The 228972-nt window shown below is 65.8% G+C and carries 198 protein-coding genes, 1 tRNA gene and 2 riboswitches (2 of these 201 cut by a window edge); of the genes, 108 read left to right on the forward strand and 91 right to left on the reverse strand.

Annotation, left to right across the window (positions count from 1 at the left end; genetic code table 11):
• Nucleotides 1–579, forward strand: the 3' portion of a protein-coding gene (locus AC3WOB_RS03940; protein WP_013396264.1) for a LysR family transcriptional regulator. It extends 318 nt beyond the left edge of the window; 579 of the gene's 897 nt are visible here — the last part of the coding sequence; the start codon falls outside the window, past its left edge; the stop codon is at nt 577–579.
• Nucleotides 580–601: 22 nt separating this feature from the next.
• Here the strand turns inward: AC3WOB_RS03940 and phbB are convergent, their stop codons facing one another.
• Genes phbB through AC3WOB_RS03970 form a run of 6 tightly spaced genes read right to left on the reverse strand, consistent with a single transcriptional unit; the run spans nt 602 to nt 8296 of the window.
• Nucleotides 602–1348, reverse strand: coding sequence for an acetoacetyl-CoA reductase (gene phbB, locus AC3WOB_RS03945; protein WP_492274258.1), 747 nt, complete (start codon nt 1346–1348; stop codon nt 602–604).
• Nucleotides 1338–1805, reverse strand: a complete 468-nt coding sequence (locus AC3WOB_RS03950) for a hypothetical protein (RefSeq protein ID WP_013396262.1) — start codon at nt 1803–1805, stop codon at nt 1338–1340. The genes phbB and AC3WOB_RS03950 overlap by 11 nt, the downstream gene beginning before the upstream one ends.
• A 47-nt stretch (nt 1806–1852) precedes the next feature.
• Nucleotides 1853–2977 carry an ABC transporter permease gene (locus AC3WOB_RS03955; protein WP_492274259.1) on the reverse strand — a complete coding sequence of 375 codons (1125 nt, stop codon included), beginning with the start codon at nt 2975–2977 and terminating at the stop codon, nt 1853–1855.
• Between the two features lies 1 nt (nt 2978).
• The gene (rbbA, locus tag AC3WOB_RS03960; protein WP_492274260.1) at nt 2979–5723 is read right to left on the reverse strand and encodes a ribosome-associated ATPase/putative transporter RbbA; all 2745 of its coding nucleotides are present in this window, start codon (nt 5721–5723) and stop codon (nt 2979–2981) included.
• Nucleotides 5723–6790, reverse strand: coding sequence for an HlyD family secretion protein (locus AC3WOB_RS03965; protein WP_013396259.1), 1068 nt, complete (start codon nt 6788–6790; stop codon nt 5723–5725). Before AC3WOB_RS03965 ends, rbbA begins: the two co-directional genes overlap by 1 nt.
• Nucleotides 6791–6811: 21 nt before the next feature.
• On the reverse strand, nt 6812–8296 hold the full coding sequence (locus AC3WOB_RS03970; protein WP_492274261.1) for an efflux transporter outer membrane subunit: 1485 nt from the start codon (nt 8294–8296) through the stop codon (nt 6812–6814).
• 198 nt (nt 8297–8494) lie between these two features.
• Here AC3WOB_RS03970 and AC3WOB_RS03975 point away from each other — a divergent pair, with 198 nt between their 5' ends.
• Both AC3WOB_RS03975 and AC3WOB_RS03980 read left to right on the forward strand, forming a co-directional pair.
• Nucleotides 8495–9112: a TetR/AcrR family transcriptional regulator gene (locus AC3WOB_RS03975; RefSeq protein ID WP_013396257.1), complete on the forward strand. Its 618-nt coding sequence runs from the start codon at nt 8495–8497 to the stop codon at nt 9110–9112.
• A 96-nt stretch (nt 9113–9208) separates the two neighbouring features.
• A complete protein-coding gene (locus AC3WOB_RS03980; RefSeq protein WP_492274262.1) occupies nt 9209–10792 on the forward strand; it encodes an EAL domain-containing protein in 1584 nt (527 codons plus the stop codon).
• A 3-nt stretch (nt 10793–10795) separates the two neighbouring features.
• Here the strand turns inward: AC3WOB_RS03980 and kch are convergent, their stop codons facing one another.
• Both kch and AC3WOB_RS03990 read right to left on the reverse strand, forming a co-directional pair.
• Entirely contained in the window at nt 10796–12007 is a 1212-nt protein-coding gene (kch, locus tag AC3WOB_RS03985) for a voltage-gated potassium channel protein (protein ID WP_041654366.1), read from the reverse strand.
• A gap of 432 nt (nt 12008–12439) precedes the next feature.
• Nucleotides 12440–13255, reverse strand: coding sequence for a winged helix-turn-helix domain-containing protein (locus tag AC3WOB_RS03990; RefSeq protein ID WP_492274263.1), 816 nt, complete (start codon nt 13253–13255; stop codon nt 12440–12442).
• 650 nt (nt 13256–13905) lie between these two features.
• On the opposite strand from AC3WOB_RS03990, the gene AC3WOB_RS03995 reads away from it, so the two are divergent.
• Nucleotides 13906–14301, forward strand: coding sequence for a helix-turn-helix domain-containing protein (locus tag AC3WOB_RS03995; protein WP_080551105.1), 396 nt, complete (start codon nt 13906–13908; stop codon nt 14299–14301).
• Here AC3WOB_RS03995 and AC3WOB_RS04000 read toward each other — a convergent pair.
• Nucleotides 14282–15412 (reverse strand): acyltransferase family protein, encoded by a 1131-nt coding sequence (locus AC3WOB_RS04000; protein WP_492274264.1) that lies wholly within the window; start codon nt 15410–15412, stop codon nt 14282–14284. The genes AC3WOB_RS03995 and AC3WOB_RS04000 overlap by 20 nt on opposite strands.
• 324 nt (nt 15413–15736) lie before the next feature.
• Between AC3WOB_RS04000 and AC3WOB_RS04005 the strand changes: the two genes are divergently transcribed.
• From AC3WOB_RS04005 to AC3WOB_RS04015, 3 genes are all read left to right on the forward strand, one after another.
• Nucleotides 15737–16267, forward strand: coding sequence for an META domain-containing protein (locus AC3WOB_RS04005; RefSeq protein WP_013396251.1), 531 nt, complete (start codon nt 15737–15739; stop codon nt 16265–16267).
• A gap of 130 nt (nt 16268–16397) precedes the next feature.
• Entirely contained in the window at nt 16398–17195 is a 798-nt protein-coding gene (locus AC3WOB_RS04010) for an META and DUF4377 domain-containing protein (RefSeq protein WP_492274265.1), read from the forward strand.
• An 85-nt stretch (nt 17196–17280) separates the two neighbouring features.
• Nucleotides 17281–18018: a sulfurtransferase gene (locus AC3WOB_RS04015; protein ID WP_013396249.1), complete on the forward strand. Its 738-nt coding sequence runs from the start codon at nt 17281–17283 to the stop codon at nt 18016–18018.
• A gap of 67 nt (nt 18019–18085) precedes the next feature.
• Here the strand turns inward: AC3WOB_RS04015 and metG are convergent, their stop codons facing one another.
• Both metG and AC3WOB_RS04025 read right to left on the reverse strand, forming a co-directional pair.
• Nucleotides 18086–20152 (reverse strand): methionine--tRNA ligase, encoded by a 2067-nt coding sequence (gene metG, locus AC3WOB_RS04020; protein ID WP_492274266.1) that lies wholly within the window; start codon nt 20150–20152, stop codon nt 18086–18088.
• 261 nt (nt 20153–20413) lie between these two features.
• Nucleotides 20414–20689, reverse strand: coding sequence for a hypothetical protein (locus AC3WOB_RS04025; protein ID WP_006226181.1), 276 nt, complete (start codon nt 20687–20689; stop codon nt 20414–20416).
• A 101-nt stretch (nt 20690–20790) separates the two neighbouring features.
• Here AC3WOB_RS04025 and apbC point away from each other — a divergent pair, with 101 nt between their 5' ends.
• The 4 genes from apbC (at nt 20791) to dcd (ending at nt 28165) form a co-directional block, all read left to right on the forward strand.
• Nucleotides 20791–21879: an iron-sulfur cluster carrier protein ApbC gene (apbC, locus tag AC3WOB_RS04030; RefSeq protein ID WP_492274267.1), complete on the forward strand. Its 1089-nt coding sequence runs from the start codon at nt 20791–20793 to the stop codon at nt 21877–21879.
• A 3-nt stretch (nt 21880–21882) separates the two neighbouring features.
• On the forward strand, nt 21883–23775 hold the full coding sequence (locus AC3WOB_RS04035) for an autotransporter assembly complex protein TamA (protein ID WP_041654364.1): 1893 nt from the start codon (nt 21883–21885) through the stop codon (nt 23773–23775).
• Nucleotides 23772–27500 (forward strand): translocation/assembly module TamB domain-containing protein, encoded by a 3729-nt coding sequence (locus AC3WOB_RS04040; RefSeq protein ID WP_492274268.1) that lies wholly within the window; start codon nt 23772–23774, stop codon nt 27498–27500. Before AC3WOB_RS04035 ends, AC3WOB_RS04040 begins: the two co-directional genes overlap by 4 nt.
• A 101-nt stretch (nt 27501–27601) precedes the next feature.
• Nucleotides 27602–28165 carry a dCTP deaminase gene (dcd, locus tag AC3WOB_RS04045; protein WP_041654363.1) on the forward strand — a complete coding sequence of 188 codons (564 nt, stop codon included), beginning with the start codon at nt 27602–27604 and terminating at the stop codon, nt 28163–28165.
• Nucleotides 28166–28169: 4 nt separating this feature from the next.
• Here the strand turns inward: dcd and AC3WOB_RS04050 are convergent, their stop codons facing one another.
• Nucleotides 28170–29021, reverse strand: a complete 852-nt coding sequence (locus AC3WOB_RS04050) for a GNAT family N-acetyltransferase (protein ID WP_492274269.1) — start codon at nt 29019–29021, stop codon at nt 28170–28172.
• A gap of 166 nt (nt 29022–29187) precedes the next feature.
• On the opposite strand from AC3WOB_RS04050, the gene AC3WOB_RS04055 reads away from it, so the two are divergent.
• Nucleotides 29188–30429: a GGDEF domain-containing protein gene (locus AC3WOB_RS04055; protein WP_013396241.1), complete on the forward strand. Its 1242-nt coding sequence runs from the start codon at nt 29188–29190 to the stop codon at nt 30427–30429.
• 70 nt (nt 30430–30499) lie between these two features.
• Here AC3WOB_RS04055 and AC3WOB_RS04060 read toward each other — a convergent pair whose 3' ends face one another.
• Nucleotides 30500–31018, reverse strand: a complete 519-nt coding sequence (locus AC3WOB_RS04060; RefSeq protein ID WP_013396240.1) for a GNAT family N-acetyltransferase — start codon at nt 31016–31018, stop codon at nt 30500–30502.
• A gap of 113 nt (nt 31019–31131) precedes the next feature.
• Between AC3WOB_RS04060 and AC3WOB_RS04065 the strand changes: the two genes are divergently transcribed.
• From AC3WOB_RS04065 to gcvP, 8 genes are all read left to right on the forward strand, one after another.
• Nucleotides 31132–31584, forward strand: coding sequence for a hypothetical protein (locus AC3WOB_RS04065; RefSeq protein ID WP_013396239.1), 453 nt, complete (start codon nt 31132–31134; stop codon nt 31582–31584).
• Between the two features lie 266 nt (nt 31585–31850).
• The gene (locus AC3WOB_RS04070; protein ID WP_013396238.1) at nt 31851–34112 is read left to right on the forward strand and encodes an arginine/lysine/ornithine decarboxylase; all 2262 of its coding nucleotides are present in this window, start codon (nt 31851–31853) and stop codon (nt 34110–34112) included.
• Entirely contained in the window at nt 34112–35314 is a 1203-nt protein-coding gene (locus AC3WOB_RS04075; RefSeq protein ID WP_492274270.1) for a BaiN/RdsA family NAD(P)/FAD-dependent oxidoreductase, read from the forward strand. The genes AC3WOB_RS04070 and AC3WOB_RS04075 overlap by 1 nt, the downstream gene beginning before the upstream one ends.
• A 148-nt stretch (nt 35315–35462) precedes the next feature.
• Nucleotides 35463–36077, forward strand: coding sequence for a superoxide dismutase (locus AC3WOB_RS04080; RefSeq protein ID WP_492274271.1), 615 nt, complete (start codon nt 35463–35465; stop codon nt 36075–36077).
• A 30-nt stretch (nt 36078–36107) separates the two neighbouring features.
• Nucleotides 36108–37001, forward strand: coding sequence for a ZIP family metal transporter (locus AC3WOB_RS04085; protein WP_013396235.1), 894 nt, complete (start codon nt 36108–36110; stop codon nt 36999–37001).
• Nucleotides 37002–37056: 55 nt separating this feature from the next.
• A riboswitch (glycine riboswitch) is annotated at nt 37057–37152 on the forward strand.
• 35 nt (nt 37153–37187) lie between these two features.
• Nucleotides 37188–37310, forward strand: a riboswitch (glycine riboswitch).
• Nucleotides 37311–37396: 86 nt separating this feature from the next.
• Nucleotides 37397–38497: a glycine cleavage system aminomethyltransferase GcvT gene (gene gcvT / locus AC3WOB_RS04090; RefSeq protein WP_492274272.1), complete on the forward strand. Its 1101-nt coding sequence runs from the start codon at nt 37397–37399 to the stop codon at nt 38495–38497.
• A 98-nt stretch (nt 38498–38595) separates the two neighbouring features.
• Entirely contained in the window at nt 38596–38973 is a 378-nt protein-coding gene (gene gcvH, locus AC3WOB_RS04095) for a glycine cleavage system protein GcvH (RefSeq protein WP_042795177.1), read from the forward strand.
• A 102-nt stretch (nt 38974–39075) separates the two neighbouring features.
• Complete coding sequence (gene gcvP / locus AC3WOB_RS04100) at nt 39076–41949, forward strand: aminomethyl-transferring glycine dehydrogenase (protein WP_492274273.1); 2874 nt, start codon at nt 39076–39078, stop codon at nt 41947–41949.
• Nucleotides 41950–42044: 95 nt separating this feature from the next.
• Here the strand turns inward: gcvP and AC3WOB_RS04105 are convergent, their stop codons facing one another.
• The 10 genes from AC3WOB_RS04105 to aptA all read right to left on the reverse strand — a co-directional run bounded on the left by AC3WOB_RS04105 (nt 42045) and on the right by aptA (nt 57163).
• Entirely contained in the window at nt 42045–44009 is a 1965-nt protein-coding gene (locus AC3WOB_RS04105; protein ID WP_492274274.1) for a DUF945 family protein, read from the reverse strand.
• A gap of 238 nt (nt 44010–44247) precedes the next feature.
• Nucleotides 44248–45723 carry a M81 family metallopeptidase gene (locus AC3WOB_RS04110; protein ID WP_492274275.1) on the reverse strand — a complete coding sequence of 492 codons (1476 nt, stop codon included), beginning with the start codon at nt 45721–45723 and terminating at the stop codon, nt 44248–44250.
• A gap of 33 nt (nt 45724–45756) precedes the next feature.
• Entirely contained in the window at nt 45757–47166 is a 1410-nt protein-coding gene (locus AC3WOB_RS04115; protein ID WP_492274276.1) for an amidase, read from the reverse strand.
• 34 nt (nt 47167–47200) lie between these two features.
• Nucleotides 47201–48892, reverse strand: a complete 1692-nt coding sequence (locus AC3WOB_RS04120; RefSeq protein WP_207472469.1) for an ABC transporter ATP-binding protein — start codon at nt 48890–48892, stop codon at nt 47201–47203.
• Nucleotides 48893–48897: 5 nt separating this feature from the next.
• On the reverse strand, nt 48898–49803 hold the full coding sequence (locus AC3WOB_RS04125; protein ID WP_013396227.1) for an ABC transporter permease: 906 nt from the start codon (nt 49801–49803) through the stop codon (nt 48898–48900).
• Nucleotides 49804–49805: 2 nt separating this feature from the next.
• Complete coding sequence (locus AC3WOB_RS04130) at nt 49806–50747, reverse strand: ABC transporter permease (protein WP_013396226.1); 942 nt, start codon at nt 50745–50747, stop codon at nt 49806–49808.
• A gap of 26 nt (nt 50748–50773) precedes the next feature.
• Nucleotides 50774–52339 carry an ABC transporter substrate-binding protein gene (locus AC3WOB_RS04135; RefSeq protein ID WP_013396225.1) on the reverse strand — a complete coding sequence of 522 codons (1566 nt, stop codon included), beginning with the start codon at nt 52337–52339 and terminating at the stop codon, nt 50774–50776.
• An 82-nt stretch (nt 52340–52421) separates the two neighbouring features.
• Entirely contained in the window at nt 52422–53930 is a 1509-nt protein-coding gene (locus tag AC3WOB_RS04140) for a M81 family metallopeptidase (RefSeq protein WP_492274277.1), read from the reverse strand.
• 319 nt (nt 53931–54249) lie between these two features.
• Nucleotides 54250–55743, reverse strand: coding sequence for a CoA-acylating methylmalonate-semialdehyde dehydrogenase (locus AC3WOB_RS04145; RefSeq protein WP_207472473.1), 1494 nt, complete (start codon nt 55741–55743; stop codon nt 54250–54252).
• Nucleotides 55744–55837: 94 nt separating this feature from the next.
• A complete protein-coding gene (gene aptA, locus AC3WOB_RS04150) occupies nt 55838–57163 on the reverse strand; it encodes an omega-aminotransferase AptA (RefSeq protein WP_492274278.1) in 1326 nt (441 codons plus the stop codon).
• A gap of 161 nt (nt 57164–57324) precedes the next feature.
• Here aptA and AC3WOB_RS04155 point away from each other — a divergent pair, with 161 nt between their 5' ends.
• A complete protein-coding gene (locus AC3WOB_RS04155; protein ID WP_492274279.1) occupies nt 57325–58752 on the forward strand; it encodes an aminotransferase-like domain-containing protein in 1428 nt (475 codons plus the stop codon).
• 1 nt (nt 58753) lies between these two features.
• On the opposite strand, the gene AC3WOB_RS04160 is transcribed toward AC3WOB_RS04155, so the two are convergent.
• The 4 genes from AC3WOB_RS04160 to AC3WOB_RS04175 form a co-directional block, all read right to left on the reverse strand.
• Entirely contained in the window at nt 58754–59239 is a 486-nt protein-coding gene (locus AC3WOB_RS04160; protein WP_492274280.1) for a dihydrofolate reductase, read from the reverse strand.
• Nucleotides 59240–59323: 84 nt separating this feature from the next.
• Entirely contained in the window at nt 59324–61387 is a 2064-nt protein-coding gene (locus AC3WOB_RS04165) for a putative bifunctional diguanylate cyclase/phosphodiesterase (RefSeq protein WP_492274281.1), read from the reverse strand.
• Nucleotides 61388–61745: 358 nt separating this feature from the next.
• Nucleotides 61746–62717 carry a thymidylate synthase gene (locus tag AC3WOB_RS04170; RefSeq protein WP_013396218.1) on the reverse strand — a complete coding sequence of 324 codons (972 nt, stop codon included), beginning with the start codon at nt 62715–62717 and terminating at the stop codon, nt 61746–61748.
• 110 nt (nt 62718–62827) lie between these two features.
• Nucleotides 62828–63271: an OsmC family protein gene (locus AC3WOB_RS04175; RefSeq protein WP_013396217.1), complete on the reverse strand. Its 444-nt coding sequence runs from the start codon at nt 63269–63271 to the stop codon at nt 62828–62830.
• Nucleotides 63272–63393: 122 nt separating this feature from the next.
• Between AC3WOB_RS04175 and coq7 the strand changes: the two genes are divergently transcribed.
• From coq7 to AC3WOB_RS04225, 10 genes are all read left to right on the forward strand, one after another.
• Nucleotides 63394–64071 (forward strand): 2-polyprenyl-3-methyl-6-methoxy-1,4-benzoquinone monooxygenase, encoded by a 678-nt coding sequence (gene coq7 / locus AC3WOB_RS04180; RefSeq protein ID WP_013396216.1) that lies wholly within the window; start codon nt 63394–63396, stop codon nt 64069–64071.
• A gap of 779 nt (nt 64072–64850) precedes the next feature.
• On the forward strand, nt 64851–65957 hold the full coding sequence (locus AC3WOB_RS04185; RefSeq protein WP_013396215.1) for an MraY family glycosyltransferase: 1107 nt from the start codon (nt 64851–64853) through the stop codon (nt 65955–65957).
• Between the two features lie 103 nt (nt 65958–66060).
• A complete protein-coding gene (gene tviB / locus AC3WOB_RS04190; protein WP_013396214.1) occupies nt 66061–67338 on the forward strand; it encodes a Vi polysaccharide biosynthesis UDP-N-acetylglucosamine C-6 dehydrogenase TviB in 1278 nt (425 codons plus the stop codon).
• A 9-nt stretch (nt 67339–67347) separates the two neighbouring features.
• Nucleotides 67348–68373, forward strand: a complete 1026-nt coding sequence (locus tag AC3WOB_RS04195) for an SDR family oxidoreductase (protein WP_492274282.1) — start codon at nt 67348–67350, stop codon at nt 68371–68373.
• Between the two features lies 1 nt (nt 68374).
• A complete protein-coding gene (murJ, locus tag AC3WOB_RS04200; RefSeq protein ID WP_492274283.1) occupies nt 68375–69724 on the forward strand; it encodes a murein biosynthesis integral membrane protein MurJ in 1350 nt (449 codons plus the stop codon).
• Nucleotides 69725–70867, forward strand: a complete 1143-nt coding sequence (locus tag AC3WOB_RS04205; RefSeq protein WP_492274284.1) for a glycosyltransferase family 4 protein — start codon at nt 69725–69727, stop codon at nt 70865–70867.
• 45 nt (nt 70868–70912) lie between these two features.
• Nucleotides 70913–72844, forward strand: coding sequence for an asparagine synthase (glutamine-hydrolyzing) (gene asnB, locus AC3WOB_RS04210; protein WP_013396210.1), 1932 nt, complete (start codon nt 70913–70915; stop codon nt 72842–72844).
• Between the two features lie 3 nt (nt 72845–72847).
• Nucleotides 72848–73963 (forward strand): glycosyltransferase family 4 protein, encoded by a 1116-nt coding sequence (locus tag AC3WOB_RS04215; protein WP_492274285.1) that lies wholly within the window; start codon nt 72848–72850, stop codon nt 73961–73963.
• Nucleotides 73960–75117, forward strand: coding sequence for a glycosyltransferase family 4 protein (locus tag AC3WOB_RS04220; RefSeq protein ID WP_492274286.1), 1158 nt, complete (start codon nt 73960–73962; stop codon nt 75115–75117). Before AC3WOB_RS04215 ends, AC3WOB_RS04220 begins: the two co-directional genes overlap by 4 nt.
• Nucleotides 75114–76247 carry a glycosyltransferase family 4 protein gene (locus tag AC3WOB_RS04225; RefSeq protein ID WP_492274287.1) on the forward strand — a complete coding sequence of 378 codons (1134 nt, stop codon included), beginning with the start codon at nt 75114–75116 and terminating at the stop codon, nt 76245–76247. The genes AC3WOB_RS04220 and AC3WOB_RS04225 overlap by 4 nt, the downstream gene beginning before the upstream one ends.
• 26 nt (nt 76248–76273) lie before the next feature.
• Here the strand turns inward: AC3WOB_RS04225 and pgi are convergent, their stop codons facing one another.
• Entirely contained in the window at nt 76274–77827 is a 1554-nt protein-coding gene (gene pgi, locus AC3WOB_RS04230; RefSeq protein ID WP_492274288.1) for a glucose-6-phosphate isomerase, read from the reverse strand.
• Nucleotides 77828–77834: 7 nt separating this feature from the next.
• On the reverse strand, nt 77835–79226 hold the full coding sequence (locus AC3WOB_RS04235; RefSeq protein ID WP_013396205.1) for a phosphomannomutase/phosphoglucomutase: 1392 nt from the start codon (nt 79224–79226) through the stop codon (nt 77835–77837).
• A gap of 332 nt (nt 79227–79558) precedes the next feature.
• On the opposite strand from AC3WOB_RS04235, the gene AC3WOB_RS04240 reads away from it, so the two are divergent.
• The 8 genes from AC3WOB_RS04240 to yihG all read left to right on the forward strand — a co-directional run bounded on the left by AC3WOB_RS04240 (nt 79559) and on the right by yihG (nt 88923).
• On the forward strand, nt 79559–80188 hold the full coding sequence (locus tag AC3WOB_RS04240; protein WP_041654358.1) for a BPTD_3102 family carboxylase-like protein: 630 nt from the start codon (nt 79559–79561) through the stop codon (nt 80186–80188).
• Nucleotides 80189–80304: 116 nt separating this feature from the next.
• A complete protein-coding gene (locus AC3WOB_RS04245) occupies nt 80305–81720 on the forward strand; it encodes an FAD-binding oxidoreductase (protein WP_492274289.1) in 1416 nt (471 codons plus the stop codon).
• Nucleotides 81721–81745: 25 nt separating this feature from the next.
• Nucleotides 81746–82462 carry a response regulator transcription factor gene (locus AC3WOB_RS04250; RefSeq protein ID WP_492274290.1) on the forward strand — a complete coding sequence of 239 codons (717 nt, stop codon included), beginning with the start codon at nt 81746–81748 and terminating at the stop codon, nt 82460–82462.
• A complete protein-coding gene (locus AC3WOB_RS04255) occupies nt 82459–83829 on the forward strand; it encodes a sensor histidine kinase (RefSeq protein WP_492274291.1) in 1371 nt (456 codons plus the stop codon). The genes AC3WOB_RS04250 and AC3WOB_RS04255 overlap by 4 nt, the downstream gene beginning before the upstream one ends.
• 63 nt (nt 83830–83892) lie before the next feature.
• The gene (locus AC3WOB_RS04260; RefSeq protein ID WP_492274292.1) at nt 83893–84627 is read left to right on the forward strand and encodes a phosphatase PAP2 family protein; all 735 of its coding nucleotides are present in this window, start codon (nt 83893–83895) and stop codon (nt 84625–84627) included.
• Nucleotides 84628–84704: 77 nt separating this feature from the next.
• The gene (locus AC3WOB_RS04265; RefSeq protein ID WP_013396199.1) at nt 84705–85433 is read left to right on the forward strand and encodes a FadR/GntR family transcriptional regulator; all 729 of its coding nucleotides are present in this window, start codon (nt 84705–84707) and stop codon (nt 85431–85433) included.
• 147 nt (nt 85434–85580) lie between these two features.
• Nucleotides 85581–87476, forward strand: coding sequence for an LTA synthase family protein (locus tag AC3WOB_RS04270; RefSeq protein ID WP_492274293.1), 1896 nt, complete (start codon nt 85581–85583; stop codon nt 87474–87476).
• A 529-nt stretch (nt 87477–88005) separates the two neighbouring features.
• A complete protein-coding gene (yihG, locus tag AC3WOB_RS04275) occupies nt 88006–88923 on the forward strand; it encodes a 1-acylglycerol-3-phosphate O-acyltransferase, YihG family (protein ID WP_492274608.1) in 918 nt (305 codons plus the stop codon).
• Here the strand turns inward: yihG and fahA are convergent.
• Together fahA and hmgA are read right to left on the reverse strand one after the other, a co-directional pair.
• Nucleotides 88920–90239 carry a fumarylacetoacetase gene (fahA, locus tag AC3WOB_RS04280; RefSeq protein ID WP_013396196.1) on the reverse strand — a complete coding sequence of 440 codons (1320 nt, stop codon included), beginning with the start codon at nt 90237–90239 and terminating at the stop codon, nt 88920–88922. The genes yihG and fahA overlap by 4 nt on opposite strands.
• 125 nt (nt 90240–90364) lie before the next feature.
• A complete protein-coding gene (hmgA, locus tag AC3WOB_RS04285) occupies nt 90365–91663 on the reverse strand; it encodes a homogentisate 1,2-dioxygenase (RefSeq protein WP_492274294.1) in 1299 nt (432 codons plus the stop codon).
• Nucleotides 91664–91830: 167 nt separating this feature from the next.
• Between hmgA and AC3WOB_RS04290 the strand changes: the two genes are divergently transcribed.
• Complete coding sequence (locus AC3WOB_RS04290; RefSeq protein WP_492274295.1) at nt 91831–92739, forward strand: LysR family transcriptional regulator; 909 nt, start codon at nt 91831–91833, stop codon at nt 92737–92739.
• 6 nt (nt 92740–92745) lie between these two features.
• Here the strand turns inward: AC3WOB_RS04290 and AC3WOB_RS04295 are convergent, their stop codons facing one another.
• The 4 genes from AC3WOB_RS04295 to mutM form a co-directional block, all read right to left on the reverse strand.
• The gene (locus AC3WOB_RS04295; protein WP_013396193.1) at nt 92746–92940 is read right to left on the reverse strand and encodes a DUF2783 domain-containing protein; all 195 of its coding nucleotides are present in this window, start codon (nt 92938–92940) and stop codon (nt 92746–92748) included.
• Between the two features lie 19 nt (nt 92941–92959).
• The gene (locus AC3WOB_RS04300) at nt 92960–94630 is read right to left on the reverse strand and encodes an FAD-dependent oxidoreductase (RefSeq protein ID WP_492274296.1); all 1671 of its coding nucleotides are present in this window, start codon (nt 94628–94630) and stop codon (nt 92960–92962) included.
• A 111-nt stretch (nt 94631–94741) separates the two neighbouring features.
• Nucleotides 94742–95695 carry an MBL fold metallo-hydrolase gene (locus AC3WOB_RS04305; protein ID WP_088142612.1) on the reverse strand — a complete coding sequence of 318 codons (954 nt, stop codon included), beginning with the start codon at nt 95693–95695 and terminating at the stop codon, nt 94742–94744.
• Nucleotides 95696–95834: 139 nt separating this feature from the next.
• Nucleotides 95835–96662, reverse strand: a complete 828-nt coding sequence (mutM, locus tag AC3WOB_RS04310) for a bifunctional DNA-formamidopyrimidine glycosylase/DNA-(apurinic or apyrimidinic site) lyase (RefSeq protein ID WP_013396190.1) — start codon at nt 96660–96662, stop codon at nt 95835–95837.
• Between mutM and AC3WOB_RS04315 the strand changes: the two genes are divergently transcribed.
• From AC3WOB_RS04315 to ychF, 9 genes are all read left to right on the forward strand, one after another.
• A complete protein-coding gene (locus AC3WOB_RS04315; RefSeq protein WP_041654355.1) occupies nt 96661–98547 on the forward strand; it encodes a tetratricopeptide repeat protein in 1887 nt (628 codons plus the stop codon). The two genes, mutM and AC3WOB_RS04315, sit on opposite strands and share 2 nt — an antisense overlap.
• 53 nt (nt 98548–98600) lie before the next feature.
• Nucleotides 98601–99143: a lipoprotein insertase outer membrane protein LolB gene (lolB, locus tag AC3WOB_RS04320; protein ID WP_492274609.1), complete on the forward strand. Its 543-nt coding sequence runs from the start codon at nt 98601–98603 to the stop codon at nt 99141–99143.
• Nucleotides 99144–99214: 71 nt separating this feature from the next.
• Nucleotides 99215–100126 carry a 4-(cytidine 5'-diphospho)-2-C-methyl-D-erythritol kinase gene (ispE, locus tag AC3WOB_RS04325; protein ID WP_492274297.1) on the forward strand — a complete coding sequence of 304 codons (912 nt, stop codon included), beginning with the start codon at nt 99215–99217 and terminating at the stop codon, nt 100124–100126.
• Between the two features lies 1 nt (nt 100127).
• Nucleotides 100128–100204 (forward strand) — tRNA-Gln (locus AC3WOB_RS04330).
• A gap of 140 nt (nt 100205–100344) precedes the next feature.
• Nucleotides 100345–101295 carry a ribose-phosphate pyrophosphokinase gene (locus AC3WOB_RS04335; protein ID WP_006227587.1) on the forward strand — a complete coding sequence of 317 codons (951 nt, stop codon included), beginning with the start codon at nt 100345–100347 and terminating at the stop codon, nt 101293–101295.
• A gap of 147 nt (nt 101296–101442) precedes the next feature.
• Complete coding sequence (locus tag AC3WOB_RS04340; RefSeq protein ID WP_013396186.1) at nt 101443–102057, forward strand: 50S ribosomal protein L25/general stress protein Ctc; 615 nt, start codon at nt 101443–101445, stop codon at nt 102055–102057.
• A 97-nt stretch (nt 102058–102154) separates the two neighbouring features.
• A complete protein-coding gene (gene pth, locus AC3WOB_RS04345; protein ID WP_013396185.1) occupies nt 102155–102751 on the forward strand; it encodes an aminoacyl-tRNA hydrolase in 597 nt (198 codons plus the stop codon).
• Complete coding sequence (locus tag AC3WOB_RS04350; protein ID WP_492274298.1) at nt 102751–103536, forward strand: CPBP family glutamic-type intramembrane protease; 786 nt, start codon at nt 102751–102753, stop codon at nt 103534–103536. Before pth ends, AC3WOB_RS04350 begins: the two co-directional genes overlap by 1 nt.
• Nucleotides 103537–103633: 97 nt before the next feature.
• Nucleotides 103634–104725 (forward strand): redox-regulated ATPase YchF, encoded by a 1092-nt coding sequence (gene ychF / locus AC3WOB_RS04355; protein ID WP_492274299.1) that lies wholly within the window; start codon nt 103634–103636, stop codon nt 104723–104725.
• Between the two features lie 152 nt (nt 104726–104877).
• Here the strand turns inward: ychF and AC3WOB_RS04360 are convergent, their stop codons facing one another.
• The 4 genes from AC3WOB_RS04360 to AC3WOB_RS04375 all read right to left on the reverse strand — a co-directional run bounded on the left by AC3WOB_RS04360 (nt 104878) and on the right by AC3WOB_RS04375 (nt 108213).
• Nucleotides 104878–105255, reverse strand: coding sequence for an SH3 domain-containing protein (locus AC3WOB_RS04360; RefSeq protein ID WP_492274300.1), 378 nt, complete (start codon nt 105253–105255; stop codon nt 104878–104880).
• A gap of 35 nt (nt 105256–105290) precedes the next feature.
• Nucleotides 105291–106046, reverse strand: a complete 756-nt coding sequence (locus AC3WOB_RS04365) for a sulfite exporter TauE/SafE family protein (protein ID WP_013396181.1) — start codon at nt 106044–106046, stop codon at nt 105291–105293.
• Between the two features lie 118 nt (nt 106047–106164).
• Nucleotides 106165–106611 carry a MarR family winged helix-turn-helix transcriptional regulator gene (locus AC3WOB_RS04370; RefSeq protein ID WP_013396180.1) on the reverse strand — a complete coding sequence of 149 codons (447 nt, stop codon included), beginning with the start codon at nt 106609–106611 and terminating at the stop codon, nt 106165–106167.
• A 3-nt stretch (nt 106612–106614) separates the two neighbouring features.
• A complete protein-coding gene (locus AC3WOB_RS04375; protein WP_492274301.1) occupies nt 106615–108213 on the reverse strand; it encodes an MDR family MFS transporter in 1599 nt (532 codons plus the stop codon).
• Between the two features lie 394 nt (nt 108214–108607).
• Between AC3WOB_RS04375 and AC3WOB_RS04380 the strand changes: the two genes are divergently transcribed.
• Complete coding sequence (locus AC3WOB_RS04380) at nt 108608–111127, forward strand: AsmA family protein (RefSeq protein ID WP_492274302.1); 2520 nt, start codon at nt 108608–108610, stop codon at nt 111125–111127.
• Nucleotides 111124–111510 carry an MOSC N-terminal beta barrel domain-containing protein gene (locus AC3WOB_RS04385; protein WP_013396177.1) on the forward strand — a complete coding sequence of 129 codons (387 nt, stop codon included), beginning with the start codon at nt 111124–111126 and terminating at the stop codon, nt 111508–111510. Before AC3WOB_RS04380 ends, AC3WOB_RS04385 begins: the two co-directional genes overlap by 4 nt.
• 26 nt (nt 111511–111536) lie before the next feature.
• Here AC3WOB_RS04385 and AC3WOB_RS04390 read toward each other — a convergent pair whose 3' ends face one another.
• From AC3WOB_RS04390 to rsmD, 4 genes are all read right to left on the reverse strand, one after another.
• A complete protein-coding gene (locus AC3WOB_RS04390) occupies nt 111537–112760 on the reverse strand; it encodes a benzoate/H(+) symporter BenE family transporter (protein WP_013396176.1) in 1224 nt (407 codons plus the stop codon).
• Nucleotides 112757–113008 carry a YfhL family 4Fe-4S dicluster ferredoxin gene (locus AC3WOB_RS04395; protein ID WP_006385941.1) on the reverse strand — a complete coding sequence of 84 codons (252 nt, stop codon included), beginning with the start codon at nt 113006–113008 and terminating at the stop codon, nt 112757–112759. The genes AC3WOB_RS04390 and AC3WOB_RS04395 overlap by 4 nt, the downstream gene beginning before the upstream one ends.
• Before the next feature lie 126 nt (nt 113009–113134).
• Complete coding sequence (coaD, locus tag AC3WOB_RS04400; protein ID WP_013396175.1) at nt 113135–113638, reverse strand: pantetheine-phosphate adenylyltransferase; 504 nt, start codon at nt 113636–113638, stop codon at nt 113135–113137.
• Nucleotides 113639–113696: 58 nt separating this feature from the next.
• Nucleotides 113697–114263 carry a 16S rRNA (guanine(966)-N(2))-methyltransferase RsmD gene (gene rsmD, locus AC3WOB_RS04405; RefSeq protein WP_492274303.1) on the reverse strand — a complete coding sequence of 189 codons (567 nt, stop codon included), beginning with the start codon at nt 114261–114263 and terminating at the stop codon, nt 113697–113699.
• A gap of 328 nt (nt 114264–114591) precedes the next feature.
• On the opposite strand from rsmD, the gene ftsY reads away from it, so the two are divergent.
• Nucleotides 114592–115668, forward strand: coding sequence for a signal recognition particle-docking protein FtsY (ftsY, locus tag AC3WOB_RS04410; protein ID WP_492274610.1), 1077 nt, complete (start codon nt 114592–114594; stop codon nt 115666–115668).
• 78 nt (nt 115669–115746) lie between these two features.
• Here the strand turns inward: ftsY and AC3WOB_RS04415 are convergent, their stop codons facing one another.
• A complete protein-coding gene (locus tag AC3WOB_RS04415; protein ID WP_492274304.1) occupies nt 115747–117405 on the reverse strand; it encodes a CYTH and CHAD domain-containing protein in 1659 nt (552 codons plus the stop codon).
• Nucleotides 117406–117745: 340 nt separating this feature from the next.
• Here AC3WOB_RS04415 and AC3WOB_RS04420 point away from each other — a divergent pair, with 340 nt between their 5' ends.
• Nucleotides 117746–123694 (forward strand): autotransporter domain-containing protein, encoded by a 5949-nt coding sequence (locus AC3WOB_RS04420; RefSeq protein WP_492274305.1) that lies wholly within the window; start codon nt 117746–117748, stop codon nt 123692–123694.
• 87 nt (nt 123695–123781) lie between these two features.
• Here the strand turns inward: AC3WOB_RS04420 and phnE (AC3WOB_RS04425) are convergent, their stop codons facing one another.
• The 6 genes from phnE (AC3WOB_RS04425) to AC3WOB_RS04450 all read right to left on the reverse strand — a co-directional run bounded on the left by phnE (AC3WOB_RS04425) (nt 123782) and on the right by AC3WOB_RS04450 (nt 129067).
• Complete coding sequence (phnE, locus tag AC3WOB_RS04425) at nt 123782–124606, reverse strand: phosphonate ABC transporter, permease protein PhnE (protein WP_013396170.1); 825 nt, start codon at nt 124604–124606, stop codon at nt 123782–123784.
• The gene (phnE, locus tag AC3WOB_RS04430) at nt 124603–125487 is read right to left on the reverse strand and encodes a phosphonate ABC transporter, permease protein PhnE (protein WP_041654340.1); all 885 of its coding nucleotides are present in this window, start codon (nt 125485–125487) and stop codon (nt 124603–124605) included. Before phnE (AC3WOB_RS04430) ends, phnE (AC3WOB_RS04425) begins: the two co-directional genes overlap by 4 nt.
• Complete coding sequence (gene phnC, locus AC3WOB_RS04435) at nt 125484–126254, reverse strand: phosphonate ABC transporter ATP-binding protein (protein ID WP_013396168.1); 771 nt, start codon at nt 126252–126254, stop codon at nt 125484–125486. The genes phnE (AC3WOB_RS04430) and phnC overlap by 4 nt, the downstream gene beginning before the upstream one ends.
• A 6-nt stretch (nt 126255–126260) precedes the next feature.
• Nucleotides 126261–127259, reverse strand: a complete 999-nt coding sequence (gene phnD / locus AC3WOB_RS04440; RefSeq protein ID WP_013396167.1) for a phosphate/phosphite/phosphonate ABC transporter substrate-binding protein — start codon at nt 127257–127259, stop codon at nt 126261–126263.
• A 161-nt stretch (nt 127260–127420) separates the two neighbouring features.
• On the reverse strand, nt 127421–128239 hold the full coding sequence (locus AC3WOB_RS04445) for an IclR family transcriptional regulator (protein WP_207470562.1): 819 nt from the start codon (nt 128237–128239) through the stop codon (nt 127421–127423).
• Between the two features lie 12 nt (nt 128240–128251).
• Nucleotides 128252–129067: an HAD-IIB family hydrolase gene (locus AC3WOB_RS04450; protein WP_492274306.1), complete on the reverse strand. Its 816-nt coding sequence runs from the start codon at nt 129065–129067 to the stop codon at nt 128252–128254.
• Nucleotides 129068–129218: 151 nt separating this feature from the next.
• Between AC3WOB_RS04450 and ribBA the strand changes: the two genes are divergently transcribed.
• The 6 genes from ribBA (at nt 129219) to AC3WOB_RS04480 (ending at nt 133713) form a co-directional block, all read left to right on the forward strand.
• Nucleotides 129219–130394, forward strand: a complete 1176-nt coding sequence (ribBA, locus tag AC3WOB_RS04455; protein WP_492274307.1) for a bifunctional 3,4-dihydroxy-2-butanone-4-phosphate synthase/GTP cyclohydrolase II — start codon at nt 129219–129221, stop codon at nt 130392–130394.
• A 10-nt stretch (nt 130395–130404) separates the two neighbouring features.
• Nucleotides 130405–130935, forward strand: coding sequence for a 6,7-dimethyl-8-ribityllumazine synthase (ribH, locus tag AC3WOB_RS04460; RefSeq protein WP_006391339.1), 531 nt, complete (start codon nt 130405–130407; stop codon nt 130933–130935).
• Complete coding sequence (gene nusB, locus AC3WOB_RS04465; protein ID WP_013396163.1) at nt 130904–131398, forward strand: transcription antitermination factor NusB; 495 nt, start codon at nt 130904–130906, stop codon at nt 131396–131398. Before ribH ends, nusB begins: the two co-directional genes overlap by 32 nt.
• A 223-nt stretch (nt 131399–131621) precedes the next feature.
• Entirely contained in the window at nt 131622–132587 is a 966-nt protein-coding gene (gene thiL / locus AC3WOB_RS04470) for a thiamine-phosphate kinase (RefSeq protein ID WP_492274308.1), read from the forward strand.
• A gap of 56 nt (nt 132588–132643) precedes the next feature.
• Nucleotides 132644–133150 carry a phosphatidylglycerophosphatase A family protein gene (locus AC3WOB_RS04475; protein WP_041656413.1) on the forward strand — a complete coding sequence of 169 codons (507 nt, stop codon included), beginning with the start codon at nt 132644–132646 and terminating at the stop codon, nt 133148–133150.
• Nucleotides 133147–133713, forward strand: coding sequence for a CinA family protein (locus AC3WOB_RS04480; RefSeq protein ID WP_492274309.1), 567 nt, complete (start codon nt 133147–133149; stop codon nt 133711–133713). Before AC3WOB_RS04475 ends, AC3WOB_RS04480 begins: the two co-directional genes overlap by 4 nt.
• Nucleotides 133714–133755: 42 nt before the next feature.
• On the opposite strand, the gene pyrF is transcribed toward AC3WOB_RS04480, so the two are convergent.
• From pyrF to AC3WOB_RS04495, 3 genes are read right to left on the reverse strand one after another with little or no spacing between them, the layout of a single operon-like run.
• Entirely contained in the window at nt 133756–134574 is an 819-nt protein-coding gene (pyrF, locus tag AC3WOB_RS04485; protein WP_013396159.1) for an orotidine-5'-phosphate decarboxylase, read from the reverse strand.
• 6 nt (nt 134575–134580) lie between these two features.
• The gene (locus AC3WOB_RS04490) at nt 134581–135900 is read right to left on the reverse strand and encodes an NAD(P)/FAD-dependent oxidoreductase (protein WP_492274310.1); all 1320 of its coding nucleotides are present in this window, start codon (nt 135898–135900) and stop codon (nt 134581–134583) included.
• A gap of 49 nt (nt 135901–135949) precedes the next feature.
• The gene (locus tag AC3WOB_RS04495) at nt 135950–136348 is read right to left on the reverse strand and encodes a diacylglycerol kinase (RefSeq protein ID WP_013396157.1); all 399 of its coding nucleotides are present in this window, start codon (nt 136346–136348) and stop codon (nt 135950–135952) included.
• Between the two features lie 172 nt (nt 136349–136520).
• On the opposite strand from AC3WOB_RS04495, the gene AC3WOB_RS04500 reads away from it, so the two are divergent.
• From AC3WOB_RS04500 to AC3WOB_RS04550, 11 genes are all read left to right on the forward strand, one after another.
• A complete protein-coding gene (locus AC3WOB_RS04500) occupies nt 136521–137258 on the forward strand; it encodes a FadR/GntR family transcriptional regulator (RefSeq protein WP_492274311.1) in 738 nt (245 codons plus the stop codon).
• Nucleotides 137259–137307: 49 nt separating this feature from the next.
• The gene (locus AC3WOB_RS04505; protein WP_013396155.1) at nt 137308–138342 is read left to right on the forward strand and encodes an L-idonate 5-dehydrogenase; all 1035 of its coding nucleotides are present in this window, start codon (nt 137308–137310) and stop codon (nt 138340–138342) included.
• A 61-nt stretch (nt 138343–138403) separates the two neighbouring features.
• Nucleotides 138404–139378 carry a sialic acid TRAP transporter substrate-binding protein SiaP gene (locus AC3WOB_RS04510; RefSeq protein WP_492274312.1) on the forward strand — a complete coding sequence of 325 codons (975 nt, stop codon included), beginning with the start codon at nt 138404–138406 and terminating at the stop codon, nt 139376–139378.
• Nucleotides 139379–139442: 64 nt separating this feature from the next.
• Nucleotides 139443–140069, forward strand: coding sequence for a TRAP transporter small permease (locus tag AC3WOB_RS04515; RefSeq protein ID WP_492274313.1), 627 nt, complete (start codon nt 139443–139445; stop codon nt 140067–140069).
• A 44-nt stretch (nt 140070–140113) separates the two neighbouring features.
• Nucleotides 140114–141520 (forward strand): TRAP transporter large permease, encoded by a 1407-nt coding sequence (locus tag AC3WOB_RS04520; protein WP_207470582.1) that lies wholly within the window; start codon nt 140114–140116, stop codon nt 141518–141520.
• Nucleotides 141521–141533: 13 nt separating this feature from the next.
• A complete protein-coding gene (locus AC3WOB_RS04525) occupies nt 141534–142280 on the forward strand; it encodes an SDR family oxidoreductase (protein WP_492274314.1) in 747 nt (248 codons plus the stop codon).
• Between the two features lie 29 nt (nt 142281–142309).
• Nucleotides 142310–143176: a fumarylacetoacetate hydrolase family protein gene (locus AC3WOB_RS04530; protein WP_492274315.1), complete on the forward strand. Its 867-nt coding sequence runs from the start codon at nt 142310–142312 to the stop codon at nt 143174–143176.
• A gap of 24 nt (nt 143177–143200) precedes the next feature.
• Nucleotides 143201–144736: a UxaA family hydrolase gene (locus AC3WOB_RS04535; RefSeq protein WP_492274316.1), complete on the forward strand. Its 1536-nt coding sequence runs from the start codon at nt 143201–143203 to the stop codon at nt 144734–144736.
• Nucleotides 144737–144782: 46 nt separating this feature from the next.
• Nucleotides 144783–145994, forward strand: a complete 1212-nt coding sequence (gene manD / locus AC3WOB_RS04540) for a D-mannonate dehydratase ManD (RefSeq protein WP_492274317.1) — start codon at nt 144783–144785, stop codon at nt 145992–145994.
• Between the two features lie 3 nt (nt 145995–145997).
• Complete coding sequence (locus AC3WOB_RS04545; protein WP_492274318.1) at nt 145998–147560, forward strand: mannitol dehydrogenase family protein; 1563 nt, start codon at nt 145998–146000, stop codon at nt 147558–147560.
• Nucleotides 147561–147600: 40 nt separating this feature from the next.
• On the forward strand, nt 147601–148665 hold the full coding sequence (locus AC3WOB_RS04550; RefSeq protein WP_492274319.1) for an Ldh family oxidoreductase: 1065 nt from the start codon (nt 147601–147603) through the stop codon (nt 148663–148665).
• A 28-nt stretch (nt 148666–148693) separates the two neighbouring features.
• Here AC3WOB_RS04550 and AC3WOB_RS04555 read toward each other — a convergent pair whose 3' ends face one another.
• The 6 genes from AC3WOB_RS04555 to AC3WOB_RS04580 all read right to left on the reverse strand — a co-directional run bounded on the left by AC3WOB_RS04555 (nt 148694) and on the right by AC3WOB_RS04580 (nt 154003).
• On the reverse strand, nt 148694–149704 hold the full coding sequence (locus AC3WOB_RS04555) for an amidohydrolase family protein (protein ID WP_492274320.1): 1011 nt from the start codon (nt 149702–149704) through the stop codon (nt 148694–148696).
• Nucleotides 149705–149766: 62 nt separating this feature from the next.
• Nucleotides 149767–150318: a 3-hydroxyanthranilate 3,4-dioxygenase gene (locus AC3WOB_RS04560; protein WP_013396144.1), complete on the reverse strand. Its 552-nt coding sequence runs from the start codon at nt 150316–150318 to the stop codon at nt 149767–149769.
• A gap of 139 nt (nt 150319–150457) precedes the next feature.
• A complete protein-coding gene (locus AC3WOB_RS04565; protein ID WP_013396143.1) occupies nt 150458–151426 on the reverse strand; it encodes a LysR substrate-binding domain-containing protein in 969 nt (322 codons plus the stop codon).
• Between the two features lie 6 nt (nt 151427–151432).
• A complete protein-coding gene (locus tag AC3WOB_RS04570) occupies nt 151433–151888 on the reverse strand; it encodes a RidA family protein (RefSeq protein WP_013396142.1) in 456 nt (151 codons plus the stop codon).
• 24 nt (nt 151889–151912) lie between these two features.
• Entirely contained in the window at nt 151913–153370 is a 1458-nt protein-coding gene (locus tag AC3WOB_RS04575) for a 2-hydroxymuconic semialdehyde dehydrogenase (protein ID WP_013396141.1), read from the reverse strand.
• Nucleotides 153371–153448: 78 nt separating this feature from the next.
• The gene (locus AC3WOB_RS04580) at nt 153449–154003 is read right to left on the reverse strand and encodes a GNAT family N-acetyltransferase (RefSeq protein ID WP_492274321.1); all 555 of its coding nucleotides are present in this window, start codon (nt 154001–154003) and stop codon (nt 153449–153451) included.
• A gap of 147 nt (nt 154004–154150) precedes the next feature.
• On the opposite strand from AC3WOB_RS04580, the gene AC3WOB_RS04585 reads away from it, so the two are divergent.
• The gene (locus AC3WOB_RS04585; protein WP_492274322.1) at nt 154151–154987 is read left to right on the forward strand and encodes a helix-turn-helix domain-containing protein; all 837 of its coding nucleotides are present in this window, start codon (nt 154151–154153) and stop codon (nt 154985–154987) included.
• A gap of 82 nt (nt 154988–155069) precedes the next feature.
• Nucleotides 155070–155567: a MarR family winged helix-turn-helix transcriptional regulator gene (locus AC3WOB_RS04590; RefSeq protein WP_013396138.1), complete on the forward strand. Its 498-nt coding sequence runs from the start codon at nt 155070–155072 to the stop codon at nt 155565–155567.
• A gap of 11 nt (nt 155568–155578) precedes the next feature.
• Here AC3WOB_RS04590 and AC3WOB_RS04595 read toward each other — a convergent pair whose 3' ends face one another.
• The 4 genes from AC3WOB_RS04595 to AC3WOB_RS04610 form a co-directional block, all read right to left on the reverse strand.
• On the reverse strand, nt 155579–156505 hold the full coding sequence (locus AC3WOB_RS04595) for a YihY/virulence factor BrkB family protein (RefSeq protein ID WP_013396137.1): 927 nt from the start codon (nt 156503–156505) through the stop codon (nt 155579–155581).
• A gap of 201 nt (nt 156506–156706) precedes the next feature.
• Entirely contained in the window at nt 156707–158347 is a 1641-nt protein-coding gene (gene groL / locus AC3WOB_RS04600; RefSeq protein WP_013396136.1) for a chaperonin GroEL, read from the reverse strand.
• Between the two features lie 37 nt (nt 158348–158384).
• Nucleotides 158385–158672: a co-chaperone GroES gene (gene groES, locus AC3WOB_RS04605; RefSeq protein WP_006221616.1), complete on the reverse strand. Its 288-nt coding sequence runs from the start codon at nt 158670–158672 to the stop codon at nt 158385–158387.
• Between the two features lie 191 nt (nt 158673–158863).
• On the reverse strand, nt 158864–159763 hold the full coding sequence (locus AC3WOB_RS04610; protein WP_492274611.1) for a LysR family transcriptional regulator: 900 nt from the start codon (nt 159761–159763) through the stop codon (nt 158864–158866).
• A 175-nt stretch (nt 159764–159938) separates the two neighbouring features.
• Between AC3WOB_RS04610 and AC3WOB_RS04615 the strand changes: the two genes are divergently transcribed.
• Nucleotides 159939–161468, forward strand: coding sequence for an MFS transporter (locus AC3WOB_RS04615; RefSeq protein ID WP_492274323.1), 1530 nt, complete (start codon nt 159939–159941; stop codon nt 161466–161468).
• A 291-nt stretch (nt 161469–161759) separates the two neighbouring features.
• On the forward strand, nt 161760–162743 hold the full coding sequence (locus AC3WOB_RS04620; protein WP_013396133.1) for a Bug family tripartite tricarboxylate transporter substrate binding protein: 984 nt from the start codon (nt 161760–161762) through the stop codon (nt 162741–162743).
• A gap of 51 nt (nt 162744–162794) precedes the next feature.
• Here AC3WOB_RS04620 and AC3WOB_RS04625 read toward each other — a convergent pair whose 3' ends face one another.
• A complete protein-coding gene (locus AC3WOB_RS04625; RefSeq protein WP_492274324.1) occupies nt 162795–163220 on the reverse strand; it encodes an RrF2 family transcriptional regulator in 426 nt (141 codons plus the stop codon).
• Between the two features lie 72 nt (nt 163221–163292).
• Between AC3WOB_RS04625 and AC3WOB_RS04630 the strand changes: the two genes are divergently transcribed.
• From AC3WOB_RS04630 to AC3WOB_RS04655, 6 genes are all read left to right on the forward strand, one after another.
• Nucleotides 163293–164270, forward strand: a complete 978-nt coding sequence (locus AC3WOB_RS04630) for an alpha/beta fold hydrolase (RefSeq protein ID WP_492274325.1) — start codon at nt 163293–163295, stop codon at nt 164268–164270.
• Between the two features lie 153 nt (nt 164271–164423).
• Entirely contained in the window at nt 164424–165353 is a 930-nt protein-coding gene (locus tag AC3WOB_RS04635) for a DMT family transporter (protein WP_041654337.1), read from the forward strand.
• An 11-nt stretch (nt 165354–165364) separates the two neighbouring features.
• Nucleotides 165365–165763, forward strand: coding sequence for a hypothetical protein (locus AC3WOB_RS04640; RefSeq protein ID WP_492274326.1), 399 nt, complete (start codon nt 165365–165367; stop codon nt 165761–165763).
• Between the two features lie 137 nt (nt 165764–165900).
• Nucleotides 165901–166509, forward strand: a complete 609-nt coding sequence (locus AC3WOB_RS04645) for a hypothetical protein (protein ID WP_013396128.1) — start codon at nt 165901–165903, stop codon at nt 166507–166509.
• Between the two features lie 130 nt (nt 166510–166639).
• Nucleotides 166640–167221 carry a hypothetical protein gene (locus AC3WOB_RS04650; RefSeq protein ID WP_013396127.1) on the forward strand — a complete coding sequence of 194 codons (582 nt, stop codon included), beginning with the start codon at nt 166640–166642 and terminating at the stop codon, nt 167219–167221.
• A gap of 1 nt (nt 167222) precedes the next feature.
• Nucleotides 167223–168239, forward strand: a complete 1017-nt coding sequence (locus AC3WOB_RS04655; RefSeq protein ID WP_013396126.1) for a hypothetical protein — start codon at nt 167223–167225, stop codon at nt 168237–168239.
• Between the two features lie 71 nt (nt 168240–168310).
• Here the strand turns inward: AC3WOB_RS04655 and AC3WOB_RS04660 are convergent, their stop codons facing one another.
• Nucleotides 168311–169525 (reverse strand): GGDEF domain-containing protein, encoded by a 1215-nt coding sequence (locus AC3WOB_RS04660; protein ID WP_013396125.1) that lies wholly within the window; start codon nt 169523–169525, stop codon nt 168311–168313.
• 326 nt (nt 169526–169851) lie between these two features.
• Between AC3WOB_RS04660 and AC3WOB_RS04665 the strand changes: the two genes are divergently transcribed.
• Both AC3WOB_RS04665 and AC3WOB_RS04670 read left to right on the forward strand, forming a co-directional pair.
• On the forward strand, nt 169852–171033 hold the full coding sequence (locus AC3WOB_RS04665; RefSeq protein ID WP_013396124.1) for an MFS transporter: 1182 nt from the start codon (nt 169852–169854) through the stop codon (nt 171031–171033).
• A gap of 148 nt (nt 171034–171181) precedes the next feature.
• The gene (locus tag AC3WOB_RS04670; protein WP_492274327.1) at nt 171182–172081 is read left to right on the forward strand and encodes an arginase family protein; all 900 of its coding nucleotides are present in this window, start codon (nt 171182–171184) and stop codon (nt 172079–172081) included.
• Nucleotides 172082–172104: 23 nt separating this feature from the next.
• On the opposite strand, the gene AC3WOB_RS04675 is transcribed toward AC3WOB_RS04670, so the two are convergent.
• The 7 genes from AC3WOB_RS04675 to AC3WOB_RS04705 all read right to left on the reverse strand — a co-directional run bounded on the left by AC3WOB_RS04675 (nt 172105) and on the right by AC3WOB_RS04705 (nt 180214).
• Nucleotides 172105–172938: an ABC transporter permease gene (locus AC3WOB_RS04675; RefSeq protein WP_158307672.1), complete on the reverse strand. Its 834-nt coding sequence runs from the start codon at nt 172936–172938 to the stop codon at nt 172105–172107.
• A 26-nt stretch (nt 172939–172964) separates the two neighbouring features.
• Complete coding sequence (locus AC3WOB_RS04680) at nt 172965–173819, reverse strand: ABC transporter permease (RefSeq protein WP_492274328.1); 855 nt, start codon at nt 173817–173819, stop codon at nt 172965–172967.
• 2 nt (nt 173820–173821) lie between these two features.
• Nucleotides 173822–174868 (reverse strand): extracellular solute-binding protein, encoded by a 1047-nt coding sequence (locus tag AC3WOB_RS04685; RefSeq protein ID WP_492274329.1) that lies wholly within the window; start codon nt 174866–174868, stop codon nt 173822–173824.
• A gap of 11 nt (nt 174869–174879) precedes the next feature.
• Complete coding sequence (locus AC3WOB_RS04690) at nt 174880–176001, reverse strand: ABC transporter ATP-binding protein (protein ID WP_492274330.1); 1122 nt, start codon at nt 175999–176001, stop codon at nt 174880–174882.
• Between the two features lie 43 nt (nt 176002–176044).
• Nucleotides 176045–177328, reverse strand: coding sequence for a pyridoxal phosphate-dependent decarboxylase family protein (locus tag AC3WOB_RS04695; RefSeq protein ID WP_492274331.1), 1284 nt, complete (start codon nt 177326–177328; stop codon nt 176045–176047).
• 349 nt (nt 177329–177677) lie between these two features.
• Nucleotides 177678–179204 carry a M81 family metallopeptidase gene (locus AC3WOB_RS04700; RefSeq protein ID WP_492274332.1) on the reverse strand — a complete coding sequence of 509 codons (1527 nt, stop codon included), beginning with the start codon at nt 179202–179204 and terminating at the stop codon, nt 177678–177680.
• A 14-nt stretch (nt 179205–179218) separates the two neighbouring features.
• A complete protein-coding gene (locus tag AC3WOB_RS04705) occupies nt 179219–180214 on the reverse strand; it encodes a Bug family tripartite tricarboxylate transporter substrate binding protein (RefSeq protein WP_492274333.1) in 996 nt (331 codons plus the stop codon).
• 187 nt (nt 180215–180401) lie between these two features.
• Between AC3WOB_RS04705 and AC3WOB_RS04710 the strand changes: the two genes are divergently transcribed.
• Complete coding sequence (locus tag AC3WOB_RS04710; RefSeq protein WP_207470672.1) at nt 180402–181082, forward strand: GntR family transcriptional regulator; 681 nt, start codon at nt 180402–180404, stop codon at nt 181080–181082.
• A 91-nt stretch (nt 181083–181173) separates the two neighbouring features.
• Here AC3WOB_RS04710 and AC3WOB_RS04715 read toward each other — a convergent pair whose 3' ends face one another.
• Nucleotides 181174–181809: a lysozyme inhibitor LprI family protein gene (locus AC3WOB_RS04715; RefSeq protein WP_237709943.1), complete on the reverse strand. Its 636-nt coding sequence runs from the start codon at nt 181807–181809 to the stop codon at nt 181174–181176.
• Between the two features lie 166 nt (nt 181810–181975).
• Nucleotides 181976–182875, reverse strand: a complete 900-nt coding sequence (locus tag AC3WOB_RS04720; RefSeq protein WP_492274334.1) for a LysR family transcriptional regulator — start codon at nt 182873–182875, stop codon at nt 181976–181978.
• A gap of 73 nt (nt 182876–182948) precedes the next feature.
• On the opposite strand from AC3WOB_RS04720, the gene AC3WOB_RS04725 reads away from it, so the two are divergent.
• From AC3WOB_RS04725 to fes, 10 genes are all read left to right on the forward strand, one after another.
• Nucleotides 182949–184148, forward strand: a complete 1200-nt coding sequence (locus AC3WOB_RS04725; RefSeq protein ID WP_492274335.1) for a pyridoxal phosphate-dependent aminotransferase — start codon at nt 182949–182951, stop codon at nt 184146–184148.
• A 66-nt stretch (nt 184149–184214) separates the two neighbouring features.
• The gene (locus AC3WOB_RS04730; RefSeq protein WP_492274336.1) at nt 184215–185822 is read left to right on the forward strand and encodes a thiamine pyrophosphate-binding protein; all 1608 of its coding nucleotides are present in this window, start codon (nt 184215–184217) and stop codon (nt 185820–185822) included.
• Nucleotides 185823–185897: 75 nt separating this feature from the next.
• Nucleotides 185898–186866, forward strand: coding sequence for a Bug family tripartite tricarboxylate transporter substrate binding protein (locus AC3WOB_RS04735; RefSeq protein WP_492274337.1), 969 nt, complete (start codon nt 185898–185900; stop codon nt 186864–186866).
• On the forward strand, nt 186863–188029 hold the full coding sequence (gene argE, locus AC3WOB_RS04740; protein ID WP_492274338.1) for an acetylornithine deacetylase: 1167 nt from the start codon (nt 186863–186865) through the stop codon (nt 188027–188029). The genes AC3WOB_RS04735 and argE overlap by 4 nt, the downstream gene beginning before the upstream one ends.
• The gene (locus AC3WOB_RS04745; RefSeq protein ID WP_492274339.1) at nt 188026–188691 is read left to right on the forward strand and encodes a substrate-binding domain-containing protein; all 666 of its coding nucleotides are present in this window, start codon (nt 188026–188028) and stop codon (nt 188689–188691) included. The genes argE and AC3WOB_RS04745 overlap by 4 nt, the downstream gene beginning before the upstream one ends.
• A gap of 341 nt (nt 188692–189032) precedes the next feature.
• Complete coding sequence (locus AC3WOB_RS04750; protein WP_492274340.1) at nt 189033–191207, forward strand: TonB-dependent receptor; 2175 nt, start codon at nt 189033–189035, stop codon at nt 191205–191207.
• A gap of 79 nt (nt 191208–191286) precedes the next feature.
• Nucleotides 191287–191574: a hypothetical protein gene (locus AC3WOB_RS04755; protein ID WP_492274341.1), complete on the forward strand. Its 288-nt coding sequence runs from the start codon at nt 191287–191289 to the stop codon at nt 191572–191574.
• A complete protein-coding gene (locus AC3WOB_RS04760) occupies nt 191561–191851 on the forward strand; it encodes a hypothetical protein (RefSeq protein ID WP_013396105.1) in 291 nt (96 codons plus the stop codon). Before AC3WOB_RS04755 ends, AC3WOB_RS04760 begins: the two co-directional genes overlap by 14 nt.
• Nucleotides 191852–191866: 15 nt before the next feature.
• The gene (locus AC3WOB_RS04765) at nt 191867–193495 is read left to right on the forward strand and encodes a PepSY-associated TM helix domain-containing protein (RefSeq protein WP_492274342.1); all 1629 of its coding nucleotides are present in this window, start codon (nt 191867–191869) and stop codon (nt 193493–193495) included.
• Between the two features lie 42 nt (nt 193496–193537).
• Nucleotides 193538–195145, forward strand: coding sequence for an enterochelin esterase (fes, locus tag AC3WOB_RS04770; protein WP_492274343.1), 1608 nt, complete (start codon nt 193538–193540; stop codon nt 195143–195145).
• Between the two features lie 15 nt (nt 195146–195160).
• Here fes and AC3WOB_RS04775 read toward each other — a convergent pair whose 3' ends face one another.
• Nucleotides 195161–195490: a winged helix-turn-helix transcriptional regulator gene (locus tag AC3WOB_RS04775; RefSeq protein WP_013396102.1), complete on the reverse strand. Its 330-nt coding sequence runs from the start codon at nt 195488–195490 to the stop codon at nt 195161–195163.
• Between the two features lie 104 nt (nt 195491–195594).
• Between AC3WOB_RS04775 and AC3WOB_RS04780 the strand changes: the two genes are divergently transcribed.
• Complete coding sequence (locus AC3WOB_RS04780; RefSeq protein WP_492274344.1) at nt 195595–196299, forward strand: glutathione S-transferase family protein; 705 nt, start codon at nt 195595–195597, stop codon at nt 196297–196299.
• A 15-nt stretch (nt 196300–196314) separates the two neighbouring features.
• Here AC3WOB_RS04780 and AC3WOB_RS04785 read toward each other — a convergent pair whose 3' ends face one another.
• Nucleotides 196315–198669 carry a mechanosensitive ion channel domain-containing protein gene (locus AC3WOB_RS04785; protein WP_492274612.1) on the reverse strand — a complete coding sequence of 785 codons (2355 nt, stop codon included), beginning with the start codon at nt 198667–198669 and terminating at the stop codon, nt 196315–196317.
• A 228-nt stretch (nt 198670–198897) separates the two neighbouring features.
• Here AC3WOB_RS04785 and AC3WOB_RS04790 point away from each other — a divergent pair, with 228 nt between their 5' ends.
• A complete protein-coding gene (locus AC3WOB_RS04790) occupies nt 198898–199131 on the forward strand; it encodes a hypothetical protein (protein WP_492274345.1) in 234 nt (77 codons plus the stop codon).
• A gap of 3 nt (nt 199132–199134) precedes the next feature.
• Here AC3WOB_RS04790 and AC3WOB_RS04795 read toward each other — a convergent pair whose 3' ends face one another.
• The 6 genes from AC3WOB_RS04795 to AC3WOB_RS04820 all read right to left on the reverse strand — a co-directional run bounded on the left by AC3WOB_RS04795 (nt 199135) and on the right by AC3WOB_RS04820 (nt 206312).
• Nucleotides 199135–200103: a Csu type fimbrial protein gene (locus tag AC3WOB_RS04795; RefSeq protein WP_492274346.1), complete on the reverse strand. Its 969-nt coding sequence runs from the start codon at nt 200101–200103 to the stop codon at nt 199135–199137.
• Entirely contained in the window at nt 200100–202379 is a 2280-nt protein-coding gene (locus AC3WOB_RS04800; protein ID WP_492274347.1) for a fimbria/pilus outer membrane usher protein, read from the reverse strand. The genes AC3WOB_RS04795 and AC3WOB_RS04800 overlap by 4 nt, the downstream gene beginning before the upstream one ends.
• A gap of 32 nt (nt 202380–202411) precedes the next feature.
• On the reverse strand, nt 202412–203140 hold the full coding sequence (locus tag AC3WOB_RS04805) for a fimbrial biogenesis chaperone (protein WP_492274348.1): 729 nt from the start codon (nt 203138–203140) through the stop codon (nt 202412–202414).
• 12 nt (nt 203141–203152) lie between these two features.
• The gene (locus AC3WOB_RS04810) at nt 203153–203674 is read right to left on the reverse strand and encodes a Csu type fimbrial protein (RefSeq protein WP_013396095.1); all 522 of its coding nucleotides are present in this window, start codon (nt 203672–203674) and stop codon (nt 203153–203155) included.
• Nucleotides 203675–203948: 274 nt separating this feature from the next.
• Entirely contained in the window at nt 203949–205661 is a 1713-nt protein-coding gene (locus AC3WOB_RS04815; RefSeq protein ID WP_492274349.1) for a cytochrome c biogenesis protein DipZ, read from the reverse strand.
• A 198-nt stretch (nt 205662–205859) separates the two neighbouring features.
• Nucleotides 205860–206312, reverse strand: a complete 453-nt coding sequence (locus AC3WOB_RS04820) for an Ohr family peroxiredoxin (protein ID WP_013396092.1) — start codon at nt 206310–206312, stop codon at nt 205860–205862.
• A 189-nt stretch (nt 206313–206501) separates the two neighbouring features.
• Between AC3WOB_RS04820 and AC3WOB_RS04825 the strand changes: the two genes are divergently transcribed.
• The 4 genes from AC3WOB_RS04825 to AC3WOB_RS04840 all read left to right on the forward strand — a co-directional run bounded on the left by AC3WOB_RS04825 (nt 206502) and on the right by AC3WOB_RS04840 (nt 209739).
• Nucleotides 206502–206969, forward strand: coding sequence for a MarR family winged helix-turn-helix transcriptional regulator (locus tag AC3WOB_RS04825; protein ID WP_492274350.1), 468 nt, complete (start codon nt 206502–206504; stop codon nt 206967–206969).
• Between the two features lie 6 nt (nt 206970–206975).
• On the forward strand, nt 206976–207884 hold the full coding sequence (locus tag AC3WOB_RS04830; protein WP_013396090.1) for a LysR family transcriptional regulator: 909 nt from the start codon (nt 206976–206978) through the stop codon (nt 207882–207884).
• Nucleotides 207885–207964: 80 nt separating this feature from the next.
• Nucleotides 207965–208645, forward strand: a complete 681-nt coding sequence (locus AC3WOB_RS04835) for a DsbA family oxidoreductase (RefSeq protein ID WP_492274351.1) — start codon at nt 207965–207967, stop codon at nt 208643–208645.
• An 80-nt stretch (nt 208646–208725) separates the two neighbouring features.
• Entirely contained in the window at nt 208726–209739 is a 1014-nt protein-coding gene (locus AC3WOB_RS04840) for a cyclase family protein (RefSeq protein WP_013396088.1), read from the forward strand.
• A gap of 84 nt (nt 209740–209823) precedes the next feature.
• Here AC3WOB_RS04840 and AC3WOB_RS04845 read toward each other — a convergent pair whose 3' ends face one another.
• The 4 genes from AC3WOB_RS04845 to AC3WOB_RS04860 form a co-directional block, all read right to left on the reverse strand.
• On the reverse strand, nt 209824–210435 hold the full coding sequence (locus AC3WOB_RS04845; protein WP_492274352.1) for a TetR/AcrR family transcriptional regulator: 612 nt from the start codon (nt 210433–210435) through the stop codon (nt 209824–209826).
• The gene (locus tag AC3WOB_RS04850; protein ID WP_013396086.1) at nt 210432–211052 is read right to left on the reverse strand and encodes an NAD(P)H-dependent oxidoreductase; all 621 of its coding nucleotides are present in this window, start codon (nt 211050–211052) and stop codon (nt 210432–210434) included. Before AC3WOB_RS04850 ends, AC3WOB_RS04845 begins: the two co-directional genes overlap by 4 nt.
• Before the next feature lie 122 nt (nt 211053–211174).
• Entirely contained in the window at nt 211175–213583 is a 2409-nt protein-coding gene (locus AC3WOB_RS04855) for a TonB-dependent siderophore receptor (protein WP_492274353.1), read from the reverse strand.
• Nucleotides 213584–213698: 115 nt separating this feature from the next.
• On the reverse strand, nt 213699–214685 hold the full coding sequence (locus AC3WOB_RS04860; RefSeq protein ID WP_492274354.1) for a FecR family protein: 987 nt from the start codon (nt 214683–214685) through the stop codon (nt 213699–213701).
• Between the two features lie 137 nt (nt 214686–214822).
• Between AC3WOB_RS04860 and AC3WOB_RS04865 the strand changes: the two genes are divergently transcribed.
• A complete protein-coding gene (locus tag AC3WOB_RS04865; protein WP_492274355.1) occupies nt 214823–215311 on the forward strand; it encodes a sigma-70 family RNA polymerase sigma factor in 489 nt (162 codons plus the stop codon).
• Nucleotides 215312–215324: 13 nt separating this feature from the next.
• Here the strand turns inward: AC3WOB_RS04865 and AC3WOB_RS04870 are convergent, their stop codons facing one another.
• The 4 genes from AC3WOB_RS04870 to AC3WOB_RS04885 form a co-directional block, all read right to left on the reverse strand.
• Entirely contained in the window at nt 215325–216476 is a 1152-nt protein-coding gene (locus tag AC3WOB_RS04870) for an acyl-CoA dehydrogenase family protein (RefSeq protein WP_492274356.1), read from the reverse strand.
• 4 nt (nt 216477–216480) lie between these two features.
• Nucleotides 216481–217452 (reverse strand): Bug family tripartite tricarboxylate transporter substrate binding protein, encoded by a 972-nt coding sequence (locus AC3WOB_RS04875; protein WP_492274357.1) that lies wholly within the window; start codon nt 217450–217452, stop codon nt 216481–216483.
• Nucleotides 217453–217708: 256 nt separating this feature from the next.
• Nucleotides 217709–218740 (reverse strand): NAD(P)H-dependent flavin oxidoreductase, encoded by a 1032-nt coding sequence (locus tag AC3WOB_RS04880; RefSeq protein WP_492274358.1) that lies wholly within the window; start codon nt 218738–218740, stop codon nt 217709–217711.
• Nucleotides 218737–219558 (reverse strand): IclR family transcriptional regulator, encoded by an 822-nt coding sequence (locus AC3WOB_RS04885; protein ID WP_492274359.1) that lies wholly within the window; start codon nt 219556–219558, stop codon nt 218737–218739. Before AC3WOB_RS04885 ends, AC3WOB_RS04880 begins: the two co-directional genes overlap by 4 nt.
• 81 nt (nt 219559–219639) lie before the next feature.
• Here AC3WOB_RS04885 and AC3WOB_RS04890 point away from each other — a divergent pair, with 81 nt between their 5' ends.
• The 7 genes from AC3WOB_RS04890 (at nt 219640) to AC3WOB_RS04920 (ending at nt 227546) form a co-directional block, all read left to right on the forward strand.
• On the forward strand, nt 219640–220833 hold the full coding sequence (locus AC3WOB_RS04890) for an iron-containing alcohol dehydrogenase family protein (protein ID WP_492274360.1): 1194 nt from the start codon (nt 219640–219642) through the stop codon (nt 220831–220833).
• Between the two features lie 11 nt (nt 220834–220844).
• Complete coding sequence (locus tag AC3WOB_RS04895; protein ID WP_492274361.1) at nt 220845–222308, forward strand: aldehyde dehydrogenase family protein; 1464 nt, start codon at nt 220845–220847, stop codon at nt 222306–222308.
• 22 nt (nt 222309–222330) lie between these two features.
• Entirely contained in the window at nt 222331–223296 is a 966-nt protein-coding gene (locus tag AC3WOB_RS04900) for a Bug family tripartite tricarboxylate transporter substrate binding protein (protein ID WP_332014246.1), read from the forward strand.
• A 60-nt stretch (nt 223297–223356) separates the two neighbouring features.
• Nucleotides 223357–224106, forward strand: coding sequence for an SDR family NAD(P)-dependent oxidoreductase (locus AC3WOB_RS04905; RefSeq protein ID WP_013396075.1), 750 nt, complete (start codon nt 223357–223359; stop codon nt 224104–224106).
• The gene (locus tag AC3WOB_RS04910; protein ID WP_492274362.1) at nt 224103–224600 is read left to right on the forward strand and encodes a MaoC family dehydratase; all 498 of its coding nucleotides are present in this window, start codon (nt 224103–224105) and stop codon (nt 224598–224600) included. The genes AC3WOB_RS04905 and AC3WOB_RS04910 overlap by 4 nt, the downstream gene beginning before the upstream one ends.
• Nucleotides 224597–226732, forward strand: a complete 2136-nt coding sequence (locus AC3WOB_RS04915) for an acetate--CoA ligase family protein (RefSeq protein WP_492274363.1) — start codon at nt 224597–224599, stop codon at nt 226730–226732. The genes AC3WOB_RS04910 and AC3WOB_RS04915 overlap by 4 nt, the downstream gene beginning before the upstream one ends.
• Nucleotides 226733–226799: 67 nt before the next feature.
• A complete protein-coding gene (locus AC3WOB_RS04920; protein ID WP_492274364.1) occupies nt 226800–227546 on the forward strand; it encodes a citryl-CoA lyase in 747 nt (248 codons plus the stop codon).
• Nucleotides 227547–227565: 19 nt separating this feature from the next.
• Here AC3WOB_RS04920 and AC3WOB_RS04925 read toward each other — a convergent pair whose 3' ends face one another.
• The gene (locus AC3WOB_RS04925) at nt 227566–228225 is read right to left on the reverse strand and encodes a glutathione S-transferase family protein (protein WP_492274365.1); all 660 of its coding nucleotides are present in this window, start codon (nt 228223–228225) and stop codon (nt 227566–227568) included.
• A gap of 320 nt (nt 228226–228545) precedes the next feature.
• Between AC3WOB_RS04925 and AC3WOB_RS04930 the strand changes: the two genes are divergently transcribed.
• Nucleotides 228546–228972 carry the start of a hypothetical protein gene (locus AC3WOB_RS04930; protein WP_013396070.1) on the forward strand. Its footprint extends 623 nt past the window's final position, so the window shows 427 of its 1050 coding nt (coding positions 1–427); the start codon lies at nt 228546–228548; its stop codon lies off the right edge, out of view.

The raw sequence follows: 228972 nt of genomic DNA on the forward strand, positions 1-228972 counted from the left end.
TTGTCCGCCGCCATGCCGCGCTTCCTGGAACGCTATCCGCAGGTATCGCTGGACCTCAATCTGGAGGACCGCCGCATCGACATCGTCAAGGAAGGCTACGACGTGGCGATCCGCGGCACCGACAGGCTGGAGGATTCCAGCCTGGTGGCGCGCAAGCTGATGACGCTGGACCACGTGCTTTGCGGCGCGCCGGCCTACTTCGAGCGCCACGGCCTCCCGGCCTCGCCCCTGGCGCTGCGCGGCATGGAGCGGGTGCAGTTCACCTTGTCGGGCCACGCGGACGAATGGACCTTCAAGCGCGCGGGCGAGACCGAGCGCGTACCGGTGCGGGGGCGCTACCGGGTGAGTTCGAGCCTGGCGGTGCGCGACGCGTTGCGCGCGGGCTTCGGGGTAAGCCTGGTGCCGCGCATATACGTGCAGCAGGACCTGGACAGCGGCGCGCTGCAGGCGGTACTGCAGGACTGGCAGCCGGACGAGACCTACGTTTATGCGGTGTATCCGTCGCGCCGCCACATGGTGGCCAAGGTGCGCGCCTTCGTCGATTTCCTGCTGGAAGAACTGGGCGCGCCGCGGGAATGAGCCGCGGCGGCCCGGCGCCGCATCAATACATGTGCTGGCCGCCGTTCATGGCGACATTGCTGCCTGTCATGAATCCGGCGGCGTCGCTGCAGATGAAGGCGACCAGCGCGCCGATCTCTTCCGGACGGCCCAGCCGGCCCAGCGGGATCTGCGGCAGGATCTTCTCCTTCAATACCTCTTCGGGCACCGCCTCGACCATGCGCGTCGCCAGGTAGCCGGGCGAAACGGTGTTCACGGTCACGCCCTTCCTGGCCAGTTCCAGCGCCAGGGATTTGGTGAAGCCGTGAATGCCGGCCTTGGAGGCCGCGTAGTTGGTCTGGCCGAACGAACCCTTGCTGCCGTTGACGGACGAGATGTTGACGATGCGGCCCCAACCGCGGTCGGCCATGGCGCCGCACAGCGGCTGCGTCATGTTGAACATCGAATCCAGGTTGCCGCGCAGGACCTCCGTCCAGTTGTCGTAGCTCATCTTGCGCAGGCTGGCATCGCGGGTGAGGCCGGCGTTGTTGATCAGGATGTCGATCTGGTGGCCGTCTTCCTCCAGGCGCCGCGCCAGCGCCTGGCATGAGTCATGGTCGGCCACGTCCACCTTGTACATGGCGTAGCGGCGACCCTGGGCCGCTTCCGCGTCGATCCAGGCCCGCGCTGCGCTTTCGCTGGAGTGATAGGTGATGATGACCTTGTGGCCGGCTGCATGCAGGGCCTGCGCGATGGCCTGCCCCAGGCAGCCGGCCCCGCCGGTGACGAGCGCTGTGCGTTCAGCCGTCATGGTGGGCTCCCGGCTTGCTCGCGTCGCGCATGGCCGAGCATGCGGACGCCATCTGGTTGGACAGGGTCGTCCAGATCTGGGCCATGGGCGTGGCATCCAGGCCCATGGCGCCGCCGCTGGCCTGCTTCAGCCAACCCGTCATGGCTTCGCTGATGCCCGAGGCCAGGGTGGCCTGTTCTTCCAGCAGCGCGTGGGTGATGGCCTGACTGGCTTCAAGCTGGCTTTGCCATTGCTTGCGGGTGATCTCGCCCAGCGCGGGAGCGATCTCCTGCCAGTTGCCGGACTGCTGCAGCGGCGCCAGCGTGGCGAGATATTGTTCGGCATTGCCGCCGGCCAGGCGGCGGCCTAGTTCCAGCCAGCGCTGCTGGCTTTCCTGCGCAAGTTGGGCCATGCGCTGGCAGTAGGCGGCATTGGCGCTGGCGAGGCCCTGAGGCATGGAGGCAGTTGTCTTCTTCATCATCCGTCCTTTTAAGAGAGTGGTAAGGGGTAACGAATACACAGGCCTCACGCCATCTGGCTGAGGGTCTTGCGAAAGCGTGTCAGCGAGAACGCGAACAGCACCGAGCCGATCAGCGCCAACGCCAGGAAGGGTTGCCACACGACGCTCAAGCCCGCGCCGCGGTAGAGAATGGCCTGGCCGAGTTCCACGAAGTGGGTGGTGGGGGCGGCCAGCATGATGTCCTGCACGAACTGCGGCATGCTTTCGCGCGGCGTGGTGCCGCCCGACAGCATTTGCAGGGGCAGCAGCACTAGTACCAGAAGCATGCCGAACTGCGGCATGCTGCGCGCAAGCGTGGCCATGAATATGCCCATTGAGGTCGTCGCGAACAGGTGCAGCGCCGCCCCGACCAGGAACAGCGCCACCGATCCTTCGATCGGCACTTGCAGCAAGCCGCGTACCACGAACGTCAACGATAGCCCAGCGGACGCCAAAACCACCAGCCCCATCGACCAGACCTTGGCGACCATGATTTCGGTCGGCGTCACCGGCATGACCAGCAGATGCTCGATGGTGCCGTGTTCGCGCTCGCGGATCAGCGCCGCGCCGGTCAGGATGATGGACAGCATGGTGACGTTGTTGATGATTTCCATCAGCGCGCCGAACCAGGCCTGGGTCAAATTGGGGTTGAAGCGCATGCGCACGGCCAGCTCCACCGGCAGTTCGGTGGGTGCGCGGTAGCGTTTGACGAATTCATTGATCTCGTCGTTGATGATCTGCTGGATGTAGCTGCTGCCCGTGAACGCCTGGCTCATGCGGGTCGCATCCACGTTCAACTGGATTTCCGCGGGCCTGCCGGCCAGCACGTCGCGCTGGAAGTTCGGCGGGATGTTGACCGAGAACGTGTAGCGTCCCGCGTCCATGCCGGCATCGGCCTCGGCCGAGGTCGTCACTTCAGGCGGTGTGAAGTGGGGCGGATAGAAGGCCGAGGTGATGCGCGCGGACAGGGGCGAGACGTCCTCGTCCACCACGGCGATGGGGGCGTTGTGCAGGGTTTCCGGCACGGCCGTGGCCGCCGTGTAGATCATCAGCGTGAACGACACGAGGATCAGGACCAGCATCATCGGGTCGCGCGCCAGGCTCCACAGTTCCTTCACGCCCAGGCGGTAGATATTGGCCAGGTGCCGCATCTCAGGTCTCCTGTTTCTTCAGCAGCAGCGCCGAGGCGCCCAGGATGACGGGAATGGCGATCAGCAGCGGCCAGAACGAGCCTTGCAGGTTGGAAAAATCCAGGGCCTTGCTGAAGACGCCGCGGCTGATGGTCAGCATGTGGGTGGCGGGGTAGATCTGCCCGATCAGGCGGCCCGCGCCTTCCAGCGACGACACCGGGTTGAGCAGGCCGGCGAACTGCACCGCGGGTACCAGCGTGCCTATCATGGTGAAGAACAGCGCCGCGATCTGGCTGCGCGTGAAGGTGGAGGCCAAGAGGCCGATGGCAGTGGCCACCACGTTGTAGATCAGGGCGGCCACCAGCAGCGTCAGGAAGCTGCCGGTGATCGGCACCCCGAACAGCGTCACCGCCAGCAACGTCATCAAGAGGAAATTCAGCATGGCCAGCGCCACGTAGGGCGCCTGTTTGCCCAGCAGGAATTCCAGCCGCGTGACGGGCGTGACGTACAGATTGATGATGGAGCCCAGTTCCTTTTCACGCACCACCGCCAGCGCGGTCAGCATCGCCGGCATCATCAGGAGCAGCAGCGGGATCACCGCGGGCACCATGGCGGGCAGGCTGCGCACGTCCGGGTTGTAGCGGAAGCGCGTTTCCACGCTGACCGGCAGGGTTGCGTCCGCGCCCAGGCGTTCGCGCGCCTGCTGCATCAGCCAGCCCTGGTGCATGCCCAGCACGTAACCGCGTATGGTTTCGGCGCGCTGCGGCATGGCGCCGTCGATCCAGACGCCGATCTGCGCGCCGTTGCCGCGTTCCGCGTCGCGGGCGAAGCCTTGCGGTATCTCGATGGCCAGCGACAATTCGCCGCTGCGCATGCGTGCGTCCATCTCCTCGTAGCTGGTGATGGGCGGGTGCTCGATGAAGTAGCGCGAGCCCGCAAGATTCAGGCTGTAGTTGTGGCTCAGGCCGGTCTGGTCGCGGTCCATGACCGCGTAGCGCAGGTCCTCCACGTCCATGCTGATGCCGAATCCCATCACGAACATCAGCAGCAGCGACCCGGCCAGGGCCAGCGTGGCGCGCACCGGGTCGCGGCGCAGCTCCAGCGATTCGCGCCACATGTAGCTCAGCATGCGCTGCAGGCTGAAGCCGCGGTGTTCCGGCGCCTCGGCGGGCGCGGGTTCCATGGCTGGCGCGGCTGCGTCGGGCGAGTCTTCCGGCTGGGTGCCGGCGCCCGCATCGATCAAGTAGGCGATGAACGCTTCTTCTAGCGTCTTGGCGCCGCGCATCCGCGTGATCTCGTCCGGCGATGCGCTCACCAGCACCTTGCCCGCATGCATCAGCGACATGCGGTCGCAGCGCTGCGCCTCGTTCATGAAGTGGGTGGAAATGAAAATGGTGACCTGATCGTGGCGCGCCAGCGCGATCAGCAGCCGCCAGAAATTGTCGCGCGCGACCGGGTCTACGCCCGAGGTCGGCTCGTCCAGGATCAGCAGTTCGGGCTTGTGCACCATGGCCACGGCCAGCGACAACCGCTGGCGCACGCCCATGGGCAGGTTCTCGGGCAGGGTGTCCAGCGCCTCGCCCAGGTCGAAACGCTGCGCCATCTCGTCCACGCGCGCCGGGATTTCGGACTCCGGCACGTGGAACAGGCGCGCATGCAGCACCAGGTTCTGCTTTACGGTCAGTTCCCCATACAGCGAGAACGCCTGCGACATATAGCCCACGCGGCGGCGCGTATCGATGTTGCGGGGATCGACCTCGGCGCCGAACAGCCAGGCCTGGCCCTCGCTGGCGGGCAGCAGGCCCGTCAGCATTTTCATGGTGGTGGACTTGCCGCAGCCGTTGGAGCCCAGGAAGCCGAAGATCTCGCCCTTGCGGATACGGAAGTTGACGTGATCCACCGCGACGAAGTCGCCAAAGCGCATGGTCAGGTCGCGCGCCTCGATGGCGATCTCGGCGTCGTCGTCGATGGCCAGCGGCATGATCTCCACCGGCTTGTGGCCGCGGCGCTTTTCTTCCGGCAGCAGCGCAATGAAAGCGGCTTCCAGCGAATCCGCGCCGGTGCGTTGTTGCAGTTCGGCGGGCGTGCCCGTGGCCAGCACCCGGCCTTCGTCCATGGCGATCAGCCAGTCGAAGCGTTGCGCCTCGTCCATGTAGGCCGTGGCCACGATCACGCTCATGCCGCTGCGTTCGCGGCGGATCTGGTTGATCAGGTCCCAGAACTGCGCGCGCGCCAGCGGGTCCACGCCGGTGGTGGGTTCGTCCAGGATCAGCAGGTCGGGATCATGGATAAGGGCGCAGCACAGGCCCAGCTTCTGCTTCATGCCGCCGGAAAGCTTGCCGGCGGGACGCGACAGGAAGGCCGACATGCCGGTGCTGCGGGTCAGGCTGTCGATGCGCCGGCGGCGCTCGGCCTCGTCATGGCCGAACAGGCGGCCGAAGAACTGCAGGTTCTCTTCGACCGACAGCGTGGGGTAGAGGTTCTTGCCCAGGCCCTGCGGCATGTAGGCGATGCGCGGGCAGACGGCGTCGCGGTGGCGGCGGCTGGCCATGTCGCCGTCCAGCACGTCCACGCGGCCTTCCTGCACGGCGCGCGAACCGGCGATCAAGGCCAGCAGGCTGGACTTGCCCACGCCGTCCGGACCGATCAGGCCCACCATGCGGCCAGCGGGGATGTCCAGCGTGATGCCATCCAGCGCCACCGTCTTGCCGTAGCGCAGGCTGACGCCGGACAGCGTCACCACGGGGGCGGTGTCCGGGGAGTCCATCAGGGCACCTTGACTTCAAGGTTGGCGGGCCATTGCGCATCGGCGTCGAGCTTCAGCCAGGCCACGCCCGGCAGGCCGGTTTTGACCTGCTTCAGGTGGCGCTGCAGCAGCTCGGGGCTGATCTGGGCCTTGACGCGGAACATCAGCTTCTGCCGTTCGCTGGCGGTCTCCACCGTCTTGGGCGTGAACTGCGCGGTGCTGGCCACGAAAGACACCTGGGCGGGAATGACGTACTGCGGCGCGGCGTCGAGGACGATGCGCACGTCCTGGCCCAACGCCACGCGGCCGGCCGCCTGCTCGGGCAGGAAGAACGTCATGTAGACGTCGGACAGGTCCACCATGTTCAGCACCTTCCCCCCTGCGCCCAGCACTTCGCCGGGCTGTGCCACGCGGTATTGCACGCGGCCGTCGCGCGGCGCGCGCAGCTCGCTGTCGGCGATGTCGGCCTCGATGCGGGCGATGGTGGCCAGCGCGGCGGTGACGGCCGATTGCGCGCCGATCTCGGCGGCGCGCGCGGCGTCGATGGCGGCTTGCGCGGCCTTGACCTGCGCGCGGGCGGCATGCACCGAGGCTTGCGCGCTGCGCACGCGGGCGCGGTCGTCGTCCAGCTCCTGGATGGACGAGGCGCCTTCCTTGGACAGCGTCTCGGAGCGCGCCAGGCGGCGGCGCGCGGCGTCCAGCTCGCTTTCGCGCTGCACCACCACGGCCTCGGCGGCCAGCTTGTCGCTTTCGCGCTGCGCCACTTGCGCGCTGGCGCTGGCCGCGCCGTTGACGGCCTGCTGGTGCTGGGCGCGGGCTTCCTCGCGCTGCGCCTGCAAGGTGTCGATCTGCATGCGCGCCAGCGGCTGTCCAGCGGTGACGAAGTCGCCCTCGACCGCCAGCACCTCCTGCACGCGGCCGGCCAGCTTGGCGGCCACGTCGATTTCGGTGGCTTCGATGCGGCCATTGCCGCTGATGAAGCCCTCGCCCGGGCCGCTGTCGGACAACAGCCGCCAGCCGTAGTAGCCGCCAGCGGCGACCGCCAGCGCGATCAGGACAGGGACCAGTTTTTTTGTAGGCAGGCGCATTTGGGATCCTTGGTTCTTGGTTTATCGGGGGCTGGCGTCTGGCGCGGGGGCGGCTGCGGTCTGGGGTGCGGCGGGCGCTTGTGTGCCTCCGCCCAGCGCCGCATATAGCCGGACCCGGCTGGACAGCAGCGCACGGCGTGTCTGCGCGAGCTTCTGCTGGGCCGCCAACAGGTCGCGCTGCGCGTCCAGCACCTCCAAATAGGGCGAGGCGCCATGGTCGTAGCGCAGCTGCGCCAGGCGGGCGCGCTCGCTCTGCGCCGCCACGGTGGCGCGCAGCACGTCGACCTGCTCGGCCAGCCAGTAACGGGCGGACAGTGCGTCGGACACGTCCTTGAAGGCGGTCTGTATGGTTTGCTCGTAGGCGGCCACGGCCTGGTCGCGGCGCGCTTCGGTCAGGTCCAGGTTGGAAGAACGGCGGCCGGCGTCGAAGATCGGCAGGCTGATGCTGGGCGCGAAATTCCAGGCGCGGCTGCCGCCCGAGAACAGGCCGTCCAGCTCGCTGCTGGCGGTGCCGAAGGCGCCGGTCAAGGTGATGGTGGGCAGGAAGGCAGCGCGGGCCGCGCCGATGTTGGCGTTGGCGGCCTTGAGCTGGTGCTCGGCGGCGACGATGTCGGGGCGGTTGACCAGCAGGTCCGAGGGCAGGCCGGCCGGCAGTGCGCGCATGACGGAATCATCGTCCAGGTGTGTAGGCAACCTGGGCAGGTTCAGGGGCGCGCCCACCAGCAATTCCAGCGCATTGGCTTGAGCAGCGCGGGTCTGTTCCAGGTCCGCGCCCAGCGCCTTGGCCTGCTGCCATAGCGTCTCGACCTGGGTCAGGTCCAGCTTGGAGATCGCACCTTCTTCGAAACGGCGGCGGAAGATGCGCAGCGACTCTTCGCGCGAAGCGATGGTCTCGCGCGTCAGCGCCAGGCGTTCATCCAGTTCGCGCAGGGACAGGTAGCTGTCCGCCACTTCCGCGATCAGGCTCAGCGTGGCGGCCCGCGCGGCGGCGTCGGAGGCCAGGTAGTTCTGTAATGCGGCGTCCTTCAGGCTGCGCACGCGGCCCCAGAAGTCCAGTTCCCAGCTGGCCATGCCCAGGCCCACCTGATATTGGCTGGAAACCAGCGGCTGCCCCGTCAGGTTCAGGTCGCCCGGCACGCGGGCGCGGGACCCGTCCGCCTGCACGCCTATGGTGGGGAACTGGTCGGCGCGCTGTATGCCATACAGCGCGCGCGCTTCTTCCACGCGCAGCAGGGCGCGGCGCAGATCGCGGTTGTTGGCCAGGGCGCTGGATATCAGCGTTTGCAGCGCCGGGTCCGGGAAATAAGTGCGCCAGCCGATCTCGGCCGCCGCGGCGGCGCTGGCTGCGGTCGCTTCGGAACCCGGGGCCGTATAGGCGGCGGGCACGGGCAGGGCGGGGCGGTTGTAATCGGGCGCCATGGAAACGCAGCCGCTGGCCAGCAGCGTCAGCAAGGCTGCGGGAACGAAGCGCGCGGCGATCGTGGCCGGAAACGGGCGGCGTGTCATGCGGGGTCTCTCCAGCGCGTGGGCCGGGCGCGTCCCTGGGCAGGCAGGCTTGTGGCGCCGCCTTCGGGGCGGACCCGGCACCGGGTTCATGCTTGCAGCTATTGTGCAGTGCGGCGGCTGCGCATTCCTTGATCAGGATCAAAGTAACGACTGACTGGTCGGTTTTTAATGAACCGCACATGCACAGGGAGCAGAGAGATGGTCATGCAGCGCCGTCGTCTTCCTCCGGCGGTGCGGGTCGGGCAGATCCTCGACGCCGCGCTCCAGGAGTTTTCACAGGCGGGCTATGCCGGCGCCAGGATGGACGACATCGCGCTGCGGGCGGGCCTGTCCAAGGGCGGGCTTTATGCGCATTTCGACAGCAAGGAAGCCGTCTTCGAGGCCTTGCTGGCGCGTCACCTCAGCCCCTCGCGGCTCGACGTGGCCGCGGTGGTGGACGGCGCCGAGTCGCCGCGCCATCTGGCCGAACGCATCGTCAATCATCTCTACGTCAGCCTGGGCAATCCGGCCATGATCAGCACCATGCGGCTGCTGTTGGCCGAAAGCGGCCGCGTGCCGCACCTGGCCGCGCGTTGGCGGCAGGAGACCGCGGAGGCTCACCAGACCGACATCGCGCGGCTGCTGGAGCGCGCGCGGGCCCGCGGCCTGTGCGCGGATTGCGTGGCGCTCGAGCATCCCTGGCTGCTGTTGTCGCCCATCGTGCACACCCTGGTCATGTCCGTGCTGATGGGGCCAGGCGAGCGCATCGACCTGCCCGAGCGGCGCCAGGCGCATGTGGCGCTGATCTGCGAACTTCTGCGGCAGGGATCGGCATGATGGACGGGCGCGGAGTTTCTTGACGCTGCGCCCCGCTTGGTGTCCTATCCAGACTGGTCGCGCGGCGGCCATGCACGACCTATCCGGCGAGGTGACATGGCGACATCGGGCGTGAAAAGCGACACCCCATCCTGGCGTTATCTGCCGGTGGCCCTGGCATTGATTCTGCCCATCCTGGCCTGCGTCGGCTGGACCTGGCTGCTGGCCCACAGTGCGCAGCGGCTCGAAGGCGAAACTGCGGCGCGCATCGTGCGCGCCCAGGCCGAGAGCATCCTCGCGCAGTCCCAGGACATGCTGGGGCGGGTGACGGAGCTTGCGGGCAAGCCCTGCGCCGAGGTGTTGCCGGTGCTGCAGCGCTGGGGCACCTTGAACCCGTACTTCCGTTCCCTGGTCCTGGTCCGCGACAAGCGCGTGTATTGCTCATCGGCCGTGGGAGCGGTGGACGCATCGCTCGATGATTTCAGCAAATGGAAGGTCGACGTGTCGGCGCCGCAATGGCAGACGTCCGTGGCCGGCACGCCGCTGGCGCCCGACCGTCCGGCGATTCTGTTGGGCAAGTCCGGCGCGGACGGCGCCAGCAGCGGCATCGTGGTGGTGGACGGCCGCTACGCGCAGGACCTGGTGAATGCGGTCGCGACTATGGACGACCTGCAATTGGAACTGGTCGTCGGCAAACATGGCGCGCCGATCCGCAGCGACTCCTGGGGCGGCGCGGCGGCGCGCGCGGTGCCGTTGCGCGAGGAGGACGCGCGCGAGGACAGCGCGGCCGGCCTGAGGGTCAGCGTGCTGGCTCCGCCCGAAACCCTGGTGCGCGCATGGTCGCGCTCGATGGCGACGTACCTGCCGGTGGCGCTGCTGCTCGGGCTGGGACTGGCGTTGGGCACGCACCGCCTGCAAGCCAGCAGGCGGTCGTTCAAGGAGCAGTTGCGCCGCGCCATGCGGGCCAACGAGTTCCAGGTGCATTACCAGCCGGTCTATGGCCAGGCCACTGGCCGCTGCGAGGGCGTGGAGGCGCTGATGCGCTGGGAACGGCCGGGCATCGGGCCGGTGCGTCCGGACGTCTTCATCGCCGAGGCCGAGGCCGAGGGCATGATCATCCCCCTGACCCAGCACCTGCTCAAGTTGATCGAACGCGACATGGGCACGTGGCCCACGCCGCCGGACTTCCACATCGGCGTGAACATCGCGGCCGAGCACCTGTCGAGCGCGGAACTGTTGCCTGACGTCCAGGCTTTCGTGGACCAGGTCGCGGCGCGGCATCCGCTGGTGGTGCTGGAGATCACCGAACGCAGCCTGATCGCGGACAACGGCCAGGCCCGGCGCAATATCGACGCCCTGCGCGCGCAGGGCGTGCGTGTGGCGATCGACGACTTCGGCACTGGCCACTGTTCGCTGTCTTATCTGCAGAAGTTTCCGGTCGATTACCTGAAAGTCGACCAGGGCTTCGTGCAGGCCATCGGACCCGCGGGCGAAGAGGCGCCGGTGCTGGACGCCATCATCACGCTGGCGCATCGCCTGGGGCTTTCGGTGGTGGCGGAGGGCGTGGAAACGCCATATCAGTTCGACTACCTGAAGGCGCGCGGCGTGGCGTTCATCCAGGGCTATCTGTTTGCGCGGCCCATGCCGTCGGCCGAGTTGGTGCGCTGGTATGCCGGGCACGAACAGCCCGCCGCCGCCTAGTCCTCAGGCGGTCTTGCCGTTCGGGGCGGCCTTGGCGAAGAACAGGTCGGTGATGCTCTGGCTGTCCATGGGTTCGCCGTTGATGGCGCGGGTCAGCAGCTCGGCGCCCAGCAGTTGCACGGAGAACACCAGGTCGGGATTGACCCGCCGGATCTTCTCCAGGTGCTTGCTGGTGTTGACGAGCGCCACTGTCTTGGCGCCGCTCTCGCCGCATGCTTCCTTCGCGGCCAGCACGATGAACGCGTTCTCGGCATCGTCGTCGCGCAGCGCCAGCACGTAGCGCGCGCGCGTCACGCCCGCATTGTGCAGCACGTCCACGCTGGAAGGATCGCCTTCGATCAGGTCCGTGGCCGCCGGGTATTCCTGCGGCACGCCGGGAGGCACGATGACGGTGACTTCGTCGCCGCGGCGCCGCAGGCCGTCGTAGACGCTCATGGCGATGGGCGTCGCGCCGGCGATGATGATGTGATTTTTGCGCATGGCGGTGGAGAACCTGCCTTTGACCAGCCGTTTCAGATTGCCGCCGATCACCGGCCCGGCGATCGCGCTGATGGAGGTGGCGAAGATGGTGATGCCCAGGATGATAATCGACGCGGTGAACAGCCGCGCGGTGCCGCTGTGCGGGGTGATGTCGCCGTAGCCCACGGTGGACATGGACACGATGGAAAAATAGAGCGCGGTGGTGGCGTCCGTGATGGGCGGGTTGAATTCGTTGCCCAGGTAGAGCGTGCCGAAGACCGCGTAGATCAGCAGCGACAGCATGCTGACCAGGGCGAACAGCGAACCCGCCGTGACGCTGGCCCGGTCGAAGCGGCGCCAGTAGGCCACCAGTGCGATGACGAGCACCAGCGTATAGATCCCCAGGCCGGCGCGGCCGCCGTCGCCCATGATGGCGAAGGTGCCGACGCCAATCAGCAGTACCAGCGAAAACGCCCAGGCGATGCGGGCCTTGAGGATCAGCCCCAACGCAATGATCTGCAGCCCCACCCCCAGCACCAAACGCGGTATCTCCAGCAGGCCGACCACGCGCATGACCTCATGCCAGTTGTCGATGGCGAGCCAGAAACCGTATTCGCGTGCACGCACCTCGCGCAGCACGGGATGCATGAAGGCATAGCCGTCCAGCGCCACCAGGATGGCCAGGCACCAATTGGGCGGAAACAGCGCCAACAGTTTGCGCAGGCGGTGCTTGAGGGGAACGGGCAGTGTGGGCATGGGGTTTGGCGGGAACGGGTCCAGGTCCTTTGCCGGCATTGTAGGGGGCATGCCGCCCTATATCAGATATGTATGGAAGGCTATCAACAAAGAATTACTGGAAACCTGTCCGAGGTCCTAAACTTCGTGCATCAAACGGCTATCCGCGAGGAACGCCGCTGATAAGGGCGGGACGCCCGCTGTTTTACGCAGCGGAAGAATCGCCTGGCGTTGATCACGTTGCAGCTTGTGCCGGGACTAGAGACCCGGTCCAGGTTCACGGTCTGACCGTACGTGAGCAGTATGAGGCACGAATGTTGGAATCGCGTGATCCAGGTAGTAGGCATCAGTGCCGGCTGATGACTCCAGGTTCACGTGTTGTTTTAGCGCGGCGTCTTAACCTTTCGAGGCAGCGCCGCGTTTTTTTCGCCCAGGCCCCTTGCGGGCCAGGCTTCAAGTCGACGCGTTCGCGTCAGCCGTTTCGCGGCGCCAGTCATCCTGGGCCTCCAGCCGGCTCTCTTCCCCCATAACCCGAAAATCCAGGTCCAGCGTGATATCCGCTGCGAACATGTAGCCCCAGCCATGCACGGCGCGGATCGGCAGCGTCATCTGGTTGGCCGTCGCCTTGCGCCGCAAGCGGCTGATCATGACGTCGACGAAGCGGCGCCGCGTGATGCCGTTGTCCGCCTCGTCCGCGCCGTCCGCGTAGAAAGCGTCGCGGCTGACCTTGCGGTCAGGGGCGTTCACCAGTCGTGACAGGAAGTCGCGCTCGCCGGTCGTCAGCCCCAGGGTCCGGCCCGCGGGGCTGATCAGGGTCCAGCCCTTGTTCGCAAGGCGCCAGGTCTCGTGCATGGGCTCGTCCGGCCCGTGTCCATCGGACGCCGTATCCGCGCCGTCCAGGCCGACCGCGCGGCGCACCAGCGCCTGCAGCGCCGCCGCCAGTTCCAGGCCCGACACGTCCGGCGGCAGGCAGGCGTCCGCGCCGCAGAGCAGCGTGCGGATGCGGCTTTCGGCGTCGGCGAAAGTGGCGATGGCGACGATGCCCAGGCCGCGGTCGATCGCGCGCAGCCGCACCGCGGCATTGTGGATGTCGGGCAGCGGCGCTTTCAGCACCACCAGCGGGCAGGGGCGGCGGGAGTATCTGTCGTAGACGTCGGCCAGGTCGTGGCAGCGACGGACGTTGAAACCCAGGTGGGCAAGGGCTTCGATGAGTCCGGCATGCCTGGCATCGTCGTGGCCCAGAAAGATGACATCCAGCGTGTTGTTCATTGATGCTTCCAATGAGGAAACGGGGCATGGCGGCTGTGCCTGATGCCTAGGCCTGGCGCTGCGAGTCATGCCCGTCTCCCTGTGCTGCGCGCCGGGGCGCGAGAGCGCCGGGCGGTGTTGTTCGGATGGGCGCGAGGCCGGGGGGATTGCCCCTGGTTTCGTGCTTTCGCCGATGGCCGCCCATGCTTCGATGCTGCTTGGAAGTCACGCCCGTGTTTCATTTAAACACGGGCGTGTTTTTTTGTGAAGATACGTATCTGTAGTTTCTGACAGTAACAGAAAGCGCGGGCGCAGCGCTATGGAAACGCTGGAAATTGTGGTCGGGTTCGGGAATTCGGTGTTAACTCATTATGTATCGCCGATACATTATTTTCCATTTTGAATACTCTAACCGCCATAAACTCGCGCAAGTTTTTCTTGGCGAGGCGCCGCCGTGCAGATCGCAGCCGCTGCGCGGAGATACCGGTGCGGCGGGGCAAGCCGATGATAGATATGATTTTTTTAGGGCGCATGGGCCCTTTGCAAAGCGTCTGGCGCGTGCGCCGGCAGATGGTTGGCGCGATTTACGGATTAGCCCCGCAATTGGGGTTTAATCCGTTTGTTTGGCGCCAGTGCCGGGATGTTTTAATCAAATAAATAAATTCTTATTAATGTCTCGGGTTGATCGAGTGGACACGTTTAGCCATCGTCTGCGCAACGCAAGAATGCTTCAGGGATGGACTCAAAAGGACTTGGCGGCCGCGAGCAACCTGTCGCAAAGCGCTATCGGCAACTACGAAAGCGGGCAGCGCCGGCGGCCGTCGAGCGATGCCCTGATCAAGCTGACCCGCGCGCTGTGCGTCCATCCCATGTGGCTCAGCACCGGCGAAGGGCCGATGTCGAATCCCGATGCCGGCGCCAGCCAGGCAGACGCGGAGCGCGTGGCGCTGCCCGCCGCCTGGCCGTTCGAAACCATCTCCTATGCCACCTATGCGCGCCTGAGTTCGCAGGAAAAGCGGCAGATCGAACAGGTGCTGGCCGCCTACATCAAGGCACGCGGCGAATAGACCCGAGGGGCTGCGCGGGCGCGCTGGCAGGACGCCGCCGGGAGCCGGCCGCGGGCGCCAACGCATCGTCGTCGGTGCGCAGGCGGCTGCGCAGGCGTTCCACGGGATCCGCAATCACGCTGTTGAGCAGGGCCGAGAATGCAATGGTGCTCGTGATCACCAGGGCCGAGAACAGCAGCGGCTGATCCAGGTGCGCTTCTTCAAGCATCCACTTGAAGAACATGATCACCAGCGAATGGCAGATGTAGATCGGGTAGCTCAGCTCGCCTATCGCCTTGTCCAGCCTGTGGCGCGACTGGAACAGGAAGGCCAGCGGCAACAGCGCCACGAACAGCAGCACGGCCAGGCCATCGCGCACGTTGTGGTTCATGGCGATCGAGAAGTGCAGCACACAGTAGGCCGCCAGCACGGCCGTGCCGATCTCGGGCAGGCGCTTGACGCGCTGCGTCCAAGCCTTGTAGCGCGGCAACAGCACCTGGTGCGACAGCGAACCGAGCAGGAACAGCGCCAGTTCCGTCGGAAAGAAGCGGTAGGTCCAGGGGTCGCTCAAGCCTATGCCGGTGGCGATAAGCACGCCGCGCAGCGCCAATGATGCAGCCAGCAAGGCCAGCAGCCGCCGCGGCGAATGCAGGATGAAGGGAGCGACCAGATAGAAGCTCATCTCCACGCCCAGCGTCCAGGCCTGCGGCACCAGCAAGCCTTCATAGAGCGGCACTTCGCTATGCGCGAAGCTGCCGGTGAACGCCAGCGCGGAATGCTCGATGCCGAAGAACATGAGCCAGTCCTGGCCCATGATGAAAATGTTGGAGAGCACCAGGAATAGCTCGGCACTGAAAGGCAGGGCATCGTAGATGCGGAAGAATGCGCCGCCGCTCATCACGTGCGCCGTAAGCGTCAACGCGGCGACCGCAAGATAGATCGGGAACAGGCGCAGAAAGCGGTTTGCATAGAACTTGCCCACCGCGCCTTGATAGTTATCGGTGGCGGTGAGCACATAGGAAATCAGAAAGCCCGAAATGACGTAGAACAGCTGTACCGCGAGGCGGCCGCCTACCAGGTGATCGGTGGCGCCTGCGCCCAAATGGTCCAGCACCACTGACAATGCCAACAAGGTTCTCAAAAAGCCCATCGCCGTGTCTCCCCGGATTGATCTTATTTTTGGCTCCCTTGAGGAGCCGGACACCTGCGCCTGCGGTCGTTGCGATCGGCGTCCGTACCCTTGCGTGCCGGCCTGGCCCGGATGGCGATCTGTACTGATTCTGCGCGTCGACATGCGCCGCCGCCATGGGGCGTTCGATGCAGCAAGGCCATGCAATTGGAGCGTGGCGCCAGCTCGCCGTGCTGCTTTTGGATACCGCTTATGGGCTGAGGACGCGCGTGCTAGGCCACAAGGCCGGTTACAGTCGGGGTATGTGAAATTGATGGAGTTCCGTACATGCCTAAGCTCTTGTCCACGCGCTGCCGCTTGCTTGGCCCGGCCCTGCTGGCCGCGGCCCTGGCCGGCTGCGCAGGAACGACCGGAGGCGCGCGCCCGCAAGGCGCCGCCGCGGCCAATGCCGCCAGCAGCGCGGATTCGCTGGCCCAGACCAGTTGGGAACTGGTGCGCTGGACGCAGGCGGGTGGCGCGCTGCGCGACATTCCGCACGGCGACAACGGCGAACCCGTGCGCCTGACGTTCCTGGCGCAGGGCAAGCAATACCGCGTCAACGGTTTTGCCGGCTGCAACCGCTACATGGGCACGTACAAGCTCGAAGGCGGCAAGCTCTACATCGATGCCCCGGCCGCCACGCGCATGGCCTGCCCCGCGCCTGAACGCGCCCGCCTGGAGGCGGACTATCTGCGCGGCCTGAGCGCCATTGACACGTTCACGTTGGACAACGGCGGGGCGCCGCGGCATCTGACCTTCAACCTGCGCGGCGGCGACGTGCTGGAATTCGTGCGCCGGCAAGATCCGCCCACGCCCTGACGTGGCCGGCGCAGCGCGTATCAAAGAGTGTTAAGCCGTGAAAAGCGGTGCCGGAGCCAGCCTACAATGGCGTGGTCCGGCCCGCCGCCACGCGCGGGCCTGGCATTCCTCGTTTTTCCGGGAGACTCTCATGCCCTTTGCCGCGTCCCTGCGCTGGCTTGCGCCTTGCCTGTTGTCCATTGGACTGGCCGCCTGCTCTTCACCGCCCCAGCGCGCCGCGGATGGACAGGATCCCCGCTTCCAGCCGGCCTCCGCCTTCGACATGCTGGCGCAGACCAGTTGGGACCTGGCGCGCTGGACCTTGCCGGGCGGCGGCTTGCGGCAGATCCCGCATCCGTCTTCCAATTCGCGTCCGCTCACGGCCAGCTTCATCCATGACCAGGGCTCGCCGCGTATCTCCGGTTTTTCCGGCTGCAACCAGTACAACGGTTCCTATACCGTCGCCAACGGTCTTCTGATCGTGCAGGGACGTCCGGTGTCGACCATGATGGCCTGCGCGCCGCAGAATATGAAACTGGAGCAGGACTTCCTGGCCGCGCTGACCAGCATCACCGCCACGTCGGTGGACAACGCCAATAATCCGCAGCGCATGACCTGGGTGCTCAGTTCGGGCGACAGGCTGGACTTCGGGCGTCGCACCGATCCCATCGCGGGCGGTCAGCAGGGGCCGACCAAACTGGTCTACGTGAACTCGGAACGGGTGCCCTGCACCGCTGGCGCGGGCCGCGCCATGTGCTACCAGGTGCGCGACGGCGCGGGCCAGCCCTGGCAGCTCTGGTACGGTGAAATCACGGGTTTCAACTTCCAGCCTGGCGTGCGCTACCGCTTGCGCGTGGTCGAGGTCCGCAACCCGAATCCGCCGGCCGACGCGTCGACGCTGAACTGGGTGCTGGACGCCGTGGTCGAGCAGGAAATCGTCAATCGTTGAGCGGGATCAAGTGGGGCGGCGGGCGGGGAAAACCGCCCAGCGTTTACTATTACGCCTTTCGCCGCCCGCTTTTTTCCGCTTTTCCATGACTGCCGTCGTCAATATCGCCGCTTACAAATTCGTTTCGCTGGATGCCCTGCCGGCGTTGCGCGCCCGCCTTCTGGATGAGGCCGGCGTGGCCGGGCTCAAGGGCACCATCCTGTTGGCCGAAGAGGGCATCAATCTGTTCCTGGCGGGGGCGGCGGACGGCATCGACGCCTTCCTGCGCACGCTGCGCGCCGATCCGCGCTTTGCCGATCTGGAAGTGAAGTTCAGCCACAGCGACACCGTGCCGTTCCGCAAGCTGCTGGTGAAGATCAAACGCGAGATCATTCGCATGGACCACCCGGCGATTCGCCCCGAGGCAGGCCGCGCGCCCGGCGTGGACGCGCGCACGCTGGCGCGCTGGCTGGAAGCCGGCGTGGACGACGCCGGACGGCCCGTGGTCATGCTGGACACGCGCAACGCCTTCGAGGTCGATGAAGGCACCTTCAAGAATGCCATCGACTGGCGCATCGAGCGCTTTACGCAGTTTCCCGCGGCGGTGCAGGCGCACCGGGCGGAATTCGAGGGCAAGACGGTGGTCAGCTTCTGCACCGGCGGAATCCGCTGCGAGAAGGCCGCCATCTACATGAACGAAGTCGGCATTCAGAACGTCTACCAGCTAGACGGCGGCATCCTCAAGTACTTCGAGGAAACCGGCGGCCCGGGCTATGACGGCAAGTGCTTCGTCTTCGACGAGCGCATTTCGCTGGATCCGGCGCTGGCGCCCAGCAAAGCGTAAACGCAGAACTCCAATGACAAAGAGCCCGCATCAGCGGGCTCTTTGCATTCAGCGCGGCGTTGCGGGTTCAGCGCACGCGCATGCCGGGCTTGGCGCCGGGGAACGGCTCCAGCACGTAGATGCCGGCGTCCACCGATTCATCCGCGTGGCTGGCGGCCAGCACCATGCCTTCGGACACGCCGAACTTCATCTTGCGCGGGGCCAGGTTGGCCACCAGCACGGTCAGCTTGCCGATCAGGTCTTCGGGCTTGTAGGCCGACTTGATGCCCGAGAACACGTTGCGGTGGCGGCCTTCGCCGGCATCCAGGGTCAGGCGCAGCAGCTTGGTCGAGCCTTCCACGTGTTCGCAGTTGACGATCTGCGCGATGCGCAGGTCGACGCGGGCGAAGTCGTCGATCGAGATGGTCTCGGCGATGGGCTCGCCGCCGGGCACCACCACGGGGGCGGCGGGCGGCTCGAACAGGTCTTCCAGCATTTGCGGTTCGACGCGCTGCATCAGGTGCTTGAACGGCGCCACGCGCTGCGGCAGCACGGCGGCGTCGGCCCAGGTGAACGGCGCCTGCGCGCCGAACAGTTCCAGGGCCACGCGTTCAGCCAGCTCGGGCAGCACCGGCGCCAGCATCACGGACAGCGCCTTGAAGCCCGCCAGCGAGCGCGAGCAGATGTCCTGCAGGGCGGCCTTCTGCGCGTCATCGGCCGTGGCGATGCCCTTGGCCAGGACCCAGGGCTGAGCCGTATCGAACGCCTGGTTGAGACGATCGGCGTAGGCCATGATTTCGCGGATGGCGCGGTTGTATTCGCGGGCTTCCAACGCGGCGCGGATGGACTCCGCCTGTTCGGCGTACTCCGCGGCCAGCGCCGAGGTGTCGCCCGAATAGCCGAGGACTCCATCGAAATGCTTGGTGATGAAGCTGGCGGCGCGGCTGGCGATGTTGACGTACTTGCCGATCAGGTCGCTGTTGACGCGGGCGATGAAGTCCTCGGGGTTGAAGTCCATGTCTTCGACCCGTGCGTTCAGCTTGGCGGCGATGTAGTAGCGCATCCATTCGGCGTTCATGCCGAGTTCCAGGTAGCGCAGCGGCGAAATGCCGGTGCCGCGGCTCTTGGACATCTTCTCGCCGCTGACGGTGATGAAGCCGTGTACGTTCACGGCATCCGGCGTCTTGCGGCCGGCGAACTTCAGCATCGCGGGCCAGAACAGCGCGTGGAAATACACGATGTCCTTGCCGATGAAATGGACCTGCTCGGTGGGGCCGGCCGGATCGAGCAGCTTGTCGAAGTCCAGGCCCTTGACCGCGCAATATGACTTCAGCGAGGCCAGGTAGCCCACGGGCGCGTCCAGCCAGACGTAGAAGTACTTGCCCGGCGCGTCCGGGATCTCGATGCCGAAATAGGGCGCGTCGCGGGAAATGTCCCAGTCGCCCAGTTTGGCCTCGCCATCGTCCGAGCCCAGCCACTCGCGCGTCTTGGCCAGCATTTCAGGCTGCAGGTGCTTGCCGCCGGCGGCGTTGGAGCCGGTGGTCCACTGCTGCAGGAATTCCACGCAGCGCGGATCGGACAGTTTGAAGAAGAAGTGGTCCGAGGACTTCAGCACCGGCGTGGCGCCGGTCAGCGCCGAATACGGGTTGATCAGTTCGGTGGGCGCGTAGACCGCGCCGCAGACCTCGCAGGAATCGCCATACTGGTCCTTGGCGTGGCACTTGGGGCATTCGCCCTTGATGTAACGGTCGGCCAGGAACATGCCCTTGACCGGATCGTAGAACTGCTCGATGGAGCGGGTTTCAATCAGGTCCTGGGCCTTCAACGCGCGATAGATGTCTTGCGACAGGGCGACGTTTTCGGCCGAATCGGTGGAATGCCAGTGGTCGAAGCGGATGTGAAAGCCGTTCAGGTACTGCGGGCGCTCGGCGGCGTAGCGTGCCACCAGGGCCTGCGGCGTGATGCCTTCCTTTTCCGCCTTCAGCATGATGGGCGCGCCGTGCGCGTCATCCGCACCCACGAAGTGCACCGTGTGGCCCGCCATTCGCATCGAACGAACCCAGATATCGGCCTGGATGTACTCCATGATGTGGCCGATGTGGAAAGATCCGTTGGCGTAGGGCAGCGCAGTGGTGACAAAAAGGGTGCGAGACATGGTTGTCTTTGGAGGTTGAGGGAAAAAGGGGGTAGGCCGGCCATTTTAGGGCAAGCGCGGGGACTTGCCCGGCAACGCCCCATCAATGGCTCAACCCGCCCTTCGCGGCAAGCGAATCAGGCGGGTTGCGTAAGAATGCGGGAACCGGCGCGGATGCGGGGGGCGGCCATCCGCGGGCCGTCCGGCAAGTCAGCTGTGTGGGCGCATAGGCCCACGGCCCGCTTGCGCCGCGGGCGGCGCAAGCATGCTGAAAAGCCGCCGTCAGCGGATTTCGCGGGCTTCGACGTCGATCACGTCGCCGCGCGGCTGCGTGGCGAAGGGGGCGGTGGCGGACTGGAACGGTCCCGGGCGGGCGCCCTGGCGCTGGCTCCAATAGGCGCGTACGCCGAAAGGTTTGCCGCGCACCTTGGCGACCACGTACAGGATCGCCACGGCGATTGCCGTGGAAAGCATGAACACCAGCGCCATCGCCATGCCGATCAAGGCCAGGGCGGCGAATAGGACGGCACGAAAGAAGCGGATAAGTGTGTTGGTCATGAAGATCGGATGCAAAACGCAGCGAAAGGTTCCCGGGTATCCGCTATCCTTTAGGGGATGGCGGGCCGCAGAAGCCGCGCTGCCTACGGAACCATAGTGACATGAGTATAACGATAGAACAAATTCGCGCCGCGCTGCGCGCCGCGCAGGACCCGAATACTGGTATGGATTTGGGTGTTTCTGTAAAAGATCGTGACATCAAGCTGGAAGGCGGACGCGTTTCGCTGGTGCTGGAGCTGGGCTATCCCGCCGACGCCGCGCGCGCGCAGGTCCGGGACATCGCCGTGGCGGCGCTGGCCGCCGCCGGCGTGGCCGATGCCCAGGTCGAGGTGACCTGGAAGGTCGCCGCCCACGCGGTGCAGAAGGGCCTGAAGCCGCTGTCCAATGTGCGCAACATTATTGCGGTGGCCTCCGGCAAGGGCGGCGTGGGCAAGAGCACCACGGCCGTCAACCTGGCCCTGGCCCTGGCGGCCGAAGGCGCCAAGGTGGGCGTGCTGGACGCGGACATCTACGGGCCCAGCGTGCCGACCATGCTGGGCATCTCGGGCCGCCCCGAAAGCCTGGACAACAAAAGCATGGAGCCGCTCACGGGGCACGGCCTGCAGGCCAACTCCATCGGCTTCCTGATCGACGCCGACTCGCCCGCCATCTGGCGCGGCCCCATGGTGACGCAGGCGCTGGAACAGCTGCTGCGCCAGACCAACTGGCGCGACCTCGACTACCTGATCGTCGACATGCCCCCCGGCACAGGCGACGTGGCCTTGACGCTGGCACAGAAGGTGCCGGTGGTGGGCGCCGTCATCGTCACCACGCCGCAGGACGTGGCGCTGCTGGACGCGCGCAAGGGCTTGCGCATGTTCCAGAAGGTCGACGTGCCGATCCTGGGCGTGGTCGAGAACATGGCCATCCATATCTGCTCGCAATGCGGGCACGCCGAACATATCTTCGGCGAGGGCGGCGGCCAGCGCATGGCCGAGCAGTACCAGACCCCCTGGCTGGGCAGCCTGCCGCTGACCCTGGCGATCCGCGTGCAGACCGACGCCGGCTCGCCGACCGTGGTGTCGGATCCGGGCAGCGAAGCCGCGGCCCTGTACCGCGGCATTGCCCGCAAGCTGGCGGCTGGCGTGGCCGCGCTGCCACGCGACATGGCCGGGAAATTCCCGTCCATCGTCGTGCAGCAACCGACCTGACGCATGCGGTGGGCAGCACGCGCCTTCTTGGCGGGACTGGTGGTGATGACGGGCGAGGCATGGGCCAAGCGCCCGGAAATCATCGTGGACCCGGGCGGCGTGCCGCCGGCCGCCCTGCAGGCGATCACCGAGGCGGTCGATGCGATCGCGCGGCTGGCGGAAGATCAGGACGGCGGTGAAATCAACCGCTTGCGCCGGCGCGCGCGCGACGCGACGCTGGCGGCCCTGGCCACCCAGGGTTATTTCTCGCCCACGGTGAAGCTCGAGGCCGGCACCGACATCGGCGGAGAAACCTGGGACATCAGCATCGTCTCGGGCAAGCGCACCACGGTCACGTCCGTGGATCTTGATTTCACCGGCCGCATTACCCGGCCCGAGTTCGCCTCGCGGGTACAGAAGCTGCGCGACGATTGGCAGCTCAAGACGGGCCAGCCTTTCATCAATAGCGACTGGAACAAGGCGAAGTCGAGCCTGCTAGACGAAATATCTTCGCGCGACTTCATGCTGGCGCGCATGACCGCGTCGCAGGCGGAAATCGAGGCCGATACGGCCTCGGCCGCCTTGCGCGTCACGATAGACAGCGGCCCTCAGGTGCGCATGGGCGAACTCACCACCGAGGGCCTGAAACGGGTGCCCGAGAAGCTGGTCGAGCGCTATGTACGCTATTCGCCGGGCGCCGCCTATGACCAGAACAAGCTGGACACCTGGCAGCAGGATCTGCAATCCACCGCGTTCTTCCGCGGCGCGTTCGTGTCGCTCGAGCAGCCCGGCACGGCGCAACCGACGCCCGCGCCGAACGCGGACCGCGCGCGCGCGCCTGGTTCGACCGACCTGGCTGCCTCGACGCCTGCGGGCGATCCCGCCGTGTCCGGCGCCATGCCGCCGCCGCCGCCCGCCTATGACTCGAACGGCGAGGTGACTTTGCCGGTGCAGGTGCGGGTGGTGGAAGCGCCGCCCAAGCGCTTCACCGGGTCGATCGGCCTGGACGACGAGGCCGGCGTGCGGGTGGAGTCGCTGTACCGGCAGAACGTGGTCTTCGGCCAGCCGCTCACCATGGAGACGGGCTTCAGCGTGGACCGTTTGCAGCAGCGCGCCTACGCGGACTTCCTGTTGCCGCCGAACGAGCGCGGCTACAAGGATTCCTTCGGCGTGCTTTACGACCACTCCGACATCCAGGGGCTGGACGTGACCCGCTACGCCCTGGGCGCGACGCGCCTGCAAGAGCGCAAGGGCGCGGGCAACAGCCGGGTGGAATACGAGACCCGCTGGGGCCTGCTGCTGGCGCAGGATCACGTGAAGATCGACGGCGGCGACCAATACACGCTGCCGACCTTGACCGCGACTGCGGAATGGCTGCGCCGCGACGTGGACAACAAGTACGATCCGCGCGAGGGCAACCTGATCGCGGTCGGCGGCGGCGTCGGCGTGACGCTGGACACCGGCGAACCCTATACCCGCGCCCGGCTGCGGGCGCAGAAATGGTGGCCCATCGGCAAGCTGGACGTGCTGACCGTACGCGGCGAAGTCGGCCGGGTGTGGTCCAACAGCAAGGTGCGGGTGCCGGACGATTTCGGCTTTCGCACGGGCGGCGCGCGTTCGATCCGCGGCTACAAGTATCAGAGCATCGGCGTGAAGCAAGATGATGCCGTGGTGGGCGCGCCCACGCTGCTGGTCGGCAGCATCGAGTACGACCACTATTTCAATGAGCGCTGGGGCATGGGCGTGTTCGTGGACGCCGGCGACGCCGCGGAATCGTTTGGCGATATGTCGATGGCGGTGGGCTACGGCGTCGGCGCGCGCGTGCGCACCCCAGCCGGCCCGCTATTCCTCGACCTGGCCTACGGCCAGCGCGACCGCGACCTGCGCCTGCATTTTTCCTTGGGGATCGCGTTTTGAAGGGCCTGCGCAAATTCCTGCGCCATGTGCTGGTGTGGTGGTTGCCTGGCCTGGCCATGCTGGCGGTGCTGGCGGGCGGCTTTCTGTTCTGGCTGGTCGGGTCGCAGAACGGCACGCGGCTGCTCCTGACCACGGCCGCCCAGCAATTGAACGGCCAGGCGCTGGACGTGAACGGCTCGCTGCTGCGCGGCGTGTCGGTGGGCAAGCTGGACCTCGACGCGGGCGGTACCCGCGTCGACATCACCGACCTGCATCTGGACGTGAACTGGCGCGCCCTGGGCGATCGCCTGCTGCATGTGCGCGAGGTCTCGGCGGGCTCGGTGTACATCGGCCTGGTCTCATCGCCCGAGACGGCGCCTGCGGAGGACGACGGCGAGCCGTTCACGCTGCCGGAATTGCCGGTGGACATTGCCGTGGACCGGGTGGCGTTGGGCGACTTCCAGCTGGAGCAGGACGGCCAGCCGCTGCCCGTGACGCTGGGCAATCTGGACGCCACCTTCGCCGCAGGCAAGCAGGGCGCGCAACTGCGCATCGCCAGCCTGCGCGTGGGCCATGAGGCCGCGCAGGCGGACATCTCCGGCCAGGCCGAGCTGCAAGGCATGGCCGATCCCTGGCCGTTCGCCGCACGGCTGGACGTGACCGCGCGCGGAACCGGCCCCGATTCGCCGCTGTGCGAGGCCGATAAGCTGAGCAGCGTGTATGAACGTCAGGCGGGCGTCGCCAAAAAACCTGATCCCAAGGCTGGCGCCAAGGCCGATCCTAAAGCTGAGGGCAAGGCTGATCCCAAGCATGAAGCCAAGGTCGCGCCCGCCGCGCCGTCCGAGCCGCCCCGGCCCGCCTGCCAGGTCGTGCTGCGCGCCGATGCCGCCGGTTCGCTGGATGGTATCCAGGCCAAGCTGGACGGCGAAGGGTCTGGCCTGCTGCTGGACCTGACCGCCGACCTGGCGCCGCGCACGGCGCTGGTGCTGCGCAGCGCCAGGGCGCACGCGCAACTGCCCGACAAATCGACCCTGGCCGCGCAGCTCGATCTGCAATCCGATGCCGCGCAGGGCGCGGGCCGCGAGCGCATCGCGGGCACGATCAGCGCCCAGCGCCTGGATCTGTCGCCCTGGCTGGGCAAAGACATTCCGCCTGCGTTGCTGACCGTGCGCGGCGAGGTGCGGGCCGACATCGAGAACCTGAGCCAGCTGCGCCATGCCGCGGTGGACCTGCGCTTCGAAGAGGGTACGCGCTGGAACAAGCAACCCTTGACCGGCGCGCTCAAGGCCCAGGTAGATATCGCGGCGGCCGATGCCGCGGCGGCCGGTGCCGCGGCAGCCCCGTCGACCGATACCGCCGCGGCCGGCGCAGCGCCTGTCGCTGCCGACGCCGATCCGCTCGCCGGGCTGCGCATCCATGGCCTGGACGTGGACCTGAAGCTGGGCCGCAACCGGATCCAGGCCAAGGGCGAGCTGGACGCCAAGGACGGCGCGTTGACCCTGGACGCCCAGGCGCCCCAGCTCGACGCGTTCTGGCCCGGCATCCCCGGCGGCGCGGAAGTGAAGGGCAAGCTGGCGGGTACGCTGGCCTCGCACCGCGGCGAGCTTGCCGCCGGCTACACGCCGCCCAAGCCGCGCCCGGGCGTTCTGGGCGAGGCTCCCGCCAAGGCCAACATCGCTTTTGCCGGTTCCTGGGGCAAGGGGCCGGCGGGCACGCCAGACGCGACGCTGGCGGGTTGGCGCGGCACGTTCTCGCGGCTGACGGCCGAGACCGCTGGCTTCACCGTGTCCGCGGACCGGCCGGTTACGCTGGCCTTCCTGCCGTCTGCCGTGGAGCCGCAATGGCAATGGCAGGTGGGGCAGACGGCGTTGAGTCTGACCCTGCCCGGCAAGGAGCGCGTGGTGCTGGCGCACCGGGGTTCGCGGGGCGGCGGCAAGCGCTGGGAAACCGCGGGCCAGGCCGACAACCTGGTGATCACGGCCGCCATGGCGCGCCAGGTGATCGGCGCGGTCGATCCCGAAGCCGCGGCCAAGCTGGGCAAGCGGCCTGGCCGCGTCAACGCGATGGTGCCGGAGGGCCAGCGCCGCATCGCGCTGGACGTGCTGTGGGACCTGAAGTTCGACGGCAGGCTGGGTGGCAAGGCGCGTATCGCGCGCCGCGAGGGCGATCTGCTGATACCGGGCGATCCTCCGATCCCGCTGGGCTTGAAGGCGCTGGTGCTGGACCTGACTGCTACGCCGACGTCCGCCAATGCCAGCCGCCTGGACGCCAAGATCAACCTGGCGACCGACAAGATGGGCGTCATCAACGGCACCGGCACCGCCGTGCTGGCGGTGGATGCCAAGGGCGGCATGGCGCTGGACCCGCGCCAGCCGCTGCGTGCCAAGCTGGACGCCGACATCGCCGACCTGGCCTGGGTCAGCCTGTTCGTGGGCGATTCGATGGAGGTCGGCGGCTCGCTCAAGGCCAATCTGGAAGCCCAGGGCACCCTGGCGGGCAAATGGTCGGCCAACGGCAACATCCGCGGCGACAAGCTGCGCGTGGTGCGCATCGACGACGGCGTGCGGCTGATCGACGGCACCTTGTCCGCGCGTCTGGACGGCGACCGGGTGGTGCTGGAGAGCCTGCGTTTCCCGGCCTCGCTGCGGGTGATGCCGGCCGAATGGCGCACCAAGGAATGGATCACCACCAACCCCGAGGCCAAGGGCGGCTACGCCGAGGCCAAGGGACAGTGGAATTTCATCGACGGTGGCGGCGACATCCGGCTGACCCTGTACCGCTTCCCGGCGCTGCAGCGCTCGGACCGCTACGCCATGGTGTCCGGCGTCATCGACCTGAAGGCGGCCATGCCGCGCATCGACATCGTGGGCGACCTGAAGGCGGACGCGGGCTGGTTCAGCCTGGAAATCCTGCAGGGCGTGCCTTCGCTGGACGACGACGTCAAGGTGCGCCGGCCGGGCGACGACCCCGGAACGGTCTCCACGCCGCTGCAGACCAGCATGAACCTGAAGTTCGACATGGGGCCGCGCTTCTACATCACCGGCATGGGATTGGACGCCGGCCTGCTGGGCTCCATCCAGATCCTGCTGCAGGACGGGCGCCTGACCGGCGTGGGCGCGCTGCGCACCCGTGGCGGCGGCATCGAGGCCTACGGCCAGAAGCTGCGCCTGAGCCGCGGCACGCTGACCTTCCAGGGGCGCCTGGACAACCCCTTGCTGGACATCGAGGCGCTGCGCACGGGCGAACAGGTCGAGGCGGGCGTCAAGGTGGTCGGCACCGCCCAGCGGCCGCGCATCGACCTGGTGTCCTATCCGGACGTCAGCGACGTGGAAAAACTGTCCTGGCTGCTGCTGGGCCGGGGCCCCGACGAAAGCGGCGGCGACGCCGCGCTGCTGATGTCGGTGGGTACGGCGCTGCTGGGCGGCGGACAGCCGTTCTACAAGCAGTTCGGCCTGGACGACGTCAGCATCAAGACGGGCAACATCGGTAGCTCGGGCAGCATCCTGCCGGACCGCACGGTGGCCGGCGACGTCAACCGGGACAGCGACAGCCAGCTGGCCACGCAATTCCTGGTGGCCAGCAAGACCTTCGCCAATGGCATCACGCTGAGTGTGGAGCAGGCGCTGGCGGGCAGCGATACCGTCGGCCGGGCCAGCTACCGGCTGGCGCGCGGCCTGTCGGTGGACCTGAAGGGCGGGGCGGTCAACGGCATCGCGCTGGTCTACCGGACCTTCTGGGGGAACTGAGGCAAAGCCGGGCGGGATCGCACCGCCCGGCCCCTGCCGGCGGGGGGATTCGCACTCGGGATAAAATGGCGTCCATTCCATTCCCTAGCACCATTCCCACCATGAGCATCAAAAGCGACCGCTGGATCCGCCGCCAGGCCGAAGCCGGCATGATCGAACCCTTCGAAGCAGGGCAGGTCCGCACGGCCAATGGCGGGCGCATCGTCAGCTACGGCACCAGCAGCTACGGCTACGACGTGCGCTGCGCGGACGAATTCAAGATCTTCACGAACATCAATTCCACCATCGTCGATCCCAAGAACTTCGACGAAGGCTCGTTCGTGGATTTCAAGGGTGACGTCTGCATCATCCCGCCCAATTCCTTCGCGCTGGCCCGCACGGTCGAGTATTTCCGCATCCCGCGTAGCGTCCTGACGGTCTGCCTGGGCAAGAGCACCTATGCGCGCTGCGGCATCATCGTCAACGTCACGCCGCTGGAACCCGAATGGGAAGGCCACGTCACGCTGGAATTTTCGAACACCACGCCGCTGCCGGCCAAGATCTACGCGGGCGAAGGCTGCGCGCAGATGCTGTTCCTGGAAAGCGACGAGGTTTGCGAGACCTCCTACCGTGACCGCGGCGGCAAGTACCAGGGCCAGCGTGGCGTGACCCTGCCGCGCACCTGAAGCTTCAGTCCGCGCGCCGGGGCGCCGCGCGCAGGTAGTCGATATCCCATTCGCTTTCGCCGGTCTGCACGAACCCGTGCCGGCGGTAGAAGCGGTTCGAATCGCTGTCGCGCAGCGCGCCCAGGCGCACTGGCAGACCCTGGCGGTCTGCCTCCTGCAGAATCATCCGCATGACCTGGCCGCCCAGCCCCCCGCCCTGAAGAGCGGGACGGATGTACAGGTGATCCAGGCGCAAGCCGTTGCCCTCCGGGCGCAACGCGTAAAACCCTATCCGTTGGCCATCCAGCTCGATGGACCAGGTATGTTCCGGCTGGAACGTGCTGCGCAGGCGCGAACGCGCGCGCTGGGGATCAAAGCGCCCCAGACGCTCAAGGCTTTCACGCATGGCTTCGATGCGCAACGCCAGCAGGTCCTCGAAATCGGCTTCCGAAACCGGCGCGTACTGCAGCTGCGGCGTGGCTATCTCGTCGTAGCCGCGGCCCAGGAACTGCAGGATGCAGATGCCGTGCCCGTAGGGATCGCTCAGGTGGGCGATGCGGCCCCAGTTATGCGAGACGGCCGGGTCTTCCAGGCGCGCGCCGGCGGCCACCGCCTGCTCGACCGCGCGGTCCGCGTCCTCCACCACCACGTCCAGGTGTACCGGCGTCCAGTGGCGCGCGTAGTCGCGCGGCTGGCGCGTGGCGCCGGCCGCGGGCGTGCCGGCGGCCTTTTCCAGCAGATAGATGGGCGCGTCCGCCCCTGCCATCTCGGCCGCTTTCGGTCCCAGCCGGCGTCGCAGCGTCAGGCCGAAAGCGCGGTGATAGAAGTCGATGGCGTGTTCGAGATCGGGCACGTCGATGTTGACCAGGATGCGCATGGGGATTTCGTCTGCTGGATAAGGGCGAAAAACATATCATGGCCGCCGCGCCCGGTGTTACTTGCCAATGCGCTAAAGAACATCGCCGCCGCGTCCGTAAAAGACAGTACATGTGTTTGCCGATTTGGCGACGTCATTTCCGCAAGCGTTAGAAAAGCCCCGATCCGTGCGTTACCCCCATATCCCCTGGCTGCCTCTGTTGTTCTATCCTGCGCTGCCGGTGGCCGCCGCGGTGGGGTTGCTGCTGTGGCGCGAATGGCCGCCGGCCCTGACGCAGATCGTGCCGTTCGTGCCCTGGGTGATGGCGCTGATCGGCGTCGCCGTGTGCCTGATGTACCAGCGCGCGCAACCCATGGTGCTGATGCTCAGCGTGCTGGCCGCCACCGCAGGCTGGCCCGCGCTGGCCAGCGAGGCGCCTTGGGCCGTCGGGCCGGCGCTGGCGTGGTGGTCGCTGGCCTACACCATCAACGCCCTGTGGTCCGAACGTTCCAGCATGCTGTTGGACCTGGCCGCCCGCATCGGCCTGATCGCCGCCGGCGCGGCCGCGATTGCGCTGACCGGCAAGGAAGGCGTGAGCGATCTGCTCGGCATGTTGTCCGTGCAGGGCAGGCTGGCGCACTTGAGCGTGCCGATCGAAGGAATGATTGCCTTGCTGGCCACCGGTCTGACGCTGACGCTGCTGCTCTTGCGCTATGGCCGTCCGCAGCAGGCGGGGCAGTGGCTGGGCTTTGTGTGCATGGCCTGGGCCTTGCCGCGCGGGGCGGAGCACCCTATCGAACTGGCGCTGATGTCCACCGCGGCGCTGACGGCGCTGTGCATTTCGCTGGCGCATGAAGGCTTCCACATGGCCTTTCGCGACGAGCTGACCGGCCTGCCGGGCCGGCGCGCGCTGAACGAGAGGCTGCAGCGCATGGGCCGCGTCTACACGCTGGCGATGGCCGATGTGGACAATTTCAAGGCCTTCAACGACACCCACGGCCACGACGTGGGCGATCAGGTGCTGCGCATGGTGGCGGCCCAGTTGCGGCGCGTGCCCGGCGGCGGCCAAGCCTACCGCTACGGCGGCGAGGAATTCACCCTGGTGTTTCCCGGCAAGACCGCGGCGGAAAGCATGCCGCATCTGGAAAGCGTCAGGCGCTCCATCGAGGCCTACCAGATGCGGCTGCGCGACAAGCCGGCGCGCCCCAAGGCCGACCAGATCGGCCTACGCCGCCGCAGCGGGCGCGATGCGCGCAGTGCCCGGCCGTTGCGGGTCACGGTCAGCATAGGCGTGGCCGAGCGCAGCGAGGCCCTGCGCGCGCCCGAGTCGGTCATCAAGGCGGCGGACCAGGCGCTCTACAAGGCCAAGGACGAGGGCCGCAATCAGGTGCGAGCCTACAGCACGCGGCGGCGGGCGGGCGCGGCCTGACGCGGCCCGGCCTGACGCGGCCCGGCCTGACGCGGCTCGGCCTGACGCGGCTCGGCCTGAGGCGGCCCCGCTACTTGCCGGCCAGCGGCAGCGCCATCAGCGCTTCATCGTAGAGTTCGCCGTTCACGCACAACGCTTCGCGCTCGCGCCCATACTCGGTGAAGCCCAGGCTGAGGTACAACGCGGTCGCGGCCAGATTGTTGGCGGTCACGCTCAGTTGCACCTGGCGGATGCCGCGCATGCCCTCGGCGTGGGCAATTGCCGCTTGCATCAGCTGCCGGGCCAGGCCCTGGCCGCGCTGCGCCGGCGCCACGTACATGCTCCAGATATGCGCCTTATGGCGCATCTTCAGTTTGCGCTGCCGGCCCACGCCGATGATGCCCGCCAGGGCCTCGCCGCAAAACGCGCCGAACATCGCGCTGTCGTCCGAAGGCTGAATCCAGCCGCGGATATCCTCCAATGTCAGCGTGTGTTCCTCTTCGTAACTCGATCCGAACGATTCAGGGGTTTCCACCAGGGCGTCCAGGCGCAATTGGCGCAACGGCGCGGCATCGGCGGGAACAAGGCGTCGGACAATGGCAGGAGGCATGGGCGGCAAGTGTTGGGAATAGGGAACGTTTGGCTGTGGTTTGGGCAGTATAGGGGGGCACGCTGCCTATAATGGTCCTAACGCCGCTTGCGGTTTTCACAAAGGAGCCATTGATGTTCGGTTTCCTCAAGATAAACCAGGACGCCAAGCGCGACGAAGTCCAGGAAGAGTTCGTGGCGCGTGTGGCGGATGCCGCGCAGGAATTTGTCCAGGCAGCCGGTTCTACCGGCGCCGTGCTGGACTACACACCGTCCAGCGTCCATGCGTTGGACGAAGCGCTGGAGGCCGCCCACGTCGGGACCCTGCCTCTCACCCCCATGCAGACTGTCGGCGCTGCCGCCTACCTCTACGAGGTGGGACGTCGCGCGCATGGCGGCCTGTACGAAGTGTGCGACGACGAGGACCCGGTGGTGCTGGTCTGCGGCGAACCCGGAACCGAGGTCTGCTTCGGCGCCATCGCCAAGGTCGAGCGGCGCATCCGCTACGGGTCCGCCGAGGCCATCCCGCCCTATTTCGAACAGTTCCTGACGGCCTTGCAGGCGGGCGAGGCGAGCACCATCCGCTAGCGTCGCGCAACGCTCCGGGCGCCGGTTTGCTCCCCGACGTGGCCCGGGTTTCTGTGCTGAAAGCGTCCGCTTTTGGCGCGATGACAACGGCCGTCCGGGCCTTTCCGGGATTTCCCTTAGGACTGTAAGAAAAACAGCCCTACAATTCGGCCATTCCCGCCGCCCTGGCGGGTGCTCGCGCCGTCTGTCATCAGGCGGATTTTTACTAGAAGTACACTCGCGCCGCCATAAGCGTCCGAACCCGCCTTGCCCCCAGGAGCGCCTGCATGAAATTCCGCTTCCCCATTTTCATCATCGACGAAGACTACCGTTCCGAGAACGCGTCCGGTCTGGGTATCCGCGCCCTGTCCGCGGCGATCGAGGCCGAGGGCGTCGAGGTGATCGGGGTGACCAGTTACGGCGACCTGAGTTCGTTCGCCCAGCAGCAGAGCCGGGCCAGCGCCTTCATCCTGTCGATCGACGACGAAGAGTTCGACGTGGATTCGCCCGAGGACGTGGCCAGCGCCATCAAGAACCTGCGCGCCTTCATCGGCGAGCTGCGCTTTCGCAACGCCGACATCCCCATCTACCTGTACGGCGAGACGCGCACTTCCGAGCACATCCCGAACGACATCCTGCGCGAGCTGCACGGCTTCATCCACATGTTCGAGGACACCCCCGAATTCGTGGCGCGCCACATCATCCGCGAAGCCCGCAGCTACGTCGACAGCCTGCCGCCGCCGTTCTTCCGCGAGCTGGTCAAGTACGCGCAGGACGGCTCGTACTCCTGGCACTGTCCGGGTCACTCCGGCGGCGTGGCGTTCCTGAAGAGCCCGGTGGGCCAGATGTTCCACCAGTTCTTCGGCGAGAACATGCTGCGCGCCGACGTCTGCAACGCCGTGGACGAACTGGGCCAGCTGCTGGACCATACCGGCCCGGTGGCCGAGTCGGAATTGAATGCCGCGCGCATCTTCCACGCCGACCACTGCTTCTTCGTGACCAACGGCACCTCCACCTCCAACAAGGTGGTGTGGCATGCCAACGTCGCCGCGGGCGACGTGGTGGTGGTGGACCGCAACTGCCACAAGTCGATCCTGCACGCCATCACGATGACGGGCGCGATCCCGGTGTTCCTGCGTCCCACGCGCAACCACCTCGGCATCATCGGCCCGATCCCGCTGGAAGAGTTCCACCCGGACAACATCCGCAAGAAGATCGAGGCCAACCCCTTCGCGCGCGAAGCGGTAAACAAGAATCCGCGCATCCTGACGCTGACGCAAAGCACGTATGACGGCGTCATCTATAACGTCGAAATGATCAAGAAGCAGCTCGGCAGCTATGTCGACACGCTGCACTTCGACGAAGCCTGGCTGCCGCATGCGTCGTTCCACGAGTACTACCAGGACATGCACGCCATCGGCGTGGACCGCCCGCGCAGCCAGGACGCGATGGTGTTCGCCACCCACTCCACGCACAAGCTGCTGGCCGGCATCTCGCAGGCCTCGCAGATCATTGTGCAGGAGTCCGAGACCCGCAAGCTGGACCGCAACGTCTTCAACGAAGCCTACCTGATGCACACGTCCACCTCGCCCCAGTACGCGATCATCGCGTCCTGCGACGTGGCCGCCGCCATGATGGAACCGCCCGGAGGCACCGCGCTGGTCGAGGAGAGCATCCGCGAAGCCCTGGACTTCCGCCGCGCCATGCGCAAGGTGGAATCCGAGTTCGGCAAGAACGACTGGTGGTTCAAGGTCTGGGGCCCCAACCGTCTGGTGTCCGAAGGCATCGGCAACCGCGACGAATGGATCCTGGAATCCAACGACCACTGGCATGGTTTCGGCGAAATGGCCGAAGGCTTCAACATGCTGGACCCGATCAAGGCCACCATCATCACCCCGGGCCTGGACATGTCGGGCAGCTTCGGCGAAACCGGCATCCCGGCCGCGCTGGTGTCCAAGTACCTGACCGAGCACGGCGTGGTGGTCGAGAAGACCGGCCTGTATTCGTTCTTCATCCTGTTCACCATCGGCATCACCAAGGGCCGCTGGAACACGCTGCTGACCGCCTTGCAGCAGTTCAAGGACGACTACGACCGCAACCAGCCGCTGTGGCGCATCCTGCCGGAATTCTGCCGCGACCATCGCCGCTACGAGCGCATGGGCCTGCGCGATCTATGCCAGGAGATCCACGAGGCCTACCGCGCGCGCGACGTGGCCCGCCTGACCACCGAGATGTATCTGAGCGACATGGTGCCGGCATTGAAGCCGTCGGACGCCTTTGCCCGCATGGCGCACCGCGAGGTCGAACGCGTCGACATTGACAAGCTGGAAGGCCGCGTCACCGGCGTGCTGCTGACGCCTTATCCTCCGGGCATCCCGCTCTTGATCCCGGGCGAACGCTTCAATCGCACCATCGTCCAGTACCTGCAGTTCGCGCGCGAGTTCAACCAGCGCTTCCCGGGCTTCGAAACCTACATCCACGGCCTGGCCGACGAAGTGGGTCCGGACGGCGAAAAGCGTTACTACGTCGACTGCCTGATCGAAGACTGATGTTCGATGTAGCAGTACTGGGCGCCGGCGCCGCGGGCATGATGTGTGCCGCGGTCGCCGGCCAGCGCGGCTTGCGCGTGGTGCTGGTCGACCACGCTGAGCGCCTGGCGGAGAAAATCCGCATTTCCGGCGGCGGCCGCTGCAATTTCACCAATATCGGCGCCGGTCCCGCCAACTTCCTTTCCGAAAACCCGCATTTCTGCCGGTCGGCCCTGTCGGGCTACACGCCGCAGGACTTCCTGGCGCTGATGAAGCGCCATCATATCGCCTGGCACGAGAAGCATCGCGGGCAGCTGTTCTGCGACGATTCCAGCGAATCCGTCATCGAGATGCTGCGCGCCGAATGCGATGCGGGCAGGGTGCAGTGGCGCATGGGATGTTCGGTGGCCGAGATCGCCCATGGCGAACAGGGTTACGAGCTGCGCACCAGCCAGGGCCCGATCCGGGCCGCGAAACTGGTGGTGGCCACCGGCGGCATGGCCATTCCCCAACTGGGCGCTACCGATTTCGGCCTGAAGATCGCGCGGCAGTTCGGCCTGAAAGTGGTGGAGCCGCGGCCCGCCCTGGTGCCGTTGACCTTCGATGCCGAACAGTGGCGGTCCTTGTCTGAATTGTCCGGTGTGGCGCTGGAGGTCAATCTGAGCACGGGACAGGGCAAAGCCCGCGGTGAATTCCTCGAGGATCTGTTGTTCACCCATCGAGGCCTGTCCGGCCCGGCCATCCTGCAGATCTCCAGCTACTGGAAACCCGGCGAGCCCATCGTGATCGATCTGGCGCCCGGCCGCGACCTGGCCGAGGAGCTGCTGGCATCGAAGTCGGGCAACCGGCAACAGCTGCATACGGTGCTGGCGGGCCTCTGGCCCAAGCGCCTGGCCGACCGCTGGCTGCACCTGGCGGAGCAGGGCGGCAAACCCGGCCTGGCGGCGCTACGCCTGGCGGACGCGCCGGACAAGACCCTGCGCGCCTTGGCCCAGGACATCCATCAATGGACCCTGGTGCCCAGCGGCACGGCCGGCTACAAAAAGGCCGAAGTGATGCGCGGCGGCGTGGACACGCGCGGCCTGGACCAGAAGTCCATGCAGGCCAAGACCGCCGCCGGCCTCTATTTCATCGGCGAGGCCGTGGACGTGACGGGCTGGCTGGGCGGCTACAACTTCCAGTGGGCCTGGGCCTCCGGTGTCGCCTGCGGCAAGGCGCTCTAGTTTTTCCGACGGGGCAGGGCGCCGATAGGCCGGCGCTATGGCAGGAATTGGAAGCCTGCCGTTGTGATATTAAATAAAAATACTTATCATTTATGTTTCTGATAATGATCCAAACCCTGAACAGGGGGCGGATCCCACGGAGACATGCATGGCCTACACCCTTCCGCCCCTGCCTTACGCCTACGACGCCCTGGAGCCTCACATCGACGCGATGACGATGGAGATCCACTACAGCAAGCACCATCAGACCTACGTCAACAGCCTGAACGCCGCGCTGGAAGGCGCCGGCATCGCCACCGACGAGCCGGTCGAATCCCTGGTGGCGCGGCTGGAGCAACTGCCCGAAGCCGTCCGCGGCGCGGTGCGCAACCATGGCGGCGGCCACGCGAACCACAGCCTGTTCTGGGCGGTCATGTCGCCCGAGGGCGGAGGCGAGCCGGATGGCGCCCTGGCCGCGGCCATCGAAGCCGAGCTTGGCGGCCTGGCCGCTTTCCGCGACGCTTTCACCAAGGCCGCGCTGACCCGTTTCGGCAGCGGTTGGGCCTGGCTCTCGGTCACGCCGGCCGGCAAGCTCACGGTGGAAAGCAGCGCCAACCAGGACAGCCCCCTGATGCAGGGCAACACGCCCATCCTGGGGCTGGACGTGTGGGAACACGCCTACTACCTGAAGTACCAGAACCGCCGGCCCGAGTACATCGGCGCCTTTTACAATGTCGTGAACTGGCCTGAAGTGGCGCGCCGCTACGCGGCGGCCCAGCGCTAAGCGCATTCCTGGCAAGGAGGGCAGCGGCACATGAATACATTCAGCCGTCATCGCGTGCGGCCGGCGGCCACCAGCATCAGCGTGTGGACCCTGGCCGTATTGGTGGCCTGCCTGGGCCTGCACCAGCTGTGGGCCTATCTGGACGTGCGCGCGCCGCACGTCGCCGACGCCCTGCTGGGCGGTCTGGTGGCCGCCGCCGCCACGGCGCTGGGCACCCTGCCCATCCTGTTCGCCCGCAGCATTCCGCAAAAAGTGCAGGACAGCATGTTCGGTTTCGGCGCCGGCGTGATGCTGGCAGCCAGCGCCTTTTCGCTGGTGGCGCCCGGTATCGCGGCGGGTCGCGACCTGGGCTATGGCCCTTGGGGCGCCGGGCTGACGGTGGGCGCCGCCCTGCTGCTGGGGGCGGCGGTGCTGCTGCTCATGGACCGCACGCTGCCGCATGAGCATTTCATCAAGGGCAGGGAAGGCATCGAGGCGCATCGTCTGCGCCGCACCTGGCTGTTCGTTTTCGCCATTACCTTGCACAACCTGCCCGAGGGCCTGGCGATAGGCGTGGGCTATGCGGGCAACGACGCCATGCGCGGCACCGCGCTGGCCACCGGCATCGCGATCCAGGACATTCCCGAAGGCCTGGTGGTGGCCGTGGCGCTGCTGGCTGCGGGCTACCAGCGCGCGTTCGCCGTGGCGCTGGGCATGCTGTCCGGGCTGGTCGAACCGCTGGGGGCAGTATTGGGCGCCGCCGTGGTCGGCTGGTCCGAGCCGCTCTTGCCCTGGGGCCTGGGCTTTGCCGCCGGCGCCATGCTGTTCGTGATCAGCCACGAGATCATCCCGGAATCGCACCGCAAGGGGCATGAGGTCTACGCGACCTGCGGCCTGATGCTGGGCTTCGTGCTGATGATGCTGCTGGACACGGCGCTGGGTTGAGGCCCGCGCGGGCATTCCCTGGCCGCGGCTTTCGTTGTATGCTTGCGCCGCTGTCACGCATGTTGCGGGAGAGAGCGGCCTGTACGTCCGGCCGCCGCCGAAGGCGCAATTCGCCCGGAATCGCTCAGGTAACCCATACCGCCCATGCTTGCCCCGTCCCGGTTTTCTCACCGTGTGGACCCGGCAAAACAGTACTCTGGAGAGACCTGGCGCCGCCCCTGAACTAGGGACATAGCGAGCAGCCCAGGCGCCGAAGGTGCAAACCCGCCATGCGGGGCAACTCTCAGGCAAAAGGACAGAGGGGCGGAAGATTCAGCCGTAGTGCAGGCGCAGGCCGCCGTGCACCACCGGCATTCCGTAACCCTGGCAACACTGCCGTCCCGGAGTTTCCGCGCATGTCCGCAACCCTCAAACGCACCCCGCTGGCCGAAGAACACGTCGCCTCTGGCGCCCGCATGGTCGACTTCGGCGGCTGGGACATGCCGCTGGCCTACGGTTCGCAGCTGGAAGAACACCACGCCGTGCGCCAGGACGCCGGCATGTTCGACGTGTCGCACATGCTGAACGTCGACGTCATCGGCCCCGACGCCTATGCCTTTCTTCAGCGCCTGGTCGCCAACGACGTGGCCAAGCTCACCGTGCCCGGCAAGGCGCTGTATAGCTGCATGCTGAACCCTCAGGGCGGCGTGATCGACGACCTGATCATTTATTTCTTCGCCGCCGATGAATGGCGCGTGGTGGTCAACGCCGGCACCGCCGACAAGGACGTGGCCTGGATGCAGCGCGTCAAGCAGGCCGGCCAGTTCGACGTCGCCATCACGCCGCGCCGCGATTTGGCCATGGTGGCCGTGCAGGGCCCCAACGCCCGCGCCAAGGTCTGGGCCGCGCGCCCGGCGTGGCAAGTCGCCAGCGAGCCGCTGACCGCCTTCGTGGCCGCCCGCGTGGGCGACGACACTCTGGTGGCCCGCACTGGCTACACGGGCGAAGACGGTTTTGAAATCGTGCTGCCCGCCGCCGAGGTCGTGCAGCTGTGGCGCGACCTGGTCGCCCAGGGCGTGCGCCCTTGCGGTCTGGGCGCGCGCGACACGCTGCGCCTGGAAGCCGGCATGAATCTCTATGGCCAGGACATGGACGAGCTGACCCAGCCCGACCAGGCCGGCCTGACCTGGACCGTGTCCCTGAAAAACGCCGAGCGCCGCTTCATCGGCCGCGACGCGCTGGAACAATTCGCCACCCCCGCCACCTTCATCGGCCTGAAGCTGCAAGAGCGCGGCGTCATGCGCGCGCACATGGCCGTGCGCACCAAGGAAGGCACGGGCGAGCTCACCAGCGGCACCATGTCGCCCACGCTGGGCGTGTCGATCGGCTTCGCGCGGCTGCCGCAAGGCGTGAAGCCGGGCGATACGGTCGAGGTCGACATCCGCGGCAAATGGGTGCCTGCCCTGGCCTGCAAGTTGCCGTTCGTGCGTAACGGCAAAGCGGTCGAACACTCGTAAACTCGAAGCTTCGCGCGAGCCGCCGGCCCCTGGGGCGACGGCCGCCCGCGCGAGGCGCGCAACACCATTCATCTACCCGCATTCCCTCAGGAGTTCCCATGAGTCTGCCCACCGATCGCAAGTACACCGAGTCCCATGAATGGGTCAAAGCCGAAGGCGACGTGTTCGTCGTCGGCATCACCGATACCGCCCAGGATCAATTGGGCGATCTGGTCTTCGTCGGCGACGTGAAGGTCGGCGCCAAGCTGAACGCCGGTGAAACCGCCGGCGTGGTCGAGTCGGTCAAGGCCGCTTCGGACATCTACGCTCCCGTGGCCGGCGAGATCGTCGCCTTCAACGAAGAACTGGAAAACAACCCCAACCTGATCAACGAATCGGCTTTCACCGCCTGGATCTTCAAGATCAAGCCGGTCAACGCCGCCGACGCCGACAAGTTGCTCGACGCCGCCGGCTACGAAGCCGTCGCCAACGGCTAAGCCGCTGGTCCGGATCGGGCGCGCAAGCACCAGCCCGCGCCCGATCCGCAAGATGCAATACCGTCCGTTCTCCGACGACACCCGCTATCCCGAGATCTCTCCATGTCGCGCGCCCTAGACACCCATACCGACTTCATTCCCCGCCACATCGGCCCCTCCGACGCCGACCAGGCCGCCATGCTCGCCGTCATCGGCAGCGCCAGCCTGGACGCTCTGATCGAAGAAGTCGTGCCGCCCAAGATCCGCAGCCAGGCCCCGCTGGCGCTGCCTGCCTCGCGCAGCGAAACCGACGTGCTGGCCGAGCTGAAGCAGATCGCCGGCCGCAACAAGGTCTACCGCAACTACATCGGCCAGGGGTACTACGGCACGCAAACTCCCAACGTGGTGTTGCGCAACATTCTTGAGAATCCCGCCTGGTACACGGCCTACACGCCTTACCAGCCCGAGATCTCCCAGGGTCGCCTCGAAGCCCTGCTGAACTACCAGACCATGGTCGCCGACCTGACCGGGCTGGACATTTCCAACGCTTCGTTGCTGGACGAAAGCACCGCCGCCGCCGAAGCCATGACGCTGGCGCGCCGCAGCGCCAAGTCGAAGAGCCCGGTGTTCTTCATTTCGCGCCACGTGCATCCCCAGACCATCGAAGTCGTGCGCACGCGCGCCGAAGGCCTGGACATCGAGATCGCCATCGGCGACGAGGCCGAGGGCCTGCCCGAGTGCTTCGGCGCGCTGCTGCAGTACCCGCACAGCACAGGCTCGGTGGCCGACTACCGCAAGCTGGCCGAGGCTGCGCACGCGCAAGGCGCCATCGTGGCCGTTGCGACCGACCTGCTGGCGCTGGCCCTGCTGGCCGCGCCGGGCGAATGGGGCGCGGACATCGCCATCGGTTCGGCCCAGCGTTTCGGCGTGCCGTTCGGTTTTGGCGGCCCGCATGCCGGCTTCATGGCCTGCAAGGACGCCTTCAAGCGCAACATGGCCGGCCGCCTGGTCGGCGTGTCCAAGGACGCGCAAGGCAACCCCGCGATGCGCCTGGCGCTGCAAACGCGCGAGCAGCACATCCGCCGCGAGAAAGCCACCTCCAACATCTGCACCGCGCAAGTGCTGCTGGCCGTCATGGCTGGCATGTACGCGGTGTGGCACGGCCCGGCCGGCATCCGTCGCATCGCCGAGCGCGTGCAGCGCAGCACCGCCATCCTGCGCGCCGAGCTGGTCAAGCTGGGCGTGAAGGTGGCCAACGACACCTTCTTCGACACGCTGCTGCTGGAGACCGGCGCGGCTACCCCGGCCATCCTGACCGCGGCCGATTGCGAGCGCATCAACCTGCGCCGCGTCGACGGCGCACGCCTGGCGGTTTCCCTGGACGAGACCGTCACCGTGGCTGACCTGCAGGCGCTGGTCAATGTCTTCGCCTCCGGCCTGGAGCGCGACGACGTCGAGCTCGACATCGACGCGCTGGACGCGGCCGCCGCTAGCGGCATTCCTGCCGGCGTGGCGCGCGCAAGCGCCATCCTGACGCATCCGGTGTTCTCCAGCGTGCAGTCGGAAACCGACATGCTGCGCTACCTGCGCAAGCTGGCCGACAAGGACCTGGCGCTGGACCGCACCATGATCCCGCTGGGCTCCTGCACCATGAAGCTCAACGCCACCGCCGAGATGATCCCCATCACCTGGCCCGAATTCGCGCTGATCCACCCGTTTGCGCCGGCTTCGCAAAGCCAGGGCTACAACGAGCTGATCGACCGTCTGTCGGCCGCGCTGTGCGAGATTACCGGCTATGACAACATCAGCCTGCAGCCCAACTCGGGCGCGCAGGGCGAGTACGCGGGCCTCTTGGCCATCCGCGGCTACCACCAGGCCAACGGCCAGCATCAGCGCAACATCTGCCTGATCCCGTCGTCGGCGCACGGCACCAACCCGGCCTCGGCGCAACTGGCCGGCATGGACGTAGTGGTGGTGGCCTCCGACGCCAACGGCAACGTCGATCTGGCCGACCTGCGCGCCAAGATCGAACAGGTCGGCGACAAGCTGGCTGCCCTGATGATCACGTATCCGTCGACCCACGGCGTGTTCGAGGAAGCCGTCACCGAGATCTGCGATCTGGTGCACCAGGCCGGCGGCCAGGTCTACCTGGATGGCGCCAACATGAACGCGATGGTCGGCGTGGCCCAGCCGGGCAAGTTCGGTTCGGACGTGTCCCACCTGAACCTGCACAAGACCTTCTGCATCCCGCATGGCGGCGGCGGCCCCGGCGTCGGTCCGGTGGCGGTGCGCGCGCACCTGGCGCCCTACCTGCCGGGCGTGGTGAACGAGCAGGGCAAGCTGCCCGGCGACGCCAAGGTCGGCCCCGTGTCGGCCGCTCCGTTCGGTTCTGCCGGCATCCTGCCCATTCCGTTCGTGTACATCGCGCTGATGGGCGCCGACGGCCTGCGCCGCGCCACCGAAGTCGCGATCCTGAACGCCAACTACATTGCCACCCGCCTGCGCGACCACTACCCGGTCCTGTATGCGGGCCGCAATGGCCGCGTGGCGCACGAGTGCATCCTGGATGTGCGTCCGCTCAAGGAAACCAGCGGCATCAGCGCCGAAGATATCGCCAAGCGCCTGATGGACTACGGTTTCCATGCGCCCACCATGAGCTTCCCGGTGGCCGGCACGCTGATGGTCGAGCCGACCGAATCGGAAGGCGTGGCCGAACTGGACCGCTTCATTGAGGCGATGATCTCGATCCGCGAGGAAATCGCCCAGGTCGAGCGCGGCGAGCGCGATGCGGAAGACAACGTTCTGAAGAACGCGCCGCACACCGCGCAGATGCTGCTGGCCGAGGAATGGCTGCACGACTATCCGCGCCAGCAAGCCGCCTATCCGGTGGCCTCGCTGCGCGACGCCAAGTACTGGCCGCCGGTTGCCCGTGTGGACAATGCCTACGGCGACCGCAACCTGGTGTGCGCCTGCCTGCCGATCGAAGCCTACGCGTAAGCGCGGACCGCAAGGCCCGGCGCCAGCCGGGCCTGGGCAAAAAAAATCCCCCATCCGAAAGATGGGGGATTTTTTCGTCCTGCGTCGGTTGAAGCTTACTTCGCCGGTGCGGCTTTGCTGGCTACGGAAAAGTCTTCCGCGATGCTGAAGAACGTGTTGAGCATGATCTGCAGGTTTTCCTTGCCGATGCCGCCCTCCGAGTTCATGTCCATCTGCAGCACGGCGCGGTTCTTGTCGTCCAGGTAGGCGCGCGTCCAGCGGTATTCCTGGTTCCAGGTGTTGATGGCCTTGAGCGAGACCGGCTTCTTGCTGCTGTAGGTGGCGGTCACCACCAGGTCGTGGCACTTCTCGGTGAAGTCGTTGCACAGGAAGTCGACGCGCAGCTCGCTGGCGCCGGTGCTGCCCGGTTCCAGCATCAGCACGGGGCCTTCGTCACCGTCCTGCTTGCGGGGGGCGTACGACATGTCATCCAGCATGGCCGTCACGGTGTCGAGGTCGAAGTCCTGCATGTAGCCGGCCGCGGAGGCGGTGTCGACAGGGGCGGCCAGCTCGGTGCCTTCGGCCGGTTCGCCTTCCTCTTCCATGCCGTCCATGTCGTCGTCCATGCCGGTCGCGCCCAGCAGACCCGCGAACAGTTCATCGGCGGGGATCTTCTGGCCGTTCAGGTCGCCCATGCCATCGGCGAAGTGGAACTTGCCGATGATGTTGTCGCCGTCGTTCTTGCCGACGTTGAGCATTTCAGCCATGCCGGACATCGAACGCATCTGGTCGTCGGCTTCCTCGGCGGCCTTTTCCGCGGTCAAGCCTTGCTTCTTGACGGCGTACTGCACGATCAGGTCGCGCACCATGGGCTTGGAGATGACCAGGGTGGCATCGATCTGCTTGATGGCCTTGACCATGATCTCCTGGGGAGTCAGATCCTTGACGTTGGGCGGATTGGTCAGGTCCAGCGTGAAGTTCAGCTTGCTTTCGCCCTTGTCGGTCTTCCAGCTGATCGGGTCGATGCTGAACGAAGGGTTGCCGTTGAGCAGCTTGCCGGCGTTTTCCAGCACGGCGTCGAACTGTTCGTCCTTCAGGCCTTCGTCGCTTGCGCCCAGCATGTATTGGCGCACGATCTGGTTGTAGGTGTCCGAGAGCTGCTTGATGGCGGCGCCGTCCAGTTTGGCGAGCTTGATCACGGCCTGGCCGTTGCCCAGCGCCACGTCGTTCAGCGTGATGGTGCCGGTCTGGTAGGTGGCTTCGACATTGACGTTCTTGTCGTCTTCGGCCAGCTTGACGCCATAGCCCAGATTGTCCACCGAGACCTTGACGTCATCACCGGGGCGGGTGACGTCGATGCGCTTGAGCTTGACGCTCGAATCGCCGACGGACAGGCCGAACTTGCCCATGCGGCTGTTGACGTCCATGGTCAGGCCGGACAGCAGCATCTTGACGGGGTCATCCGACTTTTCGCCGTCCACCGACAGCGTTTCGACCAGGGCGTGCGCCGTGACGGCCTGCAGCGCGCGGTCGAAGGTGCCGTTGATCACCATACCGCTGAAGTTGACAGCGTTGCCGTCGTGCGTGATCTGCACGGGGGCGATATTGGCGGTGGAGGTGGCGAAGCCGCCGAAATTGATGACCGTGTCCGCGCTCAGGGGCGCCACGCCCTTGGTCAGCTCGAACAGTTCCTTGATGTTGTCGGTCTTGGCGAGCTCGGCGTGGGTGAACGCCAGCTTGGGCGCGATGGCGCCGCGCGCCAGGGCGCTCTTGGGGAAGGGGCCGTGTTCGATGGACGCGTCGAATTCGATCATGCCCTTGGGCAGGTCCTCGCCGAGCTTGTCGCCGTTGACCAGCGACACGCCATAGCGCGCCTGCGTCGAGAACAGGCCGCGTTCGTACTTCAGCTGATCGATGCGCAGACCGAACAGAGGGGTGATCTTGGCCAGTTTCTCGTTGGCTTCGGCCAGATGGCGCTGCGAGCTTTCCTCGATGCGCTTGCCGGTGTACCACGTGGCCCCGACCCAGCTTCCCGCTCCCACTATGACCACGCCGAGGGTGATCGCTACGCTCTTTTTCATCGTTCTGCTTGTATCGTTGATTGTCGAGTCATATCCGGTGACAGGCGGCTGCTTGTGGCCGCTGGACCCTGTTGCTGGCGTCCGCCATCGGAATACGCGCATTCATCGGCCTGTAAGGCCCGCGGCGAGTATACCGAGGCCGGTGGTCATGTGACCGCGCTCGCAGTTACAGAAGATTTCAAAATGAAAGCCGGCGCGTGTGCGCCGGCTTTTTCAGGGCAAAGGCCTGGGTCGCGGATTACATCGGATCCAGGGGATAGATCGGGCGGCGCACGTGCTGGAAATCGAGCTGGCCGTAATCCGAGGTGGTAACGCCCACGCCAGTGCATTCAATCACTTGCGTTGCCATGTCGGAGAAGCCCGCGCGCCAGTGCACCCGGCTCTTGAGCACGACGTAGCGCTTTTGTAGCGGATCGATGCCGGCCGACAGCAGGCAATTGATGTCGAAGGGCTCCTGGTGGCGCGACACGACCACGATCTCCACGCGGCCGGTATCGATCACGACGGTCAGGCCGGTGTCGTTGCGTACGCCGCGGTACATGGGGCCGCGGTTCAGGTAGACGCCGTCGAACACCAGCTTGACGCGGCCAGTGATTTCCAGCGGTTCGCTGGGTTCCTTGATGGCGGGCATGGCCATCTTGCCGCCGAGCTTGAGCGTGATGGTCTGGCCTACGCCGGCCGTTGCCGCCTGCTGCGCCGCCTGCGGGTCGCAGATGGCGTAGAAGACTACGTTCTCCAGTTCCTGGCGCAGCACTTCGGCCAGCACGGCGGTGGTGTCCATGGTGCCGCCGGAGCCGGTGTTGTCGTAGTGGTCCAGCAATACGACGGGGCCTTGTTCGATTCCCTTGGCACGCGAGATGGTGGGCGCCAGCGGTACGGGGTGGAACACCCAGTCGGCGCGGCCGTTCCAGGCCTGGTCCAGCAGTTCGTCGCGGTAGCGCTGCGCGTCGGCCAGGTTGCCGTCGGTACAGACCACGGCGCTCAGGCCGGCTTCACGGATGTCGGCGTGCGGGAAACCGACGAAGACCGAGGCGGCCAGCACGCCGCCGGCTTCCAGCTCCTTGCAGCGTTCCTGCAGCGGCTTGTTGGGCGCGGCGTGGGTGCCCTGGCACATGATGTGCGGCAGCATGGGCTTGTTGGCCCAGGACATGACGGGTTTGATCTCGCCCTTCAGGGTGCGTGCGATCACGTTCGCGGCGCGCAGGCCCGCCGCGCGGATGTCCACGTGCGGGTAGGTATGGAAACCGCTGATGACGGTGGCGTGCTTGACGATGTCGTCGTAGATGTTGGCGTGCATGTCCAGCGTTACCGCCACCGGCGTGTGCGGATCGATCTCGCGCAGGCGGCGCAGCAGGTCGCCCTCGGCGTCCTCCACGCCTTCGGCGACCATGGCGCCGTGCAGGTCCAGCAGGATGGCGTCGTAGCCGCCGCGCTGGACCTCGTCCAGGACCAGCTTGCACAGCCGCTCGTGGGTGTCGGCGCTGGCGGGGCCGCTAGGCCAGGACTCGGCCGCCACCGGCACGACCATTTCGGCGCCTTCGCGGCGCGCCACTTCGATATAGCCGCCCAGGCCGCTGTCGGTATTCTCGTAGGCCTTGATGGCGCGTTCGCCGGCCAGGACTTCGGGATTGCCGCGGAAAAAGCGTTCAAGCGGGGTAGGCACGGGCGAAAACGTATTCGTCTCGTGCTTGATCATTGCCAAAAGCCAACGCATGGGAATTCCTGTGGGTTTGCTGTGGTGGATCGGTCAGGCCGCCCGGGGAGGCTGGGGCCAGGGGTGTTGTTCGGGCCGCATGCTTTCCCAGGCGCGCGCGATGCGCAGCACGCCCAGGTCGTCAAAGCGCGCGCCGGCGATCTGCAGGCCGATGGGCAGGCCCGCCTTGGTATAGCCGCAATTGACGGACGCCGCGGGCTGCTCGCTCATGTTGTAGGGGAGCGTGTAGCCGATGTGGTGCATGGTGGTCGCGACTTCATTGGTGGGCGACGGCCACTCGGCGTTGTAGGCGACGACCGGAGCCACGGGCGAAAGCACGTAGTCGTAGGGCGCGCAGGCCGCGACCGTCTTGGCGCGCACGTTCATGGTTTCGTAATAGCTGCGGAACACGTCCTCGCCGGACTGGCCGCCGCCGCTTTCCGCCCAGGTGCGGATGAAGGGCAGGATCTTGTCGCGGCGTTCCTGGGGCAGGGCTGCCAGGTCTATGGCCGAGCGGGTGCGCCAGAAGCGGTCCACGCCTTCCAGCATGGCGGGCGTCATCCAGGGCTGCATTGGCGTGACGATGGAGCCGGCGGCCTCGAAGGCGCGCGCCGCGGCCTCGACCGCGGTGCGGATTTCGGGGTCCAGGGGCAGGCCGCAGCCGGCGTCCAGCAGCAGGCCGATGCGCAGGCCGCGCAGGTCGCGCTCGAGGTCGAGCCAGTCGAAGTCCTGGTAGGGCAGGCTCATGTGGTCGCGCGCATCGGGCTGCGACAGCACGCCCATCATGAGCGCCGAGTCGGCGACCGTGCGGGTCATGGGGCCGGCGCAGCGGCCCATGAACGGCGGATCGATGGGGATGCGGCCCAGGCTGGGCTTGAGGGTGGCGATGCCGCACCAGGCCGCCGGCAGGCGCACGGAGCCGCCAATGTCGGTGCCGATGTGCAGCGGGCCGTAGCCCGCGGCCGCCGCGGCGCCCGCGCCGGCGCTGGATCCGCCCGGGTTCTTGGACAGATCCCAGGGATTGCGGGTCAGTTCATGGAAGCTGGACAGGCCAGAGGACAGCATGCCGAAGTCGGGCATGGTGGTCTTGCCCAGCAGCACCGCGCCGGCCTCGCGCATGCGGGCGGCCGGCGGCGCATCGGCGGCGGCGGGCTTCAGTTCCGTGGCGGCCGTGCCCAGGGGCACCGGCACGCCGCGTGTGGCAATGTTTTCCTTGATGGTGGCCGGCACGCCATCCAGCGTGTGGCCTCCGGTAGCCAGCGGTTCGCCCTTCATCCAGCGGGCTTCAGAGGCGCGGGCCTGGGCCAGCGCGCCATCCGCGTCCAGAGCGTAGGTGGCCTTGAGCTTCGGCTCCCAGCGCGCAATATGGTCCAGCACCGAGCGGGTGACCTCGACGGGCGAGAGCGTCTTGTTGCGGTAGGCCTGGAGCAGTTCCACGGCGGACAGTTCATGCGGTTGCGGCATTTCGGTTCCAGTGTGTGTACAGGCTGCGCGCGTCTCAAGGCGCGGCGGCGTGGCCCAGGCCGGCGGCGACCGGCCGGAAGTTGCGGAAATCCCAGTCGCGTCCGGGGGCGGCGTCGATCAGGGCTCGCGTATATTCGTGGCGCGGTTCGGTCAGCACGGTTTCGGCGGAGCCGGTCTCGACGACCTTGCCGCGCTGCATCACCATGATGGTGTCGCAGATCTGCGCGGCCACGCGCAGGTCGTGGGTGATGAACAGCACGCCCACGCCGGTGCGCTGGCGCACCTGTTCCAGCAGTTCCAGCACCTGCGCCTGTACCGACACGTCCAGGGCGGAGACGGCCTCGTCGGCCACCAGGACCTCCGGGTCCATGACCAGGGCGCGCGCGATGCAGATGCGTTGGCGCTGGCCGCCGGAGAACTGGTGCGGATAACGGTTCATCGCGTCCGGGCTCAGGCCCACGACGCTCAGCGTTTCGCCGGCGCGCTTCAAGGCCTGCTCGCGGGCCACGCCGAAGTTCAGCAGGCCCTCGATGATGGATTCGCCGACGGTGCGGCGCGGATTCAGCGAGCGGTACGGATCCTGGAACACGATCTGGATGCGGCGGCGCACGGGGCGCAGCGCCGCGCCGGACAGGGTGCTGAGGTCTTCGCCGCCCATCATCATGTGGCCGGCGGTGGGTTCGATCAGGCGCACGATGCAGCGCGCCACGGTGGACTTGCCCGAGCCGGATTCGCCCACGATGCCCAGGATCTCGCCCTTGCGCAGCGTCAGGTTGACGTCGGTGGCCGCGATCACGCTGCGCGCGGTTTGGCGCGAGAACAGCGAACTCTTGGTGCCGTAGGTGCGGCCCAGCCCCTTGACGTGCAGCACCGGCATGCCGGCCGGCGCCTCGCGGCGCGAGGGCACCAGGCTGGGCACCGAGGACACCAGGCGGCGGGTGTAGGACTGCTTGGGTTCGGCCAGGATCTCGTTGCGCGTGCCGCTTTCGATCAGGTCGCCGCGGTTCATCACCACGATGCGGTCGGAGATCTCGGCCACCACGCCGAAGTCGTGCGTGATGAACAGCACGGCGGTCTGGTGCTTGACCTGCAGTTCCTTGATGAGCGCCAGGATCTGCTTCTGCGTGGTGACGTCCAGCGCCGTGGTCGGCTCGTCGGCGATCAGCAGCTTGGGCTCCAGGATCAGCGCCATGGCGATGACGATGCGCTGGCGCTGGCCGCCCGATAGCTGATGGGGATAGGCCTCGAAGATGCGTTCGACGTCGGGCAGGTGCACGGAGCGGAACATGTCCAGCACCTTGGCGCGGCGTTCCGCGGCCGACATCTGCTTGCGGTGCAGGCGCAGCACTTCGTCGACCTGCTTGCCCACGGTGTGCACGGGGTTCAACGCGGTCATGGGCTCCTGGAACACCATGGCCATGCGCGTGGCGCGCATTTCGCGCAGGCGGCGCTGCGTGGCGCTGACCACGTCTTCGCCTTCGACGCGGATGGAACCCGCGCTGACGCCCAGCACGCCGGGCGGCAGCAGGCCCATGACGGCCAGCGAAGTGACGGACTTGCCCGAGCCGGACTCGCCGACCACGCACACGGTTTCGCCGGCGTGCACGTCCAGGCTCAGGTTGCGCACGACGCGGTTGCCGGCGCCGGCGACTTCGACCGAGAGGTTGCGGATGGCCAGGATGGCGGACGAGGTGTCGCCCGCGGGAGGAATGGGAGAGTAGGTCATCGGCATCAGATCCTGCGCACCATTTTCGGGTCCAGCGCGTCGCGCAAGGCGTCGCCCAGGATGTTCACGCTGAGCACGGTCAGCGACAGGAACAGGCCGGGGAAGAGGATCAGGCCAGGCAGCATGCGGAAGTACATGCGCCCTTCGGACATGATGTTGCCCCAGGAGGCGATCTCGGGCGGGATGCCCGCGCCCAGGAAGCTCAGGATGGCTTCGGTGAGCATGGCGGAGGCGAAGACGTACGTGCCCTGCACCGTCAGCGGCGCGATGGTGCTGGGCACCATGTGGCGCCACAGCAGCAGCGGCAGCGGCGTGCCCAGGGCCAGCGCCGCTTCGACGTAGGGTTCGCCGCGCACGGTCAGGATCTGGCCGCGCACCAGCCGCACCACCCGCGGAATTTCCGGGATGGTGATGGCCACCAGCACTGTGGTGATGCTGGCGCCCGTGACCGACACCAGGGCGATCGCCAGCAGGATGCCGGGGATGGCCATGATGGCGTCCATGGTGCGCATGATCAGCCCGTCCAGCGAGCGGAACCAGCCCGCGATCACGCCGATGACCAGGCCGAGGGCGACGCTGACCAGCGCCGCGCCCAGGCCTGCAATCAGCGAGATGCGGGCGCCGTAGGCCACGCGCGACCAGACGTCGCGGCCGAACGCGTCAGTGCCCAGCAGGTAATCGGAGAAGGGCGGCTTGAGGCGCGCGCCGGGGTTGATGAAAGTGGGGTCGACGGTGCCCAGCAGCGGCGCGAACAGCGCGATGGCGACGACGGCCACCAGCACGATCAGCGCCAGCATCACGGGCCAGCTTTTGAGCCCCTGCCGGATCTGGCGCCAGGCGGTGGCCTGGGGCGTGCCGCCTCCGGGGAGATCGGCGGCCGCTTGCGCGGCGGCATCGGTTGGCGTTTGCATCGTTAGTACCTGATCCGCGGGTCGAACACCGTGTAGGCGCAATCGACAACCAGATTGATGAACACGTAGACGAACGCGAAGAAGAGCGTCAGGCCCTGGATGACCGGGTAGTCGCGCGCCAGCACGGCTTCCACCACCAGCCGGCCCAGGCCGGGGATGTTGAACACCGATTCGGTCACGACCACGCCGCTGATCAGCAGCGCGATGCCCAGGCCCACCACCGTGGCGATGGGCACCGCGGCGTTGCGCAGGGCATGGCCCAGCAGCACGCCGGTTTCGCCCAGGCCTTTGGAGCGCGCCGTGCGGATGAAGTCCTCGCCCATGACCTCGATGACGCTGGTGCGCGTGATGCGCGCGATCAGCGCCACGTAGACCGTGGACAGGGCCAGCGACGGCAGGATGAGGCGGTGCAGGTAGGGCCAGAAGCCTTTTTCCAGGGGCGTGTAGCCTTGCACGTTGAACCAGCCCAGTTTGATGGCGAAGAGCCAGATCAGCACATAGCCCGTGACGAACACCGGCACCGAGAAGCCCAGCACCGAGAAGCCCATGACGGCGCGGTCCAGCAGCTTGCCTTGCCGCCACGCGGCCAGCACGCCCAGCGGGATGGCGACGATCAGCGTGAACACCAGGGTCAGCACCGCCAGGCTGAGCGAGGGTTCAAGGCGTTGGCCGATCAGCTTGGTGACCGGCACGCCCGACATGAGCGACGTGCCCAGGTCGCCTTGCAGGAGCTTGCCGCCCCAGATGAAGAATTGCTTGATGACCGGCTGGTCCAGGCCCATCGTCTGGCGTATCTGCACGATACGCTCGGGCGTGGCGCCATCGCCCGCCATGATGATGGCCGGATCTCCCGGGCTGAAACGCAATATCGCGAAGACCACCACCGCGACCATCACCAGAACGGGGATGGTCGCGAGGAGCCGGCGTGAGACAAATGCCAGCATGTATTTCCCCCTGAACTACTTGCCCGTCAAGGGGCTTTCTTGACGTTCCAGAACGCGAACACCGGCGCGTGCACCAGGCCCGACAGCTTGGTCGAGTAGACGGTGGGCACGGACATCTGGCCCAGCGGCACGTACAGGCCTTCATCGATGCCGATGCGCTGCACTTCCTCGGCGATTTTCTTCTGTTCCGCGGGGTCGGAGGTCAGCGCCATCTTGGTGCGCAGTTCCTCGATCTGCGGGAAGTCGGGCCAGCCGAACCATGCGTTGTCGCCGTTGGCCGCGGCCGGAGCGGAACGGACCGGGTCCATCACGTCGGTGGCGTACCAGTTGGTGTTGTGGATGTTCCAGCCGCCTTCGGCGGGCGCGGCCTTCGAGGCGCGGCGGGTGGCCACGCTCTGCCAATCCATCGCGGCGAGGTTGACGTTGAAGCCGGCCTTGCGCAGCGCCTGGGCCATCACCACCGGTTGGGCCGACAGGGTGCCGACGTCGGTCGCGTGCATGACCAGGATGGGCGTGTTGTCGTAGCCGGCTTCCTTCAGCAGCGCCTTGGCCTTTTCGATGTTGGACGGCACCACCATGTCCTTGCCGATGTCGCTTTCCAGCGGCGTGCCGCAACCCCACAGCGAGGCGCAGGTCTTCCAGTACTTGGGATTGCCGACCAGCGCCTTCATCACGTCTTCCTGGCCGATGGCGTACATCGCGGCCTGGCGCACCTTCTTGTTGTTGAAGGGCGGGTACTTGAAGTTGAAGCGGTACATCGTGAAGTAGCCGACCGGGCTGAGCGACTCTTCCTTCAGATCCTTGTTGCCTTCGATCATCGGCAGCAGATCGTAGGGGAACTGTTCGACGAAGTCGATCTCGCCGCCCAACAATGCGTTGGCGGTGGTCAGCGCGTCGGGCATGACGTCCCACTCGACCTTGTCGACGTTGACGACCTTGCCGCCGGCCAGGCCGCTGGCGGGTTCCTTGCGCGGCACGTAGTCGGCGTTCTTGGCGTAGACCGTCTTCACGCCGGGCTTGAATTCGATGACCTTGAACGGACCCGAACCGGTCATGTCGGTAATGGGCTGGCCGATGGCCTGTTCGGCGATGCGCTTGGGCATCATGAAGGGCGCGGTGCCGGTGGGCTTGGACAGGGCGCGCAGAGCCAGGTCCGTGGGTTCCTTCATGACGATGCGGAAGTTCTTGTCGTCGATGACCTCGATCTTGTCGGTGAACTTCAGCAGGGTGCGGCCCATGCCGTCGCCGGCGGCCCAGCGCTTGATCGAAGCGACGCAGTCCTCGGAGGTCACCGGCTTGCCGTCATGCCACTTCTGGCCGTCGCGCAAGGTCATGGTGTAGGTTTTGCCGTCGGGCGAGACTTCCCACTTTTCCAGCATCTGCGGCTGGATCTTGTTGTCCGCGTCGGTGGCCAGCAGGGTGTCGTAAATCATGTAGCCGTGCCACGTCGTGATGTACGCGGTGGTGGCATGCGGATCGGTCAGTCGCAGAGGCGAATGCATTACCGTCTTGATGACGGTCTCGGCGTAGGCGCCGTGAGCCATCATCAGGGTGGCGCCGGCCAGCGCGGCCGCTCGGACGTACTTCAGCATGAATGTTCCCCTTGATGCGTAGTGAGCGGCGCCATCGCGCCGCTGCGTCGTTGATCCGCCGCGCTGGGGCGGCGTGCGAGCTTCAGGCGGTAGCGGGCCTGTCCGAAAAGACGGGTCCGCAAGGCGCCATTCTGATGCCGGGACGCAACCGTGTCCATGGTTGTTTTGCCGCATCCATCAGCATGGAACCGGGGGCCGCGCACACCAGGATCGTCTGGGCGATGCCGGTAAAATCGGCGCGGAAGTGCGCGGAACTCTTGACCACCAGGATCGCGGCGCGTTGCGGCTCCACGCCGGCGAAACGGAACATTTCCTGGTCCGCCATCTGCACCTTGTTCGACGCGACGATGATGCGCACCCCGCCTACGCGCAGGCAGGCGCTGGGACCCAGGTCCATATGGAAGCCGCGATAGAAAGCGCCATGCGTATCGAAGCGTCCATCCGACGTTTTCTCGACGATGAACTCGCTGTCCAGCGGCTCATCGTCGGGAATACCCGAGTGTCCACCCAATGCAATGCGTACCTTGTTTCCGGTGCCCGCGCGATGGGCCGCCAGCGCCGCCGCAGGGTCCACGATCAGGCCAATGGCGGTGTCGCGCGCATCGTGCCGGATCAGCGCACGCAGCACGCCGGTGGTGTCCGAGCTGCCGCCAGCGCCCGGATTGTCCTGCGCGTCGGCGATGACCACGGGTTTATGCGCGTCGCGCGCCAGGCGCATGGCTTCCTGCACGGCTTCGTCGGGCGTGTAGAGCTTGCCGCCGAAGTCGCGTTCCGCGTTGAGCACGGCGCGTGTCATCTCGTCGGCCGCGGCGTCGGCTTCGACTTGCGTGGCGCCGTAGGCCCACACCGTGGGCGCGCATTCGGGGAAGTCGGCCGCGGGAAAACCCGTGGCGAACGACAGGCTGAGAGCGCCGCGCGTTTCGAGCTCGCCCACCATCTGGTACAGGCTGCGCGAGGGTTCGATATCGGTGGACTGCCAGCACAGCGAAATCAGGTAGGGCAGCGAGCGTAGGGCCACGCAGGGCCGCGGCGCGCCGGCCAGCCGCGCGGCCAGCAGTTCGGCGGCGCGTTGTCCGGTTTCGGCCATGTCGATGTGCGGATAGGTGCGGTAGCAGATCAGCGCGTCCGCGTGGCGCACCATGGCGCGGGTCACGTTGGCGTGCAGGTCCAGGCTGGCGACGACGGGTACGTCGGGGCCCACCAGCTCGCGCACGCGCCTGAGCAGCTCGCCTTCACCATCGTCCAGATGCTCGGTGACCATGGCGCCATGCAGGTCGAGATAGACGCCGTCCAGCGGCAACGCCAGCGACAGACCCTGCAGGATCATCGCGCTGATGCGTTCGAATGCATCCTTGGTGACCGGCCCCGAGGGGCTGGCCGCCGCCCAGGTGGTGGGCAGCAGCGTGTGCCGTCCCATGGCTTCAATAAATCCCGCCACCGGAATGTTGGCGCCCGCCACCGCCTGGAACATCGCGGGCCCGCTGACCAGCTTGGGCCAGCCACCGCCCTTCTCGGCAAAGTCTTCCCACGCCGCGCGCGAAGGCGCGAACGTATTGGTTTCATGCTGAAAGCCGCCTATCCCGATGCGCATCAGGATCCCCTTGTTGTTTTGATGTGAGGAAAGGCGCGGGCCAAGCCGCGCCCAAGTCAGTTCTACAGTGGCGCCACCGCACCACCAGCCACGCATAAAACAGGCACAACGAAAACAGGAGCAACGAAAACAGGCACAACGCCGCAATCAGGCAAAACGTCCCCCAAGCCGGGTCGCGCGGATCCGGCTCTGCGCGCTCCATCGTGATGCCACGAAGCCGGCTCTTCGCACCCAATCGGGATGCCGCGGATCCGGGCTCCGCCGGTCCGCAGGCATGCCCCCCTGGGGGGGAAGCGCGCAGCGCTTCGGGGGGGGACCCTCACTCAGCCACTGGCATCGTGAATTCCGCGCCCTTGGCGATGCTGTCCGGCCAGCGCTGCATCACGCTCTTGTAGCGCGAATAGAAGCGGATGCCTTCTTCGCCGTAGGCGTGATGGTCGCCGAACAGCGAACGCTTCCAGCCGCCAAAGGAGTGCCAGGCCATAGGCACGGGAATGGGCACGTTGATGCCGACCATGCCGACCTTGATCTGGCGGGCGAAGGCGCGCGCCACGCCGCCGTCGGACGTGAAGCAGGCCACGCCATTGCCGAACTCATGGGCGTTGATCAATGCCACGGCCGATGCAAAGTCCGGCACGCGCACCACGCACAGCACCGGCCCGAAGATTTCTTCGCGGTAGATGTTCATGGCGGGCTTGACGTTGTCGAACAGCGTGCCGCCCAGGAAAAAGCCCTTTTCGTTGCCCGGCACCTGCAGGCCGCGGCCATCGGCCACCAGCGTGGCGCCCGCGGCGATGCCGTCCTCGATGTAGCCCACGACCTTGTTGCGATGCTGCGAGGTGACAAGCGGACCCATTTCAGCGTCGCCCTGCATGCCGTCCTTGACCACCAGCGCCTTGACGCGCGGCGTCAGGCGCTCGACCACCTTGTCGGCCACGTCGCCCACCGCCACGGCCACCGAGATGGCCATGCAGCGCTCGCCGGCCGAGCCGTAGGCCGCGCCCATCAGGGCGTCGGTGACCTGGTCCAGGTCGGCGTCGGGCATGATCACCATGTGGTTCTTGGCGCCGCCCAGCGCCTGCACGCGCTTGCCGCGGCGGGTGCCTTCGGCGTAGATGTACTCGGCGATGGGGGTCGAGCCGACAAAGGACAGGGCTTCGACGTCCGGGTGCGCGATCAGCGCGTCCACTGCCTGCTTGTCGCCATGCACGACGTTGAATACGCCTGCGGGCAGGCCGGCCTCGGCCAGCAGTTCAGCCAGGCGCAGCGAGGCCGAGGGATCGCGCTCGGAAGGCTTGAGCACAAAGGTGTTGCCGCAGGCGATGGCGACCGGGAACATCCAGCACGGCACCATCATGGGGAAGTTGAACGGCGTGATGCCGGCCACCACGCCCAGCGCCTGGCGCATGCTCCAGTTGTCGATGCCGCCGCCGATCTGGTCGGAGTACTGGCCCTTCATCAACTGCGGAATGCCGCAGGCGAATTCGACGATTTCGATGCCGCGCGTGACTTCGCCCTTGGCGTCGGAAAAGACCTTGCCGTGTTCGCGCGTGATCAGCTCGGCCAGTTCGTCCTGGTGCTTGTCCAGCAGCGCCTTGAAATTGAACAGGATGCGCGCGCGCTTGAGCGCGGGCGTTTCGGACCAGGCCGGAAAGGCGGCGCGGGCGGCGGCCACGGCCAGCGCCACTTCTTCGTTGGACGCCAGCGGAATGGAGGAGGTGACTTCGCCGGTGGCGGGGTTGAAGCCGTCGGCGTAGCGGTTGCTGCGGCCGTCGTAGTGCTGGCCGTTGATGAAATGGGGGATTTTCTTCATGGGTCGAACGCTCGAATCCGGGGCTTGGAAAAATGCCGGAGGGCGGCCTGGGGCCGCCCTGGCGAGATGCCGCCCCTCGCGGGGCGGCGCAGTATCAGGCGAGTTCTTTCAGTACCTTGCCGATCTGTTCGAAGATCTGGCCGATCTGGGCTTCTTCGATGATCAGCGGGGGCGAGATCGCGATGATGTCACCGGTGTAGCGCACCATCAAGCCGCTGTCGAAGCACTTCTGGAACACTTCGGCGGCACGTGCGCCGGGAGCGCCCGCGCGCGGCGCCAGCTCGATGCCGCAAACCAGGCCCAGGTTGCGCACGTCGATGACGTGCGGCGCGCCCTTCAGGCCGTGGGCGGCTTCCTGGAAGGCGCCGGACAGCTTGCGGGCGCGGCCGAACAGGTCTTCGCGGCGATAGATGTCCAGCGTGGCCAGGATGGCCGCGGCCGCGAGCGGGTGCGCCGAATAGGTGTAGCCGTGGAAGAACTCGATGCCGCCGGCGGGGCCGTTGACGATGGCGTCATGCACTTCGCGCTTGACCGCGACGGCGCCGGCCGGCACCGCGGCGTTGCTCACGCCCTTGGCCATGGCGATGATGTCCGGCGTGACGCCGAAGAATTCGGATGCCGTGGCGGCGCCCAGGCGGCCGTAGGCGGTGATGACTTCGTCGAAGATCAGCAGGATGCCGTGCTTGGAGGTGATCTCGCGCAGCTTTTCCAGATAGCCCTTGGGCGGAATCAGCACGCCGGTCGAGCCTGCCATGGGTTCGACGATGACCGCGGCGATGGTGGAGGGATCGTGCAGGGCGACGATGCGCTCGAGTTCATCGGCCAGGTGCGCGCCCCAGGCCGGCTGGCCCTTGGAATAGGCGTTCTGCTCGATGTTGTGGGTGTGCGGCAAATGATCCACGGCGGGCAGCAGCGCGCCGGAGAAGGTCTTGCGGTTGGTCGAGATGCCGCCGACCGAAATGCCGCCGAAGCCCACCCCGTGGTAGCCGCGTTCGCGGCCGATCAGGCGGGTGCGCTGGCCTTCGCCGCGGGCGCGGTGATAGGCCAGGGCGATCTTCAGGCAGGTGTCGACGGATTCGGAACCCGAGTTCGTGAAGAAGACCCGGTCCAGGCCCTGGGGCATCATGCCGGCGACGGCGGTGGCGGCTTCGAAGGCCAGCGGGTGGCCCACCTGGAAGCCTGGCGCGTAGTCCATCACGCCCGCCTGGCGGGAGATCGCGGCGACGATTTCCTCGCGGCCGTGGCCGGCGTTGACGCACCACAGGCCGGCGGTGCCGTCCAGGATCTGGCGGCCGTCGGTCGAGGTGTAGTACATGCCCTTGGCGGTCGCCAGCATGCGCGGATGGGCCTTGAACTGCTTGTTGGCCGTGAAGGGCATCCAGAGGTGGGACAGGTCGGGCAGTTTGTCGGGGGCGTTCATGGCGGCTCCAGGGGACGGACAAGCGCTGGACTTGGGCGACGGGTGTGCAGCCAGCGGGATTGAAATGATTCTGGTGCGTCCGCAGGGGAATGAAAATATACGATCCGCGCAAATGCGGCTAACTGTATAGTTATCAGCGACACAACTGTACAGTTAATGCCGTGATCGATTTTCAGCCAAACCGCGCCCGTGGCCGCGGACAGGCGCCGACCCTGGTCGAGCAGCTGGTTGCAGCCATCCTGCGCGCCATCGAAGAACAGACCCTGCGTCCGGGTATGTCCCTACCTTCGGTGCGCGAGTTCGCGCGCCTGTACGAGGTCAGCACCTTCACGGTGGCCAGCGCCTATAGCCGCCTGGTATCGCTGGGCTGGCTGGCGGCGCGGCCGGGCGCGGGCTATCGGGTCGCGACGCCGGACGCGCCGGCACGTCCGAGCCAGCCGCCGTCCTGGGAGCCGCCGCGCCTGAACGCTGGCTGGCTGCTGTCGGATATCTTCGCGGACCATTCCATCCCCATCAAATCGGGCTGCGGCTGGCTGCCGGGCGAATGGCTGAACGAAGAAGGGCTGCACATGGCCTTGCGCCACATGGGGCGGGTGCCGGCCATGCGCATTGCGAATTACGGCCATCCCTACGGCTATGCGCCGCTGCGCGAGACCATCGCGGCCAGCCTGAGCGCGCAGGGCATGGAGGTCGAGGCCTCGCAGGTCGTGCTGACCCAGGGCGTGACGCACGGGCTGGACATGGTGATACGCACCTTGCTGCGGCCGGGCGACACGGTGGTGGTGGAGCAGCCCGCCTATGCCAACCTGCTGCAGATGTTGCGCCTGGCCGGTTTGCGCGCGGTGCCCGTGCCGCGCACCTTGGATGGGCTGGACTGCGAGGCGCTGGAAGCGGTGGTGGCGCGCCACCGGCCGCGGGCCCTGGTCGTCAACACCGCCTTGCAGAATCCGTCGGGCGCCAGCATCAGCATGGCCAATGCCTTCCGCATCCTGCAGGCGGCCGAGCGGCATGGCCTGTGGGTGGTGGAAGACGATATCTCGCGCGAACTCGCGCCCGGCGTGACGCCCATGCTGGCCGCCCTGGACGGGGCGCGGCGCGTGGTCTACCTGGGCGGCTACTCCAAGGTCATCAGTCCGTCGGTGCGGGTGGGCTATGTGGTGGCGCACCGCGATCTGGCGCGCGATATCGCGCGCACCAAGATGGCGGTGGGCCTGACCTCGCCGGAGATCATGGAGCGCATCGTGCACCAGGTCATCCGCGAGGGCCGTTACCGCGCCCATATCGCCCGCACCCGGGAGCGCCTGGCAGAGGCTCATGCGGGCGTGGCCGAGCTGATGGCGCAGCACGGCTTCGAGATCTACGGAAGGCCACAGGGCGGCCTGTTCCTGTGGGCCAAGGTGGCGGGAGAATGGCGCCAGCGTGGCGCCAATGGCTTGGCGGAACTGGCGCTCAAGGATGGCATCTGGCTGGCGCCCGGTTCCTATTTCGAGGCTGACGAGGCCGATACCCCCTGGGTGCGCTTCAACGTGGCCTATTCGGAGGCGCCCGCCCTCTGGCGCTTCATGCGCAATGCTGGAGCGGCGGCCTGAGTCACTGCCGCTCGTAAGTCACGAAATCGTATTCGTAGCCGTTTTCTGCCGGCTGTGCTTCGCGCGCCGTTTCCTGCCATTGGAAGGCGGGCAGCAGCGGGAAGAAGGCATCGCCTTCGACCTCGGCGCGGACTTCGGTGGCCAGGACGCGCCGGGCCAGGGGCAGGGCCTGCGCGTAGATCTGCGCGCCGCCTATGACAAAGGCCGCGTCGATGTCGCCGCAGGCCTGGATGGCAGCCTCCAGCGATGGGACCACGATGGCGCCCGCGGCGTTGAAATCCGGATTGCGGCTGATCACGATATTGCTGCGGCCAGGCAGCGGCCGGCCCAGCGAGTCCCAGGTCTTGCGGCCCATGATGATGGGATGGCCGAGGGTGCTGCGCTTGAAGTGCGCCAGATCGCCCGGCAGTTTCCAGGGCAGGGCGTTGTCGCGTCCGATGACGCGATTGGCGGAATAGGCGACGATGAGGGTAAGGCTGGCGGGCATGCGGGTCGGGACGGTAGAGGTTCGGCCGGTTGGCTACGGCAAGCGTAGCAAATTTGCGCGGCGGCCTGCGCCGCGCTGGCTGCCTCAGTCGACCGCGTGTTCCAGGAATTCGGTGGCGGGCATGGGTTTGCCCAGCAGGAAGCCCTGCAGTGAATCGCAGCCCAGGCCGGTCAGGAATTTCTGCTGCGCCGGCGTTTCCACGCCTTCGGCCACGATGCGCAGGTTCAGTTGCTGCGCCAGCGCGACGATGGCCGACACGATGGCGGCGTCCTCGTTGTCGTTTTCCAGTTGGTTGACGAAACCGCGGTCGATCTTCAGTTCGGTAGCCGGCAAGCGCTTCAGGTAGAGCAGGCTGGAATAGCCGGTGCCGAAGTCGTCGATGGAAATCGTCACGCCCAGGTTCGACAGGCGCTTGAGCACCGCCAGGCTGGCCTCGGCGTCGCGCATGGCGGTGGATTCGGTCACTTCCAGGGTCAGGCAGGCCGGCGGAACGCCGTGGCGTTCCAGGGCCGAACGCACCGTTTCCACCAGACTGGCGTGGGCGAACTGCAGAGCCGAAATATTGACGGCGACGGTCCAGTGGCCCTGGCCGGCGTTGATCCATTCCCGCATCTGGCGGCAGGCCTCGTTGATCACCCATTCGCCGATGGACAGGATCAGGCCGGTCTTTTCCGCCGTGGGGATGAACTGGTCCGGGCCCACCAGGCCGCGCGTCGGATGGTTCCAGCGCAGCAGGGCCTCGGCGCCGATGATGGGGCCGGCGGGCGCTTCGTACTTGGGCTGGTAATGCAGGACGAGCTGGTTGCGTTCCTGCGCCAGGCGCAGGTCGTGCAGCAATTCGATCTGCTCATGCGCGTCCGCGTTCATGGACGGTTCGAAGAAGCTGTAGCCGGTGCCGCCCAGGCGTTTGGCGTGGTACATCGCCGCATCGGCGTTGGTCAGCAGGGCATGCGTATCCTGGCCGTTGTTGGGATAGATGGCGATGCCCACGCTGGAGGTCACCATGACCTCATGCCCGTAGACCGTGACCGGCCGGGCGATGGCCTCGATCAGGCGGTCGGCCACGTTGGCCGCGTCCGTGGGCTCGACCACTTCGCTCAGCACAATGAACTCGTCCCCGCCCAGGCGCGCCACCGTGTCCTGGGTGCGCAGCGTCAGGCGGATGCGCTGCGCCAGGTCGATCAGCAGCGCGTCGCCGGTGTGGTGCCCGTAGGCGTCGTTGACCGCCTTGAAGCCATCCAGATCGAAGAACAGCACCGCGAAGTAACCCTTGCGCCGGGTCGCGCTTTCTATCGCCTGCTCCAGCCGGTCTTCCAGCAGGATGCGGTTGGGCAGTTTGGTCAGCGTGTCGTGCAGCGCCAGTTGCACCAGCTCTTCATTGGCTTCGGCCAGCGAGGACGCCAGGGCCGATGTGCGCGCTTCCAGCCGGTTGTCCAGCACCGCGACCAGCAGGGCGATGGCCAGCACGCTCAAGGTCACCGCTGTGACGGCGATGGCCAGCCAGCCGGCCGAGATGCCGCTATTGGCCGCCATGCAGATGCTGCCGGCGGGGAAGCCGGCGGCGGCCATGCCGGTGTAGTGCATGCCGACGATGGCGATGCCCATGATCACCGCCGCCAGCGGCCGCGACCAGGCCACGCGGGGACCGCCGTGGCGCAGGCGATAGGTGATCCACAGCGCCGCGCCGGAGGCGGCAACGGCAATCACGATGGATAGCGCGAACCACTTGGCGTCGTAGACGATGCCCGGTTCCATGAGCATGGCGGCCATGCCCAGGTAGTGCATGGCTGCGATGCCGGCGCCCATGAGCAGGGCGCCGATCATCAGCCGCCGCCGCGGCAACTCGTCCTTGCTCACGGTCCACAAGGCGAAGGCAGAGCAGCCGATGGCGATGACCAGCGACAGGACAGTCAGGGGTAAGTCATAGCCCATGGCAATGGGCAGGCTGAAGGCCAGCATGCCGACGAAATGCATGGACCAGATGCCCACGCCCATCGCGAAAGCGCCGCCCGCCAGCCAGTAGCGCGCGCTGGGCAACCCGTTCGAGGCCCTGACGCGATTGGCCATGCCCAACGCCGTGTACGACGCCAGGATGGCGACTCCTAGAGATACGAGGACGAGCGAAGGGTTATACGTTCCGACGAGCATTTGTGGGGTCCTGTCCTTGGCGCATACTGCCGCCGCGCGGGCTTCATATCAAATCAATTGGTAGTCTATGGTTGCAAGTCGGTCGCAAGACAAAATCCGGCGGACGACGCTGGTGATGCACGTGCTCTCTTTCTTGAGAAGGGGGCGGCTGAGCAACGCCGGCGGACGGCGCTGCCGGGCGGATTGCCCGGTTTCGCGGCGAGCGACCGGCACGGCCTGGCTGGTGCCGGTCGGAAGCAATGGCGCGCGGGAATTTCTGGACACACGTCCATGGCTAAGGGATGGGTTATACCGAAAACGCGCTTCTAGAAGCTCACCAATCTTCACCTGCCGCCCTGGGTTGCGCAGGCGGGGCGTTTTATACGGCCATGGCGGCGGTGAGGGGGGCGTGATGGGTATAGCCGGACAGCGAGAAGTCGCCCGGTTCCACCTTCTCGAGCCATTCGGGTTCGTAGCGCCCGGTGACCGCGAAATCGGGGATGCGGTCCGACAGGACCAGGGTGGGCGCCTCGTAGGGCTCGCGCGTGAGCTGTTCGCGCAGCATCGGCAGATGGTTCTCGTAGATGTGCGCGTCGCCGATGAAGTAGGTGAACCAGCGCGGCGTGTAGCCGGTCAGCCGGCCGACCAGATGCAGCAGGGCCGCGCCCTCGGTGAGGTTGAACGGCGTGCCCAGACCGACATCGTTGGAGCGGATGTACAGGCACAACGATATTTCGCGGGTCGTCGCGTTCGGCAGGAATTGGTAGAGCAGGTGGCAGGGCGGCAGCGCCATTTCCTCGATCTGCGCCCAGTTCCAGCCATGGAACAGGATGCGGCGGTCGCCGGGACGCTCATGGATGGTGTCCAGGCATTGGCGCAGTTGGTCCACCGCCTTGTAGAGCAGCACCTTAGGCACGCCGCCTTCCTCCAGCTCGGCCACCTGGGCGTAGCCGCGCGACAGGGCGTCGGCGATTTGCGCCGGGCGACTGGCGTCGAGCATCTTGTAGGCCGGCCACTGGCGCCATTGCACCCCGTAGACCGGCCCCAGGTCGTCGGGTCCTTCGCGGTACGGATTGGCCAGCCACTGGCTGTTTTCGTTGGCGTTCTGGTCCCAGACCTTGCAGCCGAGCTCGCGGAATTCCGCCGCGCTGCGCGAGGCGCGCAGGAAGCCGACCATTTCGCCGATGGCGGACTTGAACGCCAGCTTCTTGGTGGTCACCGCGGGAAAGCCCTTTTGCAGGTCGAAGCGCAGCGATGCGCCCGGCATGCTCAGGGTGCGTATGCCCGTGCGGTTTTCCTGCCACGCGCCGGTGTCCAGGATGGATTGAACGAGGTCCAGGTATTGTTTCATGGCGGTCCTTGCGCACGCTCGCCCGGCGGGTGACGCAAACAGCCGCCGCGAGTGGGTCGCGGCGGCTCTTATAAGTTAGGGATAGACGAATTACACCACGCGGGCGCGGTTCAGGCGGCGGCGGGCGCTTCCTGCGTGTCGACGATCTCGACCGAGAAGGTCAGCGCCGCGGTTTTTTCCAGCATGGCCGAGGCCGAGCAGTATTTCTCATGCGACAGCTGCACCGCGCGCTCCACCGCGGCGCGCGGCAGATTGCGGCCGGTGACGGTGAAGGCGAAATGGATGCGGGTGAAGACTTTGGGGTCGGCATCGGCGCGATCGGCCTGGAGCTTGACGCTGCAGCCGCTGACGGCGTGGCGTCCGCGCTTGAGGATCAGCACCACGTCGTACGCAGTGCAGCCGCCGGTGCCGGCCAGCAGCATTTCCATGGGGCGGGGGGCGAGGTTGTGCCCGCCGCCGTCCACGGCGCCGTCCATGACGGCCACGTGGCCACTGCCGGTGCTGGCGGTGAAGAGCATGCCGTTCGGGCCGCCCCAGTCGATCGTGCATTCCATTTGTCGTGTCCTTGAGCTTGAGCGCTGTCAATGGCTGATGATACCTGTTGCGTACAATTCCGGGCATGAGAGCCCCGCCCCGCATCAGGGGCGTGCGCGCCTGCCTTGCCGAGGAGTTGCCCATGTCCACCGCTCTGTCCCGCCCCAGCCCCGTTTCCTTCCTGCGCCGCATCAGCCCCGTGGATGCCTTGCTGGCCGAGGCTGACCGCGCGTTGCGCGTGCTGTCCGGCAGCGCCACGGCTGGCCGCCCCTATCCGGCCACCGCCGACGAGGCGCCGCAGGCCCTGTCGGCCCAGGAAAAACGCCACGCGGCCGGGCTGATGCGCGTGAACCATGTGGGCGAGGTCTGCGCCCAGGCGCTGTACCGGGGGCAGGCCTCGGTCTGCCGCGAACCGGCACCGCGGGCGCTGCTGCTGAATGCCGCGTCCGAGGAAGTGGATCATCTGGCCTGGTGCAATCAGCGGCTGACCGAACTGGGCAGCCGTCCCAGTCTGCTGAACCCGGTCTGGTACGCCGGCTCGTTCGCGCTGGGCGTGCTGGCCAGCTATGCCGGCGTGCCGCGCAACCTGGGTTTCATGGCGGAAACCGAAAAGCAGGTTGAAGCCCATCTGGAAGAACATCTGCGCACCTTGCCGGTGCAGGACGAGCGCTCGCGCCAGATCGTCCAGAAGATGAAAGAGGACGAGGCGCAGCATCGCGCCAGCGCGGAAGCGGCCGGAGGCGTACCGCTGCCAGCCCCGGTGAAAGCTGCAATGCGCGCCATGTCCAAGGTCATGACGACCACGGCCTACTGGGTTTGAACGGCTCGGCAGGTAAAATGTTGCAATGCGCAAAAATAGCTGCAAGTTGGTGCCGGGCGCACCATTTCGGTGCGAAAGCCAGAGCGGGATTACCCGGTGCTGGCTAGGGTAAGCCCCGGGCGGGTTTACCCATTCGGCAGAAACCCTGTTTTTGGAACGGACATTGATTGGCGCGGGTTTCCAGGCAGGTGCATCAGGTTTTGCGGCAAAAATGCAACGCAAGAAATCTCTCGTGCGGCAGGCTAAAAAAATTCTTGCATCGCACAAAAAACCTCGGTACTATTCACTCATCGGATGTTGAAACGCAGTCGGCGCGGTGCAAAACCCCGGAAGCGTAGCGAGCAGCAGGCCAGCTCCCAACATGCCACGGTTGTCTCCTCCACCCTCCTCCTTTGGTGGATTTAGCCCGAGATCTTACGATCTCGGGCTTTTTTTTCGGCATTTCAAATGCGTCCCCATTTAAGCGGGGCGAAGCATGGGCCATACGCTTGCGCGGCGGTTCCGTCATAGGGGGATCTTCGCGTTTTCCCTCGGATTTTTCGCGTGCGTACAGACGGAAAGTTCTACAATCATTTTATGAACCCCCTATTTCCGCGCCTATGCGGTTTCGCCTTGCCGGTCCAGTCAGATGGCGAGCCGGGCGCGGCCACGACGGCAAGGCGCCAGGCGTTACGTTCTGTGCCGGTGAATTGCACTTCCTTATTCCTCCCATATATGGGCGTTACACCTGCCCCCGATAATGGCGGGCCTGTCTCGATAGACCAACCAGAGGTGATTCGGTGACCTGGCTGTACATTTGCGTGGTCGCATTCATGGTGGGGGGACTCATCGTGGCGTCGGAGCGCTGGCATGGCGCCTTTACCGGCGACAGTGACCTCAATAAACCCCAAGCCAACCATTCCCGCGCCACGCCCCGCGTTGGCGGTCTGGCCGTGCTTGCGGGCACGCTGGCGGGCCTGCTGGTCCTCGGACCCAGCAACATGACGCTGACTTGGCTGTGGCCCGCGCTGTTCGTCGCGGCGCTGCCTGTGTTCGTCGCCGGCCTGCTCGAAGACATCACCAAGGACATCGGCGCCAGCAAGCGCCTGCTCGCGGCCTTCCTGTCGGCCGCGATCGCCTGGTGGCTGCTGGGCGGCGTCAGCCGCGTCGGCATGGCGCCGGTGGATTACGTGCTGTCCTTCTGGCCGGTGTCGCTGCTGTTCACCATGTTCGCGGTGGGCGGCTGTACGCATGCGCTGAATATCGTTGATGGCATGAACGGCCTGGCAGGCATGGTGGCCACGCTGATGGCCGTATCGATCAGCCTGGTGGCGCTGCAGGTAGGCGACGTGCCGATTTTCCTGGTGGCGGCGGCCCTGGCCTCGGCCACGTTGGGCTTCCTGGTGTGGAATTTCCCGTTCGGGCGCGTGTTCCTGGGCGACGGCGGCGCGTACTTCCTGGGCTTCATGCTGGCCGAACTGGCAGTATTGCTGGTAGTGCGCAATCCCTCGGTGTCGCCGTTCTATGCCCTGGCGGTGCTGTTCTACCCCGTCTTTGAAACCGGCTTCTCGATCTGGCGCCGCCGTTTCAAGCGTGGCGTGCCGGTGGATCAGCCGGATGCGCTGCACTTGCATCAGCTGGTGTTCCGCCGCCTGGTCCGGGTCACGTTCAGCCGGGGCCGGCGGCATGCGGTGCCGGCCTTGTGCAATGCGCTGGCCTCGCCTTACATGTGGGTGCTGGCCCTGATCGGCCTGGTGCCCGCCACCATCTGGTGGGACAACGCCTGGGCGCTGTGCGCCAGCCTGGTGGTGTTCGCCGCCGTCTATATCTGGCTGTATTCGCGGCTGGTGTCCTGGCGGCGGCCGGGCTGGCTGCTGCTGCCCTCCGTTTTGCGGACTTCCGATTAGTTTTGGGCGCCCGGGCAAGCATGCCGCCCGGGGCCCGGTTATCTATCCTGTTACCCGACTATTTTTGAAAATGCCGTAGTCGTTCTGCGGCGAAGGGAGAGTTATGTTGCGAATTCAAGATGTGAAACTCGCTGTTGTCGGCCTGGGCTATGTCGGCCTGCCCCTGGCGGTGGAGTTCGGCAAGAAGCGTTCGGTCATCGGATTCGATATCAATACGCGCCGCATCGACGCGCTCAAGGCGGGTCATGATCACACACTGGAAGTCAGCGACGAAGAACTGAAGGAAGCTACCCAGCTGAGCTACACGGCCGACCGCGCCGTGCTGGGGCAGGCCAACGTTTACATCGTGACTGTTCCGACGCCTATCGACGAATACAAGCAACCGGACTTGACCCCGCTGGTAAAGGCCAGCGAAACCATCGGCGCGGTCCTCAAGCGCGGCGACATCGTCATCTATGAGTCCACCGTCTACCCGGGCGCCACGGAAGAAGACTGCGTGCCGGTGCTGGAGCGCGTGTCGGGCCTGAAGTTCAACGTGGACTTCTATGCCGGCTACAGCCCCGAGCGCATCAATCCGGGCGACAAGGCGCATCGCGTCAGCACCATTAAAAAAGTCACCTCTGGCTCCACGCCCGAAGTCGCCGAACTGGTTGACCAGCTGTATCAGCAGATCATTGTCGCCGGCACGCACAAGGCGTCCAGCATCCGCGTGGCCGAGGCTGCCAAGGTGATCGAGAACACGCAGCGCGACGTGAACATCGCGCTGATCAATGAGCTCGCCCTGATCTTCAACAAGATGGGCATCGATACCGAGGCTGTGCTGCAGGCGGCGGGCACCAAGTGGAACTTCCTGCCGTTCCGTCCGGGCCTGGTGGGCGGCCACTGCATTGGCGTGGATCCGTACTACCTGACTCACAAGGCGCAATCCATCGGCTACCACCCGGAGATCATCCTGGCTGGCCGCCGCCTGAACGACTCCATGGGCGGATATGTGGTGTCGCAGCTGGTCAAGGCCATGACCAAGCGCCGCATCCACGTGCAGGGCGCCCGCGTGCTGGTCATGGGCCTGGCATTCAAGGAAAACTGCCCGGACCTGCGCAATACGCGCATTGTCGACATCGTGAAGGAACTGGGCGATTACAACGTGGCGGTTGACGTATACGATCCATGGGTCGATCCGGAAGAGGCCGTACACGAATATGGCATCACGCCGGTGGCCAACCTCGAAGAGGGCAAGTACGACGCTGTCATCCTCGGCGTGGCGCATCATCAATTCACCGAAATGGGCGCGACCGGCATCCGCAAGCTGGGCAAGCCGGAGCATATCCTCTATGACCTGAAGTATGTGCTGTCGCCCGATGAATCGGATCTGCGCCTGTAAGGAGCGACCATGACTTCCCGCTTTGAGACTGCCAAGAAGGAACTCTCGTCTGCGCCGCGCAAGTGGCTGGTGACCGGCTGCGCCGGCTTCATCGGTTCGAACCTGCTGGAAACGCTGCTGAAGCTGGGCCAGACCGTGACCGGCCTGGACAACTTCGCGACGGGTTTCCAGCATAACCTGGACGAAGTGCGTGATTCTGTCACGCCCGAGCAGTGGGCGCGGTTCACTTTCATCGAGGGCGATATCCGCGACCTGGAAGCTTGCCGTCGCGCGGTGCAGGGGGTGGAGTTCGTGCTGCACCAGGCCGCGCTGGGCTCGGTGCCGCGTTCGCTGAAGGATCCGATCACGACCAACGAGGTGAACATCGGCGGTTTCCTGAACATGCTGGTGGCGGCGCGCGACGAGGAAGTCAAATCCTTTGTCTACGCAGCCTCCAGCTCGACCTACGGCGACCATCCCGCGCTGCCCAAGGTCGAGGAAAACATCGGCAAGCCCCTTTCGCCCTACGCGGTCACCAAGTACGTCAACGAGCTCTACGCGGACGTGTTCGCGCGCTCGTATGGTTTCGAAACGGTGGGCCTGCGCTATTTCAACGTGTTCGGCAAGCGTCAGAACCCCAATGGCGCTTACGCAGCCGTGATCCCCAAGTGGACGGCTGCGATGATCCAGAACGAGGACGTCACCATCAACGGCGACGGTGAGACCAGCCGCGATTTCTGCTTCGTGGAAAACGCGGTGCAGGCCAATATCCTTGCGGCCATGGCCGCGCCGGAGGGTCGCAATCAGGTCTACAACGTTGCGGTCAGCGGCCGCAGCACCTTGAACCAGCTCTTCGGTTTTTTGGTACAGACGCTGGGCACTCAGGGCGTGGCCTACGGCAAGAAACCGGTCTACGCCGATTTCCGCGCGGGCGATGTGCGCCACTCGCAGGCCGACGTCAGCAAGGCCGGCCGGCTGCTGGGCTACGAGCCGACGCACACCGTGCTGCAAGGCCTGGAAGTGGCCATGCCCTGGTACACGCAATTCCTGCGTTGATTTGAAAGCACTCGTCAGAAAACTCGGCAGCATCCACCCGGACCACCAGCGCATCTTCAAGGGTGCCTTCCGGGTGGCGGTGTTTCTGCTGCTGGGCAAGGCCGCCGGCGCCATCAAGGAGATGGCGGTGGCGTACCGCTACGGCGTCAGCGACGCCGTGGACGCCTACCAGTTCACGATGACCATGGCCACCTGGCTGCCGGTCACCATCGTGGGCGTGCTGTCGGTGGTCCTGATTCCGGTGCTGGTGCGGTTGCGCCGCGCCGACGCCGCCGAAAGAAACCTGTTCATCGGCGAACTGCAGGGCTGGGTCGCCGCCGCGGGCATTGCATTGGCGCTGTTGACCTGGTTCGCCTGGCCGCAAGTAGTGGGTGTGCTGGGGCAGGGCTTGTCGGCCCGCGTGGGCGACATGACCGGCCAATTGCTTGCCGCCTTCGCCCCGGTGTCGGCGCTGCTGCTCATCGCCGGCATCAGCGCAGCGCGGCTGCGGGCGCAGGAAAGGCACGTCAATACCCTGCTGGACAGCGTGCCCGCCGTGGCGACGCTGGCCTGGGTGATGCTGGCCGCCAGCGCCGACGGCGTCGGGCCGCTGTTGTGGGGCACGCTGGTGGGTTACGCCATCCAGACCGTCTGGCTGGCCTGGCTGGCGGCGCGCGCCGACGGCGGTTTCTGGGGCGCGCCCCGGTTCTCGCTGCAATCGCCGCACTGGCCCGAACTGCTGGGCGCCGCGGGCGTGATGCTGATCGGTCAAGTCGCCATGAGCTTCGTCGGTCCGCTGGACCAGTACGCTGCCGCCAACCTGGGCGCGAACGCCAACGCCACGCTGGGCTACGCCAGCCGGCTGCTGTCGCTGGTGCTGGGGATCGGCGCCGTGTCGGTCGGGCGCGCGGCCTTGCCCGTGTTGGCCGACGTGCAAGCGCGCGGCGATACCGCTCGCGCGCGCGCCATGGCCCTGAAATGGTCGGTGCTGATGGTGGCCGCGGGCGCTGTCGCCGTCGCCGTGGGGTGGGTGCTGGCGCCTTGGGGCGTGGCGGTGCTGTTCCAGCGCGGCGCCTTCACCGCCGAGAATACCCAGGCTGTGGCCCACGTGTTTCGTTGGGGGCTGCTGCAACTGCCGTTCTACTTCGGCGTGCTGATCCTGGTGCAATTGCTGGCCAGCCAGAACCGCTACCGCGTGATGGCTGCCATCGCCGTCGCCAATTTCGCCCTGAAGGCGGTGTTGAATACCGTGCTGGCGCCCAAGATGGGCGCAGCCGGCATCATGCTGGCGACCAGCCTCATGTATCTGTTGTCCTTTGCGTGCTATCTGGTGGTGGCGATGCGCAAGGCTGAACCCAAAGAGGCCGATTGAATGCCCGAGACCGATACCGGCCCGGCGCCGCGCGTCCTGCTATTCATCCATTCCTTGCATGGCGGCGGCGCGGAGCGCGTGGCCGCCGACCTGAGCGCGCATTGGGCGGGCATGGGCCGCGAGGTAATGGTGGTGACGCAGGCAAGCGCCGAGGGTGACGTCTACGCGCTGCACCCCAAGGTGCGCCGCGAGGTGCTGCATACGGCGGGCGAGGGCGGCGGCCTGCGCGGCATCTGGAGCAATGTGCAGCGGGTGCGCGCCTTGCGCCGTGTGGTCAAGTCGTTCCGTCCGGATATCGTGCTGGGCATGATGACGACCGCCTCGGTGCTGTCGGTCCTGGCCTGCGCGGGCCTGTCCTGCCAGGTCGTCGCGACCGAGCATACGCATCCGCCCTCGCAGACTTTGTCGGGCTTCTGGCAGCGCTTGCGCCGCTTGACGTATCCGCGCGCGGCCAGCGTGGTCGCATTGACCCGCGGCACTGCCGACTGGCTGGCGCAGCACGTGCCGGGCAGCAAGTTGGCCGTCATCCCCAACCCCGTGCACTTCCCATTGCCGCGCGCGGAGCCTGTCCTGCCGCCCGTGTCGGGCGACGGCCGCAAACGGCTGCTGGCGGTGGGCCGCCTGCACGCCGACAAGGGTTTCGACCTGCTGATCCAGGCCTACGCGCAACTGGCGGCATCGCATCCCGGCTGGGATCTGGTTATCCTGGGCGAGGGCGACGAAAGGCGCGCCCTCGAGGCGCAGGTGCGCGAGGCCGGTCTGGAGTCGCGCGTCTTCATGCCGGGGCGCGCGGGCAACGTCGGCGACTGGTATGACAGCGCCGACCTGTACGTGCTGACTTCACGCTTCGAGGGGCTGTCCAATACCTTGCTCGAATCCATGGCGAGCGGGCTGGCCGCCGTATCGTTCGATTGCGACACGGGACCGCGCGAGATCATACGCGAAGGCGTGGATGGCGTACTGGTGCGCCCCAATGGTGACGTGGGCGCGCTGTGCCAGGCGCTGGACGCCGTCATGCGCAATGACGCGGACCGTCTGCGCATGGCGCAGGCGGCGACCGAGGTGCGCGACCGTTTTTCGGCCGCGCGCGTGCTGCAGAAATGGCAAGAACTTTTTGACGGCGTGCGCGAAGCCGGCCGATGAGGCCGCGCGCCGCGCCGTTGCTACAGTGATAACGAGAACTTCATCATGTGCGGAATAGTCGGGATTTGGGGCCCTGTCGGGAACAAGGCGCAGGTGTTGGCGGAAAGCTGCCGTCGCATCCGCCACCGCGGGCCGGACAGCAACGGATTCTGGGAAGACACCGAGGCCGAACTGGCGCTGGCGCACGTGCGCCTGGCGATCCTTGACCTGACCGAGGCAGGCCATCAACCCATGACGTCGGCCTGCGGCCGCTATGTCATGGTGTTCAACGGCGAGATCTACAACCACCTGGACATCCGCAAGCAGCTCGAGCAATCGGCGCTGGCGCCGTCCTGGCGCGGCCATTCGGACACGGAAACGCTGCTGGCGGGTTTCACCGCCCTGGGCATCGAGGCCACCCTGCAGGCCGCGGTGGGCATGTTCGCCATCGCGCTGTGGGACCGCGCCTCGCGCAAGCTGATGCTGGCGCGCGACCGCATGGGCGAAAAGCCGCTGTACTACGGCTATTCGGGCGCGGAACTGGTGTTCGCTTCAGAACTCAAGGGCTTGATGCCGATTCCGGGCTTCGGCCGCGAGTTGAACCGCAACGCCCTGGCGTCGTTCATGCGGCACAACTACATTCCCGCGCCGCAATCGATTTATCAAGGCATCGCCAAGCTGCCGCCGGGTACGTGGGTCGAATTCACGGCCGACGATACCCGCAGCCGCCGCATGCCCGAGCCGCGCGTGTACTGGTCGGCCCGCGAGGCCGCCGACACCTCGGCGCAATCGCTGCTGTCGTTCGAATCCGACGCGCAGGCCACCGATGCGCTGGAGGGCGTGCTGTCCAAGGCGGTCGGCGGCCAGATGCTGTCGGATGTGAGCCTGGGCGCTTTCCTGTCGGGCGGCATCGACTCGTCCACCATCGTGGCGCTGATGCAGTCGCAGAGCTCGCAGCCCGTGCGCACGTTCGCCATCGGCTTTCACGAGAAAGGCTACGACGAGGCGCAGCACGCCAAGGCCGTGGCCACGCATCTGGGAACCGACCATACCGAGCTATACGTGACGGCGGAAGATGCGCTGGCCGTGGTGCCGTCGCTGGCCGATATGTACGATGAACCGTTCGCGGATTCGTCGCAGATCCCGACCTCGCTGGTGACGCGCATGGCGCGCCAGCACGTCACGGTGGCCTTGTCCGGCGACGGCGGCGACGAACTTTTCGGTGGCTATTCGCGCTACTTCCGCGTGAACAACTGGTGGCAGCAATGCGAGCGCGTTCCTGCCTTGCTGCGCAAGCCCGCCGGCGCGCTGCTCAGCGCATCCACGCATCTGCCGGGGCGCGGCGCCTGGCGCGGCAAGGTCGGCAAGCTGGGAGAGCTGCTGCGCGCCGACACGCGCGGCGAGTTCTACCGCCATTTCGTGTCGTATTGGGCCGATCCGTCCAGCGTGGTGAAGGGCGGCGTGGAGCCGGTGTCCGAGTTCGCCCGGGCGATGCAGGGCTCCACCTTCGAAGCCATGATGAAGCTGGACACGGTGACCTATCTGCCGGACGACATCCTGGTCAAGGTGGATCGCGCGGCCATGGCCGTCAGCCTGGAAACCCGCGTGCCGCTGATCGACCACCGCGTGTATGAATTCGCCTGGAGCCTGCCGCACCAATACAAGGTGCGCGGCAATACCGGCAAGTGGCTGCTGCGCCAGGTGCTGCACCGCCATGTGCCGCAGGCGCTGGTGGACCGTCCCAAGCGCGGCTTCGCCGTGCCCCTGGCCGCCTGGTTGCGCGGCCCGCTGCGCGAGTGGGCCGATGCCTTGCTGGATCCGGCGCGCCTGCGCCAGGAAGGCTGGTTCGAACCCGAGCCCATCCTGCGTAAGTGGCGCGAGCACACCTCTGGCCATCGGAACTGGGACAGCCATCTGTGGGGTGTGCTGATGATGCAGGCCTGGCTCGACCGCTATCGCGGCGCCAAGGAGCAGGGAGGAACGGTTGGGAGTCTTTGACGCATGAAAATCTTGATGCTGGTCAGTTCCATGCATGCGGGCGGCGCCGAAAGAGTCGCCGCCACGCTGGTCAACGCATGGGCCGAACGCGGGGATTCCGTCATCCTGACGCCGACCTACTCGTCCAAGGGAACCTGTTTCTATCCGCTGTCGGACAAGGTCGAACTGGCCTGGCTGGCGGATCTGGCGGGTACGCGCGTGTCGGGCGCCATGGCCGCGTTCAAGCGTCTGTTGGCGCTGCGCCGGCACATCCGTGAGTCCAAGCCGGACGTGGTGGTGTCCTTCCTGACCAACGTCAATGTGGCCGCCATCCTTGCCACCCGCGGGCTGGGCGTGCCGCTCATCGTTTGCGAGCGCACCAACCCGGTGGCCGAGACCACGACGGGAACGGTGTGGCGCAAGCTGCGCCGCGTTCTGTACCCCCGCGCCGACATGGTCACGGTGCAGGCGGAGGACACTGCCGGTCCGTTCGCCCGCCAGGTGCCTGGCATCAAGCGCCTGGCCGTCATTCCCAACCCCTTGCCGGCGCCCCTGCTGGACGCGCCGATGGTGCCGCAGCGTGAAGATGACGCGCCCCGCGAGCTGCTGGCCATGGGACGCCTGGTCACCGACAAGCAATTCGACCTGCTGATCGACGTGTTCGGGCAGCTGGCGCCTGATTTTCCTGACTGGAACCTGCGCATCTGGGGCGAAGGCCCCGAACGCGGCGCGCTGGAGCAGCAGGTCGCGCGCCTGGGTCTGCAGTCCCGCGTCAGCCTGCCCGGCCGGACCGAGGCGCCCTGGGATGAGCTCGCGCGCGGGCAGGCTTTCGTGCTGAGTTCCCTGGTGGAGGGCTTCCCCAATGTGTTGCTGGAAGCCATGTCGCTGGGGCTACCCTGCGTGGCATTCGATTGCCCTAGCGGCCCGCGCGAAATGACGCGCAACGGCGAGGATGCCTTGCTGGTACCCGCCGGCAATCGCGATGCCCTGCGCGAGGCCCTGCGCCGCCTGCTGGGGGACCTCTCCTTGCGCCAGCAGCTGGGCATGCGTGGCGCTTTCGCGGTGCGGCAGCGCTATGCGCTGACCAGCGTGCTGGGGGAGTGGGACGAATTGTTCGATGCCGTGCGGGAGGGGCGATGAACGCGCGGCGGCTGCGTGTCCTGCACATCATCACCGGCCTGGGGCAGGGAGGCGCGGAGTCCGTGCTGTTCCGCCTGGCCACCTATCCCGAGGCGGACGTGGAGCACGTCGTGGTGTCGCTCACCGATGAGGGTATCTATGGCGAACGCCTGCGCGCTGCAGGCATCGCCGTGCATGCGCTGGGTATGAAGCGCGGGCGCATCACCCTGGCCGGTTTCATGGCGTTGCGCTCGCTCATCGCCGCAACGCGTCCCGACGCGGTGCAGACCTGGATGTACCACGCCGACCTGATCGGCGGCCTGGCGGCGCGCCTGGCGGGCGTGCGCGCCATCGCCTGGGGTATCCGCAACTCTGGCGAGCATCTGGAACGCAGCAGCCGTTCGGCGCGCATGGTGCTGCGGGCATGCGCGCTGCTGTCGGGCCGCATACCGAAGGCTATTGTGTGCGCCGCGCAGAAGTCGGCGCAGCGCCATGCCGACAAGGGCTATGCGCGCGAGCGCATGGTGGTGATCGCCAATGGCTATGATCTGTCGCGCTATGCGCCCGACGCCGAGGCCCGGCTGCGCATGCGTGCGCAATGGGACTTGCCGCAGGATCTGCCCGCCATCGGCTGCGTGGCCCGTTGGGATCCGCTCAAGGACCATGCCAACCTGCTGCGCGCTGTCGCGGCATTGGTGCGCGACGGCCGCGATGCCGGACTGCGTTGCGTGCTGATAGGCCGCGGCATGGATCCGGCAAATGCCGAGCTGGCCGCCTTGATAGACAGGCTGGGCCTGCGCGACCGGCTGGTGCTGGCGGGGCCTAGCGACGACGTGCCTGCCGCGATGAATGGACTGGACCTGCATGTGCTGTCCAGCTGCGCCGAGGGCTTCCCCAACGTGGTGGCCGAGGCCATGGCTTGCGGCGTCTACTGCGTCGTGACGGATGTGGGCGACGCCGCCTACATCGTCGGCGATGCGGGCGTGGTGGTGCCGCCGGAGCAGTCCGAAGCGCTGGCCCGCGGCATCGAGACGGCCCTGCGCGAGGTGGCCTCGCGCGGCCGCGAACGCGCAGGCGAGGCGGGCCGCGCCCGTGTGCTGGAAAATTTCGACCTTGCGCGCATGGTGCAAAGCTACATCGCGGTGTGGCGCCGCATTTCAGGAGCACAAGCATGAGCGCCGCGCGCCGCCTGCTGTTTGTCGTCAACAATCCGGCTTTCTTCATGTCGCACCGCGTGCCGGTGGCGCTGGCCGCGCAACAGGCGGGCTATGAGGTGCACGTCGCCACGATGGACGGCCCCGCAGTGGCTGATATCGAGGCGCTGGGCATGACGCACCACGCGATTCCGATGACGCGTAGCGGCAAGCATCCCTTGCAGGAACTGGGCACGCTGCTGGCCTTGATCCGCTTGTTCCGGCGCCTGCGGCCTCGGATCGTGCATCTGGTCACGATCAAGCCCGTGCTCTACGGGGGCATCGCCGCGCGCTTGACGCGCGTGCCGGGCATGGTCGCGGCGATCTCCGGCCTGGGCTTCGTGTTCCTGTCCAATTCGCTGAAGATGAAGCTGGTGCGCGCGGTGGTGGCGCGCCTGTACCGGCTGGCGCTGGGCCACCCCAACAGTCGCGTGATCTTCCAGAACGCCAGCGACCGCGATCTGCTCCAGTCGCTGGGCGCGGTGCGCGACGCCCAGGTCGTCATGATCCGCGGCGCGGGCGTGGATCTGAACGAATACCGTGCCCAGCCCGAACCGCCGGCCCCGCCGGTCGTGGTCACCATGGTCGCGCGGCTGCTGCGCGACAAGGGCGTGCAGGAATTCGTGCAGGCGGCAAGGCTGTTGCGCGAGCGCGGCTTGCCCGTCACGATGCAGTTGGTCGGCGGCGTGGATGCCGGCAATCCTGCTTCGGCGACGCCGGACGATGTGGACGCCTGGCAGCGCGAAGGCTGCGTGCGCGCGCTGGGCGAGCGTTCCGACGTGGCCGCGCTGTACGCCGCTTCACATATCGCCGTGCTGCCTTCCTATCGGGAAGGTCTGCCCAAATCGCTGATCGAGGCCGCCGCTTGCGCGCGGGCGGTCGTGACCACCGACGTTCCCGGCTGCCGCGATGCGATCGAGCCCGGCGAGACCGGGCTGCTGGTGCCGGTGCGCGATGCGCAGGCGCTGGCGGACGCCATTGCCCGTCTGGCCGAGGATCCCGCCTTGCGCCAGTCCATGGGCGCTGCGGGCAGGACGCTGGCCGAGCGCGAGTTCAATATCGAGCGCGTGGCGCGCCTTCAAGTGGAAATTTACGACGCGCTTGGCGCCTGAGCGGAAGTGCCGGCGCTGGCCGGTCCTCAAGGACGGCGCGTGATCGCGTCGATCCAGTAGCGGGTAGAGGGATCTTGCTGGCTGGCTTGCTGCGAATTCAGCTCGTGCATGATGCCTTTGGCCAACGCCTTGCCGAACTCCACGCCCCATTGGTCGAAGGGATTGATGCCCCACACCACGCCCTGGGTGAACACTTTGTGCTCGTATAGCGCCAGCAGCGCGCCCAGCGTGTAGGCCTCCAGGTGCGGCAGCACGATGAGCGAGGACGGCCGCCCGCCCGGGTGGACGCGATGCTGCGCCAGCAGTCGCGCGCGGTCCGGATCGCTTTCGATGGCGGAGGTTTCGGCCAGCGCTTCGTCGAAGGACTTGCCGCGCAGCAACGCGGAACGCTGCGCCAGGCAGTTGGCGATCAGCAGTTCATGATGCCGCGCGTAGGCGTGGTCGGGCTTTTCGCACAGGATGAAGTCGACGGGAGCGCCCCGGGTGTCCTGGTGCAGCCATTGGAAGAAGGTGTGCTGGCAGTCGGTGCCGGACATGCCCCAGACCGCCGGGCCGGTGGGCACGCCTGCCGGGCTGCCGTCAGCGGTGGCGACCTTGCCGAGCGATTCCATTTCCAGCTGTTGGGCCCAAGGCACGATGTGATAGAGCCGCGAGTCGTAGGGCGCGATCACCAGGGAGTCGTAGCCCAGCACACTGCGGTTCACGACGCCCGCCAGCGCCAGCTGGACGGGCGCGTTTTCCTCGATGGGGGCGGTGCGGAAATGTTCGTCCATGGCGGCGGCGCCCGCCAGCAACTGGTCGAACGCGTCGGTGCCCAGCGCCAGCGCGACCGGCAGGCTGATCGCGGACCAGAGCGAATAGCGTCCGCCCACCCAGTCCCAGATCTGGAAGATGTGGTCGGGCAGGATGCCCAGATTCAGGGCCGCCTCGACGTTGGCGGTGACCGCCACGACCTGCTTGATCGGATCGGCCACGCCGGCGTCGCGCAGCCAGTTCATGGCGACTTCGGCGTTGGCCAGCGGCTCGGTCGTGGTGAATGACTTGGAGGCGACGATGACCAGGGTGTCGTGGGGATCCAGCCGGCTCATCGCGTCCGCAACCGAATGCGAATCCACGTTGGACGCGAAACGCACTTCGCGCCGCGCGCCGCCGTGGCGCAGGGCGCGCGTGACCAGCCGCGGACCCCAGTCGCTGCCGCCTATGCCCAGGTGCAGCACACTGCCATAGCGTCCGGCCGCGTCGGCCTGGCGCACGAATTCTCGCATGCGCTCGCGCTCGGCCAGCACGGCCTTGGCCACCCTGGCGGGCGGTTGCGGCGCGCGCAAGGCCGTGTGCCAGGCGGGGCGTTGCTCGGTCCAGTTGGCGTTGCCGCCGTCGAACAGGCAGGCCCGGGCCGCGTCGAAGCCTTGTTGCGCGAGCAGCGCGGCCTCGGCTTGTTGCAGGTCTGGAGAATACGCCTGCGCACTCAGATCCAGGCGCAGCCCGGGCGCACTGATAAGGCGCAATTGCTCGCCGCGGCATGGCGCGGCGCGCGTGGCCGTGATGAACTGTTGCCAGGCAGGGCTGTTCGATAAGGACATAGGCAATCTAGAAAGGCAGATCGGCTTGGGGCGCGAGCTTGCTCAGCTCGCGGCGGAAGTCGGCTTGTATGCGTTGCAGCGCCGCGGGCGTCTGGGCTTCGAAGCGCAGCACGACTACCGGAGTGGTATTCGAGGGGCGCGCCAGGCCGAAGCCGTCCGGATACTCCGCGCGCACGCCGTCGATCGTGATCACGCGGTCCGCGCCGGGGAACTGCCCCTGGTCCTGCAGGGCCTGGACCAGGGTGAAAGGCTGGCCTTCTTCCATTTCCAGCTTCAGTTCGGGCGTGGAAACGTCTTGCGGGAGAGCTTCCAGCACCGCGCAGGGGTCGGCGTCGCGTGACACGATCTCCAGCAGGCGGGCGCCCGTGTAGAGGCCGTCGTCGAAGCCGTACCAGCGCTCCTTGAAGAAGATGTGGCCGCTCATCTCGCCGGCCAGCGGAGCGCCGGTCTCGGCCAGCTTGGCCTTCACCAGCGAATGGCCGGTCTTCCACATCAGCGGCACGCCGCCGGCGGCCTCGACCGACAGGCCGACATGCCGGCTGCACTTCACGTCATAGATGATGGTCGCTCCCGGGTTGCGGTCCAGCACATCGCGGGCGAACAGCACCAGTTGACGGTCCGGCCAGACGATCTGGCCCGATTTGGTCACCACGCCCAGGCGGTCGCCGTCGCCGTCGAATGCCAGGCCCAGCTCGCAGTCGGTCTCGGCCACGCACTTGATCAGGTCCTGCAGATTCTTGGGCTCGGCAGGATCGGGATGATGGTTGGGGAAGGTGCCGTCCACTTCGCAGAACAGTTCGGTGACTTCGCAGCCCAGGGCGCGGAACAGCGCCGGGGCGACTGCGCCGGCCACGCCGTTGCCGCAATCGATGGCGATCTTCATGGGTCGCGCCAGCTGGACGCCCGATGCCACGCGCGCGATGTAAGCGGCCACCAGGTCCAGCTGGCGGCGCACGCCGGGCCGCGCCGCCGGGGCGCTGGCGGCGCCGTTCATGCTGGCGGCCAGGGCCTGCACGTCCTCGCCGTAGAGCGCGCGGCCGCCCATCATCATCTTGAAGCCGTTGTACTTGGGCGGGTTGTGGCTGCCGGTGATGGCGACACCCGAGCCGGTTTGCATGACGTTGGCGGCGAAGTAGACCAGGGGGGTGGGCACCATGCCGATGTCCAGGGTGTCCACGCCGCCTTCCAGCATGCCTTCCTGCAGCGCCACCGACAGCATTTCGCTGCTCAGGCGGCCATCGCGGCCGACGACCAGGGTCTGCACGCCTTGCTCGCGCGCGCGGGCGGCCAGCGCCGCGCCCAGGGCGCGGGCGAAGCGGGCGTCGATCAGGTCGGGCACGGTGCCGCGGATGTCATAGGCCTTGAAGACCGATCCCGGAAATTGCGTGTTGTTGCCCACGGCGGTTCCTTGATGAGGGGTTGCAGTTCGGGTTCTGGCGCGGATTCTGGCAAACCCGTGTATCAAAACGCGCCCGGCTAGGGAATAAAGCGGAATTATCCCCCATTGGCGCTCCCCCTTCATCCGGCAGACGGCGTAGGGCGTTTTCCGTCCTGGCGGCACGGCAGGGCGTATGCGCTGATCTGGTGCGCGCGCGGGCATGGGTGCCTTGTTCTGGTGCGGATCGAGCCCACGTTCCGGGGTCTGGCCCAGGGAGCGGGGCATGGCATAAAAGTTGCTCTTCGTCCGAAGGTGATACGCTTGCTATGCAAGCAGAAAGACCGGGAGGGGCCATGGGCGCCAAAGTTTCTACTGTCATGTCATCCAGGGGCGCCTCAAGCCGGCGGGGTCCGCCCACGGATCACGCCGGGCCGGCCGCGGGCCGCGAGCGCCGGCTCGACATCCACGTGTTCGTTTCCGAAGCGGGCGGCCTGGTCACGGGCCGGGCTTGGGAGCGTTGCGTCTGGCGCGACGCCCGCGTCCTGATCGCCGAATCCCCGGCGCCGCATCTTCCTGTTTCCGTGGAAAGCGCCTTGCGCACCGTCGCCGCCGACGTGGCGCGGGACCGTGGCTGGCAGGGCATGGGCACCGTCGCCTTCGCGCTGGACGACCGCAGCGGCGTGTTCCGCGTGATCGACGCGCAGGCGCAGGCTCATTCCGGCGCGGCCGTGCATGACTGCGAGCCCGTCGCCGCCCATGCGCTGGAAGTGCGTATCGACGGCTGCGTGGACCGCCGCCTGCCGTGCACGCGGCTGCTGGTATGCGGCGCGACCCGGGGCGAGGTCCTGCGCCGCGCCTATCGCGCCTTGTCGGAAATGCCCGGCCCCGCGGGCGTGGATCGGGCTTTTCTCATGAACCGCATCGCCTCCCGGGCCTATTGCTCAGGCCTGACTGGGGCGCGGCTGGACCAGGCGGTCGGCTGAACTGTTTTTCCGGCGGACAGCGCGAGTCCGCCGGGCCGCGCCCGGGGCATTTCAGCCCCTACAATAGTCCGCACATCCCTAGCCTGGGGCGACCAGGCCTTACGAGTGCGGCGCATATGACCTTGCTGAGCGATCTACAGTCCCTTCTGGGCGCTTCTCACGTGCTGACGGGCACGGACGCCGACACATATGTGCTGGATTGGCGGCGCCGCTATCGAGGTGCGGCGCTGGCGGTGATCCGTCCAGGCTCGACCGCGGAGGTGGCGGCAGCGGTGAAACTGTGCGCCGCACATGGCGTGCCGATAGTGCCGCAAGGCGGCAATACCGGCTTGTGCGGAGGGGCCACGCCCGACCTTTCCGGCAGCGCGGTGATCCTGTCCACCGCCCGCTTGACGGCCGTGCGCGCCCTGGATACCGACAACGACACGATCATCGTGGAGGCGGGCTGCGTCCTGCAGGCGGTGCAGGAGGCGGCGGCCGCCGCCGGCCGGCTGTTTCCGTTGAGCTTGGCCGCGGAAGGCAGCTGCACCATCGGCGGCAACCTCGCGACCAATGCCGGCGGCACGCAGGTGCTGCGCTATGGCAACACGCGCGAACTGACGCTGGGCCTGGAGGTCGTGACCGCCGAAGGCGAGATCTGGAACGGCCTGCGCGGCCTGCGCAAGGACAATACCGGCTACGACCTGCGCGACCTGTACATAGGCAGCGAAGGTACGCTGGGCATCATCACCGCCGCAACGCTGAAACTGTTTCCAAGGCCGGTGGCTTCGTGCACGGCACTGCTGACGCTGGACGGCATCGACCAGGCAGTCGAATTGCTGTCGCGCGCCCGCGCGGGCTTCGGCGCCGCGCTGACCGGTTTTGAGCTGATGAGCGGCGCTTGCCTGCAGGCGGTCGTGCGCCTGTTCCCGCAGCAGCGCCTGCCCTTCGAGGGAAATTCCGCCGCCTCGCCGTGGTTCGCCCTGCTGGAGCTCTCCGACAGCGAAAGCGAGGCGCATGCGCGCGAACGCTTCGAGAACGTGTTGGGCGAGGCCATCGAGAGCGGGCTGGTGAACGATGCCGCCATCGCCGCGAACGTGGCGCAAAGCAAGGCGCTGTGGCATCTGCGCGAGAGCATTCCGCTGGCCGAGGCGGAGTTGGGCAAGTCGGTCAAGCATGACGTGTCGATTCCGATCTCCGCCATCGCCGCTTTCGTGCACAAGACCAACGCCTTGCTGCAGGCGCGCTTTCCGGGCGTGCGCCACGTGATCTTTGGCCACCTGGGCGACGGCAACCTGCATTACAACGTGGCCCACGCACCGGGGCAGACCGAGGCCGAGCTGCTGGCGCTGCAAGGCGATATCTACGGCGTGGTGCACGACAGCGTGCACGCGCACAACGGTTCGATCAGCGCGGAACATGGCGTCGGTCAGCTCAAGCTCGACGAGCTGCCGCGCTACAAGAGCGCCGTCGAACTGGATCTGATGCGCAGGATCAAGCGCGCGCTGGACCCGCAAGGGCTGATGAATCCGGGCAAGGTGCTGCGGGCCTGACCGCGCACGACAGAGGATCGCAACCATGGCAACCAGTCCCGCGGCGGGCGCGAATTACAGGGTGTTGATCGTCGAGGATGACCCCGTCATCTCCGGCAATCTGTACACCTTCCTGGAGGCGCGCGGCTTCCTGCCCGATGCCGCCTATTCAGGTCCGGCCGCGCTGGAGCGGCTGAAAGAGCAGCGTTTCGACGCCCTGGTCCTGGACATCGGCCTGCCGGGCATGGACGGCAACGCGGTGCTGCACACGCTGCGCAACGATATGCGCGTGGACGTGCCGGTGTTGATGCTGACGGCGCGCGACAGCCTGGAAGACAAGTTGGCCGGGTTCTCGCATGGCGCGGACGATTACCTGACCAAACCCTTCGCGCTGCTGGAGGTGGAAGCGCGCCTGATCGCGCTGATCCAGCGCGCCAAGGGCGCGACGGTGGACTCGGTGCGGGCGTTCGGCCCTTTGTCCTACGACACCCGTAACCGCGCCGTGTCGGTCAACGGCAACCCCGTGCACCTGACGCGCAAGGCCGGCCTCATCATCGAAGCGCTGTTGCGCGATCCCGGCAGGGTGGTGTCGCGCGAGGAGCTGGAATCCACGCTCTGGGGCAACGAGCCGCCTTCGTCGGACGCCTTGCGCAGCCAGGTCCACCTGTTGCGCCGCGCCTTGGCCGATGCCGGTTTCGACGGCATCGAGACCATACACGGCACCGGCTGGCGCCTGACGCTGGAAGCCGGGGCGGCGAGATGAGCGGCGTTTCTTCGGCCTCTGCCGGGGGCACCCTGACTCAGCGCGTGGTGTGGGCGCTGACCGGAACGGTGGCGCTGTTCGTGACGGCGCTGGCTCTGCTGGCCTACCTGACCTTCGACCAGATGGAAGACGATCTGGTCAACGACATTCTCAATACCGAAATGGACCGGCTGGTGCAGCATGCGCGCGTCAGCGACGGTTTCCTGCCGCGCGACGGCGTGCGCGAGCTGGGCGGTTCCATGCGGGCCTGGGTCAGCGTGGAGGGCAAGCGTCCCGCCGGCATGCCCCAGGAAATCGAATCCCTGGATAGCGGCCTGCACCTGGTCGAGCCGGGCGCTTACACCTGGCACGTGATGGTGGCCGAAACGGCGCGTGCCAAGGTGTACCTGCTGTACGACGCCACCGAGAACGAGGGGCGGGTGCATGACTTCGGCTTGATTGTTCTGGGGGTGGGCGCCATTTGCGTGGTGGGCGCCTATGCGCTGTCGCGGCGCGTGGCCGCCATCGCGGTCGGCCCGCTGCTGGACCTGACCGACCGGTTGGCGACCTGGGCGCCGGGGTCGCCCGACATGGCGGTGACGCGTGACGACGAGGCGGGCCGGCTGATAGAGGCCTTCAACCGGGTGCAGAACCAGGTGGACAGGTCGATTGCCCGGGAGCGCGAGTTCGCGGGCAATCTCAGCCACGAGGTGCGCACGCCCTTGGCCGCGATCCGTTCGGACAGCGAATTGATGCTGCTGACGCAAGCGCTGACTCCGGACCAGCGCCAGCGCCTGACCCGCGTGGTGGACAACGTGGACGATGTGATCGTTTCACTGGAGAGCGCGCGGGCCATGGCGCGCGATGAACTGCGCCCGGCGGAGCCGGTCGACCTCGCGGAATGCATGGACAATGCCTGGCGCGGCTATGAAGCCCAGGCGGGCTTGGCCAAGCTGGGGTTCGAGAACCGCATCTCCGCCGGCCAGGTTCGCTCCCTGGACCGCTACGCCTTGCTGACCGTATTGCGCAATCTGGTCCGCAACGCGGTCGAGCACGCCGCGCCAGCGACGCTGACCGCCAGCATTGCGGCCGACGGCGCGCTGGAATTGCGCGACGACGGCAAGGGTATCGCCGCCGAGGACCTGCCGTTCCTGTTCCGCCGCTATTACAGCGGCCGCATGCGGGATTCCGGGGCGGGCAGCCCCGACGAGACGGCGCGCGGCCTGGGCTTGGCGATCGCCAAGCGCGTCTGCGATATGCAAGGCTGGTCGCTGACCGTCGATTCCTCCCGGCAGGGCGAGCAGCGCGGCACCCGCTTCACGCTGCGTTTCGAGATCGACGAGGACCAGGCGACGGAGGCGGCCAGCGGGGCGCAAGGTCAAATTTGACGAAAGTTCGACTGTCCGGGACCTAAGCTGCTCGTTTGCCTGACGGACCGCCTGCCGCCCACCATGCCGCCCTTATCGCCGCCCGCGCTGCGCCAGCCGACGCCGGCCTCGTATCTGTTCAGCCATATCGCCGCGGTCACGCTGGCACTGGCCTGTCTGGCGTGGTGGGCCAACGCTTCCGGGCTGGATCTGCGTATCGCCCGGGCGCTGTTCGACCCGGCGCTGGACGATTTTCCACTGCGCCTGAATCGTTGGCTGGAACTGGTCGGTCACCGCATGGTGCTGGCCTTGCCCATCGGGATAGGATTGGCCGCCGTGGGCGTGGCGGCGGCAAGCTATCGGATTCCGGCCTGGCGGGCGTGGCGCGGGCCGGCGTTGGCGCTGGCGGCAACCTGCCTGGCCGGGCAAGTGCTGGTGAACCAGTTGAAGCATTACACGACGCTGCCTCGTCCGTATGACCTGGATTTCCTGGGCGGCTATACCCCCTATCCGTCGCACTGGTGGACATGGGCGAGAACCGGGGCGGGCGGCGCCTTGCCCAGCGGCCACGCCGGCGCGGGCTTTTCGATGCTGACCCTGTATTTCTTCGGCTGGGCGCTGGGACGCCCAACCTGGCGCTGGTGGGGCCTGGCCGTCGGCATCGCGGCCGGCGTAGGCTTTTCCGTGGTGCGCATTCTGCAGGGCGCCCATTTCCTCAGCCAGACACTCTGGTCCGCGGCGCTGATGTGGTTCCTGGCGACCCTGTTTTTCTATCCCCTCATTGTGGCCCGGCCGGCCGCCAGCCGCTCGGACCGCTAGCCGCAGGGCGCCCCAAAGTACAATGGGCGCCGATGCTCGGCCCCGGGCCGTGCTCAACTGCTTTCGGACAACTCCCAATGAACGTTCCCGCCGATACTCCCGTCACGCCGCGGCGTCGTCCCCGGAACCTGGCCCAGGGGCTGGTCGAGAGCATCACGGAACGCATCCGTGGCGGGAACATCCGGCCCGGCGACAAATTGCCGACGGAGTCCGAGATCATGCGCCAGTTCGGCGTCAGCCGGACGGTGGTGCGCGAGGCCTTGTCCCGGCTGCAGGCCTCTGGCCTGGTCGAGACGCATCATGGCGTGGGCACTTATGCGCTGGAGCCCAGCGGCGGCGGCGATTTCCGCGTGGATCCCGCCGATATCGCCACGGTGCGCGACGTGCTGGTGCTGCTGGAGCTGCGCATCTGCCTGGAAAGCGAGGCGGCCGGCCTGGCCGCAGCCCGGCGCAGCCCGGCGCAACTGCTCGAGATGAGGCGCGCGCTGGATGCCTTCAAGAGCGCGCTGGACGGCGGTGGAGACACTGTCACGCCGGATTTCCAGTTCCATCTGCTGATCGCGCAAGCCACGGACAACCGCTATTTCGCGGATCTCATGTCGCATCTGGGCTCGGCCATCATCCCGCGCACCCGCATCAATTCGGCGAAGTTCGCGCACGAGGACCGCGCCGCTTATCTGGCGCGCGTGAATCTCGAACACGAGGATATCTACGGCGCGATTCAGCGCCAGGACGCGGAGGCTGCGCGCGCGGCCATGCGCACGCATCTGAGCAACAGCCGGGAGCGGCTGCGCCGCGCCCAGTAAGGGCAGCCGGTGGCTCGCGCCAAACCGCGTTAATCTTTGCGCGTTTTCAAATTTCTGACCACGAGGCGGCATGGCTCTGCTCGGCATACACGGCGGCATTTCTTCCACATCTGACCGGGCGCTGCGGCGCCAGCGGAGGGCGCTCGCATGCGCCGTCTGACGCTACGGTTCGTTATCGCCGTCCTGGCGCTGCTGACGCTGTCGCGGCTGGGCCTGGCCTTCTGGATGTGGGACCGGGTCGAGGCGGCCGGCGGGCTGGGTCCGCTGCTGCTGGGCGGGCTGCGCATCGATGTCTGCCTGATGTCCATGGTGATCGCGCTGCCGGCGGTGTTTTCGCCCTGGTTCGGGCACCGGCCGCTGGCAGCCCGTATCACCGCCTGGTGGTTCCGCATCTGGTGGATGTTGTATGTGCTGCTGGAAGTCTCCACGCCGCAGTTCATCGCGGAGTACGACACGCGGCCCAACCGGCTCTATTTCATCTATCTGCTCAACCCGAAGGAAGTCGGGTCGATGCTGTGGCAGGGCTACAAGGGCGTGTTGTTGGCGGCTTTGGTGGTGTTGGTGCTGGCCGCCTGGCTGTCGGTCCGGCTGTTCCCCACCCGCGTGCGCGATCCGTTCATGTCGTGGTGGAAGCGGCCGGTGGCTTCGTTCGTGATCCTGGCGCTGGTGTTCCTGGGCGCGCGCGGCACGCTGGAGCATCGTCCGATCAATCCGGCCAAGGTGGCCTACAGCTCCGATGCCATGGTGAATTCGCTGGCGCTGAATTCCTTGTACAGCGTGTTTGACGCCGCCTACCGGATGCGCGATGAGCGTTCCTCTGCCGCCATGTATCCCAAGATGGCCGTGGATGAGATGAATGCCATCGTGCGCGAGAAGGCCGGGCTGACGGGCGCGCCGCTGGATCCGCGCTATCCCAGCCTGCACGAGCAGAAGGCGACGGTGCGCCGGGACAAGCCGCTGAACCTGGTGATCATCTTGCAGGAGAGCCTGGGCGCGCAGTATGTGGGCAGTCTGGGCGGGCGCGATCTGACGCCGAATATCGACCGGCTGGGCAAGGAAGGCTGGATGTTCCATCGGGCCTATGCGACGGGCACGCGCTCGGTGCGGGGCATCGAGGCGGTCACGGCGGGCTTCCTGCCGAGCGTGGCGGACGCAGTGGTGAAGCTGCCGCGCTCGCAGACGGGGTTCTTCACGCTGGCTCAGGTGCTGGGCAAGCACGGCTACCACTCGCGCTTCGTGTACGGGGGCGAGTCGCACTTCGACAATATGCGGGCGTTTTTCCTGGGCAACGGTTTCGATGAGATCGTGGATCGTCCGAAGTTTGTCAATCCGGTGTTCGAGGGGTCTTGGGGGGCGTCGGACGAGGATATGTTCAACCAGGTGGACCGGCTGCTGCGTGCGGATGGCGACAAGCCGGTGTTCACGCTGGCGTTCTCGGTATCCAACCATTCGCCGTGGGAATATCCGGAAGGGCGCATCAAGCCGGTGGGAGATCCGGCGACGGTGGACAACACGGTGCGCTATGCGGACTGGGCGCTGGGGCAGTTTTTCGATAAGGCGCGCAAGGCGCCGTATTGGGACAACACGGTGTTCCTGGTGATCGCGGATCACGATTCGCGGGTCTATGGCTCCATTCCGGTGCCGGTGCGGCATTTCCAGATTCCTGCGCTGATTCTGGGGGCGGGGGTTGCGCCGCGGCAGGATGAGCGGTTGGTGAGCCAGATCGACATGGCGCCTACCATGTTGTCCTTGATCGGGCTGGACAACGTGAATCCGATGCTGGGCGCGGATCTGACGCAGCGGGATCCGAACCGGGCGATGATGCAGTACGCGGATAATTTCGGGTATCTGCAGGGGGATCAACTGCTGGTGCTGGAGCCTTCGAAGCCGCCGCGGCAGTTTCGGTATGAGGCGGCGCCGGTGGGGCGTGACGAGGTTTATGCGCCGGTGGAGCCTTTGGATTCTCAGCTCTCGGAAGAGGCCTTGGCGCATGCGTTGTGGGCTAGTTGGGCTTATCGGGAAGAGCGGTATCGGTTGCCTTGAGGTGGCCTTTTTATGCGGGACGTTGCAGGTTCTTAGGGCGCTTGGGGCGTCGGGGGCCTGGGGCGCGCGGGGCAACGATTGCGGTCCGGAGCCTTCGCTCCGGACTGCCCCTTCGTCATCTTCGTCAAGGCCTTTGGCCTTTCCTTCAGATTCCCTCGGGCTTATCGACGCCCCGCGCGCCCCAGGCCCCCGACACCCCAAGCTCTGGTGGCTGAATGTCACAGGTCGCTGGGGAGGGGATTTTTCTTAGGGTTCTTGCTGCCGGAGTGTTACGGTGGAAGATCTTGCGGTGCCCGCCCCAGACCGGCCGCGCGGGCGGCCGGTCTGGGGCTTACGCGGTGGCTTGTTTTGGGGGATGGCGCTGCGTGCTGGTGGTGGGCTTGATTCTGCGCAAGTCGGATTTTTGTTGAAGGTAGGAAACTGGCGCATGACTTTTCCTGAATCGTCTTCTGATGCTGCTCGCGCTGCTGCGGGCGCTCAATTAAACAAGCCTGATTCCCATGTGCCGGTGAGGCGCCGCGCGCTGCCCTTGCCGCGCGGGCGGTTTGCGTGGATCACGGGTGTCGTCAGTACCGTTTGGCTGGCGGCCAGCACGCTGTTCTGGTGCCTGCTGTTGTTCCCGGTCTCGGTGTTGAAGTTGTTGCTGCCGTTTCCCGCGGTCAGGCGGCGCATTGATCCTGTGCTCAATGGTATTGCCACGGCGTGGGTGTCCAGCAATGCCGGGTGGTTGGCGCGGATCCAGCAGGTGCCTTGGGATATCCTGGGCAATACGGGGCTGCGCTACGCGGACTGGTATCTGGTCAACTGCAATCATCAGTCCTGGGCGGATATCTTTGTGTTGCAGTATTCGCTGAACCGGCGCATTCCGCTGCTGAAATTCTTTCTGAAGCAACAGCTGATCTATGTGCCGGTGATCGGGCTGGCCTGGTGGGCGCTGGACTTTCCCTTCATGAAGCGCCATGGCAAGGCGGCGTTGCGCCGCAATCCGGATCTGGGCCGGCAGGATCAGGAGACCGCAAGGCGGGCCTGCGCGAAGTTTTCCTTGGTGCCGACCAGCGTGATGGTGTTTGCGGAAGGGACGCGGTTTACTCAGGCCAAGCGCGATGGGCAGGGTTCGCCCTACCGCCATTTGCTCAAGCCCAAGGCGGGCGGGCTGGCGGTGGCGTTGAATGCGATGGGCAAGCGTTTCCGCTCGATGATAGATGCCACCATTGCCTATCCGGATGGCGCGCCCAGCTTTTGGGATCTGGCTTGCGGCCGCGCGGGCCAGGTGCTGGTGCGCATGCGGCAGTTGCCGGTGCCGCCGGAGTTCTGCGACGCCGACTACACCGGAGACAAGGCGTTCCGCACCGCCTTTCACCACTGGCTGGGCCAGCAGTGGCAGGCGAAGGACGATGAGATCGAGGCGCTGACCGCGCGTGCGCGGTCGAACGCCAGGGCCGATTAGACGCGGGCCGGAAGCACCAGGCCCGAGCTTGCGCCGAAGCCGATGCGCGGATAGCCGGCCTTCACGCATTCGGCGCGCATGATGACCTGGTCGCCGTCCTGCAGGAAGGTGCGCTTTTCGCCCCAGGGCAGGTCGATCGGGTTTTTGCCGCCATTGCACAGCTCGAGCAGCGAACCGGCTTCCGAGGGCTGCGGGCCGGACAGGGTGCCGGTGCCCAGCATGTCGCCTGGTTGCAGGTTGCAGCCGTTGACCGTGTGGTGGGTGATCAGCTGCGCCACGTTCCAGTAGGCATCGCGGAAGTTGCTGCGCGACAGGAAGGCGGGCGGCTGCTTGTCGGCGCGCGATTTTTCGGTGGTCAGCAAGACTTCCATCTGCACGTCGAAGGCGCCTTTGGCGCGGTTCGCGTCGGAGGCGAGGTACGGCATGGGCTGCGGCTCGGACGGGCCGCGGTTCCATTGCGTGCGGAACGGCTCCAGCGCTTCCATGGTGACGATCCAGGGCGAGATCGTGGAGGCGAAGTTCTTGGCCAGGAAGGGACCCAGGGGCTGGTATTCCCAGGCCTGGATGTCGCGCGCCGACCAGTCGTTCAGGATGCACAGGCCGAACACGTGCGATTCGGCGTCGGCCAGGTTGATGCGGTCGCCCTGGGCGTTGCCGGTGCCGACGAAGATGCCCAGTTCCAGTTCGTAGTCCAGGCGGGCGCAGGGGCCGAATTGCGGCGCCTCGCCTTCATTGGCGGGGCGGGTCTGGCCGACGGGACGGGGGAACTTCTGGTCCACGCCGATGCTGGAGGCGCGGCCGTGGTAGCCGATGGGCACCCACTTGTAGTTCGGCAGCAGGGGATTGTCGGGGCGGAATTGTTTGCCCACGGCGGTGGCGTGGTGCACCGAGATGTAGAAGTCGGTGTAGTCGCCGATGCGGGCGGGCGTGGTGTATTCGGCGTCGGCCTGGGCGACCAGCAGGGGCTCGACGGCGCCGCGCAGGGCTGCGCCTTCGCGTAGCGCGCGCGACAGCGCCAGGCGCAGGGCGCTCCAGTGGGCCTGGCCCAGGGCCATCAAGGCGTTCAGGCTGTCCGTGGCGCAAGCGGCCAGGGCTTCGGCCGCCAGGCCTTCGAAGGGCTGCTTGGCGGCCAGCGCGGCCAGGTCCAGGATCTGGTCGCCGATGGCCACGCCGGGGCGGAACGATTCGGTCGTGCCCTTGCGGCGGAAGGAGGCGTAGGGCAGGTTCTGCACCGGGAAATCCGACTCGCCGGTGTTGGCGCTGGCGATCCAGCTCTTCAGGGACGGGTCGTGGGTTTCGTTGATGGTGGTGGTCATGGCTGCGTGTCTCTTTCAGTGTGGTTGTGCGGTGGCCGGGGCGCCAGGCGCCGGAAAATTCAAATGCCAAACGGCGATGAGCTTGCGCTCATCGCCGCGGGCGTGGATAGCAGAGGGTCTGCGCGTCACGCCTTGCTGGGGTCGAAATGCTTGGCGATGCCCTGCCAGCACCGGTAGTAGTCGCCTTGCAATTCTACCGAGGCTAGCGCCTGCTCCGTCGGGCGAATCACGCGTCGCGTCTCGAACATGAACGCCATCGTGTCACGGATGTAGTGGGCCTTGCTGGTGTCGGCGTGGGAGGCCTTTTCGAAGGTCTCGGCGTCGGGGCCGTGGCCGCTCATGCAGTTGTGCAGGCTGGCGCCGCCGGGTGCGAAACCGTCGGCCTTGGCGTCGTAGACGCCCTGGATCAGGCCCATGAATTCGCTGGCGATGTTGCGATGGAACCAGGGCGGACGGAAGGTGTTTTCCATGGCCAGGATGCGCGGCGGGAAGATCGCGAAGTCCATGTTGGCCGTTCCCGGGGTGTCCGACGGCGCGGTCAGCACGGTGAAGATCGAAGGGTCCGGATGGTCGTAGCTGATGGAGCCGATGGTGTTGAAGTTGCGCAGGTCGTACTTGTACGGCGCGTGCGTGCCGTGCCAGGCCACCACGTTCAGCGGCGAATGGTCGATGGACGCGCGCCAGAAGCCGCCCGTGAACTTGGCGATCAGTTCGAAGTCGCCTTCGACGTCTTCATACCAGGCCACCGGAGTCTTGAAGTCGCGGGCGTTGGCCAGGCAGTTCGAGCCGATGGGACCGAGTTCGGGCAGGCGCATGGCGGCGCCGAAGTTCTCCAGCATGTAGCCGCGCGCGCTGCCGTCCAGCAGTTCCACGCGGAAGCGCACGCCGCGCGGGATGACGGCGATTTCCAGCGGTTCCAGATCGATCAGGCCCAGTTCCGTGGCCAGGCGCAGGCGGCCTTCCTGAGGCACCAGCAGCAGTTCGCCGTCGGCGTTGTAGAAGTAGCGCCCTTGCATCGAGCGGTTGGCGGCGTACAGGTGGATGCCCACGCCGCTCAGCTCGTCGGGGGCGCCATTGCCACCCCAGGTCTTCACGCCTTCCAGGAAGTCGGTGGGGGCGGCGGGAATGGGCAGCGGGCTCCAGCGCAGCTGGTTGGGCGTGACGGGGCCCTGGCCGAAGGTGCTTTGCCAGCCGGTGGCGCCGTCAAAGGCTTCGAACGGCTTGTGCTGCGCGCCGGGACGGATGCGGTAGAGCCAGGAGCGGCGGTTTTCGCTGCGCGGCGCGGTGAAGGCGGTGCCGGATAGCTGCTCGGCGTACAGGCCGTAGGGGCATTGCTGCGGCGAGTTGCGGCCCAGCGGCAGGGCCCCGGGCACGGCCTCGGTGGCGCAACTGTTGCCGAAGCCGGTCTGGTATTGCAGTTCCATGGAATCCTCCTGAGCGGCGGCGCGGTGCTTGGCCGCGCGGCCTGGTACGGGTGGCCGGTGCGGAAGATATCCGGGAGGCCGATATGCCATTGTCGGAAAAAAACCCCACCTCGGCTACGGGAATGTAAAAATAGAGACTATAAATTTTGTGAATAGTAGGGGTGCGTATGGCCGAGTTGCGCGATGTCGATCTGAATCTGCTGCTGCTGTTTCAGCACCTGCTGGAGGATCGCAATCTATCGGCGGTCGCGCGGCGCATGGACCTGTCGCAGCCCGCTGTCAGCAATGCGCTGCGGCGCCTGCGGGAAGCGTTCGGCGACGACTTGTTCGTGCGCACGGCGCAAGGCATGCAGCCCACGCCGCGCGCGACACGACTGGCGGGCCCGGTCAGCGAGGCGCTGACCATGCTGTCGCAAGCCCTGAAAGACCAGGATGTCTTCGATGCCGCGACCAGCACGCGGCGCTTCCGGGTGGCGATGACGGACGTGGGCGAGATCCACTTCATGCCGCGCCTGATGGAGGTCTGCGTGCAGGTGGCGCCGCTGGTGCGCATCGATTCCGTGCGGGTGCAGGGACCGGATCTGCCGCGGGAAATGGAGGCCGGACGGGTGGATCTGGCGATCGGCGCGTTCGATGAAATGGGGGCGGGCACGCTGCAGCGCATGCTGTTTCGCCAGGGCTACGCTACCTTGTTCAGACAGGCGCATCCGACGGCGCACGCAGGTATGAGTCTCAAGGCTTTTCGGGCAGAGCGCCACCTTATCGTGTCGCGCGCGGCGCCCTATGGGCAGGTGAATCAGTCCATGGAGCGCGCCGGGGTGGACCTGGCGGAGCACTTCAGCGTGCCGCATTTTTCGGCCGTGCCGTACATCGTCAGCGCGACCGACTTGTTGGCCACCGTACCCGAAAAACTCGCGGCCAGCGCCGCGCCGCCGTTCGGCCTGCGTTTCATGACGCCGCCGATCAGAGTGCCGGCGCTGCAGACGAACATGTACTGGCAGCGCCGGGTCGACCGGGACAGCGGCAACCAGTGGCTGCGCGCGCTGATCGTCAATACGTTCGCGGTGGGGGCTTGAACGGGGTTACGGCGCCACCGACGCGCGCGCCTGGCGCAGGGCCTCGCGCAGCACGTCCATGTCGCCCAGGTGGTTGGCCAGCAGCAGGATCAGCGCCGCGTTGAGTTCCTGGCTTTGTTCGTTGGTGAGGTCGCGGTGGGTCTCGATCAGCGCTTCGTAGAAGTCGTCCGGCGAGACCAGGTTGGTTTCGGTAATCAGCATGATGGAGTGATCTCGAAGTTCAGGCGCGGCCCGTGGCGCGGCCGACTGCTGCGGCGACGGCGGCGGCATTGAAGGCGCGCCAGCGGCCGCAGACGTGTTGGTCGGGGCGGATCAGGTAGGCGGTGCCGGCCTGCGCGTCGTAGCGCTTGCCCAGGCAGCCTTCGCGGTCCGTCACGGCGGCCAAATCCCCGGGCAGCGCGGACAGGTCGCACTGCGGGCTGGCGACCAGCACGGCCTTGACCGGCACCGGCGCCATGCGCAGGGCCTGCAAGGCGAGCAGCGTGTCCCGGTCGGGTAGCGCATCGCCGCAGAAAAGGGCCAGCACGAATTCGCCGTCCAGCTGCGCCAGCCACCAATCCTGCGCGTTCACGGGAGCATCCAGCGCCACCGCGCCCGGCACCATGCGGCCGCTGAAGGCGTCCGTGTCCGGGGTGTTCAGCGGCGAGCCGGCATAGGTCGCGGGCAACGACAGGCGACCGCTGTTGACCAGCGAGCGCGCGAAGGGGTGGGTCTTGGCCAGATTCAGCACCGCATTGCGGAAGCTGCGGCTGATGTCGCTCTTGGGCGTGATGAAATCGGTGGCGCGCGATGAATTGAGGATGTTCTCGTCGGCGGCGTATTCGCGTTCGGCGGCGTAGCTGTCGATCAGCGCCTCGGGGGCCTGGCCGGCCAGTACCAGCTTCAGCTTCCACGCCAGATTCTCCGCGTCCTGCACGCCGCTGTTGGCGCCCCGGGCGCCGAACGGCGACACGCGGTGGGCGGAGTCGCCCGCGAATACGACGCGGCCGTGGCGGAACTTGTCCATGCGTTCGCACGCAAAGGTGTAGACGCTGACCCATTCCAGCTCGAAGCGGGCGTCGGGGCCCAGCAAGGCGCGGATGCGCGGCAGCACGTTTTCAGGCTTGACGGCCTCGACCGGGTCGGCGTTCCAGCCCAGCTGGAAGTCGATGCGCCAGACGTTGTCGGGCTGGCGGTGCAGCAGCACGGACTGGTTGGGATGGAACGGCGGATCGAACCAGAACCAGCGCTCGGTCGGAAAATCCGCCTGCATCTTGACGTCGGCGATCAGGAAGCGGTCGCGGAAGATGCGGCCATGGCTTTCCTGGCCGATCAGCTTGCGCACCGGCGAACGCGCGCCGTCGCAGGCGATGAGCCAGTCGGCATGCAGCGCGTATGCGCCGTCGGGGGTCTCTACGTTCAGGACCACGCCGTCGTCGCGCTGCTCCACGCCGGCGACCTTGTTCTTCCAGCGCAGATCGATATTGGGTTCCCGCCGCGCCTGCTCGTACAGATAGCCTTCGGCGTAGTACTGCTGCAGGTTGATGAAGGCCGGGCGGCGGTGGCCGGGTTCGGGCAGCAGGTCGAAGCGCCACACTTCCTGTTCGCGGAAGAAGACCTTGCCCACGTTCCACGACACGCCTTTGTCGATCATGCGCTGGCCCACGCCCAGGCGGTCCCAGATTTCCAGTGTGCGCTTGGAGAAACAGATGGCGCGGGAACCGGTAGACAGGCGGAAGTCGTCGTCCAGCACCACCACGCGTACGCCCTGGCGGGCCAGATCCAGTGCGGTGGTCAGGCCGACCGGGCCGGCTCCCACCACCACGACCTGATGGCGCGCAAGCTCGCTGGCGGCCTGGTCGGCGTGTTTTTCATAGGCGAATTCCATCGCCTGAAAGTCGATGTCTCCCACGGTTGTCTCCTGTGTGGGTGATATTGTTTTTATGTCACGAAGCCGCGCGCTGCCTTGCGGCGCGCGATTCCGGTTGCAGCGGGGCAGGGCCGCCGTGGCGGCCCGTCGGGATCAGCCTTCCAGCTGCGCCCACATCTCCAGGTCGCGCTTGTCGGTCCAGATGCGCGGATGGGTGTAGCCGGTGGCCTCGTCATAGGCGCGCGACACGTCGAACGGCATGCAGTGGTCGAAGATCACCCAGTCGCTGTAGCGCGGCTTCATGAAGTCGTAGACCTCGCGGTAGATGGTCTTCAGGTCCTTGCCTTCAGCCACGCCGCGGTTCACCGCGCCGTACAGATCGGTCAGGAAGGCGCGCGTGCCGGCCAGGCCCTGGCGGACTTCGGTGGCGTTCTTCAGCGCGGGGCCACGGCCCGGAACCATCTTCTCGGCTTCAAAGCTCGACAGGGCGTCCAGCGTGCTGGGCCAGTCGCGGAAATAGGCGTCGCCGCAGTACGGCGTCGACTGGTATTCGACCAGGTCGCCGGCGAACAGGATCTTCTGCTCGGGCAGCCAGGCGATGGTGTCGCCCTTGGTGTGGCCGCGGCCCACTTGCAGCAGCTTGACCTCGAGGTTGCCCAGGTTGACGGTCATTTCGCCCTTGAACGTCATCGTCGGCCAGACCAGGCCCGGCGGAATCGATTCAGCGTTGCGGAACAGGCGGGGGAAGCGGCCGATTTCGCTGGCCTTGTCCTGCTCGCCGCGTTCGGCGATCAGGTCGTAGGTGTCGCGGCTGGCCAGGATTTCCTGGGCGTCGTAGGCCGACGCGCCAAACACGCGCACGGCGTGGTAGTGCGACAGCAGGATGTACTTGATGGGCTTGTCCGTGACTTCGCGGATGCGGCGGATCACGTCTTGCGCCATGACCGGGGTGGCCTGGGTGTCGACCACCATGACGGCCTCGTCGCCGATGATCACGCCCGTGTTGGGGTCGCCTTCGGCCGTGTAGGCATAGGCGTTGTCGGACAGTTTTTCGAACGAGACGACCTTGTCGTCCAGGTCGGCGTGCGAGGCGAATTGCTTGCTCATGGAGGCTCCTTCCACTTTTATAGGAATAGGGTGTGTGGAAGGAATATAGCCTGGCGTTAGTGTTTGTGCAATACGTTTGCTATAAACAAATGGTCTTGTTTTTACAGGGATTTCCCGGGGATTTCGGGGCCGGCTCCGGTCAGTTTCTTTGGCATTTCGGGCAGTAATAGGTGGCCCGCTGCCCCTGCACGATGCGCCGTATCGGGGTGGAGCAGACCCGGCAGGGCTGGCCCTCGCGTTCATAGACGGCGGCGTGGATCTCGAAATAGGCGCCAGGTTCGCCGGTGGCCCCGACATAGTCGCGCAGCGTGCTGCCGCCCGAAGTCAGGGCGTCGGCCAGGGTGGCGCGCACCATGTCGGCCAGGCGCTCGCAGCGGGCGGGCGACAGCTTGTTGGCCGGCGTCTTGGGGTTGATGCGGGCGCGGAACAGGCTTTCCGACGCATAGATATTGCCCACGCCCACCACTGCCATGCCGGCCAGCAGCACCTGCTTGATGGCGGCGCTGTGATTCTTGAAGTGGCGGTGCAGCCAGGCGCCGTCGAAACGCGGGTCGAAGGGCTCGATGCCCAGCTTGGCCAGCAGGGGGTGGACATCGACGGGGCCATCGCTGGCGGGGTGCCACAACACCGCGCCGAAGCGCCGCGGGTCGTGCAGGCGCAGCACGGCTTCCTCGAAGATCCATTCGACGTGGTCGTGCTTGCGCAGGAACTCGCCAGGGGCGACGCTGCGCAGCGACCCGGACATGCCCAGATGCACGATCTGGGTGCCGTGTTCGAACCGCAGCAGCAGGTACTTGCCGCGGCGCGCGCATTCCAGCACCGCGCGGCCGGCGATCGTGGCCGGCAGATCCGGGGGGATGGGCCAGCGCATGCGGGATTCATGGATGACCAGCCGCGTCAGCGTCCGGCCGGTGATGACGGCGTCGATTCCTCGGCGCGTGGTTTCGACTTCAGGCAGTTCCGGCATGAGCCAGTGTAAGATCATTAATTGCGTGTACGAAGATTGTGCCATCAACCGGACGGGCCGCGTGAAGTCGTCTTTCAAACCTATAAATATCGGGATCGCCGCGCTAGCGCTTGCGCTGGCAGCAATACTGACCCCGCCGGCCCAGGCCGCCGACAGCCGGACGCGCGATGCGACCGGGCCACGGATGGCGCCTCAGAGCCGCCACCCTGAAACCGAAGTAATCCGGCTGCGCCCCGGGCAGTTGCCCTATGTCTCGCTGACCGCCGACATCTTTTACCGCGTGCTCGCGTCCGAGATCGCCGCGCAGCGCGGCATGTACGGCTCGGCGGCTACCACCATGCTGGGCCTGGCGCGAGATACCGGCGATCCGCGCCTGGCCCGCCGCGCCCTCGAATTCCAACTGGCCGGCGGCAACCTCCCTGGCGCCTTGGACGCCGCCCGGGTCTGGGCGCGCCTGTCCCCCAACGACGTGGAGGCCAGCTCCACTGAACTGGCGCTGGCCGCCGCCAACGGCCAGACCAAGGGGCTGTCGCAGGCCTTGCGCAACCGCATCGATTCCTCGCGCGACAAGCCGGCCGCTATCGGTCAGGCCTTGGCCGTGCTGAGCCGGTTGAATGACCGCCGCCTGGCCTTGCGCATCCTGGACGAATCCCTGAGCGACAACGTGCGCAAGCTGCCGGCCGCGCATCTGGCGCTGGCGGACGTGGCCTCCGCCTCTGGCGACTACACCCGCGCCGCGCAGGAGTCGCGTGCGGCCCTGGCTGCGGATCCGAAGTCGGAAGCCGCCGCGCTGCGTGTGCTTGAGTACGGCTACAGGGTGGACCCGCAGCGCGCGCAGACCGAAGCGCGTGCCTACATCGCCCGCAATCCCAACGCCCGCAAAGTGCGCCTGATGCTGGCCGGCCAATTGGCCGACAGCGGCGATTACAACGGCGCATTGGCCGAATTGCAGGCCATGTCGCGCCGTTCGCCGGAAGATTTCGACCTCTTGTTCATGCAGGCGCAACTGGCCTATAAGGCCGGGCAATTGCCGCAGGCCAAGAGCTTGCTGCAGCAGTATCTGGACGTGCAGCAGCAGCGCCAGCGGGCCACTGTGCCAGGCGCGACCGACGCCGGCGCTGCCGCCGCCGATGCCCATGTGCTGCTGGCCCGCATTGCTGAAGATCAGGGGCACTACGACGACGCCATCGCCGAGCTGGGCCGCATCGACGACCCGACCCTGCGCTACTCGGTGCACATGCGCCAGGCCGCCTTGCGCGCCAAGAGCGGTCGCATCGACGACGCGCTGGCCATGATAGACGCCGCCGGTCCCCAGGACGAGGAAGAGCGCACGCTGGGCGTGCTGACTAAGGCCCAGATCCTGCGCGACGCCGACCGCGTGCAGCAGGCGGTGTCGGTGCTGGAAGCTGCCGATCAGGCGCTGCCCGACACGGTCGAGATCAAGTACGAACTGGCCATGCTGTACGAACGCCAGAACCGCCTGGCCGACCTGGAGCGCATGTTGCGCCAGGTCATTGCGCTGGACCCGGATCACGCGCACGCCTACAACGCGCTGGGCTACACGCTGGCCGATCACAATCAGCGCCTGCCCGAGGCCCTGGATCTGATCACCCAAGCGCTGGAGCTGGCGCCCAACGATCCGTTTATCCTCGACAGCATGGGCTGGGTCAAGTACCGCATGGGCGATTCCGCTGCCGCGGCCGACTACCTGCGGCGCGCCTACAGCGTGCGCCCGGAAGCCGACATCGCCGCCCACCTGGCTGAAGTCCTCTGGACCCAGGGCAAGCGCGACCAGGCCACCGAATTGCTGCGCGCCGCGGTGGCGAAGGATCCCAAGAACAAGACGGTTCAGGATGTGGCCAAGCGCCTGGGGATCGGCCTGTGACGGCAGTTGTTCAACGCGTGTTCGGCGCAGCCGCGCCGCTGCGCTGGTTGCTGATGGCGATGCTGGTGGCGACGCTGGCCGCCTGCACCACGCCCAAGCCGATCGAAGGCGCCAGCGCCGACGCGTTCTCCCGCATCGGCCGCTTCGCCATCACCGTCAACGAGGAAAGCGGCAAGCAGAATGCCGTGCAGGGCGGCTTCTCGTGGTCGGATGACGGCCGCCACTATGTGCTGGACCTGACCAATCCCCTGGGCTCGACCGAGGCGCGCGTGGAAGGGCGTCCTGGCGCGGCCAGCCTGACCAAGGCTGATGGCACCCGCCTGGTCGCCGACAACCCCGATGCCCTGGCCGAGGAAGCGCTGGGTAGCAGCATGCCGGTGTCCGGCCTGCGCGACTGGCTGCGCGGCAAGCTGGCCGCCACGCCCGAGGCCACCGAGGTGTCCCGCGACGAGCTGGGCCGCCCGGCGGCTTTCGAGCAGGGCGGCTGGCGCGCGCGGCTGTCGCGCTACGACACGCTGGGTCCGCAATTGCTGGTGCTGGAACGCCAGGAGCCGGGTCGCCGCATCATGCTGCGCCTGGTCGTCAACCAGCCTTGAACAGCGGGCCGTGCCGGCTCGAAACCAGCGGTAGCCGGTAAAATCGCGCTACCGCTTTTTTTCGCTCAGCCGTGACTCTCTACGACGTACCCGCTCCCGCCAAGCTGAATCTATTCCTGCACGTCGTGGGCCGGCGCGCCGACGGCTACCACCTGCTGCAGACCGTCTTCCGCTTCATCGACCTGTGCGACACCCTGCACTTCGACCTGCGCGCCGATGGCGTCATCAGCCGCGCCGCGGAGTTGCCGGGCGTGCCGGAAGATCAGGACCTGACCTTGCGCGCCGCGCACGCGCTGCAGCGGGCCACAGGCACGAAGCAGGGCGTGCAGATAGGCCTGGAAAAACGTATTCCGCAGGGTGGCGGCCTGGGCGGGGGCTCCAGCGATGCCGCCTCGGTGCTGATCGCCTTGAACAGGCTGTGGGGCACGGGGCTGTCGCGGCGCGAACTCATGGCGCTGGCCCTGCCCCTGGGAGCGGATGTGCCCGTGTTCGTCTTCGGGCAATCGGCTTTTGCGCAAGGCGTGGGCGAAGACCTGACTGCGGTGACGCTGCCTGAACGCGCCTACCTAGTGGCGCAACCGGACGCCAGCGTGCCCACCCCACAAGTATTTTCCGCACCCGATTTGACAAGGGATTCTTCTTCCACCACAATAGCGGTCTTTCTTGCTTCGCCTACTTCCCGCTTCGGCAGGAATGATTTGGAGCCGGTGGTCTACCGTCTTTACCCAGAAGTACTTGGGGCATCGCGGTGGCTTGCTGAACAGGGAATCCTTCGTGGAACCCCGGTTCGCATGTCGGGATCTGGTGCGTGTTTATTCGCCGAATTTTCCGAACTCTCCGAAGCCGTTTTGGCAGAAGCAGAAATATCCGCTATAATGCGCGGCGCTGATAAAACATTCAGCCAAACGCATCCACGGTTTCGGTTAGTGCAGGCATGTACTGGGTTAGCTGAACATCCGTTGCGGAATTGGATTGCAAGATAGTTGGGGAGTCGCCAAGCTGGTTAAGGCACCGGATTTTGATTCCGGCATGCGAAGGTTCGAATCCTTCCTCCCCAGCCAACCGAATACATAAAAAAGCTGTTGAACACGCCTGTAAGACACTGGCCCGGGTTCAGCAGCTTTTTTATTTTCCGGGTCCGCTGGTGCATCACCTCGCATCACCTCGTTAGTGTCTTAAAACGACCATCGCATCATCCATCATGGCAAACGATAGCTTCATGATTTTCACGGGCACCGCCAACACTCGGCTGGCCGTGGACGTAGTCAACCACCTCGATATGTCCCTGGGCAAGATGACCGTCGGTCGCTTCTCGGACGGCGAAGTGATGGTCGAGATCAACGAGAACGTGCGCGGCAAGGACGTCTTCGTCCTGCAGCCCACCTGTGCCCCTACCAATGACAACCTGATGGAAATCATGGTGATGGTCGATGCCTTGCGCCGCGCTTCCGCTGGCCGCATCACCGCCGCGATTCCCTATTTCGGCTATGCCCGCCAGGACCGCCGCCCGCGCTCGGCGCGCGTGGCCATCTCGGCCAAGGTCGTGGCCAACATGTTGCAAGTGGCTGGCGTCGACCGCGTCCTGACCATGGACCTGCACGCCGACCAGATCCAGGGCTTCTTCGATATCCCCGTGGACAACATCTACGCGGGTCCGATCCTGCTGGGCGACATCTGGCGCCGCAATTTCTCGAACCTGGTCGTGGTGTCTCCGGACATCGGCGGCGTGGTGCGGGCCCGCGCGCTGGCCAAGCAGCTGGAAGCCGACCTGGCCATCATCGACAAACGCCGCCCGCGCGCCAACGTGTCGGAAGTGATGAACATCATCGGTGAAGTCGACGGCCGCACCTGCATCATCATGGACGACATGGTCGACACCGCCGGCACGCTGTGCAAGGCGGCCCAGGCCCTGAAGGACCGCGGCGCCGGCGCCGTTTACGCCTATTGCACGCACCCCGTGCTGTCGGGCGGCGCCATCGACCGCATCGAAGCGTCGGAACTGGACGAGCTGGTCGTCACCGACACCATTCCGCTCTCCGAGCAAGGCCAGGCCAGCGGCAAGATCCGCCAGCTGTCGTGCGCTGCGCTGCTGGGCGAGACCATCCTGCGTATCTCGAACGCGGAATCGGTCAGCTCGCTGTTCGTCGATTAAGACGCGGCGTCCCTCGGACGGGCAGTCCGGATACTGAGTTTTGCGCCTTGCTGGTCGCGGCAAGGCGCAACAAACACGGTGCGCATTTCGCGTGCCGTGTACCAACCGGCGAAGTCTCTTCGCCATTTATTGTTTTTGGAGTTTTCCATGAAATTCAATGCCACTGCGCGTAGCGTCCAGGGTTCGAGTGCGAGCCGCCGCCTGCGCCGCGCGGGCCGCGTTCCCGCCATCGTTTATGGCGGTACGGCTGCCCCCCTGAACATCGAACTCGACCACAACGAGATCTACCACGCCCTGCGCAAGGAAGAATTCCACGCGTCGATCCTGCAAATGGCGCTGGAAGGCGCAGCCAAGGAAGAGCAAGTCCTGCTGCGTTCGGTTCAATGGCACGCCTACAAGCCGCAAGTCCTGCACGTGGACTTCCAGCGCGTGGACGCCAACCAGGCCCTGCACACCAAGGTCCCGTTCCACTTCATCAACGCTGAAGTCTCGCCGGCCGTGAAGCTGGGCGGCGCCATCATCAGCCACGTCCTGACCGAACTGGAAGTCACCTGCCTGCCGGCAGCGCTGCCCCAGTTCATCGAAGTGGACCTGAAGGACCTGCTGCCTGGCGCATCGGTCCACCTGGCCGACATCAAGCTGCCCAAGGGCGTGACCTACGTGCCCCACGGTGGCGACGCCAACCCGCTGCTGGCCGCCACGGCCGTGGTCAAGGGCGGCGCTGCCGCCGACGAAGGCGCTGCCGAAGCTCCGGCCGCCTAAGTCCTGCCGGAAAGCCCCCGGGCTTTCCGCGGCTGGTACTCGAAACCCTGCGTGTGCATTTGCATGCGCAGGGTTTTTTGGTTTAAACACCCCCATCATGTCTACTCCTATACGTCTCATCGTGGGACTGGGTAACCCCGGCCCCGACTACGAAACCACCCGGCACAACGCCGGCTTCTGGCTGGCCGACCACCTGGCGGACGACTTGCGCGCTTCCTTTGCGCTGGAGAAGTCCTTTTTCGGCATGGTGGCCAAGTCCCGCCTGGGCGCGGACAACGTGCTGCTGTTGAAGCCCAACACCTACATGAACCGTTCCGGCCAGGCGGTCGGCGCGCTGGCCCGCTTCTACAAGCTGACGCCGGAGCAGGTGCTGGTGCTGCACGACGAGCTGGATCTGATGCCCGGCCAGGTGAAACTGAAGCAGGGCGGCGGCCATGCGGGCCACAATGGCCTGAAGGACATCCAGGCGGCGCTGGGCAGCCCCAACTTCTGGCGGTTGCGCATCGGCATCGGCCATCCCCGTACCTTGGGCCTGGCCCAGCAGGTGGCGGACTTCGTCCTGCATCCGCCACGTCGCGAAGAGCAGAAAGAAATCGAAGCGGTCATCGACCGTTGCCGCGCGGTGGTGCCGGCGATGCTGGCCGGCGATTTCCCCTTGGCCACGCGCCAGCTGCATAGCGGCAACGAGGCCTGATGACAGACCAGCGGCAATCGGCATCGATGTCTGGCGGAAAACTGCGCTTTCGCAGCGAGGTCGCGGATTTCTGGCGTTTCATCCGTCACCCGCATCCGGCTTCGCGCCTGCCGGGCCGCGCGGCCGCGAGCGGCCTGGTGGCCGACTGGTGGCCGGGCCTGGGGCCGGGCCGCCTGTTGGCCTGGGCCGCGCTGCTGTGGGCCGTGAACCTGTTCGCCCTGGGGCCGGTTGCAGTGGCCGCGGCCGGCCTGGGTGGCGTCACGCATCGGCTTGATCCCACCAACATTCCCTGGCTGACCGCCGTGATCTGGGCGCCGCTGGTCGAAGAAATACTGTTCCGCTATGGCTTGCGCCGCCCCAGGCAGGCGCTGTGGCTGATCCCGGCGATGGTGCCCGTGGTGCTATGGGGGCCCAAGGTCTGGACCGGCCTGCTGCTGGCCGCATTCGTCATCCTGGCATGCTGGGGCGCGCGCCAGCGCGCCGAACCGCTGCAAGGCTGGGACACCACCTGGCGGCGCCATTACCTGAAGCACTTCGGCTTGGTGTTCCACTTGGTCGCGCTGAGCTTCGCCGCCGTGCACCTGACCAACTTTGTCTACAGCAAGACGCCGTATTGGCTGTTGCCGCTGCTGGTGCTGCCGCAATGGCTGACGGGCCTGGTGCTGGGCTGGATGCGCGTGCGGCGCGGAATCGGCGCGGCCATCCTGCTGCACTCCGCTTTCAATGCCGGCCCTATTTTGATGATCTGGATCATCATGCGCTGGGTCCCGGCCGCTGCGGCTTAACCGGGGCCGCAACGGCGGCCTCGCCGGCAGGGCTCGAGCGCCCAGCCGGGGTAAACTAGAACGTTAACGATCAATACCGTACTTACACAGGATTCCCATGGCTCTGCAATGCGGCATCGTCGGCCTGCCCAACGTAGGCAAATCGACACTCTTCAACGCTCTGACCCGCGCCGGCATCGCCGCCGAGAACTATCCGTTCTGCACCATCGAGCCCAACGTCGGTGTGGTCGAAGTGCCGGATCCGCGCCTGCAGAAGCTGGCTGAAATCGTCAAGCCCGAACGCATCCTGTCCGCCACCGTCGAATTCGTCGACATCGCGGGCCTGGTTGCCGGCGCGAGCAAGGGCGAAGGCCTGGGCAACCAGTTCCTCTCGCACATCCGCGAAACCGACGCCATCGTCAACGTGGTGCGCTGCTTCGAAGATCCCAACGTGATCCACGTGGCCGGCAAGGTCGATCCCATCGCCGACATCGAAGTCATCGAGACCGAACTGGCCCTGGCCGACCTGCAGACCGCCGAAAAGGCCCTGCAACGCCATCAGAAGACGGCGCGCTCGGGCGATAAGGAATCGCAACGCATCGTGGCCGTGCTGGAAAAGTGCATCGCCCAGCTGAACGAAGCCAAGCCGATCCGCGCGCTGGACCTCACCACCGAGGAAAAGGCCGATATCGCCCAGCTCTGCTTCATCACCGCCAAGCGCGCGATGTATGTGGGCAACGTGGCCGACGACGGCTTCACCAACAATCCGCTGCTGGACCGCCTGAGCGAGTTCGCCGCCGCGCGCAACGCGCCCGTGGTCGCCATCTGCGCCGCCATCGAATCCGAAATCGTCGACCTCGACGACGCCGACCGCCAAGCCTTCCTGTCCGATATGGGCATGGAAGAACCCGGCCTGAATCGCCTGATCCGCGCCGCCTTCAAGCTGCTGGGCCTGCAGACCTACTTCACTGCAGGCGTGAAGGAAGTGCGCGCCTGGACCGTGCCGATCGGCGCCACCGCGCCTCAGGCCGCCGGCGTCATCCACACCGACTTCGAACGCGGCTTCATCCGCGCCCAGACCATCGCCTATGACGACTACATCACCTACAAGGGTGAGCAGGGCGCCAAGGAAGCGGGCAAGATGCGCGCGGAAGGCAAGGAATACATCGTGCAGGATGGGGACGTGATGAACTTCTTGTTCAACGTCTAAGCGAAACAGCACATTCCGCGACGCACCCCAAAGATCGGACTTCGGTCCGATCTTTGGGGTGTTTTTCATGGTGAGGCGTCACGAGCGATGCACGCCGCTTGTGTCCCGTAAGGAATTTGCGAGGTAGTCGGTCGCGGCAGAGTTGGACGGCATCAGCAGATGGTTTGATCGCACGCACGTAAGTTGTCGAGCGGCACCCAGCCCGCCTCTCCATCCCCGAGCCTGACCGCCCATACCCATCCATTCAATTCGCGTTCACCGCGCAACATGTCGCCTTCCGCGACATCCAATTCCTTGTTGGTGAAATCCTCCAGCATCGTGGCGCTGCCGTCGGCATGGCGGTCCAGGAATTGCGCCGGCACGAAGCCGGCCTCCTGATTCGCGGGCGTGCAGTGATACCAGTCGGGCCAACCCTCGGGGCCGTCGTACCGCTCACCAACTGCCACGCGATCTCCTTTGCGTACGAACATGGGCTCGGGAAATTCGCTGGCATGGGCCTGGATGACGAGGTAGTGACGATCGGGATTCATGGGTATTCCTTGTCCGTGCTGTTGCATGCGCGGAACTATGCCACGCGCGCCAGCAGCCGCGGCACTGCCGACGCCAGCAAGGCAACCCCCGATCCCGTCAGCAAGCCCAGCACGATCTGCCGGAAGCGCGCTTCGCTGATGCCTATGTAAAGCTTCGCGCCCAGCAACACCGGCACCAGCATGGCGGCGGCGACGATGGCGAACATGGGCAGCATGGCGCGCGTGACGATGCCGCTTGCCAGATACGTGCCCATGGTCACCAGCAGCATGGACAGGTTGAAGTTCTGGATGATGGCGCGTTGCGCGTCCTTGTCGAAGCCGCGCAGGGTGCACCACAAGGTGGGCAGTGTGCCCGTGAAGCCGCCGATGCCGCCCAGCACGCCGCCGGCCATGCCGACGGCCGCGTCGGCGGCGCGGCCGCCCGCGGAGATCTTCGGCAGGTTCTTGGCGTACAGCATGGCGGGACACCAGATCACCAGCAGCGCGCCGAGGATGGTCTTGAACCAGTCCATGTCCAGGCGCGGCAGCAGCGCCACGCCCAGCGGAATGCCGAACAGGCCGCCGACCACGAAAGGCAGCAATCGCGACAGGTCGAAGCCGCGCCGCACGGTGATGGCGGCGAGGATCTGTCCGACCAGGGCGCCGAAGACCGCGAGCGTCGCGGCCAGGCGCGGATCCAGCACCCAGGCCCAGAACGACATCGCCACCAGGCCGAACGCAAAGCCCGACAGGCCCTGCACGAAGCCCGCGATGACCGCGCCCAGGGTAACCACCAGATATACAGAATCCATTTGCCGCCTCTTTGTTCTTATGTGGGGGAACGGCCTGTATTCTGGATGATCCCGACTCCTCGCGAATCGCATTTGGCTATGGGCCGATACCGCTCTTCTTATGGCGGCGCTGCCTGTTCTAGTTTGGCGCTTTGTCCGCCCCAGCCCGCAGGAAATTCGCCTCCAGCACGCTCAGCACGCGATTCAACGTATCGATATCCGCAGCCGACAAGCCCTTGAGCGATTCCTCGAAAAAGGCGGCCCGCTTGGGCAAGGCGTCATCCACCACGGCCTGGCCGGCGGGCGTGAGGTTGGCGTTGGTCAGGCGGTTGTCTTGCGGGTCCACTGCGCGCGCGATCCAGCCCAGCTTTTCCATGGCCTGCAACTGGCGCGTGAGCGATGCGGGGTCGAGCCGGCAGCGTTCGGCCAGATGCTTCTGCGAACACTGGCCGCATTCATGCAGCGCCAGCAGGATGCGCCAGCGGGGCAGGGCGTGGCCCACGGTGCTACTGAACGCGCTCTGCATGCCGCGGTAGGCCTGTCCCATGTGCTGGATGACCTGCAAGCCTTGTTGTTGTTTGGGCAAAAGCTATTCTCCGACGCCGGCCGGCTCTGATTTGGAGGGGCGGATCAACTGGACCGGCGGCACGCGCCGCACGCACCAGAGCGCGAACACCGCAACCGCCAGGGCGATCAGTTGCCCTTCGTGGATGGCGCCGACGAGCGCGACGCGCGCGATCTCGATCAGCGAGGTCCCGTCCTGGCCTTGATGCGCCAATTGTGCCAGGAACTGCGTCTGGGCCTGGGGATTGACCAGCATTTGCGGGTCGTTCAGCTCGGGCAGCCAGCGGGCGGAAGCGCCGCGCAGCGTGGATTCGACGCCGCTGAAATAGCTGTGGCTGACCATGGTGCCGACGATCGCCGTGCCCAGCATGCCGCCTATCATGCGCAGCGATTGCAGCAACGCGGTGGCGATGCCCAGGTGGCTGCGGCCGGCGGTCTGCTGCGCGAAGACCGTCAGGTTGGGCATGATGAAGCCCATGCCCAGGCCGGCCATCAGCATGTATGCGGCGATGAGCGCATGTGACGTATAGCTATGGGTGGTGACGATCCCCAGGCACGAGAGCGCCATCAGGATGAAGCCCGCGTACAGCATGCAGTTGGGATTGCGGATGCGGGTGATGATGCGGCCGTTGATGATGCTGCCCACGGTGATGAAGACCACCATGGGCGTGATGAGCAGGCCCGCGTCCTGGGGCGACAGCCCGAAGCCGCCCTGCAGCAGCAGCGGCGCGTAGAACAGCAGCGAGTACATGGTCACGCCCACCAGCAGGGCCAGCGTGAACAGCATGGCCAGGCCGCGGTTGCGGAACATGTCCAGCGGCAGTAGCGGATGCGGGCAGCGTCGTTCCCACCAGAGCAGCACGGCGAAGGCGATCGCGCTGCCCACGCCCAGCAGCATGATGGACCCGCTCAGCCCTTCCTTGGGCAGCAATTCGACCAGCAGTTGCAGGCTGCCCAGCGCCAGGGCGATGAGCAGCGCGCCCTGCCAGTCCAGCCGTACGCGGCCGGTCGTGTGGTTGCGCAGGTGCGGCAGATAGCGGGTGACGAACCACAGGCCGAGTATGCCGATGGGCAGGTTGACGTAGAACACCGAGCGCCAGCCGTAGTGCTCAGTCAGCGCGCCGCCCAGGGTCGGCCCCACGGCGTTGGCGATGCCGAAGGCGGAGCTCAGCATGACCTGCCAGCGCAGCCGCACGTGGGGATCGGGAAACAGGTCGGGGATGGACGCGAACGCCGTGCCTACCAGCATGCCGCCGCCTATGCCTTGCAGGGCGCGGGCCAGGACCAGCGTGAACATGCTGTCGGCCGCGCCGCACAGCACCGAGGCCAGGGTGAACAGCACAATGGCCGCCACCACGAACGGCTTGCGCCCGTAGTAATCGCCCAAGCGGCCGAAGATGGGCACGGTGATGACGGAAGTCAGCAGGTAAGAGGTCGCTACCCATGCATACAGTTCGAAGCCCTTGAGTTCGGCCACAATGGTCGGAAGCGCGGTGCCGACCACGGTCTGGTCGATCGCGACCATCATCATGACGAAGCACATGCCCAGCATGGCGAGCAGGGTCTGGCGGAAAGGGAGCACCTGGCCGGGCGAATGCGGGGTGCTGGGAGCGGGGGCGGACATTGCTGGATCTATCAATGATTGATGTATCAATCATTCTAGCCCTACAATCCCTCAGACAGAAAGTTGTCAGGTCCGGGCCGGATTTCGAGGCGCGGGGGCGATGGGGATAGTGCTGATTTTGCGCAGCCTTGCCCGGCGGCCGGCGCGAAGCCAGCCTGATTTGTTACGATAGCGCTATCTGTACGCTGGCCTAGCCGGCGTCTTCATCAGGCTTTCCTTGGCAGATTCCCCTTTTCGGCGCTGCGGCCTCAGGCTCGGCTTGAGACAGGGCACGCCCTGAAAGGCCCATGGCTTCATAGGCCAGGCGGTTTTTCCGCTGACAAAGCACCTTCCGCGCGCCTGGCGCTGCGGACGGCATTCAAGGATTTCCAGTCGAGGTACCGACGGGGCAGCAATGAAAACGTGGTTCAAGCGCATTTTGATAGGCCTGGTAGTGTTGGTTGTCGTGGCCGTCGTTGGCCTGGCCATCTTCTTGCTGACATTCGACCCCAACGCGTACAAGTACAAGCTGGAAGAGCTTGTCCAGCAACGCTATCAACGCACGTTGACGATCGACGGCGAGATCGAGCTGTCGCTCTTCCCGCGCATCGGCCTGTCGGTGCAGGGCGTGTCGCTGTCCGAGCCCAATAGTCCGGAAACTTTCGCTTCCATCGACAGCACCCGCCTGGCGGTTGCGGTGTGGCCGCTGCTGTCCAACAGCTTTGTGGTGGACCACGTGGCCATCACCGGCTTCAAGGCCCGTGTGATGCGGGACAAGCAGGGCCAGTTCAATTTCAGCAATCTCGTGGGCGGCACCGCGCCGATCACGGCGGCGCCGGCCAATCCCGCCGAAGCCTTGGCGGGCGCGGCGCAGAGCGCGGTGCAGGCCCTGGCCAACGGCAACCTGCCGCAGCCGCGCAACAACATGCAGATCGACATCGCCGGGCTGGACCTGAAGGACGGCCAGGTGCAGCTGCAGGACGCCATCACCGGCATGGCGGTGGCGGTCACCAAGATCAACGCCAACACCGGCCGCGTCACCTTCAATCAGCCGTTTGACGTGCGCATGACCGCGCGCGTCGAGGGCGGCAATCCACGCGTGGACGCCAATCTGACTGGTCAGGCCCTGTTGACGCTGGATCCGTCCGCCAAGCGCTATGCGGCGCAGAAACTGGACCTGCGCATGGACGGCAAGCTGCCGGGCGCCGAAGCCAAGAGCCTGGCGGTGCGCGGCAATCTGGCCTTCAATGGGCAGAAATCGGCGCTCGATATCGCCGGCCTGGAGGTCGTGTTCCAGGGCGACGTCACCGATCCCGCCGCCCGGGCCACCAATGTGGACGCCAGCGTCGCCATTCCCAAACTGGCGATCGACCCCCACAAGAGCCAGTTGCAGATCGAAAAGCTGGCCATCCGCGCCAAGGGTGGCGTGGCTGACGGTCCCTTTGAATTCGCCGTGGACGCGCCCGCGCTCAACATCTCGCCGGCCTCGGCCACGGGAGAAGCGCTTACGGGCCGCGTGCGCATCAGCGGCCTGGACGCGAGCTTCGGCTTGAACGGCATCAGCGGCAACGCCGGCGAACTGGATATCAAGGAAGCCAAGCTGGACAGCACGTCCAAGAACGGCGAACGGATCGTCAAGCTGAACTTCGCCTCGCCGCTGTCCCTGAACCTGCTGCAGCGCAGCGGCGGCCTGTCCGGCCTGCGCGGCGACGTCAACATTACCGATCCCGGCTTGCCCAAGGGCAGCCTGCAGATCCCGGTGATCGGCAGCGTGACGGCGGACCTGTTGAAGGATCAGGCCACCAGCAAGATCAACGCGGTGCTGGAAGGCGGCAAGTTCGACCTGAGCGCGGACATTACCAAGCTGAGCGACTCGCCGAAGGTGAATTTCGCGCTGGTGGTGGACACGCTGGACCTGGATAAGCTGGTGCCGCCCGCGGCGGCAACGCCTGCGCAGCCCGCGGCCAAGCCGCCCGCCGAAGCGAAGAAGGAAGAAGGCAAGCCGGCGCAACCTGCCCCGGCGCCGGCTGCCGCCAAGCCGGTCGACGATACAATCGACCTGTCGGCGCTGATCGGCCCCAGCGTCAACGGCACGATCAAGGTCGGCAAGTTGGTCGTGCGTGGCCTGAAGGCCGATGACGTCGGCGCCGCGGTCAAGCTGGACAAGGGCAAGTTGGACATTTCCAGCCTGACGGCCGGCCTCTACGGCGGCAAGCTGGCGGGCAACCTGTCGGTGGACGCTGCGCAGGGCAACCAGCTGGCCACCAAGATGTCGCTGGCCGGCATTGCCATCGAACCGTTCCTGATGGACCTGGCGCGCCAGAACGTGCTGAGCGGCACGGGCAGCCTCGCGCTGGACCTGAAGACGGCGGGCGCCAACGCCTATGCCATGAAGAGCGGCCTGGGCGGCACCATGCAATTGCGTCTGCGCGATGGCGCGGTCAAGGGCATTAACCTGACGCAGACGCTGCGCGAGCTGAAGGCCGCCTTCAAGCCCGAATCGCAGAACGAGACCGTCGCCTCCGACACCAGCAAGCAGACGGAATTCTCCGAGATGGACGCAGACCTGGCCTTCACCAAGGGCGTGGCTGCGGTAAAGCGCCTGAACGTGGTGTCGCCCCTGCTGCGCGTGACGCAAGGCGAACCGGCCACCATAGACTTCGTCAAGAGCGAGCTGGACCTGGTGGCGCGTGCGCGCGTCGTCAACCCGGCGGCCAACCCGGAAGGCAAGGAACTGATAGACCTGAAGGACGTAACCATTCCCGTGCACGTCAAGGGCCCGTTCGACAAGCCGACCTACACCGTTCTGTGGAAGGACGCCATCGGCGGCATTCTGCAGCGCAGCCTGGAAAACAAGCTGCGCGAAGCGGTGACGGGCAAGGGCAAGGGCGGCGCGGCCGTCGACAAAGCTTTGAAGGGATTGCTGGGCAAATGAACGCCGGACACTTCCAACCCGTGGCCGAGTGCGGCGCCACCACGCAGGCCGAGGCCGCGGGCTACCACCGGCAATGGCTGATCGCCAATGATTCAGGGCAGTGGCTGAATCGCGCCCTGTGTCCGCGGCTGGCCGAGGTCTCGGTCGAACTACGGCTGGGCTACCTGGTGCTGAAGGCGCCGGGCATGTTGCGCATGGATATTCCGCTGGACGTCATCGAAGACGACGACAGCGTGCGCTACAGCATGAAGGTGGGCGAGCAGGTGGTCGACGTGATCGACGAAGGGGAACTGGCCGCGGCCTGGATCTCCAACTTCGTGCAGGTGCCTTGCCGCATCATGAAGGTGCACCCCGACACGCCCGTGGCCGCCTGGCCTGCCTGAATAGGCCCAGGCGCGCTTGGGCTGCTTCAGGCCTGAGCGCCCGAACGCTTGAACTCGAATGCCGCGTGGGCCAGCAGGCCTGCCGCCAAGCCCCAGAAGGCCGATCCGATACCCCAGAAACTGAAACCCGATGCGGTGGCCAGCAGCGTGATGAGCGCGGCTTCGCGGCGTTGCGGGTTGGCCATGGCCGCGGCCATGCCGCCCATGATGGTGCCCAGCAGCGCCAGCCCGGCCAGCGCGGCCAGCAGGGCGGCGGGCAAGGCCTGGAAGAACACGGCCACGGCGCCGGCCACGACGCTCAGCACGACATAGCCCAGGCCGTAGGTGGCGGCGGCGATGTAGCGCTTGGAGGGGTCCGCATGCGCTTCGGGACCGGTGCAGATGGCGGCGCTGATGGCGCCCATCGTGACGCTGTGCGCGCCGAAGGGTGCGGCCAGCAGGCCCAGCAGGCCGGTGGCCGCCACCAGGCGCGAGGCGGGCGGCTGGTAGCCGGCGGCCTGAAGGATGGCCAGACCGGGCAGGTTCTGCGACGCCATCGCGACGACGAACAGCGGAATGCCCAGGCTGACCGCGGCCTGCGCGCTGAACGCGGGCGTGGTCCAGACGAATTCAGTGAAGCGCCAGTCCAGCAGGTCCAGCTGGATCAGGTTCAGTCCGAAGGCGAGGGCGATGGCCACCAGCATGACGACCAGCACCGCGTAGCGCGGCGCCCAGCGCCGGCACACCAGATAGGCCGCGCACATCGCCAGCACCAGTGCGGGTTGCTGCTTGATGTTGCTGAAGACGCCCATGCCGAAATTGAGCAGCACGCCCGCCAGCATGGCCGCGGCGATTTCGCCGGGGATGCGGCGCAGGATGGGATCGATCCAGCCGAACAGGCCGCAGGCCAGCGTCAGGGCTGCCGCCAGGATGAAGGCGCCGATGGCTTCGTTGAACGGAACGCCCGCCAGCGCGGTGACCAGCAGGGCCGCGCCGGGAGTGGACCAGGCCATGACGATGGGCAGGCCCGTGCGCAGGCTGTATACCGCGCCGCCCAAGCCGAACGCCAGGCTGAGCGAACCGATCCAGGAGCCGATGTGGGCCGAATCCAGGCCCGCGGTATGGCCTGCCTGCACCATCAGCACGGCGGTGCCGCCGAAGCTGACCAGGACGGCGACCAGGCCAGCGGCGATGGCCGAGGCGGACAGGTCGCGGCGGGCGTGGTGGCGGGAAGGGGGAAGGTCGATGCTGGACTGCGCGGCGTCGCTCATGCGGCACCGGTCAGGCGGCGGTACTTGGCCATGAGCTGTTCCTGGCCTTCTTTCCATTGCGGGTGCAGCTCGATGCACTCTACCGGGCAGACCACCTTGCATTGCGGCTCGTCGTGGTGGCCCACGCATTCGGTGCACCGGTCAGGGTCAATGACGTAATAGTCTTCACCCATGGAGATTGCGTCGTTCGGGCACTGGGGCTCGCAAACGTCGCAATTGATGCATTCTTCGGTGATGGTCAGGGCCATGGCGGGCTGCGGGTTGGGCGGGTGGGGCTAAGCGCATTGTAGCGCCGCCGCCCGCCTCGGCCGCACAGCGCAAGAAGGGCGCTCTGCGCGCCCTTCAAGGGTGGAGCAATACCTGTCCGCCGGGGCTCAGCCCGGCCAGGACTGTTCGCGGCGTTCCTTGGCCTTTTCCTGCAGCCAGCGCTCGACCGACGGAAACACGAACTTGCTCACGTCGCCGCCCAGCTGCGCGATTTCGCGCACGATGGTGCCCGAGATGAACTGGTACTGGTCCGAGGGCGTCATGAACAGGGTTTCGACGTCGGGCAGCAGATGGCGGTTCATGCCAGCCATCTGGAACTCGTACTCGAAGTCGGACACGGCGCGCAGGCCCCGCACGATAACGCGGCCGCCCTGGTCGCGCACGAAGTCCTTGAGCAGGCCGCCGAAGCTTTGCACTTCCACGTTGGGATAGTGGCCCAGCACTTCGCGCGCGATTTCCACGCGCTCGTCGATGCTGAAGAAAGGCTTCTTGTTGCGGCTAATGGCGATCCCAACCACGACTTTGTCGAAAAGCGTGGCGGCACGGCGGACCAGATCCTCGTGGCCTCTGGTCAGCGGGTCGAAAGTGCCGGGATATACAGCGGTGATCATACGAGCTCCGTACCGTTATAAGTGGTGTACACCATCCTCCGAAGCTCGGATTATTGACCTATTTGCGCAATGCAGCAAATTCCAGCAGATGGTAGTGGACTGCGCCTGCCTTGTCTTGCCGCAAGATCGTGAATCCTTCGGGGGCTTCGATGGGGCTTTCCGCCTCTACGTAGACTAGCCCATGCTCGGTCAGAATGCCCGGCAGAATCGGCCACAGACGCGGCAGCCAGCCCTGGCCGAAGGGCGGATCCAGCATGATCAGGTCAAACCGGGACGCATCCATGCGTTCGGCGACCTGCATGGCGTCGCCCACGTGGATGCGTATCATGTCGGCTTTGAGCTTGTCGCGCAGTGTCCGCAGCGCGGACGCGGCGGTCTTGTCCCGCTCGACCATCTGCACATGCGCCACGCCGCGCGAGGCCGCCTCGAAGCCGAGGGCGCCGCTGCCGGCGAACAGATCCAGTACCTGCTTGTCGGCGAATTCGCCGCCCCATAGATGATTGAGCCAGTTGAACAGCGTCTCGCGCACCCGGTCGGGCGTGGGGCGCAGCGTCTCCACGTCGGGTACGGCAATGGGGGTGCGTCTGTATTGGCCCCCGACGATACGAATATACTTGTTACCCATGTTTAGCCGCTTCTTCAAGAAAAAATCCCCTCCGCCCGCCGCGCCGGTCCAACCCGCGCCGCCGCCGGAAGTCGCAGACGCCGTAGCCGCGCCTGCCGAGCCCGCCGCCGTCCCGGTCACGCCGGCGCCGCCGGCGCCTGTGGCCCCCGAGCCGCGCCGCGAACCGGGCATCGAACCGGCCGCCGCCGCGCCGGCCGTCATCGCCCCGGCTGCAACGCCGGTTGTTGCGCCTGTTGCTGCGCCGCAGGAAGCGCCGGCTGCAACGCCCGCGCCGGTTGCGCCCGTAGCGTTTTCGCCGACACCCGTTCAGGCGTCGCCACCAGCTCCTGTGCCGACGCCAGCGCCTGCCCCGGCGGCGGCTCCCGCACCTGTCGCGGTTTCCGCGCCAGCGGTAGCAACGCCGGCGCCGATCTCCGTGCCCGCTCCCGTTGCGGCTCCACCGGCCGTACCGGCTCCCGCGCCTGCTCCCGAACCCGTCGCTGAAGCTCCCAAGAAGGCCTCGTGGCTGTCCCGCTTGAAGCAGGGCCTGTCGCGCACGGGCCAGAGCATCGGCGGCATCTTCGTCGGCGTAAAGGTCGACGAGAACCTGTTCGAGGAACTCGAATCGGCGCTCATTATGGCCGATGCGGGTCTGGAGGCCACCGAAAAGCTCCTGACCGCGCTGCGCGCCCGGGTCAAGAAGGAACGCATCGAGGACCCGGCCAAGGTGAAGACGGCCCTGCGACAGCTGCTGGCCGACCACCTGCGTCCGCTGGAGCGCGCCTTCGACCTGAAGCGCATCCAGCCCCTGGTCGTCATGATCGCCGGCGTCAATGGCGCCGGCAAGACCACTTCCATCGGCAAGCTGGCCCACACCTTCCAGCGCCAGGGCGCCAGCGTGCTGCTGGCTGCCGGCGACACGTTCCGCGCCGCCGCGCGCGAGCAGCTCATCGAATGGGGCAGCCGCAACAACGTGACGGTGATCTCGCAGGACGGCGGCGATCCGGCGGCGGTGGCGTTCGACGCGGTCAACGCGGGCCGCGCGCGCGGCATGGGCGTGGTGATGGTCGATACCGCAGGCCGCCTGCCCACGCAGTTGCACCTGATGGAAGAGTTGAAGAAGATCCGCCGCGTGATCGGCAAGGCGGATGCCGCCGCGCCGCACGAGGTGCTGCTGGTGGTGGACGGCAACACTGGCCAGAACGCCTTGGCGCAGATCCGCGCTTTCGACGCCGCCATCAATCTGACGGGCCTGGTCGTGACCAAGCTGGATGGCACCGCCAAGGGCGGTACGCTGGCCGCCGTGGCCGCGGGCAGCCAGGGCGTGCGCCCGATCCCGGTGTATTGGATCGGCGTGGGCGAAAGCCTGGAAGACCTGCAGCCCTTCGTGGCGGACGAGTTCGCCGGGGCCTTGCTGGCGGATTGATGTCCGTGGATCCGGCGCGCTTGCGTCGGCAAAAACAAAGGGACGGCGCATGCCGTCCCTTTTGCATTCAAGCCCGCATCACTTCCAGAATGGTTTGCTGGCGGCCAGGTCGTCGAAGGCTTTCTGCGCGTCGTCCGCCAGTTCTTCCAGGCGGGCGCTGATCCAGCCCAGGGCGAACCAGGCTTGCGGGTGGGTGGCGGTACACGACTCGTAGTAGTCCTTGGCCACCGCCAGGTCGTTGATTTCGCCTAGCACGTCCTGCACGCGCGACAGCAGCTTGCGATAGCCGCGCAGCTTGCCCGAGGGCAGCAGCGATTCGGCGAACGCCAGGCTGTAGCGCAGGCGCTTGCCGCGCTTGCGCAACTCGTGGCGCGTGGGGATGTCCAGCGTCGCGAACTGCGTGCCCTGGTCGGCGACCTTGCTGTGCCAGCGGTGCAGGCGCCGCGCGAGCTGTTTGTGCAGGCGTTGCGGATCGGGTTCGGGCGCCAGCATCGGAATGATGGTGGGTTTGACGCTGGGCGCCGCCACGCCGCCTTCCAGCCGGATGGCGGGCTCGGGCGCCGCGTCGCTGGGCGTGCCGTTGGCTATCGTCTGGCCTTCCGTGGACGGCAGGGCCGGCGGTACGTCCAGGCTCCATTCCAGCAGCTCCAGCATCCAGGCCTGGAAGGCCTTGCCGCCGGCGATGCTGCGCGCGTCTTGTTCCGGGGGCGCGGCCTCCATGGGGATGACCGGCATGCCTGCGCGCATCAGCGCGGGCGCCACGGTTTCGTTCAGCACGTCCTGGTCGCGGTTGGCGCCGAAGGCGGCGAAGTGCGTGCGCACGCCTTGCAGCAGGGCGTCGGGAATCGGCGCGATCCAGCCGTCGAACAGCTTCCAGGCCGAACGCAGTCGGCGCACGCCCACGCGCAGCTGATGCACGTGTTCGGAGTTGCCGGCGCGGTAGACGCCTTCGGTGTCGACCTCGGCCAGCACCGAGGCGTTGCGCGCGATCTGGTCCAGGCATTCCGCCGCGATGCGCGCCATGGCCTGGGGCGCCGTCATGTCTTCGCGCAGCTTGACCGATGCGGCGCCGCGCGGCGCCCAGAACTGGGCGATGGCTTGGGCGCGGCGGGCTTCGAGGTCATCGCCCGGGATGGCGTCGGCATCGGCCAGGCGCTGCGCCAGCTGGGCCAGCGCGTCGCCGCGTTCGGACTTGCTGCGCGGATCCAGTACCAGGCTGTGGCGCTGCTGCCAGCCGCGCGCCGCCGCGAAGATGGCGGCGGGGCGGCCCGACACCAGTTCGAATTCCAGTTCGGAGATGGGCAGCTCCAGCGCGCCGGCGCGCAGGATGCCGGTGTCGTAGGCCAGTTCCACCGTGCCGTAGCGCGTGCGGACCTTGCGCAGCAGGCGCTGCACATCGGTTTCATAGCGCAGGCCCAGTTCGCCCTTGATGGCGGCCAGCGCTGCCTCGACCTCGGTGCCGGCATAGACCGACAGGTCCAGCACCGGGCCCGGCCGCGGGTGATTGAGTTCGATGCGGGTGATGGCGTTGATGCCAGGCATCTTCAGCGTCTGCACCCAGTCGCGGCCTTCCTGGCGCAGCCGGATGGCGATGCGCGCCCGCGCAAGCTCGCGTTCGGGCGTATCGAAGTACATGGCATGCAGGCGGATACGGGTCGCCTCGCGTTGCTTGATCTCTCGCTGCACCGCCTGGCGCGAAGCCGCGGGCACGTGCAGTTTCAATTCCTGTTCCGACATGGCGACGGGTGTCCAACGGCAAAAGCCGAGATCTTAATCAAACGGGCCGGGCGATTTGATGACCGGTCATATTTATTTCACATGGAGCATAGACGTGTTTGCGGCGCATCAACAACCGGAGTGCAGGGCGCGGATCCTTGGTCGAGGCAGAGGACTGGTGCAATAGCGACCGTTTGTGCTGGAGCACTCGTGACCCCTGAAATTACCCAGTTTCAGTGATATGCATGGTTACGAATCGCTTTTCTAATTGTAATCGGCGGGTTACGCGGCCCGTGCCATCCGATTCCACACGCGTCCGCCTGGCCTCAGCCCCAGCGGGCCACGATTACAGAAGAGCGCCATGAACCGTACGTATCGCATTGTCTTCAACCGCAGCGCGGGCTTGTGGCAGGTTGTAAGCGAGCACGCCCGTGGGCAAGGCAAGGGCGGCCGCCATGCAAGCAGATCCGTGCGCAGACGCCTGCCCTTGATGGCGATGCTGCTGGCGGCCCTGGGCGCGGCCGGCCAAGCGCAGGCGGGGCAGATGGTCACCCTTACCGGCGATGCTACTTACGCACCCTTCTCAGGTCCAAATATGGTGGCCTTCGCCCCGCTATATGTGGGCATATCCGGTGTAGGAACATTGACCGCCGCCGACGGCGGCCATATGACGATAGCGCCGGGCTACACGGTGATTCTGGCCGACTCGGCCTCGGCTGATGGCACGATCAACATCGGCGCGGCTCCCGGCGCTGCACCCGTGGGCGCTGGCTTCCTGGCGACGTCGCTACTCCAGTTCGGCGCGGGCACGGGTACGCTGAACTTCAACACCAACAACTTCCACGACTTCGGCGCGGCGCTGGTCAGCAGGGATGCAGGCACGCATCAGCTCAATCACTATGCGGGCTCCACGCGGCTGGTCGGCGACAGTTCAGGCTTCGTCGGCAAGACCACCGTCACGGGTGGGAGCCTGCAGATTCTCAACATTCTGGGCACCACCGAAGGACGTATCGATGCCGGGCAAGCTCCCGGCGCCACGGCCCGGGTCAGCGTGTTCAGCCCGGGCTCGACCTGGGCGCTGACGGACAACCTTTTCGTCGGCGGCGCCGGGCCCGGAGAGCTGAGCATCTTCAGTAGCGGCACGGTCTCGAACCAGTTTGCAACGGTGGATGCTCAGCAGAACGACGCGGCGAAAGTGACGGTTTCCGGTGTCGGGTCGCTTTGGAGCAATCGCGCGGTGCTGCTGGTTGGCTCCGAAGGCGGGCGGGGCAGCGTGTCGGTCCTGGCGGGAGGATATGCGACCAGCGTCGATGGCGTTGTCGGGCGCACCCAGAACGGCAGCGGCGCCTTTCTGGTGTCGGGGGGCGGCTCCGCCTGGACCAATGGCGGCGAGCTCAGGGTGGGCGATGTCAACGGACAGGGCACGTTGACCATCGAATCGGGGGGCTTTGTCTCGAACAAAGACAGCTATGTGGGCAGCATGGGCGGCAGCGGCAACGTCGTTGTCCGCGGCATCGGCTCCACCTGGGACAACAGCGGCGCGATGACCCTGGGGTTCGGCATAGGAACGGGGGCGGGCAGCCTGACGATCGCGCAAGGCGGCACAGTGAGCGTCGGCGTGAACGGTGGAGGGGCCATTTCCCTGGCGCAGGACCGGTTTTTTATCTTTCCCACCTCCGGCACGATCAATATCGGCGCGGCGGCGGGGCAGCCGGCCGTAGGCGCCGGCACGCTCAATGCCAGCGCGATCCAGTTCGGCGCCGGCATTGCGACCGTGAACTTCAACCATACCGAGCCTGCCTACACGTTTTCGACGCCGCTGTTGAGTACAGGCGCCGGCTCACATAGTCTGAACCAGATAGCCGGTACCACGTTGTTGACCGGCGCCAATGGCTCATTCCGCGGCAGGACCACGGTGTCCGGTGGCAAGCTGGTGGTGCTGGGCCAATTGGGAGGTTCGGCCGCCGTCACGGGCGGGGTCTTGCAGTACGGCAATGGCGTCACGGGCGCGGCCAACTCCCTGAGCGACAACCTGAAGGTCTCCGGCGCCGGCAGCACGCTGGCGGTGCAGCGGGGCGCCTCGCTGGCGGTCGCGGGCGATGTGGAAATGGCCGACGGCACCGTGCTGGACTTGATGGCCGGCACGGGCAGTCCACTATTGCAGGCAAACAAGGTCACGCTGGGCGATGGCGTGGTGTTCAGGCTGAGCGGCATCGCCGACAAGAGCGCGCTCGATACCGTGTTGATCCACGCGCCCACGGGCGGCATCGATGGCGACTTCAGCGCCGTCAGCGTGGGCGGCTTCACCGGAGAGGTCGACTATCTCACCGTCAACACGCACAAGTCCGCCGACAACACGCAGTACCTCGCCACCTACGGCCTGAGCTGGACCGCCAGCAACAATCTGGCCCATGGCACTTTCACGCTGACGGATGCGTCGAACAGCTTCACGCTGGGGTTGCCACTTTCCGACCAGGCCGCCAATGTCGCCGCCGGTTGGGACGGCAAGACCCTGACCAAGGCTGGCGCAGGCACGCTGGTGCTGCAGGGCGCCAACACTTACAGCGGCGGCACGGCCATCCTGGGCGGCACGTTGCAGGTCGATCGCGATGCCAACCTGGGCGCCGCCGCCGGGGGGCTGCGCTTTGGCGAAGGCACGCTGGTGACCACCGCCAGCTTCGATATGGCACGCGCCGTTACGCTGGGACAGACGGGGCGCTTTGACGTGGCCGCGAACACCACGCTGGGACTGACGGGCGCGGTGTCGGGTGCTGGAGCCTTGGTCAAGAACGGCGCCGGCACGATGGTGTTGAGCGGCAGTAATAGTCACGGCGGCGGCACGACGATCGCCAGCGGCACGCTGCAGATAGACCGGGATGCCAATCTGGGCGCGGCTACCGGCGGCCTGGCCTTCGGCGACGGCGCGCTCGCCGCTACGGCCTCGTTCGACACCGCGCGTACCGTGTCGCTGGCGCAGTCGGGAAGATTCGACGTGGCCGCTGGCGCCACGCTGGGCCTGACCGGCACGGTGTCGGGAGCGGGCGCGCTGGCCAAGAGCGGCGATGGCACGCTGGTTCTGAGCGGCAGCAACAGCTATGGCGGCGGCACGCTGATTTCAGGAGGCCGGTTGCAGGTATCGAGCGATGCGAATCTGGGAGCCGCGTCCGGCGGTCTGAGTTTCGACGGCGGCACCTTGGCGACCATGGGCAGCTTCGATACCGCGCGGACGGTCGAACTGACGAAGGCAAACAGTTTTGACGTGGCTGCCGGCACGACATTGGGCTTGGGCGGCGCCATAACGGGCAGTGGAGACCTGTTCCTGTCCGGCGCGGGCACGCTGCGCCTGGACAATGGGGCCAACGCCTACGGCAATACCTGGGTGCGGGCCGGCACACTGATCGGCCATGCCGGTTCGATCTCGGGCAATGTCGACATCAACAACAGCGGCAGGCTGCTGTTCGAGCAGGCCGCCGATGCGCGCTTTGCCGGCGCCATCTCCGGCAACGGCGCGCTCGTCAAGAACGGCGCGGGCACGCTGAGCCTGGACGGCAGCAATTCCTACTTCGGCAAGACAACCGTGTCTGGCGGCCGGCTGGTGGTGCAGGGCGTCCTGGGGGGATCGGCCGAGGTCACGGGCGGCGTCTTGCAGTATGGCGATGGCGTAGCGGGCGCGGCCAACAGCCTGACGGGCAACTTGAACGTTGGCGCTGCGGGCAGCGCCCTGTCGGTTCAGGGGCCGGCGACGCTGGCGGTGGCGGGCGATGTCAATCTGGCGGATGGCACCCTTCTGGACATTGCAGCCGGCGCGGGCGGCCCGTCCTTGCAGGCGGGCGGGCTGACGCTGGGCGAGGGCGTCGCCTTCGCCCTCAGCGGCATAGGCAGCGCCAGCCAGCTCGACAAGGTGCTGATCTCTACTCGCGACGGCATCCGCGGCGACTTCGGGTCGGTGAGCGTGGGCGGCTTCAACGGCACGGTGGACTACCTCACGGTCAACACGCGCAAGTCGGCCGATGGCCTGCAATATCTCGCCAGCTACGACCTGAGCTGGACCGCGGGCAACAATCTGGCGCATGGCACGTTCACGCTGAGCGATGCCGCCAACCGGTTCGTGGTCGGCGCGGATCTGGCGGACCAGGCGCCCAACGTTGCGACGGGCTGGGACGGACGGTCGCTGCTCAAGGCAGGCGCGGGCACGCTGATCCTGAGCGGCAACAACACCTACAGCGGCGGCACCACGATAGCCGGCGGCACGTTGCAGGTCGCCAGCGATGCGAACCTGGGGGCGGCTGCTGGCGGCGTGGCATTCACTGGCGGCACGCTGGCGGCTTCGGCCTCCTTCGATACCGCGCGCGCCATGGCGCTGACGCAGGCCGGACGCTTCGACGTGGCAGGCGGGGCGACGTTGGGGCTGGTCGGCGCAGTCTCGGGCAATGCCGATCTGATCAAGACCGGAGCCGGCACGCTGCGGTTGGACAACGCGGGCAACGCCTACGGCAACACCCGGATCCAGGAAGGCACGCTGATCGGCAATGCCGGCTCGATCCGGGGCAGCGTCGACAACAATGGCACGCTGGTGTTTGAGCAGAACGCCAACGCCACCTTCGGCGGCGCCATTTCCGGCAGCGGCGCCCTGGTCAAGAGCGGCGCCGGCACGCTGGGCCTGACTGGCGACAGTTCCGGCTTCACCGGCAGCACCACGGTCCAGGGCGGCCGGCTGGTCCTGAATGGCAAGCTGGGCGGCGCACTCAACATCGGCGCGGGCGGCGTGCTCGGCGGTGTGGGGACCGTGGGCTCGGGAATCGGCTCGGCAGTGACCGTGGCGGCCGGCGGCACGCTGGCGCCGGGCAATTCCATCGGCACGCTGACCGTCGATGGCGACCTCGTCATCGAGAACGGCGCGCGATACGCCGTGGAAACCAATCCGCAGGGCGCCGACGCCGATCTCGTCCACGTTACTGGCAACGCTACGCTCAATGGCGGTTCCGTGGCCCATGTGGGCCTCAGCGGCGGCTATGGCTTGCGTTCGGTCTACACGATACTGTCCACGGACGGGACCTTGTCCGGCCAGTTCGATACGGTGACGTCGGACTACGCGTTCCTGACGCCGCGCCTGGGCTATGACTATGGCGCGGGCCGCGTGTCACTTGAGTTGACGCGCAATGCCACAACCATGGCCTCGGCCGCCGCGACGCGCAACCAGCGCGCGGCGGCCGCCGCCATCGACAGTATCGGCATGGCGGCAGGCAACGAGCTCTACGATGCGATGGCGGTGATGCCGGATGACAAGGGTCTGTTGCGCACCAGCTTCGACCAGTTGTCCGGCGAGATCCATGCATCGGCCAAGACCGTGCTGCTCGAGGACAGCCGTTATGTGCGCGACGCCGCCAGCGAGCGTTTGCGCTCGGCCGTTGGCGCGGTTGGGGCATCGTCGGCGCCGGTCCTGGCGTCCGCCGGAGACGGCGCCAGGCTGGCCGCGGCGACCGCAATGGGCCCCGCCAGCTGGATTCAGGGCCTGGGATCCTGGCGTCAGATCGACGGCGACGGCAATGCCGCCCAGGTCAAGAGTTCGACCGGCGGCTTCCTGCTGGGGGTCGATGCCCCGGTGTCCGACGTTTGGCGCCTGGGCTTGATGGCGGGCTACAGCCGCACGGATTTCGACGTGCGGGACCGCTCTTCCTCCGGCGATAGCGATAACTACCACTTGGGCGCCTACGGCGGCGGCCAGTGGGGCGCGCTGGGCCTGCGTGGCGGCCTGAGCTATAGCTGGCACGACATCGCCACGCGACGCTCGGTCTCCATGCCCGGCTATTCAGACCGGCTCAAGGCCAGCTACGACGGGCGTACCGCCCAGGTGTTCGCGGACCTCAGCTATCGCATAGACACTGGCATTGCCGCGTTCGAGTCTTTCGCCAATGTGGCCTATGTCAATCTCAAGACCGACGGCTATACCGAGAGCGGCGGCGCGGCGGCGCTGCGCGCGAACAGCCAGACCACCGAGACCACGTACACGACACTGGGTTCGCGGATCACGTCCGGCTTCGAACTTGGCGGCGCGCAAGCCACCGCCAAAGGATCGCTGGGCTGGCGCCATGCATTCGGCGACTTGAAACCTGTCGCCACCCAAGCCTTTGCCGCGGGCAATGCCTTTACGGTGGCCGGTGTGCCCATCGCCAAGAACAGCGCTGTGCTCGAGGCGGGACTCGATGTGCAGGTCTCCCGCAAGGTCTCGTTCGATCTGTCGTACCAAGGGCAGCTCGCCAGCGGGGCCCAGGACCACGGCGTCAGGGCGGGCCTGAGCGTGCGCTTCTGATCCTTGCCGGCATCCACGGCGCGTTGCCAAAAAAAACCGCCCGTTTCCGGGCGGGGCAAAGGAACGCTGTAGAAGTCCGCAGACGCGTCAGAGGATGCGTTTGCGGACTTGGGTAATGATGATTTCGGCCACGACGACCACCGCGAAGATGGCGGCCAGCACCAGCGCCACGCGGTCCCACTGGAACAGGTTCAGCGCCGTGTCCAGCGCCATGCCGATGCCGCCAGCGCCCACCAGGCCCAGTACCGCCGATTCGCGCACGTTGATGTCCCAGCGCAGCAGCACGATGGACCAGAAGGCCGGACGGATCTGCGGCCAGTAGGCGTACCAGATCACCGAGGCCTTGCTGGCGCCGGTGGCGGTGACGGCTTCGATGGGGCCGCGCTGCGCTTCCTCGATGGCTTCGCCCACCAGCTTGCCGACGAAGCCGATGGAGCGGAAGGCGATGGCCAGCGTGCCGGCCAGGGCGCCCGGCCCGAAGATGGCGATGAACAGCAGCGCCCACACCAGCGAGTTGACCGAGCGGCTGGATACCAGGATCAGCCTGGCCAGCATGTTGACGGTCTTGCTGGGCGTGAGGTTGTTGGCCGCCAGCAGGCCTACCGGCACCGCCATCACCACGGACAGGATGGTGCCCAGCGTGGCGATGTGCAGCGTCTCGATCAGCGCGCCATGCACGCCTTCCGGGTAGTAGGCCCAGTCTATCGGCCACATGCGCCGGAACAGGTCGGCCATCTGCTCGGGCGCGTCGTACAGGAACTCCGGAATGACCTCGACGCCGCGGATCGCCTGCACGATGGCCGCGACCACCAGCAGGTAGAGCGCGAAGCGCAACAGGCGCTGGCCCATGCTGTAGCGTTGCCAGACGCGCGGCGAGCCCGCCGGATTCAGGGTGGAGGCGTGGGCGTTCATTCGTCCACCTCCGCCCGGCGCTTGACTGGCGTTGCGCTGCTGCCGATGCCGCGCGCGCCGGCAAAGCGGCCTTGCAGGATGCGGTCAAAGCCCAGGTTGTCCAGGAACACGGCGCGCACGAAGCCGGCCAGGATTTCGCCCAGCATGATGATGGCGATCAGGGTCAGCAGGATGGCGCTGACGAAGTCGTAGTCGAAGCGCTGGAACGCCGAGAACAGCGTGCCGCCCACGCCGCCCGCACCCACGATCCCCACCATGGTGGAGTTGCGCAGGTTGGAGTCGAACTGGTAAGTCGCAAAGCCGATGAAGCGGGCGAACACCTGCGGCAGCACGCCGAAGATGATCACGTTGGCGAACGACGCGCCGGTGGCTCGCACCGCTTCTACCTGCTTGAGCGAAATTTCCTCGATGGCTTCGGTGAATAGCTTGCCGATGAAGCCGACCGACGCGACCGTCAGCGCCAGGATGCCGGCCAGTGCGCCGAAGCCCACGGCCTTGACGAACAGGATGGCGACGATGACAGGGTGCAGCGCGCGGCACAGCGCCACGATGGCGCGGGCGGGCCACGAGACCCAGGTCGGCATCATGTTGCGCGCGCCCAGCAGGCCGATGGGCAAGGCGATGAGGATGCCCAGCACCGAGGCCAGCACCGCGATTTCCAGGCTCTCCGCGATGCCCTTCCACAAGGTGGCGGGCTTTTCGAAGTTGGGCGGGAACATGCGCGCCAGGAACGTGGACGCGTGGCCCATGCCGGTTTCGAAGCGGGCCCAGCTGAAGTCCAGCTGCGCGCCGGCATACAGCGTATAGGCCAGCAGCAACAGCACGCCGGCCTTGGCGCGCCCGGACATGGCGAAGGGGCGGGCGCCTTGGGGTGGGATCATTCCAGCCAAGACTCGCCTCCGTAGATGGTCTTGAGCATGGCGGCGTCCAGCCCCTGGCCGTCGCCGTCATAGACCACGTGTCCGCCGGACATGCCGACGATGCGGGTAGCGTAGCGGCGGGCCAGTTCGACGTCGTGGATGTTGACGATGACGGGGATGCCCGTGGCGCTGCCCTGCTCGGACAGCAATTCCATGATCTCGACGGAGGTCTTGGGATCGAGCGAGGAGGTGGGCTCGTCGGCCAGCAGCAACTGCGGGCGCTGCATCAGCGCGCGGGCAATGCCCACGCGCTGGCGCTGGCCGCCCGACAGCGCGTCGGCGCGCTGATCGGCGAAACCCGCCAGGCCCACGGTGTCCAGTAGCTTGTAGGCATGCTGGATGTCCTCGGGCTCGAAGCGGCGCATCCACGCCTTCACGGCGGAGGTGTAGCCCAGCCGTCCGGTCAGCAGGTTTTCCATGACCGTCAGGCGTTCGACCAGGTTGTATTCCTGGAACACCATGCCGATGCGGCGGCGCGCGCGGCGCAGCGACGCGCCACGCACGCGGGCCAGGTCCACGGATCCATCCTGCGACTGCAGCACGATCTCGCCCTTGGTGGGTTCGATCAGCCGGTTGATGCAACGCAGTAGCGTGCTCTTGCCGGTGCCCGAGGGGCCGATGATGGCGGTCAGCCCCTGTCCCGCGATCTGCAGGTCGATGCCGTTGAGTACCGGCCGGCCGGCCCGGTATTCCTTCACCAGGCCGGAAATGCGTAGCGACGTCGTCATACGGAATTACTTCTTGCTCTTGGCGGATTCGCGGTCGTAAGCGGCGCGGTTGAAGCTTTCGCCACCGGATTCGGCGACCTGGCGCACGATGGCCCAGTCCTTCTCGTAGGTCACCGGATAGAAGCGGTCGGCGCCGTCGAAGGCCTTGGACATTTCCGCCGGGAAGCGGTAGTCGTAGAAGCACTTGAGCATCTGGTCGCGGAACTTGGGTTCCAGGTCATGCGCGTAGGCGAACGACGAGGTCGGGAACTTCTCGCTCTTGTAGATCACGCGGAAGTCGGCTTCCTTGACCTGGCCGCGTTCGACCATGCGCTTAAACACGTCCGAGGCCACGGCGGCGGCGTCGTAGTCGCCGGAGTTCACGCCCATGACGGACTGGTCGTGCTTGCCGGAGAAGATGACCTTGTAGTCCTTGTCGGGGGTCAAGCCTTCCTTGGGGAACAGCGCCACGGGCGCCATGTGGCCCGAGTTCGACGAGGGCGCGGTGTGCGCCAGCTTCTTGCCCTTCAGGTCGGTCAGCTTCTGGTACGGGCTGTCCTTCTTGACGATGACGATCAGGTTGTAGCCCTGGAAGCCGTCGGCGTAGCCCTTGACCGCGAACGGCACGGCGCCCGCGATGTTCACCGCGAAGGCAGTGGGGCCGGTCGAGAAACCGCCCACGTGCAGGCGGCCCGAGCGCATGGCCTCGATTTCCGCGGCGTTGCTTTGCACCTGATAGAACACCACGCGCTTGCCCGTGCATTCGGACAGGTGCTTGGTGAAGGGCTTGAAGATGTCTTCGTAGACCGCCGGGTCTTCCACCGGGGTGTAGGTGAACACCAGGGTGGACGGCGTCTTCAGCTTGGCCGGATCGGTGGGCGTGTCGGCCACCAGATCCTTGTTGGCGTCGCAGTACATCTGGTCCAGGTCGCCGCGGTTGGAGCAGGCGTCGGCGGCTTGCGCGGCGGACGCACCCAGGGCGAAGGCGGCCAGCGTGGCCGCTTGAAGCAGGCGCAGAGCTTGCATCTTGTGTCTCCTCTTTCTTTGTTTGTGTGACGTGTCACTTAATTCAACCTGAATTCAAACATGGAAGAGGAGGGGACGCACTCGGGAAAGTCCCTGTGTTTCTTTTCGGCTTTTGTTCGTTTTATTCGATTTATGTTCGTTTTTGCGCGAATTTCAGCCTATCAGGTCCGGTACCCGAGCTTGCGCGAGATTTCCTGCGCGCAGGCCAGCAGCGGCCTGGCGATGGCACCGTCCCAGGCCACGTCGAACAGTCCGGTGGGGCCCAGGCTGGTCAGGGCCAGAACGATATTGCCGGTGTTGTCGAAGACCGGCACCGACAGCGCGTCCACGCCCGGCAGCGGATTGCCCAGCGCGCGCGCCATGCCGTGCACGCGGATGTCGGCCAGCTGCGCCTCGATGTTGGCGCGGGAGGCCTTGCGCGGGGGCGGCGTGCTGGCGATGACGGCGGTGTCGCCTTCCTCGCGCGCGATGTAGTGCTCGCTGACCTTGGGCGGCAGCCAGGCCGCGAACACCAGGCCGGTGGCCGTGTGCAGCATGGACATCACCGTGCCCTTGCGCATGTTCACGTGGACCGGGTAGCTGGCTTCGGTCATGTGGATCATCGTGGGGCCGTGCGAGCCCAGCACCGCGATGCCCAGGGTATGGCCGATTTCCGATTGCAGCTTGGCGATTTCCGGCATGGCGACGCGCACCGGGTCCAGGCGTTGCAGGCTCACCAGCCCCATCTGCAGGGCGAAGGGGCCCAGCTCGTACTGGCCGGTGATGGCGTCCTGCTGCACCAGGCCGACGCGGATGAAACTGACCAGGTAGGGGTGCGCCTTGGCCGAGGTCATGCCGGCGCCCGCGGCCAGGTCGCGCAGGGTCAGGGGCTTGCCGGCGTCGACCAGGGCGGCCAGCAGCGGCACGCCCACCTCGATCGACTGGATGCTGCGGCGGCCGTCGTTGGCGGCCGGGGAGGAAGCGGAAGGGGATGTCGCCACGGTGTGCGGACCTCAGGCCGGCTGTGCTGGGGTGGACCGCGCGGCGAGCAGCCGGTCGGCCATTTCGACGAAGCCCGCGCCGCCATGGAAGGCGGCGACGAAGGCGGGGCGGTGCGTCAGGCGGTGCAGCTGGGCCTGGATATTGGCCACGCCGACCGAAATCGGGAAGTAAGCGAACATGGGCTCGTCGTTGGGCGAGTCGCCGATGAACAGAGTGCTGTCCAGGGCGTTCGCCACGTCCGCGCCGAACTCGCGCTGGAACATGGTGCGCGTCATGGTGAGCTTGTCGTAGTCGCCGAACCAGCCATTGACGTGGATGGAGCTGACTTTGGCCTGGGCGCCGGCTTCCTCGAAGATCTGGACGATGCGGCTGATGGCGGCATCGGGCAGGGCCGGCACGTCCTCGCAGAAATCGATGGCCAGGTCGGCCACGCGGTAATCCTGGTCGCTGGCCACGGCGGCGCCGGGCACTTCGGCCAGGACGCGGTCGCGGATGGCGTCCAGCTTGCGGCGGCTGGCCTGGCGCGAGGCGGCGTCGGTCCAGTAGTGGGTGGTCATGCGGCGGGCCTGGCGGTCATAGGCGTAGTAGAACGCGCCGTTCTCGCCGACCACGGCGCGTACCGGCCACATGCGGGCGATATGGTCGCACCAGCCGGCCGGGCGGCCGGTGATGGGCACGACCTGGATGCCGGCCTGCTCCAGGCGCTCCAGCGCCGCGTAGGCGTCCGCCGGCAGGCGGCCCTCGGTGGTCAGGGTGTCGTCGATGTCGGTCAGCACGACGCGGACGGCCGCCGCGACGGTCAAAGGCATGGCCGCAAGGGCTTGCATGTGGGGTTTCCTTGGCTCGGTTTTTAAGGGGTGGTCTCCGGGCGAAAGTTTACCGGAGGCCCCCGCCGGGCGGGGCCTGCAGGGCCGGATAGGGGTTCCGCCTCCAGGGGCGGTAAAATCCGGGCTTTCCCGCCTGGTTTACGTGCCCGCCATGTCCGTCCAGTTGTCCCCTTTGCCCGGCTCCGAGCCGGAATCCTTCGGTATCGCTTCGGTTGCCGAAATCATCGCCGAGCTGCGCGCCGGCCGTATCGTCATCCTGGTTGACGAGGAAGACCGTGAAAACGAGGGCGACCTGGTCATGGCCGCCGAATTCGTCACGCCCGAAGCCATCAACTTCATGGTGACCCATGGCCGCGGCCTGGTTTGCCTGACCCTGACCGAAGAGCGCTGCCGCCAGCTGGACCTGCCCCTGATGGCGGCCCGCAACGGCACGCGCTACGGCACCAACTTCACCCAGTCCATCGAGGCCGCCGAAGGCGTCGAGACCGGCATTTCGGCCGCCGACCGCGCCCGCACCATCCAGGTGGCGGTGGCGCGCGACGCCAAGCCCGCGGACCTGGTCCAGCCCGGCCACATCTTCCCGGTGCGCGCGGTGCCCGGCGGCGTGCTGGTGCGCGCCGGCCACACCGAGGCAGGCTGCGACCTGACCGCCATGGCCGGCCTGACGCCCGCCGCCGTAATCTGTGAAATCCTCAAGCCGGACGGCACCATGGCCCGCCTCCCGGACCTGGTGCAGTTCGCCCGCGAGCACGGCCTGAAGATCGGCACCATCGCCGACCTGATCCAGTACCGCAGCGAACACGAATCCATCGTCAAGCGCGTGGGCAAGCGCACCATGCAGACGGCCTGGGGCGAGTTCGAGGCCGTGGCCTACGAAGACGCCGCCACCGGCTCCGCCCATTTGGCGCTGGTGCATGGTAACGTGACTCCCGATGCCGAAACGCTGGTGCGCGTGCACGAACCGGCCTCCGTGCTGGACGTGCTGGACACCGGCGCCAGCCCGCATAGCTGGGGCGTGGCGCAGGCCCTGCAGGCCATCGCCGCCGCGCCCACCGGCGTGCTGGTGCTGATGAACTGCCAATCGTCCACGGAACACCTGTTTGGCCAGATTGCTGGTTGGAATGACCCGAAGGCCCAGGCCAACCCGGCTAACGCCGACCGTTACGGCCTGCGTACCTACGGGATAGGCGCCCAGATTCTGCGTGACCTGAACGTGGGCCAGATGAAGCTGCTGGCCCGGCCGCGCAAGATGCCCAGCATGGCGGGCTTCTCGCTCACCATTACGGGTTACGATTGCGACCCTCCGAATACTCCCGCAACACACTGAAGGCCGACATATGAACCCTTACATCCTTACCCCCGACCTGAACGGCGAAGGGCTGCACATCGGCATCGTACGCGCCCGCTTCAACGAGGAAATCGGCCAGGCCGAACTCGAAGCGTGCCTGAAGGAACTGGCCGAACTGGGCGTGGACGAGCGCGACGTGATGGTCGCTACCGTTCCGGGCGCCCTGGAACTGGGCGTGGCCCTGTCCCACATGGCCGAAACGTTTGAATTCGACGCCCTGATCGCGCTGGGCGCGGTCATCCGCGGCGAGACCTATCACTTTGAAGTGGTCAGCAATGAAATGGCCACTGCAATCACCCGTATTTCCCTGGAAACCGGCATCCCCGTCGCCAATGGTGTGCTGACCGTCGACACCGACGAGCAGGCGCAGGCGCGCGCCGCCGGCAAGGGCCGCGATTGCGCCCAGGTGGCCGTTGAAATGGCCAACCTGGTGGCGGCCCTGGAGCCCGAGGAAGAAGACGAAGACGACGAAGACGAGGACGAAGATTTTGACGACGAAGAAGACGACGACCAGCGCTGATAGCGCGGCGCAAGCCCGCGCCAACGCGCGCAGCGCGCGCCGCCGCGCCCGCGAGTTCGCCCTGCAGGGCGTGTACGCGTGGCTGCTGCGTGGTGGCGAAGGCACGCAGGACGCCGGCGAGATCGACGCCCATCTGCGCGACACCGAGGACTTTTCCGAGGCCGACGCGCAATGGTTCAAGACCTTGCTGCATGGCGTGCTGCGCGAAGCGCCCGCGCTGCGCCAGCGTTTCACGCCCTATGTCGACCGTCCGCTGGCCGAACTGTCGCCTGTCGAGCATGGCATCCTGCTGATCGGCAGCTTCGAACTGATCCATCACGTCGAAGTGCCGTACAAGGTCGCCATCAATGAAGCCGTCGAACTGGCCAAGTCGTTCGGCGGCACCGACGGCTTCAAGTTCGTCAACGGTGTGCTCGACAAGCTGGCGGCCGACGTGCGCGCGAACGAAGTCAACAAGAGGTAGTCTTCCCCCCCCCCGAAGCGCTGCGCGCTTCCCCCCCAGGGGGGCGCCGCTGCGGACCGGCGGAGCCGGATCCGCGCGGCCCGGATTGGGGGAGCACCTATTTCTTGCGACTGGTGTCGCGGGTGGCCCCTCTGGTTGTGCGGGGCGCGCCGCATGATTTGTGGGGGCGGCAAGCCCCCGTGGGTTTCAATGCCGGCCAGATGCGCCGGACTGCGGAGTTGCCTTGGCGTCCGAATTTGATTTGATCGCGCGCTATTTCACCCGCGCGGCCCCTGCCGGCCTGCTGGGTGTGGGCGATGATTGCGCCCTGTTCCCGGTCCCGCCCGGCGAGCAGGTGGCTACCAGCACGGACCTGCTGCTGGAAGGCCGCCATTTCTTTCCTGATGTCGATCCGAAGTCGCTGGGACACAAGGCCCTGGCGGTGAACTTGTCCGACCTGGCCGCCATGGGCGCCCGTCCCATCGGCTGCGTGCTGGGCCTGGCCTTGCCGCGGCTGGACGAGCCCTGGCTGGCGGCGTTTGCCGAAGGCTTCCATGCGCTGGCCGGCGCTCACGACTGCCCGCTGATCGGCGGCGACACCACCCGCAGCGCGCATGACCTTGCCATCAGCGTCACCGTGTTCGGCGCAGTACCCGCCGGGCAGGCCTTGCGCCGCGACGGCGCGCGCGCTGGGGACGACATCTGGGTATCGGGCGAACTGGGGGCGGCTGACGTCGCCTACCGCCTGCTGGACGGGCAGTACCCCGCCAACCCCGCGCTGCTCGCGGCGACCCGTGGCGCCCTCGAATGGCCGCAGCCCCAGGTGACGCTGGGCCTGGCGCTGCGCGGCGTCGCCCATGCCGCCATTGACCTCTCCGACGGCCTGCTGCAGGACCTGGGCCACATCCTGGCCGCCAGCCGCGTGGGCGCCACGCTGCATTACGCGCAGATGCCCGTGGCAGCCGCCCTGGCGTCCCTGGAAGATGCGCCGCTGCGCCGCGCGGTGCTGGGCGGGGGCGACGTCTACCAGCTATGCTTCACCGCGCCCGTCTCCCGGCGTGAGGCCGTGCTGGCCGCGGCGGCGTCGGCCGGCGCGCGCGTCACCCGCGTGGGGCAGACCCAGGCGCAGCCCGGCCTGTCCGTGCTGGACAGCCAGGGCCAGCCCCTGGCCGAGCTACCGGCCGGTTTCGATCATTTTCCCGCGGCCTGATCCGCCGCGTCCCAACCCGCACACCCATGCCGTCGACCGACAATCGTCCCACCTCCATGCGCGACCGCGCCCGGACCGCATATCCGCCGTTGTCCTGGGTCTGCCGGGATCCGGGGAGGCTCATTGCCTTCGGCTTCGGCAGCGGTCTGATCCGGCCGGCCTCGGGCACCTGGGGCACGCTGCTGGCCTGGGCGATCTGGGTCGCCGCCGCGCCCGCCGCGTCGGATCTGGCGATAGGCGTGTTCCTGGCATTGGCTTTTTTGTACGGATGCTGGGCCTGCCATCGCGTCGGCCGTGAACTCCAGCAGTCGGATCATGTCGGAATGGTCTGGGACGAGATGGTGGCGTTCTGGCTGGTGCTCTGGCTGACGCCTGCGGGCTGGTTGTCGCAGGCGCTGGCGTTCGTGCTGTTCCGCACGTTCGACATCGTCAAGCCGCCTCCCATCAAGTTCTTCGACGCCCATATCAAGGGCGGTTTTGGCGTGATGTGGGACGATATCGTGGCGGCCGCATACGCCTTGCTGGTCATGGCGCTGGTCGTGCGCACTGGAGTCTTGGGATGAGCGGACAACAAGAAGGCAGCCGGCCGAATCTGTCGACCGGGCAACTGGCGCAGGCCACGTCGCTGGCGCTGGCCGAAAGGCTGGGCGAAACGCTGCGGCGCAAGGGCTGGATGCTGGGCACGGCCGAATCCTGCACCGGCGGCCTGCTGGCCGGCGCGATGACCGCCGTGGCCGGTTCCAGCGACTGGTTCGAGCGCGGCTTCGTCACCTACAGCAACGAAGCCAAGGTTTCCGAACTGGATGTTTCTCCCGACGCCTTGCACCACTTCGGCGCCGTCAGCGAGCCGGTGGCGCTGGAGATGGCCAACGGCGTGCTGCTGGCGTCCCCCGCCGCGCATGTGGCCGTGTCCACGACCGGCATCGCCGGCCCGGGCGGCGCCACCCCAGGCAAGCCGGTGGGCATGGTGTGCTTCGGTTTCGCGTTGCGCGCGGGCGAAGGCATCAGCAGCCGCGCGGTCACCCACGTGTTCCCGGGCGACCGCGCGCAAGTGCGTCAGGCAGCGGTGGATTATGCGCTGCGCGGCCTGCTGGAGTTGTTGGGAGCACCGGTTAACCGGCGTTGAGGCGAGGATTTCCGCGGCTGGGGGTGCAAGACCCCCGCCGGATCAGCGCACCGCGTTGATCGCGTCGCGCAAGCCCTTGGCCGCCGTGCCGGCGGCTTCGCGCCAGTCGTCGCCGCCGCTGGCGTAGATGATGGCGCGGGAAGAGTTGATCATCATGCCGCTGCGGGCCGCGTTGGCGCCTGCGTTCACGGTGGCGGTGATGTCGCCGCCCTGGGCGCCGATGCCCGGCACCAGCAGGGGCACCGCGTCGCCGATGCGCTCGCGCACCGCGGCCAGCTCATTCGGGAAGGTCGCGCCCACCACCAGGCCGCACTGGCCGTTGGCGTTCCATTTGTCGGCGACCAGGCCCGCGACGTGCAGGTACAGCGGCTCGCCATTGTCCATCTTCAGGAATTGCAGGTCCGAGCCGCCGGGGTTGGAGGTGCGGCACAGCACGATCACGCCGCGGTCGCGCCACGCCAGGTAGGGCTCGACCGAGTCCAGGCCCATGTAGGGGCTGACGGTCAGCGCATGCGCCTGGTAGCGTTCATAGGCTTCGCGGGCATAGTTTTCGGCGGTGGAGCCGATGTCGCCACGCTTGGCGTCCAGCACGATGGGCAGGTCCGGATGCTTTTCGCGGATGTGCTGGCACAGCGCTTCCAGCTGGTCTTCGGCGCGATGCGCGGCGAAGTAGGCGATCTGCGGCTTGAAGCTGCAGGCGTAGGGCGCGGTGGCGTCCACGATGTCGCGGCAGAACTGGAAGATGGCATCCGGCTTGTCCTGCAATTCGCGCGGGAAGCGCTGCGGATCGGGATCCAGCCCGACTTGCAGGAGCGAGTTGCTGGTGGTCCAGGCGTGTTCGAGTTTTTGCAGGAAATTCATGGGAGTTCAGTGCAGTTTGACCCGCGGGCGCGTGCGCCGCATGAGCAGGCGGGCCAGGGCAAGGGAGGCGGTACGCGAGATGCCGAGCACCGCCTTGTGGTGCATCAGGTGCAGGCTCATGTACATCAGGCGTGCCAGTGTACCGCTTACGAACAGTCCCCGCCCCGCCAGCTTGCCCATCAGGCTGCCGACCCCGGCGTCCTGGCCCAGCGACACCAGCGAACCGTGGTCCTCGTAGACATAGGGCGCGGTGGGCTCGGCCGCGTGGCGCAGGCGCGCGGTGAGCTTCTTGGCCAGGTAGTCGGCTTCCTGGTGCGCGGCCTGCGCGCGGGCCGGCACGCTGCGGCCGTCGCGCCAGGGCGCGGCGCAGCAGTCGCCCAGCGCCAGGATGTGCGGATCGGCGGTTTCCAGCCTTTCGTTCACTTCCAGCTGGCCCACCTTGTTCAGCGGCAGGCCCAGGTCGGCCAGCAGGGCCGGGCCCTGGATGCCGGCGGCCCACATGCAGAGTTGGGCGGGGAATTCGCGGCCATCGGCCGTCTTGACGCTGTCGCCGGTGACTTCGGAGACCCGGCAGGAGGCTTCGACCCGGATGCCCAACTCGGTCAGCCGCTTGGTGGCCGCCACTGAGATTTTTTCGGGCAGGGCCGACAGGATGCGCGGCGCGCCCTCGACCAGGGTGATGGCCAGGTCGCGTTCGGCTTGGAAATTGGGCAGGCCGTAGGCGCTGACCACGTGGCTGGCCTCGACCAGTTCCACCGCCAGTTCGACGCCGGTGGCGCCGCCGCCCACGATCACCAGATCCAGCCGGGCCGAGGGGTTGCGTACCTTGGCCTGGTCCACCAGCGCCATGGCCTTAAGCATGGTCAAGCGGAATTGCTCGGCGTTTTCGGTGGAGTCCAGCGTTACCGCGTGTTCGGCCGCGCCGGGGGTATTGAAGAAATTGGAGGTGCTGCCCATCGCCAGCACCAGGGTGTCGTAGGCCAGTTCGCGGCGCGGCAGGACTTCCTGGCCCTGCGCGTCGTTCACCGCGTCCAGCGTGATGCGGCGTTGCTCGCGGTCGACCTGTTCCAGGCGGCCTTGCGCGAACGAAAACCCGTTCATATGGGCCAGCATCAGGTAGGACAGGCCTTCCTGGTGGATGTCCAAGGTGCCCGCGGCCGCCTCATGCAGCGAGGGTTTCCAGATATGGAAGGGGCGGCTGTCGACCAGCGTGATGTGTTGCCGGCCATGCACGCGGCCCAGCTTGGCCGCCAATTCCAGACCGCCGGCGCCGCCGCCGACGATGACAATGCGCTCGGAAGAGTCGGGCGTCGATCTAGGCATCATGGTTCCCAGTATAAATAGCGGCGCATCTCCCCGGAGATGACTAGCCGTGTCAATGCATGACGAAACGGCTGATGGCCACGCCCACCCAGACCGTCCCGGCGAAGATCAGCAGCAGCATCACCGCGGCGCTGCCCAGGTCCTTGGCGCGTCCCAGCAGCGGGTGCGATTCGACCGAAAGCGCGTCGGCCAGCGCTTCGATGGCGGAATTCAGCAACTCCACCGCCAGCACCATGATTACCGTGCCGATCAGGAAAAACACTTCGACCGTGGTTCGGCCGAGGAAGAACGCGGCCGGAATCATCAGCACGGCCAGCGCCAGTTCCTGGCGGAAAGCCGCCTCGTACTTGATGGCGGCCTTCAGGCCCTGCAGGGAGTAGCGCAGCGCATTGAGGATGCGACGCAGGCCGCCTGTGCTCTTGTAGGGCGAGTGATGCGGATTGTGTGACATGGATGCTGAAAGTGGGCTGGGTGTGGCGGCTTTTTAACAGATATGCATTGCCCGCGAAGCCATCGCGTGGATCTTTGGGCAAACCCTAATTGTGACGCATGCGGGAGCGGCGCAAGATTTGGTCAATTGGTAAGGCCACTTTACCTTTTGGCCTGAATTTTCCATCCAGTCCATGCCTATCCAGACCATCGAACCTCGCCGCCTGTACCGCCAGATCGCCGACCAGCTCCGCTTGCTGATCGAGACGGGCGAGTTTCCGGTCGGCGCGCGCCTGCCGCCCGAGCGCGATCTCGCGCTCAAGTTGGGCGTGTCGCGCCCTTCGGTACGCGAGGCGCTGATCGCGCTGGAGGTCGAAGGCTGGGTGGAAGTGCGCATGGGCTCGGGCGTCTATGTGCAAAGCCTGGCCGGTGGGCCGCGCGCCAGCCTGATGGCCGAGAGCCCGCTGGAAACCATACGCGCCCGCCAGGTGATCGAAGGCGAACTGGCCGCGCAGGCCGCGTTGCGCAACTCCCCCGCGCTGGTGGATGGTTTGGCCGAAGCCGTCGGCACCATGGAAGACGAGGCGCTGGCCGGCAACGTGCCGATCCGCGGCGACCGGCTGTTCCATCTGCGCGTCGCCGAGATGGCGAACAATGCCGTGCTGGTGCGCGTGGTGAGCGAACTGTTCGACGAGCGCCACAACCCCTTGTCCGTGAAACTGGGCGACTACTTCGAAAATCCTTCCAGTTGGGCGGCCGCGATTGCCGAGCATCGCAAGGTGATCGACGCCATTCGCGCCGGCGACGACCGCGGCGCGCGCGCCGCCATGCATCATCATCTGGCCTGCTCGCATGACCGCCTTACCGCAAGCTGGCCCGGCGCGGACGCTCCCGGCCAACCGCTAGCCAGCCGGGAGCAGACGGAACCATGAGTATCACGCGCAGGTTCCCCCCGTTCGGAACGCCAAGGAGCAAGTCGCCATGACGCTGGCCTGTCGCATCCACGGGGCGCGCGACCTGCGCCTGGAACCGGACGAAGTCGCGCCACTGGCGCCGCACGAGGTGGAACTGAGACTGGGGGCTGCGGGCATCTGCGGATCCGACCTGCACTACTTCCTGCATGGCCGCGTGGGCGCCTTCGTCATCCGCGAGCCTCTCATCCCCGGCCACGAGGCCTCGGGCGTGGTGCTGCGCACCGGCGAGGCCGTGCGCTCGGTGGCGCCGGGCATGAAGGTTGCGATCAATCCCTCTCATCCCTGTGGCGGCTGCGATTACTGCCGCGCCGGCCGCGACAATCTTTGCCGCAATATGCGCTTTCTTGGCAGCGCCAGCCTCTATCCGCATGTGCAAGGCATGTTCCGCGAGCGTTTCGTGATGGGCGAGCGGCAGCTCACGCCGGTGCCGGAAGAGGATGTCTCGCTGGGCGAGATCGCCTGTGCCGAACCGCTGTCCATCGGCCTGCACGGCGTCAACCGGGCCGGGCCGATGATGGGCAAGCATGTCCTGGTGACGGGGGGCGGCACCATAGGCTGCATGACCGTGTTGGCAGCCAGACTGGCGGGCGCGGCGCGCGTGACGGTGGTGGACGTGGCCGACCGGCCGCTGGAGATGGCGCGTCAGGTCGGCGCCGATGAGGCCATGCGCAGCGACCTGCTCGCGCCCACCGATCTGGCCGATATCGCCGACATCAGCATCGAGGCCGCCGGCAGTCCGGCGGCGCTGGCGACCTGCCTGACGGCGACGCGGCGCGGCGGCCGCATCGTGCAAGTGGGAACGCTGCCCGCCGAGGGCATCGCGTTTCCGGCCAACAACATCATGGCGCGGGAGCTCGACTATGTCGGCGCGTTCCGCGCGGGTGTGGAGTTCGATTGGGCGGTCTCTTACCTGCGTACGCGCAAGGTGGACGTGCGACCCCTGATGAGCGCGCAGTTGCCGTTGTCGCAGGCATTCGAGGCCTTCGAGCTGGCGGCGGATCGCAGTCGCAGTACCAAGGTGCAACTTGTAGTTGAAGCATGAACCGCTGGCGGCCCACCATGGGCCGCCACGCCGGGCATTCAAAAAACAACGAGGAGACGACATGAACCTAGGCAACGCCGTCAAGGCGCTGGTTGCCGCCCTGGCGCTCGCCGCCAGCGGCAGCGTGCTGGCGCAGACCAAGCTCAAGTGGGCCCACGTGTACGAGACATCCGAACCCTTCCATACCGCTTCCGTCTGGGCGGCGCAGGAAATCGGCAAACGCACCAACGGCCGCTACCAGATCGACGTATACCCGGCCTCGCAGCTGGGCAAGGAAAACGACATCAACCAGGGCCTGACCCTGGGCACGGTGGACATCATCATCTCGGGCTCCAGTTTCGCGGCCAAGAGCTTTCCCCGCATCGGCGTCACTTACTACCCCTACATCTTCCGCAATCCCGAGCACCTGATCGCCTACACCAAGAGCGACATCTACAAGGAGCTCACGCGCGGCTACGACGAGAAGAGCGGCAACCATATCGTCGCCACCACTTACTACGGCACGCGCCAGACCACGTCCAACCGCGCCTTCACCAAGTGTTCCGAAATGAAGGGCCTGAAGATCCGCGTGCCCGACGTGGCTGCCTATTTGGCCATGCCGCGCGCCTGCGGCGCCAACACCGCGCCGATCGCCTTTGCCGAGGTCTATCTGGCCTTGCAGAACGGCACCGTGGAAGCGCAGGAGAATCCGCTGACGACCATCGAGGCCAAGAAGTTCTACGAAGTGCAGAAGAACATCATCCTCACCGGCCACATCGTCGATCACCTGAACACGGTCATCTCGGGCAAGTTGTGGAAGGGCCTGTCCGACGAGGACAAGAAGATCTTCTCCGAAGTCGCGCAGCAGGCGGCGGAAAAGGCGTCCGCCGAGGTCGCCGAAAGCGAGAAGAAGATGGTCGAGGTGTTCCGCAAGCGCGGCCTGAACGTGGCGGAAGTGAACGTCGCGGATTTCCGCGACACCGTGCTGGAGAAGGTGCCGTTCAAGCAGTACGGCTACGAAAAATCGGATTGGGAACGGATCCAGGCCGTGAAGTAAGCGCACCCGGGGCCGTCAGCGCGGCCCCGCAGCGACCCGTCCGATTCCGCACAAGGGGAACGCCATGCATTCAGATGCCAAGGCCGCCGTTATGGCGGCCGCCAGCAACAACCCTGTCCATCCCGCCGGGCACCAGCCGCCCGCCACGGCGGAAGAAATCGTCCACAGTTTCGAGGAAGCCGACCAGCACGAGGTCAGCCTGGCTGGCTACCAGCCCGAGGACTGGATCTGCCTGGGCATCTTCTGGGTCATGGCGCTACTGGTCTTCCTGCAGTTCTTTTCGCGCTACGTGCTGAACGATTCCTACGCCTGGACCGAGGAACTCGCCGTCTATTGCCTGATCGGCGTGGTGTTCATCGGTTCGGCCATGTGCGTGCGTGCCTGCCGCCACATCCAGGTGGACTTCCTCTATCGCTATCTGCCGCATCCCGTCGGCCGGGCGTTGGCCACCGTCATCGACCTGCTGCGCACGGCGTTCTTCGGCTATGCGGTGTGGCTTACCTACCGCTACATCGTCCTGGTGGGCGACGAGCCCATGACCACGCTGTTCTGGAACAAGGCCTATGTCTACTGGATGGCGCTGGCCGGGTTCGTCCTGATGTTCCTGCGCTCGGTGCAGGTGTCGGCGCGCAACTGGCGCCAGGGCTACTCCATCCTGGAAAACCCCGCGGCCTACGAGTCGCAGGACTAGCCGGGGCAGCCCCGGAACCCGACAACGACAACCGGAAGCGAGACATGGGCATACTGATCGGAACCTTTCTGCTGTTGATGATCTTCGGCCTGCCGGTGGCGGTGGCCATGGCGGGCGCGTCGCTGCTGTTCGTGCTGATCTCGGGCAGCGTGCCCGACGTGGTGGTGGCGCAGCGCATGATCGCGGGCGTGGAGTCTTTTCCGCTGCTGGCCGTGCCTTTCTTCATCCTGGCCGGCAACCTGATGAACATCGCCGGCATCACCGGCCGCATCTATAACTTCGCCGTGGCGCTGGTGGGCTGGATGCGCGGCGGGCTGGGGCAGGTGAACATCATCGGCTCGGTGGTGTTCGCCGGCATGTCCGGCACCGCCATCGCCGACGCCGCGGGCCTGGGCACCATCGAGATCAAGGCCATGAAGGACCACGGCTACGAGACCGAGTTCGCGGTGGGCGTGACGGCCGCCTCGGCCACGCTGGGCCCCATCATCCCGCCGTCGCTGCCTTTCGTGATCTACGGCATGATGGCCAACGTATCCATCGGTTCGCTGTTCCTGGCGGGCCTGATCCCCGGCGCGGTGCTGACCGTGCTGATGATGCTGACCGTGGCTTACTACGCACGCCGCAACAACTGGGGCGGCGATGTGTCTTTCGACTGGAAGCGGCTGGGCGCAGCCGGGCTGGAAGTCGGCATCGTGCTGGCGTTCCCGCTGGCCATCTGGCTCATGACCGAGGCCGGCGTGTCGGCCAATCTGGCCGCGGGCATCGCCTTTGCTGTGTTGTTGGCGCTGGACTGGCGCTACAACTTTTCGGCGGTGATGGCGCTGATGGCGCCCGTCATCCTGATCGGGGGCATGACGCTGGGCTGGTTCACGCCCACCGAGGCGGCCGTGGCCGCCGTGATATGGGCGCTGTTCCTGGGACTGGTGCGTTATCGGTCCATGACCTTGCGGACCCTGGCCAAAGCCACTTTCGACACCATAGAGACCACCGCCTCGGTGCTGTTCATCGTCACCGCCGCCTCGGTGTTCGCCTGGCTGCTGACCACCACCCAGGCCGCCCAGGCGCTGACCGACGGCATTCTCAGCGTGACGCAGAACAAGTGGGTATTCCTGCTGATGGCCAACGTGCTGATCCTGATCGTGGGCTGCTTCATCGACACCATCGCCGCCATCACCATCCTGGTCCCTATCCTGCTGCCCATCGTGCTCAAGCTCGGCATCGACCCGATCCATTTCGGCCTGATCATGACGCTTAACCTGATGATAGGCCTGCTGCATCCGCCCATGGGCATGGTGCTGTTCGTGCTGGCGCGCGTTTCCAAACTGTCGGTGGAACGGACCACGGTCGCCATCCTGCCCTGGCTGGTGCCGCTGTTCGCGGCGCTGATCGCCATTACCTATATCCCGCAGATCACGCTCTGGCTGCCCACCGTCATGGGCATGGCCAAGTAAAGAGGAAATCGTCATGACCGGAAGACTGCAAGGCAAGACCGCCATCGTCACCGCCGCAGGCCAGGGCATAGGCCGCGCCGTGGCCGAGGCCTATGCCCGCGAAGGCGCCGACGTGCTGGCGTTGGACATCAACGGTGGGGCGCTAGAGACGCTGGCGGGATGCCGGCGCAGGACACTGGACGTGACCGATGCCGGCGCCGTCGCCGCGTTGATTGCCGACGAGGGGCCTGTGGACGTGCTGTTCAACGGCGCCGGCTTCGTGCATGCCGGGACCATCCTGGACTGCGACGAACAGGCCTGGGACTTCTCGTTCGAGCTGAACGTGAAGTCCATGTACCGCATGATCCGCGCCTGCCTGCCCGGCATGCTGGCGCGCGGCGGTGGCTCCATCGTCAACATGGCCTCGGTGGCGTCCAGCATCAAGGGCGCGCCCAACCGCTGCGTCTACGGCGCCACCAAGGCGGCGGTGATCGGGCTGACCAAGTCGGTGGCCGCGGACTACGTGGGGCAGGGGATACGCTGCAACGCCATCTGCCCCGGCACGGTGGAATCGCCTTCGCTGCGCCAGCGCATCGAGGCGCAGGCCAGCGCTGGCGGACAGACGCTGGCCGCCGTCGAGGCCGCCTTCGTTGCCCGCCAACCCATGGGCCGCATCGGCAGCGCCGAGGAAATCGCCTTGTTGGCGCTGTACCTGGCCAGCGACGAGTCCGCCTTCACCACCGGCACCGCCCAGGTCATCGACGGCGGCTGGTCGAACTGAACATCTACGACACACACGAGGAACATGCGATGAAATTGTTGCGTTATGGCGCGAAAGGCGCAGAGAAGCCCGGCATGCTGGACGCCAACGGGCAGTTGCGGGATCTGTCGGCCGTGCTGCCGGACATTGCCGCCGCCACGCTCACGCAGGCCGGCCTGGCGCGGCTGCGCGCGCTGGACCCGGCCAGCCTGCCGCTGGTGGATAGCCCGGGCCGCCTGGCGCCGCCCTGGAGCGGCATGGGCAAGTTCATCTGCATCGGCCTGAACTACGCCGACCATGCGGCTGAGTCCGGCTTGCAGGTGCCGGCCGAGCCGGTGATTTTCATGAAACCCACCTCGGCCGTGGTCGGCTGCAATGATCCGGTGGTGCTGCCGCAAGCCTCCGTCAAGACCGACTGGGAAGTCGAGCTGGGCGTGGTGATCGGCGAACGGGCCCGCTACGTCAGCGAAGCCGACGCCATGAAGCACGTGGCCGGCTATTGCGTGGTGAACGACGTGTCCGAACGCGAGTACCAGATCGAGCGCGGCGGCACCTGGGACAAGGGCAAGGGCTGCGATACCTTCGGGCCGGTCGGTCCGTGGCTGGTTACCGCCGACGAGATCGCCGAGCCGCAGGCGCTGGACATGTGGCTGGAGGTCAACGGCAAGCGCTATCAGAACGGCAGCACCCGCACCATGGTGTTCGGCGTGGCGCAGCTTGTGTCCTACGTCAGCCGCTTCATGACGCTGTACCCGGGCGACCTGATCAGCACCGGCACGCCGCCAGGGGTGGGCATGGGCCAGAAGCCCGCGCCCGTGTACCTGAAGGCGGGTGACGAAATGCGGTTGGGCATTGCCGGCCTGGGCGAGCAGCGGCAGCGCGTCCACGCCTGGGATCCGTCGCTGATCGACGGTTAGCGGCAAGCGCGCCAGGAGCCTTCCATGTCAGAAACCGATACCGCGGTCATACGCATCCACCCGGCGGACAACGTGGTGATCGCCAGGCGCCAACTGGCCGGCGGCACGCGCCTGGCCGGCGAAAACGTCATCGTGCGAGGGTTGGTGCCGCCTGGCCACAAGGTGGCGACGCGCGCCATCGCCGCCGGCGAGCCGGTGCGGCGCTACAACCAGGTCATAGGCGTGGCGCGCTGCGACATCCCGGCCGGCTCGCATGTCCATACCCAGAACCTGGAGTTCTCCGACTTCGAGCGCGACTACGCCGTGGGGGCCGACGCGCGCGCCACCGACTACGTGGACAAACCCGCGCAGTTCGACGGCATCGTTCGGGCCGACGGCCGCGTCGCCACGCGCAACTACATCGGCATCCTCACCAGCGTGAACTGTTCCGCCACCGCCGCGCGCGCCATCGCCGATCATTTCCGCCGCGACATCCATCCGGATGCGCTGGCCGCATATCCCAACGTGGACGGGGTGGTGGCGCTGACGCATGGCGCGGGCTGCGCCACCGGCAGCGAAGGCGAACCCTTGCGCCTCTTGCGCCGCACGCTGGGCGGCTACGCCCGCCATCCTAATTTCGCGGGCCTGCTGGTGCTGGGCCTGGGCTGCGAGACCAATCAGATCGGCGGCCTGATGGAGCAGGAAGGGCTGCGCGAGAGCGGCTTGCTGCACACCTTCAACATCCAGGAGACCGGGGGCACGCGCAAGACGGTGGAGCACGGCATCGAGCTGGTGCGGGCCATGCTGGCGCAGGCCGACCGGGTCCGCCGCCAGCCCGTACCCGCCGGCAAGCTGACCGTAGGCCTGCAATGCGGCGGCTCCGACGGCTATTCGGGCATCAGCGCCAACCCGGCGCTGGGAGCGGCCGTGGACCTGCTGGTGCGCCACGGCGGCACCGCCATCCTGTCGGAGACGCCAGAGATCTACGGCGGCGAGCACCTGCTCACCCGGCGCGCGGCCACGCCCGAGGTGGCGGCCAAGCTGCTGGCCCGGCTGCGCTGGTGGGAGGACTACTGCGCCCGCAACGACGCCGAAATGGACAACAACCCTTCGGCTGGCAACAAGGCTGGCGGGCTGACCACCATCCTGGAAAAGTCGCTGGGTGCCATCGCCAAGAGCGGCACGACCCGTCTGGCCGACGTGTATGAGTATGCCGAGACGGTGTGCGAACGCGGGCTGGTGTTCATGGATACGCCGGGCTACGACCCGGTTTCCGCCACTGGCCAGGTCGCCGGCGGCGCCAACCTGATCTGTTTCACCACCGGCCGCGGCTCGGCCTACGGCTGTGCGCCCGCGCCCTCCTTGAAGCTGTCGACCAATACGGCGCTGTGGCAGCGGCAGTCCGACGACATCGACATCAATTGTGGGGAAGTGGTTGACGGCGCGCAAAGCGTGGCCCAGATGGGCGAGCGCATATTCCGTCTGATGCTGGAAACGGCCTCGGGCCGGCGCACGCGCAGCGAGGAACACGGCTATGGCCAGAACGAGTTCGTGCCTTGGCAGCTGGGCGCGGTGATGTAGGCGCCCGGCGTCGGCCAGGGGTTTCCAGCATTCCACAGGACCATCCATGAAGATTACCCAAGCGCGCGTCATCGTCTGCAGCCCCGGCCGCAACTTCGTTACCTTGAAGATAGAAACCGATGAAGGCCTGTACGGCATTGGCGACGCCACCCTCAACGGCCGCGAATTGGCCGTGGCGGCCTACCTGACCGAGCACGTGATTCCCTGCCTGATCGGCCGCGACCCGCAGCAGATCGAGGACATCTGGCAATACCTGTACCGTGGAGCGTACTGGCGGCGCGGCCCGGTCACCATGTCCGCCATTGCCGCGGTGGACACGGCGTTGTGGGACATCAAGGCCAAGGCCGCCGGCATGCCGCTGTACCAGCTGCTGGGCGGCAAGAGCCGCTCGGGCGTCATGGTCTACGGCCACGCCAATGGCCGCGACATCGACGAAACCGTGGATGAGGTGCTGCGCTATCGCGAGATGGGCTATCTGGCCATCCGCGCGCAAAGCGGGGTGCCGGGGCTGAACTCGGTCTATGGGGTGGGGCGCGGCCGCATGTTCTACGAACCCGCCGACGGCTCGCTGCCGTCCGAGCATGACTGGTCCACGGAAAAGTACCTGGACCACGCGCCGCGCCTGTTCCAGCGGGTGCGCGATGCGGTTGGGTGGGACACCCATCTGCTGCACGACGTGCATCACCGGCTCACGCCCATCGAGGCCGGCCGCCTGGGCAAGTCGCTGGAGCCATTCCGTCTGTTCTGGATGGAGGACGCCACGCCGGCGGAGAACCAGGAAGCCTTCCGGCTGATCCGCCAGCACACGGTCACACCGATCGCGGTGGGCGAGGTCTTCAACACCATTTGGGATTGCAAGGACCTGATCGAAAACCAGCTGATCGACTACATCCGCGCCACGGTGGTGCATGCGGGCGGCATCACGCATCTGCGCCGCATTGCCGATCTGGCCGCGCTCTACCAGGTGCGTACCGGCTGCCACGGCGCCACCGACCTGTCGCCGGCCTGCATGGGGGCCGCCCTGCATTTCGACCTGTGGGTGCCGAATTTCGGCATCCAGGAGTACATGCGGCACACCGATGAAACCGACGCAGTGTTTCCCCATGCTTACAGCTTCAACCAGGGCATGCTATACCCTGGCGACGCGCCGGGCCATGGCGTCGACATCGACGAAGAGCTCGCCGCCAGATATCCCTACCAACGCGCCTACCTGCCGGTCAACCGGCAGGCGCATGATGGCGCACTATGGCACTGGTAATCCATGCTCGAACGCTTGAACTCGGAGTCACTGTCGCATCTACCCGAGGATGTGGAATCCCCCGCGTATGACCGCAGCAGGGTCACGCCCGGCATCGTGCATCTAGGCATAGGCGCCTTCCACCGCGCCCATCAGGCGGCCGTGACCGACCTGGCCATGGCCGCCAGCGGGGATCTTAGCTGGGGCATCGTGGGGGTTTCGCTGCGCAGCCCGGCCACGCGCGATGCGCTGACGCCGCAGGACGGCCTGTACACCCTGGCGCTGCGCGACGCCGGTCCGGATGGGCAGACGCGGGAACAGCTGCGGGTGGTCGGATCGGTGCTGCGCATCGTGGTGGCCGAGGAGGATCCCCAGGCGGTGCTGGAGCGCATCGCCTCCGCCCAGACCCGCATCGTCAGCCTGACGGTCACCGAGAAGGGCTACAGCCACGAACCGTCCACCGGCCATCTGTGCTGGGACGACCCGGACATCGCGCACGACCTGGAACATCCGGTCAGGCCACGCAGCACCATAGGCATGCTGGTGTACGGCCTGGCGCTGCGGCGCGAGCGCGGCCTGCCGCCGGTCACGCTGCTGTCCTGCGACAACCTGCACGCCAACGGCGACACCTTGCGCAGCTTGGTGCTGGCCTTCGCGCTGCGGGTCGATGTCGGCCTGACCGCGTGGATCGACAACCAGTGCACGTTTCCAAATTCCATGGTGGACCGCATCGTGCCGGGCACGCAGGACGAAGACCGCGCGCGCGTGGCGGACCGCCTGGGCTTCGAGGACGCCTGGCCAGTGGTGGGGGAACCCTTCCTGAACTGGGTCATCGAGGACAAGTTCGCGGCCGGCAGGCCCGCCTGGGACACAGCAGGCGCAAGCTTCGTGCGCAACGCCGCGCCTTACGAACGCCTCAAGCTCCGGATGGTCAACGCGCCGCATTCGGCATTCGCCTACCTGGGTTCGATGCTAGGCCTGCGCACCAACAGCGAGGCCGCCGCGACGCCGGCGCTGCGCCGCTACGTCGACGACATGATGCGGCTGGAGCTTGGGCCCACGCTGCGCGGCATTCCAGAGTCGGGGCTGGATGAGTATCGCCTGCGCTTCCTGGCGCGCGTGGCCAATCCGGCGCTGCCGCACCTCACCCGGCAGGTCGCGATGGACGGTTCGCAGAAGGTGCCGCCGCGCCTGCTCGCCGCCATCCGTGACCGCAAGCAGCGGGGCGACGATTTCAGCCGGCTGGCCATGGCCGTGGCCGCATGGCTGCACTACCTGCGTGGCTACGACGAACAGGGCAACGTCTATTCCATCCAGGATCCACTGGCCGGGGCGCTGGCCAAGCTGCTGGCGCGCGCCGACGTGGCCGCCACGGCTTCGTCGCCGTCGCAGGCAGCGCATCGCCGGGCCACGGTGCTGGCCGGGTTCCGGCCGGTTTTCGGCGACCTGGGCAGAAAGCCCGTCTTCGTCGACGCGTTGGCCTTGCATCTGGAGCGACTGCGGACGCTGGGCGTGCTGGGCGCGCTGGAGGCCCTGGAGCGCGACGAGGCACGGGAAGGTTCGGTCCAACCCGCGCCGGCCGCATGACCGCAGGCGGCATGCCGCCTGCATCCACAAGGAGCGCAGCATGGCAGGGCAGGAAAGCGTGGACGCGGCGCAGTGGCGGCGATGGGGCGAGGCCTGCTTGCAGACCCTGGATTTCAGCGACGCCGATGCCTCTTGCCTGGCGTCCAGTCTGGCGCAGACCAGCCTGTGGGGCATCGACTCGCATGGCATTGCCCGGCTGCCGCACTATCTGAACCGGATCGTCCACGGTTCGATCCTGGCGCGGCCGTCCATCCGTATCGAGCAGAGCGGTCCGGCTACCGCGCAGGCGCATGGCGGCAGGGGCCATGGCATCGTGGTGGCGCACCGCGCCAACGAGGCCGCGATGGCGCTGGCGCGCGAGGCTGGCGTGGGCGCCGTCGGCGTCAGCGATTCTTCGCATTGCGGCGCCATCGGCCTGTACACGCGCGCGGCAGCCCGGGAAGGACTGATAGGCATCGCCTTCACGCATTCCGACGCCATCGCCGCGCCGTTCGGCGGCCGGCAGCCGTATTTCGGCACGAATCCCGTGTCCTTCGCCTTTCCCAGGCAAGGCGGCGAGCCGCTGTGCCTGGACATGGCGACGACTTCAATCCCGTGGAATCGCGTCATGAACGCGCGCCGCGACGGCACGGAGTTGCCCGCGGGCGTGGCGCTGGATGCCGAGGGGCAAGGCGTGACCGACGCGGCGTGCGTCCGCGCCTTGACGCCCTTGGGCGGCGAGTACGGCCACAAGGGCTATGGCCTGGCGATGATGGTTGAACTGCTGTGCGGGCCGCTCAATGGCAATCCCCACGGACCGCACATCGGTCCCATGTACGAGCAGCTGGATCGTCCGCGCGAACTGGGGGCGTTCTTCATCGCCATCGATCCCGTCCGCTTCGCAGGCGGCGCCGCGCTGGCCGCGGTGGCGGCAGGCATGGCGGTCGAACTGGCGGCGCAGCCCGGCTCGCCACGCATGCCGGGCGATCCCGAGTTGGCCTCGCAGGCGCGGCGCCAGGCCACGGGGATTCCGGTGCCGCCGGCGCTCAAGGCTGAGATGGCCGAATGGAGCGGCAGGCTGGGGGTGGTCTTGCCGCCATTCGCGCCATTGCAATCTGAGGCGTGATCGCAGCCATTCTTTCGGGCCGTTTAGGTCACCCGGCGCGCCGCTCCAGGCCGAAGAACTCCACCGTGTTGCGGCACAGGATCTTTTGCTGCACGTCCTGCTGCAGGCCGGCGTGGGTCACCAGCTTGCCCACTTCCTGCTCGCCCAGCGGATACGGATAGTCCGAACCCAGCAGCACGCGGTCCTCGCCCATCACGTCGATCAGCAGGCGCAGCGCGCGCGGATCGAACACCGCGCTGTCGGTGTAGAAGCGGTCGGTATAGGAAGAGGGCAGTTGCGGACAGTCCTGGCGGATGATGTCGCGATGGCGCCAGGCATTGTCCACGCGGCCCAGCAGAAAGGCGAAGCTGCCGCCGCCGTGCGCGAAGCAGAGCTTCAGGCTGCGTGGAATGCATTCGAAGGCGCCGGACAGGATCAGCGACAGAATGCCCAACTGGGTTTCGGCGGGCATGGCGACCAGCCACGGCAGCATCCATTTCTTCATGCGGCCGTCGGTCATCATGTCCCAGGGGTGCACCAGTACCGGGATGTCGTTGTTGGCGCAGTGGATCAGGAACTGCACCAGAGTTTCGTCGTCCAGGTCGCGCGGGCCGACGTGGTTGCCGATCTGCACACCCAGGTGGCCGGCGGCGCGGGCCCGAGACGCTTCCTTGCAGGCAAGGTCCAGATCCTGCAGCGGCACTTGCGCCAGCGCCTTCAGGCGCGCCGGCGCATGAGCGCAATGCTCCAGCGCCAGATCGTTCATGCGGGCGGCCCAGTCGGCGGCGGCCCGCGCCGGGTAGGAATAGCCGAACATGATGGGCGTGGCGCACAGGATCTGCAGGTCCACGCCATTGCGGTCCATCTGCGCCAGGCGCAAGGCCGGATCCCACAAGGTGGCGTCCACCGGGCGGAAGGGGCGCTCGCCGGCCATGATCTGGCCACTGGAGCCGTCTCCGTCCAGCCGCAGCCAGGGCGCGTTGACGGGGTCCAGCGCCGCCGCTTCCTGCCGGGTGATCGGCGGGAAGAAGTGCGCGTGCATGTCGATTTTCTGGGTCATGTGCAGATAGAAAGGAAGTCGGTCGGGAGCCTGACGGATTGCGGCCAGGTGGGACAGGGCGGCTAGGCCGGAGCCGCCTGTGCGGCAGGCGCGTGTCCCTTGCCCGGATGGATCTCGCCGCAACCGGGACAGGTGCGCTTCTCGGTGCTGGAATAGAAGGCCTGGAACAGCGGCGGCAGGTCGGTCACGATGCTCTTGAGCTGCACCTCCACGCGATGCACCAGGCTGCCGCATTGCGGGCAATACCATTCGAAGCCGTCCAGCAGGCCCTGCGGGCGCTGGCGTTCGATGACCAGGCAGGCGCTGTCGGTCTCGGGGCGTTGCGGCGAATGCCGCACGTGCGGCGGCAGCAGGAAGATGTCGCCTTCCTTCAGGTCCACGCGCTCCGGTTTGCCGTCCACCCACAGCGACAGCCAGGCGTTGCCGCGCAACTGGTAGAAGAACTCTTCCAGCGGATCGTCGTGGTAGTCGGTGCGATGGTTCGGGCCGCCGACCACGGTGACGATGAAGTCGGCGTCCTGCCAGATCTGCTGGTTGCCGACCGGCGGCTTGAGCAGGTGCGCGTGATCGTCGATCCAGCGCTGGAAATTCAGTGGCGGGCCATAGGCGGGCATGAGGATCTCCGGGAGTCAGGGGGCGGACCGGGGCTGCCCCATAGCCCGCAGTCTAGGCGGGACCTTGCGGGCCTGCACAATAGAAATTACGCCGCCGGATATGCCTGTTGTCTATGGCGGGATAACCCTGGGCCGATCTTCAGCCGCCGCTTTCGGCGCGTTGGGCCGCGATCTGCTTCAGATAGTCCACCAAACGCTGGCACGCGGGCGTCAGCGGGCGGTCCGCCCGCACCGAGTAGCCCACGTCGCCAAATGCGCCAAAGGCGTCGGTGGGCAATCGGGCCAGCATGCCCGTGGCCAGGAACGGCGCGGCCGCGTCGTAGGGCAGCAGCGCCAGTGCGTCGCTGTGCATCAGCACGCCGATATTGGTCAGGAGGGACAGCGACTCGACATGCCGGGCCGGCAGGCGCAGGCCGGCGTCCAGGAAGCTGCGCTCGATCGAGGCGCGCAGCGGCGAGCTGGGGGCGGGCAGGATCCATATGTGGTCGGCCAGTTCAGCCAGCGCCGCGGGCGGCGCGCCGGCCAGCGGATGGGCGGCGCGCGCCACCAGGCATAGCTCCTCCCGGTACAGCTTGTGATGGTCCACGGCCACCCCGGAAATGGCTGCCATGTCGGCGCCGGGCAGGCGGCCGACCACGATGTCCAGGTCGCCCGTGGCCAGCGCGGGCAGCAACTGCGAGGTCGGTCCTTCGCGCACGCTGACCTGGATGCCGGGGTGCGCGGTCATCAGGCGCGCAATGGCCTCGGGCAGCAGCTTGGCGGACGCGGCGATCAGCGTGCCCACCACCACGTGGCCGCTGGCGCCGCCCAGTACCGCGTCGATGTCGTCGGCCATGTAGCGGATCTCGGCCATCATGGCGTGGACCCGGCGGCCCAGCACCACGGCCAGTTCCGTCGGCGTGACGCCGCGGTTGGAGCGCTCGAACAGCGGGGCGCCGAAGAAGGTTTCCAGTTCGTGGATGGCCTTGGTGACGGTGGGTTGGGTCAGGTGCAGCTCGCTGGCGGCGCGCGACAGCGAACGGCATGCCAGCACGCGTTCGAAGATTTGCATCTGGTGCAGCTTCAGCTTGCGGCTGAGCGCGTTGGGCGTGATGCGGAAGTCCGACATGCGCCGCTAGCGCGCCTGCGGCTTGTAGGCGACGGCCTTGATCTCGATCAGCAGCTGCGGGTGCGGCAGCTGATGCACCGCGACGGTGGTGCGGGCCGGGCCGTCGGAGTCGAAGTACTCGCCGTACACCTGGTTGTAGCCGCCGAAGTCGTTCATGTTGACCAGGAAGGTGCTGATCTCGACCACGTCGGCCAGCGTGGCGCCGGCCGTGGCCAGGATGTCGCGGATGTTCTCGATGACGGCGCGCGTCTGCACCCGGATATCCAGCGTGGCGGTACCCATCGCGTCGACCTCGGCGCCCGCGATGCGGTTGTCGGGCAGGCGCGAGCTGGTGCCGGAGACATACAGGAAATCACCGGCGCGCTTGATGTGCGGATACTTGCCGCGCGGCGTGGCCTTGCCGGCGACGACGGTGGCGCTGACGCCGGGCTGGCCGGGTTGACTTGTCTGGGACTGGTTCATCGCGTCTTCCTTTGCGTGGATGGGTCAGAGCTTAATGCAGACGTTGGTCGGTTCGGTATAGAAATGCAGCGAATGGCGTCCGCCTTCGCGGCCGATGCCCGACAGGCCGCTGCCGCCGAAGGGCGTGCGCAGGTCGCGCAGGAACCAGCAATTGACCCAGGCCAGTCCGACCTTCATCGCCTGCGCCACCCGGTGGCCGCGCGTGAGGTTCTGGGTCCAGACCGCGGCCGCCAGCCCATAGCGTGTGTCGTTGGCCAGGCGGATGGCTTCTTCCTCGGTATCGAAGGGCGCCACGTGGCAAACCGGGCCGAAGACTTCCTCCTTGATGCAGCGGGCAGTCTCGGGCAGGCCGGTCCAGATGGTGGGCTGCACATAGGCGCCGTCGTCGCGCGCATCGTCGAATACCGGCACGCCGCCGCCCGCTACCACCGTCGCGCCTTCCTCGCGCGCCAAGGCAAAGTACGACAGCACTTTCTCGCGATGCTCGCGCGACACCAGCGGCCCCATCTCCGTGGCGGGATCCATGGGCCAGCCGATGCGCAAGGCTTCGGCCCGAGCCGCCAGCGCCGCGACGAAGCGCTCGTAGATCGGACGCTCGACGTAGACGCGCTCGGTGCAGAGGCAGACCTGCCCGCAATTGGCGAACACCGATTGCGTCACGCCGTCCACGGCCGCATCGAAGTCGGCGTCGGCGAACACCAGCGCCGCGTTCTTGCCGCCTAGTTCGAAGGACACCGGCTTCACTCCGGGGGCAACCGCCCGCATGATGGCGGCGCCCGTGGCCGATTCGCCGGTGAAGGTGATGCCGTCAATGTCCGGGTGCGTGGTCATGAATTCGCCCGCCGAGTTCGGGCCAAAGCCGTGCGCCAGGTTCAATACGCCAGCCGGCAGTCCGGCGTCGTGCGCCACCTCGGCCAGCAGCGTGGCCGTGGACGGCGTGACTTCGGACGGTTTCATGATCACCGTATTGCCGAATGCCAGTGCGGGGGCCACCTTCCAGGTCAGCAGCAGCAGCGGCAGGTTCCAGGGCGAAATCACGCCCACCACGCCCAACGGCTTGCGGTAGGCATAGTTCAACGCCTGCCTGCCGTCCGGGGTGTCCGTCATATAGCTTTCCATGTCCAGCGTGCGTGCCAGTTCCGCGAAGGCGCGGAAATTGGCCGCGCCGCGTGGAATGTCGATCTTCCCGGCCCAGCCCACGGGCTTGCCCGTGTCGCCGATCTCGGCCTGCAGGAAATCATCGAAGCGCCGCGCAATGCCGTCTGCCAGCGCCAGCAGATGGTCGGTGCGCGCGGCTACCGGCAACCCGGCCCAGGCCGGCAGGGCGCGATGCGCCGCCGCCACCGCGCGGTCCACCTGGTCGCGGCCGGCTTCGTGGACCTGGGCGATCAGGCGCCCGTCCACCGGGCTGTGCTTGTCGAAGGTGGACGCGCCGTCTTCAAAACGGCCGTCGATGTAGTTGCGCAATTGTCGGATCGTCATGTGCAGGGCTCGGTCGGGATGCAAAATAAATACGTATACGTACTATATTTTGGATCATAGACAGCAGCCCTCCTCAAGTCAATGCGATTTCGAAGCCGCCAGCGTCTGCCATTCTTCCTTGCCGATGCGGCTGACATGCTCCGTCCGGTAGTCGTTCATGAACTGATTGAACTTGTTCTCCTCGGTGTGATGATGCTTGAAGCCGCACTTTTCCTGGGCCTTGCGCGACTTCTCGTTGTCGGCGAAGTAGCCGCACCATAGCGCGTTGAAGTTCAACGTTTCAAACGCGTGGCGCATCAGCTCCCTGACGGCTTCAGGAATCAGTCCGTGGCCCCAGAACGGCACGCCGATCCAATACGCGATTTCGGCTTCATCATCGGCAATGTCGAAATTGCTGTCCTTCCCCATGAGCAACGCCACCAGGCCTATGGCGGTGTTGTCTGCCTTCAGTGTCAAGGCATAGGCCAGTGGCCGCGAAAGAATCGTCTGGATGATCTCCCGGCTATGTTCGACGCTTGTATGCGGGGGCCAGCCCGCGGCGGGGCCGATCCGTTCGTCGCTCGCATACTCAAACAGGCTCGGCGCGTCGTCGGTGTGCCAGGGCCGCAAGATGAGGCGTTCGGTGCGCAGCATGATTTCCCTTCCTTTCAGCAATGAAAACAACAGCTGGAATTCTAGGAGTTGCCCACGCGATTGATAACAGACAGTCTTGAGTAGATTAGGTAATTATGAAAACAAAGAGCCGAAATTTATGAGGATTCCTTTAGAATTTATGCATAAATGAAAACTCTCTCTCAACTCTCGTATACGGGCCTCGAAGACTTCTGCATCGGTCTCTATGGGTTCGACGGACAGGTGGGGCACCCCTTGGCGTTGTCGTATGTGGCGGTGTTGATCTGCCGCGAAGGTAGCGCTGAGTGGGAAGTGAACTTCAAGCCACACCGCATGAAGAAAAGCGATCTGCTGGTCCTGGCAGAAGACTCCATCGCGCTCATCAAACGCAAGTCGGATGACTTTTCGTGCGTCTGCTATTTGATGAACCGGTCGATCGCCGCGGAGATTGCGCACGCCCTGCCCAACAGCCTGTTTTCCTTCTTGAGCCGTTCGCCGTTCTTCGCCGCGGAAAAACTGTCGCCACGTTATTCAAGGGCCTGGGAGGGCCAGGCCGCGCTGATCCATGAGCAGTGCGGGACCTACAAGCGGACCATGATCGTCAACCATGTCCAAAACCTGTTCTTGTGGATCTGCGAAAAGACGGAAGGCCTTGGGGCCGGGACGCAGAATGACTTCAGCAGATCGGAGGCGGTCTGCTGGAAATTCTGGGAACTGATCTCGGAGCACTGCGTGCAACAGCGCGGGGTGGCATTCTATGCAGGGCTGCTGCACATCACTCCGTACTACCTGTCGCAGTTGAGCAGGAGGTTCTTCAACGACGCGCCCAAGACGCTGATCGACAGGCAGGTCGTGCTGGAGATAAAAAAGCGCCTTACCCAGCCCGGGAAATCCGTGCAGCAGATTGCAGAGGAGCTGCATTTCGCCGACGCCTCCTATTTGGGCAAGTTCTTCAAGCGCCATACCGGCGTGGGGTTGACCGACTACCGGAAAGGCAGGACATGATGAAGCCTGAAAGGGGCGTGAGCTATCTTATAGAACTGCGGAACAATGCCATGACCGCTGACATCCATCCCTTGGAAGCCCGATGACCGCTACATCCCGACGTGCCCCTGCCGACCAGGCCGCTCCCCAGGCCTTGCAGGCGTTCGATCTGACCCAGGTCGCGTCCCATCTGCTGCGCCGGGCTCATTTCCGCGCCGAAGCCCTGTTCGCGCAGGCCTTTCCCGACGAAGACCTGACCCCGCGCCAGAAGGCGCTGCTGATCACCGTCTACCAGAATCCCGGTGCGACCCAGAACCGCATCGCCGAACTGATCGCGCTGGACCGCAATTCCTTTGCCGAAATGATCGCCCGCATGACCAAGAAGGGCTATGTGCGCCGCAAGCGCTCGGCCCAGGACGGCCGGGCCTATGCGCTGGAGATCACCGAAGAGGGCATCGCGCTGCTGGCGCGCATCCTGCCGCAGGACGCGGCCGTGGAAGCGGAAGTGCTGGCGCCGATACCGGAGGAGCTGCGGCCGGTGTTCCTGAAATGCCTGCGTCTGATGGCGGGGCTGGAGCAACAGGACGACGCCGCTGCCTGACGGCGTCGGATTCAGGCGTCCGGCGCCGCCGTTGAGTCTGCCGGCGCTGGCGCGGACGCGCTGTTCCTGCCAAAGCGCAGCGCGAACTGGCGCGTGAAGACCGCGCCAAAGAAGAAGATCTGCGCCGAATAGTAGATCCACAGCAGCAGCGCGATCAGCGATCCCGCCGCGCCGTACGCCGACACCGCCGCGCCACGGCTGAGATAGACGCCGATGCCCCACTTGCCGACCAGGAACAGCGCCGCCGTCACGATCGCGCCGGGTATCACGTCCGGCCAGGAAATCTTGGCACTCGGCAGCAGCTTGAAGATCACCGCGAACAGCGCCACCACGATGGAGAAGGAAAAAAAGTTGGAGATCCACTCCGCCACCAGCGCGAAGGACGACGCGGTCCACAAATCGCCGTAATAGCTGCGCGCCGCGGCCAGGCCCGCGTTCACGCTCAGTGAAACCAGCAGGAATAGCGCCAGCACCAGCACCAGGCCGAACGACAGCATGCGGCTGCGCACCATGCCGTGCAGCCCGCTTTTCTGGTTGGCGGAAACTTCCCACAGCTCGTCCAGGCTGGCCTTCAATTCCGCGAAGGCCGTGGTGGCGCTGAAGATCAGCACGAAAATCGATATCAGCGCCGCGATCCAGCCGCCGCCCGATTCGTGGGCGCTGGCCAGCACCGTCTGGATCACCTCCGCGCCGCGGTCGCCGATCAAATCGCGCAACTGCGTGAACAGTTCCGAGCGCACCGCATCCTCGCCAAAAAATGCGCCCGCCACGGCGATCACCAGGATCAGCATGGGCGCCAGCGAAAACACCATGTACAGCGCCAGCGCCGCGCCCTTGCTGGAGGCGCGATGGGTGGACCACTGCTTGGCGGAGTCCATCAACAGCCCGCCGATTTCGGCCGGGCGCAGTACACGCAACAGGGTCTTGGAAAAACGCATGGGGCTAGGCTCGTTCTGCGGACCCTTTATTGTAGGGACGCATGCGCCGCGGCGAAACCCGCAGATTGTGCGCAAACGTGTTCTTTGGCGAGGCCGCGTTGCGGCAGAAAAAGAAAAACCCCCGGGGCGAAGGACCGGGGGTTTTTCGGGATACTGCATTCCCCGGCCGAAGCCGGGGAGGCCTTGCAAGGGTAGCGGGACTTAGAAGTCCATGCCGCCCATGCCGCCCATGCCGCCGGGCATGGCCGGAGCAGCGGGCTTGTCTTCGGCCAGTTCGACCACGGCAGCTTCGGCGGTCAGCAGCAGGCTGGCGACGGAAGCGGCATTTTGCAGGGCGGTGCGGGTCACCTTGGTGGGATCCAGCACGCCTTGCTCGACCAGGTCGGTGTACTCGCCGGTCGCGGCGTTGTAGCCGTAGTTGCCCTTGCCGTTCAGCACGTTGCTGACCACGACGCTGGCTTCTTCGCCGGCGTTGGTGACGATGGTGCGCAGGGGCTCTTCCACAGCGCGCAGGATCAGCTTGATGCCGGCGTTCTGGTCAGGCGTGTCGCCCTTCAGGTCGGTGATGGCTTGCTTGGCGCGCAGCAGAGCAACGCCGCCGCCAGCCACAACGCCTTCTTCCACTGCAGCGCGGGTAGCGTGCAGGGCGTCTTCGACGCGAGCCTTCTTTTCCTTCATTTCGACTTCGGTGGCAGCGCCAACGCGAATCACGGCAACGCCGCCGGCCAGCTTGGCCACGCGTTCTTGCAGCTTTTCACGGTCGTAGTCGGACGTGGCTTCTTCGATCTGGATGCGGACTTGCTTGACGCGAGCTTCGATCGACTTGCTGTCGCCAGCGCCGTCGATGATGGTCGTGTTTTCCTTGCCCACTTCGATGCGCTTGGCTTGGCCCAGTTCAGCCAGGCCGGCCTTTTCCAGCGACATGCCGGTTTCTTCGGAGATCACCGTGCCGCCCGTCAGGATGGCGATGTCTTCCAGCATGGCCTTGCGGCGGTCGCCGAAGCCAGGAGCCTTGACGGCGGTCGTCTTCAGGATGCCGCGGATGTTGTTCACAACCAGGGTGGCCAGGGCTTCGCCTTCGACGTCTTCTGCAATGATCAGCAGGGGACGGCTCGACTTGGCAACTTGTTCCAGCACGGGCAGCAGGTCGCGGATGTTGCTGATCTTCTTGTCGAAAATCAGGACAAACGGATCTTCCAGAGCGGCAACTTGCTTGTCCGGGTTGTTGATGAAGTAGGGCGACAGGTAGCCGCGGTCGAATTGCATGCCTTCGACGACGTCCAGCTCGTTTTCCAGCGACTTGCCGTCTTCGACGGTGATGACGCCTTCCTTGCCGACCTTGTCCATCGCGTCAGCGATGATCTGGCCGATGGAGGTGTCGCTGTTGGCGGAGATCGAGCCGACCTGGGCGATTTCCTTGCTGGTCGTGACCGGCTTGGATTGCTTCTTCAGTTCAGCGACGGCGGCGGCGACAGCCTTGTCGATGCCGCGCTTCAGGTCGATCGGGTTGAAACCGGCGGCAACGTACTTCAGGCCTTCCTGAACGATGGCCTGGGCCAGCACGGTGGCGGTGGTGGTGCCGTCACCGGCGTTGTCGGAGGTCTTGGAGGCAACGTCCTTGACCAGCTGAGCGCCGATGTTTTCGAACTTGTCCTTCAGTTCGATTTCCTTGGCGACGGAGACGCCGTCCTTGGTCACGGTCGGGGCGCCGAACGAGCGCTCCAGCACGACGTTGCGACCCTTGGGACCCAGGGTGGTCTTGACAGCGTTGGCGAGAACATTCACGCCGCGGACGATGCGCACGCGGGCGTCGTCACCGAACAATACTTGCTTGGCAGCCATTTCTTAGCTTCCTTCGAAAATTCGTTTGAGGCGGGGTTTACTGGACCACGGCGAGGATTTCGTCCTCGCGGATGACGAGCAGCTCTTCGCCGTCAACCTTCACGGACTGGCCGGCGTACTTGCCGAACAGAACCTTGTCGCCAGCCTTCAGGTCGACCGGCAGGATCTTGCCGTCTTCGGTCTTCTTGCCGGGGCCGACGGCCACGACTTCACCCTGGTCGGGCTTTTCAGCGGCGCTGTCGGGGATAACGATGCCCGATGCAGTCTTGCGCTCGTTTTCGAGGCGTTTGACGATCACGCGATCGCCCAGGGGACGCAAGGCCATGAGGAACTCCTGTTGCTAAAAGAGAAGGGAATGATCGGTTAGGCCCGGGAACGCTTGTTAGCACTCACCGGTGTCGAGTGCTAATTATAGGGATGATGTTCTAGGGTTCAAGGGGGAGGGGGCGGGTTGTTACATATTGGGGGAAGCTGGCGAGCGTCGAACCACACTGATGCCGAAGTTCAGTCGAATTTCTAAACAAGATTCGGTTCGGTAAATAGGTTCTCTGCCATGAAATCTACAAATGCCCGGACTCGGGGAGATAGCTGCCGATTGGACGGCCATAGGACCCAAAACGTGCTGGAACTACCCGCCCACCGATCCAGCACAATCTGAAGCGCGCCACTTTCCAATGCCGGTTGAACGGCAAAGTCAGGCAGGCAGGCAATGCCGTGGCCCTGCACTGCCATATGCAGTAGCGTCTCGACGTGGTTGCTGGTCATGCTGGCCGTCAGACGAATCACCGTTTCCGATGGCGGGCGGACAAATGGCCATTTCTCTAGCGTGCCAGTAGTCGGAAATCGGTGCATCAGACAGGCGTGTTGCGTCAGTTCTTCCGGATGGAGCGGCGTCCCTCGTTGTGCGAAGTAACCAGGCGCACCGACATACACGAAGCGGCTGCTGCCCAGGCGCTTGCTTAACAAACGGGAGTCGCTGAGTTCGCCCGTACGCACCACGGCATCGAAGCCTTCGGCGATGACGTCCACTAGCCGGTCGCTGAAGTCCAGATCCAGCTCAATCTGAGGGTAGCGATGTGCAAAGGCCGATATTGCCGGCAGCATCAGACCGCTGACCAATGGCAGACTCACCCGCAGGCGGCCCTTAGGACTGGCGGTTGTGCTGGTCAATTCATTCTCTGCCGCGGCGATTTCAGCCAGGATCCGTCGACAGCGGTCAAGGAACAGGGTGCCTTCTGGTGTCAAGCTGACGCTGCGGGTACTGCGCTGAAATAAGCGCACGCCGAGTTTTTCCTCGAGCCGGGCTACCCCCTTGCTGATTGCCGATGCGGAGACGCCCAATTGGCGCCCAGCAGCCGCGAAGCTACGCACCTCAGCGACCAGCACAAAAATTGTCATACCACTCAGGCTATCCATTCCGCCTCCAATAAGTGACAAATTAGTCATGTCAGCGATGAATTTACCCATATTTTTGCCACATTGATTCCTCTGTAGCATTAATTGGGAGTGCCACAGCGGAACTCCGCCCACGCCTAAGCCAGCAGCGGCGTGAGGATTCCTGCGTGGCTTTGGCCTATTGCCTGGATACCCGATGACAGTCAGCACTTCAGCCGCAGGCTCGACAGCCTACAAAGCCCCATTAATCTTGACTGGCTGCCTGACAGCAGCGGTCATCCCATTAAGCATCGCCGGCCCCGCTGTGGTGGTGCCCTCAATCAATCAGGCTCTTGGGGGGAGCGCCGCGGAACTTACTTGGATCATCAACGCCTACATCCTTACCTACGGCAGTGCGACGCTAGCCGCAGGGAGTCTGGCGGACACGTATGGGCGCAAGCGGCTTTGGTTGGCGGGCATGGTCCTGTTCGCGCTCGTTACGGCTGCAATTCCTTTCATGCAATCCGTTCTGTGGATCGACATTTTGAGGTTGATCCAGGGGCTGGGGGCAGCTGCGGCGTTCGCGGGCGCAATGGCCGCATTGACACAGGAGTTCGACGGACACGCACGCACTCGTGTTTTCAGTTTGATTGGGACGACCTTTGGCGCGGGAGCTGCATTTGGTCCGTTCCTAGCCGGATTCTTGATCGATACCGTGGGTTGGCATTGGGTGTTTCTAGCGCCGGCAGGGGTTGCATTGCTTGCTTCCGTCCTGATCTCGCTATTTGCACGTGAAACACGTGATCCCGAAGCTACGGGGTTGGATTGGCCCGGAGCTATCACCTTCACTATCGGCCTCGCCGTGCTCACCTACGGCCTCATCCTTGCCCCCGAGCAGGGCTGGGGCCACACGTCGGTACTGACTTCTTTGGCGAGTGCCGTTGGACTGTTGATCGTCTTCGCCTTCATTGAACTGCGGCGAGCCAAGCCTATGCTCGACCTCTCCCTATTCGCTAACGCGCGCTTTGTAGGCGTGCAGGTGTTGGCGGTTGCGCCGGCCTATGCATACATCGTGCTGCTCATCATCTTGCCCGCCCGATTCATCGGGATGGAAGGCTACAGCGCGTTGGCGGCGGGGAAGATGATGATTGCGTTGTCTGCGCCATTACTGGTGGTTCCTTTGATCGCAGGCCAACTGGCGCGCTGGATCAATGTCGGAGTGTTGTCAAGTATTGGCCTTGTCATCGCCGCGGCCGGTTTGTCCTGGTTGGGTTACGGCATTGCTGGCGATGTCCAAAGTAACCGCTTGGCTGCGATGCTGCTGATCGGCGCGGGTATCGGTTTGCCATGGGGACTTATGGACGGTCTGGCGGTCAGCGTGGTGCCCAAAGAGCGGGCCGGCATGGCGGCGGGGATCTTCAACGCGATTCGTCTGGCTGGGGATGGCATCGCGATCGCAGTGGTCGGGGCCATCCTGTCTGCTCGGATTCTATCGGGCTTGGCAGCTGCAGCCGAGGATGGCGCGTCAGGTCACGTGAGAACGAGCGAGTTGGTAAAGGCTTCGAATCGGCTGGCGATGAGCGACCTGCAAAACGCCATGATTCACCTACCGATGATGGAACAAAATTCCTTGCTGCAGGTGTATGAGAGCGCCTTTCAGTTCCAGCTCCTTGTCTTGGCAGCTGCTGCGGCAGCGACAGCAGTTTTGGTGTTTCTACTGTTGGGAAAAACGAAGATGCATAACTGAGTCGCGCAGGTTAGGGGGGCGCGTCACTTTTCAGCGCCCCGAGTGGGGGGAGAAGAAGCCACGAAACGGATTTGCGGGGGGCAGGTCATTTGGACTGAAGCCGTCTCGATAAGCCGCGCTTGTCGCCGGCAGTTAGGGTTATCCGGGATTCTTTATGCTTAAACTTTTGTGAAGAATGAGCGGCGGATGCAGGGCCGCCGCCGCGATGCGGCATCAAGGCGGTTCACCGTGGTGCGGCATGTGACGCACCGTGCGCGGGATCGCGGGGTGAGCCCCCATAAGGAGAATCGCATGCTGTTGCGTAGACGTTGTCTGGCCATGATGATGCTGGCGCTGACCGGCTGGGCGACGGGCAGCCATGCGCAAACGCCGTCTCAGGCCTGGCCCGTCAAGCCCGTGCGCTTGGTGGTGGGGCTGGCGCCCGGAGGGTTGGTCGACGTGCTGGCGCGCACGGTGCAGCCGCACTTGGCCGAGGCCTTGAAGCAGACCGTTATCGTGGAGAATCGGGGCGGTGCGGGCGGCAACGTGGCGGGGGCCGAGGTTGTGCGCAACGGTGGAGACAACCATACCTTCCTGCTCAATCCATCGACGACCGAATCGGTCAACCCACTGATGTTCGCCAGCATGCCGTTCGATCCGCAGCGAGACCTGCGGCCGGTTGCCTTGCTGGCCAACAGCCAGCTGTTCCTGTTTGTCCGGTCCTCGCTTGGCGTCAATACGCTCGAAGAGTTCGTGGAATACGCGCGCAAGCGGCCCGATCCTCTCAATTACGGTTCGGCCGGAAACGGCACGACGCCGCATCTGGCCGGCGAGCTGCTCAAGCAGGCTACTGGCATGCAGGCCACCCATGCGCCGTATCGCGGCGTGGCGCCGGCGATACAAGACCTGGCAGCGGGCCAGATCGACTTCGCGTTTGGACCCGCCACGGTCTTTCCCATGGTGCAAGCGGGCAAACTGAAGGTACTTGCGGTGGCGAGCCGGCAACGCGCTGCCGTGGCGCCCGACATACGAACCTTTTCCGAGGTCGGCATCGACGGTGTGTTCGCGGACAGCCTGTTCGGCGTGTATGCCGCCGCTGGCACCCGCGATGACGTGGTCGATCGCATGAACGCCGAAATCAACAAAGTGCTCGCGCGGCCGGAGATCCAGGCGCGCTTTCTCGATGCGGGCGCCGAGGCGCTACCGCTGCGCGTGGCCGACTATGCCGCGCGCGTGCAGGACGAAAAGAAATTGTTCGCCCCGTTGATGAAGTCGTTGGGGCTGAAGGAACAGTAGATAGAACAACGATAAAAGCTGCGCCTGCGTAGCTCATTCAACTCTACGGCGTCATCCTTCCTCGCGCGAGGCAATCTCCGCGGCAAGCTCGGAAAGCGATACCGCGCCCAAGCGTTGCAGCAAGGCATGCTCGCCTTCGCGCAGGGAATCCGCCACTAATTGGTTCGCCGCTCGTTCCACGGGGCAGGCAGGATTGTCGTCGGCCGGCCCGATGGCAAAGACCGTGCCATGGGCGATGGCTTCATGGACATCGCGCGCGGTGATGGTTTCCAGCCCCCTGGCCAGTACCCAGCCGCCATTGCGCCCGCCCGTGGAGGTCACCATGCCGGCGGCGCGCAGCGCCGCCATGGATCGGCGAACCACCACCTCATTCGTATGCAGCATTTTGGCCAGCGTTCCAGAAGTGGTCGTGCCGCCGCGCAAATGCATGTGGATCAAGACGTGCAGCAAACGGGCAAGGCGGGTGTCATTGGCCATGGGATCGAAATACCGTAACTACAAGTGTTACGGTATTATAGCTGCGCCGGATACTTCCTGAGAGCTAACCCGATGATCGACCTTGAAACACGCGATGTGACCGCCAACGGCATCACGCTCAATGTCACGGCCCAGGGCGAAGGTCCACTCGTCGTGCTGTGCCACGGTTTCCCCGAGACCGCTTATGCCTGGCGCCACCAGCTTCCAGCCCTGGCGCGGGCGGGATTCCGCGCCGTGGCCCCGGATTTGCGCGGTTATGGTGCCAGCGACAGTCCGACGGATGTGGCGGCGTTCACGACATTGGATGTCATTGGCGACCTGGTCGCGCTTATCGAAAGCGAGGGAGCCGATGATGCGGTGATCGTGGGTGGCGATTGGGGCGCCAGCATCGCATGGCAGGCAGCCCAATTGCGTCCGGACCGCTTTCGGGCCGTCGTCGCCCTGGGCGTTCCCATGATGCGCAGAGCGCCGGTTGCACCCAGCCGCCTCTTCCCCAAAACCGAGTCCGCCGCGTTTTACACGCATTATTTCAACGAGCCGGGAGTTGCCGAAGGGGAATTCGAGCGCGACATCAGCGCAACCCTGCGCGCCATCTACTTCGCGGCATCGGGCGACGCCGGACCGCGTGACGACCCTGGCACGCCCAATCCGTTTGGCATGGTCGCCGCTGGCCGGGGCTTGCTCCATTCGCTGCCTGTCCCTGAGACGCTGCCGGTCTGGCTCACTTCGTCGGATCTGGCGACCTTTGTCCAAAGCTACACCGCCAGCGGTTTTCGTGGCGGCCTCAACTATTACCGGAATCTGGACCGCAATTGGGCGCTACAGGGGGCTTTGGAGGGAAAGACGGTGGATGTGCCTGCGCTCTATCTCGTAGGAGAAAGGGATACTGGCTTGGCGATTCCCGGCATGGATCAGGTCATCGCGGCCATGCCAGCCCTCGTTCCTCAGCTGCGCGCTATTGAAGTCATTCCCGGCGCGGGGCATTGGTTGCAACAGGAAGCCCCCGAGGCAGTCAACAAGGCGCTCGTCGATTTCCTGAGGAGCCTTTGAGCGTGCGAAGGAGCCATATTGCAATATCGCGTTGAAACTGCGCCAGCTAAAATCCCGCATGCGCACTGACGGCTGTCACGGATGGACAAGCTCGATGCCTTGCGTTTGCACCGTCGCCTCGCGCGACCACTGCGGCTCACTTTCGAAGCACAAATGAAAAATACGTTGATGGCCACGCACCTGCGCCTGGTCGGCATGGCAGCGCTCTGGGGCGCGTCCTGGTCTTGGGGCAAGGTCGTCGCCCAGTCCATGGCCCCACTGGCCGCGGCCAGCCTTCGATTCCTGTTTGCCAGTGTGGCGTTGGTCCTGTGGATGCATCGCGCGTCGGCGCTGCGGGGCTTGAAGTCTCTGACGCGCAATCAATGGCTCGGCCTGGCCGCCGCCGCGCTGGCGGGCGTCTTTGGTTACTCCAGCTTCTTCATGTTGAGCCTGCAGCTGGTTCCGGCCGGCAAGGCCGCGATCGTGGTGACGCTGAATCCGGGCGCGACGCTGTTGCTGGCGGCGATCCTGTTCCGCGAACACCTCAACCCCGCCATCCTGGCTGGCATGGTTCTGTCGGCCATCGGTGCGTATATCGCCATCGGCGGCGGGGTTTCACAAGCCGCCGCCGGCTCCGGCGTGGGCATCGGCGAACTGCTGCTGCTCGGCTGCGTGGCCTGCTGGGTGGCCTACACCCTGATCGGCCGGCTGGTGCTCAAAGGCGTGGACGCCCTGACCACCACCACGGTGACCACCGTGATCGGCGCGCTGATGCTGCTGCTCACCAGCCTGATCGTGGAAGGCGTTCCCGCTTGGCAGAGGCTGGGACAGGCGCCGGCCAGCGCCTGGGGTAGCCTGCTGGCTTTGGCGTTCGGGGCGACCGCGATCGCCTACGCCTGGTACTTCGAAGGCGTGAAGGCGCTGGGCGCCGGCGCGGCCTCCGGCTACATCACGCTGGTGCCCGTGTTCGGCGTGCTGTTTTCCAGTCTCTGGCTGGGCGAAGCCACCCCCGCGAATCTGTTCATCGGCGCCGCCCTTGCGATCTCGGGCATGGCTATCATGCACGTCGGCCGGCGTCGTGCCGAGGCGCGACAGCGCCGATAAACGGTCCTTCCATGCAGCCCTATACCCACGACAACATGCTGGCCCAGGAGACCTGGCTGGACTGCGCGACCGCCGACGGCGGCCGGCTGCGCGTGGTGCTGCTTGAAGCCGATCCACTGGCGGCGAAGCCGCTGCTGGCGCGGGCACGATCGATCGCTCAAGTCTTGGATACGCACCGCGACGCGGCGCTGCATTTCCTCTGGCAGGAGGGACGCGACAGCGGCGACCCCGAAGATCCCCCTGTGACGTTCCTGGAACACTTCACGCCATCTGACCTGATCGTCGCGGCCGACGGGGGCTACGTGCTGCACCTGGCGCCGCGCGACGCGACTTGGTTCATGGATGGCTATTGGCCGGCCGTACGATTTGCGGCGGATGACCGGCCTACGGACTGGATCTGCGAATCTTGACCTGAGTCGTCGTATCCAAAGCGGCCATTTGGCGCTTGGAGGCAATGCCGCGTCAGGTTCCGCACAGGCGCATGATTACACTCTGATCGTGACTCGTGCGTCATTCACGGAGAAGTCGACATGCAATTGGCTCAAACATGACTAGCAACGAAGGGATCCAGGCCTCGGTCTATACCCGATGGCACCAGTTGTCGGTGCCGTTGGCCTTCGCCCTGGCGGCGGGTAGCTTCATGCTGGTGGTGTTCAACCGTGGGCCGATTGCTCTGGCGGTTGTGCTGGCGGTGCTGGGGTTGCTGGTGCCGCCGCTGGTGGCGTTCAAGGGCTTTCCCACACGCAATACCGTCAAGGTGACGTCCGAGGGGCTGGAGTTTTCGCGCCGCTCTCCCGTCGCCTTCGCGCAATTGTCCCGCTGGGGCACTGACGATTATCTCAAGCTGGTTCGTCCCGGCCTGCCAACGTTGCTAGTCAGTGCAGTGGACCTGCCCACACGTGAACGTCTGTTGCGCGAGTTTGAGCTGGCCTTGGCGGCGTGGCACAAGCGCCAGCCCGCCGGTACGCAGGCGGCGCGCCGCACACATTTCTATGGTTCCACGGCAGGACGCCTGACGGGCTTGTTGATCATCGTGCTGGGGGCGGGTGCGGCGGTCATGGCGCTGAGCTTGCGCGAGCCGTCGATGTCGCTGGCTATCGTTGGCGGGCTGGGAGCGCTGTTCGGATTGACGATGCTGTTTGGCCGGCGGGGCTGAGGGCGCTGGGCACGCCGTGGCCCATCCGTTCGCATCGGCAGGTCCGCCGCAAACAAGGATATAGTGGTGCGCCCTCCAGGCTTCCGCCTTTGCGGCGAGCCAGGATTTTTCTTAGCTTCAGGATGCTTGCATGACCATGACCGCCGAACAGTTTCATCAACGCATGTGGGAAATCCTGGATCCCGTGGACACCGAACATTTTGAGGTCGTGGCCGCGCCCGCGCCCGATGCGGAGGCGATTGCCGGTCTGGAGACCGCTGTAGGCTTCCCGCTGCCAGCGGCGTTTGCGGCCTTCTGCCAGCGTACCAACGGCCTGTGCGTGATGGCGCGCGAGGAAGTCTGGCCGCATGCGAAGGAGTTCGAGGTCGGCCCCGCCTGGACTTTCTGGCGCGGTCTGGTGTTGTTGGGCATCGATGCGCCGGAGTTGCCCGAATGGGCCAGCATCTCGGCGCAGCAGCGCCAGCTCGCCGAGGCCGGTTTGTCCGGCATCCTGCCCGTGCTGAAGATCGTGGGTGACGGTAGCCGGATCTGGGGCCTGGACCAGGCGGGGACGGTCGTGGCGATCGATGACCTGACCGATGTGGAGCCGCTGGCCGGCGACCTCACCGATCTCTACGCCGAACAGATCGCCGATCTGATGCAGCGCCAGCAGGATATGGCGCAGCGGCTGGCCGAACGCGCGGCGCGCAAGCAGGGCAAGCTGCCGGGGTAGCATGAGCGCAATGCTGCAAGTCACGGAAGAACCCCTGGCCGATGAGGACATCGTGCTGCTGCGCCGTGGCCGTCGCGGCAGATCCCTGACGGCCGTGTTCGCGGGGCTGATGTTCCTGCTGCTGGCGAGCAGCGCGATCGTGTTCGTCGTCCTGTTCGCGTCCGATCGCAGTCTGCGCCGCGGCGCTGACGGGGTGGTGGTCCTGTTGTGCGCAGTGGCGATGATGTGCTTCGCGGTCTTTCTTGGACGCAGGTTGTTGCGGCTGCCGCGCGCTTGGCGCCGCTTCAACCAGGCGTTGAAGGGGCGGATACCCAAGCAGATCGCTTCCGGTCACCTGACCGGCTTCGTTCCGGCCGAGATCCCCGGCATCTGCTACATCTTCGGCGAGCAGCGCGTGGACGTGGCCCTGCCGTTCTGGAACGAGATCACGCGCGACACCCGCGAAGGCTTTCGGCCAGTGACGGCTGCGGCGCTGACGAACCTGCCCGTGCGCCTGCATCTGCTGACGCTGCTGCCCGGTACGCCGCCCGTGCTATTGCGGGCTGAATACCCGATGAGCGCGCAGGCCTGGAATTCGGTCGAGGAAGTCAGCGATGCCGACCGCGAGACCGTGCGCAAGGAAGAACTGAGCCTGCGCAAGTTCTTCTACGCGCTGGCGCTGGTGCCGCTGGCCGGCAGCCTGTTCCTGGGGCCCTTGATCCTGCTGGCCGCATTCTTCGTCCTCATGGGGCTCGTGCTGGGCATGCGCAGCCCCAGGCTGAAGCGCGCCCGCTACAAGCACGGGGTACGCGGATTGGTCGAGGAAGTCGTGACCTATCGCCTGCGCGCGTCCAACTCGAACGTTTCCACGCTGGTCCACAACTATCGCATCGGGGGCGTGATGTATCGGGTCGAGCATTTCGGGCAAGCTGCCGCGCCGGGCCAGCGCGTTGCCTTCGAGTATCTGGACGGGACGGGCATCATGGGGCCGAGCGCCTTGTTCTTTCGGATCGAAGACGAGCCGGTCATGACGCTATGAGCGCGGTGCGCTGCCCGCCGCAATGAGCCCTGTCGGGATCGCTGCGTGCGCCGCGGGCCGAGCCAGTGACATCACACCTGTGCGCAACACGCTTGAGTGCTTGCGTTGTCGCCAGGCTCGTGGCGGCCATGCCTGGTGTCGGCCGGCGCTACACCCGCAACCGTGCAATTTCGACCTCGTCGCTTCGCCTCGTAGAGCAGGTCGTCTGCTCGCTTCAACGCGCTGGCGAAAGGTTCTCCTGCTCGCATGAGGGTCACCCCCATGCTGGCAGTGAACCGCGAATTCGGAACCTGCGGCGCCCAGCGCTGCGCCACGAAACTGGTACGGATATCCTCGGCGATCGCGGTGGCGCTTTCCAGATTCGCCGCGGGCAGCAGCAGCAGGAACTCTTCTCCGCCCAGCCGGGCTGCATGGATGTGAGGGGCTGCCTGCGGCCTGAGCAGGGCGCCGAATCGCGCCAGCACCATGTCGCCAAACGCATGGCCGAAGTCATCGTTGATGCGTTTGAAGTTGTCGATGTCGGCCATGATCAGCGCGGCCGGCGCCGCCGCATCCGAGAAAAGGCGTCCGGAAGCGGAGGCAAGCAGGTTATCAAGTCCTTGGCGATTCAGCAGGCCCGTCAAGGCGTCGGTATGGGCATGGCGGCGGTATTTCTCTATGGCGTCGTAGCTCGTGGCGATGAAGACTGCGAAGGTCAGGACTATGCTTCCAAGCAGGCCGGTGTATTGGATCAGGATGCCCCAGACAGAGGTTCTCCATTCGCCCGTTGCGAGCGGCGCTATCGGGGCGGCAAGGTACAGGATGCACTGGCCCGTCAACACCAGCGCGATGAAGAGGAATGCGGCGGTGAGCACCCTGTCCGACGTAGTCGCGGCCTGCCTGGCGAAGGACAGCGCGGCTCGCCAGGTCACGAGCGCGCAACAGGCTTGCACGAAGAACGTCTCCAGTCTTGCGCTGGCAAACAGCACTACCGAGACGACTACCATCGCCGTCGAAGCAAGCAGGACCGCAACATCGAAGTAGGGGGGAATCCGGCCGCGACGGCGGCTTTGGAGGGCACGGCAGGCCAGGATGACGCCGCCCAGAATGAAAGCATCCTCGACGACCTGTTTATATGGGGAAAGTGCGCTGGCCTGCACCAGCATGACGGCGTAGCCCACGCCCAGGCACGCCAGGGCGTAGCCCCACCGGAGCGTATTGAAGCCAATGAAGCGTGCGGCGCAGAGTCCGATGGCGCACATCAGGATCGCCGCGGGCACGGACCATTCAAGAAGGGTTGCGGGCATGGACAGGCGAATACGTGGAACAGTACCCAGTCGAGCGCATGCTCGGCCGACACAATTTGCGTGAGAAATATTACGGTGTGTCGCAATGTATCGCCAGGACTTAACCGTCAAGGATTGTCAAAGCGTTGCAGCCGCGTTCGCCGGAAAGCGAAAGCCGGTATACGCCGGACGCTGAGCAGCCCGGGAGATACCTGGCGGCTGTCAGCTGGCCGACAGCCGGGCGCGCGGGGCTCCAGCTACACTTTCGGCATTCCGCGCCGATGGCTGCCGGACCGGTCCCTTGCCCTGGGGCAAGGCGGCGGGCGGCCGATCTCTCACCTCCCGCCATGTCGCAAACCGATTCGTTCAATCTGAAGCAGATCGCCGTGCCGGCGTTCGGCCCGTCGCTGCTCTATGGCATCAGCAACGGCGCCATCCTTCCCGTGATCGCGCTCACCGCGCGCGATCAGGGCGCGTCGATGGCGACCGCCGGCCTGATCGCCGCCCTCATCGGGGTCGGCTCGTTGCTTTCCAACATTCCGTCCGCGCTGATCACCCATCGCTTCGGCGAGAAGCGCGCCATGGCCGGCGCGGCGGTGTTGAGCGTGGTCGGCCTGCTGCTCGTGATCGGCGTGCCCAATCTCTGGGTGCTGGCGCTGGCCATGCTGATGCAGGGGTGCGCGCAGTCGGTGTTTCAGCTGGCGCGCCAGAGCTACATGATAGAAGTCGTGCCGCTGACGTACAGGGCGCGCGCCTTGTCCACGCTCGGCGGTACGACACGGATCGGCACCTTCTTCGGCCCCTTCGCGGGCGCGGCGCTGATTCATTTCCTGGGGCTCGACGGCGCCTATTGGATTGCCGTTTGCGCCATGCTCGGCGCGGGATTCATCGCCATCAAGGCGCCCGACATCGAGCCCTCGGGTGGAGCGGGCGCGGGCGCGCCGCGCGCGCGCATGGGCGAGGTCGCGCGCGACCATCGCGGCGTGTACGCCACGCTGGGTGTGGGCGTGATGCTGATCAGCGCGCTGCGCGCGTCGCGCCAGGTGGTGATTCCCCTGTGGGCAGACCATCTGGGCCTCGACGCCGCCACCACGTCGCTTATCTACGGGCTGGTCGCCGCAGTCGACATGTCGGTGTTCTATCCGGCGGGCAAGGTGATGGACCAGCGCGGCCGCTTGTGGGTGGCACTGCCTTGCACGCTGCTGATGGGACTGAGCCTGATGGCGATCCCGCTCACGGACGGAGTGGCGAGCTTCATCCTGGCGTCGGCGGTGCTGGGCTTCGGCAACGGCATCGGATCGGGCATCGTGATGACACTGGGCGCCGACGCCGCCCCAGCGGGCGCGCGCACGCAGTTCCTCGGCATCTGGCGTTTCATGGCCGACCTCGGCTCGAGCGGCGGGCCCGTGGCGCTGTCGGTGCTGACCGCCCTGGTGTCGCTCGGCGGCGCATCGTTCGGCGTAGGCACGCTGGGCCTGGTGGCGGCCGGCGTGTTCTGGCGCTGGCTGCCGCGTAACGCGCAGGCTTGAGAGCCCTGTTCCAGGCCTCCCACTCGCATCGGGAGCCGTCCGCGTCCCGGCAGGGCAGCGGAAGATAGGGTGCCAGATTGAGCTTTCGCGCTGTAGTTTGTAGTCTGACATCATATTTTCTGCGGAATAGCCGCCTGCGGAGACGCTGATGCCGACTCTCTCCTATGCAATCCTCGAAGCCCCTTCCACGCTAGGCTTGGCGACCGACGGTGTGGAGCGCCTGCCTGATCAGCTCCTGGCCCACGGCCTTGCTGAGCGTATCCATGCGCGCCACGTCGGGCGATTGGCTGTACCTCCCAAGGATCCGACGCCCGATCCTGACACTGGCACCCTGAACGCCAAGGCCATTGCGGCGTGGTCGCCCAAGCTCGCCGACGCGGTGGAAGCGGTGCTCGACGCGGGCGAGTTTCCGGTTCTGCTAGGCGGCGATTGCACAATCTTGCTGGGTTCCATGCTCGCGTTTAGCAGGCGCGGCCGCTATGGTCTGCTCTTCATCGACGGCAACGCCGATTTTTTCCAGCCCGAGGCGGAACCCAACGGGGAAGGCGCCTCGATGGACCTAGCCTTCGTCACCGGCTACGGTCCGCCGCTATTAACCGACATCGAAGGGCGCGGTCCTCTAGTCCGCCCTGAAGACGTAGTTGCGTTCGCGTATCGCGATCACGACGACCAAAAGGAGTATGGGAGCCAGCCTCTTCCCGAAACGCTCAAGACGCTTGATCTCCCCGCAGTGCGTTCGATGGGCATCGAGGCTGCTGCGCGCCAGGCAGTCGATCACCTGACGCGAGCGGAGCTTGACGGCTTCTTTATCCACCTTGACGCAGACTGCCTTGACGACGCCATCATGCCTGCTGTCGATTTTCGCGTGCCTGGCGGCTTGTCGTGGGAAGAGCTGACGGCCGCGCTGCGGATTGCGCTGTCGAGCGGCAAGGCAGTCGGCCTTGAGATCACTATCTACAATCCGCATCTCGACGAAGATGGCAGCGCCGGGCGCGGCCTGGTCGATTTGCTGGCTGCAGCCCTCGGAACGGCAGGGTCGTCGGTGTAAACATGGATGCCGCAACGCAACCTCTACCCAGTGCTGCTGCGCTCTAATTTCGGGCGTCGCATCAGCGCGGCAATTGCTGCCACCATCAGGATGGAAACCGCGACCAGCATCGTCGCGACCGCGGTAATGGTGGGATCGATGCGTTCGAGAAGCTGAGTGAACATGCGCTTGGGTATCGTGTCGTGCGTCCCAGCCAGAAAAATCGTGACAGTGATTTCGTCAAAGCTGATCATGAAAGCGAATAGCCAGGCAGCGAATAGATTGGGAGCCATGTTGGGCGCGACCACCCGCCAAAGCACAATTGCGCGCGATGCGCCAAGTGTGCAGGCGACCTGCTCGACGCGGACATCGAGCGCGGCCAGACCGGTGGACACCACCAGTACGACATAGGGCGCGGCCAGGACCGCGTGCGCCAGAACAAGTCCGCCCATGGTTCCGAGCAGGCCAATGTTGGCAAAGAAGATATAGAGTGCGACGCCTGTAATGACGTGCGGTACCACCATGGGCGCCGCGAAATTCAACTCGAGTAGAGACCGGCCACGGAACCTGCCGCGAACCAGTCCGTATGCGGCGACGCTGCCGAGGCAAAGAGCGATAAGGCTCGAAATCAGTGCAATGAATACGGAGTTCTGGAGTGCTTCGATCCATCGCGGGTCGCCGAAGAATGCTTCGTACCATCGCAACGAGTAGCCAGGCGGGGGGAACTCCAGGGTACTGGAACTCGAGAAGGACATCGGCACCACGATGGCGACGGGAATGCAAATGAAGAACAGGACAAGAGATGCGTAGACGGCCAGTATGGCGGGGCCTGGTTTGCGGATTCTCTTGCTGTCCTGCATAGCCTTGGATTCTTCCATTAGAAGCCTTGACGACATGGGAGACCTCATGACGAACGTAGATTGAGTCGCCCAAGTCTTCTGCTTGTGGCGTACAGCGCCAGGCAGGCAAGCAGCAGAGCGATGGAAATGGCGGATGCCAGGTTCCAGTCGGGCATGCGGTTGATCAGCAAATCCAGCATGTTGACCAGCATTGGTACGCGTCCGCCACCCAGAATCATGGGTGTGACGTAGAAGCCGAGGGCCATCAGAAACACCAATAGTCCTCCCGCTGCGAGCGCGGGCAGAGTCAGCGGCAAGAATATTCGCCAAAATGCCGTCCATTCCGTCGCTCCCAGGGATCGCGCCGCATGCAGGAGTCTTGGATCGACTTTGCGCATTGCCGCGTACAGGGGCAGTACCAGAAAGGGCAGCAGGGCATTGACCACGCCGAGGGTTACGCCGCCGCGGTTGTACAAGAATGCGATCGGACCGTCGATGAGACCGCCAGCTTGCAACAGGCCGTTGACGATGCCGGCGTTGCCCAGCAGGATGATCCAGGCATAGGTACGGATGAGCACGCTAACCCAGAATGGGATGACCACGAGCGCAAGGGCGAAGAGCTGTGCTCTGGGAGTCAGACCGTTGATCCAGTATGCCAAGGGATAGCCTAGCGCCATGCAGGCCAGCGTGGCGAGCGCGGAGATGATGAAGGTATTGGCGATGACCTTCAGATAGAGCGGCGAGCCGAGTAGCTCGCCATAGTGCGCCAGCGTCGGATGGGGCCAGCCGAAGCTGCGGATCAGTGTGTCGAGTAGCGGTAGATTGAAAGCCAATACCATCAGCATGAGCAATGGCGCGACCAGCTTCAGCTCCGCCCGGCTGCTGCGCGGCAGCGTAGCGCTTTTTTTCGTCGGGTGCATTTTCAAAGCCCTAGCTTGAAGAGTTGCCACCGCTTTTCGACCACGGAGGCATGGGCGGCCCAGAATGCTTCATTGGGGAGGATTTGTACTTCCCGATTGGCCCGGCTCGTCGGGAACTGCGCCAGCTTGTCCTGCGGGAGCAGCTTGTCCAGGTAGGGACTATTGCCGGTATAGGGGATGATCTTCGCCGCCTCTGCCTGGGAAGCGGGCAGCGTCATCTGATGGAGCAGACCAAAGGCGGCGCTGGCTTGGGCCGGCGCGGCGCCTCGCGGCATGACGAAGTAACCAATATTCAGCAGCCCCTGATTGAATTCCAGGCGCAGCTTTGAGTTCCCCGCAACGCGGCCCGAATAGGAGGCGGCGTAGCGGACTTCGTTATCCAATAGCAATTGCGCGGGCTGGGCGCCGCTGGACCACCATACCGGTACGTGCGATTTGATCCGCTCCAGGCTGGCGAAGGCTCGATCGAAGTCGATTGGGTAGAGGTTCTCGGGCGCCACGCCATCGGCAAGCAACGCGATGGGTAGGGAGTAGTACGGGATATCGGGCAGTGAACGCCAGCCCGGAAACTTCGTGGTATCCCAGAAATCCTTCCAGTTGGACAAGGGAGTGGCATCGGCCCGTCCGGATAGCGCGACCGAGAAATACTGATACCCCATCCCATGTGTGTGCCGCGCCTCGGGGAACATCGCATCGGGATCGATCCGTGCCCAGTCCAAAGGCGCCAGCAGGTCAAGCGCCATGGCTTGGGCCAAGGCGGGGCCGCCGATTTCGTGCAGCACGGCGTCGATGCGCCCGGATTCGACCATCGCCCGCAGTTTTCCCAGGGGCGTTCCGGTAGTGTCTTCCCGTTGCACCGTGATGCCGGTGCGCGCGGTGTAGGCATCGATGTAACCTTTTTGGAGAGCCTCGCCGGACTGGCCCCCGGCCGCGATGATGCGTATGGACTTGACCGTTGCCGACGCTGGTGCTGCGGCACGCACCAGGGTGGGGGTGGCGCATGCGCCCATGGTAGCCAGCGACGACTTGATGAAAGTACGACGTTCCATGAAGGACTCCGTTAGTGCAGGTGGGTGACAGTGGCGGGGGGATGCGCCAATTCGGCGGGGTGTTTCTCCGGAAGCAGCCAGACGGCGTCTTCAGGCCATGAGAGAACCACATGGTCTCCAATAGCGAACCGGACTTTTTCGTCGCTGGCGGCGACTATGAACGGACGCGCCTGGCTGGTTTGGACGTGATAGCGTATGGACTGCCCCAGATAGACAATGTCCAGGACGCGCCCTCTGAGGCCCGCGTGCCCGGCAGATGGGGCGGATAGTGTGGCCCGTTCGGGCCGGACGATCGCCTGCACGAGATCGCCGTCCGTTGGTGGCTGTGATAGGCCCGAGGGATGGACTACCAGCCTCTCGCCTTCTCCAAGGTCAAGAATGAGCTTGGAGTCTGCCGTCGCAAGACGGCCGCGCAGGAAATTGGCGGTACCCAGAAAACCGGCCACAAACGAATTGCTTGGCCGTGTGTAGATTTCTTGTGGCGACCCGACTTGCTGCATCATGCCATCGGCAAGGAGCATCACCCGGTCGGACATGGACAATGCCTCTTCCTGGTCGTGGGTAACAAGGATGGTCGTCGTACCCAGAGAACGCTGCAGCCGCCGCAATTCCACCTGCACCTCTTCGCGCAGTTGTTTATCCAACGCTCCCATGGGTTCGTCCAGCAGCAGGATGTCGGGCTGGAAGACCAAGGCTCGAGCGAGCGCTACACGCTGTTGTTGCCCGCCGGACAACTGCGCGGGCCGACGGCTCTGCAGACCGTCCAGGCGCAGCAACGCGAGCACTTCCTTCACCTTCTTGTCTATTGCGGCGGCATCGTTGTGCCGGATTCGCAAAGGAAACGCGATGTTCTCGCGCACCGACAAATGGGGAAAGAGTGCATAGCTTTGGAAGACGAGACCGATGTTGCGCTGTGCAGGGGGGAGTCGGGTGACGTCGCGCGGGCCGAGGAAAATTGCTCCTTCGCTGGGCAGCGTAAGCCCGGCTATCAAGGCCAGCGTAGTGCTCTTGCCGGAGCCGCTTGGGCCGAGGATGGTCAGGAACTCCCCCTGTTCCACGTGCAAATTCAAATCTCGCAAGGCGGTCGTGCCATCGTAATGCTTGGACAGTTTCGCAATGGTGATTGCTGTCATATCGACTCCCCCTATTCTTGTTGGCGCTACAGTGTTTGGGTGCTCAGTAGGTATGGGCGTTGGTTTGCGCCGTCAGCTTGTTATCGCGTACGTTTTTGACGGCTGCGCGCAGGTCGTCCAGGTAGCTGTCCATGATCGATTGGTGCACCGGATTCACCATGAAGTGGATTGCCACGGGATCCACGCCGACGCCGACGAACCATCCCTTTTTGTCCAGCTCTTGAGCGACAGCGTTGATGTCGACCGACGAATCTCGCGATCGATAAAGCACGAAAGAAAGCTCGCTATGAGGACGGAGTACCTCCAAACCCTCGATGTCTTCGATCCCTCGAATCATGCGATTGCGCGTATCGGCCACGATCTTGGCGATACCCCGATATCCCTCGGTGCCCAGGTAATTCAAGACCGCCCACGCCGAGGCGACGGGGCTGGCGGGGCGTGTGCCGAGAAACGTGTCCGTCTCGTAGTGGCCACGGGGCCAATCGTCGAATTCGAAGCGTTGGTGTTGTTTGAAGGTTTCGTTGCGATAAAGAATCAGCGAGGCGCCTTTCGCGGCGAATCCGTACTTGTGGATGTCGGCCGAGATGCTTGTGACGCCAGGCAGCGAGAAATCAAAGTCAGGAATGGGTTCGCCATTGAGCTTCATGAACGGGCCGAGAAAGCCGCCCACGCACGCGTCCACATGCAGTGGAACTTGGTGTTTCAACGCGACCTCTGAAAGTGCCGCGATCGGATCGTAGACGCCATGCGGATATGCAGGAGCGGAACCCACGATCAGTGCCGTGCGATCGTCAACGGCAGCATTCAGCGCCTGGACGTCGACCCGGAAATCGTCGCCGATGGCAATGCGCTGCACGTCCATGTCCAGGTAATACGCGGCTTTGTTGAACGCCGGGTGCGCTGAACGCGGGACCACGATCTTGAGCCGTTCATGGCCGGCGGCGACCCCAGTCGCCCTTTTCAGGCTACGCGCCGATTTCACCGCCTGGAAAATGCTCTCGGTCCCGCCCGAAGTGAAGCTGCCTGCGGCGCCAGCCGGAGCATTGAACAGGGACAGCGCCATGTCGATGACTTCCGATTCCAGGCGCTGGACACTGGGGAACGCCTTGCGGCCCAGGCCATTCTCCATGAAGTACTTTGCCGAGGCGTTCTTCGATACGGCGCCGAGCGCGTCATCCAGCCAGTAGACATAGAGCGCCATCCTGCCTTCGTCCCAGCGGTAGTCCCCATTTTTGGCGTCATCCAGGCGTTTCTCCAGCGCGGGCCAGGGCGTGCCGGTGGCTGGAAATTCGATTCGCGGGGATAGAGGGGAATGAGGCGTGGTCATGGCAGGTGCTTTATGTGAAAGTGAATGAGAAATTAAGATATCACGAACTATTAAATTTGTGATCACAAAAATGGATCGGGAATTCCCGTATGCGGCCAGGACGATCCAGGGGGATCCGCGATTTCCGTGAGAACGCCCAGTTCCATGGGCGCGCGTATGCCCGCCGGAAGGTCGACGTTCAATGTGATCGGGTCTTTTGCGAGCAGGCCTATCGGCTAGGCATGAAAGATGCCGCGTTCCGACAGCGCGGGGCGGCAAGACGGACTACCGTGGCGAGCGCTTGCGTCGATGCGCCGGGCCGCAGTGACAATAGCCGGCCCGATACGGGCGCGCCATGCGCCGCGCCGGCTTAGGCGAAACGATCGATCGAATACCATGGCCCCAGGAGGGGCGCCGCCGTTACGTCGTGCTCGGGCCAAATCCGACTATCACTCCAGGCGTAACGGCCGGGAGCGTAAATGCTGAGGCCTGGGGTGGCGACAGCGAGCGCTGTCCCGATGCCCGCAAAGTTCAGCTTGAAGTGGTAGCCCGACTTGATGCCGACAAAATCGAATTCGCCCGGTTCGACGCCATGGCTGCGGAACCCCTGCGGATCGTGAATCAGTCCGGGCTGGCTGGTGGCGATGACGACGGAACCGTCGGGCAGGCGCAAGGTCGCTGTCAGGCCAAGTTGAATCAACGTTCCCTGCTTGTATGGCCCGCTCACGACGTAGCTGCCCGGTCCCAACGCGGTGACCTCGACCTCGGTTTCCAGTGACGACAGGCCAGGCGTATCAAGGCCCCCGAGTCTGGCGACGAAGCGAGCGTCGACGCCGAGCGCATGCGCGTCCTGGACCGCGATTGCATCGGTCACTGTTACGGCGCCGCGCAGCGGCCGCTGGCGATGCTGGGCATGACGCAGGATTTCAATGCTGTCGCCAGGCGCTCCAGCAAGCACGCGATCTCCCATATCCGCCAGAAGAAACGGGCGTTCATTGGGACTTTCCTGGACCTTGTCGAGAGCTGCTTCCGTGGTCGGTAGCGTATCTGGAAATTCATCACGCCGAAGCCAGAAATCGCCCGCCAGCTTTGCGGACAGCTTGGCGGCGAGCACGGCATCGCCATCGGCGATGACCAGCGCGCCTTGGCCCATGGCCTGGCCGTTGGCGTAGGGAAAAACGTTGAGCAGGGAAATATCCAGTACCGCTGGGTGTTGGTGCAGCATCTGGCGGGCTTGCTCGTGCAGCGCCTGGAGCGGGCCTGAACTGGTGTCGGCATTCCCTGGCAGAATCATGCGAGCCTTGGTGAGTACCGAAACCGGCCTGATCTTCTTTCGGATTGCAGCCTCCAGCAGTTGGACGCAGCGGCGCCCGCAGTCCATGACGTCGCGATGCGGGTTTTCCTTGCAGGCGCTGACAATGTCTGCCGCCGTCAGCATGTCGGCCGTTATATGGCAATGGAGATCCAGGCCGACGGCAATTGGCACGTCCTCGCCCACCCAGGCGCGCAAGAGTTTAAGGAAGTGGCCTTCGACATCGCTAATCGACGCGGTGGCCATGGCGCCATGCAGCTCCAGCGCGATGCCGTCGATTCGTCCAAATCGCTCCAGAGTGCTTTCTATGCTTGTCTTGAACCGCGCTACGAGGTTCTCGTACACGTCTTCATCGACGGGGCCGCCAGGCGCAGCTTCGGCGAAGAGGGCCGGTATGGCCGTGTGTCCCCGCTGTGTCAGTTCCGAAACAATGCCTCCCAAGGTCGTGCCCGCGCCTTGCATCTCGGATATGAGCTCGGGGCCTTCGAGCCATGCAAATGCAGTTGCCGTGGTTCGGCGAGGACTGAACGCATGTGTCTCGTGGAAAAAGCCGCCAACAACAATTTTCAAGGATCCGGTTTTCATGCCAGTTCAGACGCTCAGTTGACTCGCGGCATTTGCGTGTCGCGGATCATCTGCCCCATTTCCTGGAGGCCCTTTTTTAACTGTGCGGCATACTCGGCGCCGTTCAGCGGCATTGCGTCCATGCCCAACTTGTCGAATGACTCGAGCGTCGCGGCATCACGGACTGCTGCGATGACTGCATCCTGCAGAATGGCAAGCACCTCGGGCGGAGTGCCAAGCGGCGCTGCAAGCCCGATCGAGGCATCGATCTGTACTGGCCAGCCGCTCTCCCGAAGCGTTGGTACGTCTGGGTACTCGGGCCAGCGCATCGGACCCACTGACGCAATCATTCGCAGTTTGCCGGCTTGCAGGTGCGCTAGAACGTCGGAGGGGTTCGCGACGGTGACGTCTATTTGCTTGCCCAGCAGGGCGTTAACCGTCTCGGTGCCGGACTTGTACAAGACTTGTTCGAACTTGCCTCCGGTCTGGCGACTGAGATCGAGCACGGCGAGGTTGACTGCAGCGCTGGGTGAGCCCAGAAAAACGCCATCTCCCTTCTTTGCGTTGTTCAGCAGGTCTTGCAGGGTGAGATAGGGGGAATCGGCCCGCACCACGATGCCGTAACGGTACCGTCCCACGCCAGCCACGAAGGCGAAATCCTGATCTGCATAGGGGAGCTTCATCAGGTGCGGCAGGATGGCCTGTGTGGAATAAGTGACCACGCCGACGGTATAGCCATCTGGCGCCTGGCGTGCGACGTAGCTTGGGCCGAGCGTGCCGAGCGCACCGGGCTTGTTTTCGACCACCACGGGTCGGCCCAGTCTAGCTTCCATGCCCTTGGCCAGAACGCGCGCAGCGACATCGGTGTTACCACCGGGGCCGTAATTTACGACGAGGTGAATTTCGTTCTTGGGAAAGTCTGCCGCCGCGGCGGCTGTCCCCAGGCTCGAGAGGGCAAGGAAGGCGGCGAGGGCTATGTGCGCGCGTGGGCTGGCATCAATGCTGCAATTCTGGGACGTGGTGTTGGCCATGTCGAATCCCCGGAGTGTCGATTTTGTTCCAGAAATATATCACTTATGGAAAATAATGTGATCACAAAATAACGCTAGGGAATTCCCTTGCCACGTAGCTAGGCAAGGACGCCGGAGTGCGCCGTGCGAAATTCTGGGAGAATTGGCCCTGTTTTATGTCACATTCAACTCCGTCATGCAGCGTGTCATGTCCGAAGCAACCCCAGAAACAGCTATGCGCGAGAGCGTCTATCAAGGCATTCGTGGGTCTCTGATCTGCGGGCGTTTCGCGCCCGGGGAAAAACTGCTGCTGCGGCAACTCGCGTCGGAATTCGAGGTCAGTCTGACCCCGGTTCGAGAGGCGCTGCATCGCCTCATTGCGGAAGGCGTGCTGACGCAGGAGCACAGCCGCTCCGTGCGTGTGCCCATATTGTCGAAGGCACGGGTGCTGGAGTTACGGGACATCCGCCTTTCGTTGGAAGGCCTGGCTGCTGAACGCGCCGCTGCGAACGCGACGGCGGCGGACATCAAGGTGCTGGAGCGGTTGGCAGGCGAGGTTGAGGCCGCCCGGCATTCGGGCGATATCGCAAAGGACACGCAAAAGGTGGCCGAGTTTCAGGTCGCTCTTTACCGGGCTAGCGAAATGCCCGTACTCGTGCGGCACATCGAAATGCTGTGGCTGCAGACCGGTCCTTACATCCGGCTGTTGCATCCAGATTTCATCCGCATGGTGCAACAAGTGCGCGCAGGATGGCGATATGAGCTATGCGATGCTTTGCGCAAGCGAGACGGTGGCAAGGCGCGGCAATTGATAGAGACCGACATTTCCGAAGCCCTTACTTATTTAGCGAATCTTTTCGACGCGGCTGCATTGATCAACCACGCGTGAGAGCTTCGGCTGTTGAGCGTGGAGTGATGGGACCACGCCGCTTTCTATTGAGCGGAACGAAGTCCATTCAACATGCCCAATACCCCTCTGCTCAGCGCACCGCGAACCAAGCCCCCTCCAGGCTGCCATTCATGCCGCAGAATGGCGGGCCGAAGCCGTCGTTGGCCACACCGGCGGGCGGCGTTTCACGCACCATCAGCACGGCGCCGCGGCGCGTCAGATCCAGGGTCCAGGGCGGCCCGTCCTGATAGCTGACGATCAGGCTGTCGCCGGAGGCGACCGCCTTGCCGCTCAGATCGCAGACCCAGCGGCCGTTGTAGGGCTGGGCCGAGTTGGCCGCCACGAACAATTGGCCGTCGGCGGTTCGGGTGATTTCAATTTCACCCTCGAGGTTCTTCCACTTGCCGACGAAGCCGGCAGCCGGCTGGGGATTGATGGCCTTCAGAAAATCCAGACGGTAGCGCATGCTGGTGCCGATCTCTTTGACGGGAGTGCTTCCCGTAAAGGGCTCGGCATAGATGTTGTCCCGCACGCTCAGGAAATAACGTTGATCGGAGGTCAGCGATTTGACCGCCTCGGCGTCGAGCTTGGCACGCACAGCCTTGTACTGCTGCGCGATGGCCGCGTCCTGGTCAGCCAGCGCCGGGTGCGCGCAAATGGCTTTTTCGACCGGAGACGTGGCTTTGGCGCAGTTGAAAGAGGGGGCAGCCGCGGCGCTGCCTGCCATGGCCAACGATGCTGCAAAGACCAGATGACGGATCATCGTGTGTAGTGCTCCAGGTTGTGTGCAGGTTCGGGCAGCCCGCAGGCGCCGAGATAACGGCGCAGTTTACCGGTGCGGACGTTGTTGGCGCTGTTTGCCGCCTGGGTGACCGTCCGTGCCGCGTCGTGGGCTATTTCTTCCTCTGGCTGGTCTTGGCCTGTTTCCAGAACGCTGCTGCCGCGGGAGACAGGCGGTTCTCGTTCAGGCATGCCAGTCCGACGCGCCGTGCCGTCTTGGGCAGCAAAGGGCGGTAGACCACGCCGGGATAGGTGTCCGGCAGTGCGAGCGATGCCACTACCGATATTCCTTCGCCCTTCTGTACGAACGCCAGAATCGACAGCATCTGGGTCAGTTCATGCGAAATCTTCGGCGTGGTTTCGGATCGCGCGAACATTTTGGCGACCAGGCTTTGTGATCCGGCGTGGGTCAGGATCAAGGGGTGGCGGCCCAGGTGGCGGATATCGATGGATGGCGCCGCAGCCAGCGCATGTCCTTCCGGCAGCACGGCAACCAATTCGTCCTCGGCCAATTGGAGGGTGTCGAAATTGCTTTTCGGCAGGGTGACGACGCCGATCTCCAGTCGGCGCTCGATCAAGTCCTGTTCGATCTCGCCATCGGCTTTCTCGAAGACCCGTACATCGATTCCGGGGTAGAGCTGCCGAAAACGTTGCAGCAGCGGCGGAAGTAGCTGCAACGAGGAACTCAGGCCAAACGATCCCAACCGAAGCATCCCGCTGTTGAGGCCCGCGCTTGCGCCCGCCGTTGCCTGGATGAGATGCATCGCGGCAAACAGGTCGCGCACATGAGGCAGTATCTGCTGCCCGGCATGGGTGAGTTCCAGCTGCGGAGCATTGCGATCAATCAGGTCTGTGCCCAGCGTGGTTTCGAGCGCACGCAGTACGTGGCTGGTGGTGGACGGCGTCATGCCTATCTTGGAGCCGCCGCTGGCGATGCCGTCCGACGCAGCGAGCGACAGGAATAGCTCCAGTTGACGCAAGGTTGGCGCATTGGGTCCAAGTGGAGATGTCATATTGAATTCAAATTCAATTGTTGTTGAATTCTTTGAATTCTAGACTTATTCCCGTTGCCACCGGAAAAAGTCCATGCTCTCGCCACTCGTTTCCACTCTGCGTTCCTCACCCATCCAGGTCATGGCAGAGCAGACCCGCCAAGCCATTCAACAGGGCCGCAGCGTCATCGACATGACGCTGGGCGAACCCGATTTCCCGACGCCTGCCCATATCTGCGAGGCCGCGGCGCGCGCCATCGCCGGCGGCCAGACGCGCTACACGCCGATCAACGGCACCCCATTGTTGCGCGAGGCGATCGTCGAGAAGTTCCGCAGGGACAACGGCATCGAATGCACGCCGGCGCAGATCAATGTGGCTTGTGGCGGCAAGCAGGTGATCTATCAGGCTTTCCTGGCCACCTTGTCGCCTGGCGACGAGGTGATGATCCCGGCGCCGTATTGGGCGTCCTACAGCGATATCGTGTCGATGAATGGCGGCGTGCTGCGCCCCTTGGCGACGACGCCGGACGAGGCCTACGCGCTGCATCCGCAGGCGCTCGAGGCTGCCATCACGACGAAGACCAAATGGCTGGTCCTGAACTCGCCCAGCAACCCCAGCGGCACCGCCTATGCGCAATCGCAGCTGGAGCAGTTCGCCGCCGTCATCCGGGCGAGCCGCAATCAGGACTTCCTGATCATGGTCGACGACATCTATGAACACATACTCTTTGACGGCAGGACTTTCGTCACGTTCGCACAGGTCGCGCCGGATCTCGCGCATCGGATCCTGACCGTCAACGGCGTGTCCAAGGCTTACTCGATGACGGGCTGGCGCGTGGGCTATGCCTGCGGTCCCAGGTTCTTGATCGATGCGATGACGAAAGTGCAGATGCAAATCAACTCCCACACGTCCTCGGTGTCGCAGGCGGCCGCAGCCGCCGCGCTCGCGGGTCCGCAGGACGAGGTGCGCCGCCGCTGCGGCATCTTCCAGCAACGCCGCGATTACCTGCTGGCGCAGTTCGCGCAAATCGATGGCCTGGCGACGCCGCGGCCGGAAGGCGCGTTTTACCTGTTTCCCGACGTACGCGGTTTCATCGGTCGCAAGACGCCTGCCGGCCTACGTCTGGAGGATGACGTTGCGCTGGCGTCATACCTGCTGGGCGCGGGCGTGGCTGCCGTGCCGGGTTCGGGTTTCGGCATGCCGGGATTCATGCGCCTTTCGTACGCGACTTCCGATCAAAACCTGCAGATCGCAGCCGCCCGCATGGCCGCCTCCCTGGGCAATCTTCAATAGCCGCGGCGTTTGCCGCCGCCATTTTTCAAGCACTCGTATCAAAGCCTTCCTAAAGGGGAATGTTGCATGTCCACGGTTTCGCAGATCATCGGTAAACGCCTGTACGAAGCAGGGTGCCGCCACGCATTCGGGATTCCTGGCGGCGAGGTCCTGTCCGTCATGCGTGGACTGGACGAAGCGGGGGTCAAATTCACTCTGGTCAAGCATGAGAACTCCGGCGGCTTCATGGCGGAGGGAGTGTTCCACCGCACTGGCGCGCCGGGCGTGCTGGTCGCCACCTTGGGGCCTGGCGTGGCCAATGCGGTGAACGTGGTGGCCAATGCGCTGCAGGACCGCGTGCCCATGATCTTCCTGACCGGCTGCGTCGACGAGGACGAAGCCGCCACCTATACCCATCAGGTGTTCGACCATGCCGCCCTGATGCGGCCGATCACCAAGGCCTCGTTGCGCATGACGCCGGGCAATGCAGAGGCCATCATGGACAAGGCATTGGCCATAGCAATGGACGATCCCCCCGGACCGGTTCATGTCGACGTGCCGATCAGCGTGGCCATCGCCGAGGCCGCTGTGGCCAGGGGCGCCCGGCGCGTCCAGCCGGCCCCGGCCGTTCCCGCGCATACCGAGCAGCTCGAATTGGCACGGTCGTGGTTGGGCAATGCCAAGCGCCCCGTCATCATTGCCGGCGTGGAGGCCCTGCATCATCGGGCGGAGGAGCAGGTCCGCGCGCTGGTGCAGAAGCACCGGATCCCGCTGATCACCACGTACAAGGCCAAGGGCATCATCGACGAGCGTGACGATATGGCCGTGGGCGGCATGGGCCTTTCGCCGAAGGCCGACAGCATCGTGCTGCCGCTGATCAAAGAGGCGGATGTGGTGCTGTTGCTGGGCTATGACCCGATCGAAATGCGGGTGGGCTGGCGCAACATCTGGGAAGACGGCGCGCACGTGATCGAGCTGTCCTCGAACCGCAATACGCATTACATGCACCAGTCGGCGATCAGCTTCGTGGGCGACATCAAATGCGGGGTGGAGGTGTTGGCCGACGGCTTGCGCACCGCATCGGAATGGCAGGACGACGAGGTCAGGGCCATCAAGCGTGCGCTGGCGAGCATCTACCGCGTCGACGAAGAATGGGGCCCCGGCGCCATCGTGGATGTCGCGCGCGCGGAAATGCCGGCCAATACCGTGGCGTCGGTCGACAGCGGCGCGCACCGCATCCTGCTGTCCCAGACCTGGCAGTGCTACGAGCCGCGCACCTTGATGCAGTCGTCGGGTCTTTGCACCATGGGTTGCTCCTTGCCCCTGGGCATAGGCGCCAAGCTGGCGGAGCCCGAACGCCCCGTGGCGGTCTTCACGGGCGATGCCTGCCTGGAGATGACACTGGGCGAGTTGGCGACCGCCCGGGACGCCAAGACTCCGGTCATTGTCTTCGTGTTCGCGGACGAATCCCTGTCGCTCATCGAGATCAAGCAGCGCGGCACCGGGCAGCCAAACCTGGGGGTGGATTTCCCCGGGACGGACTTTGCGGCCGTGGCCAGGAGCATGGGTGGCCTGGGCTTCGACGTGCAGGACCGCGCGGGCCTGGCGCGAGCGATACGCGAGGCCCTGGCGGCAAAGACGTATTCGATCATCTCCTGCCGCATCCCGCGCAAGGCGTACGACAACCGGATCTGAGGCACGCGCGGGACGGATTGCAGCAACCAGGCAGGAGAGTGCTTCCAGCTTCAAAAAAACCAAGGGGAATGCCTAATGAAGCGACGCTGTTTTCTCAGGGTATGTGCTGTATCGATGGTCGCGGCGCCCGTGGTGGCGCGGGCCCAGGACCGCATCGTCAGGATCGTGGTGCCGTTCGCGCCAGGAGGCTCTGGCGATCTGATTCCACGCATTGTTGCGCCGGCGATGTCGGAACGGTTGGGCATGACGGTGATCGTGGAGAACCGGGCCGGTGCCGGCGGCGCGATCGGCGCGGGCTATGTGGCGCGCGCGCCCGCCGACGGGCTTACGCTGGGGGTGGCGACCGTGAGCACGCATGCGATACAGCCTGCGGTGCTGGCAAAGCCGCCGTACGACCCGTTGAAGGATTTCGCGCCCATCTCCAACCTGGCTCGGGTGCCCAATGTGATCTCCATCAATCCGGGCCTGCCAGCGCAGGACATGGCAGAGTTCATCGAACTGGCCAAGCAGCGCGGCGGCGACATCACCTACGGGTCGCCGGGAGTGGGCTCGCTGGGGCACATGATGGGCGAATTGCTTGCCCAGGCCACGGGCGCGCCCATGCGGCACATTCCGTACCGTGGGGCCGGCCCGGCGTTGCAGGACGCCATCGCGGGCCACGTGGACGTGCTGTGCGACAACCTGCCCGCGTCATTGCCGCATATCCAGGGCAAGCGCTTGCGCGCGCTGGGGGTAGCCTGGCCCGGCAGGGTGGAGCAGCTGCCGGACGTTCCTACTTTTGCGCAGGTCGGTGTGCAGGCACTCAATGACCCTGCCTGGTTCGGCTTGGTTGCGCCCGCAGGAACGCCCGCGGCATTTGTGCAACGTGTCAGCGAGGCGGCCGCCGCCGCGCTGAAGAATCCGGAGGTGGCCAGCCGCATCACGCAGTTGGGCGCGGTGCCTCAAGGCGGCATGCCGGAGGCGTTCATGGCCGATATCCAGTCCGAACTGGACAAATGGCGTCGTGTCGCCAAAGCCGGCAACATTTCCCTGGAGGCCAATTGACTGATCAATCTCTTGATTGTTCCAGCGAAGCGCTAGCCTGGCTGGAATCGTTGATCGCCTGGCCCACCGTATCCGGCAGCAACTCCAACCTTGAGTTGCTGGCGCAGGCGGAATCATTTCTGCGCAAGATCGGTTTCGCGGTGCGCTACACATACAGCGAGGACCGCAAGCGCGCCAACCTGTTCGCCAGCCTTGGAGGCGGCGCGGGCGGAATCCTGCTTTCCGGCCATACGGATGTCGTGCCGGTGGCGGGGCAGGATTGGACTCGGGATCCGTTTCGCCTGACCGACGAAGGCGAGCGGCTCTACGGCCGCGGCACGTGCGACATGAAGGGCTTTCTCGCCTGTGTGCTGGCGACCGTGGGGCGCCTGGGCAGCGGCAGGCTGGCCCAGCCCGTGCATATCGCGCTGACCTACGACGAAGAGATCGGCTGTGTAGGCGTGCGAGGGTTGCTGGCTGACCTGCGGCAGCACGGCATTCAGCCGTCCGCGTGCATCGTCGGCGAGCCGACCCGGATGGAGGTGGTGCGTGCGCACAAGGGCCGCCATTCCTGGCGCTGCAATATCCGGGGCAGGGCAGAGCACTCGTCACTGAGTGGCCTGGGCGTGAATGCCGCGCAGACGGCTTGCTTCCTGGCGGCAGAAGTCGCGGCGCAGGCTGAGGCATTGCAGTCTGCAACGCGTGACGAAGGCTTTTATGTGCCGTTCTCGACGATGGCGGTCTGCCGCGTGCATTCCGGACATGCGTCGAATGTGATCCCGGAGGAGGCAGAGTTCGACTTTGACCTGCGGTTCCTGCCAGGCGTCGATCCCGACTCCGTATTGGCGCCCATCCATCAGCGCGCCCGGGAGCTTGAGGGGACGATGCGGCAAAGGGTCTCGGAATCGCAGGTGCTGCTGATGCGGAGGACATCGGTGCCCGCATTGGTGCCTCGGGCGGATACCGACATGCTGGTGGAGGCCCTGTTCCGGGCAGGGGCTCAGGCCGGCGGGCACGTGGCCTACACAACGGAAGGCGGGCTCTACCAGCAAGCCGGCATTCCGGCCTTGGTTTGCGGGCCAGGCGACATCGCTCAGGCTCACACGGCGGATGAGTACATCCTGCGCAGCCAGCTCGGGACGTGCGAATCCGTGCTGGAACGGCTGCTGGCAGGCGGGCCGTGATACGCATAGGCGCGGCAGAGGCGACTGCCTCCTGCCTGCTGCCGCCGCTGTTGGTACGTTGGGCCCAAACACATCCTGGCGTACCCATACGGCTGCGGGTTCTCAGCCCCGCAGCCATTTGTGCCGGTTTGCGGGAGAACGAGCTGGACGTCGGCTTCATGCATGGTGTCGACGGGACGGCTGGATTGCTTGCCCGTCGCTGGATAGAAGAACCGTGGCTGGTCGTCGCGCGGCCGCAGCATCCCTTGGCGCAGGGCGTGGCGCCGATATCGCTGGACATGATGCGCCACCAAGCCCAATGGGCGTGGCTGGTGACGTCGGCAACTGCCCAGGACGCGGTACGGCGAAGATTCGAGAGTGGCGTCGGCGCCTTGGATATTGCGCTCGGATTAGGTTCGGTCCAGGCAGTAATAGCTATCGTCCAGAGCAGCGACCTGCTGGCATTTTTGCCGCGCCACGCCGTGCAGCCCGCCCTGCATCGAAACGCCCTGGCTACGCTGGAAACGGAGGGCATGCCGTTGAACATATCGCTTGAAATACTCAGGAACCCCGACGTGCGGCTGTCTGGGCCAGTGGCGGATTTCCTGGACTTTTGCCGCGCAGAGGCGGCTGCACTTTCATCAATGCTGGACTGGGGCGCGCTGACGAACCCGGGTTCCTGACCGCGCTCAGGTGTTGCGCGCCAATGTCGAGAACCTGTTCAGCAAGGATTGCCGGGTCGCAAACGGATCGGGCGGCGCGGAGTTGAATACGCTGCGGCTCTTCATGCTGCCGGCCGCGATGGACTTCTGATGATCCCGGGCGCGGCCGAGGCATGGGTTCGGATCGGCTGCCTACGCAGGAAGTCAATCAAAAAAATATAAGTCATTGATTTTTATCGAGTTGCGCTGAAAATTCGACCGGATTGCGGAACCGTACCTGCAGATTTCCGGTCCATTGAGTTTTTTCCAAATATATAATTCATCTGATAAGCATTCGCATTTAAATATTGGAATGATGAATTGTGTCCAAGAAAACTCCGTTGACAATCGCGCTGTGCGCCCAATGCTTCAGCCCGGCCGTTGCGCTGTCCTTGATGCTTCCCGCTGGCGCCAGTGCCCAGACCGCCGCGCAAACCACGACGCTGCAGCCCGTCACCGTGACTGCAGGGTCGGTGTCGGATGAGGATTTACCTGCGCCTTACGCCGGAGGGCAGGTGGCACAGGGCGCGCGTCTGGGTTTGATGGGCAACCAGGACGTGATGGATACGCCCTTCAACGTCACCAGCTATACCTCCGAGCTGATCCAGAACCAGCAGGCGCGCACGCTTGCCGACGTCATGGCGAACGACCCTTCGGTGCGGTTCACGACGTCGAGCGGACATGCCTATGAGAACTTCCGGATCCGGGGCTTCGACGTCAATCAGAACGATGTGGCGATCAATGGCATGTATGGACTGGCGCCCATGGGCCGCACCTCGTTGGAATTCGTCGAGCGGGTGGAGGTGTTGAAAGGCCCGAACGCCTTGTTCAGCGGCATGGCGCCCAGCGGCGCCGTGGGCGGCACGATCAACCTGGTGCCCAAGCGCGCGGAAGACACCCCCAATGCCACCTTCGGTGTGAACTGGCAGGCCGACGGCCAACTGGGCACGACCATCGATGCCGGCCGCCGTTTCGGCTCGGCCAATGAATGGGGCGCGCGCGTCAACGGTTCTTTCAGCGATGGCGCCACCACGCTGGACGGCCAATCCAGAAAGCGCGAGTTCCTGTCCGCAGGGTTGGACTATCGCAGCAGCGCTTTCAGCGCGTCGATAGACGCTTATCACAGCCAAGAGTCGTTCTCGGGCGGCACGCCCGCCATGTTCTGGTTCGGTGGCTCCGTCGTGCCCGACGCGCCCGATCCCCGTATCAACCAGTTCAGCACGGGCTACGGCAGCATCCAGAGCAACGCCGTCATGGCGCGCGCCGAGTACCGCTTCAATGACAGCGTGTCGGCATTCGCCGGCGTGGGCAGGCGCGACAGCCATCAATCGGGCCTGATCAACGGCACCCATGCGCGGCAGATCGACGCCAATGGCAATTTCACCGGTTCGATCATCGGGCAGCGCGCCTACACGGACGCCACCTCTGCCGATGCTGGTCTGCGTTCGCGCTTCATCACGGGCAGCGTGCGACACGAACTGGTGCTCCAGGCTTCCCTGCTGAAGCTGGAGGACGGATCGGCCACCGGGCCGGCATCGACTTTCAAGTCCAATATCTATGACCCGATCACGCCGGTCATGCCGGCGGTACCCGGCAGCGCACCCAAGACCGCCGAGAACACGCTGTCCAGCCTGGCGCTGGTGGACACCATGTCCTTCTTCGACGACAAGCTGCTCCTGACTGGCGGCCTGCGCAACCAGCGCGTGAAGACCACGAATTTCGACAAGACGGGCAAGACGACCGCGCGCTACGACGAGAATGCCGTGACGCCCGCTTTCGCCATCGTCGTCAAGCCCTGGGGACCGGACGTTTCGCTGTACGCCAACTACGTGCAGGGCCTGAGCAAGGGCGATAGCGTCACGGACACCACGGCCAGCAACTATGGGCAGGTGTTCGCGCCCTACAAGACCAAGCAGCAGGAGCTGGGCGTCAAGTGGAACGCTGGCACCTTTACCAATACCTTGGCGTTCTTCCAGATCGACAAGCCCATGCTGGTCACGGAAGGCTCTACGTCCAAGCCGACGTACGCGGACGGCGGCGAGAAGCGCGTCCGTGGCGTGGAATGGAATACCTTCGGCGAGCTGGCTCCAGGTGTGCGCGTGCTGGGCGGCGTCACTTATACGCAGGGCACGCAGGTCAAGACTTCCTATGGTCGCTATGACGGCAACACCGCGGTGGGCGCGCCGCGCTGGCAGGCCAACACCGGACTGGAATGGGACACGCCGTGGGTGCCCGGCCTGACGCTGAGCGGGCGCGTGCAGGCTACGTCGAGCCAATACGCCGACGCAGCCAACAAGCTGCAGATTCCGGGCTGGGGCCAATTGGACCTGGGCGCCCGCTACGCCACGCAGATCAACGGCCGGGACGTGGTGCTGCGCCTGAACGTCAACAACGTGTTCGACAAGCACTATTACGCCGGCAGTTTCAGCGACACGACGCCTATCGTGACGCTGGGGCCGGCGCGCACCGTTACCGCCTCCGCCAGCATCAGTTTCTGAACGCCGACTCCTGTTCCGGACAGCCGGTCCGGAGCAGGAATCGGCGGTCAGGTAGCGGACCTTGCATCCAGGGATGACCATGGAAGTCCTGATACTCCTCAGCCTGGCAAGCCTGTTCGTGGGCTGCTTCTGCATCTATCGCGCTTCGCCGAACCAGCGTTGGGGCGTAGATTCCTGGCCAGTTCTGCCCGCCCGCGCCGCGGGCTTTCTGCTGCTGGCGCTGGGCGGCTGGGGCTGCCTGCGCGCATTCTCTGCCGTTGCGGCTGTGTTCGTGTTCTGTACGGCCCTGATGCTGTTCTTTAGCCTGATCCCCTATCTGGGCGTGCTGGCAGGCTTGCGCCGAAGCGATACGCATGAAGCCCGCTAAACCCGCGCCGATCCGGCGCGACTGGATATCCAAGAGCCTGGCAGGCGCGTTGCTCGGCTTCGCGCTGGCCATGGGCGCAAGCGCGGCGCTTGCCGCATTGACTGGCGGCATTCCTTTGGCAACGCGCTCGCAGCTGGCCATGTGGCTGGTGCCTCCGGTCTGGCTCGGCATCGCGAGCACGGTCTACTTTTTCGCCAGCGGCCTGCGCGCCTGGATCTGGCTGGGCGGCGCCTGCGTGCTGCTCTATGGCGGGCTGTATCTTGCCAAGGCGATCTGAGGAGGGCCCGCGACCATGAAAGCCGACTACATACGCATCTACAAATCGGTCCATACCTGGACGGGCATCCTGACAGGCATGGCGCTCTTCATTGCCTTCTATGCCGGCGCGCTGACGGTGTTCAAGGAGCCCCTGACCCGTTGGGCAACGCCGCCCGCAGCCGTCGCGCCCGTGCCGCTGGACGAGACGCCAGGCCTCATCGTCAGAACGCTTGCGGCGCGGCCGGACGTGGCCAAGGGATTCAGCATCCATCTTCAGGATGCCGAGCACGTGCCGGCGCGCATGGCTTGGGAAGTGCGTGATGGGCAGGCCGACGACCATGATGAGTCGTCGCTCCGCCATTACGCGGCCTATCTGGATTCGGGCGGCGAACTGCGGCTGGAGGAGTCCTCGCCCAGCGGGCTGATGTCGTTCATCGACGTGCTCCACCGCGTAGTGGGGTTGCCCGTGGATAGCGACCCCAACCGCTGGTTCATGGGCATCGTCGCATCGCTCTATGCAATCGCCCTGGTGTCGGGCGTGATCGTGCTGCTGCCGTCGCTGGTCAAAGACTTCTTCGCCCTGCGGGTCGGCAAGAACCTGAAGCGCATGTGGCTGGACGCGCACAACGTGGTGGGCATCGTCTCATTGCCATTTCATATCATCATGGCGTTGAGCTCCGTGGTGTTCGCGTTCCACGACGGCATCTACGACCTGCAGGATAAGCTGATGTACGAAGGCAAGCTGGAATCCGTCTTCCAGCGTGCCGGCGGCAACGCGCCCGGTGGCGAGGCCAGGAATCCCGCAGACATGCTGACGCCCCGGGAACTGCTGGTTCAGGCGCGCGGCCTGGCGCCGGGCTTCGAGCCCGACACGTTGCAGTATCAGCAAGTCACCGGCCCGCGCGCCATCGTGCGTGTCTGGGGCAAGGACGACAGTGCGGTGTCGCCGCGCGCGCGGGGCGGCTTCGTGGCGCTCGACCCTTACACCGGGAAGGTGCTCAATCGCGATTATCTGCCGGGCGGGCAGGACGCGCCCAACCTCTGGGTCAGCAGCCTCTTCGCGCTGCACATGGCTTCCTTCGGGGGCGCGGAGGTGCAGTGGCTCTATTTCCTGCTGGGACTGGCGGGCGCATGGCTGTTCTATAGCGGCAACCTGCTGTGGATAGAAACGCGCCGCAAGCGCAGCAACCGGCAGACCGGCGAGGTTCCGGTGCAGCGGTTGGACACAAGGCTGATGGCATCGGCGACCGTGGGCGTCTGCCTGGGATGCGTATGCGGCATTTCCTTGATGATGGTCGCGTCCAAATGGTTGAGCGGGCATGTAGGTGATCTGAATGCCTGGCTCCAGGGGCTGTACTACGCGGCGTTCTTCGCCAGCGTGGCCTGGGCTTTCCTGCGCGGGGGCGCGGCAGCGTGCGTACACCTGCTATGGCTGGCGGCAGCGTTGACGCTGGCGATACCGGCGACCTCGCTGGTGGGCGGCCTGCTGCCCGCCACCGGGCTTTGGGCGCACACGTCGGCCGCGGCGCTGGCAGTGGATGCGACGGCATTGGCGGCAGCGCTGGGGTTTGCCTGGATGGCAAAGGCCAGTGCACGCAGGATCGGGCGGGGCGAGCCCGACAGCGCATGGGCGCCGAGACGGCTCGCTGCGCGCGAGGGATAGCGGATCGCGGCGAATGCGCCATGAAAAAATGAACGGATGAATATGCGTAGAAAGAACAGATTGGAATGGCGGGATTGGATGTCGTCGGCGGCGCTGGCGGTCTCGATGGCCGTCGTGACACCGGGCATGGCCGCGGCGCAGTCCAAGCAAGGCGCCGTGACGCCCGAGGCTCACGTGGACGAGCGGATTTCGCTGCAAAAAGGCGAATTCCTTGCTGGTACCTGGGCCGCCGACTCCGGCGTGACCCTGGATCTGTTGGACAGCGACGGCCAGCACGTGCGTCGGCTGAGCGACCCGGAAAAACCGGCCGGGGCGCTGATGCTGGTGGCGCCGGCGGACGGCTTTTACACGGTGCGCGCGCAGGGCCAGGGCGTGTTCAGGTGGGCCGTGACGGAACGTTTGCCCCGTGCCGAACAGCGCGCGCCAGCGCCTGCGCTCGACAGCCCGCGCCTGGCCGCGCTGGCGGCGACACTGACCGCAGGCGGAACGACGGAAGACTTCTGGGCAGAGGTGGCTCAGCAAGGCGCGCCGCTGGTCGAAGCCGCCGATGCCCAACATGACCGCGTCACGTTCCTGTGGCGTGGCGCCGAGCGCAACGTGCGCCTGTTCGGCGGGCCGTCGTCGGACCATGCGCAATTGGCGCGCCTGGGCGATTCCGATGTATGGCATGCCAGCTTTGTCGTCCCACGATCCACGCGGCTGTCATATCGCCTGGCGCCCGATGTACCGGAGCTCCCGGGCTCCGGCATGGCGCGGCGCCGCGCGATCCTGGCCACGGCGCAGGCCGATCCGCACAATCCCAAGGCTTACCCCGAGCGCGGCGTCGACGCGTTTCAAACCTATTCCATGCTGGAGCTGGCGCAAGCGCCGCCGCAGCCCTGGGTCGAAGCCCGCGCGGACGTGCCACGGGGAACGGTCGAGGCCAGGGAGCTGCGCAGCAATCTCATGCGCAACACGCGCAAGATCCACCTGTACCGTCCCGCGGGTTGGCAGCCCGGTGCCGCAAACAATCATGTACTGGTGCTATTCGATGCCGGCGCCTACCTGGGCCGCGTGCCCACACCGACCATCCTGGACAACATGATCGCGGCGGGCGTCATTCCACCGACCGCGGCGCTGCTCATCGACAACCCCACGGCCGAATCCCGCAGCCAGGAGTTGCCGCCCAATCCGGACTTTGCCGACTTCCTCGCGAAAGAACTGATGCCGTGGGCGCGCAAACAAGGCATCGGCGCGCCAGCCGCGCGTACCGTCATCGGCGGCTCCAGCTACGGCGGTCTGGCGTCGGCCTATGCTTCGCTGCGCCACCCCGAGGTGTTCGGCAATGTGCTCAGCCAGTCCGGTTCCTATTGGTGGTCGCCCGCGGGCGAAGAAGACCAATGGCTGACGCGGCAATTCGTCGCGGTGCGCAAGCTGCCGGTGCGATTCTTCCTCGGGGCCGGCCTGTTCGAATCGGGACGCGGCGGCCAGCCGGGCATTCTGGAGACCAACCGGCATCTGCGTGACGTGCTGCTTGCCAAGGGCTATCTGGTGACGCACCGCGAGGTGGCGGGCGGGCACGATTACCTGGTCTGGCGGGGAACCTTGTCGGATGGGCTGCTGGATTTGATCGGCACGGGCAAGCAGGGCGGCGGGCAAGTCCAGCCTTAGGGCTGATAGGCCTGCTCAGGCGGCGTCTTCGGACGCCGCTCCATTGTCATCCCACCAATCGCCCAGCGCATCCAGCAGTGGCACGAGCGTCTTGCCCGAAGGCGTGAGGTCATACTCCACGCGCCGCGGATAACCGTCGAAATCGGTGCGCCGGACGATGCCGGCCAATTCCAGCTTGCGCAACTCCAGCGTCAGCATCCGATGCGAAATGGTCGGATTGTCGCGGCGCAGGTCGCTGAAGCGCTTGGTGCCTTCCTTGAGGTAGTAGATCAGCAGCGTCGGCCATCTGCCGCTCAGTATCTGCATGGCTTCTTCGATGGGGCAGCGCGAAACCAGGTCTTTCATGGGAGGGTCATGGTGACAAAAATGTGCGTAATTTACTTAGCCTATCAGATCCGTAGAATTCATTCCGCTGCGCAGCGTGACCCTTATCTACGGAGAAAATCATCTTGGAACCCATTCTTGTTTATGGCTTTCCGCTAGGAAGTTCCATGGGGCTTGTCGCCGCGCTGGAGTGGTTGGGCCAACCCTACCGCTTGTGCCGCGTGGACATGCTTGGGGATATGCGGCTGCCTTCTTATGCGCGGATCAATGCGCGCCACGAGACGCCTGCATTCGTCAGCGAACGAGGAGCAGTGTTCACGGAAACCATGGCGATAGCGCGGTGGATCGAGAACCGGGACAACGAACGCAGGATCAGTTTCGATCCGCTTTCGCCCGAATCCGATCGCATGCATCAGTTCATGGCCTTCCTGAACACCGGCTTCACCGCCGCCTTCACCCCGCATTGGGTCGCCCTGGAAATGGATCCGCCCGATCCGGCGTTGCAGCAAACGCTGCGCGATTGGGGCGCGCAGCGCGTCATCGAGCGTCACGACAAGCTGGAGGCAATGTTGGGCGACACGGCGTTCGCGGTGGGCGACCATCCGACCTTGGCGGACGCGGTGCTGGTCGGCGTGGCGCGCTGGCTGGATTTCCATGAGGTCGCCGCAAAGTCCCGCTGGCCCAAGCTGGCGGCGCTGCGGCAGCGTCTGGAAAGCGATCCGGCAGTCCAATATGCCATCGCACTGGAAGATGGCGAAAGCCCCGCCTACTCGGGGCTCTGCAAGGGCCATGTTCCGCTGGAAACGGTGATCGCGACCTACGGGAAGTAGGCCCCGCGCGTACCGCTACGTACGCGGCGTTTCGCCTTCCTCGCGGGCTTCGAGTTCGTTGCCCAGCACCTCGGCCGAATCCTCGCCGCGCGGCGCGGGTTCCAGCGGGCGTCGGGTGTGCCCGGCCGCGCGGGCGTCCTCGCCTTCGTCGGTACGCTCGGATTGCATGAAGACATTCGCCGGTGGCGCGTATCCCCGCTTGTCCTGGCCGAAGTACACCACGGTGTGCGGGTAGGGCAGTTCGATGCCGGCGGCGTCGAAGTGCTTTTTCAGGAGCCGGTTGTAGCCGCGCTGCACCGCCCATTGCATGCCCGGCGTGGTCTTGATCAGGATCCGGATGGTCACGCCCTTTTCGTTGACCGCGGTGACGCCGGCGACCGTGATGTCTTCGAGGATCTCGGGTCCCAGCACCGTGTCGGTCATCAGCTCGGCGAAGGCGGCGCGCAGATGCGCGATCGCGTCGTCCACGCTTTCGCGATGCGCGATGGTGTATTCGCCCAGGTGATAGGAGAAGTCGCGCATGTGGTTAGTCACCACGTCCACGGACGAGAACGGCACCAGATGGTAGCCGCCGTCCAGCGTGCGTATGCCGACCGAGCGTATCGTCATCTTCTCGACCGTGCCGAATACGCCGGCGACTTGCACCACGTCGTTCTCGTTCATGCCGTTCTCGAGCTGGATGAAGATCCCCGTGATGATGTCCTGGACCAGCTTCTGCGCGCCGAAGCCGATAGCCAGGCCGACCACACCCGCGCCGGCAATCAGCGGCCCCACGTCGATGCCGATCTGCGACAGCAGCACCATCAGCGTCATGGTCACGATGACGATCAGCGCGGCGTTGCGGAACAGCGCCAGCAGGGTGCGCTCGCGCGCGCTGGGCATGCCGCGGCCTTCGCGCTGGCTGAGGCGGTGCTCGATGATGCTGGCGATCACGGTCCAGGCCAGGGCCGCGATCAGCAGCACGATGACGATGTTCACCGTCATCTTGATAGCCGCGCCGCCGGCATCCGAGGCCAGCCACCGCGACAGGTCGAAGGCGCGCCACGCGTCCAGGACCAGCAGCACCAGGACGATGCGGATGATGAGGCCGATCAGCTTCAAGGTGGCGGGCACATAGGCGTTGACGCGCGCCTCCAGCAGCGGCAGGCGTTTGCGCAAGTCGTCCGGCAGCCTGATGGGCTTGGCCAGTACGGTGTTCAGCAGCAGGATCAGCAGGCTGCCCACGCCGATCACCAGCAGGGTTTGCGCGGTGGCGCGGGCCATGAAGGGCAGCGCGTTGGTCGGATCCACCTGGCTGACCACCAGCAGGATGGTGAAATAGCCTATGCCCAGCACATGCCATACGCGCGCCAGGATGTGCAGCCGCGAGCCCATGAACGTGGTTGCGTTGGCCGCGCGCTGGTCCAGGTGTCCACGCACCGTCTGGCGGTTGCGCCAGATGACGCGCACGGCGTAGACGTAGACCGCCAGCATGATCAGCAGGTTGGCCAGCCGGCCGAGTGCGGGCGACAGCGACGCCGAGACCACGGGGTCTATCAGCAGCGTGCCATAACCGGCTGCGGTGGCAATGCGCAGCAGCCACGCATTCCAGTACCTGGCGTTGTCGTCCGTCATGGGGAGGAGGCGCAGGTGCGGATGCTTCACCGCGAACACCGTGCGGATCAGCACCTTGACGATTTCCACCGACACGAAGGCTCGCAGGAACACGGCCGCCAGCGTGTCCAGCGTACCGCGGCCCGGCGTGCCCCACAGGGCCGCGGCGCCGCCCGCCATGGCGGCGAGCAGCACTACGCCCGCATCGATGGCCAGCGCGCCCACGATGGCGCCCGCGCGGCGGGACAGCACGCGCATGGAGGTCGGCGCGCCGCGCTTGGGAGGCGCTTCGGGGTGATGGCGCTGTTCGGCGACCCAGCGGTCGATGCGGCCGTAGATGTACATGGCGATCATCCGCAGCAGGATGAAGGCGAGGATGGCGGCGGCGGCAGCCAGCGCGAGAGGCTTCAAGGCATGGCCCGCGGCGTCGCCGTCCATCCGCAGGCTGTCGCCCGAGGCCAGCGCGCGCATGTCTTCCACGCCCTGGCCCATATCGGTCGCCAGGCCGGTCAGAAAGCGCTGGACGTTGTCGGCCATGCGTTCCTGCAGGCCGGGTTCGGCGGGGACTGGGGCCGCGCCCGTGGCGCGGGGAGCAGTTGGCTTCGCACCCGCTGCCTGCGTCCGCAGTTCGTCCACCAGCGCCTTGCGTGCCTCGGGATTCTCCAGCAGGTCGGCCAGCGCGGCCGGGGTCAGGGCGGAAGATGATGTCGCCGCCGCCTGCGGTTGCAGCAGCCCGGCGGCCTGGGCTTGCCAGGATAAGGACAGGCAACACAGCATCGCCGCCAGCAGCAAGGCTGCCAGCCAGGGCCTCTCGCGTCTGCGCCGCCGATGGGGGCCGGCGTGGATGTGGGGCGGGAAAGGAATCGATGCTGTCGTTGCGGGTCCAACCACTAGGGAATCTCCTGTGCGATCTGGTCAAAAAATGGGGCGGGGTCGAGTCGCGCATTAAGAAATGTCGCGCGTGGCCGTTATTGCAAGTGGCTCAACTCTGGTCTGGAGCTTTTCATGGCCTCCAAGTTCTTACTCCCGGCGTTGGGACTACTGCTGGCTGGCGGCGTCGGCCCGGCGGTCCACCAGGCAGAGTCCGCGCCTCTTGCGCCGATGCTGGTGCGCTTCACGGTCCCCAGCCTCTGCACGGTCAGCCCGGGTCCGGCCCGGCCGGCGGTGCGATGTTCCCAAGGAACGCCCTGGCACGCGCAGCGCGCGGCGGGCGAACAGCACTGGACGGTGGTGTTCTGACCATCAGAATTCGATGGTGGCGGTCACCACATCGCTGTATTGCCCCGGAACTGGCGCTGCCTGCGCGGGTACCCGTCCATAGACCTGTACCTGCTGGATGTTGCCGGTCCCCGTGCCCGTGACGAATGCCGTGCCCGCGGTGCCGTCGCCCCAGGGAACCGTGCGGTCCGCCGACGTGTGCAGGTCATACCTTACCAGCCGCGTGCCGCTGGTGTCTCGCAGGTAGCGCTGGCTCACGGTGCCGTTTTGGCCGCCGTTCAGGCGTATCCGGTAGGCATCGTTGTTGGTGCAGCGCACCGCCAACGTCGTATTGGCCAGGCGGGCAGAGCGAAAGTCTGCCATCGAGCCGAAGTTCAAGGGGTTGGCGGAGATGGTGCAGTTGTTGGTCACATTGGCGCGCACCGTGAAGTTGTAGCTGCCGCGGGAGGTCAGCGATGCGCACGCGGGCCGGACCAGGATGGAGAAGCCGTAGTTGAAGGTCGCCACGCCAGGGAAGGTTTCCGAGTAGGCGGTGGTGGCGTTATTGGCCGTCGGCACCGTGTATTGGCCTGGCAGGATCTGCCCGGTGATGGGCTGGTTGACCGTGGCCTGGCTTCCCAGCAGGGGCTGGGTGAGGTCGACGACGACGGGCGTCGAGCCGTTGGCGCTCGAACCCCACGGCGGACTCATGGACGAGCTCGGCGCAAGCCGGTACTGCAGGCGGTTGGCGCCATTAGCCATCTGCCGCGGGTCTTGCACGGTTGATCCGCTGCCGATGCCCAGGCTCACGCACACCCGGGCATAGCCCCCTGTGAGCAGTCCCCAAGTGCAGGTCACACTCAGCGTGCCGGTCTGCGTCACCGACGAGCCGAGCACCGGATTGAGGTTCGGAAATGTGATGGGGGCCATGGACACGGTGCAGGTCTGCGCCTGCGCGCTGTTTCCCCCGAGCCACAGGGCCGCCAGCAACAACGCGGCAATCAGCTGTTTCATGGCTGCGGCTCCACGCAAGCCACCGGTCCCAGACGTGGCAGGCTGCCGTCTGCCGGCGCTTGGAAGGCGAACCGCGCAGTGCAGGCAAGATCCTGTCCCCGCACGTCCAGATGATTGAGCTTGCCCAGATTGCGCACGAAGGTCTGGCTGCCGTAGCCCACCACGCTTTCGGACCCGCTTTCCCTGTGCACGACCTGCGCGCCCACCGGCAGCGGCTTGCCGTCGCCGTCCACCAGATCGATCGTGGCCGCGGCTTCCCGGGTGATGCCGAACTCCGCCAGCACGCCGGAACGGGACTGCGGCACCACGTCGAGCGCATAGGCGGACACCTGGGCGTTGGGCGGCAGGTCCAGGCCGTCGAGCTCCAGCGTGTTGGTCTGATAGCTGTTCAGGTCCGGCACCACCATATGGCCGTCGGAGCCGGTATGGCCGATGACCCGGTTCTGATGCAGGATGGGCAGGCCCGGCTCGCCGGCGGAAACCAGCGCGAAGCCGTCGTCGATGCGGCGGGACGCCTGCGCCACGCCATCCATGAACACCAGGGCGCCATTGACGTCGAGTTCTCCCGTGGTGCGTCCGTCGTAGCGCTGCGCGCCCAATGTGATTTCGCCGTAGCGTCCCAGGTAGCGGCCCCAGCCTTGTTCGTACCGGCCCGCCTCGTAGGTGCCGGCCTGCACGCCCCAGCCGAATCCGCCGCCATAGTCGGGGCTGCGGATGGCGCTGGCGTTGGTGTATGTGCCGCCGTCCTGGCGTCCGGCCATGGCATTGAGCGAGACGTCGCCCAGGGTGATGCCCAGGCTGAGGAATGCGCCCCGGCTGCTGCTGTCATTGAAGTCCTGATAGGCGCTCATGGTCAGCGTGGCGCGATTGCCCAGGCGGCTGCTGTAGGCTACTGATCCGATATGGGCGGCTTCAACGCCTGGATAGCGTTGGCCGATGTAGCTCAGCGATACGGTTTGCCCGCCGCCCAATGGCACGGCCAGCGTCGCCCTGTCGCTGGCGCGGGGCACCGGGATGCCGTCGTTGCCCGCCAGATCCGCATAATCCGAGATCGCGCGCAGGCTTTGTATGTCGATGGAATAGCGCTCGTCCACATACTGGTAGCCCAGGCCGGCCTGCAGGCCCGTGTTCCGGCCCAGGCTGCCGGCCAGGGACGCATTGATGACGCCCGCCATGCCCAGTTTCGCCAGCATGCCCGCGCCCGCGTTGTACAGCCCGGCGCTGGCTTCGCCATGGGCTTCCACGGTCAGGGCGTTCGAGACGCCGTATTGCCATGTGCCGCTGAACGCCGGATCGTCCTTGTAGTCGAACGATCGCCAGCCGTAGGCGCGGCGCAGAAAGCCGGCTTCGACCGAATAGCTGGACATGCCTTGCGCCAGCAGCCGCGTGTCGATGTAGATGGGAACCGACTGCGAAACCGGCCTGCCCAGGGCGTCGCGCGTGATGAGATTGGCCTGTCCGTAGCCCGTGATGCCGGCCACGTTGTCCACCACGAAAGGGCCGCTGGGAACATTGCCGGAATAGCGCCGGATGTTGTTGATGTAGACATCGACGGCGGAAGGCACCACGGCGCTGCCGGCGAAATCCGGCATGGGAAAGGTGACCAGGTCGGGCCGCAATGAGAAATTGCGCCGCCATTGCAGGCCGCCCATGCGTATCGAGCGCGACCAGGCCAGCGATCCGGAGATGGTGTCGCCCACCTGGGTGGCGGTCAGCGTGGCGGGATCCGAGCGGGTCCAGCTGGAATCGAAGCGGACATAGCGCCGCAGGTCGCGGTACAGATAAGCCGTGCCGGTGTTGCTGAAGACCCCGTGCTGGTCGAAATAGCGTTGTTCGCTCCAGATTGCCAGCGGGTTCTCGCGATCGGTGCGGGCATAAAGATCGTAATTGATGAGCAGGCCCCGATCCGCAGTCGCGGCGGCAACCGGGCTCAAGCCGCGCGCATCGATGCGATTCGGGATGCGATAGCGCACCGGCATGTCAAGATCGACGTCTTGCGCGGCCGCGTCGTAGCGGTACTTCAGGCCCGGAATCCGGTCCAGGGGAACGCGTATCTCGTCCGATATGCCCAGGGCCTGGATATCGATCCCCATCCCCCGCAAGTCCGCGCCGCGCGCCGACAGGCGGCCATGCCGGTCTTCGAAGCGCGCGATTTGATGGCTGGGCTGGCCGCCGAAGCTGACGTTCAGATAGACCTCGATGGCCGCTTGCCCGATGGCCGCCGCCGGGGCGGGTTGCGCTCGCGCGCCACAATGAACGGCTGCGACGGCGAGCATCAGTGTCAGCTGTGCGGTGCGCGCGCAATGTTTCACTTCCCTGTGTCGGCTTGCACGTCCGCCTGGACGGGAACGCTGTTGACCCGCGCATCGACCGTGATCGCCCCGTGCGTCGCGGGTTGGAAGGGCAGCGGCCATTGGCGCGCGCTGCCGCCCAGGACATAGCCCAGCAAGCCGTCCCGCAAGCTGTGGCGCTTGCCATTGATGACGAGCGCCACATCGCTGAGCTGGGCGCGGTGCGCGCCGCTATTGTCGACCCGCAAGGCCCAATCGCGGCCATCGCGTACCAGGGACCATGTCAGGTGCCGTTGCGCCGGAATTTGCGGGGCGGCTCCCACGAACACCGGCACGGAGTAACGCAGCCGCACCTGCACGCCCGTCGCCCGCAATGGGTCGGGCGGCGCGATCTCGTCGATGATCAGGCGATACGACGCTTCGCCCGGACGCTTGGCGGCCTCGGGCTGCAACAGGCGGACGACTTGCGTGCCGCCCGGCGCGATCTGGATCATGGGCGGACTAGCCACCAGGGCCGCGGTCTCCCGCAGCACATCCTCGGTCGTGGTCTGGCGCCAGGCGTAGACGCGGACCTGGCCATAGATGGGCTCGGCGCCTTCGTTGCGCAAGGTCATGCTGGTGGCGCGCTCCGCGCCATCCATGTTCAGGATCACCGGCGAGATCTGCAGGCTGGCGGCATGCGCCTGCAATGCCATGCCGAAGAGACAGGCTCCCGCCGCCTGGCGAACGATCCCAAGCATCGTCATGTCGATCCGGGGCTAGAAGTAGACGGTGGCCGTGACCGTCGATTGATAGGTATCCGGCGCGGGGGCAGCCTGGGGCGGAACCCGGCCGTAGACGGTCAGCGCCTGGGCCGTGCCCGTGCCGGTGCCGCCCACGGTGTCCGTACCCTGGGTGTTGCCCCACACCGTCGTGCGGCCGGCGTTTTGATAGAGCTGGTAGCCCACATTGGTGCCGGTATTGCCAGGCGCCGTGCCTGCGAGCTGACGGTTTGCAATCGTCGACCCCGTGGCGGTCCCGGCATCCAGGCCCACGTTGTAGGGAGTGGTATTGGTGCAGGTGACCCTGAGCGTCGTTTCCTGGTTTACCGGCGCGCTCAAGAGGCCGGTGGACGGAAACACCAGCGGATCGGCCGCAATCGTGCAATTCGCCTGCACGGTCAGGGACACATTGAAAGTCGCCGTCGAACTCCCGTTCTCGTAGACCTGGGCCAGGGCCGCGCCGGGCAGGGAAAAGCCGATAGTCGCAGACAGAATCGCAGCAGAACCGATGGCCTTCATGCTCGCTCTCCTTCAAGTCATGGCTGTAACGACCTTAGCGGAGGGGGCAACGCAATTTATTTCGCATTATTTCCAACTTCTTCGGTTGCTGTCTCAGGAGCGCGTTTTCCGCGCCCATTGAATATCGTTTATCCCGTTGTTGAAACATGACTGTGCTTTGTTCCGTTCTTCGCCTAAAACTGAAAGGAAAAGACACAACTTCGGGGGTATGGACTAGCCTTTGGATGCCGCCGAATTCCTGGATGACGTTCATTTTGAAACGGCGCGGGTCTGCCTAGCCGAACGTAAAGGCGTAAGCCTCTGCGCCTGGCTCCAGGAATTCGATCTGGAAGACCCGGTCGCGGTCCGGCGCCTGCTGGCGGATCAATTGATACAGCTTCTGCCGGTCGATGACTCCCTCGCCCTGTTCATTGACGTCCGTCCCGTGATCGACGAGTGGCGGCCGGCCATCCAGCGTGACGCGAAAGCGCACCGGCCGGCCATCGGCGGATGGGCCCAGCACCATATGCAGGTCGCGCGCGCGAAAGCGCTGGATGATGCGGCCGTGGTTGCCGGTAACCACCGCGCGCTCCGGCTCCAGCCGCCACGATCCGGCCAGCGTCCACTGGTTGGCGCCCAGTCCGGCGGCGGGGACATAGGCCGTGTCCCGGTCCTGCCTGATCGGGGTGCCGCCCGGCGCGTAGCTCGTGGCCTTGCCGTAACCGAGGTAGCTCTCGCCCGAATGCAGCGTTGACCACTGCGGGGGCGCTTCCACGCCGTGAGCCGCGGGCAGGGCGACGCCGCTGTCGGGCAGCGTCCGGCCTGCTTCGGCAAGCAGACGCTGGATCATGCGCTCTGTCTGCGCGTAATCGTGTTCGCCCGCGACGGTGTACCGTAAGCGGCCCTGGCCATCGAGCAGATAGAAGGCGGGCCAGGACTGATTGCGGAACGCGCGCCATATCTTGAACTCGTTGTCCTGGGCGACCGGGTACTGGATGCCCAGATCCGCGACCGCGCGGCGCACATTGGCCGGGCTCTTCTCGAAAGCGAATTCGGGTGTATGCACGCCTATCACTTCCAGCCCCGCATCCTTGTACTTGTCGTGCCAGGTCTTCAGATAGGGCAGCGTGCGCAGGCAGTTGATGCAGGAGTAGGTCCAGAAGTCGACCAGCACGATCTTGCCGTCGAGATCGGTCGCGCTGAGCGGGCCTGAATTCAGCCAGCCGCGGGCGTCTGGTAGCGACGCCAGCGGACCGTTCACGCGCGGCGCCGTTTGGGCGGGTTCGCTCGGACGCAGCTGTTCGACCAGTTGCTGCTCCAGCCGTGCGGCGCCCGGCGCAGAGGCGCTGGACAGGAGCGCGGGGTTCCAGCCGAGCGCCGGCAGGGTAACGCCGGCCAAGACGGCGGCGCCAGCCAACCGGCGCAAACCATGGGCCGCCGGCAGCATGCGGCGCAGGGCTGTCGCCATGCCGCGCCCCAGCCAGAGCGCCGCGGCCAGCGCCACCGCCGCGCCGGATGCGAATGACAGCAACAGCAAGGAGGTCTGGATGTTGGCCCCGTTGAGCGCCGCGCTGGTGAGCAGCAGCCCCAGGATGGGACCGGCGCACGGCGCCCACAGCAGGCCGGTGCCTATGCCCAGCCCGAGGGACAGCAGCGGAGCGGTGCGAGCCGAGCCAGGCGTCGCGCTGGTCAAGCGGTTGCCCAGCGCAACCAGGGGCCTGCTCATCCAGTCGCCCACGGCGGGCAGCAAGAGCGCCAATCCGAAAAGCGCCAGCAATCCCATCGCGGCGTAGCGCGCGCCCTCGCTGAGCGTCACGACCCAGGCTCCGCCGACCGCCGCGAGGCTCGCGACTGCCGCAAAGGCGACCGCCATGCCCGCGAGCAGGGGCAGGGCATGAGTCCGGAATGAACCCGCTCCGCGTGCGAACACGAAAGGCAGGATGGGCAGGATGCAGGGGCTCACGATGGTGAGGACGCCGCCGAGAAAGGCCACAAGAATGATCAGCATGGGGATGCACCGCTATGGGCAGAGTGGGGAAGGGCGCGAGAGCCCGCCTCTGGTTCAGGACTCTCGCTTTTGCCGGCGCGTGCCTATGTCCTTGCGTGCCGTGATGGTCTGGCAGCTCAGCGGGTTGCGCAGCTCGTGCGCCAGCCCGCCGGCAAATAGGATGAGTACGAGCAAGAGCTTGCGCACGTCGATTCCCGTTCAGGACACATGCACGTTCAAGCTCACGTCGATGTTGCCGCGGGTGGCCTTCGAGTACGGGCAAATTTCGTCGGCCGAGTGGGCAATCTGTTCGGCGAGGGCCGGGTCCAGTCCGGGCAGGAACACGTTGAAGCGGGCCTGCAGCAAGTAGGCGCTGCCCGACATGCCCAGGTCCACTTCCACCTCCACCGCGCGATCGGCCGGCAATTGCACTTTCATCTGCTTGGCGATGACTTCCAGCGCGCTGCTGTAGCAGGCGGACCAGGCGCCGGCGAAAAGCTGTTCCGCCGTCGGATGCGGCTGGATATCTTCGAAAGCGTGGACCAGGTCCGGGTTGTTGGGGGTCGAAAGACGGATGTCGAGCCGTTCCTCGCCGCCTTGCGAGGCGTAGTTGCGGGCGAGGGTCGTATGGGTCTTGCCGGTCAAGAGGACTTTCTGGATTTGGGTGGGCATGGTGCGCTCCTGGTAGTTGAAATTTTCATCGAATTCGATTAAATCGTATGCGATTGAAGCGCATGGTAAAGATCGAGAATGCCCAGGTCAAGCGTGTTCGAAGGGAAATTGGTATCAAATCGTTTGCGACCACATCGTATGCGATGTAAAGTGACGCCATTGATCAGGCCAGATATCCACGAGGTGCAGATGAAGAAGCCCAAGACCGCCACCGATCCGTCGCAAAGAAAGCTCGCGGAATTCCTCTGCTTTGCCGTTTACTCGACCAACCTGGCATTCGGCCGGGTGTACCGTCCGATCCTCGATGCGCTGGGGCTGACCTATACGCAATACGTGACGATGATCGCCCTTTTCGAGGAAGACGCGCAGACCGTCAGCGGCCTGGGGGAAAAGCTATTCCTGGAGTCCAATACCCTCACGCCGATACTCAAGAAGCTTGAAGGCATGGGCTATCTGGAACGCGTGCGCGACTCGGCGGACGAACGCCAGGTGCGGATCTGCCTGACCGAGGAAGGCAGACTGTTGCGCGAGAAGACCGCGAGCATCAATCTGAGCGATGCTTGCGGCCTCACGAGCGATCAATTCAAGTCGCTGAGGGAGCAGGTGGTCGAATTGCGCGACAACCTGGTCGAAGCGTCACGCTCGAGCGGCGGCTAGGCGCAGGTGGACACCTTCAACTACATGCGCGCCTTCCGGCGCATCGTGGAACTGGGCAGCCTCGCCAAGGCCGCCGAGAATCTGGACATGTCGTCCGCCGGCCTCAGCAAGCAGCTGCGGGCGCTGGAATCCCATCTGGGCGCCGTGTTGATCCAGCGCACCACCCGCAAGATGAGCCTGACCGACACGGGCGCGGCTTACTACGCCGAATGTTGCCGGCTGCTGGACGAGCTGGATGCGCTGGAAAAATCCGTCAAGCGGGAATCCCGGCTGGTCTCGGGGCGGCTGCGCGTGAACGCGCCGGTCTCGTTCGCCCTGAGCGTGCTGTCGCCGCTGTTGGCGCGCTTTCTGCGCCAGTATCCCGACCTGCGGCTGGACCTGGCCATGGAGGACCGGCTGGTCGACGCGGTGGGGCAGGGTTTCGATGTGTCGATCCGGCTGCGCGCCCAGCTGGACGATTCGTCGCTGATCGCGCGCCGGCTGGCGTCGCTGACGCAGGTGCTGTGCGCGGCGCCGTCCTACCTGGACAGCCGCGGCCGTCCGGACAGCGTGGAGGCGCTGCGGGGGCATGACATCCTCAGCTATAGCCTGGCCGAAAGCCCTGGCGCCGTTGCGGATGAGGAAACCGGCCAGCAGGCGGATCCGCTGGCCGGACCCGCGCAGGTGCAGGTCAACAACAGCCTGATGCTGCGGGATCTGCTGGAAGCGGGGCTGGGCATAGGCGCGCTGCCGTCGTTTCTGGCCGCGCCGGCCATCGCCAGCGGCCGGCTCGTGCGCGTGTTGCCGCAGCTGCCGGCCGCGCCGCGCCATGTCTACGCGGTCTATCCGACCAGCCGCCACCTGCAACCCAAGGTCAAGGCCTTTGTGGATTTCCTGGTGGCGCACCTGCCGGCGGCGATGCAAGGCGATTGTTGACGGCCAGCTAATAAAGTCCTGCCGGCGGACACCTTACTCCCGCGCCGGCCCGTCCTTAAGCTGGCGTCCATTGAAACGAGATGGACGCCAACATGACTTCGACACCCGATTACGCACCCGCTGCGCCGCTGACCGTGGACTTCTTCCATGACGTGGTCTGCGGCTGGTGCTATGTAATGTCTCCCCGCCTGCGCCAGGTGGCTGCCGAACTGGGCATTGCCGTGCGCCAGCGCAGCTTCGTGCTGCAGGACTCGCCCGAACAGATGTGCCAGGTGTTTGGCTCGATGGAGCGCGCCAAGCAGGTGATCCTGGGCCATTGGGAAGCCTGCGCCCGCCATGACGACCAGCCCCGCATCGACGTCGAGGGCATGCGTGCCGAGCCATTCGATTATCCCAGCGGCATGGCCGGCGCGCTGGCCTGCCAGGCCGCCCACCTGCTGGCCGGCGAGGCTGGCCACTGGGACATGTTCGACGCGATCCAGCACGCTCACCTGAGCGCGCACCGCAACGTCGGCGATAGCGCCGAGCTGCTGGATATTGCCGTCGGGCTGGGCCACGACCGCGGCGCATTCGCCGCACTGATGCAGGGCGAAGAGGCGCTGCGACGCGTGCAGGCCGACCGCGCGGCCGCCGCTCGGCTGGCCATCGATTCCATTCCTACGTTGATCGCCGGCCCGCACCGGGCCCGCCTGCGGACCATGTCGACGGCCGAGTTGCGGGACAGATTGCAGGCATTGATCCCGGCCTCGCCCGACGCTTGATCGTCGCGTATCCGGCCATCGTCCACATTTTTCTTTTTTTTGCTGTCCGCAGGACGGCAGCCACACGCACAAGGTGCATCATGACTATCCGCTACACCCGCAAACTGCTCGGCCTGGCGCTGGGCGCCGCCCTCAGCTTCAACGTCTTCGCGCATGGCGCGCCTGCCCGGGCGCCCGCGTCCGGCCAGGAGGTTGGCATCAGCCCCTGGGGGCCGGACGATGAAATCGGCCGCCTCAATCTGATCACGCCCGAATCGCGCGCCGCGGTCATGTCGCGCGTGGCCGGCGGCAAGGTCTATGACCTGGCCACGGAATACTACGTGGGCATGCCCAGCTGGCAGGACGCGGGCGATCCCCACTACCAGTTCTGGATGACCCACACGCCGCGTGGCACGGAGGTCGACGACCCCATGGGCGTGGGCCAGGACATGAACGCCATGCGCAGCTACACCGGCACGGCGTTCTCGATGTACAGCCACACCGGTACGCACATCGACGCGCTCAACCATTTTGGCATCCACGGCAAGATCTGGAACGGCTTCCGTGCCGACGAGCATCTGGGCGACCGCGGCTGGAAGCGCACCGGCATCGAGAAATTCCCGCCCCTGGTGGCGCGCGGCGTCTTGATCGACGTGGCCGCGCTCAAGGGCGTGGACATGCTGCCCGACCAGTACCGCATCACACGGCAGGACCTGAAGGCCGCACTGGCGCGCCAGAAGACCGAGCTGCGCGAGGGCGACATCGTGCTGATCCGCACCGGCCGCATGAAGCTGTACAACGATCCGGCGGCCTACATGGCCAAGCCGCCAGGCATGGGCCTGGACGCGGCGCGCTACCTGGTCGAGGAGGGCGGAGCCATGATCCTGGGGGCGGACAATCTCAGCTTCGAGACCTTCCCCTCTGAAGTGTCCGACGACTATGTGCCGCTGCATACCTATCTGCTGGCGCAGAAGGGCGTACCCATCATCGAGCTCGCGGCACTGGACGAACTGTCGCGCGACCAGGTCTATGAATTCGCCTTCATCGGCGGACCGCTGAAGATCCGCGGCGGCGATGCGGCGCCGCTGCGTCCGGTGGCGATGCCGTTGCGCTGAGGATAGGACGCGGGCATGCCGCGCGCCCGTGGGTGAGGGCGCGCGGCGCGTCCTTGCTTTAGTGCGATCTGCGCGTACTCTGGATCATTTGCTGCGTTTGACCATCGCCAAGATGGTCTCCATCAACTCGTCGCGCGCCTGTTCCACGCTGATGTCTTCGGCCACGGCCGCGTGCGCCAGGCCATCGGCCGCGCCAAGCATCGCCCACATGCCGGCGGCTGGAATTCCCGCGGGTCCGGCGTAAGGCGCAAGTATGGCCTGGCATTTCTCGATGAAGGCCTGCTGGTACTGATGCTTGACCGCGGCCAGTTCGGGCGAGCCGCCCAGCGCGGCCAGCACGCCGGGAATCTCGCGCCCTTGGGTCATGACGCATTCGATATAGCCCGATGCGATGACCCGGGCTTTTTCCTTCAAGGCCGGCTTGCTGGCGGCGATCGCGGCGTCGATGAGCGCGGTCTGGCGCACATCGAAGTCCTGATATAGCGCCACCAGCAACCCATTGCGCGTGCCGAAGTGGTCGTAGGCCACTGGCTTGGTGATGCCAGCGTCCGCCGCCAGCCGCCCCAGGGTCAGCGCGTCCGTGCCTTCGTCGCTGATCAGTTGCCAGGCGACATCGAGCAACTGGCGTTGGCGCTCGTCGCGGGATAGCCGGCGCTGCGTGGCGGCTTTAGCGGTGCTTGGTGCTTTTGCTGTCATGGTTCGACTTCCTCCTCGCGGATTACAGCACGCGAGGAGAAAATCTTCCCGCCGATCGCCTGGGCGGTCGCGAGATGCGCGGCGGGAAAACCGGCGTCCGAGGGCAGCAGCAAGTCCGACGTGACCACTTGGGCGCCGCAGTAGCCGAAGATGCCGTGGTCGATCTGCGTCTTCATGGCGCCGAAGTAGCCGTGCCGCGCATAGGTGCGCTGGTTGGCCCCGCCCAGCGCCACCAGATGCACCTTGAGGCGCTGCAGCTTCTTGACCAGCTTGCCGTCCGCGTCTTCATAGGCCCAGCCTTGGGTGAACACCCGGTCGATCCAGCCCTTGAGCAGACCCGGAAAAGACCACCAGTACACGGGGTAGACCAGGACCAGGGCATCCGCGCGTTCCAGGCGCGCATGCTCCGCGGCGACTTCCGCGAGCGGCTCGCCCCGGCCCATGGCCAGCGCCGTATCCGGCTGGGTGAATCTGGGATCGAAACCTTCCGCGGCCAGATCGGCGATTTCGAAGGAATGCCGGGAATCAGAGGCGGAAATTCCTTCCGCTATCTGTCGTGCCACCGCGTGGGTAAGCGATGCGGGATCGGGATGTGCGACAACAATGAGCGCATGCATGGCGTCTCGACTCCATCAAAACAGTTAACCTACCAATAGTAACTTACTTTTGGTAGGTTGTGATTTTGATGTGAAATGCGAGGCGGTTCCCCGGGGAAGGCAGCCAAGGCGATGCCGGGCCGCTACCACTTATACGTCACTCGGCCCAGCACCGTCCGGCTTTCTCCGAAGAAGCAGGCGTACGTGCACGAAGCCACGTAGTCCTTGTTGAACAGGTTGCGCACGGTCAGATCGGCCATCCAGCCCTTGAGCGCAGGGCTGCGCGCGCCAAAGTCGTAGCGCAGCGCAGCGTCGAACAGCGTGTAGTCGCCGACCTTGGCGGTATTGGCGCCGTTGAAGGAGGATCCGATGTAGCGTACGCCGGCTCCGACATTCAACCCTGCCAGCGCACCGGATTGCACGGTGTAGTCGGACCAAAGCGAGGCCATGTTGCGCGGCACGGCCTCGGGCGTGCGGCCGAGCGTGTTGGAGTTGCTCTTGGTGATTTCGGCATCCGTGTAGGTGTAGGCCGCGATCAGGTTCCATCCCGGAGTCAGATTGGCGGTAGCGGACAGTTCAAGGCCGCGCGACCGGACCTCGCCTTCCTGCACGTTGTAGATGGAGTTGTCGGGATCGGTTGTGGGAACGTTGGTACGCGTGAGTTCGAATATGGACGCGGTGATGAAGGAGTTCGAGCCGCTGGGCTGATACTTCACGCCAGCTTCCCATTGTTTTCCCTTGGTGGGGTCAAACGGGGCGGTGCCGCGCGCGGGCGAAGTGGTGCCTGTCTGAGGCTGGAATGAGGTGGAGTAGCTGACGTACGGAGCCACGCCATTTTCCGCCAGGTAGAGCAAGCCGACGCGGTACGTAAACGCATTGTCATCAGTGCGTGTGTTGCTGTCATTGAGCTTGTTGAGCGTCTTGCTGTCGGCGCTGTCGTAGCGGCCGCCGAGGACCAGCACCAGTTTGTCGTCGAACTTGATCTGGTCCTGCAAGTACAGGCCGACCTGGCTGCGCTTCTCGTTGGTGTAGGTGTTGGGCTCGGCCGGAAGGACCACGGACGACCCATACACGGGATCAAAGAAGTTGATCGGCGTCAGGTTGTTGTAGCCGGCATACTGCTTGCGCGTGAAGGAAGTCTCGGTGTAATCAAGGCCGAACAGCACGTTCTGTTTGAAACGGCCAGTCTCCCACTTCGCTTCGAACTGGTTGTCGACGCTGACGCCATGCGCGTCGTCGTCGCGCCGGTAGGCGCCGCGTTCGGCTGTCGAAAAATTGCTGCCGGGCACCCAGGTGTTCCAGTACACATGGTTCACCCGGTTGCGGGATTGGGCGTAGTTCAGGTTCTGCCTGAATTGCCATGTTTCGTTGAAGCGGTGCGCGAATTGGTAGCCCACGTTGCCCACTTCCTGGTTCCACTTGCTCCAGTCGGGTTCGCCGGTAAAACGGTCGCGCGCGATGCGGCCGTTGGGATTGGGCAGCACCGACCCTTCCAGCGGATACCCCGCGTTGTTGATGGTCTTGTTCTTCAAGTAGCTTGCAAGCAAGGTCAGGGAGGTGTCGGGCGCAATGCGCCAGGTGAGCGCGGGCGCCAGGTAGAGACGATCATCCGGAATATGGTCGATCATGGTGTCGGCGTCGCGCACCAGGCCGGTCAATCGGTAAGTGAGCCGCCCCGCGTCATCGAGAGGGCCGCCGAAGTCGCCCGCCAATTGCTTGTTGTTGTGCGAGCCGCCGCTGAGTTGCAGTTCGTGCAAGGGCGTGTCGGTCGGCCGCTTCGACACCACGTTGACGATCCCGCCAGGCGAGGCTTGGCCATACAGGACAGACGCGGGGCCTTTCACGACTTCAATGCGATCGAGTGCATAGGGCTCGGACATCGCGCTGTAATGCGGTAGCGGCACTTTCAGGCCGTCGCGGAACATGACGCCCGGGTTGGTGCGGACATCGAAGCCGCGAATGATGAACGGATCATCGGTGCGGTTGAAGCCTTCCTGCACCACGATGCCAGGGATGTAGCGCACGGCGTCGCCCAGTGTCTGCGGGTTCTGTTCCCGGATCTGCGCGGCCGTGACCACCGAGATCGATTGCGGCACTTCGATCAGCGGGGTATCCGTCTTGGTGCCGGCCAGTGTGGCCGTGGCCACATAGGTGTCAGCGTCGGGCAAGGTCCCCACGACATTCACTGGCGGCAGCGTGGCCGTGTGGGGTTGCGGGGTCAGGGTAACCGTGTCGTTCTGGATCGAATAGCGGATGCCGCGGCCGTTTATCAGGCGTTCCAACGCTTCCGCTGGCTCCATGCGGCCACGTACGCCCGGACTGCGCAGGCCTTCGACCAGATCCTGGCTATACAGGACCTGCAGCCGCGCCTGATTGCCAAGCTCATGCAAGGCGCGTGACAGGCTCTGGGATGGAATATCGATATCGACCGGCGCTGCTTGCGTCGAGGCGGCGCCTAGCCACGCGCATGCCCCCAACAGCGGCAGGAGGAAACGGCGGGGGATGAAGGGAACAAGCGGTGCGCGGGAGGACGCGGTCGATCTGGCTCGCATGGGCTGTCCAAAAGGGATTGAAAATAATTACCGTTATCAATCCCTGAGACGAAATCCGCGGCCCCGCTAGGAACGGGAAATTGAAACCAAATGAAACTACGCCGTCAGCCGGGCGCTATGGCGCCGGGCCGGCCACCAGGGCCAGGCTGCCGTCCGGACGCCGCAAGGAGCGGACGGGCAGAATGTTGGGCAGAGCCTGAGCCAGTTCGGCCACATTGCGTATTTCGTAGGTGCCGCCAAGGCGCAGACCAGCGATGGCGGGGTCGATCGAGGTATAGCGCGCCTCGACGGGCAGGTAGCGATTGATCTGCATGATGGCGTCCCGCAGCGTGGTGTTGTCGAGCACCAGCTTGCCGTTGCGCCAGGCGGTCGACGCCGAGCCGCTGACGGTACGGGTCTGCGGCTCGTTGCGTTCGGTGTAGCGCGCCTGCGTCAGCGCTTGCATGCTTACCTTCCTACCGCCTGTGTCGGTGCGCAAGTCGACGCTGCCTTCGAGCAGGGTGACGACGACGGTATCGCCGGATTTCCAGACATTGAATGCGGTGCCGGTAACGGTGATGGTGCCCCGGCCCGCCTCCACCACGAAAGGTTGGTTAGCGTCGTGCGATACGCGGAAATAGGCCTCGCCGTCGCTCAGGCGTACGCGCCGGGTGTCGCGGTAGTTGCGATACACCATGGAGGTGTCGATGTTCATGTCGACCTCGCTGCCGTCGCCCAACGTGACGGTGGTCATCTGCGTGCCGCTGGCATACCGATGATAGGCACTGGGGAGCAGGGCGAACCACCAACCCGCGGCCCAACAACCCAGAGTTAGCGCGCAGGCGCCGAGCGCCCAGCGGGTGTAGGGACGCGGCGCGCGCGATGCCCGGGCGGGAGCCGCTCCGGTCGCGGGGGTAGCCGGCAGTTCCCGGGACAGCGACCACAGATCACGCACCGCTTCGTACTCGCGGGCATGGCGCGGATCCGCCTCGAGCCAGGCCTGCAGAGCAGCGCGATCCTGTTCGGAACAGGATTCGTCGTGTATGCGCACGCACCATTCGACGGCCTGCTCGGTCAGGAGATCATCCTGGTTGCCGGAGAAAGTCGTGGGAGGGACGGCCATGGCAGTTAATATGAATGAGATTTGTTACACTTCGGTCGCGCTGCGGCGCCGAGGGGTGGAACGCATGGAATCAGGTGGGATTATCCAGGATTTCACCCGTCGCGCCTTATTCGGAATCATCGCGGGGGAATGTCCGAATGGAGCAGTACTACAAAGAGTTGCTGCGGTTTCTGGGGCGTAAGCTCGGCGACGCGAACGACGCTGCCGACGTGGCCCAGGAGGCTTATGCGCGCGTGCTGGACCGCAACGCTGATTGCGTCATCGCCCAGCCGCGGGCCTTCCTGTTTCGCGCTGCGCTCAATCTTTGCTCTGATCTGTACCGCAGCCGGCGCGGCATTCAGGCGCTGTCGCTCGATGCCGAAGCGGAAGCCGTGCGATGCGAAGCGCCGCTGCAGGAAGAGCAGCTATATCGCCGTCAGCAATTGACGCGTCTGGAGCGGGCCCTGGATGAACTGCCGTCGGCGTGCCGCCGCGCATTCCTGATGCGGCAGGTCGAAGGCATGTCTCACGACGAGATCGCCCGCAAGCTCGACATATCCACCGACATGGTGAACAAGCATCTCACGCGCGCGCTGCGGCATTGCCGCACCCGGATGCGTGCCTGGGAGCACGACGCCGGCGTTTAGGTTTTTCCGCTGCCTAGCTGATCGCGTTCATCCCCAGGATTTCCCGCCCCGCGATCAGCGTCTGGATCTCCGTCGTGCCTTCAGGAATCATGCCGCCGCGCGTGTCCCGGAAGATGCGCTCTATCGGGTACTCCTCCGAATATCCCAGCCCGCCGTGCACTTGCAGCGCCATGTTGGCCACTTCGTGGGCGGCCTCGGTGGCGTAGAGCTTGGCGATGGAGCAGGCTTGGCGCACGTCCTTGCCGGCTTCCAGCGCGTGGGCGGCGCGCATGCCCAGGGCGCGCGCCGCTTCGACGCGGACCGTCATGTCGACGATGTGCTTCTGCACCAGCTGGAAGCTGCCGATGGGGCGGCCGAACTGTTCGCGTTGCTTGGCATAGTCGATGGACATGTCCAAGGCTGCCTGCGCGGCGCCGACGGCGCCCATGGCGATGTTCAAGCGCGCGGCGTCCAGGCCTTTGAGGGTGCCGGCGAGCGCCGCGCCTTCGACGCCGACCAGGTTTTCCTTCGGGATGCGCACGTCGGTGAAGCCGAGTTCGGCCGTGCCGGTGCAGCGCAGCACCATGGTGTCGAGCTTGCGCACGTCGTAGTTGGCAAGCGCTCGTTCCACGATGAAGGTCGACAGCTTGCCTTCGCAGATGGGGCTGAACGTGCGCGCGACCACCATGGCGAAGTCGGCGTCGCAGCCGTTGGTGATCCACAGCTTGCGGCCGTTGATGACCCATTCGTCGCCTACCAGCTCGGCCCGCGTCTGGATGCCGGCGATATTGGAGCCGGTGTTCGGTTCCGTCAGGCCGGTGCAGGCCTTGAGGCGGCCGGCCATGAGCGGCTTGAGGTACTTCTCCTTCTGCGCCGGCGAGCCATGAGCGGCCAAACGCTTGATGGATCCGTTGGTGATGTTGACGATGGTGCGCAGCGACAGCCAGTGGTAACCCAGCTCTTCCATCATCATGGCCCAGGTCGGCATGTCGATGCCGTGTCCGCCCTGGTCTTCCGGCAGGTTGCCGCCCAGGTAGCCGAGTTCCGCCAGCTTGGGCATGAGGTCGAACGGAAAGGTCCGCGCCTTTTCGTGCTGCGCGACGATGGGCGCCACTTCCGCCTGCATGAAGCGGCGGATGCTGTGCTGGAGTTCCTGCTGTTCGGGCGTCAGGTCGATGTTGCTCATGCGTTTACTCCAGCTTCAGGTTGGCGCGTTCCACGAGATCGCGGGTGACCTCGCGGTGCTCCGCCCAGAACTTGGCGAACGCCTCGGGAGAACTGCTGACCAAGGGCGTGGCGATGCGCTCGAACCGTTCCTGCACGATGGGCAAGGCGGCAGTTTCTTCCAGGGCTTGGGCCAGCTTGTCGATGATGGGCTTGGGCGTGCCGGCGGGGACGACCACCGCCTGCCAGGTGGTGACCTTGAAGCCCGGGACGCCGGACTCGGCGATGGTGGGCAGGTCCGGCAGATCCTTGACGCGGGTGGCGCCGCTGACCGCCAGGGGGCGCAGCATGCCGTCCTTGATGTAGGGCAGGGAACTGGAGCGGCTGTCGATCATGAAGGTCAGCCGTCCGGCGATCAGGTCTTGCAGCGCGGGCGCGCTGCCCTTGTACGGCACATGCGTGAGCTTGGTGTTCAGCGCCAGCGCCAGCGAGGAGGCCGCGGTGTGCGCCGAACTGCCGTAACCCGGCGATCCATAGGTGAGCGTGGCCTGCTTGTCCGCCTTGATGGCGGCGATCAGGTCCGCCATGGTCTGGTAGGGCGAATCCTTGGGCACCACCACCACCAGCGGCGAATCCGTCAGTTGCGCCACGGGCGCGAAGGCCTTGGCCGGATCGACCTTCAGATCTTTGTACAGGTACTGGTTGACGGCGATGGTGGCCGCGTTGGTCCACAGGATGGTGTAGCCGTCGGCGGGGGCGCTGGCCGCGGCCAGCAGCGAGAGATTGCCGTTGGCGCCCGGCTTGTACTCCGGGATGACGGGCTGGCCGAGCTTCTTGCTCAATTCGTCCTGCATCATCTTGAACGCGATGTCGGAAGGCCCTCCCGGCGCAAACCCGATCACTGCCCGTATCGGCCTGTCCGGCCATTCTCCGGCCGTGGCCGCCGTCGCGAAGCCGGCGGCCAGCAGGGCTGCCGCGACCAACTTGCTGAACTTCATTCTTGTCTCCTGTTTTTCTGGGTTGAGCGCGCTTGCGATGCGCCGGGCAGACTCTTGGGTGGTCTGCTTAATAATTCACTATGCGAATTATTAATTCGTTTAATGAATTGATGATACTGCGGCTGTCGGGACGCCGCAATAACGGGCTGGCAGCCGGCGGCCAAATCGGCTGCGCCAGCGCATGAAAAATCCCTGCCGCGCGCAAGGGCGGGGCAGGGATCGAGGGAGGGAATATCCCGCTGGCGCGGGACGGCGCTCAGGCGGAATCGAGCATGCGCCGGAAGCGCATGCTGGCCTGCACGCATTCCTGCTGCAGCCGCCGGACGATGCTTTCCACGGGCTCGATGCCGCGGGCAAAGCCCACCGCCGGTCCCATGGACAGCATGCCTTCTTCATGCTGGCCCGCCTGGTAGGCGAGGGCCTGGGTGCGCTCGCCGCTGATCAGTTCGCCGAAGTCCGCGTAGCGGTTTGCGCCGGCCTGCTCCAGGGCGGCGACCTTGCGCGCGTTTTCGTTGTCGAGGATGCGCCAGGTGTCGCCCAGGCTGCCGAGCACGGCGCGGGTGCCGTGTTCGCTGGTGTCGACCACTCGCTGCTTGTAGGCGGTGTGCGCCGGGGTTTCCTGCGCGGGGGTGAAGACGCTGCCCATCACCACCGCGTCGGCGCCCAGCGCCAGCGCCGCGGCGATCTGCCGGCCGTGGCCGATGCCGCCGCCCAGCGCCAGCGGAATGCGCAGCTGTTCCAGGGCGTAAGCGCCGTTGAGGAAAGTGGGCAGCTGATTGCTGCCTGGGTGGCCGCCTTCTTCCATGCCGACCAGGGTGACCGCGTCCACGCCCATCTTCTGCGCCGCGACGGCGTGGCGCACGTGCGCGCATTTATGGATGACGATGGCGCCGGCCTCGCGCAGGGTGGGCAGCAGCGGCGTGGGCGGCAGACCCGCCGTTTCGAAGAGACGCACGCCTTCTTCCAGCGCGATGCGCAGCCGCGTCAGCATGGCGTCGTTGTGGGCCGCGCGGCGCGACAGGGTGAGGTTGACGCCGAAGGGCAGGCCGCCCGTCAGCTCGCCGCAGTCGCGCAGCGCCTGCCTGAAGTCATCGTCGGTGCGCGAACTGCGCGCGGTGATGAAGCCCATGCCGCCCGCGCGCACCATGGCGGCCACCAGGCGCGCGTCGGACAGCCACATCATGCCGCCCAGCAGCAGCGGCCAGCGTATGCCCATCAGCTCGGTGATGCGGGTGGGCCAGCGTGGCGGAACGTCAGTGGCATCGGCCGGCGCGAGAGGCTGGTTCACACGTGCCTCCCCATCAGCAGGATGGGCTGCAGCTCTCCCGCCAGCCGTTGCAGCGTGGGGCCTGCTTCGTCAAGCATCAGCGACCGCGGCAGCAGCGCCGCGGGGCCGCCGCAGCTGACCACGTAACGTTCGCCGGCGGGCAATTCGATGGCGGCGGCCACCGTATTGATCTGGTAGGCGGGGCGCTCGTGATAGACGAAGCCGCGCTCCGCATACAGGGCGATGGCCTCGGAGATGGCCTGTTGTTCGGCGGCGTCGCCGGCCTTGCCGGATGCGCGGGCTTCCTGGAGCAGGGTCTCGCGTTCCTCGGGCGAGCAGCAGGCCAGGTAGGCCCAGCCGATCGCGCTGTGGAACAGCGGAATACGCGAACCTACGCGCAGGTTCATCAGCAGCGGCGAGTTCCCCTGGCAGCGCAGCAGGTAGACGATGCTGTCGCCATCGCGCCGGCCCAGCGCCACCGCCACCTGGTAGCGGTCGGCCAGGGCTTGCAGCAGCGGTCGGATGACGTCCAGCGCTTCCTGCCCCGCCAGGGCGGCCCCGCCCAGCGCGATCGCGGCGATGCCCAGTTGCAGCTTGTCCTTGCCCGGCACGGCGGTCAGGAATCCGGTCTTTTGCAGGGTATGGCACAGCCGCCAGACCGTGGGTTGGGCCAGGCCGGTCAGATGAGCCAGTTCCGTCGTGCCCAGCATGCGCCGTTCGGCGCTGAAGCAACGCAGGATTTCCAGCCCGCGGGCCAGCGCGGTGACGAACTGGCGGTCGGGTTCGGCAGCGTCTTCGGCGGCGTCGCTGGCCGGCGTGCGGGATGAGGCTCTTGACATGGACAAGCTCCTTTTCTATTATCAATTCACTAAATGAATTATAAATTCGCATAGCAAATTATGCAAGATCAGGAGGATGATGTGAGCGGTCAGCAAGATTGTGCGCTTCAGGCCCAGGGCGTGATGGCCTGGCCGGGAGTTTGCCACTGGGGCGCGGACGCCCTGGCCAGGACCCTGGCGGCCGCGGGTCCGCGCCTGCGTCTGCCGCTGGTGGTGACTGACGCCGGCACCTGGGGTGCGGTGGGGCCTGCCGTTGAGGCGGCGCTTGCGGCCGTGCCGGGACTGCAATGGCATGTCTATGACGGCGTGGTGCCCAATCCCGCCATGGACCAGGTCCGGGCTGCGCTGCGCTTGGCGCGCGAGCAGGGCTGCGCCAGCGTGCTGGCGGTGGGCGGGGGCAGCGCGATCGACGTGGCCAAGGCGGTCTACACCTGCCTGGCGGGCGGCTTCGACGCCGATGAATTGCAGGCGCCGCGCGGACAGGCCTGGCTGAACTCTGCTGCCGAGGGCGCCGATCCGCTCTTCGTCGCCGTGCCCACGACGTCGGGCACTGGCAGCGAAAGCAGCTCGGCCGCGCTGATCCAGGGCGACGACGGGCGCAAGCGCCTGTACCGTTCCCTGCGCGCCCGTCCGTCACTGGTGGCGCTGCAACCCGAACTCACGCTCAGCCTGCCGCCGCGTCCCACCGCGCAGGGCGGCTTCGACGCCGTGCTGCATGCCTTGGGCGCGTGGATCAACACCGATCCTTCCCCGGTCGGCAAGGCCATGGCCTTGCAGGCCTTGCGCCTGTGCATGCGGGCGCTGCCCGACGTGCTGCGCGCGCCGGACAGCCTGCGTGCACGCGCCGACATGCAGATGGGCGCCTACATGGCGGGCCTCGCCATCGGCATGAGCAAGGTGGACGCGGTGCATGCCATGTGCACGCCGCTGGAATCGCGGGTCCATATGGCGCATGCGGAAGTGCTGGGTCCGATCTTCAGCGTGGTGGCGCGCCACACGGCGCAGACCGCCGCCACACCTTACGCCGAGGCCGCGCGCGCCCTGGGCATAGCCGCCAGCGAAGACGAACAACAGGACGCCACGGCCCTGATCGAGGTGGTCGAGTCGCTGGCGCGGCTGGCGGGCATTCCCCTGCGCTTTGCCGGATTGGCGCTGTCGGCGCAGGACGCCGCGCAGCTTGCCAGCCAGGCCATGCTGAGCGCCTCCATGCCCATCAATCCGCGCGTACTCGCGCACGAAGAAATCCAATCCCTATACCTGCAAATGGCCGCGTAAGGAGCGCCCGCATGGATGTCATAGATTCCCACCCCTACGAACTGCTGATCGGGGAAAGCTGGCGCACAGGCGCCGAAGGCCGCACGTTCGAGACCTTCAATCCGGCCACGGCGCAGGTGCTTGCCCATGTGCATGAAGCCTCGGCCGCCGACGTCGACGCCGCCGTGCAGGCCGCGCACACCGCCTTCGAGACGCATTGGCGCAAGACCACCCCAGCCCAGCGCGGCAAGCTGCTGCGGCGCCTGGCCGAGCTGTTCGAGCGCGACCGCGAGAAGCTCGCCTGGATCGAAACGCTGAACGTGGGCAAGCCCATCACCCATTCGCTGGATTCGCTCAAGGGCATGCCGGCATCGCTGGAGTACTTCGCGGGCATCATTCCGGCCCTGCGCGGCGAGACCATTCCGGTGGGCAACGCCGACGTGCTCAACTTCACGATACGCGAGCCGCTGGGCGTGTGCGCGCTCATCATGCCGTGGAATTATCCGATGACGCTCACCGTCAACAAGCTCGGTCCGGCGCTGGCCGCGGGCAACACGGTGATCCTCAAACCCTCGGAGGTGACGCCGCTGTCCACCATGGCGCTGGCGCGGTTGTTCGAGGAAGCCGGCTTTCCGCCCGGCGTGATCAACGTGGTCAACGGCCCGGGCGCCACGGTGGGCGAACGGCTGGTCACGCATCCGCTGGTGTCGCGAGTGTCGTTCACCGGCGGCACCGTGACGGGCGCGCGCATTCTGGCGGCAGGCGCCGCGGACGTGAAGCGGGTCACGCTGGAATTGGGCGGCAAGTCGCCGCTGATCGTGTTCGAGGACGCGCCGCTGGACCAGGCCGCGGCTGTGGCCGCAGGCGACATCATCAAGAACTCCGGCCAGGTGTGCATCGCCTGCACCCGTCTGCTGGTGCAGGAATCCGTGCGCGAGGAATTCCTGGGCCTATTGACGCAACGCCTGGACGCCGTGCGCATCGGCTCGCCCGCCGACCCGGCCACCGAGATGGGGCCGCTGGTCAGCGCGGCCCAGAAGCAACGTGTAGAAAAGTACGTAGCGCTGGCGCAAGAAGAGGGCGCGCTGCCGGCGCACTACGGGACCATGAAGCTGGAAGGCGACACGGCCAAGGGCTATTTCGTGTCGCCCACGCTGCTGCTGAACTCCCATGCACGCATGCAAAGCGCGCAGGACGAGATCTTCGGCCCGGTGCAATCCCTCATCGGCTTCCGCGACGAGGCTGACGCCTTGCGTATCGCCAACGACACGCGTTACGGCCTGGCCGCGGTGCTGTACACGCGTGACGGCGGCCGCGCCCTGCGCATGGCGCGCGGCCTGCAATCAGGCAGCGTGGCCATCAACACGGGTTTGCGTACGTCGTTCGACGCGCCCTTCGGCGGCTACAAGCAGTCCGGCATCGGCAAGGAGCGCGGGCTGGAAGCCATCTACGAAAACACGCAGCTCAAGAACGTCAAGTACGACACCACCATCTAGCGTGTCGCCCAGGAGAGACAACATGAAGTTCATCGTCAAACTGGCCTCGGGCCTGGCCGCCTGCATGCTGGCGGCGGGCGCGCACGCGGAATGGCCCGACCGGCCCATCCGCATGGTCATCGGCTTCGCGCCCGGGGGCGCTTCGGACATCGCTTTCAAGATGGTGCAGGACGAGCTGTCGAAAAAGCTGGGGCAGCCCATCGTGCCGATCTACAAGCCGGGGGCCAACGGCAATATCGCCAACCAGGCCGTGGCCACGGCCGACCCCGACGGCTACACGGCGCTGTGGGCCAACGTCGGACCGCTGGCCATCAACACCTATCTCTACAAGGGTGTGCAGGTCGATCCGGGCAAGGCGTTCGTGCCGGTCACGCAATTGACCGATTCGCCGCTGGTGGTGGTGGTACCCAAGTCTTCGCCGTTCCAGACCATGCAGGACCTGGTGCAGGCGGCGAAGAAGCCCGACGCAGGCCTTTCGTACGGCTCTGCCGGACATGGCAGTTCCATGCACGTTGCCGGCGCCGCCCTGTCGCTGGCCCTGAACGCGCCCATGACGCACGTGCCCTACAAGGGCAGCGCCCCGGCCTTGCAGGACCTGATCGCCGGGCGTCTGTCCTTCATGGTGGACAGCCGTTCCACCACTGCGCCCTTCATCAAGGAAGGCGCGTTGCGCGCGCTTGCGGTCAGCGGCGACCAGCGCGTGTCCGACATGCCCGACGTGCCAACGGTGGCCGAATCCGGGGTGCCGGGCTTCAAGGTGACGACCTGGCAGGCCGTGGTCATGCCCGCCGGCACGCCCCAGCCCATCGTCGACAAGTTCTCAGGCGCGTTGCGCGAAACCTTGCAGATGCCCGAGGTCCGGGAGCGCTTTGCGCGCATCTACACGCCGCTGGTGGGCAGCACGCCGGAAGCCTTCGCGGCGTTCTGGGCCAAGGAACGGGCGGGCGCCAAGGCCTTGGTGGAACAGGCGCGCTTGCAGGTCGATTGAACGCCGGGCCCGGTCGGGCCAGGCGCGGCAGGAACATTGAAACTTGAATGGAATGGCATCATGGATCTGGAACTGAAGGGTTGCACCGCTTTCATCACGGGCGGCGCGGGCACCTTGGGCATGGCAATGGCCAGGCGCTTCGTGCAGGAAGGCTGCAATGTGGTGGTGTGCGACGCCAACGAAGAGGCGATCGAATCGGCCTGCAAGGAACTGTCGGCCCTGGGCGGACAGGTGCTGGGCGTGCGCGCCGACGTAACCAACAAGGACGAGGTGGGCAGCGCCGTGCAGCAGGCGGCGCAGCGTTGGCAGAAAGTGGACATTCTGGTCAACAACGCGGGCTTCGCGCGCGACCGCTATCTGACCAAGATGTCCGAGGAAGACTGGCACGCGGTGCTGGACGTGACGCTGCTGGGCGCCTTCCATTGCTCGCGCGCCGTGCTGCCGCTGATGATGGAGCAGCGCTTCGGCCGCGTCATCAACATTGCCTCGCGCGCCCATCTGGGCAATCCGGGGCAGACCAATTATTCGGCCGCCAAGGCCGGGCTGATCGGCTTCACCCGGTCGCTGGCGCTGGAGTCCGGCAAGTTCGGCATCACCGCCAATGCGGTCGCTCCCGGCGTCATCTCGACCCCGCGCATGCAGAAGCGCCCCGACTATGAAGACCTGACCGAACGCGCCAAGACCAACACGCCGGTCGGCCGCCTGGGCGATCCGGCCGACGTGGCCGCCACGGTGGCCTTCCTGGCGTCGCGTCTGGCGGGTTTCACCACGGGCGAAACCGTGCACGTGACGGGAGGGCGCTACGCATGAGCACGCCATTCGATCTGGACGAACACCTGGGCCGGCGCCTGTACTTCGAGGACCTGGCGTCCGGGCAATCCTGGGAGAGCCCGCGCCGCACGGTCACCGAGGCCGACGTGGTGCAGTTCGCCGGGCTGTCCGGCGACTACAACGCGCTGCACACGGACGCGGTGTTTGCCGCCGGCCATCCCTTCGGCCAGCGCGCCGCGCACGGCATGCTGACCCTGGCCATCGCCTCGGGCCTGACCACTCGCATGCCGGTATACCGCCTGATGGACGGCACCCGGCTGGCGCTGACTGAACTGCGTTGCCAATGGCGCAAGCCGGTGCTCATCGGCGACACCATTCATGTCGAGCTGAGCATAGGCGAGAAGACACTATCGCAGAAGCGCCCCGGAACGGGACGTGTCACCATGCTGCGCACGGTGAAGAACCAGAACGGCGAGACCGTGGTGGAATCGGAATGGACCACCTTGATGAAATGCCGACCGGAGGCCGCATGAGCGCGAGTCCTTCCCAGTTCGATCCCAAGGTCAGCTTCGACGACCTGGTGGAATTGACGCGGCCGCGGTCGGTCATGATCGTGGGCGCTTCCAGCAAGCCGGGCACACTCGGCCACACCACCGTGGTCAACGTGTTGGAGCATTCGGATTTCGACGGCGAGGTGCATCTGGTCAACCCCAAGGGCGGCGAGCTTTTCGGCAAGCCCTTGCATACCAGCGTGGACGCGGTGCCGGTCCATGGCATCGATGTGGCTTTGTTGCTGGTGCCGGCGGAATCCGCCGTCGCCACGCTGCGCGCTTGCGCCGAGAAAGGCGTGCGCTACGCCATCGTGTTCACGGGCGGCTTTGCCGAACTGGGCGAGGCGGGACGCTCGGTCGAGGCCGAGATGCTGGCACTGGCCCAGCGCAGCGGCATGCGCCTGTATGGCCCCAACTGCGCGGGCATGACCATGCTGGCGCCGCGCCTGGGACTGACCTTTTCCACTGAATTCCGCAACGACGGCAGGACCGGCCAGCTTTCGCGCATCGGCCTGGTGACGCAGGGCGGCGGCCTGGGCCGTTCGCTGATGCAGGGCAACGAACGCGGCGTGTGCTTCTCGCGCTGGTTTTCCACCGGCAACGAGCTGGACCTGGACAGCGCGGATTTCATCAACTGGCTGGCGCATGATCCCGGCACCGACCTGATCTGCACCGTGATGGAAGGCATACGCAGCGGCCCGCGCTTCATCGCGGCGGCGGCGGCCGCCCGCCGCGCGGGCAAGCCCCTGATCGCGCTGAAGATCGGCCGCTCGGATTTCGGCAAGAAGGCGGCGCAGTCGCACACCGCCTCGCTGGCCGGCGAGGATGCCGTCAACGATGCGGTGTTCTCGCAGTACGGCGTCATCCGCGTGGAAGACCTGGATGAGCTGCTGGACGTAGCCAGCCTGATATCGCGCGTGGGCGTGCGCAGCTTGCGCAATATCTGCGTGTATTCGTCGTCGGGCGGCGCGGGCGTGCTGTCGGCCGACAAGGTGGGCGAAGCCGGTCTGGCCATGGCCGTGCTGGCCGACGCAACGGTGGCCGAGATGGCGCGGCATGCGCCTGCCTACGCGGCGCTGACCAATCCCGTGGACCTGACCACCAAGGCGCTGACCGATCCGGAGCTGGCCCGGCGCTGCCTTGCGCCATTGTTCGCCGATCCGGGCGTCGATGCCGTGCTCTATCCCATCACTTCCAACTATTCGGCCAGCACCGAAGGACTGGTGCGCAACATGCTGGCCGTGGCGCAGGGCGGGGCCAAGGCTTTCGTGCCTGTCTGGATGAGCAGCCGCCGCGGGCCGGCCCACGATCTGTTGATCCAGGAAGGCTTCGCGCCCGTCTACAGCCTGCGCAATGCCATGCAGGCGCTCAAGCGCGTCAGCGGATATGCGGAACAATCTGTGGAAGAGGTTCAGGACGTTCCGCCCGCGGGTTTGCCGGCAGCTGCGCCTGCCGTTCAACTGCCCTGCAACGAAGCGCAGGCCAAGGCGCTGCTGGCGCAGTATGGCGTGCGTTCGCCTAGGGAATCCCAGGCTGCTTCCGCTGAAGCGGCGGCAGCGGCGGCGCGCGCCATCGGCTTTCCCGTGGCGCTCAAGCTGGTGGCTGACGGCGTGTTGCACAAGAGCGAAATCGGTGGTGTGCAGCTGCGGCTGCGCGATGAGGCCGAGGTGCGCGAGGCTTTCGAACGCATCCTCGCGAACGCGGCGCGGCATCAGGTGCCGGCCGCCGCCATCCGCGGCGTGCTGGTGTCGGAAATGGTGGTGGACGGCGTTGAAATGCTGGTGGGCCTGCATCGCGACGAGGTCTTCGGCCCGGTGCTGAGCGTGGGCGCGGGCGGCGTGTGGGTGGAGGTCGACGCCGACGTGGCGCGCTGCCACTTGCCCGCGAACCGCGCGCAGATCGAGCAGGCGCTGGATCAGACGCGCATCGCGCGCCGCCTGGCCAGCCATCGCGGCCTGCCGGCGCGGGACAAGGCGGCTCTGGTGGATGCCGTGCAGCGCATCGCGGCATTGTTCACCGCCCTGGGCGATGGCGTGCAATCGCTGGAGGTCAACCCGCTGGTGGTGCTGAACCAGGGCCAGGGCGTGGTGGCCCTGGACGCGGTCATCGAATAGCGAACCGGTGCAGCGGCCGTCCTCCATCCTGGAGGCCGCTGCCCCCAAAAAAATACGGAGATTTCAGATGTTCGACAGCAAGATCGGCGGCGGCGACGCCCATACCATCCTGGTGCGTGGCCATGACCTGGTGCAGGACCTGTTCAAGCGCGACTTTATCGACGTTCTGGCCTTGGAGCTGCTGGGCGAGTTCCCCACGCCCCAGCTCAAGACCATGCTCAACCTGTTCCTGGTCAGCGCGACCGACCACGGCCTCACGCCCAGCGCCTTGTCGGCGCGGCTGACCCTGCATGGCGCACCCGAGGCCATGCAGGGCGCCCTGGCGGCGGGACTGCTGGGCGCCGGCAGCCGTTTCCTGGGCGTGATCGAATACGCGGCGCGCTTCCTGCGCGATGCCTTGCCGCCACAGGACAGCTACACGGACGAGGAACTGCGCCAGTATGCCGAGGAATGCGTCAAGGCCAACAAAGCGGCCAAGCGCAAGATTCCTGGCGTGGGGCACCCGATACACGTGGACGGCGATCCCCGTTGCGAAAAGATGTTCGAGATCGCCCGGGACTGCGGCTACTACGGCAACTATTCGCGCTTTGCCGTGGAGTTGGCCGCGGCGGCCGCCCGGCAGTCGGGCCGCAAGATTCCGTTGAACGCCACCGGGGCCAAGGGCGCCATCGTGCTGGACATGGGCCTGACGCCGGAACTGGGCAAGGCGCTGACGATGATAGGCCGCTCGGTGGGCCTGATGGCCCACATCATCGAGGAACAGAAGAACCCCATCGCCCAGAAGGTATGGGACATGGCCGCCGGCAACGAGTGATGCCCCTGCCGGACCTGGCTCAGTCCCGGTCCGGCGCGCCCAGCGGGAACAGCGGCCGGTATGGCCGCGCTTCTTCCACGGCTCGCGCGAACGACGGACGCGCCAGCAGGCGCGCCCGATACGCGCGCAACACCGGATACGCCTCGGCGATCCGGTGCGTCCAGTCGCCATAGAACAGCGACGGCGCGGCGGCGCAGTCCGCCAGCGTGAAGTCTTCCCCAGTCGCCCAGGTCCTGCCGGCCAGATGCGCCTCCAGCCAGGCGTAGGCGACTTCCAGTTTTTCCACGGCCAGCGCCAACGTTTCCCGGCGCTTGGCCTCATCGCCCGATAGTGCGCCGCCGACTGCATGCTGCGTCCAGTTCATGACGTGCAGGTCGAAGAAGCGATCCAGGAAGCGGACTTCCAGGGCGGCCTTGGGATCGGCGGGCAGCAGGCGCTGCGGACCGGGATGCTCCAGCTGCAGGTGCTCGATGATGATGCTGGTCTCGGCGACGTTGCGGTCCCCGTCTTCCAGCAGCGGAAACTTGTGCAGAGGCCAGCGCCGCAGCCATTCGGCCGCGTGTTGCGGCGTGTCGGGGCCGATGCATCGGAACTCGAACGGGGTGCCGTTTTCGTACAGCGCGATCAACACCTTCTGCGTGTAGGAGGAAAAGGGATGACCGTAAAGCGCGAGCGACATGGTGGGTCTCCGGGCGGAATCGCTATGGACGACGCCTAGCGTCGCCGAGACGGGAAACAATCGCAACAAATAATTTCAAACCCTTTGTGTCAGCGATCAGGGCGCCCACGCCTGGCGGTTGGGCGGCGCGGGTTCGCAGCCCGCGCCGTTGCTGGGCTCGCCGCCGAGATTCATGGCCGGGTGCTTGAGTGAGTCCGCGGCGCGCTGGATCAGCTCCGGCCAGGGCGTGTTTCAGCCGTCACGCAAGGATTGCGGTCCGGCCCCGAGCCAGTAGTATCCGCGCTCAACAGACCGATACCGCTTACATCAAGGACCACTCCATGACCCTGACGCGCCCGCGACTTGCCCTGTCCGCCCTGACGCTCACGCTGGCCCTGTCGGGCTGCGCGCAGCACCCGTTCCTGAGCGCCGAGGGCACCAGGAACGATCCGCGCTATGCCCAGCTGCTGGACCTGATAGACGCGGCGTTGAAGGACGATATGGCCGTGGTGCTGGTGGCCGACATCATGCCGCATCGTTCGCTGGGCGACGCGTTGGAAATGACCAAGTGGACCTCGCACGTCATCTGGATGTTCGAAAAGGACCCGCGGATCACCTTCAGCCGCCGTTTCGAGACCAATGCGCTGCAGCGGGACAAGAACGCGACTTATCTGTTCCAGGCTTTCGAGGTGCATATCCTGCCGCCCGGCAAATACCTGCTGACCGGCGGCGACGACTACAAGCTGAATGCGCTGCTTGAGCAGGTCG

The organism is Achromobacter sp. FW305-C-30-7 (assembly GCF_058783105.1).

Coding starts and splice junctions, on each gene's coding strand:
- phbB (WP_492274258.1), bottom strand. CDS start 1,348: ATGACGGCTGAACGCACAGCGCTCGTCACCGGCGGGGCCGGCTGCCTG.
- AC3WOB_RS03950 (WP_013396262.1), bottom strand. CDS start 1,805: ATGAAGAAGACAACTGCCTCCATGCCTCAGGGCCTCGCCAGCGCCAAT.
- AC3WOB_RS03955 (WP_492274259.1), bottom strand. CDS start 2,977: ATGCGGCACCTGGCCAATATCTACCGCCTGGGCGTGAAGGAACTGTGG.
- rbbA (WP_492274260.1), bottom strand. CDS start 5,723: ATGGACTCCCCGGACACCGCCCCCGTGGTGACGCTGTCCGGCGTCAGC.
- AC3WOB_RS03965 (WP_013396259.1), bottom strand. CDS start 6,790: ATGCGCCTGCCTACAAAAAAACTGGTCCCTGTCCTGATCGCGCTGGCG.
- AC3WOB_RS03970 (WP_492274261.1), bottom strand. CDS start 8,296: ATGACACGCCGCCCGTTTCCGGCCACGATCGCCGCGCGCTTCGTTCCC.
- AC3WOB_RS03975 (WP_013396257.1), top strand. CDS start 8,495: ATGGTCATGCAGCGCCGTCGTCTTCCTCCGGCGGTGCGGGTCGGGCAG.
- AC3WOB_RS03980 (WP_492274262.1), top strand. CDS start 9,209: ATGGCGACATCGGGCGTGAAAAGCGACACCCCATCCTGGCGTTATCTG.
- kch (WP_041654366.1), bottom strand. CDS start 12,007: ATGCCCACACTGCCCGTTCCCCTCAAGCACCGCCTGCGCAAACTGTTG.
- AC3WOB_RS03990 (WP_492274263.1), bottom strand. CDS start 13,255: ATGAACAACACGCTGGATGTCATCTTTCTGGGCCACGACGATGCCAGG.
- AC3WOB_RS03995 (WP_080551105.1), top strand. CDS start 13,906: ATGTCTCGGGTTGATCGAGTGGACACGTTTAGCCATCGTCTGCGCAAC.
- AC3WOB_RS04005 (WP_013396251.1), top strand. CDS start 15,737: ATGCCTAAGCTCTTGTCCACGCGCTGCCGCTTGCTTGGCCCGGCCCTG.
- AC3WOB_RS04010 (WP_492274265.1), top strand. CDS start 16,398: ATGCCCTTTGCCGCGTCCCTGCGCTGGCTTGCGCCTTGCCTGTTGTCC.
- AC3WOB_RS04015 (WP_013396249.1), top strand. CDS start 17,281: ATGACTGCCGTCGTCAATATCGCCGCTTACAAATTCGTTTCGCTGGAT.
- metG (WP_492274266.1), bottom strand. CDS start 20,152: ATGTCTCGCACCCTTTTTGTCACCACTGCGCTGCCCTACGCCAACGGA.
- AC3WOB_RS04025 (WP_006226181.1), bottom strand. CDS start 20,689: ATGACCAACACACTTATCCGCTTCTTTCGTGCCGTCCTATTCGCCGCC.
- apbC (WP_492274267.1), top strand. CDS start 20,791: ATGAGTATAACGATAGAACAAATTCGCGCCGCGCTGCGCGCCGCGCAG.
- AC3WOB_RS04035 (WP_041654364.1), top strand. CDS start 21,883: ATGCGGTGGGCAGCACGCGCCTTCTTGGCGGGACTGGTGGTGATGACG.
- dcd (WP_041654363.1), top strand. CDS start 27,602: ATGAGCATCAAAAGCGACCGCTGGATCCGCCGCCAGGCCGAAGCCGGC.
- AC3WOB_RS04050 (WP_492274269.1), bottom strand. CDS start 29,021: ATGCGCATCCTGGTCAACATCGACGTGCCCGATCTCGAACACGCCATC.
- AC3WOB_RS04060 (WP_013396240.1), bottom strand. CDS start 31,018: ATGCCTCCTGCCATTGTCCGACGCCTTGTTCCCGCCGATGCCGCGCCG.
- AC3WOB_RS04065 (WP_013396239.1), top strand. CDS start 31,132: ATGTTCGGTTTCCTCAAGATAAACCAGGACGCCAAGCGCGACGAAGTC.
- AC3WOB_RS04070 (WP_013396238.1), top strand. CDS start 31,851: ATGAAATTCCGCTTCCCCATTTTCATCATCGACGAAGACTACCGTTCC.
- AC3WOB_RS04075 (WP_492274270.1), top strand. CDS start 34,112: ATGTTCGATGTAGCAGTACTGGGCGCCGGCGCCGCGGGCATGATGTGT.
- AC3WOB_RS04080 (WP_492274271.1), top strand. CDS start 35,463: ATGGCCTACACCCTTCCGCCCCTGCCTTACGCCTACGACGCCCTGGAG.
- AC3WOB_RS04085 (WP_013396235.1), top strand. CDS start 36,108: ATGAATACATTCAGCCGTCATCGCGTGCGGCCGGCGGCCACCAGCATC.
- gcvT (WP_492274272.1), top strand. CDS start 37,397: ATGTCCGCAACCCTCAAACGCACCCCGCTGGCCGAAGAACACGTCGCC.
- gcvH (WP_042795177.1), top strand. CDS start 38,596: ATGAGTCTGCCCACCGATCGCAAGTACACCGAGTCCCATGAATGGGTC.
- gcvP (WP_492274273.1), top strand. CDS start 39,076: ATGTCGCGCGCCCTAGACACCCATACCGACTTCATTCCCCGCCACATC.
- AC3WOB_RS04105 (WP_492274274.1), bottom strand. CDS start 44,009: ATGAAAAAGAGCGTAGCGATCACCCTCGGCGTGGTCATAGTGGGAGCG.
- AC3WOB_RS04110 (WP_492274275.1), bottom strand. CDS start 45,723: ATGCGTTGGCTTTTGGCAATGATCAAGCACGAGACGAATACGTTTTCG.
- AC3WOB_RS04115 (WP_492274276.1), bottom strand. CDS start 47,166: ATGCCGCAACCGCATGAACTGTCCGCCGTGGAACTGCTCCAGGCCTAC.
- AC3WOB_RS04120 (WP_207472469.1), bottom strand. CDS start 48,892: ATGACCTACTCTCCCATTCCTCCCGCGGGCGACACCTCGTCCGCCATC.
- AC3WOB_RS04125 (WP_013396227.1), bottom strand. CDS start 49,803: ATGCAAACGCCAACCGATGCCGCCGCGCAAGCGGCCGCCGATCTCCCC.
- AC3WOB_RS04130 (WP_013396226.1), bottom strand. CDS start 50,747: ATGCTGGCATTTGTCTCACGCCGGCTCCTCGCGACCATCCCCGTTCTG.
- AC3WOB_RS04135 (WP_013396225.1), bottom strand. CDS start 52,339: ATGCTGAAGTACGTCCGAGCGGCCGCGCTGGCCGGCGCCACCCTGATG.
- AC3WOB_RS04140 (WP_492274277.1), bottom strand. CDS start 53,930: ATGCGCATCGGGATAGGCGGCTTTCAGCATGAAACCAATACGTTCGCG.
- AC3WOB_RS04145 (WP_207472473.1), bottom strand. CDS start 55,743: ATGAAGAAAATCCCCCATTTCATCAACGGCCAGCACTACGACGGCCGC.
- aptA (WP_492274278.1), bottom strand. CDS start 57,163: ATGAACGCCCCCGACAAACTGCCCGACCTGTCCCACCTCTGGATGCCC.
- AC3WOB_RS04160 (WP_492274280.1), bottom strand. CDS start 59,239: ATGCCCGCCAGCCTTACCCTCATCGTCGCCTATTCCGCCAATCGCGTC.
- AC3WOB_RS04165 (WP_492274281.1), bottom strand. CDS start 61,387: ATGCTCGTCGGAACGTATAACCCTTCGCTCGTCCTCGTATCTCTAGGA.
- AC3WOB_RS04170 (WP_013396218.1), bottom strand. CDS start 62,717: ATGAAACAATACCTGGACCTCGTTCAATCCATCCTGGACACCGGCGCG.
- AC3WOB_RS04175 (WP_013396217.1), bottom strand. CDS start 63,271: ATGGAATGCACGATCGACTGGGGCGGCCCGAACGGCATGCTCTTCACC.
- coq7 (WP_013396216.1), top strand. CDS start 63,394: ATGTCCACCGCTCTGTCCCGCCCCAGCCCCGTTTCCTTCCTGCGCCGC.
- tviB (WP_013396214.1), top strand. CDS start 66,061: ATGTTGCGAATTCAAGATGTGAAACTCGCTGTTGTCGGCCTGGGCTAT.
- AC3WOB_RS04195 (WP_492274282.1), top strand. CDS start 67,348: ATGACTTCCCGCTTTGAGACTGCCAAGAAGGAACTCTCGTCTGCGCCG.
- AC3WOB_RS04205 (WP_492274284.1), top strand. CDS start 69,725: ATGCCCGAGACCGATACCGGCCCGGCGCCGCGCGTCCTGCTATTCATC.
- asnB (WP_013396210.1), top strand. CDS start 70,913: ATGTGCGGAATAGTCGGGATTTGGGGCCCTGTCGGGAACAAGGCGCAG.
- AC3WOB_RS04215 (WP_492274285.1), top strand. CDS start 72,848: ATGAAAATCTTGATGCTGGTCAGTTCCATGCATGCGGGCGGCGCCGAA.
- AC3WOB_RS04220 (WP_492274286.1), top strand. CDS start 73,960: ATGAACGCGCGGCGGCTGCGTGTCCTGCACATCATCACCGGCCTGGGG.
- AC3WOB_RS04225 (WP_492274287.1), top strand. CDS start 75,114: ATGAGCGCCGCGCGCCGCCTGCTGTTTGTCGTCAACAATCCGGCTTTC.
- pgi (WP_492274288.1), bottom strand. CDS start 77,827: ATGTCCTTATCGAACAGCCCTGCCTGGCAACAGTTCATCACGGCCACG.
- AC3WOB_RS04240 (WP_041654358.1), top strand. CDS start 79,559: ATGGGCGCCAAAGTTTCTACTGTCATGTCATCCAGGGGCGCCTCAAGC.
- AC3WOB_RS04245 (WP_492274289.1), top strand. CDS start 80,305: ATGACCTTGCTGAGCGATCTACAGTCCCTTCTGGGCGCTTCTCACGTG.
- AC3WOB_RS04250 (WP_492274290.1), top strand. CDS start 81,746: ATGGCAACCAGTCCCGCGGCGGGCGCGAATTACAGGGTGTTGATCGTC.
- AC3WOB_RS04255 (WP_492274291.1), top strand. CDS start 82,459: ATGAGCGGCGTTTCTTCGGCCTCTGCCGGGGGCACCCTGACTCAGCGC.
- AC3WOB_RS04260 (WP_492274292.1), top strand. CDS start 83,893: ATGCCGCCCTTATCGCCGCCCGCGCTGCGCCAGCCGACGCCGGCCTCG.
- AC3WOB_RS04265 (WP_013396199.1), top strand. CDS start 84,705: ATGAACGTTCCCGCCGATACTCCCGTCACGCCGCGGCGTCGTCCCCGG.
- AC3WOB_RS04270 (WP_492274293.1), top strand. CDS start 85,581: ATGCGCCGTCTGACGCTACGGTTCGTTATCGCCGTCCTGGCGCTGCTG.
- fahA (WP_013396196.1), bottom strand. CDS start 90,239: ATGACCACCACCATCAACGAAACCCACGACCCGTCCCTGAAGAGCTGG.
- hmgA (WP_492274294.1), bottom strand. CDS start 91,663: ATGGAACTGCAATACCAGACCGGCTTCGGCAACAGTTGCGCCACCGAG.
- AC3WOB_RS04290 (WP_492274295.1), top strand. CDS start 91,831: ATGGCCGAGTTGCGCGATGTCGATCTGAATCTGCTGCTGCTGTTTCAG.
- AC3WOB_RS04295 (WP_013396193.1), bottom strand. CDS start 92,940: ATGCTGATTACCGAAACCAACCTGGTCTCGCCGGACGACTTCTACGAA.
- AC3WOB_RS04305 (WP_088142612.1), bottom strand. CDS start 95,695: ATGAGCAAGCAATTCGCCTCGCACGCCGACCTGGACGACAAGGTCGTC.
- AC3WOB_RS04315 (WP_041654355.1), top strand. CDS start 96,661: ATGAGCCAGTGTAAGATCATTAATTGCGTGTACGAAGATTGTGCCATC.
- mutM (WP_013396190.1), bottom strand. CDS start 96,662: ATGCCGGAACTGCCTGAAGTCGAAACCACGCGCCGAGGAATCGACGCC.
- lolB (WP_492274609.1), top strand. CDS start 98,601: ATGGCGATGCTGGTGGCGACGCTGGCCGCCTGCACCACGCCCAAGCCG.
- AC3WOB_RS04335 (WP_006227587.1), top strand. CDS start 100,345: ATGGCAAACGATAGCTTCATGATTTTCACGGGCACCGCCAACACTCGG.
- AC3WOB_RS04340 (WP_013396186.1), top strand. CDS start 101,443: ATGAAATTCAATGCCACTGCGCGTAGCGTCCAGGGTTCGAGTGCGAGC.
- pth (WP_013396185.1), top strand. CDS start 102,155: ATGTCTACTCCTATACGTCTCATCGTGGGACTGGGTAACCCCGGCCCC.
- AC3WOB_RS04350 (WP_492274298.1), top strand. CDS start 102,751: ATGACAGACCAGCGGCAATCGGCATCGATGTCTGGCGGAAAACTGCGC.
- ychF (WP_492274299.1), top strand. CDS start 103,634: ATGGCTCTGCAATGCGGCATCGTCGGCCTGCCCAACGTAGGCAAATCG.
- AC3WOB_RS04360 (WP_492274300.1), bottom strand. CDS start 105,255: ATGAATCCCGATCGTCACTACCTCGTCATCCAGGCCCATGCCAGCGAA.
- AC3WOB_RS04365 (WP_013396181.1), bottom strand. CDS start 106,046: ATGGATTCTGTATATCTGGTGGTTACCCTGGGCGCGGTCATCGCGGGC.
- AC3WOB_RS04375 (WP_492274301.1), bottom strand. CDS start 108,213: ATGTCCGCCCCCGCTCCCAGCACCCCGCATTCGCCCGGCCAGGTGCTC.
- AC3WOB_RS04380 (WP_492274302.1), top strand. CDS start 108,608: ATGAAAACGTGGTTCAAGCGCATTTTGATAGGCCTGGTAGTGTTGGTT.
- AC3WOB_RS04385 (WP_013396177.1), top strand. CDS start 111,124: ATGAACGCCGGACACTTCCAACCCGTGGCCGAGTGCGGCGCCACCACG.
- AC3WOB_RS04390 (WP_013396176.1), bottom strand. CDS start 112,760: ATGAGCGACGCCGCGCAGTCCAGCATCGACCTTCCCCCTTCCCGCCAC.
- AC3WOB_RS04395 (WP_006385941.1), bottom strand. CDS start 113,008: ATGGCCCTGACCATCACCGAAGAATGCATCAATTGCGACGTTTGCGAG.
- coaD (WP_013396175.1), bottom strand. CDS start 113,638: ATGATCACCGCTGTATATCCCGGCACTTTCGACCCGCTGACCAGAGGC.
- rsmD (WP_492274303.1), bottom strand. CDS start 114,263: ATGGGTAACAAGTATATTCGTATCGTCGGGGGCCAATACAGACGCACC.
- AC3WOB_RS04415 (WP_492274304.1), bottom strand. CDS start 117,405: ATGTCGGAACAGGAATTGAAACTGCACGTGCCCGCGGCTTCGCGCCAG.
- AC3WOB_RS04420 (WP_492274305.1), top strand. CDS start 117,746: ATGAACCGTACGTATCGCATTGTCTTCAACCGCAGCGCGGGCTTGTGG.
- phnE (WP_013396170.1), bottom strand. CDS start 124,606: ATGAACGCCCACGCCTCCACCCTGAATCCGGCGGGCTCGCCGCGCGTC.
- phnE (WP_041654340.1), bottom strand. CDS start 125,487: ATGATCCCACCCCAAGGCGCCCGCCCCTTCGCCATGTCCGGGCGCGCC.
- phnC (WP_013396168.1), bottom strand. CDS start 126,254: ATGACGACGTCGCTACGCATTTCCGGCCTGGTGAAGGAATACCGGGCC.
- phnD (WP_013396167.1), bottom strand. CDS start 127,259: ATGCAAGCTCTGCGCCTGCTTCAAGCGGCCACGCTGGCCGCCTTCGCC.
- AC3WOB_RS04450 (WP_492274306.1), bottom strand. CDS start 129,067: ATGCAAGCCCTTGCGGCCATGCCTTTGACCGTCGCGGCGGCCGTCCGC.
- ribBA (WP_492274307.1), top strand. CDS start 129,219: ATGTCCGTCCAGTTGTCCCCTTTGCCCGGCTCCGAGCCGGAATCCTTC.
- ribH (WP_006391339.1), top strand. CDS start 130,405: ATGAACCCTTACATCCTTACCCCCGACCTGAACGGCGAAGGGCTGCAC.
- AC3WOB_RS04475 (WP_041656413.1), top strand. CDS start 132,644: ATGCGCGACCGCGCCCGGACCGCATATCCGCCGTTGTCCTGGGTCTGC.
- AC3WOB_RS04480 (WP_492274309.1), top strand. CDS start 133,147: ATGAGCGGACAACAAGAAGGCAGCCGGCCGAATCTGTCGACCGGGCAA.
- pyrF (WP_013396159.1), bottom strand. CDS start 134,574: ATGAATTTCCTGCAAAAACTCGAACACGCCTGGACCACCAGCAACTCG.
- AC3WOB_RS04490 (WP_492274310.1), bottom strand. CDS start 135,900: ATGATGCCTAGATCGACGCCCGACTCTTCCGAGCGCATTGTCATCGTC.
- AC3WOB_RS04495 (WP_013396157.1), bottom strand. CDS start 136,348: ATGTCACACAATCCGCATCACTCGCCCTACAAGAGCACAGGCGGCCTG.
- AC3WOB_RS04500 (WP_492274311.1), top strand. CDS start 136,521: ATGCCTATCCAGACCATCGAACCTCGCCGCCTGTACCGCCAGATCGCC.
- AC3WOB_RS04505 (WP_013396155.1), top strand. CDS start 137,308: ATGACGCTGGCCTGTCGCATCCACGGGGCGCGCGACCTGCGCCTGGAA.
- AC3WOB_RS04510 (WP_492274312.1), top strand. CDS start 138,404: ATGAACCTAGGCAACGCCGTCAAGGCGCTGGTTGCCGCCCTGGCGCTC.
- AC3WOB_RS04515 (WP_492274313.1), top strand. CDS start 139,443: ATGCATTCAGATGCCAAGGCCGCCGTTATGGCGGCCGCCAGCAACAAC.
- AC3WOB_RS04520 (WP_207470582.1), top strand. CDS start 140,114: ATGGGCATACTGATCGGAACCTTTCTGCTGTTGATGATCTTCGGCCTG.
- AC3WOB_RS04525 (WP_492274314.1), top strand. CDS start 141,534: ATGACCGGAAGACTGCAAGGCAAGACCGCCATCGTCACCGCCGCAGGC.
- AC3WOB_RS04530 (WP_492274315.1), top strand. CDS start 142,310: ATGAAATTGTTGCGTTATGGCGCGAAAGGCGCAGAGAAGCCCGGCATG.
- AC3WOB_RS04535 (WP_492274316.1), top strand. CDS start 143,201: ATGTCAGAAACCGATACCGCGGTCATACGCATCCACCCGGCGGACAAC.
- manD (WP_492274317.1), top strand. CDS start 144,783: ATGAAGATTACCCAAGCGCGCGTCATCGTCTGCAGCCCCGGCCGCAAC.
- AC3WOB_RS04545 (WP_492274318.1), top strand. CDS start 145,998: ATGCTCGAACGCTTGAACTCGGAGTCACTGTCGCATCTACCCGAGGAT.
- AC3WOB_RS04550 (WP_492274319.1), top strand. CDS start 147,601: ATGGCAGGGCAGGAAAGCGTGGACGCGGCGCAGTGGCGGCGATGGGGC.
- AC3WOB_RS04555 (WP_492274320.1), bottom strand. CDS start 149,704: ATGACCCAGAAAATCGACATGCACGCGCACTTCTTCCCGCCGATCACC.
- AC3WOB_RS04560 (WP_013396144.1), bottom strand. CDS start 150,318: ATGCCCGCCTATGGCCCGCCACTGAATTTCCAGCGCTGGATCGACGAT.
- AC3WOB_RS04565 (WP_013396143.1), bottom strand. CDS start 151,426: ATGTCGGACTTCCGCATCACGCCCAACGCGCTCAGCCGCAAGCTGAAG.
- AC3WOB_RS04570 (WP_013396142.1), bottom strand. CDS start 151,888: ATGAACCAGTCCCAGACAAGTCAACCCGGCCAGCCCGGCGTCAGCGCC.
- AC3WOB_RS04575 (WP_013396141.1), bottom strand. CDS start 153,370: ATGACGATCCGACAATTGCGCAACTACATCGACGGCCGTTTTGAAGAC.
- AC3WOB_RS04580 (WP_492274321.1), bottom strand. CDS start 154,003: ATGCTGCGCACCGAACGCCTCATCTTGCGGCCCTGGCACACCGACGAC.
- AC3WOB_RS04585 (WP_492274322.1), top strand. CDS start 154,151: ATGAAAACTCTCTCTCAACTCTCGTATACGGGCCTCGAAGACTTCTGC.
- AC3WOB_RS04590 (WP_013396138.1), top strand. CDS start 155,070: ATGACCGCTACATCCCGACGTGCCCCTGCCGACCAGGCCGCTCCCCAG.
- AC3WOB_RS04595 (WP_013396137.1), bottom strand. CDS start 156,505: ATGCGTTTTTCCAAGACCCTGTTGCGTGTACTGCGCCCGGCCGAAATC.
- groL (WP_013396136.1), bottom strand. CDS start 158,347: ATGGCTGCCAAGCAAGTATTGTTCGGTGACGACGCCCGCGTGCGCATC.
- groES (WP_006221616.1), bottom strand. CDS start 158,672: ATGGCCTTGCGTCCCCTGGGCGATCGCGTGATCGTCAAACGCCTCGAA.
- AC3WOB_RS04610 (WP_492274611.1), bottom strand. CDS start 159,763: ATGGATAGCCTGAGTGGTATGACAATTTTTGTGCTGGTCGCTGAGGTG.
- AC3WOB_RS04615 (WP_492274323.1), top strand. CDS start 159,939: ATGACAGTCAGCACTTCAGCCGCAGGCTCGACAGCCTACAAAGCCCCA.
- AC3WOB_RS04620 (WP_013396133.1), top strand. CDS start 161,760: ATGCTGTTGCGTAGACGTTGTCTGGCCATGATGATGCTGGCGCTGACC.
- AC3WOB_RS04625 (WP_492274324.1), bottom strand. CDS start 163,220: ATGGCCAATGACACCCGCCTTGCCCGTTTGCTGCACGTCTTGATCCAC.
- AC3WOB_RS04630 (WP_492274325.1), top strand. CDS start 163,293: ATGATCGACCTTGAAACACGCGATGTGACCGCCAACGGCATCACGCTC.
- AC3WOB_RS04635 (WP_041654337.1), top strand. CDS start 164,424: ATGAAAAATACGTTGATGGCCACGCACCTGCGCCTGGTCGGCATGGCA.
- AC3WOB_RS04640 (WP_492274326.1), top strand. CDS start 165,365: ATGCAGCCCTATACCCACGACAACATGCTGGCCCAGGAGACCTGGCTG.
- AC3WOB_RS04645 (WP_013396128.1), top strand. CDS start 165,901: ATGACTAGCAACGAAGGGATCCAGGCCTCGGTCTATACCCGATGGCAC.
- AC3WOB_RS04650 (WP_013396127.1), top strand. CDS start 166,640: ATGACCATGACCGCCGAACAGTTTCATCAACGCATGTGGGAAATCCTG.
- AC3WOB_RS04655 (WP_013396126.1), top strand. CDS start 167,223: ATGAGCGCAATGCTGCAAGTCACGGAAGAACCCCTGGCCGATGAGGAC.
- AC3WOB_RS04660 (WP_013396125.1), bottom strand. CDS start 169,525: ATGCCCGCAACCCTTCTTGAATGGTCCGTGCCCGCGGCGATCCTGATG.
- AC3WOB_RS04665 (WP_013396124.1), top strand. CDS start 169,852: ATGTCGCAAACCGATTCGTTCAATCTGAAGCAGATCGCCGTGCCGGCG.
- AC3WOB_RS04670 (WP_492274327.1), top strand. CDS start 171,182: ATGCCGACTCTCTCCTATGCAATCCTCGAAGCCCCTTCCACGCTAGGC.
- AC3WOB_RS04675 (WP_158307672.1), bottom strand. CDS start 172,938: ATGGAAGAATCCAAGGCTATGCAGGACAGCAAGAGAATCCGCAAACCA.
- AC3WOB_RS04680 (WP_492274328.1), bottom strand. CDS start 173,819: ATGCACCCGACGAAAAAAAGCGCTACGCTGCCGCGCAGCAGCCGGGCG.
- AC3WOB_RS04685 (WP_492274329.1), bottom strand. CDS start 174,868: ATGGAACGTCGTACTTTCATCAAGTCGTCGCTGGCTACCATGGGCGCA.
- AC3WOB_RS04690 (WP_492274330.1), bottom strand. CDS start 176,001: ATGACAGCAATCACCATTGCGAAACTGTCCAAGCATTACGATGGCACG.
- AC3WOB_RS04695 (WP_492274331.1), bottom strand. CDS start 177,328: ATGACCACGCCTCATTCCCCTCTATCCCCGCGAATCGAATTTCCAGCC.
- AC3WOB_RS04700 (WP_492274332.1), bottom strand. CDS start 179,204: ATGAAAACCGGATCCTTGAAAATTGTTGTTGGCGGCTTTTTCCACGAG.
- AC3WOB_RS04705 (WP_492274333.1), bottom strand. CDS start 180,214: ATGGCCAACACCACGTCCCAGAATTGCAGCATTGATGCCAGCCCACGC.
- AC3WOB_RS04710 (WP_207470672.1), top strand. CDS start 180,402: ATGTCCGAAGCAACCCCAGAAACAGCTATGCGCGAGAGCGTCTATCAA.
- AC3WOB_RS04715 (WP_237709943.1), bottom strand. CDS start 181,809: ATGGCAGGCAGCGCCGCGGCTGCCCCCTCTTTCAACTGCGCCAAAGCC.
- AC3WOB_RS04720 (WP_492274334.1), bottom strand. CDS start 182,875: ATGACATCTCCACTTGGACCCAATGCGCCAACCTTGCGTCAACTGGAG.
- AC3WOB_RS04725 (WP_492274335.1), top strand. CDS start 182,949: ATGCTCTCGCCACTCGTTTCCACTCTGCGTTCCTCACCCATCCAGGTC.
- AC3WOB_RS04730 (WP_492274336.1), top strand. CDS start 184,215: ATGTCCACGGTTTCGCAGATCATCGGTAAACGCCTGTACGAAGCAGGG.
- AC3WOB_RS04735 (WP_492274337.1), top strand. CDS start 185,898: ATGAAGCGACGCTGTTTTCTCAGGGTATGTGCTGTATCGATGGTCGCG.
- AC3WOB_RS04755 (WP_492274341.1), top strand. CDS start 191,287: ATGGAAGTCCTGATACTCCTCAGCCTGGCAAGCCTGTTCGTGGGCTGC.
- AC3WOB_RS04760 (WP_013396105.1), top strand. CDS start 191,561: ATGAAGCCCGCTAAACCCGCGCCGATCCGGCGCGACTGGATATCCAAG.
- AC3WOB_RS04765 (WP_492274342.1), top strand. CDS start 191,867: ATGAAAGCCGACTACATACGCATCTACAAATCGGTCCATACCTGGACG.
- fes (WP_492274343.1), top strand. CDS start 193,538: ATGCGTAGAAAGAACAGATTGGAATGGCGGGATTGGATGTCGTCGGCG.
- AC3WOB_RS04775 (WP_013396102.1), bottom strand. CDS start 195,490: ATGAAAGACCTGGTTTCGCGCTGCCCCATCGAAGAAGCCATGCAGATA.
- AC3WOB_RS04785 (WP_492274612.1), bottom strand. CDS start 198,669: ATGCTGTGTTGCCTGTCCTTATCCTGGCAAGCCCAGGCCGCCGGGCTG.
- AC3WOB_RS04790 (WP_492274345.1), top strand. CDS start 198,898: ATGGCCTCCAAGTTCTTACTCCCGGCGTTGGGACTACTGCTGGCTGGC.
- AC3WOB_RS04795 (WP_492274346.1), bottom strand. CDS start 200,103: ATGAAACAGCTGATTGCCGCGTTGTTGCTGGCGGCCCTGTGGCTCGGG.
- AC3WOB_RS04800 (WP_492274347.1), bottom strand. CDS start 202,379: ATGCTCGCCGTCGCAGCCGTTCATTGTGGCGCGCGAGCGCAACCCGCC.
- AC3WOB_RS04805 (WP_492274348.1), bottom strand. CDS start 203,140: ATGACGATGCTTGGGATCGTTCGCCAGGCGGCGGGAGCCTGTCTCTTC.
- AC3WOB_RS04810 (WP_013396095.1), bottom strand. CDS start 203,674: ATGAAGGCCATCGGTTCTGCTGCGATTCTGTCTGCGACTATCGGCTTT.
- AC3WOB_RS04815 (WP_492274349.1), bottom strand. CDS start 205,661: ATGCTGATCATTCTTGTGGCCTTTCTCGGCGGCGTCCTCACCATCGTG.
- AC3WOB_RS04820 (WP_013396092.1), bottom strand. CDS start 206,312: ATGCCCACCCAAATCCAGAAAGTCCTCTTGACCGGCAAGACCCATACG.
- AC3WOB_RS04825 (WP_492274350.1), top strand. CDS start 206,502: ATGAAGAAGCCCAAGACCGCCACCGATCCGTCGCAAAGAAAGCTCGCG.
- AC3WOB_RS04835 (WP_492274351.1), top strand. CDS start 207,965: ATGGACGCCAACATGACTTCGACACCCGATTACGCACCCGCTGCGCCG.
- AC3WOB_RS04840 (WP_013396088.1), top strand. CDS start 208,726: ATGACTATCCGCTACACCCGCAAACTGCTCGGCCTGGCGCTGGGCGCC.
- AC3WOB_RS04845 (WP_492274352.1), bottom strand. CDS start 210,435: ATGACAGCAAAAGCACCAAGCACCGCTAAAGCCGCCACGCAGCGCCGG.
- AC3WOB_RS04850 (WP_013396086.1), bottom strand. CDS start 211,052: ATGCATGCGCTCATTGTTGTCGCACATCCCGATCCCGCATCGCTTACC.
- AC3WOB_RS04855 (WP_492274353.1), bottom strand. CDS start 213,583: ATGCGAGCCAGATCGACCGCGTCCTCCCGCGCACCGCTTGTTCCCTTC.
- AC3WOB_RS04860 (WP_492274354.1), bottom strand. CDS start 214,685: ATGGCCGTCCCTCCCACGACTTTCTCCGGCAACCAGGATGATCTCCTG.
- AC3WOB_RS04865 (WP_492274355.1), top strand. CDS start 214,823: ATGGAGCAGTACTACAAAGAGTTGCTGCGGTTTCTGGGGCGTAAGCTC.
- AC3WOB_RS04870 (WP_492274356.1), bottom strand. CDS start 216,476: ATGAGCAACATCGACCTGACGCCCGAACAGCAGGAACTCCAGCACAGC.
- AC3WOB_RS04875 (WP_492274357.1), bottom strand. CDS start 217,452: ATGAAGTTCAGCAAGTTGGTCGCGGCAGCCCTGCTGGCCGCCGGCTTC.
- AC3WOB_RS04885 (WP_492274359.1), bottom strand. CDS start 219,558: ATGTCAAGAGCCTCATCCCGCACGCCGGCCAGCGACGCCGCCGAAGAC.
- AC3WOB_RS04895 (WP_492274361.1), top strand. CDS start 220,845: ATGGATGTCATAGATTCCCACCCCTACGAACTGCTGATCGGGGAAAGC.
- AC3WOB_RS04900 (WP_332014246.1), top strand. CDS start 222,331: ATGAAGTTCATCGTCAAACTGGCCTCGGGCCTGGCCGCCTGCATGCTG.
- AC3WOB_RS04905 (WP_013396075.1), top strand. CDS start 223,357: ATGGATCTGGAACTGAAGGGTTGCACCGCTTTCATCACGGGCGGCGCG.
- AC3WOB_RS04910 (WP_492274362.1), top strand. CDS start 224,103: ATGAGCACGCCATTCGATCTGGACGAACACCTGGGCCGGCGCCTGTAC.
- AC3WOB_RS04915 (WP_492274363.1), top strand. CDS start 224,597: ATGAGCGCGAGTCCTTCCCAGTTCGATCCCAAGGTCAGCTTCGACGAC.
- AC3WOB_RS04920 (WP_492274364.1), top strand. CDS start 226,800: ATGTTCGACAGCAAGATCGGCGGCGGCGACGCCCATACCATCCTGGTG.
- AC3WOB_RS04925 (WP_492274365.1), bottom strand. CDS start 228,225: ATGTCGCTCGCGCTTTACGGTCATCCCTTTTCCTCCTACACGCAGAAG.